We start from the raw sequence: 216,666 nt of genomic DNA, 5'->3' as shown, positions 1-216,666 counted from the left end.
CTCGAGATGAGATTTCCCACAGCATTAAGCTGGTAAGATCCCTTAGAGATGATGAGGTAGATAGGTTCGGGGTGGAAGCGTGGCAACACGTGGAGCTGACGAATACTAATCGATCGAGGGCTTAACCGATTATATTGGAAAACGTTGCGAGTGCTATCTAGTTTTCAAGGAATAATATTTTTCTTGAAAAACATGATGGAATATAGTATGATATATTTTGTCGCTGGCAAATCACGATAAAGTGAAATCCAGTCATTAGTCTGGTAATGATGGCGAAGAGGTCACACCCGTTCCCATGCCGAACACGGAAGTTAAGCTCTTCAGCGCCGATGGTAGTTGGGGGATCTCCCCCTGCAAGAGTAGGACGTTGCCAGGCTGATAATATTCCACAGTAGCTCAGTGGTAGAGCTATCGGCTGTTAACCGATCGGTCGTAGGTTCGAATCCTACCTGTGGAGCCATGGAGAGCTGTCCGAGTGGCCGAAGGAGCACGATTGGAAATCGTGTAGACGGTCAACGCCGTCTCGAGGGTTCGAATCCCTCGCTCTCCGCCACTAGCATACATAATAGCAGCAAGGGCCCGTTGGTCAAGCGGTTAAGACACCGCCCTTTCACGGCGGTAACACGGGTTCGAATCCCGTACGGGTCACCAATATAAATATCGTTTTTACTCTGTGGAGGATTAGCTCAGCTGGGAGAGCATCTGCCTTACAAGCAGAGGGTCGGCGGTTCGAGCCCGTCATCCTCCACCATTTTCTAAGGTCCCGTGGTGTAGCGGTTAACATGCCTGCCTGTCACGCAGGAGATCGCGGGTTCGATTCCCGTCGGGACCGCCATTTTAAACTTTCATATTATCGCGGGGTGGAGCAGTTCGGTAGCTCGTTGGGCTCATAACCCAAAGGTCGCAGGTTCAAATCCTGCCCCCGCAACCAATTAATTTTATCTGCGTTGAGTATTCATCGTTGTTAAAATTAGAATGTAGTCCTGTAAAGGGCAACCAATTATTTTTTAAAACATGGCTCTGTAGCTCAGTCGGTAGAGCAGTGGACTGAAAATCCACGTGTCGGCGGTTCGATTCCGTCCGGAGCCACCATGTTGCCGGTCTAGCTCAATTGGTAGAGCAACTGACTTGTAATCAGTAGGTTGGGGGTTCAAGTCCTCTGGCCGGCACCATTTTCTCGAAATGAGATCAATTTCCATTGCACTTTCATAAGATGTGTATTACAATGGTAATTGTCAATTTGGAGGGGTAGCGAAGTGGCTAAACGCGGCGGACTGTAAATCCGCTCCCTCAGGGTTCGGCGGTTCGAATCCGTCCCCCTCCACCATTTTGATAGGGGTATAGTTTAAAGGTAGAACAGAGGTCTCCAAAACCTCCGGTGTGGGTTCGAGTCCTACTACCCCTGCCAATTTCATTCTTTCTTGGCGGTTGTGGCGAAGTGGTTAACGCACCGGATTGTGATTCCGGCATTCGTGGGTTCAATTCCCATCAGCCGCCCCATTTTTGGGCTATAGCCAAGCGGTAAGGCAACGGATTTTGATTCCGTCATGCGCTGGTTCGAATCCAGCTAGCCCAGCCATTTTGTTGCGGAAGTAGTTCAGTGGTAGAACATCACCTTGCCAAGGTGGGGGTCGCGGGTTCGAATCCCGTCTTCCGCTCCATTTTACAAAGGCGGCATAGCCAAGTGGTAAGGCACGGGTCTGCAAAACCCTTACGCCCCGGTTCAAATCCGGGTGCCGCCTCCAATCTTAATATTTTTTCTTTAAAGTCCTGCCGGAGTGGCGGAATTGGCAGACGCACAGGACTTAAAATCCTGCGGAGGGTGTACCTCCGTGCCGGTTCGAGCCCGGCCTCCGGCACCACTTATTTTTTGCCTAAATTAATCATGGTACTTTGCCGGTGTGGCGGAATTGGCAGACGCGCACGACTCAAAATCGTGTTCCGAGAGGAGTGTCGGTTCGAACCCGACCACCGGTACCATTACATACGTAATTACAAGACTTCAACGTTCTCGTTGAGGTCTTTTTTGTATGTCTTACCATTCATAATCTTATGGTTATGGGAAACAAGTTTTAACTAACTAGAAAACAGCATAAGTGATGTACTCAACTGTGGCAAAGAGGCTCTCTATGGTGTTGATCTACTTTAGGATAGTGTTACGCAGGTCATCAATCGATTTCCCAAAAAAAGCTTGCCACAGTTTTCGTATGTTTGGAATTGACTCAATACTTATTCAACCTACTATAGGTGAAAACGTGTTTGCAACACTTTTAGTAGTAATCCAATTGTTAAGATGAAGTGGAATCAACTATTCATACCTGACTAGTACCATATTTTTTAATAGTCCTTAGAAAGATACATGTTGAGCAAATTCCTGCTCATTTGAAATGAGAGGTGATAAACTATAAGTACGAAATAATAATGATAATCTGAAAGAGTGATTTGATGCAAATTGAAGTATGGTCCGATTTTGTCTGTCCATTTTGTTATATAGGAAAAAGAAGACTTGAACATGCACTTAGTACTTTTCCACAGCGTGATCAAGTAGAAGTGGTTTTTAAAAGTTTTGAACTTGATCCAAACGCGAAAGAATCAAAGGGTGAAAGCATGGCTGAACTTCTGGCAGCAAAGTATCAAGTTAGTCTTGAACAGGCACAAGGAATGTGCGAGAACATGAGACAGCAGGCAGCTGGAGAAAATTTAACTTATGACTTCGATAAGATGGTTCCTACAAATTCATTTGATGCTCATCGACTTGTTCACTATGCAAAAGGGTATGGTAAGGGCAATGAAATGTCAGAACGCTTATTTTATGCATTCTTTACGGAATCGAAGAATATAGGGAATCACGAGACACTTGCTCTACTCGGTGAAGAACTAGGATTAACTGCTACTGATATTAGGCAAATGTTACGTACAGATGAATTTACCAGTCAAGTTCGCCAAGATGAGGCGATGGGAAGTCAACTGGGTATCCAGGGCGTGCCGTTCTTTGTGTTTGATGGTAAATATGCCGTCTCAGGTGCACAGCCTGTAGAAATGTTTGAGCAGGCGCTAACGAAGGCCTGGGGAGAAGGAAATAAGCTTGAGGTTATGAGTGGCGATGCAGAAGCATGCACGGCTGATGGTTGCGATATTCCAAAATCCTAAAGAAAAAGCTCTCTTAAATGAAAAGAGAGCTTTTTCTTATATTTTGGACTTTTCTTCTTTAACTGTTTTGTAAGCCCCATCTAAATTGCGAATACGACGAACGATTTCTGAGTTTTTGTTAAGGTTGTCATAGATCATGGATGAAACAACTGAACGATAATAGCTATTCATTGCCTCTAGTTTAGTGAATACATCACGGTTTTTATGTATGTATTGTCGAAAGTTTTCTTCAAAAAAAGGTGTCGAGAATGGTTCCATATTCGTTCTCCTTTCTACTTGTAGTTCCGATTATAGATGCATCGTCATTGATGCGTCAAACTCGATCAGACAAATCGCAAAAAATGAGCATTGTTAAGAAATTATGAAAAATGTGTTGTTTCTTACATACATTCTGTGGTATTCTAGCTACATCAGCGAGGATTGTAGAAATTCCTCGAATTTTTACCATTTACCCAACGCAGTGTTTCGTTAATATTAACGAAGCGTTGCGTTTTTTTATGCCTCTAACCCCCTTTAAATGGAAACTCCACTTTCGACATGGCCACCATGTATTTGATGGAACATATCAGCAGAAGCATCAACAAGCTTTTTACATTCCGATAGGGGGAGTGACGGTTGCAGATAAAAGAGTTGAATTGCGTTTGTCGTATTTTCAGTCACAGCCGTTCGTTTAGAATCTACAATCGGACTTCCGAATGCACCTTTTTGGTCGAACGAATGAATTTTGTTAGTAAAGGAGACCTCACGACCATTCAACCCTTCATATAAAGTGTGATGATCACCAATAGCGATTGTAATGTCTCCTTCGATTTGATCTAAATCATAGATTCCAAGGGGGATTTTGTATTGAAGCGATAATAAGTTGTTGATGTCGACTGCAGAATGGACAAGTGGGATCGTGCTTCCCTTTTTTAATCGACGTAATAGCGATTCTGAAGAAGGACGGTATCGAGCAGGATCCGTGCCGAATTTCTTGAAAATCGCACGCCATTCAGATACGGCAGGAAACGAATTGAGCTCTGTTTGCTCAAGATCCATCATCATTGTCTCTTGATAAAATTGAAAGCGACCTCGTACCATTTGCGGTGACTTTTCAACCACGATATTATGATAAATAGCGTAACCAATTTTAAATTCTGGATAGTGCTCTTTTATAGATGGAGCGAGAGTAATATTGGTCATAACTCTTTCCTCCTCGTTCGTATTTATCGTTTATTTTACCATATACCAGATTTTGAAGCTTAAAAGGAGGTTTGCCTCAAAGATGAAGGAACTAAGAAAGCAGTTAGAACGCATAGATGGAAAAGGGTATAAGGCATACAAGGATTTGAAAGGGCGTTATCACTTTAATGACTATGACCTTGCGATTGATTATGTTCAAGGAGATCCGTTTGCTAGCCCTTCCCGAATAAGAATGATCGTTCCTCGTACGAAAACAATTATTGAACGTGAATGGTTTGGATCATCTGTGAGAAGAGTCCGAACGGAAGATGAGATTGCTCGAGAAGTTGGAAGGGCCATTAGAAAGACGGAGAAGCATGCAAAAGGCACGGGAAAAAGTGGATTGATCTCTATCGATCAACCGGGTCAAAAGGTTATTGAGAGAGCTGCAGTGAACATCACAGAGGAGAATATTACAATTTGTTTATCCATAGGATTACCTGCTCAAGGCAGGAGGGTTCTTGGCAGACAGGCGATTGATTTGCTTCTGCATCGCATCCCAGATATGATGAATAAATCTATCTTTGCCCTAAATAAAGATCTCATGGTCAAAGCGCTTTTCTTAGCTGATCAACAGGAAGCAATTCGTGAGTATCTTACCGATAACGGATATGTAGCTTTTGTAGCAAATGGCGCTATTTTGCCACGCGAAAGTGGGATAAGTGATCGTCCTATGCAAAATAAGGCCGTACCATTCGAATCGCCTAAAACTATGGAAGTATCTCTTTCCATTCCACACCGCTCAGAACCATTAGTAGGAATGGCGATTAAGAAGGGGATTACGTTAATTGTTGGCGGTGGTTATCATGGGAAGAGTACACTGTTGCATGCCATGGAACACGGTGTGTATGATCATATTTCAGGAGATGGAAGAGAGTATGTACTGACAAATCACCATGCAATGAAAATTCGCTCTGAAGATGGTCGTCAGGTAACTGGAGTAGATATATCACCGTTTATCAACAATCTACCTTATGGCAAGGATACACGGTCATTCACATCCGAAAATGCCAGTGGAAGTACATCACAGGCTGCAAATATTATAGAAGCAATAGAGGCTGGCGCAGACACGCTTTTAATAGACGAAGACACGAGTGCGACTAATTTTATGATTCGAGATTACCGGATGCAGCAGCTAGTTGCGAAAGAAAAAGAACCAATCACTCCATTTATTGATCGGGTAAAGCAACTAAGTACAGAACGACACATCTCAACTGTGCTTGTTATGGGGGGATCTGGAGATTACTTTGAGGTAGCAGACCAGGTCATTTTAATGGAAAATTATCGTCCATATGATGTGACTGATAAAGCTAAGAAAATTGCACAAAAATCGGATCGCCAAAAAGAAGGTGGAGAAACGTTTGGTGATGCAAGAAAGAGAGTACCTGAGCGGAGTAGCTTGAATAGTCAAAAAGGAAAGAAATCCAAAGTTTCTGCTCGAGGACTACATCAAATTCAATATGGTCATACGGACGTTTCTCTTCTCCAAGTAGAGCAACTTGTTGATTCCAGCCAAACGAGATTTGCTGCTGATGTTCTTCATTTTCTAGAAAGAAATCATACGCTAGGAAATAAGTCGATTCCTGAGCTACTGGATTTCATTGAAGAAAAAATAAATAATGGTGGTCTGGAGGCCTTTTCCATATATAAAGATCAGCATCCAGGAGACATTGCTCGTATAAGAAGAACGGAAATGGCTGCCATATTAAATCGGATTCGAACATTAAAAATAAAATAAACTTACTTCAATAAAGAAAGGAGGGAATGAAATGACAAACGCACAATTAAAAGCCGATATAATAGCATACAGTAAAACAATTGGGATTGATAAAATAGGCTTTGCTGCAGCAGATCCTTTTAAAACTCTTAAACAACGACTGCAGCGCCAACAGGAGCTTGGGTATCAATCGGGATTTGAGGAATCCGATATTGAAAAGAGAACGGAGCCTGAGCTTTTGTTGAGTGGTGCGACGACAATTATTTCAATTGCCATTGCGTATCCTTCGCGAATGAAAGGTAGTCCAAGAAGTAAAAAAGCCGAGCGTAGAGGACTGTTTTGTCGCGCATCATGGGGTGTTGATTATCACCATGTGCTTAGAGAGAAACTCTCTCTTCTTGATGCATATATTAAATCAAAGGTTCCTGAAGCCCGATCAAGTTCGATGGTCGATACTGGTGAACTATCCGATCGTGCTGTAGCTGAAAGAGCTGGTATTGGCTTTAGCGGTAAAAACACAATGACCATTACAGAAGAATTTGGATCATGGGTGTATCTTGGTGAAATGATTACCGATCTAAATTTGGAGCCTGATGAGCCTGTCGAGGAGGGGTGTGGAGATTGCAATATTTGTGTAGAAGCCTGTCCGACAGGTGCTTTGATTGAAGGTGGCCAGCTTAACGCAAATAAATGCATTGCTTTTCTTACGCAAACGAAAGGCTTTTTACCAGACGAATACCGCACTAAATTAGGAAATCGATTATACGGGTGTGACACATGTCAGCTTGTTTGTCCTAAAAACAAAAGGAAAGATTTTCATCATCATCCTGAACTCGAACCAGATCCGGAGATGGTGAAACCAAAGCTTATTCCGCTTCTCACATTGACAAATCGTGAGTTCAAAGAACAATTTGGTAGAGCAGCTGGATCGTGGAGAGGAAAGAAACCAATTCAGCGAAATGCTATTCTTGCTCTTGCCCATTACAAAGACGAAACAGCGATTGATACGCTTGTAGAACTAATGGAGAAAGATCCTCGTCCGGTGATCCGAGGAACTTCAGCTTGGGCACTTGGTAAAATTGGTGGTGAAAAGGCTCTCCATGCCCTTATGAAGGAGCAAATGCGAGAAAATGACAATGATGTGGCAGATGAGATCGCTAAGGGCCTGTCAATGCTTGAAAATAAGACTTAATGCTGATGGTCAAACGATTAGATGCGTTGTAAGATAGTGAAAAATGGACAATAAAGAAGGGATAGAATGGAGAAACAAGTGATCTATTATGGGGAGTTTCAATCGCCGATTGGTCCATTAACGTTGTTTGCTAGTTCGAATGGGGTTAGTAGGCTCGATTTTGGTTGCCCGGAGGATGTGCTGCCTGCTGCTGAAACATGGTATAAGAAACATCATGTCAATGCGGACCTTGTTTTCAATTCTGATATGATTGAATCAGTTGTCCTGCAATTGGAAGAATATTTCAGTGGAAAAAGAAGGAGTTTTGATCTTCAGCTTGATCCAATTGGAACTATTTTTCAGCAGAAAGTATGGAAAAACCTCTCGGAAATTCCATATGGTGAAACTCGTTCTTACAGAGATGTTGCCGTCGGTATTTCTGCTCCAAAAGCTGTTCGAGCAATTGGCTCAGCTAATAATCGTAATCCGATTCCAATCATTGTACCGTGTCACAGAGTAATTGGAAGCAATGGTGCTTTAGTTGGTTACGCTGGTGGCGTCACGAAGAAAGAATATTTATTATCTCTTGAACAACAGCATGCGATGCATGCCATGTTGCCATAACAAGATTTTAAGCCTGTTTGCTACGTTTCATTTGTAGCAAACAGGCTTTTTTGAATTTTTCCTCTTAGGCATAATGCTACAAAAAGGGAAAGCTTTCTTGTAAAATAGCAAATGCGGTTAAATTTCAAAGAAAAATATAAATAAAAGTAATGAGTGCAATAAACAAATGAATTGTATTCAAAGCCTTCTAAAGAGGAGTGGAAATGATGAATAGCTTTTTGTCAAAAAGCCTAATTTATGTAGCGGGATTATTTACCCTTGCTTTTGGAGTAGTATTGTTAATCAATGCTGATGTTGGAATTGCTCCCTGGGATGCTTTATATGTCGCTCTGTCAGACCAAATTGGATTTACAGTAGGATCGTGGGTGTTTATAGTAGGCGGTATTTTAATTTTCATTAATAGTCTCATTATGATGAGGAAACCTAACCTTGCTGGTTTTATTCCAATCATTTTACTAGGACTGTTTGTAGATTTGCTGAATTTGAAAATATTAGCTTTTATAGATGTGAATGGAATCGTTCCCAGATGGATTTTATTTCTTGTAGGTTTGGTCATCATGGGACTTGGTATTGCGGTGTATTTATTTGCTTCATTAGCATCTATACCGAATGATGAATTAATGCTTGCTCTTACTGAACGAACAGGATGGAGTATTGGCGTAACCAAGACGATAACGGAAGCTCTTGCCTTTGTATTAGCTTTCCTTCTTGGAGGACCAATTGGTGCAGGTACGTTTGTGGAAGTCCTTTTACTTGGTTTCCTCGTTGGATGGTTTGATAAACTTCTTAAGAAAATAAATCATTCTTCAATTGAACCAGCGTATAACCATTCTTGATTCCGTGTCATGTGTTGGTTGCCCCTATCATAAATTGCGATGAGGGGGGACGCATATGGGGTGGGGAGTTCAATTGAAATCTTTTTGGGAAGATCAGGCAACTAGCTTAATAAATGGTACGGAGTTCGCTAGATTAGGAATACGTCCATCTTCAGAAGAAGAAGCAGTAGCCCGTTATTTACAACAGTGTCATGATAGAGGAGCTTCTGTTATTCGGATAAAAAATAAAGGAATTCTTCTGAGCAAAAAAGGATTTTCAACAAATCAAGTGTATGATTATCTTCTACACCAACAATTTTTGATAAAGCAAGGAAAGAAGCTATACCAAGAAGAACGAATTGAAAAGAGGTTCGCCAAAATAACGGAGGGGGATCTCATTCTGGACTGTTCGGTAGAGATAGAGGGAGATCAGCCTCAAGCAATAGAAAGCGAAGGGGACGATCGTATTCGAATGAAAGGTTCCTATTACGATCGATTATCTGCCCTTAAGTATGCAGAACGTTGGTGGGACGATTATAACCCCGCATTTCATTCATTTGATGTTGATTGTACGAACTATATTTCACAATGTCTTCATGCCGGAAAAGCCCCAATGCATGGCTATCCTGATCGATCAAAGGGATGGTGGATGAAGGGGAGTAGCTGGAGCTATTCGTGGACAGTGGCTCATGCGCTTCGATGGCATTTAAGTGGTTCGAAAACGGGTTTGCGCGCTCGTGAGGTAGCCACTCCTGATGAGTTGGTTCCCGGAGATATTATTTGCTATGATTTTGATGGAGATGGGCACTGGCAGCATACGACCTTTGTTGTTGATAATGATGAGAAGGGTTATCCTCTTGTAAATGCTCATACGACTAATAGCAGAATGCGTTATTGGGCTTATGAAGATTCTACCGCTTGGACACCTGATATTAAGTATAAGTTTTTTCATATTGAAGATTAGCGAATGTCCTCTCCACTTCAAAACATGCTATAATAGAAATGTTTTGAAGTGGAGGTGAATGAAGATGTCTTTAAATGTCGTCCTTTTTCAGCCTGAAATACCGGCGAATACAGGGAATATTGCACGTACATGTGCAGCAACAAATACAAGTTTGCATTTAATTCGTCCACTGGGATTTTCAACAGATGATAAAATGTTGAAGCGTGCCGGATTGGATTACTGGCAATATGCTGACGTTCATTATTATGATTCTCTTGATGAGTTTTTCGATAAAAATCAAGGTGGAGAGTATTACTATATTACGAAATATGGTACAAACACACATACTGATTTCGATTATTCTGATCAGGATAAGAATACGTATTTTGTTTTCGGCAGAGAAACGAATGGTTTGCCAGATGAATTAATTGAGAATAATAAAGAACGTTGTCTTCGTCTACCGATGACTGATCACGTTCGCGCTCTTAACCTTTCAAATACAGCTGCTATTATGGTTTATGAAGCGTTGAGACAGCAACATTACCCTGGGATGAAATAAAAAAGAACGACTGATAGCACTTTGCTATCAGTCGTTCTTTTTTGATACAAGCTTGAGCGTCATTAATGAAGTTTTAAAGTTCCAATATCTCCGTTTCTAAACGCTCGTCTCCGCTTTTCTTGTCCAGCTGCAGTGGGCAGACACTCGGTCACTTCACCTTTTCATCCGAACACAAAGAACGTGTTCAAATGAAAAGGCTCCAGTGCCTGCCGTGTCTAACCGCCCACTTCCGCTTTTCGTGAGATCTAGCTACGACTCGCAGAAACTGCGATATTTCACTCTTTCACCAGAACACAAAGGACGTGTTCTAGTTCAAGAGTTCCAATATCTCCGTTTCTAACCGCTCGTCTTCGCTTTTCGAGAGATCTAGCTGCAGTGGCCAGGTCCTCGATCGCTTCACCCTTCAATCCGAACACAAAGACCGTGTTCATATTGAAGGTCTCCAGCGCTTGTCGGACCTAACCGGCCACTTCCGCTTTTCTTGTTACCGACTACCTTTTTTGGTTTTGCTTGGTCGGTCGTTGTAGCCGGCGGTGAAGATTGCTGCTAGGAATGCCAGGATTACTACTAAAATACCCAGGAAACTCATGGTCTCATCCTCCTCAGGTAAAATTGTGTCCAAATCTATCTCTCATTATAAACCATGTGCGGTATGGTGTGAATGTTTTGGAGGGAATTCCTGGTGTGAGGGGTGGTTTGAATTGGAAAAAAATGCAGTTATTCGATAAGATAGAGCTAGAAAGATAAAGGAGGTATTCGATCATGTATGTAGTCATGAATGAATTAAAGGTACCAGATGAAGCGAAGGACATGATGAAACAACGTTTTGGGAAGAGTGCGGAAAGTATGAAAAATGTAGAAGGTTGCTTGGAGTTTATGTTCCTTGAACAATCAGCTGAGAATGGAAAGTTAATTGTGTTTACGAAGTGGGAAAATGAAGAGGCTTATCAGAACTGGGTGCATTCAGATTCCTTTAAGAATGCTCATAAAGAAAAACGGGAATCGAAAGAGAAATCACCCGCAACTGGTAATGAGCTTAGTGAGTTTACTGTTGTTTATCATACGTAAGAGTGAGAGCCGGCTTAGCCGGCTCTTTTTGTTTGTGTTATAACGTTTTTGTGATCTCTCTTTTACGCGAACACTTTTAGTCCTTACCCCTGTCTTTACGTTCGAAAAGAAAGCCGAATGTTATAGGACATCCCTGCATAACATGTATTAAATCCGATGAATCAAACTTGGAGGGGGCTCGTAATGGATATCTTACGTAAAATCCAGCAGCATCGAGAAGATGAAAGGCGGCTGAAGTGGGAAGGAACCTTCAGCGAGTATTTAGACATTATCCGGGAACGACCTGAAGTAGCGCAGTCAGCTCATTCACGTGTTTATAATATGATAAAAGATGCAGGGATCGAAGAAGTTGACGGGAAACGAAGTTATTCTTTTTTTAGTGAAGAACTGTATGGGCTTGAGGAAGCCATTGAACGTCTCGTCGAAGAATATTTTCATCCAGCTGCAAAACGATTAGATGTTCGGAAACGTATCCTCTTGTTAATGGGACCAGTTAGTGGTGGTAAATCAACGCTAGTTACTGTATTAAAAAGAGGTTTGGAAAAATATTCTCATGAAGATTCAGGCGCCGTATATGCGATTAAAGGGTGTCCGATGCATGAAGATCCACTTCATTTGATACCACATCATTTACGAGATGAGTTCCATGAGGAATATGGCATTCGAATTGAAGGAAGCCTCTCTCCGCTTAACGTTATGCGTCTTGAGCAGGAGTATGGCGGCAGAATTGAAGATGTCATGGTTGAACGCATTTTCTTTAACGAAGATAAGCGGACAGGTATTGGTACCTTTAGTCCTTCCGATCCTAAGTCTCAGGATATTGCAGATTTAACAGGTAGCATCGACTTTTCTACGATTGCTGAGTTTGGATCCGAGTCTGATCCAAGAGCTTATCGGTTTGATGGGGAGTTAAATAAAGCAAATCGCGGTATGATGGAGTTCCAGGAAATGTTAAAGTGTGATGAAAAGTTTCTATGGCATTTGCTGTCACTCACACAAGAAGGAAATTTTAAAGCTGGTCGCTTTGCTTTAATTTCAGCTGATGAACTCGTTGTAGCTCACACGAATGAAGCGGAGTACCGCTCGTTTATTTCAAACAAAAAGAATGAGGCACTCCACTCTCGTATTATTGTTATGCCGGTTCCATATAACTTGAAAGTGAGCCAGGAAGAACGTATTTACGAGAAAATGATTCGTGAAAGTGATGTGGCAGACGTTCATATTGCCCCTCACGCGCTAAGAGTAGCGGCGATCTTCTCGATCCTCACAAGATTAAAAGATACCAATCGCCAGGGCGTTGATCTTGTTAAGAAAATGCGTTTGTATGATGGAGAGATTGTAGAAGGATTCAATCAAGTCGATGTGGATGAGCTTCATAAAGAGCATTCGGACGAAGGAATGAGTGGGATTGATCCACGATATGTCATCAACCGTATTTCATCGACTATTATACGAAAAGAAGTACCGTCCATTAATGCTTTAGATGTCCTTCGTTCATTGAAGGATGGACTGGATCAACATGCCTCTATTTCGAAGGAAGACAAAGAGCGTTATATGAACTTCATCTCGATTGCACGGAAAGAATACGATGAAATTGCGAAGAAAGAAGTACAAAAAGCTTTTGTATACTCCTATGAAGAAAGTGCGAAGACGTTAATGGATAATTATCTTGATAACGTAGAAGCATACTGTAATAAAAATAAGTTGCGCGATCCATTGACTGGTGAAGAAATGAGTCCGGATGACAAACTCATGCGTTCAATTGAAGAGCAAATAGGCATTTCTGAAAATGCGAAAAAAGCCTTCCGTGAAGAAATCTTAATTCGAATCTCTGCTTATGCTAGGAAAGGTAAGAAATTTGATTACAATTCTCATGAGCGTTTAAGAGAAGCGATTCAGAAAAAATTGTTTGCAGATTTGAAAGATGTTGTGAAAATTACGACATCTTCAAAAACACCAAATGAGAACCAGCTTAAAAAGATCAATGAGGTTATTGCTCGTCTCATTGATGAACATGGGTATAATTCCATTTCAGCCAATGAACTCCTTCGTTATGTGGGAAGTCTCCTAAACAGATAACATTCAAAAAGCATACCTCTTTTGGGGGTATGCTTTTTGGAGTGTGTCAATGTGCAATTCACTTTATTTGTAATCGCTTACAATGGTAGGTGCGCTTGTGCGAGCTTATTAGGAGTGATAGATTAGACGTAAAGACGTATTGAAAAGAGGTTTGAGATGAAGAAGGAACGCAATCCGCTTTGGGAGTGGGTAAAGGCTTTTTCAATAGCTGTCGTCCTTGCGATTGTTATTCGTGAATTTCTCATAACGAATTATGTGGTACATGGTGAATCGATGATGCCAACGATTCAAGACGGGAATCGTTTAATCATTAATAAAATTGGTTATGAAGTATCTGAACCTGATCGGTTTGATCTTGTGGTATTTCATGCGAACGAACAAGAAGATTACATTAAGAGAGTCATTGGTCTTCCAGGGGATACGATTGAATACAAAAATGATGATCTCTATGTGAATGGTGAGAAGATGAGCGAACCTTATCTTGAACAATATAAAGAAGACATTTTTAACGGAAATTTAACGGAAAATTTTAATCTCGAAGATAAGACAGGTAAGATGAAAGTTCCGGAGGGCTTTTTATTTCTTATGGGCGATAATCGTAGACATAGTTATGATAGTCGCCATATTGGTTTTGTTCCCATGGAGCAAGTAGTCGGAGAAGTAAACCTTCGTTACTGGCCGCTTGAAAAATTCGACTTTACGTTTGAAAAATAATAAGAAAATAAGTTAATAATGGATGAGATCTGGGTACGTTGATTAATGAGGTGATGCATAATGGCAGACCGAAAAGATAAACCAGAAAATAGCTCTATGGCAATGGATGAACAGGAAATGCAGGAGCTTGGTAAAGAAATGGAAGAACTAGACACAAATGATGAACTAAAGAAAAAAGGTCGACTTCCAGATCCTGCACAGCACGAAAAGAAAAATAAGAAACAATAACTCCCAAATGGGGGTTATTTTTTTTGAAGAATAATCTTAGGATTAGTAAAAGGGGAAGAGGGTGAGCCTTTATTTTGTCCAATTCAACTGATAAGTTCGATAAAACGCCAATTTGTCAGAATTAATTGTCAATTATCGCTTGTATTTGCATAGGATAAAGTATACTATTCAACGCAGCTAGAGGATGTCCATAGTAGCATGCTGCTTTTGAACAAACATCATGAGCGATCATCGATCTTTGAATAAATTTCCGATAGAAATTTTATTTTTTTAAGGAGGGGAATAAGGCATGAAAGACAAAGATTCCAACAATTTCGTCGTCTCTCAGGAGAATTGGTCCCTCCACCGAAAAGGCTATCAGGATCAACAACGCCATGCCGAAAAAGTTCAGGATGCTATCCAAAACAATCTCCCGGATCTCATCAGTGAAGAGAACATTATTCTTTCCAACGGTCGAGATGTCATTAAAATACCAATACGATCACTTGATGAATATAAAATTCGTTATAACTATGATAAATCAAAACACGTTGGGCAGGGTGAAGGCGATAGCCAGGTGGGAGACGTAGTGGCACGCGATGGCTCTGGTGAAAAACAGCCCGGAGCAGGTAAGGGTGAAGGTGCCGGTGATCAACCGGGTGAAGATTATTACGAAGCAGAAGTATCTCTTGTAGAACTTCAGGATATTTTATTTAAAGAACTTGAATTGCCCAATTTACGCGAAAAAGAAACGGCAGATGTTGTGAAGAAGAAAGTGGAATTTAATGATATTCGAAAAACAGGTCTGATGGGTAACATTGATAAGAAACGTACGATTCTAACAGCATATAAGCGAAATGCCATTAGTGGAAAACCAGCCATTGCGCCAATTTATCAAGATGATCTTCGTTTTAAAACATGGAATGAAGAAATCAGGCGTGAATCCAAAGCAGTTGTTCTTGCCATGATGGATACGAGTGGCTCGATGGGAAAATGGGAAAAGTATATGGCACGAAGCTTTTTCTTCTGGATGTCCCGTTTTCTTAGATCTAAATATGAAACAGTGGAAATTGAGTTTATCGCTCATCATACTGAAGCCAAAGTCGTCACAGAAGACGATTTTTTTTCAAAAGGAGAAAGCGGGGGAACGATTTGTTCATCAGCCTATCGAAAAGCCCTTGAATTAATTGATGAAAAATATTCTCCATCTCGCTATAATATCTATCCTTTTCATTTCTCAGATGGTGATAATTTAACCTCTGACAATACAAGGTGTGTTAAGCTGGTTAACCAGATAATGAAGGTATCGAATATGTTTGGTTATGGAGAAGTAAATGCCTATAACCGCCATTCCACGTTAATGAGCGCATATAAAAATATTCACGATCCGAAATTTAGGCATTATATCTTAAAGGAGAAAAAAGACGTCTATCACGCCATGAAAAGTTTCTTTCGAAAAGAAGAAGAAGTACGTTCGTAAAGCTTCCCTGAATGGGAAGTTTTTTTCTATTGGTAGAACTTGTTACTGACTACCAACAACATTTCTAAACCAATGCTTTTAGTTATGAAGGGAAGGCGCATACTAACGTTAAGAAAAAACAGGAGGAATGATGATGAAGTTTTTATGCGCTCTTTTTTTCTCCCTCCTTATCGTATTACAAATGCCTTGTAAGGTAACGGCACAAACCAATTTGGTGGAGGTCCATTTCCTGGACGTTGGACAGGCTGATAGTATTTTAATTACATTTGGAGAAGAAACAATGTTAGTGGACGCTGGTGATAACGCGGATGGAAAAATGGTTAGTGAGTATTTAAAAAAACTTGGAATTACTCAGTTAGACTATATTGTAGCGACCCATCCCCATCATGATCATATTGGTGGGATGGATGATGTGATACAAAATTTTGAAGTAGATCGGGTTCTGATGCCTGACGTGTCATATCCTACAACTCACTATAAATCATTACTTAAGGAAATTAAGAAGAAAGAAATTCCTATTATGAATGCTCATAAAGGTGTGAAAATTAAACTTGGACGTCGTGTTAGTGTGCAGGTTATTTCTCCTTCTGAAAATGCGGAATATGAGGATTTTAACGATTATAGTGCTGTTTTAATGCTCAAGCATGAAGAGAATCGCTTTTTGTTAATGGGAGATGCTGGTGTAGAAGTAGAAAAGCAAATGCTGAATCGTTTAAAAAAGAAGCAGTTGCAAAATGATGTATTAAAAATTGGCCATCATGGAGCAATCTCTGCAACGACAGATGCATTTATAAAAGCCGTCAGTCCTGAAACGGCAGTTATTTCAGTTGGAAAGGATAATCGCTATCATTTTCCGGATCACGAAGTGCTTCAGAGGTTAAGTGGAAATGATATTTCTATTCTAAGAACAGATCAAATTGGAACAATTATTGCAACGAGTGATGGAAAGAATATCACCTTCCATACCGAAAATAATTTGATTTCACATAAAAAGGAAAAATAAAATGAATGGCTTGAGTTTAAACTATAACGGTGGAAAGCCGTGGCTTTCCTAGCTCAATAATCCTACAACCTGGGAGGAATGCTCGTGCAAAACAACCTGCAAAACCTCATGTCTAAGAACATTGTGTCAGTCACACCAGAGCAGTCCATTCAAGAAGCAGCTGCATTAATGAACCAATACAATATTGGCTCATTACCAGTTATGAAAAACGGTCAGCTTTGTGGGATGGTTACGGATCGGGATATCACGACTCGTGCTACTGCGACTGGAGGAAATGCCAATTGTCAGGTGAGTCAATGTATGTCTAATAACATTGTTTCAGCCACGTCAAACATGAGTGCAGACGAAGCGACAGCTTTAATGGCTCAACATCAAATTCGCCGCTTACCTGTCGTAGAAAACAATCAGGTTGTTGGTATGGTCTCACTTGGGGATTTTGCAACGAAAACCCCTGATCAACAAGAAGCAGGGCCAGCACTATCCAGCATTTCTCAAAATGGAGCTCCAAAGGCGTAAAGCCAGGGAGACTGACGTCGTCAGTCTCCTCTCTTTTTATATGATAAAATCAAGGTACAAACTGATGTAAATAGGGTATATAGTAAAATAGATCTAAAGTGGAGGGAAAACAGATGTCAGAATTAGACGTATCGAAATTCGAAAAAAAGATTGAGATTAGACAAATTCGTCACGAAGATATAGAAGAAATTCTAGCATTGCAAAAAAAGTGCTTCCCGGGAATGGATCCCTGGAAACGAGAACATCTTGAAAGTCACCTCGATATTTTTCCGGAAGGCCAGTTTTGCGTAGAGCTGGAGGGTGAGATAATTGGTTCATGTTCAAGTCTAATGGTTAACTTTGATGAATATGATGATCAGCACACATGGGACGATATTACGGATGAAGGGTACATAACAAATCATAATCCCGATGGATATAACCTCTATGGAATTGAAGTAATGGTTCACCCTGAATATCGAAGAATGAAGATCGGCAAGCGCTTATACGATGCACGTAAAGACCTTGCACGGGAATTAAACGTCAAGAGCATCATTATTGGTGGTCGAATTCCGAATTACCACAAACATGCAGATGAAATGAAGGCATCTGAATATGTTGAAGAAGTAAAATTCCAGAATATTTATGATCCCGTGTTAACGTTCCAGCTAATGAATGGTTTTAATGTGATGAGGATCAATCCGAATTACTTACCAGATGATAAAGCGTCTAAACAGTTTGCCACCTTAATGGAATGGAATAACGTTGAATATAAGGCAGTGACAAGAAGACACTTTAGGTCCTCTTTCCCTGTTCGGATCTGCGCCATTCAATATGCTATGAAGAAGATTTCTTCCTTTGAGGAGTTTGCAAACCAAGTTGAATATTATGTAGATGTGGCAGCTGACTTTGGTTCTGATTTCGCCGTTTTCCCTGAGATCTTTACAACGCAGCTCATGTCGTTTATGGATGAGAAAATTCCAAGTAAAGCCGTGCGTAAATTAACGGAGTATACAGAGCCTTATATTGAACTATTCACTGAACTAGCAGTTAAGTACAATGTCAACATTATTGGCGGTTCTCATTTTGTATTAGAGGATGAAAAAATCTACAATATTGCTTATTTATTTAGAAGAGATGGAACGATTGAAAAGCAGTATAAAATCCACGTTACCCCGAATGAGCGTCGCTGGTGGGGAATTCACGGTTCTGATGGCATCGAGGTTTTCGATACAGACTGTGGTAAAATCGCCATTCAAATATGTTATGATATCGAATTTCCAGAGCTCGGTCGCATTGCAACAGATAAAGGAGCAAATATTCTTTTTACACCTTTCTGTACAGATGACCGTCAAGGATATTTACGTGTTCGTTACTGCGCGCAGGCTAGAGCAGTTGAAAATCAAATTTATACGGTGATTGCTGGTACAATTGGCAACCTTTCTCAAGTAGAGAATATGGATGTCCAGTATGCCCAATCCGGCATTTTTACACCATCTGACTTTGCCTTTTCAAGAGACGGCATTGCTGGAGAATGTCACCCGAATATTGAGACCGTCGTAGTGGGTGATGTTGACCTTGAAATTCTAAGAAGACAGCGTCAGTCTGGAACGGTTCGTCAACTTCGAGATCGTCGAAAAGACTTATATGAAATTCACTACAAAAAGTAAGCCGCTAAGCGGTTTGCTTTTTTTGTCGTTTTTTAGGGAGTGGTGTTTTTTTCCTAAATAGCATTGGCTGAGAAGCCGATTCGTATTATGATTGGGTAAGGATAAAGAGAAAATCTGACCAAAAAGGCAGGACTTCAGTCGATTTTCTAGAAATGATTACAATCACAAGCTATACATAACGGGAGGCATACTATGGACTGGAAAAACGAATACAAAAGATGGACATCGGCTACTTCACTTGATGAGGAATTAAAAAAGGATCTGGAAGCTCTTAGTGGTAAGGATCAAGCACTTGAAGATGCTTTTTACAAAAATCTTGAATTTGGAACCGGAGGCATGCGTGGGGAAATCGGCCCAGGTACGAATCGGATGAATCTATATACGATTCGCAAAGCGTCTGAAGGCTTAGCGCAATACATAGTAGCAAATGGTGAAGAATATAAAAAGAAAGGGGTAGCGATTGCATACGATTCACGTCACAAGTCTCCTGAGTTTGCTATGGAAGCTGCTAAGACGCTCGCGACCCATGGCATTCAAACATATGTCTTTGATGAGCTACGCCCTACCCCTGAGCTTTCCTATGCGGTACGCACCTTAAACGCCTGTGCTGGAATCGTTATCACAGCCAGTCATAATCCACCAGAATATAATGGATACAAAGTATACGGTGAGGATGGTGGACAGCTTCCACCTAAAGCGGCAGCTGAAGTGATTTCCTACGTTGATGGCGTAGAAAATGAGTTAGATGTATCGGTCTCTTCTGAAAGTGAATTAAAGGGCAAAGGACTCATACAAATGATTGGCAAAGAGATTGACCAAAAGTATGTAGAACAACTAAAAACGCTACGCGTAAATCAGGCGCTACTATCTGAAATGGGCGAGCAGTTAAAGATCGTTTTTACGCCTTTACATGGAACAGGTAATATCCCTGTTAGAGAAGGGCTTAAGGCTTATGGATTTAAGAACGTTACTGTTGTAAAAGAACAAGAGAAGCCTGATCCCAATTTCTCTACAGTCTCTTCTCCAAACCCAGAAGAACATGCGGCATTTGAACTTGCTATTCAATATGGCGAACAGCAGGATGCAGACGTGCTCTTGGCGACTGACCCTGATGCTGACCGTGTGGGTGTAGCCGTCAAGAATAAAGAAGGAAAGTACGTTGTTCTTACTGGGAATCAAACAGGAGCTCTTCTGTTGAATTACATTATTACTCAGAAAAAAGAAAAAGGCGTACTTCCACAAAATGGCGCAGTCCTTAAAACAATTGTCACTTCTGAAATCGGTCGTAAGATTGCAGAAGACAATGGCCTGACTTCATATGATACGTTGACTGGATTTAAATTTATTGGTGAGAAAATTAAGGAATTTGAAACGACTGGAGAGCATACTTTCTTATTCGGATATGAAGAGAGCTACGGTTATCTTGTTGGAGACTTTGTTCGAGATAAAGATGCTGTTCAAGCATGTCTTGTTGCTGCAGAAGTTGCTGCATTTTATAAATCGAAAGGTATGACGCTTTATGAAGGACTTCTTGAAGTATTTGAGCAGTATGGCTATTATCAAGAAGGTCTTGAATCATTAACGTTGAAAGGGAAAGAAGGAGCGGAAAAAATCGTCTCCTTACTAGCGAAGTTCCGTGAAGAGCCACCTACTGAAGCAGCTGGGGTAGCCATCAAAAGTGTAGAGGATTATGAGATCAGTAAAAGAACGTATCTAAAAGAAGGGGCAAGTGAGCCAATTGATTTCCCTACTTCGAATGTACTAAAGTATAAACTTGAAGATGGCTCTTGGTTCTGCCTACGTCCTTCAGGTACAGAGCCAAAAGTGAAGTTTTATTTTGGAGTGAACGGAGACAATTTAGAAAACAGCCAAAGGAAACTAGCTGACCTTAGAAAATCAGTTATGAGTAAGGTACAAGACCGATTGGGATAATAGGATCATAACGGAAGAAAACCAGGACAAATGCTGTCCTGGTTTTCTTAATCATTGAGAAATGAAAAAAACCGGCTAATCAGCCGATTTTCTACTATTGGTGAAGTTGTTGTTTATTCAATTGATGTTCGTAATCAGCTTTGTTCATACGAATGAGATGAAATACTTTGTCTTTCGTTTCGCTATCTAGTTTTTCGAGAATCTTACCTGCTTTATATTCGTTTGAGGTAACAATCTTTCGATAAATTTTAGATAACCGTTTATCATCTTCGGATAAATCCAAAAGGCACTGCCTCCTTATAATGAACTAAACCTTTTTCCTATCCTTAAATTACGATTTATTTTACAATATATGAAGAGAAGTAGCAAGAAATTAATATTATTATGACAGAATATTCTTATAGATAGCAACATAAATGAACTTGAAAGGGAGTCATATCATGGAATATACAAATGAAATGAAAAATCGTTTAAAAAGAGTGGAAGGTCAAATTCGTGGCGTTCTCCGTATGATTGAAGAAGAAAAAGATTGTAAAGATGTTATTACACAGCTTTCAGCGAGTCGAACGGCAATTGATCGTACGATTGGATTAATTGTGGGATCGAACCTTGAAGAATGTATTCGAGAACAGCTTGATAAAGGTGAGTCGACTGAAGATGTTGTAAAAGAAGCCGTTCAATTGTTAGTAAAAAGCCGTTAGTTTTCTATTTCCATCTTTTTCAGAGTCGGAAATCATTTCCCAAAAGTGAATGTTACTAACTAACCAGAGAAATAATGAATAATAGATCTTTTCATTTCTGTTATTCGCTTCCGTTTATGCTCGCGATGAATAGATAGAGATCATTGCTTTTACGTTTATTTGAAGAAGGAGGAGCAAATGAAACGTCTTAGAATTGGAATTGGAACCGTAATTGTTCTTGGTTTTTTGGCGTATAGTCTCTATTCTACTCATCAAGAGAAAGAAGTGATTGATCCAGCTCAAAAGCAAGCTGCTGAAGTAATGTCCGATGCTAATGAAACAGGAATTCAAGAAGGAAATCTTGCCCCTGATTTTACATTATATTCGCTTGAGGGGAAAGAAGTGAGTCTCTCAGACTTTAAAGGGAAGGTCACCTTTATTAATTTTTGGGCTACCTGGTGTCCTCCTTGTAAAGAGGAAATACCTGATATGCAGGAGTTTTATGAGGAAGAGGCAGAGCGGTTAGATGCTGAGATTCTTGCTGTTAACCTTACAACGAATGAATCGTCCTCTCAGGTTGTAAAAGATTTTTCTGAAAAAAATCACCTCACTTTCCCAATTTTAATGGACACAGAGGGACAGCAAATGGAAACATTCGCGACCATTACAATTCCTACTACTTATATTATTGACAAAAATGGTATAATCATGAAGAAGGTAATTGGCCCTATGAGCAAAGAAATGATGATTGATTTAGCATCCTCTGCTCAATAACGTAATTACTAGGTTATCTATGTCTTATTGTTCGTTCCTTTGTTCTTTTTAAAAGACGATTTTTGGAAATGCTGAGGATAAACAGTTGACACATAAGGGGGAGTGAACTGTGACGAATTTAGGCTTTGGTGTAATGCTATTTGTTATCCTGGGCTATGTCCAATATAGTTGGATTTATGAACCGGTAGATGGAATTGGATATGAATTTAAATCAAAATGGTCTTACATATCGGTGTCAGTGTTTCTTGGTGTATTAGTCGGTTATTTCATTACAACTGGCCTTTATCAAGCTTACTAAAAAGCTAGTTTAGTCTGTAGAGTTGGTCCAAAAGAGTTTATATTGACGTTTGGTGTATTAGCACTTATGCTATACATTGGATACTAAAACCAGCCCAGGCTGGACGGCGATTTTTCTGAGAAACCTATTTCTCATTTTCATCGCCCTCTGTCGAACGAACCGACAGGGGGCGATTTTTTTGTTTTTTAATGAAACAAAAATTCAACGACTGGGGGATTCATGAATGTGGAAGTATGTATTGCTTGTGTTAGCTGCTGGTTGCAGTTTGGGATCGCTTTCTACAATTACAAAAATAGGAATAGCAAGAGGATTTTCTGTTGGGGAACTTTTAGCAGGACAGTTTATTATTGGGTGGTTGATTCTACTTATTCTACTTCTTCATTCTAAACAAAAGCCAAATTTTAAAGGAGCTAAATATTTATTAGTTGGCGGGACGATGTTTGGTTGTGTTTCCATATTCTATACCCTTGCTGTATCAAAACTTCCAGCTCAATTGCCGTACTGCTTTTGTTTCAGTTCACGTGGATTGGACTAGTTATTGATTCTTTGTATCACAAAAAATGGCCAGATTTAAAAACCTTACTTTCCGTTAGTGTTCTTCTTATCGGAACGATACTGGCAAGTGGTATTATTGGAAGTGAGAAGTTAGTGTATGATCCACTCGGAATTATGTTAGGGCTTATATCTGCCATTTGTTTTGCCATGTACATTTTTATTATGGGCAAAACGTCAGGGGAAGTGCCTGCAGTTCATAAAAGTTTTTATATGGTGACCATCGCTGGTGTGCTTGTTCTCATTACATTCTCTCCAGAATCTCTTCTACATGGAGGACTCTCGTTTGAATGGGCACTGTTTGGTTTCTTTCTAGCCATCCTGGGTAATATTTTTCCTGTTCTTTTTATGGCGATCGGCGTACCAAAAGTTGGAGCAAGTATGGGGACAATTCTTAGTTCTTCAGAGCTTCCAGCAGCAGTATTCCTATCAGCTATCGTTTTACATGAAGCAATCTACGTTGCTCAATGGGCCGGTGTTCTTCTCATTTTAGTAGGCATTATGATTTCTCAATGGGAGAGAGTAGGGAAAAATAAAATGAAGAAAAAAGCAGCATAATCATAGTGAACTGACAAATAGCTGACAATGGAAACGAATGTCTATCCTTATAACCTATTTTTGTAAAGGGGAAATTGCGTAATGGAATTGTTACGTACTTACATTGAAGATGACACATGGGTTCAGCTTGCAATTGCACTTGGAATATTCCTTCTCTTTTTGTTAATGAGGAAAATATTCGCTAAATATATATATAATCTGATTCTAAAACTGAGTAGAAAATCTTCTAACGAATTTTTTACACATCTTTTCTTGGCTTTTGAGAGACCTCTCAGAATGTTATTTGTGATTATCGGATTATATATTTCTGTTCGATATGTATCCTTTTTAGATCACCATAATGATCTTTTTAAGAACATGATGAGTTCTTCATTAATTTTCTTGGCAGCATGGGGCTTATATAATTTATCCTCGGCTTCTTCCTTGTTTTTTCAAACGATGAATAGCAAATATAATTTAAAGGTTGACCAGCTTCTTATTCCATTTCTATCAAAAACGCTTCGTCTCTTAATTGTTGCCATGACTTTCAGCGTCATTGCTGAAAAATTCGGGTATGATGTGAACGGTTTTATTACAGGACTGGGACTTGGTGGTTTAGCTTTTGCTCTTGCAGCAAAAGAAACGATAGAGAACTTCTTTGGTGGCATTGTCATTATTACGGAGAAGCCTTTCTCGATAGGGGAATGGATTAAAACCCCAAGTGTTGAAGGTGTAGTCGAGGATATTACATTTCGAAGTACAAAAATTCGTACGTTTGCACAGGCACTTGTTACCGTACCAAATGCCAGATTAGCTAATGAGAACATTACAAACTGGTCCAAAATGGGGAAACGTCAAATTACGTTCCATCTTGGCGTCACATACAATACACCTTCAGAAAGACTTGAAACATGTATCAATCGTATTGAGAAAATGCTTCGCGATCACGAAGAAATTCATCCTGAAACGATCTTTGTTTCTTTTGATGAATTTAATCATAGCAGCCTTGATATTTTTCTTTATTTCTTTACAAATACGACAACGTGGGGCGACTTTTTAAACGTCAAGCAAGATGTGAACTTTAAAATCATGAAAATCATGGAGGAAGAGCAAGTTTCATTTGCATTTCCTACGCAAACTCTCCATGTTGAAAATGCTTCTTCACATGAAGAAGAGAAAGTGTATAGCTAAAGAAGAAGGCAGGTCTCCGTTTAAGAGACCTGCCTTTATTCGTCTATGCGCTTCTCTTTGATAAAACGTTTTGTTCTTTGGTAGTCGGTTTCTTTTTGCTCCAAATGGTAGCAAGGATTGGACCAGAGATATTATGCCATACACTGAAGATCGCACTAGGTACTGCAGCGATCGGATTAAAATGTGCTGCTGCAAGTGCTGCCCCAAGACCTGAATTTTGCATGCCTACTTCAATGGAAATCGCACGTTGATCTGGTTCATTAAGACGAAGTAATTTTGCAAGATAATAGCCAATGATAAGGCCAAGTAAGTTATGAAGAATGACGATTGAAAAGATTAACAGCCCTGTCTCAGCAATACGTTCTTTGCTTGCACCAACGACTGCTGCTACAATAGCGACGATGGAGATGACAGAAACAAGAGGAAGGGCTTTGACACTTTCTGAAACTTTTTCTTTGAAAAGAAGCTTTACGATAAAGCCGAGTGTAATGGGAACGACGACCATCTGGAAAATTGATAAAAATAGATCACTAGCTGATACAGGTAGCCACTGACTTGCAAATAAAAGAACAAGTGCAGGGGTTAATAAGGGAGCGAGCACAGTTGATACGGCCGTGATGGCTACAGATAAAGCAGTATTCCCTTTAGAAAGATAAGTCATGACATTTGAAGCGGTCCCGCCTGGGCAACAGCCAACTAGAATGACACCTACAGCGACTTCAGCGGGGAGTTGAAAGATAACAGCAAGTGCGTAAGCGAGTAGTGGCATAATGATAAATTGTGCTGCTACCCCAATGGCAACGCTTTTTGGTTGCTTCACGACTTCCTTAAAATCTTTCGTAGAGAGGGTCATCCCCATGCCGAACATGATAATGCCTAGTAGAATCGTTATGTAAGAAGTGATCCACGTAAATCCTTCAGGGTAAATAAACCCTAACACCGCAAAAAGAAGTACCCATATGGCAAATGTATTTCCTGCGAATCGACTCGCATTTTCAAGAGCTTTCATTCCATCACATCCTTTGAAATTTTAATCTCGATTATACGCTTATATGAGCAATTTTCAATACTATCTGAAAATTAATTCAATTATTTTCTCAAGAACGATTTCCCTCCCTGAATCATGAAGCTACTTGTCCGGTCATACATATTAATAAGCAATTTATTAGGAGGGAATGACATGTCTACAGAGAAAGAAATCTTTTATGCTATTGAAGAGATTACGGAAATCGCAAAAGGGTTCGGACTCGATTATTACCCAATGCGTTATGAGATATGTCCCGCGGATATTATTTATACGTTTGGAGCATATGGAATGCCGACGCGCTTTTCCCACTGGAGTTTTGGAAAACAGTTTCATAAAATGAAGCTTCAATATGATCTAGGACTAAGTAAAATTTATGAGCTGGTTATAAATTCCGATCCTTGCTATGCCTTTTTGTTAGATACGAATAGCCTCATACAAAATAAACTCATTATTGCACATGTATTGGCGCACTGCGACTTTTTTAAAAACAACGTTCGATTCTCAAATACTCGAAGAGACATGGTTGAAAGCATGACGGCCACAGCTGAGCGTATTGCATATTATGAACATCACTACGGGAAAGATGAGGTAGAAACTTTTCTTGATGCTGTCCTATCCATACAGGAACACATTGATCCTTCTATCATGCGTCCTAGACTAACTTATCATTATCAAGACGATACACCGATTCCTGTGAGGAATGATTCACCTTACAATGATTTGTGGTCAATCGATAAGGATGATTCTGCGGACGAGCCAACTCCAAAGAAAAAGAAAAAATTCCCTCCTCAGCCAGAAAAAGATCTTCTTCTGTTTATTCAGGAATACAGTACTGAACTAGAGGATTGGCAACGGGATATTTTGACAATGATGAGAGAAGAAATGCTTTACTTCTGGCCACAGCTTGAAACAAAAATCATGAATGAGGGGTGGGCTAGCTACTGGCATCAACGAATTCTACGGGAAATGGATTTAACGACAGATGAAGCGATTGAATTCGCTTCTTTAAACGCAAATGTCGTTCAGCCTTCACGAACGCGTATCAATCCTTACTATCTTGGGCTAAAGATTTTCGAACATATTGAAGAAGTCTATGACAATCCAACAGAAGAAATGAAGCAGCGGGGGTACGAGCCAGGGAAAGGTCGAGAGAAAATGTTTGAGGTACGAGAAGTAGAAGCAGATATTTCATTTATAAGAAATTATTTAACGAAAGATCTTGTCCATAAGGAAGATTTGTATTTGTTCCAGAAAAAGGGTCGGGATTATAAAATCGTAGATAAAGAATGGGAGCATATTCGGGATCAACTTGTGACGATGAGGGTAAATGGCGGCTTTCCATATTTAACGGTAAATGACGGGAATTATATGAAAGCTGGTGAAATGTACCTTCACCATTCTTTTGAAGAGACAGAGCTCGATCTCCAATATTTAGAGCGTGTGCTTCCTTATATCTATCAGCTTTGGGGGCGTCCGGTTCACATGGAAACAAGAGTAGAGGATAAAGAAGTTTTGTTCTCTTATGACGGAAAGAAATTGCACCGAAGGTATTTGTAGACGTTGGACATCCTGAGTGATTTACACAACCATTTCTGGAGTTATCTCCTTTTTACTACACTAGCGGGTGCGTTAGGAGGAGTGGGGAATATTCTTATCTCAGGTGAATTTCAACGTTTTCGGAAAATCATGAACCATCAAAATCAGACGGTTTACTATAGCATCGGATCGATTAAGGAACCATTTGTAGGGGCCATTGGCGGCATCTTAACCACACTTTTGTTTATCGAAAATGCCTCTGGGCAATATTTGTTATACTTAGCACTTCTTACAGGTTTTGGAAGCAGTGCTTTTCTAAAGCGATACGTGGAGCAAAAAACAGACCAAATCATTAATCAGAATAACAGAGTACTACAAAATGAAAACATCCAAACGTACGCTGTAAAAAATGAAATGGAAGGATCAATGGTAAAAGGAATAATGAGTCCACCACCTGTTTACTTAACAGAAGCAGAAATGGAGCGTCTCATTAAGCTTCAAGCAAAAGTTGGTGAAGCGGTAGGACCAAAAGAAGCTAAAGTTTATCAATGTGAAATCAATTCACTTCTTAATCAAGGTAAGCAACGGTCATTCTAACTGCTTATGTCTTGTAGAAGCATGAGATCTATCGTATGATATATGTGATTATGCACATATAAAGGGGATCTCATATGAAAAAACGATTAAAACGAACCTTCCTCATTATTTTGTTGTTACTTGTCGTTGTGGCGATTGCTTTCTATTTCTGGGCAAAGTCAGCTTATGAACCAACAAAAGAAGCGCTAACTTATATAGAAGAGTCAAATGAAAAGGAATTAACGTTTGGATCACCTAAGGCAGAAAAAGGCATTATTTTTTATCAGGGCGGTAAAGTGGAAGAAGAAGCCTATGCTTATCTAGGGAATCAGCTCGCTAATGAAGGGTATTTTGTTGTGATCCCACGTCTAACGTTAAATCTTGCCATCCTAGATGGGGATAAAGCTGCGGATGTGATTGAGCGCTATGGTGAAGTGGATAATTGGTATATTGGTGGTCATTCATTAGGTGGCGCAGTAGCCTCCTCATTTGCTACTGAACACCCTGATGCCATACATGGCTTGTTTTTCCTTGCGGCCTATCCGATTGAAGACATGTCCAACTTAGCTATACCAACGCTAACAATCTACGGGGAAGATGATGGCGTAGCCGTTCTGTCTGATCAAAAAGAAAAGGAGAACTTGTTATCCACTCAATCAGATATCCATGTGATTAAAGGTGGAAACCATGCGAATTACGGTATGTATGGGGAGCAAAAAGGAGATAACCCAGCATCCATTACTTCAAAAGAACAAATCAATGAAACGGTTAAGATTGTAACGAAGTGGATCAAAGAAAATTGAGAAGTTGTCTAAGGGCAGCTTCTTATTTTTTTATTCTATTTTTGGAATTGGAAAGGTGGGATAAGTAAAAGATGGTAAGAAGATTCTCAATAATGGGGTATAGAGGAAAGAGATTGACAGAGAGCGTATATGGGTTAAGATAGGGAATGTAATTAGCTAACCCTTCATATGAGATAAACTCCTTGCAATCAAAGTCGTTCATTTTGAACTTATAGGAGCTTTCTCAAAGGTTTGGATTATATGAAAAGGCTGTGGATGTTTTGTTAAGATCTCGATTTCGACGAATCCGATTAACGTCTGTTCAGTTAATCGTTTTGTTTTATTTAATAGCGGTAACGGTTTCCACTTTTTTAATTGGCTTACCAATTGCCCATCAACCTGGGGTGCATCTTTCCTTTATTGATGCTTTATTTACAGCCGTTAGTGCGGTAAGCGTAACAGGACTCTCAGTTGTTTCCATTTCGGATACGTTTAGCGTTGCTGGAATTTTCATCCTTGCCGCTGTCCTCCAAATTGGAGGAATTGGCATTATGACTCTCGGTACATTTGTATGGCTAGTCATGGGTAAAAAGATTGGATTGAAAGAAAGACAGTTGATCATGACAGATCAAAATCAATCAACGCTTTCTGGATTAGTGCAATTAATGAAACAAATACTTGGCTTAATTTTTATTATTGAATTGATTGGAGCCCTTGTCCTGGGCACGTATTATCTTCGCTTTTTTGAAACATGGCAAGAAGCCTACTTACAGGGATTCTTTGCTTCGGTAAGTGCAACAACAAACGGTGGTTTTGATATAACGGGTAGTTCCCTGCAGCCGTTTGCTCATGACTATTTCGTGCAATTTATACACATCTTATTAATTGTAACTGGGGCAATTGGATTTCCAGTTCTCATTGAAGTGAAAAACTTTTTATTCGCTAGACAGAATAGTTACCGCTACAAATTTTCTTTGTTTACAAAATTAACTACCATGACGTTCTTTGTACTGGTAGTGTCGGGTGCTATTCTGATTTGGGCATTTGAAGCTACAGCCTTTTTTGCGGATAAGAACTGGCACGAATCATTCTTTTATGCGATGTTTCAATCAGTTACAACCCGAAGTGGGGGCCTTGCAACGATGGATGTTAACCAATTCCAAGAGCCTACACAGTTATTAATGTCTGCTTTAATGTTTATCGGGGCTTCCCCGAGCAGTGTCGGTGGTGGGGTTCGGACCACAACCTTTGCGATTGTCTTGCTCGCGATTTTCTTTTTCGCAAAGGGTGGGACATCGATAAAGATATTTGGACGAGAATTGCACCATGAGGATATTCATAAAGCCTTTGTCGTCTTTACTGTAGCCATTATCGTATGGAGTTGCGGCATTATTATGCTTTCGTTCTCAGAGCCGTTTCCGATTGTGGCCATTATTTTTGAGGTATCCTCAGCGTTTGGTACAACTGGATTATCAATGGGCGTCACTCCCGGACTGAGTCCTTTTGGGAAAATTGTAATCATGTGTTTGATGTTTATTGGTCGAATTGGTATTCTCTCGTTTCTTTTCCTTATTCGAGGAACGGTTCTTCGAGAAAGGTATCACTATCCAACAGAACGAGTTATTATTGGATAAGAGCAAGGGGCAAAGTGCCTCTTGCTTTTTTGCGTTGTTGTAGTGGTCTTTTTCGTTTCGCGGAAATAGTTGGATTTTCGCGAAAAAAATAAAAAAATCGCGGGATTTTCTCAGAATTCGCGGAATTATGGTTTTGCAGTGCTCCAGTGCCTGCCGTGTCACACCGCCCACTTCCGCTTTTCTTGATCTAGCTGCGACTCGCAGAAACTGCGATATTTCACTCTTTTACCAGAACACAAAAGACGTGTTCTAGTTCAAGAGTTCCAATATCTCCGTTTCTAAACGCTCGTCTCCGCTTTTCTTGTCTAGCTGCAGTGGGCAAGTCCTCGAGTCGCTTCAGTATTACCTCCGAACACAAAAAACGTGTTCAAATGTAATACTTCCAGCGCTTGTCGGACTTAACCGCCCACTTCCGCTTTTCTTGGTCTTATTTACCAAAAAAATATGGTATATAAAAACCGGGATTTCACAAACTAGTTGTACAAAGGAGGTGATTGACATGGCTCAACAACAAAACAGACAAGGAAGCTCTAACAACCTTGTAGTACCTGGTGTGGCTCAAGCTATCGACCAGATGAAGTATGAAATCGCTACTGAATTCGGAGTGCAACTTGGTCCGGACTCAACTTCTCGCGCTAACGGATCTGTTGGTGGAGAAATCACTAAGCGTTTGGTTCAAATGGCTGAACAACAGCTTGGCGGTTACCAAAAATAATTATATACCATGGCTGTAAGGGGTGGATACGTCCATCCCTTCTTAGGTGATTGATCTATAGAAGGAGGAGGATGTCATGTCTTTTGAATGTCCGCTCTGCAATAGCTTTGCAGCTATCGAACTTGTCTGTCAGGTGTGTGCAGATACTCTAACAGATAAGGGAAGAGAAGCGGAGTACTATGATGAATATAGTGCTTATGAACCCATTGAAGCAATGAAGAAAACGGATGGATATAAAAGTGAAACGCATGAATGTCCCCATCTTCTATCTTGCCCAACATGCGGATGGAATGACGTGTATTTAATTGAAGAATGGCTTACATAACAAAAGAGCTGCCCATTACGGCAGCTCTTTTACTATGAGGTTGGAATAGATAATCTTTTCTCAAGAAAGCTTTGAATCAGATTGAGGATCGTTGTGAAGAACCAGTAGATGAAGGCCGCTGTTAATAAAATTGGTAAGACTTTAAAGTTTGAAGCAGCGATCTGATCTGCATTATACGTTAGTTCTGAAATTGTTAGTACAGAAGCAAGAGAAGAGGCTTTTACGATATCTATTAAAGAATTCCATACTGGTGGGATGGCTCTTCTCCAGGCTTGAGGAAGAATGACCTCTTTGTAAATTAACGACTTCTTCATTCCAAGTGACATGGCCGCTTCCCATTGTCCTTTTGAGAGGGAGAGAATGGCTGCTCGGAATGATTCAGAGATATAGGCTCCAAAGTGTAAGATAAGGCCAGTGTATGCGGCTTGCCAGGCTGTTAATTGAATATCAATAGAGACAAGACCATAATACAAAATAAATAATTGGATTAGTAGTGGAGTGCCTCTGAAGAACGAGACATATAATTTTGCTAATCCAGTCGCTACTTTACTTTTTGAGAGGCGCAACAATGCAATGACTAATCCAACGAATAAAGCACCAAAGATGGAAAAGAAACTAAGAAGAAGTGTATTCTTTGCCCCTTCAAGTAGAAAAGGCAAAGAATTGATTAACACATCAGTTGTTTCACTCACTTACATTCTCTCCATCAAAATATTCTTTAGAAATGTCTGCAAGTGTTCCGTCTTCTTTCATTTCTTTCAATGCATCATTGATCTTTTTAATTAGATCATCATTTCCTTTTGGAAGAGCAAAAGCCATTTCCGTTTTATTAAACGTTTCCCCAACGCCTTTTACTTTGTAATCCTGCTCAGGCAATTCCGTTAAAATAAAGAGACGGTCATTCATTGCTGCATCAATGTTCCGTTCATTGCTAAGATCTGTCAGGACCTGGTTCGCGCCTTTGTAGATTTTGGTTTCAGCGCCTGCTTCTTCAGCAGCTTGCGCATAGTTACTTCCTTGTGTTGTTCCTACTGTTTTTCCTTCAAGATCCTCAATGCCCTTGATGTCTTCATTATTCTCGTTAACGATTACTTGGCCGCCAGAATAAGTATAAGGCTCTGTAAAGTCAAACTGTTCCTTACGATCGTCGGTAATGGTCACCTGATTCGCTACCATGTCGATACGTTCGGTTTCAAGAGAAGAGAGAAGCCCTTTCCATTCAATGGCTTTAAATTCTGCCTTCATTCCAATTCGATCGGCAACTTCGCGGGCAACTTCCACGTCATAGCCAGTAATTTCATTGTTATCATCTCGATAGCTGAATGGAGGATAAGTTGCTTCTGTTCCAATTAAAAGAGTTTCTTGTTCATCAGAACTTCCTTCTTCGCCATTTTCCGTATTTTCATTACTACCGCAGGCAGCAAGTACTGTAAGTGTTAATGCAAGTACTAATCCTACCATCCATTTTTTATTCAAGATAAAGTCCTCCTTTTAATTCCTACAAAATTGATGTGAATTCTGTATTTATTGTAGTTAGCATTTAACTTAAAGTCAATCAAGAAACATTATTGACGTTAATTTACTTGTTCATGCAAGACACAAATAAAAAAGCTTCCTCGTTTTAAGAGAAAGCTTTTTACTATTCAATGATTAACGAATGCGAAGTTCTGATTCTGTATCAAAGAAATGACACTTGTTCATATCAAACGCAAGGCTGATATTCTGACCGTTTTGAATATCAGTACGAGAGTCCACGCGTGCGACGAAGTCCTGATCCGCTACTTTTGAATAAAGGTATGTTTCAGCACCCATCAATTCAGCTACATCGATGACGGCATTTACTTTAGTATCTTGAGATGATTCGATAAATACTGGCTCATCATGAATGTCTTCAGGACGAATACCGAGCATGACTTCTTTATTCAAGTATCCTTGATCACGAAGGACTTTCATTTTTCCTTCTGGAACTTTCACTTGAACATCACCTAGTTTGAAGAAGCCATCTTGCAAAGTACCACGGAAGAAGTTCATGGCAGGAGATCCGATAAATCCACCTACAAAGACGTTGTCTGGTGCATCGTAAACTTCTTTTGGTGATCCAACTTGTTGGATAACGCCATCTTTCATAATAACGATACGTGTTGCCATTGTCATCGCTTCCGTTTGGTCATGCGTTACGTAAATAGTAGTCGTTTGTAGGCGCTGGTGTAGCTTGGAGATTTCAGCACGCATTTGAACACGAAGCTTAGCATCAAGGTTAGAAAGCGGCTCATCCATCAAGAATACTTGTGGATCACGTACAATGGCACGACCTAGTGCAACACGCTGACGTTGACCACCTGAGAGTGCTTTCGGTTTACGATCGAGCAAACTTTCAAGCCCTAGAATACGAGCAGCATCTGTTACACGACGCTCGATTTCTTTTTTATCGAACTTACGTAATTTTAATCCAAATGCCATGTTATCGTATACGTTCATATGTGGATAAAGGGCATAGTTTTGGAATACCATTGCGATATCACGATCTTTTGGTGCAACGTCATTTACGCGACGATCACCAATGACGAGGTCACCATCAGAGATATCTTCAAGGCCGGCAATCATTCGAAGCGTTGTTGATTTACCGCAACCAGAAGGACCTACAAATACGATGAACTCCTTATCTTTAATATCTAAATTAAAGTCTTTTACTGCTTCAAATTTGTTGTCATATCTTTTATAAATGTGATTGAGAGTAATCTCTGCCATGTTAATGCCTCCTATGAAATGAACTCCTTTTGCTAGTTCTAAGTCTACTCTATGAAAACGCTATCGTAAATTGGAAGCGTGCACAAAATTGTTCAGTGGTTTTGTGCATCTTGAACGAAAGAGGATCATTTTATGAAATGTTGGCAGAAAAAACTGCGTTTATTAACGCAGTTCCATCGCGAGGAGAGAAAGGTAAACCATGACAGCTCCTTGAAAGCTTTTAACATCAATGCCCGTTTTTTCAATAAACTTGTCGACTCGATATTGTAGACTGTTTCTATGTACGTAAAGCTGTTTAGCAGCAAGAGTAATATTTAAGTTTGATTCTAAATAAATGCGAATGCTTTTTAGCAGTTCTGCATCAAGTTGAACAGGTTCTATTAATTTCCCTAAATAATCAATCGTTTCTTCACTTGCTTCATGAAAGAGAACGGCTGGAACAATCTCCTGATGAGTGAAGACCATTTGAGAAGGCATCAGATCTCGTCCTGTTGAAAACCATTTTTTTTCAGCTTTGTACACACGTTTTAACTGATTGTTGTCAGAGTGACGAATGGTTTGACCAACAAATAAAGACATTCCTGTGAAAAAGTCAGCAGTTAGGGCTGCAGCTGTTTGTTCCAATTCCTGAACGATTTGTTCGTCAACTTCGTTCGTCTGCACAAGAACGCCCTTCCTGTCATTTTCGAATAACAGAACCGTTTCCTCAGAAAATAGTCCAGTCATAGCCTCAATGAAATCAGACAAATCGGTTGGTGCTTCTTTTAAATAAAAGTGGATATACCGGATAGGTGGCTTCAAATTCAGTTCAACGCTTAGATCATCTTCAAAGAGGAGAGATGCCCATTTCTTTTGAACCCCATTCATTTGATTATCGATGAGACGAAGGGAAGGGAAAATGGCATTGAGAAGATCTTTCTCACGTGCGGTCAGGCGGGTTTTGCGTATCCCAAATTCCTCTCCGTCAGTTGTGCGATACCAGTAGAAAAGATTCGGTTGTTCGGAGGTGAGGACATAATCATTTCCGTATAGTTCGGCAAGTTTTGCATTCATAAGTGGCCCTCCTAATGTGCAGTTATCCTCTAGTATAACGCAATCGTCTGTTTGAATTAATAGAAAAGCGCGTGAAAAGAACCTCTTTAAGAGCAAGAGGTTCTGTCACTACTGTTCGTTCTTATCTTTTTGATCTTTGCTTGAGTATGGAGGCTCTTGTTCCATAACGGGAATGGCTTCCTCAATTTGTGCCTGTCTGTAACTTTGATGAACGGCGCCGCCAGCCATTCCTTCATTAACCATACGATCAATATCCATGTCATACTTATCGCGGCCTTCATACATAGAGTCTTTTGTTCGTTTGTTTGGCAACCTTATTCATCTCCTTATTTCGTTGAATAAGGTTAGTATGTGTATCTGGGAGAAGGATTATGAGTCTTGTTCGTATACATGGAAAAGCATAAGCTCATGAATTTGGGACTGAAGTTTGTTTTGATCCGATTCAGATGGAGCGGGCTGGAACCATTCGAATTCTCCCGTATGGAGGTATAGTGTACGGTAATACGTTCCCTGATAGAAAAAAGATACTTCCCATTTAGGTTTCCTTACTTTGGATCCAATCGATTTATATTGAAAGTGTGAAATCATCGTATTCCCCCATATCACTTTTTAATCATCATAACATAGGAAGTTAATACGCTGAGTAAGTTCGAAAAGTTGTGATGAGTGAGCGGATAAATGCTTCATGGATATGCGGTTCATCAAATCGCATTGGTTTTGCATTTGCTTCAAAAAGCCAAAGCCTCCCATGGTGATCTTTGCCGATATCTAAAGAGCACTCAAGCATCTCCTCTTTTTCTTCGAGGGCTTCTGCTATACGAATCGCGAGCGCATGCAATCGTGCTTCATCTTCTTGAGTGGCTATCTTATGAAAGGGAAGGATTCGCCCCCCTTTTGGGACATGAGTCGTTAATCCATTAGATGGCGCTGCCCTTATGCCAATGCCAGTGACTTGCCAGCTTTTAAATGGTTTTTGTAAAAGAACTCGAAAGTCGAAATGATCTCCCTGGTGTGTAGTCAAGTTAATGTCACGTTGCATGATATAAGGTTCATCAATTTGAGTAATGAGGTGTTCTTGTAGGGAATGGAAGGTTGAAAATAATACATTCCTTTTATGATCGATATAGTGAAATCCTGAATCGACTCTATTTACTTTAAATATCCCTCGGCCCTTACTACCAGCAGTGGGTTTGAAAAAAACTGAGGGGTACGAATCGATAAAGTGTTTGAAGTTTACTTCCGTAGCAGGTGCTGTCTCTGGAATAAATGGCGATAGCGAATCCTTTGCTGCTAAATGAGAAAGGATGTGGTCTTTTTGAAAAAAGGACCGGTTAAAATAAGGGATTCCCTTCTTTTTTAATAAGCTAAAAAAAGCGGTCACTTTATTCGAACACTCTTCTTCGCGGTTGGGAATTCGATTGTAAACAATATTTGGATAAGGAAAACGAAAACCTGTCCATTTTTTTGAAATCGGATTGTATAGATAACCTCTTATAAATGACGGGAAAATATCCTCAGGAGTGAAGACATAAGATAGTCCGCCACATTCAGTCAGATTCTGTTGAATGGTTTTAAACAATGTCCCATTGCCACTGAAATGATGCTTTCGGTTGGAGCCAGCAAAAATGCCAACAAGGGGCCTGATCGCATCGAAAGACGATTGCAATTGAATAATAGAAGAAGAGGAAGAGGGAAAGGGAGAGAGCTTTGTTGGCTCTTTCCCCCAATAAATGGATTGATAGCTACTCTTTTGATACCAGCGCTTGTTTGCATGATGATAAAATAATTCGATCATACTCTCGAAACCACATGTTTTTCAATTGTAGATTGTGCCAAAAAGATAGCATATTCCATCGGTAACATTCTCGTTTTTGCTTCTTCAGATTTAAGTTTCGGGTGTGAAAAAATCCCTCTTCCGGGTTTAGAATTCGCTTCAAATAAATAAATTTTCCCCTCTTTCGTTATGCCAAGATCAAAACCAATTTCACCTATAAAGCCAGAAATTTTCTTGTCGATGGCTCGACTTAACTGGAGGGAGGCCTCCATTAAATCAGTCTCTACCTGTTTACTTAGCCCGTATTCCGAAATGAGTTCTCCAATTGTTTTAACCGTTCCATTTGATGCCATGTGAGTCGTTAAACTTCCAGCGCCGGCAATTTTCGCAGCAATGGCACTAACTTCCCAGTGCCCTTCTTTGTTTTTATTCGTATGAACGCGATAATCCATTGCTCGTTGATGAATGCGATGTAAATCAATTCCTTGTTGTGCAATGAGTCCTTCCAAACCATTTGGATATTGCGTTTTAATTAATCTTGCAAGAGATGTATATCGTCTAAGGCGGTTTTCTTTATCTGTTCTGAAACGGCAATAATAATATTTTTCATTTTCCGGTTTTAAAATCTGTTGAATTCCAAGACCGGAACTTCCATTAGCTGGTTTAATATATACTTGCTCATACTCTTTCAACATACGTGACAATAGTGTTGTTTTAGGACTTAAAACGGTTTCTGGTAAGTAGTTTTTTACGGTCTCATCCTCCCGTAATTTTTCGAACATCGTCCATTTATCAAAAAAGCCGGGGTTAAACCATGGCGTGAAGTATTGCGATTGAAGTTTCTGCATCGTTGTACTGACTTGTTCAATACTTGCCGAACTACGGTTCGGTAGGCGGTCGTAAACAACATCGGGGATCGGCACTGTGACTCTGTACCAGCCCTTTTGGTTATACATGACTCCTTTAATACTACCTGTTTTCCAATCAATATGATGGGCACCAAACGCAAAACCAATTGCGCCACACTTTAGAGTGGCTGACAATAATTTAGCGAAGTACATGCTTCGTTCACCAATTGGCCTCATGCTATCCTTTGTGAATCCAGCGGTGAAAATCCCAATTAATGGCCCTATGTGTAGTGAATCCCCTTTTTCAAACAAGTGAACCGATGTTTCTGCAGGAACACCTAATACCTTCCATAAATCTTCTGATAGAAGGTATTCTTCCTTGTTATCAGGATGAGGAGAGACCGTGCAGAAAGATCTTCTTGAGCCAAAACAAAGTTGATTCGGAAAAGAAACTTGATCGACCCAACGCTTAAACAGAGAGGGTGGGACATAGAAATTACCTTGAGAAGCACTATCCTTTTTTAATGGACGTATTGCGTTCATAGTGATTAACCCCTTTCTTCTCGCTAATGAGCGAATGGCAATAATGAAATGGAATTGTTTCGTAATCTCGGTGCGACTGAATGGCCTTATGTCCTGGTTTAGAATTTGCTTCAAGTAACCATACTTTCCCTGATTGATCAATCCCGAAATCTAAACCAAGTTCAAACAGTGGATGGAAATCTTTTTCTAGGAAAGAAGCAACACAATGAGATAGTCGACTAATTTTTTGTTCTGCTTGATGAAAGACATCTTTTGGCATGAGGAGCTGTTGATCAGTTTGGATAGAGCCTCCACTATGCAAGTTTGATACAAAAGATTTAGCGTTTCCTACACGAGTTGCCCGCCCAATTTCTTCCCACGTAGCGTGAGAGGTTTTCTTCATTACGACTCTACGATCAAAAGGTCGATTATTCTGATCAAGTAAGGAAAGGCATTGCTGAGCGATATAATCACGCTTTTTTAGAACGCTTTTAATCATTTTGAGTAAAGAACTAGTATGATCATAAGTATGATGAAGGATATGCCCATTATGATTGATTTGAACATCAATCTGGTGAGGGTTTTTAGTAATCATCATTAGGCCATTTCCTTGCGAGCCAATACTTGGTTTTAAAATAAGTTTGGCATGGTCAATCAACAAATCTGTTACGACTTTTGCGCATGTGTGATGCTGAAGTTTTGTTGATAGTGGGAGATGACGGTTTAGTAAGGCATTCCGCTTTAAATGTTTGTATACTTCCCATTTTCCAGGTAGCCCATGGCCAAGGAATGTCGTATCTGCTTCCGTTTTTAACCATTTAATAAAAGCAGTTTCTTTCGCAGTACAGTTACCGTTATGGAAGCACCGGTCATAAATAAAGTTGGGTACTGGAAAATCGATTTCCACCCAATTCTTTTGTAATTGATTGTATTTCAATCCTCGTAAGTGATGAGAAGAAAGCTGGGTAGGGACAAATCGATAGATTTCGAATCCTAGAGCGCCGCCAGCTTCACTTAATTTGGAGACATATTCTTTTTCGTGTTGAAGTGAATATTGTAAAATCCCAAATGATTTCATAATCTCCCCCTTCTATAAGGATGCATACCAGTGTACCAATCGGATGAGTGCTCTTACCGACGGCCGATAGGTAGCAGAAGGCGTTCCTTCTGAGGTTTTAGATGGTTTTGTGTTTACTTCAATAATCCAGGGGTGGCCGTTTTGATCAACTGACATGTCGATGCCAAGCTCCCCGAATAATCCCTCACTTTCACGATCAATGATTTGCGAAACTTCACGGGCAAGTTCGGGAAGGATACGTTTTAGCTGTCTTTTCATCGAATCTTCGAATGGCGTGAGACCTTCATCAAATTTTTTTAAGAGAGCCCCACGTGCAATGTTTGAGACGAATTGTTCATTTGTTCGAGAAACACGCGATACTGCTGAGACGACCGACCACTTATTGCCAGAGCCTTTTACGCAAAGAATGCGGAAATCGACGGGACAGCCATCTATATCTATGAGCGGTATACCCTGTTGGATTAAATAGGGAACATATTTAGAACGTAAGCGAATCGTTTTGAAAAGACTCGTTAAAGCAGATGATGACAAGGTCTGATTGCCATGAAAGCTAGAGTAATCAAGAAGAAAGAGGTTTTCCCTTTGGGTAATGCGAAAGATATGTTTGCCCTGACTTCCATTTAACGGTTTTAAGTAAAGGATCGGATGTTTCATTATCATAATCTCAACGGTTTCAAACCCTTCAAGGAGAACCGTCTCAGGAAGGTATGGTGTGATTTCCTCATAAGAAAGTAGTTTCTGATGAACGTCCCATTTATCTAAAAAGGATTCATTAAAATAAGGGATTTTTTGCTGCTGCCAATAGGTTTTTAATTGTTGGATAAAAGGAGAATTCTCAAGCTTCCTAGAGTGAATTCGATTATAAATCACAGAGGGGATCGGTAAGTCCATTTCCATCCATGTACGCTGAGTCCAAATAAATCCTGACACCCTGGTTTCATTCCAGGGCTGTAACGTATAGACGTAGAATAGAATATGATGCTCTTCGCAATACTCAGCTACTTCCCTACAAAAATCTGTATAAGACCCAAATGGAATTTCTGCTTTAGGAGAACAATTAAGGGCAAGGCAGAAGATTGGGCCGAACGAGAGGAACTTTTGTTGCTTACAGTAGCTTATCGTAATTGGAATGGTTTGAGTTGGGAGTGACAGGGAACGAAGTAGTTCAGGTGAACAATATACGGTATGACTTGATGATGTACGATAGACCTTTATTGTAACCGTTACTTCAAGCACCCCACATCGCAGTGGAAATTGTGAATCTGTCAGTTTCCATTTAGAAGCGATGTTTTCTGGAATGCTTAGCGTAAGTTTAGAATCATTCGAGGTGAGGTTTTCTGGTTGTAACATAATTTTTTCAACGTGTTTCATTCACGACCCTCGTTCAATGTTTTTTGATTTTTTACCTTCCTTTAACTGGATAGGCAATAGCGGATATCGTATACTATGAAGATGAAGTTTACTCTGTGAACGTGAGGAATAGAAAGGTTGAGGTACCATGTCGTCCATTATTATTACAATCCTCTTTATGATTGCTATAGGTGCTGCTATAGGTGGATTTACAAATTCATTAGCGATTAAGATGCTATTTAGACCATATGAAGCGCGTTATATTGGGAAATGGAAAGTGCCATTTACGCCTGGACTCATTCCGAAGCGAAGAGATGAATTAGCCGTTCAGCTTGGAAGAATGGTCGTGGAACACCTTCTAACTGCTGAAGGAATTCAGCAGAAAATGAATGATCCGGTTTTTAAGCGTACGATGATTGAGTATGCACAGAAAGAAGTGTTGAAATTACTCGAGACTGATGAAAAAATTGCGGATCTCTTAAAAAGAGGATTGCATCTTGAGGATCCGGAGCGGGAAGTACGCTCGAGAGCAAGTGCTTATCTTAACGAAAAGATTGAAAAGAAACTAGTGAGCGTGAAAAGCAAAGAACTCGCGGAGATTCTTCCTGTGACAACACAGACGAAAATTGATGAATCGATCGAACCTCTTGCGGATTTGATATTAACGAAAATTAGTGATTACATCGCTTCATCTGAAGGAAAGAACAAGCTATCTGTGATGATTGATCGCTATCTTGCTGACCGTGGGACGCTTGGAAGTATGATCAATATGTTTTTTACAAATACAAGACTAGTTGATAAGGTACAGCCTGAATTGCTCCGTCTTCTTAAACAAAAGGATATTCAAACTGTCATTACAACAATGCTTGAAAAAGAATGGCATGCCTTGAAAGAAACGAAATTAGAGACATTTGAAGACAAATTCAATTCAGAAGAGCTTGTGCATGGGATCACGAATATCATTGTGAATGAACTTCCGATTCACCATGTGATGAATTTAAGCTTATCAGAAGCAGTAGAGCCATATAAACAACGTATAATCGAAGACTTTGTGCCAAGAATAGTCGATGCTGCCGGACAATATCTAAGTCGAAATTTGCAGCCGCTTATGGAACAGCTGCACCTTGCCGATGTGGTGAAAAGTCAGGTCGAGACATTTTCAGTCGGTCGTCTTGAAGAGATGGTTCTGTCTATTTCTCGCCGCGAATTTAAAATGATTACGTACCTTGGAGCAGTGCTTGGAGGAATGATTGGACTCATTCAAGGCATCATCATTTCCCTTATGGGATGAATTTCGTTTCAGTCTTTGTTATAGTGGGGAAGTATAGGGTTATGAGAGCGAAATAATCCTCACTTACTAAGGAGGTATATACAATGGCAGAGAAAAATCTTTACGACGTAGCATACGAATTAGAAAGCGCAATGCGCGAACACGAGGACTACACAAAGCTGAAAGAATTATATGATCAAGTCAACCAGGATGAAGTATCAAAGAAACTTTTTGATAACTTCCGCAATATGCAAATGGAACTTCAACAGAAGCAAATGACTGGTCAACAAATTACTGAAGAAGAAGCACAAAAAGCTCAGCAGCAAGTTGAACTTGTTCAGCAGCATGAAGTGATTTCTCAGTTAATGCAACAAGAACAGCGCATGAGCCAGGTTATTCAGGACATCAACAAAATCGTAACGAAGCCTCTAGAGGATCTTTACGGTAGCCCTGAAGAAGACATTCAACAATAATAAAAAACCGTTCATCCTCGGATGAACGGTTTTTTATTTATGATTCGTTTCTAGTAGTTGATAAGGTTCCAGATTGATTTTGGGTTTATTCGAGTGAAACCTTCGCTTCAGTCGAATAAGCACAAAACAACTTCTTAATAAAAAAGAATAATGGCTTAGGAAGCGTTCTCAATAACGCCAATAACTTCAAACTGAGTTGGTTGTGTAATGATGGTTTCTTCTACAGAACAATGAGGACAGTTTAATTGGTGAACTCTTTCCTTCTCTCCAGCAATGATCCCTCTAAATTCATGGTCGCATTCAGAACATTTATAAATATGTGGCTCACTAAATGCTCCCGTACAATCGAACCTGATTCTTTCTTTCCCTTTTGTCATACGTATAAGACCCCTCTCCGTTTTTGTAATACATTTGTAATAATACTAGTTTCATATTAAAACTTCCCACGCTGTTCCATTTTTAAACGCCTAATTCCGAGAACACAGAATTTTAGGGAATTTCATGTGATAAGACAAGATTTACGAGTCATAGAGATAAGTGGGGAAGGGAGCACTTTCAAAATGGCTATGTTAGTTGGTGATTTCTCGATTTTGACTCATGCGAGTGAAACCTTTGTTTCACGCAAATGAATTTGCTCGAAGCGTTTGGGCATCGCAGGACGTAAATGAGCCGAAAATCAACACCATTCATTAACATTGCCTTCAAAATAAGGGGGGGATTCACATGGTTTATCAACTTCTTGCATTAGACATTGATGGGACGTTACTTAGATCCAACCATAAAATTGACAAGGAAACGAAGGATGCCATTCAATACGTGAAGGAGAAAGGCGTATACGTTACGCTTACAACGAGCCGCAACTTTGCATCTGCTAAGAAAATTGCAAGAGCAGTGAAATTAGATGATTGTATGCTCGTTACGCATAGTGGCGCCTTTATTGCAAAAGAGGTTGAAGAGCCAATTTACGAACAAAGAATTTCAAACGAAGATGTTAATCAGATTGTGAAAATTCTTGAACGGTTTGATTGCCACATCCGTATTATTCACGAACGACTTGCTGTTGGAAATCGCGTGAAGCATAATAACTACTTATCTGCCAAAATGACATTAGGAATCGGAGACCCATTATTCTACCCTGTCAATTTTGTTGAAACACTAAGTGATTACTTAGAAAAGAAAGAACTTTCTCCACCAAAAATCGATGCTCATTTCTTTAATGAAGAAGAGAGAGAGGAAGCTCGTCTTTTGTTAGAAGAGTGTCTACCAACGATATCAGTAGTTCGATCGACAAAATGTAATTTTGGAATTATCCCTAAAGGCGTTTCAAAAGCGAAAGGACTCCGAATTTTAGGAGAGAAATTAGGCATAGCTGTCGATGAAATGGTTGTGATTGGCGACTCAGATTGTGACGCAGATATGATCCGACAGGCTGGTCTTGGCGTAGCAATGGGGAACGCCTCCTATGAATTAAAGCGACTTGCTGATTGGGTAACACGTTCAAATGATCAACGAGGCGTTTCGTATATGGTAAAAGAAGTTTTTCGGAAACAAATGCGTGTTCAACTTAAAAAGTAGTTTGTTATGCCTTCATCGAACCCTGACGAAAGTTGGGGAATGAAGGCGTTTTTCATGAGCCTTTCGAATCATTTTCGGGAAATGAAAAGGCTTTCACGAAAAAACAGCTAATATGTATAATGTTTGATAATTTTGAATTCTGGAGGGATTGTATGCAAAAATTACTCGACTTGAATCCAAAGGTGACGGAATTTCTGAAAGGTACAAAAAAACTTTATATTAACGGTCAATGGAAGGATTCGTTATCAGGTAGAACTTTCGATACACTAAACCCCTCAACTGGTGAAGTACTAGCAACAGTTAGTGAAGCAATGAAAGATGATATTGATGAAGCAGTGATGGCGGCTCGTAAAGCATTTGACAGTGGACCTTGGTCTCGCATGTCTGCCTCTGCTAGAAGTCGTTTAATTTATAAGCTTGCTGATTTAATGGAAGAAAATAAAGAGGAACTGGCGATGATTGATACGCTTGATAATGGTAAGCCGATTCGTGAGACACAAAATGCGGATGTTCCACTCGCAATCGAGCATTTTCGATACTATGCTGGCTGGTCGACTAAAATTATGGGACAAACCATTCCAGTTAACGGCCCGTTCTTTAACTACACGCGTCACGAAGCATTAGGTGTTGTGGGACAAATCATTCCATGGAACTTCCCGCTACTTATGGCGGCTTGGAAGCTTGGCGCTGCCCTCGCAACTGGTTGTACGGTTGTACTTAAGCCTGCAGAACAAACGCCGCTATCGGCTCTCTATTTAGCACAGCTGATGGAAGAAGCTGGATTCCCTGAAGGTGTTGTGAACGTGGTACCAGGATACGGTGAAACGGCAGGGGATGCTCTTGTTAAGCATCCGAACGTGGATAAGATTGCCTTTACCGGATCGACTGAAGTTGGTAAATATATTATGAACCAGGCTTCAAATGATTTGAAGCGCGTTACGCTTGAGCTCGGAGGAAAGTCTCCAAATATTATCTTACCTGATGCCGATATGACAAAAGCCATACCGGGTGCACTAAGCGGTATTATGTTTAATCAGGGGCAGGTTTGCTGTGCGGGATCAAGACTTTTTGTCCAAAAGAAAGCTTATGACAATGTAATGGCTGACTTAGTGAGTCATAGTCAGAAAATTAAGCAGGGTGCTGGACTAGATCCAGATACTGAAATGGGACCACTCGTATCGGCTGAACAGCATGAGCGAGTAATGAAATATATTTCTAAAGGACAGGATGAAGGCGCAGAATTACTGACTGGTGGACAGGTCCCTTATGATAAAGGATATTATGTCCAGCCTACTATTTTCTCTGACGTTGATGATAAGATGACCATTGCAAAAGAGGAGATTTTTGGACCAGTCGTTGCTGCCATGCCGTTTGAAGATTTGGACGAAGTAATCGAACGTGCAAATGATTCGAACTATGGTCTTGCTGCTGGACTTTGGACTGAGAATTTGAAATCCGCTCATTATGTAGCAAACAAAATCAAAGCTGGAACAGTATGGGTAAACTGTTACAATGCGTTTGACGCCGCTTCTCCATTCGGTGGTTATAAGCAATCCGGCATTGGAAGAGAAATGGGTTCTTATGCTCTAAATAATTACACTGAAGTAAAGAGTGTATGGATTAACTTAAAATAATAAAACAGAACCGCCTGTCCTTTTATGGACGGGCGGTTCTTTCATGATAGCGCTATCTTTTTAAGACGATCAATTTTCCTGCAGATGAGACGACTCGGGCTGTGTGGTTTTCAAATCCTTTCTGCTTTAACAGTTCCTCGCCTACTTTTTTTGCTTCTTTGTCATCTTGTGCTTCGAAACTTTCATCAAGAACGGTAGCGCCGCTTTTTTCGAATGCTGTGATAATGTATTTTTCCATGTTATCCCCTCCTACTAATAGTTTACCGATTGAACAATTTGTTGTCACTTTTTTCTAAAAAAACGAATCTTTTAAGAAAATAAAACGTTATACTTATCATGGTGTTTAAAGGTAATGAATAGTTAAAAGGGGGAAGCTATGCTCGAATTTCAACATGTTTCGAAACAGTTTGGTGCCTTTACCGCAGTTGAGGAACTGAATCTTTCCATTCCTGAAAATGAGATCTTTGGTTTGCTAGGTGGGAATGGAGCTGGTAAAACGACGACATTTCGGATGCTATTGAGACTGATTGATCAAACGAAAGGAACAATTAGCTGGAAGGGTGAACGAATCTCCTACGATTCTAGTCATTTAATTGGTTACTTACCTGAAGAACGCGGCCTTTATCCAAAGATGAAAGTAAAAGAGCAATTAATTTACCTTGGGAAATTACGGGGGATGAAGAAATCTGAGGTCGAAAAAGAGATCACAAGCTGGCTGGATCGGTTTAAAGTACCAGAATACCTCGACAAGAAAGTAGAAGAACTATCGAAAGGAAATCAGCAAAAAATTCAATTCATTGCTAGCGTCATCCATAAACCAGAGTTGCTTATTCTAGATGAGCCATTTAGTGGACTAGATCCTGTAAATGTTGAAGTGCTAAAAGAGGCTGTACTTGATTTAAAAAAAGCTGGAACAACAATTTTATTCTCCAGTCATCGAATGGAACATGTGGAAGAACTTTGTGAGCATCTCTGTATTTTACATAAAGGAAAAGCAGTCGTTTCAGGAAATTTGAAAGAAATTAAGCGTTCATATGGGAAAAAAAACATTCGAATTGATGCAGATTTTGATCTCTCCTTTTTAAAAAATGTGGAGGGGGTTCTTCGTTTGAAACAAGGTATGAATCATAGTGTCGTTCAAATTGAGAATGAACAAGCTTCTCAGACAATTTTAGGAGAGTTAGCAAGTAAAGGGTTCGTGAGAAAGTTTGAATTAGAAGAGCCATCTTTAAATGATATTTTCATTGAGAAGGTGGGTGCAGCGTATGAATAAGTTTTTCATCGTTCTTTCTCAGACCTATTTAAATCGCTTAAAATCCAAAGCGTTTATTATTACAACGGTTATAACATTATTGATGATCTTCTTAATTACAAACATCTCAACCATTATCAATACCTTTGATTCAAGTGAGGCTGATCGAGTAGGAGTGATTGATACAGGATCGTATTATTCACCACTTGAGAAGCAGATCAACATGATGAACGCTGATATTGTTTTAGAGAAATTTGATGGAACGGAAGAAGAAGCGGAGAAAGCGATTGAAGAGGGAGAGTTCGACAGCTATTTGGTTCTTGAAGAAAATGAAGCGGAGGAACCTTCAGGGGTTTATAAAGCAGAGACGGTGGCAGAACAAGTAACCCCTCAAGTACTTGAAGCCGCACTTCAGCAAATGAAAAGTACCTTTGCTGCTGAAAAAGCTGGTGTGACACAAGAGCAGCTTAACCAAATCGATCAGCCTGTACAATTTGAGAAAGTGGCTTTAGAAAAAGGTGCAAAGACAGAGGACGAATTAAATCAAGCGCGCGTGTTTGTCTATGTTCTCTTATTCGTCATCTACTTTTCAGTCATTTTTTATGGAAATATGGTAGCAGTGGAAGTAGCGACAGAAAAATCATCACGAGTGATGGAAATATTAATTTCAAGCGTTTCTCCTGTTAAGCAAATGTTTGGTAAGATTCTTGGAATTGCTTTGCTTGGTTTAACCCAATACGCGATTATTATTGCGAGTGGTTATTTGTTTATGCAGATGCAGGAGGATAGCCTCACCGAAACAGGCTTTCTTTCATTTCTTGATTTTAGTAACATTTCAGCTTCGCTCATTGTTTATGCCATTGTTTTCTTTATGCTCGGGTATTTGCTGTATGCAACGATCCTTGCCATGGTTGGATCACTTGTAAGCAGGGCTGAAGAAGTGCAGCAGATGATTATGCCAGTGCAACTTCTAATCATTGTCGCCTTCTTTATCGCGATGTTTGGTCTAAGTACACCATCTGCTACATTCGTCACAATTTCATCTTATATTCCGTTTTTCTCACCGGTTGTGATGTTTTTACGCGTAGGTATGCTCTCGATTCCATTCTGGGAAGTAGCACTTAGCCTTGCGCTACTGGTGGGAGCAATTGTCTTATTTGGCATCATGGGTGCGAAAGTCTATCGAGGTGGTGTTCTCATGTATGGGAAATCATCTTCATTAAAGGATATTGGAAAAGCATTGAAATTGTCGAAACGTGAACAATAGTTAAAAAAAGAAAGATGCTAAACGACCTGGGGGGATGGTTCCCCCGGGTCGTTTTAGCATTCTTCCCTTTATTGAATTGACTCGGTTAGACCCATTGTTGATTGCAGTAGAAAATGTGTAAACGTACGAACGTGCGCTCGATTGAATATGGTAAAATGAATGATAGAGAGCATTCGAAAGGGAGATGAGTGATGAAAGAAGTAACCTTTCTGCACTGTGCCGATTTACACTTAGATCGACCATTCACAGGTGCTAATCAATTACCAACTTCCATTCTTGATTTTGTGCGAGAAAGCGCCTATCGCTCCTTACGTGCGATCGTTGATCTGGCTATTCAGAAACAAGTCGATTTTGTCCTATTCGCAGGAGATTTGTTTGATAGTAGCTATCGAAGCATAAAGACCCAAGTGGTTCTGTTACAAGAATTAAAGAGGTTAGATAAAGCAGGCATTCATAGCTATCTTTCCCATGGTAATCACGATGCACTAGACGGAGAGTGGGCTACTCTAACATGGCCGAAATCAAGCTATTTTTTTCAAGAAAAGGTCGAAGCCATTCCATACAAGCGAGAAGGTGAAGTATTAGCCTGGATTCATGGATTTAGTTATCCAACTCGTCATGTAAACGAAAAGAGGGTAAATGATTATCAGAGGGCAGATGAAAGAAGTTTTCAAATTGGAATGCTTCACGGAAATTTAGAAGGCCAGACAGATCATTCTGCTTATGCCCCGTTTACATTAAGTGAATTAATCGAGAAAAATTTTGATTATTGGGCCCTTGGGCATATCCATCAACGGGCAGAGTTACAAGATAACCCTCCCATTGTGTATCCTGGGAACATTCAGGGGGCTCATTCCAAAGAGCGGGGTGAAAAGGGATGTTACTTTGTTAAGTTAAGTGAAGCAGGTCCATTAATAGAATTTCATCAAACGTCTGATGTCACATGGCATAGACTAAGTGTCGATATTGGCCAATGTGAATCCATTCAGCATCTATTAAATGCTTGTGAAGACGTTTTGAATCAGGAAAGCTTTTCTTCTGGCGGCCATTTAATTAATATCGAATTTGTAGGAAGGAGTACAATACATACAGATTTGCTGTATGGAAATCAATTAGAAGATCTACTTCAGACGCTACAGCTACATCGAGATATGGAAGAAAACGGATTCGTATGGCCATACAAATTATCTTTGCATTCTTTGCCTTCATGGAACCGCGAAAGTTTAAAACAGCAAAGTGGTTTTTTACAAGATATTCTCTTGATTTCAGATGACTATAAACAAAACAATTTAAAAGAAGCTCTTGCTCCTCTTTATGAACACAGGCGAGCGAGAAAGGCGCTTCATCCAATTGAAGATGAAGGGCAGTTAATCAAAGAAGCAGAAGAGCTACTGCTCACCTACCTCATTGAATCAAAAGGGGGCGGAGGGTCATGAAACTGAATGGAGTCGAAATTTATGGGTTCGGCAAGTTTGAAAATGAGCAAATAGAAAATATCTCAGATGATTTGCACCTGGTTTTCGGTGAAAACGAAGCGGGAAAATCAACGCTAATTGCCTTTATTGAATATGTGTTATTTGGATTTAAAGCACGTCAAGATAACAACTATAATAGGAATTACCTTCCGCGTTTTGGGGGTGTACTTTCTGTTGAAGTTGATGAGGAGTCACTTCGAATTGAACGAACGAAAGATCTCACCTCTGAAAAGGTGGTGATCTACTATTCAAATGGCACATTAGGAGATCGTGACGACTTAAAGGATTTGCTGAAGGGAATGAATCGAACAAGCTTCAGACAAATCTTCTTTTGCGATTTAACGACGTTAAATGAATATCAAACGTACGATGAAGACAGCTGGAATCAAATATTATATGAAGCCGGTATGAGTGGCGGGGCTTCATTACTAGCAATTGAAAAGAATTTAGATAAATGGCAGGGGGAAATCTTTAAGCCTGGTGGGAGAAAGCCACCATTGAATGAAAAGCTAGAAATCTATGAGTCTTTAAAGAAAAGGACAAGCGATTGGGAAAAGAAAAACGAGGGCTACAACCAGCTGATTAAAAAGGTAGAAGAGTTAGACAGAGAAGGAGAAGAAAAGGCAGAGGAATTACAATCGCTTCAATCCGAGCAGCGCATGCTTGATTATGAGAAACAGATCTTCCCCCTCCTTAAAGAAAAACAACAGATCCATCAAGAGTTGCACAGATTGCCTGATTCTAGTCCTTTTCCGGAGGAAGGACTTGTAAGAATGGATAAATGGAAGGAGCAGGCTGTTCTTCTATCCGGAGAGTTAGAAAGTTTAAATAAAAGAATGCAGCTGTCAAAAGAAGGGCTGCATCCTGCTCATCTTCTGCCTAATTGGAGAGAATTCCTGCAAGAAGCTTCGTTTATAAACGAAGAAATGATTCTATACCGAGCAAGAACAGAAGAACAAAGGCAGCTAAAGCAAGAAATTTATTCCGTTGAAACCACCCTTGAAAGAGAATTGCAGGAATTGGGGCAAAATGAAGAAATGGTTGATAGGGTAAAGACGCCTTTTTCTGGACGTCAAAGTTTAAAACAACTTAAAGAAGCCTATCAGCAATCCGATCAGAAGTACCAATACGTAAATGAAGGATTTCTTACTGCTAAAGATGAGCTTGAGAAAGAGGAAAATGAGTATAAACGAATAAAAGATCGTATGGCTTCTGAAAAGGTTCGCGAAAAAGGAGAGAGAGAATTCTCTTCAACCCAAAAGCGACCATTTGGGATGGTGGCACTTGCAATCATTCTTCTGATTGTAATCGGTTTAGTTGAGAATTGGGTGCTGGGCTTTTTAGCGGCTGCTATTGTCATAGGCGGAGCGTTCCTGATGAACTATACAACGAAAGGTTCTAAGAACGGTTTACACGATGAGACACGACTTCGTGAGAGAGAGTTGGCTCGACAAGCTGAACAATTAAAAGATCAAGTAGATCGTTTGAATCGCACTTACTTGAAAGCTGCTGAAAAAATGGATCTTTGGGAAGCAGAAAGATACCAGCTTGATAAAGATCTTGCGGAATGGCGCACTCAACATCGGTTTCCGGACGATTTGCAACCTTCATCCTTACTAGAGGCATTTGATCGAGTGGTTTCAATTAAAAGATTGCAAACAGAACGAAATCAAAAGCAGAAGCAAGTAGAAGAGCTTGAAGCTAGATTAACAGTGGTCGAAGAACGAATAAAGCATCTGTGTGAAAAAGTGAATTTAGCCTATCAAACCCCTGATAAGGCGCTCCAACTTATACTACAAAAAGCAGAAGAGCAAAGAGAGAGTTTGAAAGAAGTGGAATTAGCGAAAAATAGACTGAAGTCTCTTGAAGAGCAGATTGGTGAGGTTAACGCAAAATTAAAGAGCTGTAAAGGGGAAATGAATGCGCTAATGCAGTTCGCAGATACAGCGAGTGAAGAGGCGTTTCGAATAAAAGGAAAAGCTAATCAAGAAGCGAAAGAGCTGAAACGACAACTAGCTACCATTTCTGCTCAACTTGGCGAAGATGCGTCTGTCAGGTTTGCATCAATTGAAGAAATCGACCATCAACGTCAACAAGTAGAACAAAAAGAAGCGTCGGTTAGGGAGAATCAACAGTCCCTTTATAAGCAGATAGCAAGTGAACAAGAAAAAATTCGTCTTTTAATCGAAGATGGCACGTATGATGAGCTTCTATTGCAACGTCAGCAAACTGAGGATGAATTGAATACCATTGCAAGAAGATGGTCTGTGATGAGAATTGCAGCTGACCTTCTAACAAAAGCGAAAGCAAGATATCAAGAAGAGCGGCTTCCAGCTGTTATGAAAAAAGCAGAAGCATACTTTAACACAATTACGGATGGACGTTACGTAGCCGTTTATCCCCCTTCAGAAGGTGAACCCTTCCGAGTCATTCATCATAGTGGAAGAGCATTTAAACCCTCAGAGTTAAGCAGGGGAACAACTGAACAGTTGTATTTATGTATTAGACTTGCGCTTGCTTCCATTTCAACAGTCGAATTGCCTATTTTTCTTGATGATATTTTTGTGAATTTTGATGAAAAACGGACGAATCTTGCGAAAACCTTTATTAAAAAGTTTTCTAAAGAACATCAAGTGATTTTATTAACATGCCACAGCGCTACCACGGTAGGATTAGATGAGAACCTTCATGTACTTGAACGTTCATCCGTTATACCAAATAAAAGAGACCATTTAATGAGGTGATCTTGTGGAAGAAATGTATAAAATACATTTAGTTGAAGATGAAGAGAATCTGGTGCAAATTTTAAAGACGTATATGGAAAAGGAAGGGTTTCAGGTTAAGACCTTTATGAGTGGGGAAGAAGCTCTTGATAGCATTCATGAAAGCTGCCACTTATGGATATTGGATATTATGCTGCCTGGAATTGACGGATATGAATTGTTAAAAAAGATTAAGGCAGAAGATGATGTGCCGGTTATTTTCATATCTGCTAGAGATGAAGATCTCGACCGCATTGTTGGACTCGAATTGGGAAGTGATGATTATATTGCGAAACCGTTCATGCCAAGGGAGCTCATCATTCGTGCGAAGAAATTATTACAGAGAGTGTATCAGCAATCATCCCAAAAACGATTTGAAATCGTCGATTATGAAATTGACCCTGTGTCGAGAAAAGTACTTGATCGAGGAGAACCGGTTGAATTGACGACGAAAGAAATGGATTTAATTCTTTACTTAGCGGATCATGTCAATCAGACTTTATCGAGAGAGCAAATTCTTGTTCATGTATGGGGTGATGATTACGTTGGTTCAGATCGGGCTGTTGATGATGTAATTAGACGCGTACGGAAGAAAATGCCTCGCATGAATCTTGAGACGTCATACGGACTTGGTTACCGGTTAATCACATGATCCGCCTGAATTTAACGAAGCGGATTTGGCTATCATTTATGATCCTTGTCTTGCTCGTAGGTGTCGTAATTGCAGTGATTTATCCTCTTTCTATAAAAGGCACATTAACAGAAGAAACGTATCAGATTATTGAAAGTGAACAGCAACGATACACGTTTCCGGATCAAGATGGACCGCTTCCGCCTCAAACGGATCAAGATTTTATCGAACGTAGGGACGCGGAACGATCTGTCGGACACACCTTGATTACAAGACTTTATAGTGGACCGTTACAAGGTGATCCGATTCCTGATGAAGTGATTATTGAAATGCGCAAGAATGCACTAGATCAAAAGAAAGATAAAGGACGTTATGAACTTACCTATAACAACCAGGCATCACTTTTTTATGTGATATCCAAAGTTGATGTGAATGGTCAAGAGGCGTATTTTATTTCTTATATGTGGGATACGTATCGCAATCAAATGATCGACCGTCTCTGGTGGAGACTCATCATCATCTTACTCTTTGCTTTGTTTCTTAGCCTCTTTCCGGCAGCATGGATTGCGCAATATTTGCGAAGACCGTTAACCGTTCTTGGAGAGCGGTTTGAGCAAATTGCTAATCGAAATTGGAAGGAACCGTTCAAGTGGGAAGGGGATGAGGAGTTTCAGAAGCTTTCTAATCAATTTGAGTCAATGAGACAAAACCTAATGAGATATGACAAGGCTCAAAAAACGTTTATTCAACATGCTTCACACGAGTTGAAAACACCGATTATGATCATTAAAAGTTATGCGCAATCCATTAAAGATGGTGTGATGCCTGATTCACTTGATAATACGATGACCATCATATTAAATGAATCTGACCGGATGGAACAGCGCGTAAAAGGAATGCTGACGTATATTAAGCTCGATTCAATCGACGAACCTGAAGGGAACTGGGAAACATTTCGCTTTGGGATTCTTGCAGAAGAGCTCCGTGAACGGTTCATGTACCAGAGAGAAGATGTTACTTTCTCTATTTCTGGTGAACAGATTGAACTCACTGCGATCCATGAACAAATGTTAACAGCGATGGACAACCTTGTTCAGAATGCATTACGGTATGCGAAAAGTGAAATCCACTTAAAAGCTCGTGAGACTGAAGAAGAGATAACGTTAGAAGTTTTTAATGATGGGGATCAAATATCGTTTGAGAAAGTAGAAAAGGAGCGATTGTTTGAACCTTTTCAAAAAGGGGATAAAGGCCAATTTGGCATAGGACTTGCGATTGTTAAAAAAATTGCAGAGCGTCATAAGGGGAGAGCAGAAGTAACGAACTTGGATGAAGGTGTTGTTTTTTCGATCACGATGCCTAAAAAATCGTAGTGAACGATCTCAATAAGACGCTATGCTATACTAGATAAATATATGTTGACCCGGAGGTGGAAAGATGAAGGAATTCAAGGGAATCGGACATTACCGAGTGGGTGATCAAGTTGATCACTATCTATTAATTAAATCATCAGTGAAAGGTGTGGCAAGTAACGGAAAGCCATTCCTTACACTGATCCTGCAGGATAAGTCAGGGGATATTGAAGCGAAGCTCTGGGATGCTTCTCCTGACGATGAAGAGAGTTTTGATGCTCAGCAAATTATTAAGGTGAAAGGTGATGTCACAAGCTATCGTGGACGTAATCAACTAAGAATTAAAGCCATTCGCCTTGCAACAGATATGGATCAGGTGAGAGTAAGTGATTTCGTGGAATCCGCGCCACTTGAAGTCAATGAAATTATGGAGAAAATCACGCAATATGTGTTTGAAATGCGCAATCCAAATATTCAACGTATTACCCGTCATCTTGTGAAAAAACATCAAAATGATTTTCTTATGTTCCCTGCTGCAACAAAAAACCATCATGAGTTTGTGTCAGGATTATCTTATCATGTTGTCTCTATGCTTGATATTGCCAAGTCACTAACTCAGTTGTACCCATCACTGGATACAGACCTGCTATATGGGGGGATCATCCTACATGACTTAGGAAAAGTCGTAGAGCTGTCTGGATCGATTGCAGCAAGCTATACGAATGAAGGAAAACTTCTTGGTCATATCTCAATCATGGTAAATGAAATCGGACAGGCAGCAAAAGAATTAGAGATTGAAGGAGAAGAAGTCATGCTTCTTCAACATCTTATTTTGAGTCACCACGGCAAAGCAGAATGGGGGAGTCCAAAGCCTCCTATGATTCGTGAAGCAGAGATTTTGCATATGATTGATAACATTGATGCGAAAATGAATATGCTTGATCGAGCACTAGATAAAGTAGAACCTGGTGAATTTACAGATCGCGTCTTTGCGCTCGATAATCGTTCCTTTTATAAACCTAAGATGACTCCTTTGAGCGAAAGCGCAAAAAAATAAAGCAAGATAATGGAAGGGGAATCGTTCATTGAGCGGTTTCTCTTTTTTTGGAGATGAAAGAAACGGCGGAGGATGGATATGAGAATAAGAGAGTGGGATCGAAATTTAAAAATTAGACTATTTGGGGAAGGTATGATGAACATTCTATTCTGGATGTTTTTCCCTTTCATGGCGATTTATTTTTCCGATTCTTTCGGAAAAGGAATGGCGGGCCTTTTACTAGTGTTATCTCAAGTTGTTGCAGTTATTGCTAATTTAGTTGGTGGATATTGTGCTGATCAATATGGAAGAAAACAAATGATGTTTCTTTCTGCTGTGGGGCAGGGGCTAACGTTTATTGTTTTCGCATTTGCAAATTCCCCCTGGTTCGATTCGCCGATGTTAACGTTTATCAGTTTTTCGATTCTTGGCATATTCGGCTCCTTGTATTGGCCGGCGAGCCATGCTATGGTCGCCGATGTTGTGGAAGAAAAGGATCGGAATACCGTATTTGCTGTTTTTTATACGGCGCTCAATATTTCAGTGGTTGTCGGACCCATTTTAGGTGGCCTATTCTTCTTTCAGCATCGATTTAGTTTACTATTAATTGCTGCTCTCGTCAGCTTTTCTCTGGCTGTGTTAATTGCCATTTTTATTCGTGAAACTGCTCCTGAGAAGAGAAACAAAAGTCTTGTTACTGATTCTTCTACTAAATGGACGAAGTTTATTTGGACCCAGCTTCAAGACTATCGTGTGATTGCAAAAGACAAAATATTTCTATTGTTTATTTTAGCTGGTGTTCTTGTTGCCCAAACATTTATGCAACTCGATTTATTAATTGCTGTTTATTTAAGTGAAAAAGTGCCAGAGCAAGCAGTTTTGAATTTTCTAGGCACTTCTGTCATAGCGGATGGAAATCGGATCTTCAGCTGGCTCATATCAGAGAATGGTCTACTGGTAGCGTTACTCACTGTTTATATGACGAGTAAGATGAATCAGTTTAGAGAACGAAATGTATTTATCATCTCTTGCCTGATTTATGCGGTAAGTATGATCTTATTCGGAAATGTTACTTCTGTCTGGCTTCTTGTCATCGCTATGTTTGTTTTTACGATGGGAGAGCTAATGGTCGTAGGGATTCAAGAAGGATTTGTATCACGTCTGGCACCTGAGCATATGCGTGGACAGTATTTTGCAGCGGCAAGTCTGCGCTTTACAATTGGTAGAACGCTTGCACCAGCTGCAATACCGCTTACAGCTATACTAGGGTTTCAGTGGACGTTTTATGTGATCAGTTTTCTAGCAGTGAGTGCCGGTTTCCTTTATTATGTGATGTTTAGTATGAGTGACAAATTGGCATTCAATCGTTCCTAACGGTTACTGGCATAATTCCTCTCCCATCCACATAAATTGTAGTAATTGAATGAGCTTGTACGAAAGAAAGGAAGTGCTTGGGATGAGGAAAGGTGTACTTATTCTTCTAGGTTTTCTATTCGTTCTTAGTTTATTTCAGCTGACAGAAATATCGGCCACGTTATCAGGCGTATTTTCTCAATTTCCCTGGTGGATCTACTTTGTACTAGCCGGTATTGTCTATAGTGGTTATAAGACAATGCAACTAACAGCTGAAGAGAGGAAGATTGATCAGGTTCATATTGAAGAAGAAGGCAAGGTATATGTGGAGAGAATGGAAGAAGAGCGTGAGCGAAGAAAACAAAGGTTACCGGAATAGAAATAATAAAAGGACGAGAGGGCTCAGCCCTCTCGTCCTTTAACTGTTATTCTTCTGATTTTGACTCATCAGATTTATCAGTTTCAGCGTTATCTTTTGACTCTTCTTTTTTGAAGAGATCTTTAAACTGATCGTCTTTTACTTTAATATCAGACTCTTTGATCAGCTCATCAATAACGGTAGGAACGTCTTTTGCGTTTTGAAGCATGTACTGTTCTTCTACTTGATCTTTTGCATCTTCGAATGACATAACCGTCTTTTTCTTAAGCTTAATAATGTGATAGCCAAATTGTGATTGAACGATATCACTTACTTCGCCTTCTTTCAAAGCAAAAGCAGCTTCTTCGAATTCCGCAACCATGTCCCCTTTTTTGAAGACACCTAGATCGCCACCATTTTCAGCTGATCCATCTTTTGAATACTCTTTTGCAAGTTTAGCAAAGTCTCCGCCGTCTTCCAATTTCTTTTGAACTTCTTTCGCTGTTTCTTCATCGTCAACTAGAATATGACTTGCTTCAAGTTCTGTGAAAAGATCCTTGTTATCTTCATAGAACTTCTTAAGTTTTTCATCAGTTACTTCTACACCATCTGTAGCTGCTTTTTGAGCAAGTAGCTGCTTTCTAACATCCACTTTAAATTGTTCAATGTCTTTGTATCCATTTGATTGAAGGGCTTGTTCAAGCTGCTCATCTGTTTCAAAATTTTCTTTGATTTTATCAAGTTCTTTCTCAACTTCTTTATCAGAAACATCATATTTATCTTCTAGAATTTTTGTTTGGACAAGATCGCTTAGTACAGATTCACCTGCTTGATCTTTTAGTGCTTGATAAAATTCTTCCTGTGTTACATTTCCAGCACTTGTTTCAACAACTGCTTCTGAATTATCTCCTGAATCGTTGCTACAAGCAGAGATCGCAAGTAAAGCGATTAAAGCAGAAAGCATAATGAACATTTTTTTCATCAAGTATACACTCCTAAAGGGTTAGTTAAATTTAACAATATTGTGATACAGTTAATACTATAGCATAGAAAGATATGTGAAGTTAAATTGAATTGGAAATATGAGAAAAATTACACAAAACAGGCAGGTTTTATGTGAAGTTGATATAATTCAATTAGGGTCATCTTTTCTTTTAGAATGGTAATTGTAAAGGCAATAAAAAAAGATGAGGCTGATTGCCTCATCTTTTTCGAGCATGAATGGGTGCTTATTGGGTCTACGTGAATAAAACTTCTACATAAGAAGAAATAAGCAGAATCGTGATCAGAACATTAATTGTTCTAAAAACGTTTGGCTGTTTTTCTTCAGGAATGTTTTTCTTCAAGCATAGAGCATTCGTCATAGAGTTAAATGTCACTAGAATAAATGTTGCAAATAAAATGAAGAATATTCCAATAATGGTCATGTAAGAACCTCCCAGAGTCCATTTCGTTAATTCGAAGAAATATATAACGATTTTCTTTAACTTATCTTTGAATCCGTAGTATCATGGAAAATATTCGTCCCATAAGGAGCTGTTACAATGTTTAAAAACCGATGGAAGGCAGCCTTTCTCATTCTCTTAGCTGCTGTCATCCTCATTTTTGCAGGAGTAGTAGGATTCTATCAATACTATTTTCCTGAAAGTGAGATTGCCAAACTCTCAAATGATAAAAATACAAAAGAACCTTTTGAAACGACATTTTCGATTCAGATGAAAAAAGATGAATTGAATGAGATCATTAATCAAGAACTTGAAAAGTATAGTGAGAAACAAAAGAACATCGGATATAGCGTTAATCTTGATGAGCTTGCAACTTTTCAAGGGTACGTGACGATTTTTGATCGGAAAGTTGACTTCTTTCTTAAATTCGAGCCTCAGGTACAGCCAAATGGTGATCTTTTATTAAAAGAAAAATCTTTTCAAATTGGTTTACTGGAACTCCCAAGTGATAAAGTTCTTTCCTTTATAAAAAAGCAGGCATCGTTGCCGCCTGAAATTACAATTGATTCAGATGAAGGGACAATCTATATGGCTGTAAGCGAATTAGAATTAAAAAATGATATGAAGCTTAAAGCGAAATCATTTGATCTTCCTAATGATGAAATTATCTTTGATGCCTACTATCCTATTAATTAGCACGTTGTCCTAACATTATTATGAAGGAAGTCTAATGAGAATTCAATACTGCTGACTGCCAGGCAAAAGTAAAAGAACAGAGCGCTGAGTTTTAGCGCTCTGTTCTTTTAGTATTTCTTCATAATTTTATTCGAAGTAGCTTAAGATGCTCGTTTAATTAGGATGTGAAAACCTTCGCTGCGATCTTCTACATAAGCATTCTTTGGTGCGCGAAGCACTTGAGAGGCGTAGAGAAAGTCGCTAAAGCTAAAACCGAGATTTATGGCAGCCAGAATAGAGAAAAATGAAACATAAGTTGGCATGTAAACTGATGCAATAATGGCAGCACTTGTAATCGTAATGGCTGGCGCAAGAGCTGCAATTAAAAATAGATTTCGCGAAATAGGACTGCACGTTTCACAGCGCATCATCGGTACTAGGACAAATCCTTTTTCTAATTTCATTGTCGCTTTTAATCCGGCTAATGTTAAAGGAAGCCAGTGAATGAGCTTATGAATCGGAAAAAGGACAGCCAGGGAACCGAGAAACGGTAGTATCGGTACAATCGCATGTTTTGTTGTCGGGTATAACATACTGAACACGAGATAAAATGCAATAAAATAGAGTAGTGTTAACAGCATCGAAAAGATCGTTAATCGATGTGTTCCGAATTCACGATTTAGGTAAATCGATTTCCAACAATTCATAAGAATCACCTGCTTCCGTAACTTTCATGTGGGTTCATGTTATAGTGAATACTCGTATACTGTACAGCGATTCTCGTAAGAAATCAACACGTTTTTTTGTAAAGAAATAAGTCGAAATCTTTTAGACAAAATCAGCGCTTTTTCGCGCTGGATTAGTCTGGAAAATACATTTCAATTTATATCCTGTTCCGGTAAACTATAAGTACAATTGATCGCAACGTAAGGAGTTAAGTTAACATGGAAGCTATCCACAAAAGATTAGATCGAATTGAGTTTCATATGCGCTTACTTGCTAAAATGGAGGAGGAAGGGGATTACCCATTTTATCGCCTTGTGATTGACAGAGGGTTAACCGAGGCTGAGGTGACAGAAGTGTTTCAATTATGTGTAGAAGTAAATCAAAAAATGCATGAACAAATCGAAGAAGGTCTCTTAAACCGTTCTACGTTGCTCACGCATTTCGTAGGAATGTTAACGATTAAATTAGATCCATTGACAACCATTAAAGCCCTGCTTGCTCAGGAGGAGACGTACAGAGAACTTATGGAGACGCTCCTAAAAGTTTCCCCTTACCGTTAATACGAGTTTAACTGTTCTTCATCATCCTGGTTTGTGAATTCTTTTGAGAATTCACTCTCAAGCTTGGTAAATGACTTTTGGAAGATTTCCATAAAATCTTCTCCATAAAGTCCTTTAATCACACACATCATTTCTGTGAATTCTGGGAATTTCCCATAAAGGTCTCGAATTGGCATGGAAGCTTTTAAGACACTATCACGATTTGGTGAATAATGTTTCCACGTTTCCTGCAACAACTTCTCACCTTTTTCAGTAAGCTGTACATATGTATTGCGTTTATCATTCTCTTTTTTTGAAAATGTAAGAAGTGCTCTAGATTCCAGTTTTTTAGAGAAATTAAAAGCGGTGGAAACGTGCATCACGCCAAATTTGGCAATATCAGAGATAGAAGACCCGTCAAGATGATAAGCAATGGAGAGGATATGATGTTCATTAATGTTGAGGTCAAAGGGCTTTAACCATTCTTGCCAGTCACGTTCAACGGATTTCCAGAGTGCTTTACTCAATTGGCCAATACGATGACTGAAAATCATCGCTTCTTGAATCGATATTTCCTGTTCTTCCTTCATAAAGGCCCTCCTTTTCATCTCACTTATTCAAGCTATATTAGAATATTGTTGATCGTCTGTAAAAAAACCGGCTATTTCGAAGCCGGACTGTTTACTTCATCTTTAACTGTTTCAATCGTTTTCTGCATTTCTTCTACATCTTCTTTCAATCTTGTTAAATTAGGTTGAATATCTTCTTGATAGGAAGTAATCGAACGCTTCAGATCTGCAGCTACTTCTTGAATCACTTCTTTGCCTTCAGAAGACAGCTGCTTCACTTGAGCAGTGAGTTCATTCAAATCGCTTTTAAGCTTTAAAAGTCCTTCCTTTATGTCATCGCGTTTAACCTTCGTTTCAGCGATTAGTTCTTTTCCTGATTTAGGCGTTGTTAATAAGACAGAAGCAGCGGAAACCACTCCTCCAAATATAAAGCCTGTTAGTAACGTTTTCGTTTTCCCCATGATGCTCATCCTTTCCGATCCTAATCCTTATATGGGCACTTAAACACATAAGTTCGCCGTCTCCAACAAAAATCCTGCTTCATTTGTTCATTATTCTATCAGGTTATGAAAACAGTTTTTTGTACATATATCTTAAACTATAAGCTAAGGTAATGGGAGGGGACGGGTATGGCTGGATTTATTTTTTTCCTTATAGCAGCTGGTAGTTTATTATTAACCGCTATGGTTAGTCGCTTATTACTTATTAGAAAATATTCTTTTCACAATGACCAAATGATTCGCAAACAAAAAAGTGCTTATTTGTTTGGAACTTGCGCCCTTGTTTTTCTAGTACTTGGCATTTCGATGGCGATGCTTGTTTTCTAGCGACGCTTTCATATTTTCCCCATGTGTTTCAAGTCGCAAACATAAAAAATTCACTTTCATGGTTAGAAACACGCTCATTTGAGGTATCTTATAGAGAGAAGGGTAACAAAGGAGCGTGACACTATGAATCGAATGGTAAAAAGTGTTTTTAAACGAATGACTAAGAAAGCTGTATCCGTGATGAAAGATAAAGACCAAATGCAGGAGATTTCAGTTGAATCGTTAAAAAAGGGAGCTCTTTATAAAGGTCGTAAAGGAATGGATGATATGTGGGTTGATGTAAAAACCTTTTCGCGGCTTGTTCAAGAAGTTCGAAAAGGTCGCTATCGCGATATCTCCAAAAAATCTGTCATCCTGATTGTAGGAGCCCTTCTTTATTTCGTGAGTCCGATTGATGCAGTGCCAGATTTATTAGCTGGTATCGGTTTACTAGACGATGTGGCTGTGATTGGGTTTGTAGCAGGGCAATTAAAGAATGAATTAGAAAAGTTTCGTGAGTGGGAAACGGGTGTAAAAATATAAAAAATCCGGCCAATTTGGCCGGATTTTTGTTGCATTTAAAAAGCAAAACTAGTGCGTTTAAGAATCGATTGAACGACTGGAAAGATTAGTACCATTGCAATGGTATTTACTGCAGCAGTTGGTAGAACGACAGTTAAAAATAATCCTGTAAATGCAGCGCCACCAGGCAGTCCTGTGAAAACAAGTGCAGCTCCAAGGAAAATAGCACCGCTAATCATTGTTCCAATCGCGGTTAGGATCCCAACAGTGATGAGTGACTGTCCAAAACGCTGTATTAGAAGATAAAGTCCGAAGAAGGCAAACGCTGTAACGGGCTTATCAATCATGTTTGCAAGCTGTCCACCAGGAAAGGTAGTAGTTGCAGCAGATATTACGCCAGTTGCAAGACCAAGTACTAGAACGCTTTTACGCTCGGGGAATAGTAAGATTCCTAGAAACATCATCGTTAGAAGCATATCGTTTTTCATTCCTGAAATTAAACCAGGAATAATCGCGTGCAGAATTGTTCCGATCCCAAGCAGTAAAGCCATTAGTACTAAATTTTTCGTTTTCATAAAAAATCTCTCCTCTTCTCATCTCATTCTCCATCTTTTGATGGTGCTCTCTCCAGCAGTGCGCTATGTGCCTGCTGCGAAAGAACTAATTTTGTATATCATAACAAACGAAGGTCCTATTGAAAAGTGTTAAATATTGTGTTTGTGATGAAACGTATGCATAAAATCACATAGAGCGCGTACAGAGTCCATCGGAACGGCGTTATAAATGGAAGCACGACATCCGCCCACAGAACGATGGCCCTTCAGGCCAACAAATCCTTCCTCTTCAGCTTCTTTAAGAAACAGCTCTTCAAGCTCTTTACTAGGTAGAGTAAAGGTTACATTCATAGAGGAACGACTTTCTGCCTCGGCTGTTCCGCTGTAGAATCCTTTGCTACCATCAATGGTGGTATAAAGTAATTTTGTTTTCTCTGCGTTCATTTTCTCTATTTCATCTAAACCACCTTTATCCTTCGTCCATTCTAAGACAAGAGAGAGCATATAGATCGCGAAAGATGGCGGGGTGTTATAAAGAGACTTTTTATCAACGTGAGTCCGATAGTCTAACATAGTAGGGAGATTATCAGGAATTTCACACAGTAAATCTTTTTTCAAAATGACAACTGTAACTCCAGCTGGTCCAAGGTTTTTCTGGGCACCAGCATAAATAAGTCCGAATTGATCAATCGGAAGAGATCGACTCAAGATATCACTCGACATATCCGCAATAAAAGTGGACGCTTTATGCTGAGGGAAGTTCTTCCACTGTGTACCGTGAATTGTATTATTTGATGTCAGGTGGACATAGGCATCTTTTTCACCATATTTTAGTGCGTTTAAATCAGGTATACGTTTGAAATCAGCCTCTTTACTACTGCCCCCAATGTACGTTTCTCCGATTTTTTGGGCTTCTGTTAAGGCCTTTTGAGACCAGCTCCCCGTGAGAAAGTAGTTCCCTTGGGACCCTTCGTGAAGAAAATTCATAGGAATCATGGAAAACTGTAGACTAGCGCCACCTTGTAGAAAAAGAACTTCATAATCGTCTGGAATTTGAAGCAGTTCTCTTAGAAGGTGATTGGCTCCATCATGAATCTTCTGATACTCTTTGCTTCGATGACTAAACTCCATAATCGACATGCCCTGCTGTTGAAAATTAAGAAGCTCAGTCTGGGCATGGCTAAGCACATCTTGCGGTAGGGCAGACGGACCAGCATTAAAATTATAACGACGCTCCACGAATCGACACTCCTTTAGCAATGTAATGCGATGCTTCAATTAAACTTGTACTCATCCTATCATTAAAGGATTCTAGGTTGCTATGTTTTTTTCTAATCTTTTCGAATATTTCGTTCGATCGAGCAGAAGCATTTGCTCTCTGTTCTCATTTTGCTATTCTATATAGAAGTGAATGTTAAGAAAGTGGTGTTATACAATGTATCGCGAAAATAAACCAACTCATATTGGACCATATGATCATCCAGATATTTATCCAGGACCACGACCAGCTTCCTCCTTTCTATACCATAATGGAAAGGCGCATCGCATTGATGAAAGAGAGCATGTACCGGTTGAGAAGCAAATTGTTCATTATGCAAGAGGGGAAGACGTTTCAGGATCTCTTGCGTTTTCGAGTTCAGAACAATTTACGGTAGAAGAATTACTATTATCCGAAGGCTTATCTCCAATCGAAGAGCGAATACCGCTCTTAGCATATGGTTCAAATGTTTGTCTTGCTCAACTTCGGTATAAATTTAGTCTGAATCCTGATTTAAGTGATTTTATTCTATATTATCGAGCAGAATTAAAAGATACTGACGTAGTAGCTGGCTCTTTTCTTGCCCCCTACGGAGCGCTTCCAGCCGTTATTGCACCTGTTCCTGGAGCCACTACTGAAGTATGGGTAACGTTTGTTGATCGTGAACAGCTTGAGCTTTTAAACCGGACAGAGGGCGGCTATGTGTTGCGAGAACATCTTCATGGAAAGTTGACGCTTAAAACAGGTGAACACTTTGAGCGCGTGTATGCCTACTATTACCCCCATGCTTTTTTGAGGGAAGGCTCTTACGTTCGATTTAAAGATATTCCCGGTGAATCTGAATTGCCTTCGATGTGGCAAGCTGATTTATTAAATGAATTGAAAGCAATGCTAGGTTACGGAGGACATCGTGAAGAGTTTATCCATGAAATAAGGTGGAACCCTGATTTGCGCACTAAATTATCTACAATGTTGAATGGAATGAATCATACCTTTGAACATCCTGATTGGGGTATACCAAATGGTTTTTATACATTGAATGAGATGACCCGTTCCCAACTAAAAAAGAGACCATAGAGGTCTCTTTTTAAAGTAGTGAGAAGAAGTTACTGAGATAGCTGTGAACGAATCCCTTCAGCTAGGCGCTGCAACTTTTCTGAATCGTACTCGTCTTCATGTGTTTTCCAAACGGCTCCAAACCCGTCTCCTTTTCCGTAGCGAGGAATCAAGTGGAGATGGTAATGGAAGACGGACTGTCCTGCGATCGCTTCATTGTTATTAAGAATATTCATGCCTTCAGGAGTAAAGTTCGCTTTTAGAGCATTAGCGATCTGAGGAACCGCTGCAAAAAGCTTGGACGCGGTTTCGGGTTCAAGTTCGTAAATATTTTGTTTGTGCTTTTTAGGGATAACGAGCGTATGTCCTTCCGTTACCTGAGTAAGGTCGAGAAAAGCTAGTACATCTTCATTTTCATAAACTTTGGCAGAAGGAATTTCTCCATTAATAATTTTGCAGAAGATACAATCAGGTGAATGGCTCATAAGTCTCATCCTTTCCATCTTTTTATCCATCGTACCATAATTTTCTTTTTTGAGTCGAAATAGAAAAAAGGCTCTGCCGGGGGTGCAGAGCCTTGAGTGTAACTTGATTAAGGGAAGACGCCACACTCTTTATAAGGATGCGCCTAAAGGAGAGGATCTATTCAATGCGTTTGAAGTTTGACTGTTCTAGCATCTGCACTACGAAAAAGGTAAGATGTGGATAGTGAATGAAAAGTCAGTTTAACTCAATCTTTCACTACCAAATGAAAAGTTTGTTAAAATAAAAGCAAATGATGAAATGAGAGGAACGCTATGAAGAATTCAATTTTAGAAGTTAGTCATCTTACTGGTGGGTATCAGGCAAATAAGCCTGTCCTTCATGATGTATCTCTACGAGTCAATTCAAATGAGATTGTTGGGTTAATTGGCCTTAATGGGGCTGGTAAAAGCACGACAATAAAACATATTCTGGGCTTGCTTGATCCAATGAATGGTGAAATTAAAGTGGGTGGGACGACTTTTGCTACCAACAAAGATGGGTATCGCAAACAGTTCTCTTACATACCTGAAACGCCTCTTTTATATGATGAGTTGACTCTGTGGGAACATTTGCAGTTGACGGCATTAGCGTATGAACTTGATGAGGCGTGGAAGGAGCGAGCGGAAGCGCTTCTGCAAGAGTTTCGAATGACGAATATGAAGAAGTGGTTCCCAGGGCATTTTTCGAAAGGCATGAGACAAAAGGTGATGATCATGTGCGCCTTTCTCGTAAGACCATCCCTCTATATTGTTGACGAGCCTTTTGTAGGACTGGATCCTATCGGTATCCAATCCTTCCTTGATATGATGCTTGACATGAAAGATAAAGGGGCAGGGGTGCTCATGTCGACACATATCCTTTCAACTGCTGAAAGATACTGCGATCGTTTTGTTATCTTGCATGATGGACACATTGTGATGGCTGGTACAATGACAGAATTACGAAATCAAATTGGGAATAATTCTGCCACGCTTGATGACATTTATATTGAAGCGACCAGGAGTGGGAAATGATGCAGCTACAAACGTTATGGAAAGAAAGGGCAGGGGCATTCTGGAACATTGCCATGCGCTATTTTAGGCTTATTGGTAATAGCAGCTTTTTATTCACCGTTGTTCTAGCTCTCATTTTTGGGGCGTATTATTACAGTGAAATTCTAAAGGTGCTACCTGAATCATTTCCCGGGGTGGCAGTGATGACGGCAATAGCCGCTATTGTGCTTGTTCGGACACCTCTTCGATTCTTTTTATCTGAAGCAGATCTTGTCTTTCTGTTGCCTGCCGAAAATCGATTGGAAGGTTATTTCCGTCAATCGCTCATGTATAGTTTTGCCCTTCAACTATTCACAACAGTCGTTGTCATGACGATTTTAGCTCCGCTTTATCAACACGAAATGGCTGCTGGTACGGGGTATTATGTGTTTGTAATAGGTGTGCTTATTGTATTAAAAGGTGCGAATGTCTTCATGAAATGGATGGAGTTGCATTTACCTGCACACCACTCCGTTTTTGTGTATATGCTGACAAGACTGGTGATCAACATTCTTGTTACTTACTTACTTCTAATACAGGCGCAATGGTTATTGGTCGCTTTAGCTGCTCTCCTTTTCGTTTCTATTTTCTTCTTAATGTTTCTGCCTCTTCAGCGAAAATATGCGATTAAGTGGGAGAAGTTGCTAGCCATGGATGAGCAGCAAAGTATGAAGTTTTATCGTACTGCTAACTTATTTACAGATGTACCTAAATTGAAGCAATCCGTTAAGCAGAGACGATTGTTAAGTACGCTTGCAGAGAAGTTATTACCGTCTCATTCTGTATATGCCACCCTTTATCAAAAAGCGTTTATACGCAGTAATGAGTATTTTGGAATTTATTTTAGATTGTGGCTGTTAGGTCTCGCTGTGATAGCATTCGTGCCTGGTTTACTCGGAAAAGTGATTGGTGCTGCTTTAATTATTTATTTGACAGCTACTCAGTTACGTACGCTTTATCCTCATTATCAAGCACATGTTATGGTAAAACTTTATCCTTTACCGGAACAAGAACAAGCGAAAGCTTTTCGTCTTTTGCTACTTCGCCTATTAGGAGTACAGGCAGCAACGTTCGCAGTGCTTTCTTTTCTTCTGTCTCTTAATATAATCGTATTTTTATCTGTGCTATTAGCAGGCATCGTAGCCGTTGTTTTGGCAACGTCTCGCTCTGTTGTAGTTAGACGATCAGCTTCTTAAACTTTAAAAGTACAATAGAGGCAAAGGGTGTATAAGGACATGAACTATCAACAAGAAGTAGAGGAAGAACTTGAGGCGTGGGAACGAACAATAAAAAGAAAGTCATCGATGGTTTCGCGATCAGCCAAAAGAATACAAAGTCGGATTAATGATCTTATTCCTGAACGGGTTCACTCGATTGTAACGACGAGTATCAAGACTATGGTACAAGGTGTACTCCTTGGAAATACGTATACGGTCCATCCGCCCAAAAGCCACCAATCACTTCGGGTGAGTGATCAACAAGCTAGAGAATTAATACGCAAATACAAACGAATTGCTGCGACAGAAGGTGCGGGTACAGGAGCGGGAGGGATCTTATTAGGGTTAGCTGATTTTCCTTTACTTTTGTCCATTAAAATGAAATTCCTTTTTGATTTAGCAAGCATTTATGGATTTGATGCCAAGAAATTGGATGAACGAATTTTTATCCTTACTGTTTTTCAACTTGCTTTTTCATCTGATCATATCAGAAAAGAAAGTTACGATAAGGTTATTAATTGGGAGGAAAGCCTAAAAGAAGCACCTAACATGCTAGAGACACATGATTGGAGATCTTTTCAGCTTGAATATCGAGATTATATTGATCTCCCTAAATTACTTCAAATGATACCTGGAGTAGGCGCGATTGTGGGGGCTTATGTGAATTATCATTTTCTTGATTGGCTCGGTCAAAATGCAATGAATGCTTATCGTATCCGGAGAATGAAAGAAGAAAATGAGCAAATATAGAGAAAAGGACCAGCTGAGATTATACCCGGCTGGTCCTTTTCTCTATATTTGCTTTTTGAAAGTCGGTAAGGGATGACGTTTATTCAAATCGTGCGTCGCTAAGAATGCGGTCCATTTCTTCCATATGATGTGTTTCATCTGCAATCATATCATCTAGCTTCACAACGAGTTCAGTAAAGCCAAGTTCTTCCGCTTGTTTTTTACGCTCTTCATAACGATCAATGGTATCCTTCTCAGCAGTGCGAGCTTCTAGGAGCATTTCTTTGACATCTGTTAGTTGCTTCACTTCTGCCGGTGCAGTAGTAGGGGTACCGCCTAATACTTTAATCTTTTCTGCAAGGTAAAGGGCATGGCCCTGTTCATCTGCAATTTCACTTTCAAAGAATGGTTTCAATGTTTGACGATATAAGCCGGATACAACTGCTGCGTTATAAGTGTACATAATACTTGCAGCGTATTCGTTAGCAAGGTCTACATTTAGTCCATCGATGAGTTCTTGTTTTTTGTCTGCCAATTTAAACATCCTTTCTAAAGCTTTGCTGTTTTGGTTCCATATTAATTTTACCCTTACATTGGCAAGATAAAACATAAATCAAAAGATATTTAGGGAGAATAGAATTGATGTTTGACAGACGTTAGGAGGGGTAATAGTCATTATATCAGTGACATGATTACATTTATCTAGGAGGGTTTATCTTGAGTAAGATTGCCGTATTAATGACAGATATGTTTGAGGATGTAGAATACACGAAGCCCGCAGAACAGTTTGGAAATGCTGGGCATTCCTTAACAGTAATAAGTTCAGAAGCAGGTAAAGAATTAACTGGAAAACAAGGCGAGGCTAAAGTTACATCTGATAAAGGAATTGACGATGTAAAACCTGAAGAGTATGATGTTCTGTTTATTCCTGGAGGTGTTTCTCCAGATGAGCTACGAGCAGATGACCGTTTTGTTGCATTCACGAAAAAAATGATGTTTATGAATAAAAAAACACTCGTTATTTGTCATGGACCACAGTTGCTCATTTCAGCAGAAGTATTAAATGGAAGAAATATTACTGGATTTAAATCCATTCAAACAGATTTAAAATATGCTGGAGCAAACGTATTTGATGAAGAGGTTGTTGTCTGTGGAGGCAATCTCGTGAGCAGTAGAAATCCAGATGATATTCCAGCGTTTATCGAAAAATCGTTATCCGTGATGGATAGCTGATTGAAGGATGGATAGCTGATTGAAGGAGTGGAATCAATGTCTGAAAAAAATCATTTAGTTAATAAAGATAGTGAACTTAACGTGAATAAAGTAGATAATACGTTAGATCGAATGAGTGAAGAACAGATGGATGATATTCTATCTAATTTCGAACAGTTTAAATCTTATCTAGCTACGAGAGTAGAGCTGGGAGAAAAACTAGGGCTAAGCGAAGAGAGATTGGCTCAAGGAGCAGAAAAGGTTGCTGGATACTTAGCTAAGAAAGAAGAGCCGAAAAATAGAGAAGAGAAACTTCTTCAAGAGCTTTGGCTCGTTGGTAATAAAGAACAAAGACATGAATTAGCTCATCTTCTCGTCCGTATGGTATTAAATAAAGAAAACTAAGGAAAAAGCCGCTGCTGGTTCAGCGGCTTTTTTTAAAAGTCTAAATAGACAGGTGTGAGAATATGAACAAAAATGAGTTTTTTAGCAAGCTTCCAGGGGCGCTAAAACAAAAAAAGGTTTGGTTACCTCTATTATTAAATGCTTTAGGTCTATTAGTTGCTATTTTAGCGATTATGTTATTTTCAGAGTTAGCGGAAGAAATACTTGAAAAAGAAACCCTTCAATTTGACCAATCGATTAGGTCAGCAATTGACCCGATTCGTTCGGATGGGTTGTTAAACGTAATCGAAGTCATTACAGAGTTAGGAGCAGTCTGGTGGATTACAGTCGTTTCAATCGCAACAGTAGCGATACTGTGGTTTAAGAAGCGCGATGGATGGAGTATTCTTTTTTTCATCATTGCCCAGGCTGCCGGAGGACTATTAACAAAAGTGTTAAAACACTTCTTTGCCAGGTCGCGTCCTACTGTGGATGCTGCTTATGATGCAGTCGGATATAGTTTTCCAAGTGGTCATGCAATGGGTTCATTTCTGCTCTATGGATTTATTGGATATCTGATCATAAGGAGCCAGAGGGGGAAGGCAACCAAATGGATAAGTGGGTTACTCGTACTTCTCTTTATTCTATTGATTGGATTTAGCCGAATCTATTTAGGCGTTCATTATCCAAGCGATGTACTAGCAGGCTATGCAGCTGGCACCCTCTGGCTATTTGTTTGTATTTTCTCATTAGAGTGGGTTCTCTGGATGAAACGTTCTTCTATTAGTTTTGGCTCAGTTCGGAAAGTTTTTTCCAGTAAGAACAGTTAAGTATTTTGGTAGAACTTCGAGTGTAGACGGGGTCGTGTAATAGCGTTCTCCGTCACAATCGATTGTTTGTTCTGGACTGGCAGTTATGCTTAGATTCTTAGTTTGGAAGTGAACAATATCTTCGTTAAACCGAGATTGTTTGAACACTTTTGATTGAAAAATTGACCAAAAAGTTGGAAGAGACGTTTCTTTAATGATTAAAACATCGAATTCTCCATCTTGCAGGTTGTTTTCAGGGAAGAAAGCTTGAATGCCCCCTGTAAAAGGACCGTTCCCCACAATCATCATGACGGCTTCCCCTTCAAAATTCGTTTCATCCGCCTCCACTTTTAGGTGAAAAGGTTCTGGATTACTAATGGTTTGGGCTGTGCTAATGTAATAGGAAAGCCTTCCGAAAACCTCTTTTGTGTCAGGATTGATATTCTCTGATGTTTGAGTAATTAATCCAATTCCCCAGAAGTTCAAGAAATATTCGTCATTAGATCGCCCGACATCGATAAGGGAACGGTTCTCTTCTAGAAGCTGTTCAACAGCTTGGATCGGGTTTTGATTAATTCCAATGGCTCGAGAGAAGTCATTACAAGTCCCTCCAGGAATCACACCAAAAATAGGACGTTTCTCCCTCTTACAAATCGCGTTTGCGATTTCGTAGATGGTACCATCCCCCCCGGCGCCGATAAGAATGTCGACATCATCCGCTAATTCTTCTACTAATTCAGCACCGTGCCCTTCATGTTCTGTCTTGTGTAAAGATACTTGTTCATATTTTTCTTGAAGGCGTTCTTGTATCAAGTCAATTTGATTAACCATTTTAACATTTCCAGCTTTTGGATTTAATATAATAGCTACTCGTGTCATTGCAGTTTCTCCTTTCACATAATCTCTCTTTCTTATTCCCTTCTGACTGGACACCTACACTTATATAGCGAGATTAAAATAGTAAATAGAACTAAAATAAGTTGTTGAATTGGACCAATAAACACAATTCGTGGGTATGTTGAGTGAATCGTGAGTCATTAGCGAGTGAATCAGGCTCATGACATTTTTTTTATGGGGAATTATACTATTATAGGTAGATACATACTTTTATTAAGTAGGAGCTTAAATATGAAGAACATCATAAGAATATTTTTGAAAGATTGGAGAAGTATCGGAACAAACTGGGTAGCAGCTATATTATTAGGAGGTCTCATTATACTTCCCTCTCTATACGCCTGGTTTAATATTGGTGCTTCATGGGACCCTTATAGCCAGACCGATCAGTTGCCGGTAGGGATTGTCAATGAAGATGAAGGAGCTACCATTCGAGATAAGGAAATTGATGCGGGGAAAGAGCTGACGAAAGAATTAAAAAACAATGAGCGTATGGAATGGCACTTTTCTAATCGAGATAATGCAATGGAAAAGCTTGAATATGGTGATTACTTTGCGGTGATCGTTATTCCAAAAGATTTTTCCACGAAACTTGGGACCGTTATTAATGACAAGCCAGAGAAAGCAGAAGTTGAGTATTATGTGAATGAAAAGGTAAATGCCATTGCTCCTAAAATCACAGAAAAAGGGGCAAGCGTCATTGTTGACCAAATTACTAGTAACTTTGTTTCCGTAGTGAATGGGACGATTTTTGATTTGTTTAATGAGTTAGGCGTAGAATTTGAAAAAGATCTTTCAGATATACAGAAGTTCGAGGAGTACGTATTCAAACTTGAGGAGAACCTTCCAGAAATAAACCGTTTAGTTTCAGACGCGATGTCTGATTCAAAAGATGCAGAGAAGGTCATTAATCAAGTTCAAGGACTTCTTCCTGAAGCGGAACAAATCACAAGTGAAGGCATTAACACGATTGATGATACCACTCAGTTTCTTAATGAAGCGGAAGGCAGATTGAATGAGCTTGCACCTCAGGTTAAAGAAGACCTAACGAAGGCACAACAAACAGCAGAAAACGTGAATCAGTTTTTAACAGATATAAAAACACCAGATATTGATCTTTCTTCAATTGAGAAGATCAGAGGACAAATGGACCAACAAGTTGATGACTCTATTCAACGAATTAATAATGTTCAAGGCGTTTTAGAACAGGTGACGAGCGGTAGTAATGCAAACACAGGAGAGGAGGGAAAAACAGAAGCAGATGAACTGAACCAGGGTGAACATGAAGCAATCAATCAAGCAATTACAGATCTTGATCAAATTAAAGCACAGCTAAACACGATTAAAGGCGACACTCAAAAGATCGACGCCGAATTAGCTGACAAACAAAAAGAAGTAGATAATCTATTATCATCACTTCAAGAAAAATCAGGTGATACGGCTAATAAAATCGACTCATTTCTAAAAGAGTACAACGAAAACATTGAACCTAAAGTACTTTCAGAAGTAGCGAGTGCAAAAAACACATTGTCAAATGCACGCTCCACGTTAAAAGAGGCACAAACAACAATTCCTGAAGTGGAACGAATTCTCTCAAGTACAGAAGAGAATATAGGAGAAGGTCAAGATATTTTAGCTTATATGCTCAATGAGTATCCATATGTGAACGATAAAGTAAACCAACTTGCCGATCGAATTCGAGAGATCCAGGGAGAAACCGATATCAATGACATTATTGAACTCTTGAAAAATGACCCTATGGCCGAACAAAGTTTCTTTGAAGAGCCTATTGTATTAAGTAAAAATTCTCTGTTTCCCATCCAAAATTACGGAACGGGTATGACGCCGTTCTACACAGTGCTTTCCTTATGGGTAGGGGCACTACTTTTAGTGTCACTATTAACAACAGAAGCATCTGGGCTTGAAGTTTCAAATCGCCAGGTGTATTTTGGAAAGTTACTTACTTTCATTAGCGTAGGTTTTCTTCAAACCCTCGTTGTCACATTAGGAGATCTTTTTATACTTCGAGTTGATATTGTGCATCCCGTCCTATTCGTGCTGTTCGGACTGGCCACTAGCTTTGTATTTATGTTAATGGTTTATACGCTCGTTTCTGTATTCGGTGATGTAGGAAAGGCAATGGCTATCGTTTTTCTCGTTCTCCAAATTGCAGGTTCTGGAGGAACTTATCCAGTCGCGTTATTACCAGAATTCTTTCAGAAGATTCATCCATTCTTGCCCTTTTCTTACGCGGTTGATTTGATGCGAGAAGCAGTTGGGGGAATTGTATGGGCGCGTGTAAAAGAAGACTTATTCTTTCTAGGAGTGTTTGCTATTGTGTTCCTTCTATTAGGTGCATTCCTTAAAGAGCTTCTAAGTAGAAAGACCAATCAACTCATGAAGAAATCTAGAAAATCCGGTTTGTTTCATTAAAGTTAGACTGAGAAAAGGCAGCGTGCTGACACGCTGCCTTTTCTTTATTCTGCTTCTTCTTTTGGTAAACGTTCTTCATTGATTTCTTCTTTAAAAGCATAGGTAAACGTTAGGGCTACGAGAACACCACCACCGATTAAGTTCCCGATACTTGCTGGGACAAGGTTAAAGAAAAGAAATTCAATCCATGAATATTCAGATCCGTGGATAAAGGATGTACTGAAATATCCCATATTCGCTACACTATGTTGAAAATTTCCAGCTACGAAAATAATGACGGGAAGCGTAGTTGCAAGTACTTTACCGGTTAAATCACGAGCTGCAGTAGCTAGAAAGGCAGCCATGCCAATTAACCAGTTTGCAATAATTCCGGAGAGCAAGATTTGAAACCACCCTACTGTACCATCAGATAGGAATTTCATTTTATGTTCCGTGTAAGTGGCTAATTCAGAATAGAATTCAGGCGTTAACGAACCCGATATTACGACAAGAGCACCAACTAGTAAAGCGCCGATTAAGTTACCGAAGTAGCAAACGACCCAGAATTTCAAAATGTTCTTTGGAATCCAAAACTTTCTTTGAAGGATATATGTGGGGAGTAATACATTTACTTCTGTAAAGAGGATAGCTCCTGAAATAAAGACGATGGCATATCCAGTTACAAAACCAATACCGGCTAGGAGGTTACTAACACCTTCCGTTTCCACTCCCATTGCAATGAGTACAGAAAAAATTGCGCCAAATGTTACGAAGGCTCCAGCTAGAATAGATAGTACAAACTGCCTGTTCAGTGGTCGGTCGCTGTGAGATTTTCCCTTTGCGATAAACGTTTCAACAATTTGTGCTGGAAAGTAAAACTGTCTTTCTGGATACTTAACTTCATCATGTTTCTTACTTGGATCTGCCACAAAAATGCTCCTATCTTTTTTCTTTTTTATTAAATACCCTTATTCGTAGGAAATATAAACCAACGGATGTGTGACGGAGAAGATAAACGTAAAAAAGTGGGTTGTGTGTCGTTTTTTTGCGAATTTCCTGGGAAATGTGATCAGATCATGTCTAAATAAGCGAGATGGCGTCCCACCTCGCTTTCTTTAAAATTTCCAGTATCCAGTTTTTCCGTAATGGGTATGGAGATCTTCTTCAAAGCGACGTGATATCGGTTCATTAATTCGATATTCAGGAGCTTGACGTATCTCTTCTTTGTTCACACTTACAATAACTGTTCGATCCTGCCAGTTAATTTCCTTAATCCATTTTGTAGAGAGAAGGACTTCTTTTCCTGAAAACCAGTTCTTTGTATCAACGATAAGATAGCGTAGCTGCCACGTCTCTTCATCAAAGATAAAATCTTTCACATGGCCAATCTCACCGTCAGTGGCCTGGATGTGATAACCTGCTATTTCTTTTGTGCTACGCAGGTGGTTTTCCTTTTCTTCAGTCGAGTTGTGTAGGGAAGAATCGGAATCTGGCCAATCATCAGCCATAAATGATTTAGGAGACATCCCGTTACCCCATGCCCCTGTTCCTACCCAATAATATGGCCAGCTAAAATGACGGTTAACGTCCATCTCATGTTTTCTGGAAATAGGTTGATCGGTATCAATGTCCGGGCTATCACTTACTTCATCAGATGTGAGCGATACGGAGATTAATTCATGCTCATGGTCTGTATGTTCAATAGAAATAGGTGAAATCAGTACTTTTCGACCGGGTAACCATTTATGAGTATCGACGACTAGATAGCGAACAGCCCAATGTTCATCATCGAAATAAAGTTCTTTTAGAATCCCTTTTTCTCCATCTTTCGTATCAATCGTATATTTATAGACTTCGTTCTCGCTTACTAGCATAAAACTCACTCCCCTATCAAATATTCATTTAATTAAAGCGGTACCCTGATCCATTTCGAATTAAACGGAGCTTGATTTTTCCACTTGGTAGGTTTTTAGATAAGGTTTTCCTGAGAAAATCGTTTTAGGAAGACCTTTACTTGTATGGCGGTTTTTATGTGCAGCATCATATGCCTCGGAAGTTTGCCAGTTCTTAAAGGACTTTTCGCTATCCCAGAATGTAGCAACAATATAAGGGTCATTCGAAACAGGACGTAAAATTCGAATGCCTTCGCACCCTGGTTCATTTTCCACCTTGCCAGCTCGATTTTTAAAACGTTCTTCGAATACAGCTCGTTCACTTTCTTCGACTGGTATGTGATTTAATACAACATAACCTGGATCAGAAAGGTCTCCTTTTTTGTCCATTACTTCATATTTTTTCGCATGCTTGAAAAAAGTGTTAGAATTTGTTTCGTGGTAAAGTGCGGCTCCATCAGAATTCGTAAATACCATAACGCCATCTTCATCGTGTTCTTCTTTTATTTTCGATAAATAATCATAAGTACCGTATGTAACGTAACAATTCATCATATCCATCCTTTCAATTAAGTGATCAAGAAGAATTGCCTGATACTTTACCCTTATTTGGCAAAAACTAAACAGAATCGTCATTGAATCAATACAAAAACTATAGGATTTCATGTAAGCTTAGCTGTAATGAAGTGAACAAAAGGAGTGCCTCATAGAATGAAAAAAATCGGCATAGGACTAATCGCAACGGTCGCCGTTTTTCTAATCGGATTATTAGGATACTTGGGGATATTACTAGCAGGAAACTATGTGATTGACGAAAAAAAACTTGTGATGAACTCTGCCACAGAACTCGTCGATGAAGATGGCGAAATTATTACAAAACTCTATTTTGAAAATCGTGAGCCTGTTTCGATAGATGAAATCCCTGATCATGTTCAAGAAGCATTTGTGGCAACAGAAGACAGTCGTTTCTATGATCACCATGGTCTTGATGTGAAAGCAATCGGGCGCGCGCTGTATCGTGATATTCTCGCCGGAAAGAAAGTAGAAGGAGGAAGTACGATCACCCAGCAACTTGCCAAAAATGTTTTTCTAACAAACGATAAATCGTGGCTAAGAAAAACAAAAGAGGCGGTTATTGCGATTAATCTTGAGCGGAATTATAGTAAAGAAAAAATATTAGAAATGTATTTAAATCAAATTTATTTCGGACATGGCGCTTATGGTATACAATCTGCTGCCACAATGTTTTTCAATAAACCAGTTTCAGAGTTAACCGTAGAGGAGGGGGCTATGCTTGCGGGGCTTCCAAAAGCACCGTCAAACTACTCGCCCATTAATCATCCAGACGAAAGTAAGGAACGGAGAGACCTTGTTTTATCTTTAATGGAAAAACATGATTATTTAACACCGAAAGAAGCGGTTCGACTTCAAGGAAAAACGCTTGCCCTTGATATAGCTGAAGTAACAAAAGAACCAGCTTTTCTTACGTATATTGACATGACCCTTCAAGAAGCGAAGACGCGCTTTAACCTTTCGAATGAGGAGGTACTCCGAGGCGGCTATAAAATTGTTGTGCCACTGAATCCTTCTCTCCAAAAAGCCGCATATGAACAGTTTCAAAATGAATCTCTCTTTCCTGGTAGCGATCCCAACATGCCACCGCAGGGAGGGTTTTCGATGATGGATGCGGCAAGCGGAGGCGTAGTGGCTGTTCAAGGAGGTCGTGATTATGTTCAGAAGGGACTAAATCACGTTACATCAAAAAGACAGCCTGGTTCAGCTTTCAAACCTTTAGCGGTTTATGGGCCTGCGCTCGAAAAAAAAGAGTATAGCCCTTACACGTTACTTAAAGATGAAAAGATTGATTACGATGGCTATTCACCGTCCAATTACAATAATCAATATGAAGGGCAGCTCTCTCTCTATGATGCGGTCAGAGTTTCGGCGAATGCTCCTGCCGTGTGGCTCCTAAATGAAATTGGCATTCCGTATTCTAAATCTTATTTAGAGAAAAGTGGTCTTGCGATAGAGGATCGTGATTTGAAAATTGCGCTTGGAGGAATTGATAAGGGCGTGTCACCTTTTGAAATGATGGAAGCCTATCGCCCTTTTATCGGTAACGGAAAGCATGTAGAACCTTATTTTATTAGTAAAATCTATAATAATGATGGCAAACTAGTGGGAGAAGCGAATCAGTCGGAAGAAAAGGTCTATTCCAAACAAACAGCCTGGTATATGACTAAAATTCTTGAAGGGGTTGTGAAAAACGGGACTGCGGCAAGTGGAGAAACAAATGTGGCCATTGCTGGCAAAACAGGTACTACATCTTATGAAGGGGTAGCAGGTGGCTCTCGGGATGCCTGGTTTGTTGGCTACACGCCTGAATTCGTTGGTGCCGTCTGGATGGGTTACGACCGAACGACAGAATCACAATATCTTACGGGGGGAAGCAAATACCCTGTTCAGCTTTTTAAAAAAGTTGTCAATGCCTCTTTGAATGAAAATAGTCTGAAGGAATTCAAGAAACCATCAGGCGTGAAAGATATGGAAAAACCAGTCTCTCTTCCTAAAATTAAAGATGTTAAAGCACAATTTGATTTTCTATATGGTCTTCCAGCTGTCAAACTAAAATGGACGGCTTCATCAGATAAGCGCGTGATCTATCATATTTATGAGATAAAAGATGGAGATCGCGAGCAAATTGCAGAAGTAGAAGGAAGCGGAGAGTATACAAGAAATTCAATTTCCTTCTTTGGCTCCGTTTCATATGAGGTGGTCCCATACAATCCACTAACAGAGCAAGAAGGTGAAGCATCAAATCAAGCTTCAGTTAGTTTGTTTGAGAGGTTTACAAAAGGTGAAGAGAAGAAAGAAGAGAAGAAGCCAAAAGAAAAAGAAAAACAGAAAACTGAGTGACGGATTTCACTTTATTGCAACAGGAATTGTGTTAAAGTATACGATGTAAACGGCTTCAAAGTAGGACGATTTTATGACTTTTTCCTTCAAAATCTGTACACTAAAGCTAACGATCGCTATAGTATGTAAGGATGTATAAATGAACGTTCTGTAATTTAGAAAGGTGGACAAGCATGAATAAAGCATCATTTAATGATCAGTTTCTTCGGGCGTGCCGAGGGGAAGAGACCGATCACACCCCTGTCTGGTACATGAGACAAGCCGGACGATATCAGGCTGAATATAGAAAAATTAGAGAGAAGTATTCATTTCATGAGATGAACTTAAATCCTGAAGTAGCTGCGGAAGTAACGAGATTTGCTGTTGAGCAACTTGGCGTTGATTCAGCAATTCTATTTGCTGATATCATGACGCCACTCCCATCTATTGGAATAGATGTTGAGATTAAATCAGGGATCGGTCCTGTCATTGATAACCCTATTAAAACGAGATCTGATATTGATCGACTTGGTGAACTTGATCCATTGAAGGATATTCCGTATGTGATGGAAACCATTAAAATGCTTCGGGAGCAGCTATCCGTGCCTTTAATAGGGTTTAGCGGTGCACCGTTTACTGTAGCGAGCTATATGATTGAAGGCGGCCCTTCTAAGAATTATTATAAGACCAAGGCTTTTATGTACTCTGACCCTGATGGATGGCATCGATTAATGAATAAGCTAGGGGATATGACAATCGCTTATCTCACTGCACAAGTACAAGCTGGTGCTCAGGCCGTTCAACTCTTTGATTCATGGGTGGGTGCACTTAATGAAGCGGATTATCGAACTTATATTGCGCCAGTGATGAACAGAATTTTCTCTCGTCTTAAAGAATTGAATGTGCCACTTTTGATGTTCGGAGTAGGCGCTAGTCATCTTATTCAGGAGTGGAACAAGCTCCCTGTTGATGTTATCGGAATTGATTGGAGAATTTCAATTAAGAAGGCGAGAGAAGTGGAAGGCATTACAAAGCCACTAATGGGAAATCTCGAGCCAGCGCTACTTCTTGCTCCGTGGGAAGTTATTGAGCAAAGAACAAAAGAAATTCTTGATCAGGGTATGGAAACACCTGGATTTATTTTCAATCTTGGACATGGTGTTTTTCCACAAGTTCAAGTGGAAACGTTGCAACATCTCACTCAATTTGTACACGAGTACACACGAAAGAAATAGTTAATAAGAATGGGGGAGGTATGGGATGAAGCGAACCATTGGCCTATTAGTTATGGCTTACGGGACACCGCGAAGTGAAGCAGAAATTGAACCATACTACACACATATTCGTCGGGGGAAACGACCTACAGAAGAAATGCTGCAGGATTTAATCGAACGCTATGAAGCCATAGGAGGTATCTCTCCCCTATCCGATATTACGAAAGAGCAGGCACAGAAATTAGAAGATCGAATGAATAAGCAGTTTGGCGATCAAGTAACCTTTAAAAGCTATTTAGGGTTAAAACATATTGAACCATTCGTAGAAGACGCTGTTCGCGATATGCAGAAGGATGGAATTGAGGAAGCCGTTAGCATCGTGCTAGCTCCACATTATTCAACCTTTAGTATCAAAACGTATAATGAACGAGCAAAAACAGAAGCAAACAAACTAGGCTATCCTGAAATTTACGCCATTGACCAGTGGTACAATGAATCGAAGTTCATTCAATATTGGGTAGATCAGCTTCAATCCTATTTAGGTCGAATAAGCGAGCAAGAGAAAAAGAAAACGATTGTTATTTTTTCTGCACATAGCTTACCCGAAAGAATTATAAAAGAAGGTGATCCTTACCCCGTTCAGCTTGAGGAAACAGCGCGACACATAGCGAAGAGAGCTGGCATTGAGCACTACGCAGTGGGATGGCAGAGCGAAGGTAATACGCCTGATCCATGGATTGGACCAGATATTCAAGATTTAACACGGGATCTATTTGAGCAGGAAGGGTATACCGGCTTTATTTATTGTCCTGTTGGCTTTGTCGCAGATCACCTTGAAGTGCTATATGATAACGACTATGAGTGTCGCCAAATGACGGATGAATTGGGCGCAGCTTACCATCGCCCCCAAATGCCGAATGCGACAGATGAGTTTATTGACATTTTAGCAACCGTTGTAACGAATGAATTAACTAAAAAGAAGATGATAAATCATGAATAATGAAACAAAAAGAATAGTCATAGTTGGAGGCGGAATTACTGGGTTAACAGCCGCCTATTACCTTCAAAAAGAGATGCGACATGCTCAATTACCCTATGAGATAACGATACTAGAAGGAACCGATCGTCTTGGTGGTAAGATTCAGACAGATACAACAAACGGCTTTGTTATTGAACGAGGTCCTGACTCTTTTCTTGCACGAAAAGAAAGTGCCGCACGTTTGGTGAAGGAAGTGGGGATGGAAGATCAGCTTGTTCCAAATTCCACTGGTCAAGCTTTTGTATTAAATAACGATCAGCTTTATCCAATACCGGGTGGAGCCGTGATGGGAATCCCAACTGAGCTATCGCCATTTATCTCAACTAAATTATTTAGTCTAAAAGGAAAATCGAGAGCAGCAGGAGATTTAATTCTTCCAAGAGCGGATAAGGGAGACTCAGATCAATCTCTAGGACTATTCTTTAGGAGACGACTTGGGAATGAAGTTGTAGAGAATTTGATTGAACCGCTATTGTCAGGTATCTATGCAGGTGATATCGATAAATTAAGCCTGATGTCAACCTTCCCGCAATTTTCAGAAGTAGAAAAGAAATACCGTAGCTTGATATTGGGTATGAAAAAGACTACGCCACCTTCTAGAAGAAGCACTGGTAAGAAAAAGCCGGCTTTTTTAACGGTTAAATCTGGATTGCAGTCTTTTGTAAGGAGCATCGAAGAACAGTTAACAGATGTTCATATTCGAAAAAGTGTTAAGGTGGATCAAATAAAGAGAAACCAGGACTCTTATACGCTTTTGACGACAAGCGGAGAAGAATTAATGGCTGATTCAGTTGTTATCACCACACCACATCAACAGGTTTTTCATATGTTGAGAGATCATGAAGAAGTAGCTCCACTCGAAAAAATGCCTTCTACAACTGTTGCCACAGTTGCCATGGCTTTTCCAGAGGAAGCGATTAAGAAGTCAATGGACGGTACAGGATTCGTTGTATCTCGAAATGCTGATTACACCATTACAGCCTGTACTTGGACTCATCGTAAATGGGAGCACGCCGCACCGAAAGGAAAAGTTCTTCTTCGTTGTTATGTGGGAAGGGCTGGAAAAGAAGAGATCGTGGACAAAAGTGATGAAGAAATTGTACAGACGGTGTTAAACGATCTGAATCAAATTATGGAAATTGAAGGTCATCCAGAATTTTATCGTATCACTAGGTGGAGACAGTCTATGCCTCAATATGAAGTTGGACACCGTGAGCGCATTAATCAGGTGATATCAGGTATTGAACAGAAAATGCCTGGTGTTTTTCTGGCAGGTGCATCTTATCAAGGAGTTGGACTTCCAGATTGCATCGATCAGGGCGAGGAAGCTGTGAAGTTAGTACGAAATTTTCTGAAATAAAGATGAAGGGCACGCCGGATAGGGGTGTCCTTTCGTATGTCATCTTTTAATGTGGAATTGTTTCCTTATTCATCTGGAATGATTATCTAATTTTGTTAGTGTAGATATGGGTCTAATGGTAGAATGTAAATGGCAACAATTAGTATCAAAGGAGAAATAATGATGTTAGAGATGGCAAGACCTTTACTTGTTAATATTGCAATGCTCTTCTCCGTATTATTTATCTGGAATATGGTCATGCCATTTACGAGAGCAAGCTCAATTGATTTAAAAGAAAAATTCATATACGGAGTGATCAGTTCGTTGATGGCTCTGCTTTGCATGCTTTTCCCTTTAGAGAAGTTTGGTGATACCGTTTTTGATTTAAGGGTTGTTCCGCTAATTTTAGTTACGCTTTATGGTGGTAAGTTACCTGGCTTTCTATGTACATTAACCATAACGACAGGTCGATTATGGATGGGGGGCGAAAATGCTTGGGTAGGCGTAGTGATTGCGATTGTAGGGTTTGTCATCGCAATTGGTTTTGGTCCCTATTTTCGTAAGTCTATTCGAAAATGGAAGGGCATCCTCTTTACGGGCGGGATTTTTGTCTTTTCCTATATCGCTATTATTGTCGTTTTTTTAGATCCGTTACAACCTTATTTCTACCCTATCTATTTTGCAGCGTTCATGATCGCCTACTTTATTATCTTTTACTTAACAGAGCGCTTAGTTATGATAAATATTCAACTTCAAGAAACGGTATATTTAGAAAAATTATCTGTAGCGGGGAAAATGGCGGCTGCCATTGCTCATGAGATTCGGAACCCTTTAACAACGGTCAAAGGTCTTCTTCAGTTTATTTCAAGTGAAACTGAAGATGTGAAAGTGAAAAATTATGCCCCCCTCATGCTAGAAGAAATTGAACGAACAAATAAAATCATTACGGATTACTTGATGCTCATTAAACCTACTAAAAATGATTATGACCAAGTCAATTTGAATAAGGTTGTGAAAGATACAACAGCTCTAACGGAAGTACTGGCCTCCTATTATGATGTGAAAATTCAATATGATGAAAAGGGTGAATTTCAGATATGGGGAAATTCACAACAACTAAAACAATCCTTTATCAATTTAATTAAAAATGCAATTGAATCCATTGAAGGAGAAGGTCTGATTCTAGTAACTTTGCAAAATGGAACGAAAAAAGGTACGGTAGATATCGTGATTCGTGACAATGGAGCAGGAATGAGTGAAGAGCAACTCGAAAAGATTGGTCTACCATTTTATACAACAAAGTCAAAAGGTACTGGCCTTGGTACAATGATTACGAATCGTTTAATTCAAAACGTGGGGGGACGCGTCCACTATACAAGTACTCAGGGGATTGGAACGACGGTTACCGTTACATTACCAATTACAAAAAAAGAGGGGGAGTAAGATGACTTTCGATCGTAGAAAAAGCATAATGGAAGCTGCCGAAAAGTCATTTTCTATGTTTGGTTACAAAGCGACCACGATGGATCAGGTGGCTAAAATTGCGAACGTAGGAAAGGGGACAATCTATAATTTTTTCAAAAATAAAGAAGAGCTTTTCAATGAAATTGTACGTGGGATGGTAATTGAGCTGAAAGAACTCGCTCAAGATTCCATTCATAGAGAGGATACGTTTTTTGAAAACCTACATCGTGCGCTTTACAGTGTATTAGAACACCGGAGGGAGCACCAGTTGGCTATTAAGCTTTCGCAAGAGGTTCGAGAGATCGGTACTCCAGCAGCAATGGATGCATTGAATCTTGTAGAAAAAGCGATTCTATCCTTTCTTGAGTACGAGATTGAAAGAGGTATTATTGACGGAGAAGTAAAAAAGTGTGATCCATCACTTGCAGCTTTTCTAATGTTTAAAATGTACATTGCTCTTATTTTTGATTGGGAAAAAACACAACCATCCTTTAGTAAAGAAGAAATTGCCAATCATCTTGAATTTTATATGATGAGTGGAATTAAGAAAAATTAGCAGTAGTGAAAATAAGTAAGCTGCTGCTATTGCCATTCTCAAAAAAGGATGATATATTACTTCTTGTAGCAAAAAATGACTATATTTAAAAACTGGTCATCACCGCATACTATCGAAAATATAAGAAGTTTCTTTTTTTTGGCACGAAATGACCAAATGAGAAAAATGGTCAATAAGACAGGAGGAAAAACATGAAAAAGTCATCAAAGCAATTTCGCTCCGAATGGGCGTCATTGCTTAAGAATAAAAAAATCTTAATCCCCGTGATTGCAGTGTTGTTTATACCAGTATTGTACAGTGGCATGTTTTTATGGGCATTTTGGGATCCTTATGAAAACTTGGATCAGATTCCAGTAGCCGTGGTTAATAGTGATAGTGGTGCGGATTTTGAAGGAGAGCATCTCGAAATTGGGAATGAGCTTGTCAAGAAGTTGAAGGATGAGCCTGAATTTAAATGGGATTTTGTCGATGAAAAAGAGGCCGATAAAGGTCTTGAAGATCAAACCTATTATATGAAGATTCAAATTCCAGAAGATTTTTCTGAGAAATCAACGACTGTTCTAGATGAACATCCTGATAAATTAAATTTAGAATATGTGCCGAATGAAAGCTTTAACTTTTTGGCCGGACAAATAGGTGGAACAGCTGTTAGTGAAATCAAATCACAAATTGCTGAGAACATCACTGAGAATTATAGTGAGCTTGTTTTTGATAAGTTTAGTGAAATAGCTGATGGCTTATCGGAAGCTTCAGATGGCGCTGGTGAATTGGCTGATGGATCATCTGAATTAAAAGATGGCACAAAGCAGTTGAAAGACAACTTAGCAAGCCTGAATGAAGGATCGATTGCGTTAACAAATGGCCTTAGTAGTGCAGAAAACGGATCCGTTGATCTGGCAAATGGCATTAGTGAGGCAAATCAGGGCACAACTGATTTGTTAAATGGTTTAAAAGAAAGACAACCTAAAGTTAGCGAGCTTGCTGATGGTGCTTCAAAAGTAAGCAATGGAATTGGCGAACTTAATGATAAAATGGGTGAATTCAAAGTCGGACAAGAAAAACTGCTTACAGGTGTTGAAGATAGTCGCACTGGAGCAAAGCAGTTAATGAATGGATTAAATCAATCTGTTTCAGAATTAGAAAATAGTTCATTACCTGAGGTTGATACAGAAGGGTTAAAACAGTCACTGACGAGTGGAGTAACGAATGCATCAGCTGTTCCGAAAGAGTTGCAAGGTGTAATCGAATCAATTCAAGCAAGTGATCAATATACGGATGAGCAAAAGCAGACGTTAATTGGTCAACTTCAACCGATTGCTGAAAAATCTGGTACAGCTGCGAAGTCAGTTGGCGAAGTTGCAACGACATTTGCTAACGTTTCAGATAAACTTTCAGGCGCTTCTTCTAAAATGAATGCATTACTAGAAGGACAACGACAGCTTGCTCAAGGTGCGAGTGCTCTTTATGAGGCTCAAGGAAAACTTGAAACTGGACTCGGAGGTCTTGGAGAAGGGATAAATCAAGCAGAGGCAGGAATTGCTCAGCTTCATGACGGAGCAGAACGGGTTGCGGATGGTAACAATACTGTAGCTTCTGGTTGGAATTCCTTGATTGACAATGTTGGCACACTTAACTCTGGCATGAATGAATTATCTAGTGGTTCACAAGAGCTTGCGAGTGGGCTATCAGAATTAGAAGGTGGTTCGTCTGATTTATCATCCGGTGCAGGGAAGTTAGCTGATGGCTCTAAAGATCTTGACAGCGGGGCTCAAAAATTAACAGATGGCACATCGGAGCTTCATGATAAACTTGGCGAAGCGGCGGAGGAAACGTCCAATACGAATGCTGATGATGAAACATATAATATGTTTGCTGATCCAGTTAATGTCGATACAGAGGCTGTATCAGGCGTACCAAACTACGGAACCGGATTTGCACCTTACTTCCTTTCACTTGGTTTGTTTGTAGGAGCACTTCTCATGTCTATTGTATTCCCACTTCGTGATCCAGCCGGAACGCCACGAACGGCTATCGGTTGGTTTATGAGTAAATACGGTGTTTTATTAGTAGTTGGTGTGATTCAAGCACTTGTCTCTGATGCTGTTCTTTTATATGCCTTGCAGATTGAAGTACAGAGTGTACCGTTATTCTTACTCTTCTCTGTCGTATCAAGTCTTGCTTATATGACCTTGATCCAATTCTTTGTTACGACATTAGGAGATCCAGGACGATTTGTAGCGATCATTATCTTGATCCTACAATTAACAACAAGTGCCGGTACATTCCCACTTGAGTTAATTCCTGAAGGGTTACAAGTGTTTAATACTTGGTTGCCAATGACATACACTGTTTCAGGGTTGAAAGCTGTTATTTCCAGCGGCGATTTTGCTTTCATGTGGCAGAATGTCTACGTATTATTAGGATTTATTGCAATCTTTGCCATTGGAACAATCACATTCTTCTTTGTAGAATTGAAGAAACGTAAGAAGCATGGGTTGGAACCAGCGATGAACGAATAAGGAATCTATGAGGCCAGCTTAATCAATTGATTAAGCTGGCCTCTTTTCTTTTGATAATTAGTTGGAAAAACGATACAGTATTAGTAAGAAAGTTGTGTTATTGTGCGATAAATAGTTTACGTCTAGGAAAGGAACGGGTAAATACAATAAAGTTATGGATTTATAGGGAGGCAGGAGAAGCGATAGAATGATTACTTTCGAGCATGTTAGCAAAAAGTTTGCTGATGGTACTGAGGCGTTGAAAGATATTAATTTACATATTGAACAAGGCGAATTGTTAACGTTAATTGGCCCGAGTGGATGTGGTAAAACGACCACGATGAAAATGATAAACCGATTAATCGAACCGAGCGGAGGTCAGATTTCCATTGATGGAAAACCAATCTCTGACCAAGATCCTGTTGAATTAAGAAGAAGTATCGGATATGTCATACAGCAAATTGGTCTCTTGCCACATATGACAATTGCAGAAAATATTGCACTCATTCCTAAATTAAAAAAATGGGATAAAAGCAAAATAGATAAACGAGTTGATGAAATGCTGAACCTTGTTGGACTTGAGCCGTCAGTCTTTCGGTCTCGCTATCCACTTGAGTTAAGTGGAGGCCAGCAGCAGAGAGTCGGCGTCATACGTGCTCTAGCTGCAGAACCCCCCATCATTTTAATGGATGAGCCTTTTAGTGCGCTCGATCCAATTAGTCGTGAACAGCTTCAAGATGAGCTTGTAAAATTACAAAAAGAAATCCAAAAAACGATTGTGTTTGTCACTCATGACATGGATGAAGCGATGAAGATTGCCGATCGGATTGCGATCATGAAAGACGGTGAAATTCTTCAACTCGATACACCTGATCGTTTGTTACGTCATCCAAAGAATGAGTTTGTTCGCAATTTTATAGGGGATGAACGGATGGCAAAGGGACAAGCTCCTACTGCAGTTGATTTAATGATTCAACAAGTAGCAACTGTAAAAGAGAGCAGAGGTCTAGCTGAAGCTTTTCGGCTAATGAAATCAGAACGGGTGGACAGTCTTGTCGTCACTGGACCTGAGCAGCAATATAAAGGTGTCGTGACTCTTGATCAAGTTCAAAAGCATTATGAAAGTGATACAAAAAGAATTGCTGATGTCATTGAAATGATTGAGCCCATTCAGAGAAACACGCTTTATCCTGAAATCGCAAAACGATTTGCTGAAATGCAGCCTATTAGTATTCCGGTAGTAGAAGGGGATAAGCTGACAGGGTTAGTGACGAGAAGTAGTATGATGCGCGGCTTAGCTGGTCTTGAGCAACTCGGTTATAAGGAGGAGGAACCTCTGAATGAATGATGAAAACTTTTTTACTTTATTTATAGAAACGATGCAAAATCGTTGGGATGATATTTTTGTAGCGCTTCAGGAACACCTTTTCCTCTCTTTCATCTCGATTGTAATCGCCATCTTAATTTCTGTTCCACTTGGAATTTTTATTTCCAGACACAAGAAATTGGCTGAGCCGTTTATTGCCGTGGCTGCTATTTTTCAAACGGTTCCGAGTCTTGCATTGTTTGGTTTTCTTATTCCGTTTCTTGGCATCGGAAATGTCACAGCCATCATCGCATTAACGGTGTATGCCCTTCTTCCAATTTTAAGGAATACATACACGGGCATCACATCCGTGGACCAATCTTCCATTGAAGCTGGGAGAGGGATGGGGATGACAAGTATGCAGATTTTAATGAAGATTGAAGTACCTCTTTCTCTTCCTGTCATTATGGCGGGCGTTCGTACGGCTACTGTATTGACGATCGGAGTAGCAACTCTAGCGACGTTTGTTGGTGCAGGAGGATTAGGTGATATCATTTATCGAGGACTAACGTCGAATAAAGATGAGCTTGTGCTAGCTGGTGCACTACCGGCAACTATTCTTGCTCTTGGATTCGATTTAATTCTGAAGTTATTAGAAAATGCAGCAACTCCTAAAGGAGTTAAAGCAAAAAAATAAAGGGAGAGATTTGATTGAAAAGATTGACCGTACTATTGCTAGGCATTGTGATGGTTCTTGCTGCATGTGGTGGAGATAGCGGAAGTGAAGAAAGTGATCCAATCGTTATTTCTGGTAAGCCGTGGACAGAGCAGTACATTTTACCGCATCTTCTTGCAGAGTACATAAAGGCGAATAGTGACTATGAAGTAGAAGTTGATGCAGGAGTTGGGGAAGTCAATATTCTTCAGCAGGCGCTAGTTGATGGTGACATTGATATGTATGTTGAATATACGGGTACTGGTCTTGAAGCGGTATTAAAAGAAAGTGCTGAATCGGATGAATCAGCTGACGAAATTTTTGAACGAGTGAAAAAAGGCTATAAAGACGAATATAACCTTGTTTGGCTTGAGCCACTTGGTTTTGAAAATGGTTATACTCTTGCGATGACCCAAGAAACAAATAAAGAGGTTAATGCAGAAACATTTTCAGACCTTATCCCAGCTTCAGATAAGATGGTGTTTGGTGGACCGCATACTTTCTACGAAAGAGAAGATGGTTACGATGCTTTAGTAGAAGCTTACGGCTTTAATTTTAAAGATGAAGTAAGTCTTGATCCGAACATTATGTACGACGCTCTTAATGAAGGTGAAGTCGATGTGATTCCTGCCTTTACAACGGATGGACGAATTGCTAGGTTTGATCTTGCGACAACGAAAGATGATAAGCAGTTTTTCCCGCCGTATTACGCTGCACCAATTGTGAGACAGGAAGTTCTTGATTCACACCCTGACCTTGAGAAGGTTGTAAATGAATTTGCTGGAAACATTACAGAAGAAGAAATGTCTGAGATGAATGCGAAAGTGGATATGGATGGAGAAGAACCTGAAGATGTAGCTGTTGAATTTCTAAAAGAAAAAGGATTAATCGATTAACATGAAAAGGCCGAGCTGACTTTGTTGTCAGCTCGGCCTTTTAACATTTATTCAGCAGGTTTTAAATCTTCAATAGAATCAGCTTCAACATAAGATGGAACAACAAGACCAGTTTTCGCACCTTTAAGGTTTGGTCCAAGACGGTCCATGTTGTCACCATATTCATCTAGTAAATCAGCATGAGTGATTGGTAACCATCCAGCAACCATAGCATCTGCATCGCCTTCAGATACGGCGATAAACATTGAAGCAGCATCAAGCTGAGTTAACTCTACTTTATAACCCATACTTTCTAGCACTTTTGCAACGACGTTTGTACTTGCGATTTCAGAATCCCATGCAACATAAGCAAGTGAGATTTCTTCGCCGTCTACTTCATCAGCGCCGTTTGTCCATTCTTCAACCATATCTGTATGTTCGTTTACCCAGTTTTGTGCGGCTTCTTCAGGCTTAGCACCTTCTTGAATTTCAACCATTACAGAACTCATATCTTCTGGAGTCCAGTTGAACTGGTCAAGAATTGTATGTGCAGAAGGTTGGTCTTCTTTTAATCCTTTACGTGCAAATGTTTCGATGTTTTCTTCTTCACCATAAAGTCCTTTTGGATCTTCAAGGTATTTAAGATCATATTTCGCGAACATCCAGTGTGGCGTCCAACCAGTTACGATAATTGGCTCTTCGTCTTCAATGGCTTTCCCAAGTTCTGCGGCCATCGCTGCAGAAGAAGACTCGATTAATTCCCAACCTTTCAAGCTATCGTACTCTTCAAGTGCAGAAGTAGTAGCTTTCATAATTCCAGCACCAGGCTCAATTCCGACAATTTCATAGTCTACTTCTTCGCCAACGTTAGCTCCACCTTCGCTAGAGCCTTCACTGCTATCTCCGCCATTGTTTCCGCCGCAAGCAGCAAGAATCAATGTAAGTGACAAAAATAATGCTAATCCTGTTAAACCTTTTTTAAAGTTAAACATGTAATTCCCCCTTAGTTTTTTGTTTTACCTATATTTTGAGAAATCCGGTCGAGCATAATCGCTAGAATAACGATTGCGAGACCAGCTTCAAAACCAATACCAACTTTAATTTGTGTTACAGCGCGATAAACATCTGCCCCAAGACCAGGTGCACCTACTAGAGATGCAATAACAACCATTGAAAGGGAAAGCATAATGCTCTGGTTAATTCCCGCCATAATCGTAGGTGTTGCAAGCGGTAGCTGTACTTTAATTAATTTCTGTTTCGTAGTAGAACCAAATGCATTTGACGCTTCAATTAAGTCTTCAGGTACTTGACGAATCCCAAGGTTTGTTAAGCGAATCGTCGGTGGCATCGCAAATATGACAGATGCGATGATACCTGGTACCATCCCAATTCCAAAGAACAAAATCGCTGGAATGAGATAAACGAAAGCAGGCATTGTCTGCATAAAATCAAGAACAGGTGTAATAATGCCTCTTACACGGTCACTTTGTGATGCCCATATTCCAAGTGGCACCCCAAGAATAATCGATATAATGACCGAAGTTAAAACGAGCGCAAGCGTCTCAATTGTTGGATCCCAGTAACCTAAATTATCGATTAACAATAGTCCAAGTAACGTGAAGATGGCAACAGGCCAGCGACTCGACCACCAGGCTAGAATCGTAAAGATGGCGATTAGCACAAGAGCTGGAGGGAAGGCTAAAATCGAAACAATCCCCTCAACAAACCAATCAATTCCTGATGTAATCCCATCAAAAACGGGTTCAAGATTATCTGTAAGCATATCAACAAAGCTGTCTACCCAATCAGCTAATGGGATTTTAGGGAATAGCTGCATTTTAGCTCACCTCTCCTTTCGCTGATTCTGTTTCATTGCCGGCAAGGGCTCCAATAACCGCACCACGTACAATAATGCCTTTAAACTTATCGTTTTCATCAATGACGGGTAGTGGAAGAGAAGAGCTTGCCATTTTCACGAACATATCTGTTAATAACGTGTCGGGCGTGACAGTTGGCAGATCCGTTATGAGAATATCTGTAATTTCTTTTTTTTCTTCGATCGCTTTTGCGGCATCATCTGCTGTAATTACACCAATTAATTTTTGTTTTTTATCTACGATATATAAGCTAGAAAGCTTTTGTTCTCGCATAAGTTGAAGTGCTACACGTGGGCCTCGATCAGCTCTTAGTGTTTCAGCTCGCTTCATAACGTGAGAAGCTGTCAATACCTTGGAAAGGTCAACGTCTTCCACAAAGCGTTCAACGTAGTCATTGGCTGGATTCGTCATAATTTCTTCTGGTGTTCCAATTTGAACAATAGAACCGTCCTTCATTAATGCGATCCGGTCACCGATACGAAGTGCTTCATCAAGGTCATGGGTAATAAAAACAATTGTTTTCTCCATAGACTCTTGAAGTTCAAGAAGCTCATCTTGCATATCTTTACGAATGAGTGGATCAAGCGCACTAAAAGCTTCATCCATTAAAAGAACATCTGGATCATTTGCAAGAGCACGAGCAAGACCGACACGCTGCTGCATGCCACCACTTAGTTCTGATGGATAGCTTTTTTCATACCCTTTTAGTCCGACAAGTTCGAGCGATTCCTGTGCTTTTCCAGAACGTTTCTCTTTACTAATGTTTTGCACTTCAAGCCCGTACTCTGTATTTTCGAGTACTGTCTTATGAGGAAATAGCGCGAACCGCTGGAATACCATACTAAGCTTCTTACGTCTAACGTCTCGAAGCTGTTCAGGTTTCATCCTGACGATATCTTCATCATCAATGAGAACCTGACCTGAAGTAGGTTCAATTAATCGATTGAGAAGCCGAACAAGTGTAGATTTACCACTACCTGATAGCCCCATGATGACAAAGATTTCACCGGGATATACGTCGAAACTTGCGCGGTTAACCCCCACCGTATTTCCGGTTTCTTTTAAAATTTCACTTTTTGATTTGCCCTGATCTAATAGCTTTGTAGCATGTTTGGGCGATTTGCCAAATATTTTGGTTACATCTTTTACTGTAATTTTGGCTTTCTCCATAGTTTCACCTCTGTCTTTATTTCAAATAGTAAGCGGATAAAATTACAAAAATAACTGAAATATGTCGAAATTTACGATAATCAGTCATTTACTAGTCTTTTTTTACCGGCCTATTAAGTATAGGGCTTAGGTACTTCATACTACAAATGGCGTGAGAGCTCAAAATCAGGTAATTCAGTACATACAGAAAAAACTGTACAAACTAAACGGGCAAATCCTTAAGTATCGTCTAAGATGCTAGTATATGCTACAAGGTTCACTAGTAAACTTTACAATTCATGGGGTTAACACTAAACTATGAAATGACAAACGATTGGAAAAGTAGGTGCATAGTTTGCAAGATAAACGAGTAGAGAATGCAAGAGAACGAGTGATTGAATCAATCTCGAAAAATATGGATATTTATAGCGTAACCCCTTCTGTGGGGCGTTTGTATGGCGCCATGTTTTTCGAAAAAGATCCGATGACACTAGATGAAATGAAGGACAAGCTTCAAATGAGTAAGACGAGTATGTCGACCGGAGTAAGGACGTTAATCGACTTAAATATGGTGGATAAAGTGTGGAGAAAAGGGGAGCGTAAAGATCTTTACGAAGTAAAGTCAGATTGGTATCAAACCTTTACAGATTTCTTTTGCATTCATTGGCGAAAAGGAATTGAAATGAATCGGGATGCCTGCAAGGAATCGATTGCCGAGCTAATGAAAGTGATGGATGAGGATCTTTCAAAAGAAGAAAAAATGATGGCGGAAGCCGATTTAGATAAAATGTCTTATGCTCTTGGATATTATGAATGGTTGAATAAGGTAGTAGACTTATTTGAGTCGCGGCGAATATTTGACGTAATTGATAAGGAAGATGAGCTGAAATGAATGTAAGCGCAGTCTTTAGTAACCACATGTGAAAGTTAGATGGGGAAGATGTTTCCATTCTTTTCGCACAAACAAAAACGTGCAGGAAGTTCCTGCACGTTTTTGTTATAGGATTTTACTTAAGAAAGCCTGAGTTCGCTCATTTTGAGGATTAGAGAACAATTCATTAGGCACGTTTTCTTCTACGATATAGCCCCCATCCATAAAAATGACGCGGTCGCCTACTTCACGGGCAAAACCCATTTCATGAGTGACAACGACCATTGTCATTCCTTCTTTTGCAAGGTCTTTCATGACTTCTAACACTTCGCCGATCATTTCAGGATCAAGTGCGGAAGTTGGTTCATCAAAGAGCATGACGCTAGGTTCCATGGCAAGAGCTCTAGCAATCGCGACACGCTGCTTTTGTCCACCGGAAAGTTCACCCGGATAATTATTTGCTTTATCTTCAAGTCCTACCTTAGCAAGAAGTTCTTTTGCTTTCTTTGTTGAGTTTTGTTTGTTTTCCCCTTTTACTTTAATTGGGGCAAGGGTAACATTCTCAAGAACTGTTTTATGAGGGAAGAGGTTGAAATGTTGAAAAACCATTCCGACGTCTTGACGCACCTTATTGATATTCGTTTTAGGATCAGCAATGTTATGCCCATTTACAATGACGCTGCCACCCGTAATTTCTTCTAATTTATTTAAACAGCGAAGAAAAGTACTTTTCCCTGAACCAGAAGGACCAACTACGCATACAACTTCTTTTTCTTTCACATCGGTATTAATGCTTTTCAATACTTCTAAATCTCCGAATGATTTCTTAAGATCTTTCACCTGGATGATGCTCATTGTTGTCATTATCTCCTCTCATTCTGCTTTAATAAGACCCATTATATCAATCCTTTGCTCAATTAGAAAAGAACTCACCTTCATATAAAGAGAAAGCGTTTCGTTTCTAACAGTTGTACTCGTCCTGACATTCTTTTATAATAATATTTAGTGAAAACGTTTGCGCAAAGAGTTTAAAGGTATGTAGGAGGAGACGATATGGCTCAACAGTGGTGGAAAGAAAGCGTTGTTTATCAAATTTATCCTAGAAGCTTTAATGACAGCAATGGGGATGGAATTGGTGATATTAAAGGGATTACTGAAAAACTTGATTATTTGAACGAATTAGGCATAGATGTGGTGTGGTTATCACCGGTTTACAAGTCACCGAATGATGACAATGGCTATGATATTAGTGACTATCGAAATATTATGGATGAGTTCGGAACGATGGAAGATTGGGAAGAAATGTTGAAAGGGATGCATCAGCGAGGAATTCGTCTTGTGATGGACCTAGTCGTAAACCATTCTTCTGATGAACATGCGTGGTTTACCGAAGCGAGAAAATCAAAAGACAATCCGTATCGCGATTACTATATTTGGCGAGATGGGAAAGAGGGTCTGCCTCCAAATAATTGGGGATCCTTTTTTGGTGGTTCCGCATGGGAGTATGATGAAGAGAGTGAAGAATATTTTCTCCATTTATTTTCTAAAAAGCAACCTGATCTCAATTGGGAAAATGAAAAGCTAAGAGAAGAAGTGTATGATCTGATGAAATTCTGGCTCGATAAGGGGGCCGATGGATTCAGGATGGATGTGATTAATCTAATTTCCAAAACGCCTGGTTTACCAGATGCCGAAGTAACGTCAGATTCTGCTTTTCAGTGGGGTGGAGACTATTTCGTAAATGGGCCTAAGTTCATGGACTATATGATCGAAATGAATGAAGAAGTATTATCAAAATACGATGCAATGACGGTTGGCGAGATGCCGATGGCTACGCCTGAAGATGGGAAGCGGTATACGAATGAAGAAAGTGGCATAGTGAATATGTTATTTCAGTTTGAACATATGGATGTAACGAGCGGGCCTGGAGGGAAGTGGGATCAACAGCCATGGAAGTTAACAGATTTGAAAAAGATTATTTCAAAATGGCAAAACGAACTTCACGGAACAGGCTGGAATAGTTTGTATATGGAAAACCATGATCAGCCTCGTTCTGTTTCTGTGTTTGGCGATGATCAACAATATCGTGTAGAGTCAGCTAAAATGCTTGCAGCATGGCTTCATTTCCTGCAGGGAACACCATATATTTATCAAGGACAAGAATTAGGAATGACAAATGTGTACTTTGATTCGATTGAAGACTATGAAGATATCGAGACGCTTAATATGTATCAGGAAGAGGTTATGGAAAAAGGGACAAAGACAGAAGATGTACTTAAAGCGATTCACAAAAAAGGCCGAGACAATGCGCGAACGCCTATGCAGTGGAACGATCAAGAGCATGCTGGATTTACAACGGGTACCCCATGGTTAAAAGTAAATGAAAATTATCCAGAGGTTAATGCGCAAAAAGCATTAAGTGATGAAAATTCGATTTTCTACTTTTATAAGAACTTAATTCGTCTACGTAAAGAGCTTCCAGTGATGATTCATGGAGACTATCAACTCCTTTTAGAAGAAAATGAGAACTTATATGTTTATACTCGAAGTTATGATGGCACAACATTACTTGTTGCTGCTAATTTCTCAAAGGAAACGTGCGAGTTAAAGCTTCCAGAGATCTTAAACGGCGGGAAGCTACTCGTTCATAATTATTCCGGTGTCGCGAACCAGTTGCACAATGAGTCAAACATGCGCCCCTACGAAGTGAAAGTGTATTTGTTATAAGCTAAAGCGCGGGCACAGCCTGCGTTTTCTTTTATTTAATTTTTGTTTTATCTTTTTTAAAAGGATTGAATTCTTTCTTTCGAGGGAAGATAATTTCGAGAGAAAGAAATTACTTGAAAAGTGGTCGGTTTCCTTTTTCTTTTCGTTTCACTCATGTATAATAGCAGATGTACATTTGTTCAAGAGTGATTTTACTAAATTTCAATATAAAAAAGGAGTGTATACATATGACAACGACTCAAATGGATTCACTTGCTGTAAATACGATTCGTACACTAGCAATCGATGCAGTTGAAAAAGCAAACTCAGGTCACCCAGGCATGCCGATGGGAGCTGCACCTATGGCTTACACGCTATGGAGTCAGTTCATGAATCACAACCCATCTAACCCAGAATGGTTTAACCGCGACCGTTTTGTGTTATCAGCAGGTCATGGTTCAGCTCTACTTTATAGCATGCTTCACTTGTTTGGATATGACGTAACAATGGAAGATTTAAAATCATTCCGCCAGTGGGGAAGCAATACTCCAGGACACCCAGAATTCGGTGAGACACCAGGAGTAGACGCAACAACTGGACCACTTGGTCAGGGACTTGCGATGGCAACTGGTATGGCAATGGCTGAACGTCATCTAGCAGCAACGTATAACCGAGATAACTTTAACGTCATTGATCACTATACGTACAGCATTTGTGGTGATGGTGACTTAATGGAAGGTGTTTCTTCAGAGTCAGCTTCTCTAGCTGCCCACTTGAAGCTTGGTCGCCTTATTGTGATGTATGATTCAAACGACATCTCTCTTGACGGTGATCTTGATCAATCCTTCTCAGAAAACGTTCAACAGCGTTATGAAGCATATGGCTGGCAAGTGATCCGTGTTGAAGATGGCAATGATATGAATGCTATTGCAGATGCTCTTAAACAAGCGAAAAGCAACACTGATCAGCCAACACTAATTGAAGTGAAAACAACAATTGGCTATGGTTCACCAAACAAAGGTGGCAAAAACACTTCTCATGGTGCTCCACTTGGTAAAGATGAGATTCAGCTAGTGAAAGAAAACTATCAGTGGACTTTCGAAGAAGATTTCTACATTCCTGAAGAAGTGAAAGGCCAATTTGCAGATGTTAAAGAAGCTGGAAGCAAAAAAGAGCAGGAATGGAATGAACTTTTCAAAAAGTATGAAGCAGAATATCCTGAGCTTGCGAAACAACTAACGGCAGCTCTAAATAACGAACTTCCTGAAGGATGGGATAGCGAAGTTCCTACTTATGAAAGAGGAACAAGCACAGCTTCTCGTGCTGCATCTGGAGAAGTTCTTAATGCTCTTGCTAAAAACAACCCGCAAATCTTTGGTGGATCAGCTGACCTTGCATCTTCTAACAAAACAATGTTAAAAGACGAGCAGGACTTCTCGCCAGCAGATTATAGCGGACGTAACATCTGGTTCGGCGTACGTGAATTCGGAATGGCAGCAGCGATGAACGGAATTGCCCTTCACAAAGGTCTTCGTATCTTTGGTGCAACCTTCTTCGTATTCTCTGACTACCTTCGTCCAGCTCTTCGCCTATCAGCATTAATGGGAGTACCTGTAACTTACGTATTTACTCACGATAGCGTAGCTGTAGGAGAAGATGGTCCAACTCACGAACCTGTTGAGCAGCTAGCTTCACTACGTGCGATGCCAGGTCTTTCTGTCATTCGTCCAGCAGATGGTAATGAAACTGCAGCAGCGTGGAAATTATCTGTTGAAGCAACTGACCACCCAACTGCTCTTGTGCTTTCTCGTCAAAACCTTCCTGTTGTGACAGATTCTCAAGAACAAGCATACGAAGGCGTTAAACGTGGTGCTTATGTTGTAGCTGGTAGCGACGATGCTGAAGCGATTCTTCTGGCATCTGGATCTGAAGTTGGTTTAGCTGTAGAAGCGCAAGAACTTCTTTCTAAAGAAGGTATTTCAGCTTCCGTTGTCAGCATGCCTAGCTGGGATCGTTTCGAGAAACAATCAGCAGATTATAAGCAAAGCGTTCTTCCGGAAAATGTAACGGCTCGTCTTGGTATTGAAATGGGCGTTTCATTCGGCTGGGATAAGTACGTTGGTCAAAAAGGTGATATCCTTGCAATTGACCGCTTTGGAGCATCTGCCCCTGGCGACACGGTTATTAAGGAATTTGGCTTTACTGCAGAAAATGTAGTCAATAAAGTTAAAGCAATGCTCTCAAAATAAGAAGAGCGGAAGGCTTTCAGAAGGCGAAAATAGTCTTTCTGGAAGCCTTTTTCTTAACCGATGACCATTAAATATTTGAATAAACAGGTGTTGCTATGGATAAAGAGAAATTGACAAAGGTAGTCGAAGCTGCTCGCTTGTACTATCAATTAGACTATAGTCAACAGGAAATTGCGAGGGAACTAGCTGTTTCTAGACCGACTGTTTCACGTTTATTAAAGCAGGCAAAAGCAGAAGGTATTGTTGAAATTAAAATACACGATCCCTCACAGGACGTACACTTGCTTGCTGAAGAGCTTGCAGATGCATTTTCATTGGTAGAAGCGAGAGTGGCGATCGTTCCCCAATTTGAAGATGACCTTGTTAAAAAACATATTGGTAAAGTCGCAGCGGATTATTTAAATTCAGCTATGCAAGACAATGATTTAATTGGTGTTTCATGGGGGACTACTCTAAATGAAATCGGTAAGAATTTGCGTCACAAGTTATTGAAAAACGTGTCAGTCGTTCAATTAAATGGAGGAATCAGTTATTCAGAAACAAATACCTATGCTTATGAAGTGATTCAAATGCTTGGTCGAGCCTTTCATGCTACGAGTCACTTCTTACCTGTTCCTGCGATTGTAGATCATCTTCTTGTAAAGCAAACGATGGAAGAAGATAGGCACATTCGTCGCGTTCTTGATATGGGACGAAATGCAAATATTGCACTATTTAGCGTTGGTATTCCTACGAATGATTCGGTTATTGTCCAGGCTGATTATGTCTCAAGAGAAGAACTTGAAATGATTCATACCAAGTCTGTTGGAGAAATTTGTTCAAGGTTTTTTGATGAAAAAGGCAACCTCATTCATAAGGAATTAAATGAGCGCACAATTGGAATTGATTTAGAGGAGCTTTCAGCAAAAGAAAAGTCAATATTGGCGGCTGGTGGTCCTAAGAAAATAGAGGCGATATATGGCGCATTAGAAGGTGGCTACGCCAATGTGCTGATAACAGATCAATTTACGGCTCGCGCTTTATTAGAGAAGAAAAAACAGGGGAGGGAACAACGATGAAAATGACCGTTTTAGGTCCATGGGGTGGTTATCCTAAAGCTGGAGAAGCGAGTGCAGGGTATCTCTTTCAAAGAGAAGGCTACAATTTATTAATTGATTGTGGAAGTGGTGTATTGGCGCAACTGCAATATTACCTTTCTGTAGAAGAACTTGATAGTGTCATCATTAGTCACTATCATCCAGATCATATTGCGGATGTAGGGGTTCTTTATCACGGTCGCTTAATCCAGTCAAAAACAAAAGCTGAACTCCCTACTCTCCCAATTTATGGGCATAGATTCGATGAAGCAGGTTTTGCAAGTCTGGACCACAAGCCTTATACCGAAGCAAGAGCCTATGAAGAACAAGATCGTTTAGAACTTGGTCCTTTTTCTGTTACTTTTCAAAAGACAAAGCATCCCGTTCCTTGCTATGCGGTGAGAATTACTGATGGGAAGCACACCGCGGTATTTACAGCAGATTCCAGCTATCTCAAAGAGTTTGAAACCTTTTCTGAAGGGGCTGATCTACTCATTTCAGAATGCAATCTTTATGCAGATATGGATGGTTCAAAAATGGGGCATATGAATAGTACGGATGCAGCAAGAATTGCAAGCGCAGCAAATGTTTCCACTCTTATGCTGACGCATCTTCCGCATTTTGGAGAGTTATCGGATCTTGAAAAAGATGCAAAACAGCATTTTGATGGGAACGTTGTTCTTGCTTCGACAGGGCTCGTTTGGGATTCAGAAGAATAAGGAAAGTGAAAGCCAGAAGAAGAGTGCCTTCTTCTGGCTTTTTGAGTGGTGGGTATTTCGCTCTTTCACCAGAACACAAAGGACGTGTTCTAGTTCAAGAGCTCCAATATCTCCGTTTCTAAACGCTCGTCTTCGCTTTTCTAGATCCAGCTGCAGCCTCCAGACCCTCTGTCACTTCACCCTCCAACTCGAACACAAAGACCGTGTTCAATTTGGAGGGCTCCAGTGCCTGCCGGGTTTAAACGGAGGCTTCCGCTTTTCATGTCTAGCTGCAGTGGGCAGGTCCTCGAGCGCTTCAGACGTAAATCCGAACACAAAGACCGTGTTCAAATGTACGTCTTCCATCGCTTGTCGGACCTAATCGCCCACTTCCGCTTTTAATAGATCTAGCTGCAGCGCCCAGCCTCTCGATCGCTTCACCTCATAAAATGAACACAAAGACCGTGTTCTTTTTATGAGGCTCCAGCGCTTGTCGAGGCTAAACGGGCACTTCCGCTTTTCATGTCTAGCTGCGACTCGCAGAAACTGCGATATTTCGCTCTTTCACCAGAACACAAAGGACGTGTTCTAGTTCAAGAGCTCCAATATCTCCGTTTCTAAACGCTCGTCTTCGCTTTTCGTTATTCCCCCAACGTTGCGTCTAGTTTTCCGTTCATGTCCATTAGGAATCCGATTTCTCGGCCGAGTAGGCGGGCTAGTTCTTTGGATTTTTTTTCACCTTCGGATTTGATTTGTTCGATGGTTAGGCTTGAGTTTAGGTTTGATGCCCCTACGATGACGGGGATTTCACCTTTTTCGTAATAGACGATTTTCATATTGCTCCTCCTCAAAATGCGTTTGCTTACAATATTCGTACGGAGAAGGCTAGGAAAGGGTAGGGGGGATTGCTTTTTCATACTTTGGCAGGGGGACATAAGTATCAGGTTTTTGCTTCCTTTCCGACAATTTATTAGAATAGAGAGAGAACAAACAGGAGGTACAGGAATGCTTTATATAGATAATGAAAACATCATGGATGCTGGGATTAATCTTGCAATTGAGGAATATATTTTGAAGGAGCTTGATCCTGAGGAGACGTATTTGTTATTTTACTCGATGAATCCGACGGTAATTGTGGGGAAAAACCAAAATACGATTGAGCAAATTGATACGAGCTATATCCGTGAGAATAATGTAGATGTGATTCGACGGCTTTCAGGTGGTGGAGCGGTTTATAATGATCCTGGTAATTTAAGCTTTAGTATTATTACGAAGGATGACGGAAACAGTTTTCATAACTATAAGAAATTTACTGATCCCGTGGTAAAGGCTCTTAGTAAGCTTGGTGTCAATGCAGAACTCAGCGGGCGAAACGACTTGTTAGTAAATGGAAAGAAAATATCTGGTAATGCACAGTTTTCAACAAAAGGAAGAATGTACAGCCATGGCACGCTAATGTTTAATGTAAACTTAGAAAATGTCGTAAAAGCTTTAAAAGTCAATAAAGAGAAGATTGAATCGAAAGGGATTAAATCGATTCGCAGTCGGGTTACGAATATTAGTGAACATATGGATCAAGAGATGACGCGAGAGCAGTTTAAACAAACATTGCTTCAATATATTTTTGAAGGAGAAGAGCACATTCCTTCTTATGATTTAACGCAAAAAGATTGGAAGGCCATTCAGCAAATTGCGGAAGAACGATATAAGAACTGGGATTGGAATTATGGCCGCTCCCCGAAATTTAATGTGCAGCACTCAAAACGTTTTCCAATTGGATCAATTGATGTTCGTCTAGAAGTAAAAAAGGGATACATTGAACAGGCGACCATTTTTGGAGATTTCTTTGGAGTTGGAGATGTAAAAGAGCTTGAAAACAAACTTACTGGTGTTCGCTATGAACCTGGCTCACTTGAAGAAACACTTCAGCACGTGGATGTATCTCATTATTTCGGTAAAATAACAAAAAAAGAATTTATTGATCTTCTCTATTAAAAGGAAGGAGCTGGATATCCAGCTCCTTCTTCTATTAAAGTCACTCTACCTCGAGCTCAGCTAATGAATCCCGGGTGAATGATTGACGGTAATCAATGTCATCTATTGAGAATTAAATTATGAACTTTCTTCTGTTCCCCTTGCTAGTAAAATTTTCTTCCAATATAATATATTTAGAAAATTAAAAATGAATGACTACTCATTCATATAGGAGGAGAGCGAATGAATCTATCTCAGCAATTAACAGAGACAGCGGCGACTTATCCTGAGAAACAGGCATATATTTATCAGGATGAAGCTGTCTTGTACAAAGAACTTGATCAGAAGGTGTCTGCATTTGCCGCAAATTTAGTGGCAGAGGGAATTAAAAAGAATGATCATGTGGCTCTAATACTAGGAAACTCACCTGAGTTTTTAATTGCTTACTACGGTGTATTACGAGCTGGCGCAGTCGTAATTCCAATTAATCCAATTTATACGCCAGATGAAATTGGTTATCTTCTTCATAATGGTGATGTCAAAACGATCGTTACGTTGGAACAAGGGCTACCTTTAGTCGAAAAAATGGCTGATCAGCTACAAAACATCGTTTTAGTAGTATATACAGGAAAGAGTGAAAAAGAGAAGGTAATTTCAAACATAAAAATGAAACCGTTTTCAAACATGGTTGAAAATCAGAGTGAGCTCTTACAAGAGGTTAACATAAACGATGATGACCTGGCTGTGATTCTTTATACTTCTGGAACTACAGGAAAACCAAAAGGTGCGATGCTCACACATAAGAACTTATTTAGTAATGCTTCAGATACAGGCTCTTACCTCCAAATCTCTTCCGGTGACGTTGTCATCACTGCACTCCCTATGTTCCATGTGTTTTGCATGACTGTTTCCATGAATGCCCCACTTACATCAGGAGGAACGCTTTTAATTCTTCCGAAGTTCAGTCCTCAAGAAGTTTTCCGTGTCGCTGAGAAATACAAAGCTACTATTTTTGCAGGAGTACCAACAATGTACAATTTTCTCTATCAATACCCTGAAGGACGGGCTGAATATTTTCGGCATATGCGCCTTTGTATTTCAGGAGGTTCTTCTTTACCTGTGGCGCTTCTTCATCGTTTTGAAGAGAAATTTCAGGTTCGTATATCAGAAGGGTATGGATTATCAGAGGCTTCTCCTGTTACGTGCTTCAATCCCCTAGATCGTCCACGAAAAGCAGGTTCGATTGGCATGAACATCACGAATGTTGAGAATAAAGTCGTTGATGAACTGGGCCAGGAAGTGCCAGTAGGAGAGGTTGGAGAGCTTGCGGTAAAAGGACCGAATGTGATGAAAGGGTATTATAAAATGCCTGAAGATACCGCAGTAACCTTGAAAGAAGGCTGGCTATTTACTGGTGATTTAGCAAGAATGGATGAAGAAGGCTACTTCTATATTGTCGATCGTAAAAAAGACATGGTTATTGTTGGAGGTTATAATGTCTACCCAAGAGAAGTCGAAGAAGTTCTTTATCAACATCCCGATATCGTTGAAGCTGCAGTTGTAGGGGTGCCTGATCCAAATTTTGGAGAAGCGGTCCAAGCATTTATTGTCACAACACAGGAAATGACGGAAGAAGATGTGATGAACTATTGTAAAGAACATCTGGCAAAATACAAATGCCCGACGATTGTGGAGTTCATTAATGAGTTGCCAAAGAACACAACTGGAAAAATATTAAGAAAAGCGCTTCGGAAACAAGTGAACGCTTAATATAAAAGCCAAAAGCCGATCCAAATTGGATCGGCTTTTGTTATGAATAATCAGAAAACAATTGAAATTTATATGACAATAAAATATAATGACGTTAAATAAACGTTATATAGGAGGTGCGAACAGTGGAGGTTTCTGTAAATGAAAGAATGGATCATTTTATGAGTCGAATCAATCAAGGTGAAAAAATCGAAGCGGATGATTGGATGCCGGATGACTATCGAGAAGCGTTGATTCGCTTAATTTCCATGCATGGAATTAGTGAAATAATGGGCGCTTTACCTGAAAAAGAGTGGGTTCCAAAGGCCCCAACTGTTTACCGTAAGCTTGCGATCATGGCAAAAGTTCAGGATGAAATGGGTCATGGACAATTGTTACTTCGGGTAGCGGAAGATTTAATGGAACCCCTAGGGAAAAATCGTGATGATATTATGAAGGATCTGTTTTCAGGGAAACTTAAATTTCATAATGTCTTTCATATGAAAGCACCAACGTGGGGGGATGCTGGGGTCATTGCATGGTTAGTAGACGGTGCGGCCATTATTTCTCAAACTATGATGCTTGGTACTTCTTATGGGCCATATGGCCGCGCTTTAAAACGGATTTGTGCAGAAGAGGTATTTCATGCTCAACACGGAGAAAGTATTATTATGAGTTTGGCTGAAGGAACGAACGAGCAACGAGCGCTGTTACAAGACTCTATTAACAGATGGTGGTCCTCGTTATTAATGTTCTTTGGCCCAAGAACAAATGCGGAAACTGGCCATAGCAACCAAGATAAAAATATGCGCTACAAGCTTCGGACAAAAACGAATGAACAGCTCAGGCAGGAATTTCTAACTAAGTATGTGCCTCGCATCTGGGCACTTGGTCTAACGATCCCTGATCCTACACTGCGATTTGATGCAGAAACGTCTGAATGGCAGTATCAACAACCGGATTGGGAAGAATTCAAGAAAATTGTAACCGGTCATGGACCGAAATCGAAGGAGCGATTAGCACTTCGGGTGCAATCCTATGAAATGAACAGTTGGGTAAGAGAGGCGCTTGGATCAAGTGGAGTATCAAAAGTTGCGAGGTGAGATATGGTGAGTGAAGAGGGTAGTCTTTTTTATGAGGTTTATGAGGTATTTAGTAAGAAAACAGACACATCTGCGCTTCAACATCAATTTAGTCTGCTTGCACCAAACGAGGAACTCGCATTCATTATGGCGAAAGAGAATTTCTTTCGAAGGGAGCAAGTGGCTGATATTTGGGTTGTGAAGCGGGGGCACATAAAGAGGATGAGTCAGGAAGAAAAAGAATCGATGAACCATTTAGAAAAAAGTTATCGTGAAACAAAGGGTTATGGATATTTAAAGAAAAAGTGGCGTCAGTATGAGCAGGAGCAACTTACTGAAAAAGACATTATGGGAGGAGGAGAAGGCTAATGGAGTCAACGGAATACAGAGAGTGCTTAATTGAACTGATCTATCAATTAGCTGATGATGATTTTCTACTCGCCTACCGTGGATCAGAATGGCTCGGTCTTGCTCCTCATATCGAAGAGGATGTGGCGTTTGCTTCCATCAGTCAGGATTTGATGGGGCATGCGGCGCTTTATTATGGACTGCTCGAAGATCTTGGGGAAGGGCAAGTGGATGCCCTAACCCATGATCGCTCTCCTCGGCAATTTCGAAATGCCATACTTGTGGAGTTGCCGAATGGAACTGGAACTTATTTAGAAGACCCATCATATGATTGGGCATTTACCGTCGTTCGCAATTATTTCTACACGCTGGCCAAGAAGATACGATTAGAATCCATTAAGAAAGCATCTTATGAGCCTCTTCAGCAAATTGCTCAAAAAATCTCTATTGAGATGAGCTACCATATGATGCATTGGGAGGTTTGGTATAAGCAACTGATCAATAGTACTCCTGAGGCAAGAAGGAGAATGGAAGAATCCGTAAAAACGGTACTGGAAGAGTTAGATGGTGTTTTTTCATATGGGCGATTTGGTGATCGAATGGTTAGGCTTTCCCTTATTGAAAGGGAAGAGGTTCTCAAACAACGGTGGATGACTTACTTAAAGAAAGAAGATACAAAGTCTCCAATGAAAATGAAACAGGGGGAAGGGCGAAACGGGGTACATACACCCCATTTAGCAAAAGCTCTCGAAACATTGTCAGAAGTTTATCAATCTATCCCTACGGCAGAATGGTGAGGAGGGGAGAAATGATCCTTAAAGAAAAAATAATGGAGGTGCTTGATTCAGTAAAAGATCCTGAGATTCCAGTTGTCAGTGTGGTCGATCTTGGAATGATTCATAAAGTTCATTTTCAGGGAGATCAAGCTACTATTGAAGTGATGCCAACATTCTCAGGGTGTCCTGCATTAGAAATCATTAAAAGGAATATCGAACAGGCTGTAGAAAGTATTCCTGAAGTGAAATCTTTAGCTGTTACATTTATTCGGCATCCCATTTGGACAACCGACCTTATTTCAGAGAATGCGAAACAAGAATTGAAAAAGTTTGGTATTGCTCCACCTGAAGATCAAGTTAACGGGGAATGGCATGTACCTTGTCCATATTGTGGATCTGTTTACACGACTATGGATAACATCTTTGGACCTGCAGCATGTCGAAGCATTCTGTATTGTAAAACTTGTAAAAATCCATTTGAAGCGATGAAGCCAGTCTCCATTTAATTCTAAAAAAGGAAAGGTTGATGAAAGATGGTTAAAGTAATCGCATTGTATAAGCATCCGGAGAATACCCAAAAATTTGATGAGCATTATTTTAATACACACGCTCCAATTACAGCTAAAATCCCTGGACTAAAGAAAATGGACGTGACAAAGATTGTCGGCTCACCTATGGGGAAAAGTGATTATTATTTAATGTGTGAAATGTACTATGAGGATCATGAATCTATGAAAGCTGGGATGAAGTCTCAGGAAGGAAAAGCTTCGGGTAAAGATTTAATGGGCTTTGCGGGGGATCTCGTAACTCTCATGATTGGGGAAGAAGTTGAAGAAACAGCTGACGCAAAGTAAAGTGAGGTGGAAGGAATGTTTGAAACAATTGAATATGAAGTAAAGGATCGCATCAGCTGGATCCGCTTGAATCGACCGAATAAATTGAATGCGTTTACATTTGTGATGAATAAGGAAATAACGGAAGCGATTCAGCTTGCGAATAACGATAACGAGAGTCGCTGTGTCGTCATGACAGGGAATGGCAGAGCTTTTTGCTCAGGTCAAGATTTAGATGGAGTTGAAACAGGAGTCGATCATGGAGAAATGCTTCGGTCTACTTATAATCCGATGGTAAAGGAAATTACTTCATCTACAAAACCAGTTATCGCTGCAGTTAACGGAGTAGCCGCTGGTGCAGGCATGAGTCTCGCTCTTGCGTGCGACTTTCGATTAGCTCATGAGAATGCAAGCTTTATTGAAGCATTTGTTCATGTAGGTCTTGTACCAGACTCTGGAAGCACCTACTTTCTTCCGCGTCTCATTGGTCACGCGAAAGCGTTAGAACTAGCGATACTTGGTGACAAGGTAAGTGCTTCTGATGCAGAGCGACTTGGACTTGTTACTCAAATCTATTCCAATGAGCAGTGGGAAATGGGTGTGAGTCAATTTGCGAATCGTCTTGCTAGTCTTCCACCAAAAGCGGTAAGTCTTATTAAGCAGAGTCTCCTTCGTAGTTGGGATGGTACACTTGATGAGGTGCTTGAAATGGAGGCTGTTGCGCAAGCAGAAGTTGGCCAAACAAAAGATCATCTAGAAGGACTACGAGCATTTACTGAGAAACGTAAACCAGTGTTTCAAGGAAAATGACGAGATAAAAAGCAGGAAACCGGGGGTAAATCTTGAATAGATGAGATAGAGCGAAAGTAGCCGAGGTGGTTGTCGATCAACTGCCCGGCTCTTTCCTATGTTTACCATCATAGAGGAGGTCTTTAAATGTCAGTTGTTACATATGAAGTGAAAAACCATGTTGGATACGTAACGTTAAATCGCCCGGATGTTTTAAACTGTTTTAATTATGAAACCCTTTCAGTTCTACAGGGAATTGTTGACGATATTTATTCCGATCGAAATGTTCGCGCCGTGATTTTTTTAGGGGCAGGTGAAAGGGCTTTCAGTGCGGGTGCTGATTTGAAAGAGAGAAGGACGCTCTCTGAAAGTGAAGTTCGGCGCAATGTCAAAAAAATCCGTGAGGTGTTTACCTCAGTAGAGTCCCTTCCTCAGCCTACGATCGCCGCATTGAATGGATTTGCTTTTGGAGGAGGGTTTGAGCTTGCCCTAGCATGCGATTTTCGCTATGCCGTCAAAGAGACAAAAATGGGCTTAACCGAAACAAGTCTTGGTATTATACCTGGAGCGGGTGGCACTCAACGACTACCTCGATTAATAGGAACAGCGAAAGCAATGGAACTAGTGTTAACTGCACGCAAATTGACGTCAGAGGAAGCTTACGAATATGGCATTTTAAATGGAGTAGTGGCGCGTGAAGACTTACTGAGTAATTGTGAAAAATTAGCACAAGAGATCTGTCAAAATGCTCCCATTGCGGTGCAACAAGCAAAATTCGCAGTGAGAGAAGGGATGAATGTGGACCGTCATACGGGGATGGCGATCGAATCGAAAGCTTATGAAGTAACGATCCCCACGAATGACCGTCTAGAGGCACTAGATGCCTTTGCAGAGAAAAGAAAGCCACTCTTCAAAGGTGAGTAAATGTTGCGCTTGTGAATAGGCTCTGGTAGTATAACATCATATTTGAACCGCGTAAAAATAACGGAATGCTTTTAAGGCAAGCGGAGGTATGATGATGAGCGAGAGTTTGAATACTAGATCAATGATCTTTACATTGTATGGTGAATATATTAGACACTATGGAAATGAAATTTGGATTGGTAGTTTAATTCGACTCTTAAAGGAGTTCGGACATAATGATCAATCAGTACGTGCGGCTATATCAAGAATGAGTAAGCAGGGCTGGGTGGAATCAAGAAAAGAAGGGAATAAAAGCTTCTACTATTTAACAGAGCGTGGAAGTAGGCGAATGGATGAGGCAGCACAAAGGATCTTCAAGCTTCGGCCAACTGAATGGGATGGAAAATGGCGAATGTTTCTTTATACCATTCCTGAAGAAAAACGCCATATTCGAGATGAGCTTCGAAAAGAGCTTGTTTGGAGTGGTTTTGGAAGTTCATCCGCTAGCTTGTGGCTTTCTCCTAATCATCTAGAAGAACAGGTGAAATGGTTAATCGATAAGTATGAAATCAATGAATATGTTCATTTTTTCATAGCTGATTATAAAGGACCCCATGAAAACCATGCACTCGTAAACGAATGCTGGGATTTGACTGAAATAAGCGCTCGATATCGTGAATTTATTAAAAAGTATAGTGAACGTTATATCATTGATCGTAGTAAAATCGAAAATGGAAAAATGAGTGATGGGGAGTGTTTTGTCGAACGTGCTAAGCTCGTTCATGAATTTCGAAAGTTTCTTTTTATCGATCCAGGACTTCCATCCAAACTATTACCTGATGAGTGGCCAGGAGATCACGCAGCCATGTTATTTAGCGATTACTATAAAACACTTGCTCAACCAGCTTCTCGTTTCTTTGAAGAAGTGTTTCGGGAAGGAAATGAACTCACAAATAAGGATCGCGGCTATGATGCGTTAAATCATCCTTTGCTATCTGAAAGACAATCGAATTAGAAAGAAGGAACGGGCACCCGTTCCTTCTTTTTCTTTATCATCGAATTTCAATAGACTGTTCTTTAAATTCTTTTCCTTTTGTTTTGTACGTTTCGATTGTTAAGGTGATCAGTTCTTTATCTTTCTGAGTTAGTTCCCTCACCACCTTACCGGGTGACCCCATTACCATAGAGTTAGGAGGGATTTTTTTACCTGAAGGGATAAGCGTATTTGCTCCTATAAGTGAGCCCTCGCCTATTTCTGCACCGTCAAGCACGATCGCTCCCATACCAATTAATGCTCCTTTACGGATTGTACAACCGTGAAGAATAGCGTTATGCCCCACTGATACTTCATCTTCTAACACAAGGGGAAATCCTTCAAATAAATGGCATGTGCAATTATCCTGGATATTGCATCCTTTTCCGATCGAAATAGGCGCTTCATCCCCTCTTAGAACGGCATTAAACCAAACGGTTGATTCTTCTCCAATCGTCACGTCCCCAATAATTTTGGCGCCTGAAGCTACGTACACATTCTGCGCAAGGTTAGGTGTGAAACCATTATACGAAAATAGCATGTACATACAGTCTCCTTTCTGAGATAACAGGATAGTTACGGACAAGGAACAAATCGTCTTTCATAAGAAGCAGGAATTTCTCATTTTACTTTGAATGTTATGTATAAGTATAACACTTATTGTTTAAAGCGTATGAATTTCGTCACAAATAATGAAGGGAGATAGATTATGAATCGTCTTTGTGAGTTGTTATCCATTCAATACCCATTTATACAAGGAGGGATGGGAAATATCTCTAGTCCGATTCTTGCATCGGCTGTATCTGAAGCAGGCGGACTTGGAACAATTGGAACGGGTACTCTTAGCGTAGATGAAGTTGAGTTATTGCTACTTGAAATGAAAAAGCGAACGAAGAAGTCTTTTGCACTAAATATACCGATTTCGGTGACACCTCACTTAAAAGGGTTGTGTGAACTAGCTGTGAAACACTCCGTTCCTGTTGTCTCTCTTTCAGCCGGAAATCCATCGCCCTATATCCCGTATTTTAAAGAACATCACATTAAGGTAATTTGTGTCACTGCTAGCGTGAAGCATGCGAGAAAAGCAGAAATAGCCGGTGCAGATCTTATCGTAGGTGAGGGATTTGAAGCGGCTGGGATAAATTCGCCATTGGAACTGACAACGATGACGCTCATTCCTCAGCTTGTTGCTAATGTGGAAATTCCAGTCGTTGCTGCGGGAGGGGTAGGTGATTCAAAAGGGTTTGCCGCAGCTTTAGCTCTAGGAGCGGAAGGCGTACAGATGGGAACGCGATTAATTGCAACGAAAGAATCCCCTTATCATGAGCGTTATGTTAAAAAACTATTAGAAGCAACTGATACAGAAACGGTTATCGTTGGTCGCAGTGTAGGAAAGGTGCGGAGGGTTCTAAAAACCGCATATGCAGATCAATTAATTGACGCGGAAGGAGCGGGTATTCATCCAGATGATTTTGAAGCGATGACGGATGAGGAAAAGCATCGAATTGGTGCAGTAGAAGGAAGATTAGAAGAGGGATTTATTAATGGCGGGCAAATAAGCGGGCTAGTCACGTCAATTCCAACCGTTCAGGAGCTATTTACCGAAATGATTGAGGGGGCTGAACGAGTTTATGAGCATCAGATGAAGGTGATTCGTGACTTCTATTTAAAACAGTAGTGTGCTAGAAAGTTATTATTTTAGAAAATATAAAATAGTTAAAATTGTTTGAATACTCGTTGACAAGACTAGTTTTGCCAGTGTACCATAACGATACAATATGCCGGACAGGCGATAGGGTTAAAATATGACGAGAATAAGTTGGAAGAACTTATTATGGGGAGGACAGGCATTTGAAATCCTGGAAAAAATGGATTGGAATTTCAGTTGTAAGCGTGATGGCACTTACAGGGTGTGGATCGAATAATTCCTCATCAAACGTAGAGGATGAAGGGGATGCAAGTAAAGATACCTATACGATTGGCGTAACGCAAATTGTGGAGCACCCTTCACTCGATGCTGCTTATGAAGGATTTAAAATGGCACTCGAAGAGAACGGATTTAAAGAAGGAGATAACATTACTTACGATGTGCAAAATGCTCAAAATGATATGAACAATAGTAATACGATTGCACAAAATTTAGTGGGTGATGAAGTCGATTTGATTTTTGCCAATTCAACTCCAAGTGCACAATCTGCTTTAAATGCTACTTCCGATATTCCGATTGTTTTCACTTCTGTGACGGATCCAGTAGGAGCCAAGCTTGTTGAGGATTTCGATAAGCCAGGGGAGAATATAACAGGTACAACAGATACACACCCTGAAGCGATTCCGAAGACAATCGAATTTATCGCCAATGAATTTGATGCTAAAAATGTTGGGCTAATCTACAATGCAGGGGAACAAAATTCTGTAGCCCAGGTCGATATCGTGAAGAAAGCAATGGAAGGTACGAATATGAAAGCTGTTGAAAAAAGTGTCTCTACTTCAGCTGAAGTAAAACAAGCCGCTGAAGCGCTAGTTGGTAAAGTAGATGTGATCTACATTGTGACAGACAACACGGTCGTATCAGCGCTCGAATCGGTTATTAGTGTAGCTAATGATAAGGACATCCCGATGTTTGCTGGGGAGTTTGACTCTGTTAATCGAGGTGCCTTTGCGGCTTATGGTTTTGATTATCAAGATATTGGTTATGAAGCAGGACAAATGGCAGCGAAAATTCTAAAGGGTGAAGCAACGACGTCAGATCTTCCGGTTCAGTATCCTCAGAACTTAAAACTTAAAATGAATCAAAAAGCAGCGGAAGAAATGGGCATCGATGTTAAGTCAGAATGGGAAGAGATGGGGGAATATACAGAGTAAAAGAATGGGTTCGAAAAAGACGGGGGTTTCTTTTTCGAACCTTTTTTTCCGAATGATGTTGAACGAATGGAACGAATACATGATGAAATAGAAAAGAATTGGAGGGGCTTAGTATGGGTTCAGCAATGTTTGGAGCAGTAGAATCAGGGATTATTTATGCCATCATGGCACTCGGCGTGTATTTATCGTTTCGTATTCTGGATTTTCCTGATTTAACGGTTGATGGGAGCTTTGTCACGGGTGCAGCGATTGCTGCCATTTTAATTGTAAATGGAACAAATCCTTTTTTTGCGACACTTTTAGCAATTGGAGCAGGTTTCTTGGCTGGTTGTGTGACCGGATTATTACATACAAAAGGGAAAATCAACCCACTTCTTGCGGGGATTCTAATGATGATCGCACTTTATTCTATTAATCTAAGAATAATGGGAAGATCCAATGTCCCACTGTTAAATGAAGAATCTATTTTTACGAAGTTAGAAACGCTATTTGAGGCAACAGGAATTGATGCTTTTTTCAACAATGTTGCCTCATCTATTGGTCTCAGCAACCTCACCTCAACATGGTCTATTTTAATTAGCATGTTGCTTGTTACGGCACTTATAAAAATCCTAACGGACCTCTTTTTACGAACTCAAATTGGACTGGCGCTTCGTGCGACAGGTGATAACAAACGAATGATCCGTAGTTTTTCTGCAAACACCGATCAATTTACCATACTTGGACTTGGGCTTTCGAATGCCCTCGTAGCATTAGCGGGTGCTTTAATTGCGCAGTATAGTTCTTTTGCAGACGTTGGTATGGGAATTGGAATGATTATTATTGGGCTTGCCTCCGTCATTATTGGAGAAGCCATTTTTGGAACGAGAACGATAGCAGTGACCACGTTCGCTGTCGTAGGAGGGGCCATCGTCTATCGAATCGTTGTTAGTTTAGCGCTTCGAGTAGATTTCTTGGAGACGGGGGACATGAAATTGATTACCGCGGTCATTGTCATTGCTGCCCTCGTTCTTCCTCAATTAATAGATGGTCAGAAAGAACGAAATCGAAAGAAGCGAAAACGTCTTCAGCAAGAGTTGAAGTTAAGAGAAATGAAGGATGGAGGCGAAGAGTATGCTTCGACTAAATCAAATTCACAAAGTATTTAACGAAGGAACACTTGATGAGAAAGTGGCGCTAGAAGACATTAATTTAACGCTTGACCCTGGTGACTTTGTAACCGTTATTGGTAGCAACGGCGCAGGAAAATCTACTTTAATGAATATGATCTCTGGGGTGTTAACACCTGATGTTGGCGATGTATTTATCGATGAAAAACAAATTACAAGCTTACCAGAATACAAAAGGTCTAAGCTAATCGGTCGCGTTTTTCAGGATCCTATGGCAGGCACGGCTCCTTCAATGACCATACAGGAAAACCTGGCGCTTGCTTACAATCGAAATCGAAGAAGAACGTTAATGAAAGGCGTAACGAAAAAGCTAAAATCAACTTTTCAGGAAGCACTCGAAACACTTCATTTGGGTCTTGAGGATCGCCTTTCTGCGAAGGTTGGGATGCTATCAGGAGGAGAGAGGCAAGCACTGTCTCTGTTAATGGCCACTTTCACAGAGCCGAAAATGCTGTTATTAGATGAACATACTGCAGCTCTCGATCCTGCTAGAGCTGCTTTAATTACAAGATTAACAGGCGAGATTGTAGACCGAACTCACTTAACAACGCTAATGGTTACCCATAATATGCAACAGGCGCTTGATCTTGGCAATCGACTAATCATGATGGATAGCGGTAAAATTATATTAGAAGTTGAAGGAGAAGATAAACAGAATTTAACCATTGAGGCATTGCTACATGAATTCCAACGTATCAAAGGTGCGAAAATGAATAATGATCGAGCTTTATTAGGGTAGTAAATGAAACCAATCGGTCTTCCGATTGGTTTTTCTTAAAGAAAAATGGTAGAGTGTAACGTTATGTGGCCGAGTTTGTTCCTAATTTTTTGACAATTTATTGACGGGTATTATACGCAATGTTATTATATCGTTAAATAAACGTCATATAGTATGGTGTGAGGTGTGGATGGTGAAACAGGGAATCTCGATTGGGCAGAATACCGTTATTCATGTAGAGGTCACGCCAGATATGTATGCTCAGTTTAATGGCGAAATTATTCATCAGGCATATTCGACCGTATCAATGGTTTATCATATGGAGTGGGCTGCAAGACAGTTAATCATCCCTTATCTTGAAGACGATGAAGAAGGAATTGGCGGGGGTGTTGAAGTGAAGCATATGGGACCAGCTTGTAATGGTCAGTCTATTGAAATACAGGCCGTTATTATTTCGCTTACGCATAAATCAGTGATTAGCAGAGTTGATGTTAAAAGGGGAAAAGAGCTTATTGGGACAGGAAAAGTTATTCAGTTTATTCTTCCTAAAAACGTGATCGCAATGAAATTAGAAAACGCTGAATTGTAAGCGATTTCATAAAGGGGTGAAAATCGTGTTTGATCGGATAGAAGAGCATGAACAGGTACTGTTTTGTAATGATGTGGATACAGGTCTTAAAGCCATTATCGCCATACATAACACAACGCTTGGACCTGCACTTGGTGGTTGTAGAATGCGACCTTATGAAACGGTAGATGAAGCCATTGAAGATGTCTTAAGACTCTCGAAAGGCATGACATATAAGTGTGCCGCGGCAGATGTTGATTTTGGTGGAGGTAAGGCCGTGATTATCGGAGATCCTTTGAAAGATCGAACTCCTGAGCTTTTTCGTGCCTTTGGTCAATTTGTAGAGTCCTTGAATGGGCGATTTTATACAGGAACCGACATGGGAACGACTCCTGATAATTTTGTTCATTCATTAAGAGAAAGTAGCTGTATTGTAGGTGTACCGGAAGAATACGGAGGTAGTGGAGACTCGTCCATCCCAACAGCAAACGGTGTTCTTTACGGGATACAGGCTACGAATAAAACGGTTTTCGGTTCAGAAGAGCTAGGCGGCAGAACATATGCCATTCAAGGTCTTGGGAAAGTTGGTTATAAAGTAGCAGAGATGCTACTTGAGAAAGGAGCAGATTTAATTGTTTCTGATATTAATCAATCTGCTATTGATCGCTTAATTCAACGAGCAATTGAGTTGAAGCAAGGGGTAAAGGTTGTTTCTGGTGATGCTATTTATGATGCGGAGGCGAATGTTTTTGTCCCATGTGCACTTGGAGGGATAATTAATGATCAGACCATCGATAAGCTTAGAGTACAAGCGGTTGTCGGTTCTGCGAACAACCAGCTCCTAACGAATGAGCACGGCGATTTGCTTAATCAAAGGGGGATCCTCTATGCGCCAGATTATATTGTGAATAGTGGTGGGTTAATTCAGGTCTCAGATGAATTGTATTCGCCTAATCCTAAGCGAGTGTTACAAAAAACGAAGGCGATTTACGATACGTTATTGTCAATATTTGAACAGGCTGAAGCCCATTCATTTTCAACGATCAAAGCGGCAAACTTGTTTTGTGAACAACGTATTGAAAGTCGAAAGCGTCGTAATAGCTTCTTCGCTCATAAAAAGCCTGGTAAATGGTCTGTTCGTTCTTAATTATTATGAAAGGAGGAGTTCAATGGACTTAACTGAACAATTCCCACTTATACAACTAGTTAATGGAGAAGGTAAGCAGCTGGAAGAAAACCCATTTATTACGATAGCGAATGCAAAGCGGTTTTATGAACAAATGCTGTTTTCCCGTATGTTTGATCGCAAAGCGGTCAATCTGCAGCGTCAGGGTCGGATTGGTACGTATGCTCCTTTTGAAGGTCAAGAAGGCGCGCAAATCGGAAGTGCTCTAGCGTTAGAAGATGGGGACTGGATGTTTCCTACTTATCGTGATCATGCTGCAACGGCAGCTTTTGGACATTCCCTCGTCAATATTTTTCTTTATTGGAAAGGATGTATTGAAGGGTGTGTTCCTCCAGAAGGAAAACACATTTTTCCTCCTTCCGTTCCAATTGCTTCTCAAATTCTTCATGCGACTGGGACAGCATGGGCTGAGAAGAAAAAAGGGAGTGACAGAGTATCACTTGTCTATTTTGGAGATGGCGCAACATCTGAAGGGGATTTTCACGAGGGTTTAAATTTTGCGAGTGTGTTTCAAATTCCAGTCGTTTTCTTTAATCAAAATAATGGCTACGCGATAAGTGTTCCGATTGAACGACAGATGCATTCAAAAACCATTGCTCAAAAATCCCTTGCTTATGATATGCCTGGCGTAAGAGTCGATGGGAATGATGTTTTTGCTGTATATAGTGAAACGCTCAAAGCGGTGCAACGTGCGAGGAAAGGCGAAGGTCCAACGTTAATTGAGGCTGTTACATGGCGCTATGGGGCTCACACGACGACAGATGAGCCATCAAAATACCGAGATCAAAAGGAAAGTGAACAGAGAAGGCAGAGTGAGGATCCGATTAATCGAGTGGAAAAATATCTAAGAGCTGAAAATAGCTGGGATGACCATTGGGAAGAAGAGCTTAAGAAAAAGGCAGAAGATCGCTTGCAAAAGGCTGTCACTGAGATGGAAAAAACAAAGAAGTCTGATGAAGAGCTTATGTTTGACCACGTGTTTGGCACTGACGTTTGGCCGGTTCAAGAACAAAAGAAGCGCTTTTTTCATAAGGAGAGTGAAAGATGAGCATAGCGGTCAATATGAAAAAGCTAACGATGGTGCAGGCAATTACTGAAGCACTCAAGGTAGTTCTTGAAGAAGATGAGTCTGTCCTTGTTCTTGGAGAAGATGTAGGGAGAAACGGTGGTGTTTTTAGAGCAACTGATGGCTTGTTTGAAGCGTTCGGTGATCAACGAGTAATTGATACACCTCTTGCCGAATCTGGCTTAATTGGTACATCGATTGGCCTAGCGATGAACGGGTTTAAACCCATTGTAGAGATTCAGTTTCTTGGCTTTATTTATCCAGGTTTTAATCAAATAGTTACTCATGCGACACGAATTCGAACGCGAACGCAAAGTCGCTATAGCGTACCGATGACCATCCGAGTTCCATATGGAGCTGGTGTAAGAGCACCTGAAATTCATAGTGATAGCACAGAAGCCCTATTTGCTCATATACCCGGTTTGAAAGTTGTTGTTCCATCAACGCCGCATGATGCAAAAGGGTTATTAATTAGTAGTATAAGAGATCCAGACCCAGTGCTGTTTCTTGAACCAATGAAGATGTATCGTACTGGTAAAGGTGACGTTCCTAATGGTAACTATACGATCCCATTGGGGAAAGGGTACAGGCGACGTAGTGGTGATGACATCTCCCTTTTTGCATGGGGAGCAATGGTGAAGGTTGCAGAAGAAGCAGCCGAGAAAGCTGCTGCTAAGGGGATGGAGTGTGATGTGATTGATCTACGTTCTCTTTATCCTCTAGATAAAGAATTGATCGCTGAATCTGTTCAAAAAACAGGACGTGCGGTTATTATTCATGAGGCTCCTTCATCAGGTGGAGTCGGTAGTGAATTGATTTCCATCATAAATGCCACTTCTTTTCTTTATATGAAATCACCAATCAAGAAAGTAACGGGGTATGATGCACCGGTACCGTTATTTACGTTAGAAGATGATTATTTGCCGGACGCCAACAAAGTTTTGCGAGCAATTGAAGAAGCGGTTCGCTTCTGAAGGAGGGATAAAAGTTGGATGTGAAATTGCATGACATTGGAGAAGGGATGTCAGAAGGAGAAATCGTACAGCTTTTTGTTAAACCTGGTGATCACGTACAGGTTGATCAGCCCTTAGTGGAAGTACAGACCGATAAAGTGACGGCAGAGCTTCCATCTCCTTTCGCAGGAACAGTAGAAACCATTCATGTTAAAGCAGGTGAAGTCATTGAAGTAGGAGGGACCCTTTTAACGATTTCACCAACGCGACAGCAAGCTGACCAAACGTTGCTTCCAAATAAAAAGAAAAGGATCTTAGCAGCCCCGTTTACGAGAAAAGTCGCCCGGGAGAATAATGTTGATATTGAGAAAGTAACAGGGACAGGACCGGCGGGGCGAATTACCGATGAAGATATTTTTAGGCATCTTACAACGCAAAATCCGGAAAAGAAAGAAACGGAGATAGCGAAACAAACATCCACCATCCCATTTTCCACAAGGCGGAAACAAATTTCAGCAAAAATGAAAAAATCCACTTTAACGATTCCTCATGTGACTCATTTTGATGAAGTTGATGTAACGAACATATTAGAGATGAAAAAAACGATAAAGGAAAAACGTGATCAGTCTATTTCCGTTGCTGCTTTCTATATTAAAGCTGTATGCATTGCTTTAAAGGAGTTTCCTATTTTAAATTCGGAATTAAGAGAAGAAGAAGGGCAGATTTACTTAAAGCCTGATCTTCATATTGGTTTAGCGACCGATACGGATGAAGGACTTATTGTTCCGGTTATCCATCATTGTGATAAACGATCTATTCATGATATCCATAAAGAAATGAAAAGACTTCATCAAGCAGCGATGAACAATGAGCTTACAAGTAGAGACCTTACATCTGGTACATTTACCATAAGTAATGCAGGACCACTTGGTAGCACAGGGGCAACGCCAATTATCAATTACCCAGAAGCCGCATTGCTTGCTTTCCATAAAACGAAAAAAATGCCAATCGTCAATGAGAATGATGAAATTGTGATCCGATCCATTATGTCAATTTCAATGACGTTTGATCACCGTATTGCAGATGGTGGGACATCTATGCGTTTTACGAATCGCTTGATTGAATTGATTGAACAGCCTTCATTCCTTTTAATGGAGCTCGTCTAATGGTTGTGGGTGAAATACTACATGAAAAAGACGTTGTCGTAATTGGAGCTGGTCCAGCGGGATATGAAGCAGCTTTTCGTGCAGCAAAGAATGGGAGAGACGTTACGCTAGTTGATCGGTTTCGTTCGGGTGGAGAGTGTCTTCATAGCGGGTGTATTCCTTCGAAACTCCTTGCAACTGCTGCAAGGAAATTGGGGGAAAAGGCGCCGGGAGTGAGAACAAACCCCACATTTTGCATGACAAAGTGGCAGGAAGAAAAACGTACGTTAATTGGTAAGATGGAAAAAGGGCTTCACCATCGTTTTAAGTTAAGTAACATTGAATGTGTGCAGGGAGAAGCATCTTTTCGATCACATGAGAGAATTGGTGTTGAACAAGGCGAGAAATTTGAAGTGTGGTCCTTTAATCATGTCATCCTTGCGACTGGTAGCAGACCTCTCTCTCCAGATTTTCTAGCGTTCGCTCACCCGAACATTTTCCCCTTAGAACAGCTCTATACGTTATCTTCTCTTCCGCATCATCTTCTTCTTTTTGGAGGCGATTATCTGACGATAGAAGCGGCGAGTACGTTTCGTGCATTGGGAGTGAAGGTAACCATTGTGACAGATCAGCAAAACATCCTTACTGACTGGGATGAGAGCATTCAGCGAGAATTAAAAAGACAACTTAAAAAACAAAAAGTAACGCTTTACACAGGCGTATCAGATTGTCAGGTAAAGGATCAGGGGCTATTCTTAGAATTCTGTAATGATAAAGGAGAAACGGTAGAAGTCGAAACAGAGATGATTGCCTATTCGATTGGACGAGTTGGGAATGGGGATGCCTTAGCGTTGGATCAAGCGGGCATTGATGTGCAGGATAATGGGATCATTTCGATTTCTGAGGAATGTCAAACAACACGGCCGAACATCTATGCTTGTGGAGACGTAACAGGAGACCCAATGCTAGCCGTGAAAGGAATCAAGCAGGGAAAGACTGCTGCAGATCATTGCTGTGGTAGAAATACCGTTTACTCACTGGAGTGCCTTCCGAAGGTGATTCAAACCCAAACTCCGATGTCTTCGGTAGGGTTAACAGAAAAAGAAGCGAAAGAAGCTGGATATGAAGTGATGACTGCAACCTCTTCTATGCGTGCGAACGGATATGCGATGGTAAATGGGGATACGGAAGGGTTGATTGTCGTTCATCGAGACCGTAAGAGTCATGTGCTTCTAGGATTCCATGCTATAGGAACAGGTGCAGGTGAGCTCATTGAAAAAGCAACGCTTGCGCTTGAGATGGGTGCAAGAGATGAGGATTTTATTTACCCATATACGCCACACCCGGGTTACGGAGAAGCATGGACAGATGCAGTAGAAATGACGACAGAAGAAAGTATAGTGAAAACAAAAGTAAGACAGTAGGTCAAACGCTCCAATCGGAGCGTTTTTTGATTTGCTTAAACGACTGATTAACGTAAAGAAGAGGGATAATGAATGATCATCATGGCTTTACAGAGTTGAGTGGATGTATTTTGATAATGATGGGGGTAATTTGCAGTGAATTTTAAACTTTCTCCATAAGAAAGCGTAAATGTTTGAGTATCCACTTCAATCCTCATACTTCCTTCTTCGATAAACAAATACTCTTCTACTCCTTCAGGGTGGGCAAGCGAATGATAATGACATCCTGGTTCAAGTTCAATATAAAATGTTTCAAATGACTTTCCGGGTTCCATAGGAAAGAGTGGGACTACTTTCATTTTTCCGCTTTCTTCTACGAGAGGCTGGATTTCAAATCTGTTCACTCTTTTCATTACTGGCTGTTCTTCATCGATGAAGGCAGTGAAAGATACGCCAAGTCCGTTAGCAATTTTCCATAGCGTGTTGACAGTTGGGTTTGAAGCGCCACGCTCAATTTGTGCAAGCATTGGTTTGCTTACAGAACATCGCATAGATAATTGATCCAGACTTAACTTATTTTCATGACGAAGTTTCTTCAACTTCTGCCCAATTTGTTGCGTTAAAGAATGATTTTCCATGACGTACTCCTTTTTTAGCTGTTTCAATTACTGATTGAAAATTCGTATAATATAACATACAATAAGTTTAATATATTTAACATGTAAGAGCAATAGGAGGGATATCGTGGAGGCAAGCGTAACAACAAACAGCTATTCTGGTTTTGTAGATGGCTTAAAGGCAGGAATTAGCATTGCTGTCGGGTATATGCCAGTTGCCCTAACCTTTGGCTTACTTGCAAGAACAACAGGGCTAACACTTTATGAAGCTGTTCTAATGAGTGTCCTCGTCTTTGCAGGGGCAGCTCAGTACATAACGTTAAGCCTGATTGCTATTGGTACAGGGGCTTTTGAAATCATTTTTACAATCTTTATCGTTAATATTCGCCATCTCTTGATGAGTGCCTCCATTAATGAAAAAGTGGAAGAAGATACCCCATGGAAAAAAGCAGTCTATGCTTTTGGGATTACAGATGAAACGTTTACGGTTTCAGCAACGAAAGCGGGTAAACTTACGACTGGTTATATGTTTGGCTTATGCCTGATCTCCTATTCTAGCTGGGTGCTTTTTACAGCGGGAGGTTACATTGCTGGGGCTACGCTACCTGGAGTGGTTCAGCAGGGAATGAGCGTCGCGCTTTATGCAATGTTTATAGGTTTGCTTATTCCTTCTGCTAAGAAAAGTCGTAAGGTTCTTTTTTTAGCAGGGTTAGCCGCTTTGTTTAACAGTCTTCTTACGTTCGCTCAGCTTTCAACTGGTTGGGCGATCGTACTGGCTACATTGTTGTCTTCCATACTTGTTGAGTGGATGGGAGGTAGGGCGAGAAATGAGTAATACGATGATCTGGCTCATTATAGGTCTTGCGGTTGTAACGTATATACCAAGAATGGTTCCGCTCGTCTTTTTTAATTCTGAAAAAATACCATCCGTTATTCAAAATGTATTAAAAAACGTTCCATTCGCTATTCTGGGAGCACTCATTTTTCCAGGGATCCTTACAATCCATGATGATCTCCTGTTTGGTGTAATTGGTGCAGTTGCTGCAATCCTAGCTGCCTATTTAGGAGCAAACTTAATTGTTGTTGTTATGTTTGCGGTAGCTGTTTTAAGTGCTTATGCCTATTTTATTTAACAAAATTGAAAATTAAATGATTTATATTTTCTGAGTTTTGTGATATAAACTAAGTAAAACTAAATATTGTGTTCTGAAGAGGAGGAATGAAACATGCATTTGTTTCGTATTTTGATGGTTGGTTTTTTTTCAATGACCGCCGTGTCTCTCGTTTGGTTCCAATCTGTCGAACTAATCTCCTCATTCATTGATTTTTTCATTCACAATAAAAGATAACGGATTGAAAAGAGCTTTTCAAAAAGCTCTTTTTTCTTTGTTTTTTTATCTCCATTAAAATTTTGCTATACTAAACCTTGCTACAATGACTGGATTAAACAGAAAAGGATGTTGCCCTTATGAGATGTATTTCAATCGATATGGATGGGACGCTTTTAACAAACGAACAAACCGTTAGTTTTGAGAATGTAAATGCTATTCGAGAGGCCCAGAGTCAAGGAATAACGGTAGTACTTAACACTGGAAGAGCTTATGATGGAGCCATGAAGCCACTCGAAGGTACTGGATTAGAACTCCCAATTATTTGTTATAATGGTGCAGAGATTCGTTCAATTGATGGAGATATCTTACACGCCATTTACCTTGATGATTCGCAAGTTCAATCGATAAAAGAAATTCTTGATAGTGAAAGTATTTATTATCAGCTATTTACAAATAAAGGTGTATTTACTCACGATTACGACGGGACGATTGACTTAATTATCGATATGATGAAAAGTTCAAATCCTAATTTAACAGATGAAGAATTACATATTGGTGCCAAGCGTCAGTTTGAGAGTTTGTCACTTAAGGCTGTTGATGATTTTGAAGAATTATTAGCCGATAAAACCCTCCGTGTCTATAAATTCCTTAGTTTCTCTTTTGATGAAGAACGATTGGAACGAGCGGGTGTTTTAGCGAGTAAGATTCAGAAGACGGTTGTTACCTCATCGGGTAAAGAGAATTTAGAAATTAATCATGAAGAAGCTCAGAAAGGACTTGCACTTGAAACGTTCGTGACACAAAAAGGTCTTGATATGAAACAAACTGCTGCAATTGGAGATAACTATAATGATCTATCCATGTTAAGTAAAGTGTCTTATCCCATTGCGATGGGAAATGCAGATGAGGAAATTAAACGGCAAGTTTCATTTGTAACGAAGAGTAATGAAGAAGACGGCGTTGCTCATGCCATTTATAAATTAATGGATGAAGATTTGCTTTCTCATTAAGATCACCTTCATAAGAAGTTTAAGTTTTTTTACAACGGGAACCTTTTCTATAGGAAGGGATTCCCAGATTTAATGGAGGTTTTCCGGACCCTTGTTCGCGCAGTCTTTGAAATACTCTGCTAAAGGAGCTGGAAAAGACAATGATAAAACCAACAGAAATTGAAGAAAAAGCAACGTGCCGGATGTGTGAGACAGAATATACGTGGTATATTCCCATTGCGAAAGAAAATGTTCATGCCAATGATCGGGTTGAAGCAACGGGGATCACGACGAAAAGCAGTCAGGCGCCAATTGTTGAACTTCATGTGCTTGCTGAATGCCCTGTATGTGGTATTCTGAATCGCTTTGATCACAGCTATGACCGTACAAATGTCTATGAAGAAAGTTTATAAATGTGAGATTGAGCCGGCAGAGGATCTGCTGGCTTTTTTTTATGAAATGAAATAGAATACTTTAATTTTAGCATCCTTTGAAAGAGTTGCAGCTCTTTTGTAGAACCTATAAATGAGAACGTGACCGGCCAGGTTCTAAAAAAATGATTTGCTCGTACTATTGATAAAGAGGTCATATTGGAAGGAGAATGAACATGAAGAAACGCATAACCTGGATCGTTCTAGGGTTCTCCATCTACGCCCTAATCCTCGGGCTCTATTTGTTTAAATGGGCGGACTTCGGAGTTCCTGAAGCATACAGGGGAACTGCAGCAGATCCAGCCACCTTTATGACAGGCAGGCAGTTGGAACTATCAGAAGAGTACTCGCGCTACAAAAGTTTTTTATCCTTTATTGCCATTCCCTATGAATGGATGATTTATTTAGGGGTTCTTGGCTTTGGTTTATCAAAACTGTTTAAGCAATTTAGTGAAGGGCTTTCAAGGAGAAGTGTCGTTATTGTTCCGGTATACTTGCTTCTATTAACGGCGTTTACATGGTTGCTCACATTTCCTCTCCATTATTGGGCGAGATCACTTTCAGTTAAATACGGCATCAATACGCAATCATTCTCTGGATGGATGAAAGATGAAATGATCTCATTTTGGGTTGATATTCTACTAACATCCCTTGTGATCGGTGTCCTCTATGCGTTAATGAAGCGTTATAAGAAAAAGTGGTGGCTGATAGCGTGGGGATTGATGATCCCATACCTTGCTTTTATGATGTACATTCAGCCTGTGGTGATTGATCCACTATATAATGATTTTACATCTCTAACAGATAAAGCGTTAGAAGAAGATATACTTACCATGGCTGATCGTGCTGATATTCCAGCGAGTCGAGTCTTTGAAGTCAATATGTCAGAAAAAACAAATGCAATGAATGCTTACGTATCAGGAATAGGTTCAAATTTAAGAATTGTGCTATGGGATACGACTTTAAGTAAATTAGATGATGATGAAGTGTTATTTATCATGGCGCATGAAATGGGTCACTATGTGATGAACCATTTATATGGGAATTTAGTTGGTGCGCTTGTAACGAGCTTTATTGGTTTGTATCTTGCTTACAGACTTCTCGGAGCGATGATCCGAAAGTGGGGCAATTCATGGGGGGTTACCTCTGAATCAGATCTTGCCTCATTACCAGCCCTATTTCTGCTTTTCTCTGTTATGTCTTTCATCGCCAGTCCTGTTGAACTTGCGGTATCTCGTCATGCTGAAATGAATGCAGATGCGTACGCCATTGAAATGACTCATGATGTTGATGCAGCGATTGGCTCTTTTCAAACGTTAACAGTAAATAGTTTGAATGAAGTGAATCCCCCTTTTATTGTGAAATATTTTAAATACGGCCATCCTACTATGATGGAACGTTTAATTATGTTAAATGAATATGAAAAAGACGATCTCAGTAAGTAAGAGATCGTCTTTTTATGAATAGAGAATGACTTGTAGGGTATCCTGTTTTGAGATACTTTAACTCGTTCGTAACAGAACCTTCACTTTATGAACAAAGAAAGATAGTATAGGATGAAGAGAGAGCAAGAAAGAAGAGTTTGTAGTTGGAATCATTTTAGTGAGGTTTCCTATTGATTAATGATCATGATGAGGTGACAAACGTGAACGAAGAGATTAAAAAAGTACTTGATGCTGGGATCTATGGTGCACCTGAATTAAAGCCAGCCGAGAAAGCTTTGTTCTTATCAACATTTAGAGAGCGAGTCTACATTGCTTTGACAAAGAGACAGGTCGCTCAAAATAATGTGTACCAAGAAGTAAAAGATGAAATGAGACAAATCCGAAATGGTATTCTCTATTTAAATGGAGATTTATCCTACTCGATTCTTTCCAAATATATTAAAGAAGCGAGCAAGCATTCTCTTTCATTTACGATTGTGAATGACAAAGAAACGGATACCCCCCTTGGGCTCGTTTTGGCTTCAAAACAGAATGCGGTCGAGCGAGAAGAAGTCTTTGTTCGTGATGATCGCTTTTCATTGGAGTAGTATATGAAGAAAAAAGATCGGATGAAAATGATTAAGAAGTTTGTCTTGATCGTTCTTGCCGTTGCCCTTGGGTGGGGGATCTATAATACGGTCATTGCTGACCGAAGTGTTGGGACGGAAGTCGGGGATAAGGCAGCTGGTTTCTCGCTTGAAACCATGGATGGCAAAGAAGTCAGTCTCTCAGATTATGAAGGGAAGCCCGTTTTTTTAAACTTCTGGGCCACGTGGTGTCCGCCGTGTGAAGAAGAAATGCCCGATATCCAAAAATTTTCAGATGTGCACGGAGAGGAAGTAACCGTTCTTTCCGTGAATTTTACAAAGTTTGAGCCAAATAAAGATAAGATCCCTGAATTTGTTGAGTCGCATAAGCTGACGTTTCCCATTCTGATGGATCGAGAAGGCAAAGTTGGGGAGAATCTTTACCAAGTTATTTCGATGCCAACGTCCTATATGATTGATGGCGAAGGGGTTATTCGTGAGAAACGAGTTGGGCCCCTAACGTTAAAAGATATGGAAGGTTGGCTTGATAAGGTAAAATGAAAAAATGACGGTCTCGTAATGTAGACCGTCATTTTTTGTTGGGGAAAAGGAACGTTATTGAAGGGAGATAGGCTGATAAGCGTCTTGAAATCCTGTTGCCTTAGCTAGTCTTTCAAGCTTTTCGTTAATATAACGGTGATCAAATTTATCGAGAACGTTAGGATCGAACCCTCTAATAACAAATTGCCCAAACTCCCATATGGTTTCATGAGTATCGTGTTTATTTCCATCAGCAGCTAATACTAACGAATGAAGGATTGATCCTAGAACGGATACGTCTTCTTTAGCATAGTGTCTGATTTGGTAGAAGCTTTTATAAAGATAGGTGTCGTATGTAATCGGATTTGTGATTACCCGTAAGTTTTTTTGAGCGTCATGGTAGAGGGGATGTGGAATGTGTTTCTGACCAAGACGTGACAAGACTCTCCCCAAACGATTAATGCAGTTAATCGCTGTGTTAGGGTCATTGATTCCTGGTGAAATAGCTCTCAATGCTATTTCTACAAGCTTCTGGATGCCGTATTCAATATCTTGGTCCGTTGTTCGTTCAGTTCCAAGAGAGAGCGTATTAAGAAGATTTTGTTCATTTGGAGCTTGATCGGCTGAAGACCAATAGGAAAAAATGACGGTTCCTTCGTCCACATATTCACCAATGTCACGTTCAAGGCGAATAATGAAATCCTGTCTTGTTGCGGTTGAGATTAAATCAGGCAAATCGATATTTTGTAAATACCCTGATTTTGTGGAGCGGATTGATATCGGATTTTTCATTTTGATCTCATCTAGTTCCCACGAGTCCCAGGAAGCAATGTTGCCTTGATTCGCTTCTTCAAAATCTAGAAAAGTTCGATCGATGGTGGTTAGTGTGTTAGTGGTAATGTGTTGAATTAAATTTCCGACAAGAATCCAATTTGAAACGTGATGGATGAAAAAGACAAAATAAGCAACACAAACAATGGCATAAATGACCGCAAAAACAGGTGAAAGATAAACAACATCGTCCTGGCTGCTTTGTTCAATTAAGAGAAGAAGAATAATGAAATAGATAATGCCCCCAACGAAAATCCCAAGTACTCTTTTAGTAATACGGTCTGTTATAAAATTCTGCAAGGTCCTTGGTGAGAAGTTAGATAAGTAAGTGGTAAGAACAACCATGATGGTTGAGAACGTAATGGTCGTCATCGTTAACATAGAGGAGACGAGGGTGCTTAGAATGGTTACGCTTGTATCGTATGTGGCAAAGAAAAAATAAGGAAGAACAACGGCCTTTCCTTGAATAACCGTGCGATCGATGATGAGTGTTAGGATGGCAGCGAGAAATGCCCCAACCCCATAGAATGTTGGGATAAACCAGAAGCTTGCTTGTATTCGCTTAAACTTATTATGCTCCATATCCCCTTTGCCTCCAAATAGAATGATTAAGAGTAGTATGTGAAGATAGGATTGTTTTTCATACATGATATTGTCTAGAAATAGAGTGGAAAAAGGAATGAAGTAGGCTGGATGGAGGGTATAGAGAAAATATAGTAAACCAAAGGAGGATCAACAGATGAAGATCGAGCGCACCGGCATCATTGAAAATTTCTCCGAAAAAAGATATGAATATTGGGTCGTCGAGAATGAATATGTGAAAATCATGGTCTCATGGATTAGTTGGGATGTGCCACAAGAGCGAATTAATCATTGGCTGGAAGAGATGGAGATGTCAGGCTCCTCTTCTAAAATCTCTTCTGAATAGAAGAGATTTTAGAGTGGAATGGCAGGAAGTCGGACCTAATCAATATGGCGAAGTTACGGATCAGGTGGAGAATCATTTCTTCGTGATCTATTTTCTTTTTCCATTTTCCTCTTCACAATCTCTTTTGGTTCCCAACAGTTAAACTGGTAGGTAGGCTTCGTTTCAAATCCCAATCTCACACAGCGATAAGTCGTTCTAGCATTTTTTACAACTTCAAAATGAATACAAGTAGCACAACAGTGAAAGCGGGAATAGCGGCCATTCATGTTAAAGGATCCTTTTTTAATGCCACTTTTTCAATGGATTGGATCTCATCCCTTTGAAAAGTAAGGCAGTAAATTTCAGGGTTTCTAAGAGCTTTCCAAGTATTAAAGTCAAAAGTAGAATCGAAATGTTGCAGAATTAAGGTTAATAAATTTCCGTGAGTCATTAAAAGACCATGTTCTTTTGTATCGCGAATTGCATCGCTTATCGACGCAATTCCTCGACAAGTAGCTTCCTGGCTCGATTCGCCACCTGGAATAGTGTAGGAATGATCGTTGAACGTTTTCTCTAATTCTTCTAGCCAGTTTTCGATTTGTTTACCAGACAATCTCCTTTCTTCTAATCGCTCATCAAGTGTGATTGATTCGTCTAATTGAAGTGCAAGCGGCTCAACGGATTGGACAGCCCGTCTATAAGGAGAACTATACAACCGATCAAATGGGATCGATTCAAGGGTTTGGGCTAGCTGTATAGATTGATTACGACCTTCCCTTGTTAATGAAGCCGTAGGTTCCTGTCCAGTTGCCTGGCAATGTCTAACGAGATATATTTTTTTCTTCATGGTCGCCACTCCCCTTCATGGTATTTAATACTATGATAAATTTTAACATTCAAACGAATGTGTTGGAAATCATATGTAGAATATTGAAACTTTTTTGTTGGGTTAATCGTTATAAGAGAGACCCCTTTTTTAAAAGATGTTTTACCCCCTGTTTGCTTAAAGAATGCTAGTCATTCTTTAAGCATTTTTTTAATGAATATGTGAACTTCCTAAAGAATGCAAAATTGGAGTGAGTGGAATGGAAAAATTTCCAGAACTAGTAACAAAGCGATTGAGACTAAGAGAATTAAAAGAAGCAGATGCACCAATTCTCCTGGCCATTTTTTCGAATCCCCATACAATGAAATACTATGGCAGTGAAAGAATGACAGGAATGGAAGAAGTCGAAGGAATGTTGATGAGTTTTCAGAAAGGTTTTGAACAAAAGCAGGTTTATAGGTTTGGAATCGAATTGAAGGATAGTGGGGAACTAATTGGGACGTGTGGTTTTCATAACTGGGCAAAGCGCGTGAATCGCATTGAGATGGGATATGAACTTGAACAACAAAAAGAAGGCAATGGCTACATGTCTGAAGCTCTATCAGCCATTATTCCCTTCGCCTTTCGTGAATTGGATGTTCATCGCATTGGAGCATTAATTCACCCGAATAATGCTTCTTCTAGAAAACTAGTGAAAAAGCTAGGATTCCGTGAAGAGGGGCTCCTGCGGGACTATGTGTTTGCTGGAGGAGAGTATATGGACTTAATCATGCACTCTTTGCTTAAAAATGAATGGTAACGTCGTAACCATTTTTTGACCTAATGACTGAAGGATGAGAAAAAGTTTTCTCATCCTTGGATTCAACTTACAATACTGGTGAGAACAGTCGTGCGAAAGATTCTTTGGTGCGATGTTTGAGTCCGCGTTTCTGATAGGAATCTTTTGTTACGCTGACTGAATCATTGAGATCATTTTGGTAGGCTTCGATCAGGTCATGAACGGTACTTGATTGAAATAAAAACATATTGACTTCAAAGTTTAAATTTAGTGAGCGCATATCCATATTCGCTGTTCCGATTGTTGCCAGATCATCATCAACAATCATTATTTTTTGATGCAAGAATCCTTTTCGATACATATAAATTTCTACCCCGTAATCAAGAAGCTCTGAAAAGTAAGATCTTGTTCCATATTGCGTAAGAAACCCGTCACTTATCTCAGGAACGATGAGCCTTACTTCAATTCCTCTCATAGAAGCCATTGCTAATGCGGTACGAATAGCTTTATTAGGAACAAAGTACGGGGTGGCAATCCAGACCCGTTTGGTTGCTGAAGTAATTAAGCTGAAATACAAATCCGACATAGCTCCACGTTTCGTATCGGGACCACTTGCAACGAGCTGTGCACCTCCATCACCCTCCACATCATAAGTTTCAAGATATTTGCCTGAAAGCAAATCCTCTCCACACATATAAGACCAATCCATTAGGAATACGCCATGAAGAGCTGAAAGAACCTCTCCTTCAACGAGAAGGTGCGTATCGCGCCAGAAGCGCATCGCGTTCATATCTCCTGCATATTCGTCACCGATGTTTAGTCCGCCTACAAACCCTACTTTTCCATCAATTACAATAATTTTACGATGGTTTCTGAAGTTAATGGTTTGATTTACGAAACCATATTTAATTGGTAGAAATTGCTGAACACGTGCACCGGCTTCTCTTAATGCAGTCTTAGAAGCTCGCGAAAGGTTGTGACTTCCAATCGAATCATAAAGGACACGCACTTCAACACCTTGTTTTGCTTTTTTGACTAGTAGGTCAATAATGGAAAGGCCAAGTTCATCGGATCGGAATGTGTAGTATTCCATGTGTATATACGTTTCGGCCTTTTCAATTTCGTCTTTAATAGCCGTAAACGTTTCTTTACCATTTAGTAAAAGCTTCGTTGTCGATCGTAGACTAATTGGACTTGCAACCATCGTAGCAATTAAGTTTGAAAAGTTTTGATTCCGTTCACTTAACTCGTGCCATTTTTCAGAAGCTGGGAAGTTCACGTATTTCTGAAAAAACTCAAGTCCATTGGTCCTCTTCTCTTTAAACAAATGCCCTTTAACTTCTAATTGACCAGAGAATAAAAAGAACACATAACCGATGATAGGAAAGAAAATTAAAACATAAATCCATAATAGCGATTTGTAGGGAGACCTTCCTTCAAGGAGGAGGACGAATAGAATAGAAAGTAAAATAGCGATATAAACAATTCCTGCCCCCCATTTCCATATAGGAGATAAGGAAGTAAACAGGATAATGGAGAGAGATGCTGTCATTAGAAGAAAGAAAATAATTTGTCTTGCTTGTTTCATAGTGTAGCCCACCTCATTTGAATTTGGCCAAAAAAAGTAAGGGCATCGCCCTTACTCCGCATGTTTCGATTTACGCTTTACGCGGTAGCGTCCCCATAAATCAATAAGTTGATCTCCGATTTCAACGAGTTGGGAATCTCTCGTTTCACGCTGTGGATTAGGGGTGTTTTTAATGGAAGACACCAGCCTTTTTAAAGGCTCTGGTGAGGATTTTGCCGTTTGAATAACACTTTGTACCGTTTCTTTCTTCGTTTGAATACTTTCAGAAATGGCTGCAGTCGTTGCTGTAAGTTTGTTTGTTTCGTCATTAATTTGATCAACTTTTTCTTGAAACCTAGCAGCGGTTTCTGATAAATCCGTTAATGATTTTTTTGTTTCTTTCATATTTTTTACTGCTATGTATCCCAAATAAATAATGGAAAGAACAACAATTGCAATACTAATGTAGACGATCACCATATGATCAACCCTCCTATTTACGACTATAAGTTAATATTCTCTTACCCTTTACACGGTATACGCAAACAAATTGTTGCGAAATTCATTTGCAGAAAAATTGAAACGTTTGTAACGTGTGAAACGTATTCCATAATTGGAAGGAGAGATGAAAAATGAATCGTTATTCGATTGAAGAATTTGTAAAGTCAACGGAACAGAAGGATAAGGGAGAAGGGTTTTTTGAACTAGAAACACCAAGAATGTTAGAAGTGAATTTGTCTGGAAGAGTGTGGGCAAAGGCAGGGGCAATGATCACTTATAATGGACAAATCAAATTCGAAAGAGAAGGGATTCTTGAACATGGACTTGGGAAAATGTTCAAAAAAGCTCTCACTGGTGAAGGGGCCTCTTTAATGAAAGCTGAAGGAAACGGTAAGCTTTATCTTGCAGATGCTGGAAAGAAAATTTCAATTCTTCACTTGCAGAGCGGTGAATCCATTAGCGTCAATGGGAATGATCTTCTGGCATTTGAAGATGGGATCAATTGGGATATTAAAATGATGAAGCGTATTACCGGAATGATGGCAGGTGGATTATTTAATGTAAGCTGTCAGGGGCCTGGAATGGTCGCAATCACAAGTCACTATGAACCTCTGACAATTAGAGTTTCACCGGGTAAGCCGGTAATAACCGATCCCAATGCAACTGTAGCTTGGTCAGGTCAACTGCAGCCAAATTTTCAAACGGATGTTTCGTTAAAGTCGTTCTTTGGAAGAGGGAGCGGGGAATCTGTTCAAATGAGATTTGAAGGAGAAGGGTTTGTCGTCGTACAGCCGTTTGAAGAAGTGTACATGCAAAACAGTCAGGGATAATCATGTCATTTTCATTAAAGGATCGTGAACTTAAAGCAGGTGTGAAGTTACTTGATGGACGTCCATTTTATCTCTCACTAGAGGGAATTGATAAATTGGAAGAGATTGCTATGGTTGATTCGTTGTTGGATCGATTAGATCAAGCTCTACAGTCGCATGAAGTGAATCACGTTTCCATTACTTTGAATCGTTTTCATACATCAGGAATTCAAAGGTTAAAAAATAATTTTTATTTTTTACAATCTACAACTTTGGAATACTATAAGAAATTTCAATTGGAAAAAGTCTGTGCTAATCATAATAGTAGTATCACTTATGAACAAATGGAAGAAGCGAAAATCCATTCATTTCTTTCAATGTGGGAGCTATGTTCGAAGGGGTCGCTCAATTCTCCTTCTAAGCATACGGTTGAGGTACAGTATAATGCGATGAAGCAGGAGATTGGGGAACAATATCAGACTAGTTGCTATCTCGTCTATTGGGAAGGAAGGGAGTTAGGGATTGTCATTCCTATCATTGAACCCGGGACAAAGGAAGAAGGACGGCTGTTTTATATGGGGGTTTTACCAGAACACAGAGGGAAAGGATATGGAACGTCGTTACATCAGCTAGGTTTAGCCCTATTACAAGAGAAAGGGGCTACCTATTATATCGGCAGTACTGGAATCGAGAATAAACCGATGCAGCAAATATTTCGCAATAATAATTGTAAACCAAATTTCCAGGCAGTCACCTATATGAAAGAGAAGTGAAATCGCGAAACTTATCATAATATGCTGAAGGAAGTAAAATATTCCTATTGAAATTAATAGAATTTTCATTATAATCATACAAAAGGGTTCTCAACAAAGGAGAGTGCATGTATGATTCGTTTAGAAAAAGGCAACCTTCTTAAAAGTGACTGTACTGTTATTGCGCATCAATGCGACTGTTTTAATGCGTTAGATGTTGGGATCGCAAAATCAGTGAAAGAGACTTATCCAGAAGCTGCAAAAGCAGATGAAGATTTTCCATTTTCACCAAAAAAGAAGTTAGGGAAATGTTCCTTTGCTTTAAGTCGAGATAATAAACGTATTATTGCCAATCTCTATGGTCAATACAAGCCTGCTGGCCTTCAAACAAATTACCCTGCCTGGTTAAAATCATTTGAACACATGATCAAAGAATTGAAACCATTTGAAGAAAAGGGTTTTAAAATTAAAATCGGTTGTGGAATCGATAAAGATGATTTAATTAATGTGAAGAAATCTCTTGAGAAGCTTTCCAAGAAATATGAAAAACCAATACATGTTTACTACTCTTAACCAAAACGTCCCCGAAATGGGGGCGTTTTTTAAATGAAGAGAACGATTCCTATTTTTAGTAAGATGGAATCAAAAATGTAAAAAGAACCCATTTTGTCGTTTATCAAATAGATAGCGTGGAATACAACAAGTGTAGCGCAAAGCAAAATAAAATTACTTGAGGAGGTTTCAAAAATGGCTAACAATAGTAATAACAACAATGACAAAATGAGTAGGGAAGAAGCAGGTCGCAAAGGTGGTAACAAAACAGCAAGAGAGCATAACAAAGATTTTTATCAAGACATCGGACAAAAAGGTGGAGAAAAGACAGCTCAGGAACATGATCAGGAATTCTATCAAGAAATAGGCGAAAAAGGCGGCAATAAAACGGCTCGCGAACATAACAAAGAGTTCTTTGAAGACATAGGTGAAAAAGGCGGAAAGAAAACAGCACGTGAACATGATAAAGAGTTTTATCAGGAAATAGGGGAAAAAGGCGGAGAACAAACTTCGAAAAATCAAGATAAGGAATTTTATAAGGAAATTGGGAAAAAAGGCGGTAAGAACAGTAATAACAACAATTAGTAATAATAAGAAGAACGAAGGGGAGTCCTTCGTTCTTTTTATTTGCGTTTTAGTAAACTACTTTACATACATAAAACATCCCTTCACCTAGGTGAAGGGATGTTTTATGTATTAAAATGTGCGTTCTTCTTCCACTTCATGCTGGTCATTAAGAATTAATAGGCGACTTGGCGAATCACCTTTTGCAAGTTCTTCTGCTTTCTCAATGGCAGTTGAACGCATATCGTAAAGATCCGTTGGCGCAACATCCTCAATTTTAACGTACCAACCTGTAACATCTTTATTTGGTGCTACTGTATATTCCTTCATGATTATATCCTCCTTTAAGCTGTGTATAACTAACTCTTCCCACGATAAAGGTAGATAAAACCTGCTTTCGGTAAGTATTAAAAAAATCAGCGCATTTACGCTGATTTTCTTGTTGGAGGAAAGCAATCGAAGTCAGATGTCTAAAGGGGTTAGCTTTCCGTAAAGATTCAATTTGTTGCCCTTTGTGTAGAAGGGACACTTTATTGTGGTTGTGAAATTATGTAGAAACCGATTACGAATGCAATAGGCACGATCCAAACCATAAAGGCTAGCGCCCACACAGTAAAACGGTTCCATTCTTTTTCTTTAGTAGCCAAGAGCAGACCCTCCACATCATAAGTTTAGTTTCATTATAACATGGAGATAGCTAAATTATGTGTGAACGATTAAAATTGTTGGAAATTCAAGATATGAATCGAATCGTTATAGGATAGCGATAATCTTCTCCTTGATTGGCCTTCACAGAAGCCATCACGATAAAGGTAAGATGAAGGATAAAGAGTAATGGAAGCAGGATTAATCCGATGATCACTATGCTGAAAATAGCCAGGATAACCGCATACAACGTTATGGTTATTTGGAAATTTAGAGACTCTTTCCCCTGTCTATCTATATACGGATTGTCTTCCTTTTTTATAGACCAGATGATGATGGGAGCGATGATGTGTCCAAAAGGGACTAAGTAGCCTGACAATGCAGAGAGATGAAGATACATAGCCCACTGACGTGTAACTAGATCAGGGGCAACTTCTTTTTCTTCCATCACAATCCCCTCCTATAGCCTCTATTTATTTCAGCATATTAGTTCATTGTTTGGGATATACCTGTGAGTATTTTCCCAACAAAAAAAGGAACCAGTCTTGGCTCCTTAATTGGCGTTATAGCTTATGTGATAGGAAGCTCGCTCTGTTTGAATAACTAATTCGGCCGACTGCTTTTTCACATCGTTTAATTCTTCAAGTGGAATTTCGAAAGTTGAGTGGGGTAACGGTACAGCAGATTCTTCCGAAATCACCTTTCCTTCTCCCTTAAGCTGAAGGAGCGTTGATGCAGTGTAGTCGTCAACGGTTTCACCGCGGTGTTGAAAAGAAAAGTCTTCAAGCTTCAGAATTGTTTTATCAAGATCATCTTGTTCTCTTTTCTCAATGATAAGATGACCGCCAACCCAATCACCTAGCGTACTTCGAACTTCTGATAACATTGTTGTTGTATCCATTTCATTCACCTCGATACTAATTTTCCCCAACTAACTAAATCGTAAACCGCATAACTGAATGTGAGCGAGTGAGAATGATATAATTGGATTATGAAATGAGACAAAGGATGAATAGCATGAAAACAATAGATATTGATGAAGTACTTCATAAAGAAATGCTCTTACTTGATGTAAGAACCCCTGCTGAATTTGAAAAGTTTCATATTCCTGGAGCAATTAACTTGCCAATTTTCACAAATAAGGAACGAGAAGTAGTGGGGACTACTTATAAGCAGAAAGGGACAGAAGCAGCGAAAGAATTGGGGATTTCAATTGTTTCTCCAAAGCTACCGGAGTTTTATAAACGCGCCAAAGAGATAGCAAGTCATCGGGAATTTGCGGTTTACTGTTGGAGAGGCGGTATGCGAAGTAAAAGCTTGGTAACAATTTTTGAGATGATGGGTTTATCCTGTTATCAAGTTGAAGGAGGTATTCGAGCCTATCGCCAAAAAGTAACGGCTGGACTTGAAGATTTTGCGTTGCAAACCACACCTTATCTTGTTCTAGAAGGATTAACAGGAACTTCAAAAACCGAAATTCTAATGGCTTTAGAAAAAAAGGGATATCCGATTATCGATCTCGAAGGTCTTGCTGCTCACAGGGGGTCCGTATTTGGAAGAGTGGATTTACCCGAACGAAGTCAAAAGGAATTTGAAGCGAAACTTTACCATCAAATGATCGCGATAGGAGAGACACCTTATTACATCATTGAATCCGAAAGTAAGCGTCTTGGAAATATTATTATTCCTGATTTTATTCTAGAGGGCAAACAAAAAGGGACGCGTATACATGTCCACGCCCCGCTTTCTTATCGAATCCATACGATCTTAAACACCTATCATCCTGAACAACATCATGAAGAAATCACCGATGCCATCTCAAAAATAGAAAAACGATTCTCTAGTGAAGATAAAGAAGTAATCAATCAGGCCCTTGAAACCCAAGACTATGCATGCATTATTGAACGACTGCTACTTTATTATTATGATCCTCGATACGAACATAAAGCTCATGAAAATGAAGGGAATATCATTCATTTGAGCTACGGATCGCTTGAAGAAGGCATTCAGCTTGTCCAGAATGAAATTGATCGTTTCGAAATTAAGCTTCGATTAGAAGGCGAGAAAGTTTCGCTTTAATGGATTTTCTTTCTTCCGGAAGCTGTTCCTTGTTATATCGTTCAATTAGGTCGTCAATACGTTTAAAATATAAATGACTTACCCACGCGACGTAACTTCGGTAAACTGGCGATTTAAGAAAACGTAGTAGCATATTATCATCAGGGCCGAAGTAGTATGTCTTATCGTCAAAAAAAGTAGAAAATCGCCTGAAGGATAATTTAGTAAATGAGTTGTCCAATTCAAAGCGAAATTTATTAAGGGCATCTGGAATTAAACGGATTGTAAAAACATCATCATTATCGAACATTTCTTTCGGCGTGGGTAAGATTAAGTAAGGATATTCCTGATCATCAAGGGCAATAAAGAAATCTTCAGGAGACTCATGGCAACTAGGCACTCGTTTGACGGTGGTTTCAACAATCAACTGATAGACTGAATCATTCATTTCGTATCCTCCCTTTGTAATCTATCATCATTGTTACCGTACTAGTAAACTTGTATACCCTTTTGTCGAAAAGTAGTTATTACAATCTATTATCCAACCCTCAAAAAAATTCCTCTATTTCAAATATTACAAATAATTTCTTCCATTGTAGATTCAAGTGAAGACAAATTCATTATGATTTCTTTTTTTTTTTCATTCGGAGTTTTACCTTCCAACAATCTTAAAATGTTTGAGCAAAAGACTTGAAAGTCAGAGATAGTCAAATTATAATATGGTTATAAGGTCAAAGATAGTCAAAGTCAAATTGAGCATCTTTCACCTTCCAACTATTTTTAATAAATGAACGATTATAAATAATAAGGAGGCCATCATATGCTTTGTGATCATTGTCAACAAAACCAGGCTTCGATTCAATTGAATGTTCAAGTGAATCAAAATAAGAAAAGAGTTAATCTTTGTAGCACGTGTTACGCAAAAGTGATGAATGGTCAAACAGCTTCATCACCAAAAGGTCAAATGGATGATTTCTTTCAATCCTTTATGGCATCTGGGCAAAATGATTTTACTTCTCAAGAAGAAGGACCACAAACTGAATCAGGGAATGGAAAAGGCGGCTTACTTGATAATCTCGGAAGAAATTTATCCGACGCAGCAAAAGCTGGTTTAATTGACCCGGTAATCGGAAGAGAGAACGAAGTAGCCAGAGTCATTGAAACATTAAACCGTCGAAATAAAAATAATCCCGTTTTAATTGGGGAAGCAGGGGTCGGAAAAACAGCCATTGCTGAAGGCCTTGCACTAAGAATTTCAGAAGGGCAAGTTCCTTCTAAATTAAAAAATAAAGAAATCTATCTATTAGATGTCGCTTCTCTTGTGTCGAATACCGGTATTCGTGGCCAGTTTGAAGAACGAATGAAGCAATTAATTACAGAACTACAAAGTCGAAAAAATGTGATTTTATTTGTAGATGAGCTCCATCAAATTGTAGGAGCAGGTTCTGCCGAAGGATCAATGGATGCGGGGAACATTTTAAAGCCAGCCCTTGCTCGAGGAGAGCTTCAATTAATCGGTGCTACGACGCTTAAAGAGTATCGTCAAATTGAAAAAGATGCCGCATTAGAACGTCGCTTCCAACCTGTAATGGTAAATGAGCCGACAGTAGAAGAGGCGATTGAGATTTTAAAAGGTCTGCAGCCAAAATATGAAGAATATCATGAAGTGAAATATACAGATGAAGCCATTCGAGCTTGTGTATCATTATCGAACCGATTCATCCAAGATCGTTTTCTTCCAGATAAAGCGATTGATTTGATGGATGAAGCAGGTGCGAAAATGAACTTAACATTTGCTGTATCGAACCACGATGAAATTCAAGAGCGACTTCAACAAATTGCTACTGAAAAAAACAAGGCAGCGGAGGCGGAAGATTATGAGCTTGCTGCAAAATTAAGAACAGAAGAATTACAGCTTGAGAAACAGCTTGAGGAAACATTGAAAAGTAACTCGAATATAAACCATTCAGTCGATCTTGAAGAAATTCAGCAGATCGTTGAGGGTAAAACAGGTATTCCTGTTCGAAAACTTCGAGAAGATGAGCAAACGAAAATGAAAAATCTTGCCGAACGACTTAATGACAAAGTTATTGGGCAGGAAGATGCTGTGAACAAAGTAGCGAAAGCTATTCGCAGAAGTCGTGCAGGGTTAAAACGTCAAAATCGACCAATTGGTTCTTTCCTATTTGTAGGACCTACTGGTGTAGGGAAAACCGAGCTATCACGCTCCCTTGCAGAAGAAATGTTTGGGGACCGAGAAGCCATGATTCGACTCGATATGAGTGAATATATGGAGAAACACTCTGTCTCAAAATTGATTGGTTCCCCTCCAGGGTACGTGGGTCATGAGGAAGCAGGACAATTAACAGAAAGAGTACGTCGTAAACCATATAGCATCATTTTAATTGATGAAGTGGAAAAAGCTCATCCAGATGTGCAAAATATGTTCCTTCAAATCCTTGATGATGGTCGTCTCACAGATAGCCAGGGTAGAACGGTTAGCTTTAAAGATACGGTTATTATTATGACCAGTAATGCTGGAACATCTGAACGTAGAATTACAGTTGGTTTTGAGTCCGCAGAAAGCTATACAGGAGTTATGGAAAGCTTAGGTGGTTACTTCAGACCTGAATTCCTAAACCGTTTTGATGGAATTATTCCGTTTAGATCGCTTGAACAGTCTAGTCTTGTTACGATCGTAGACTTAATGATTAATGATTTAGATGAAAGTCTTGAAGAGCAGAACATTTCTCTAACGATTAGTGAAGCAGCGAAAGAGAAGTTGGCGGAATTAGGTTATAATCCACAGTTTGGTGCTCGACCTCTTCGTAGAGTCATTGAAGAACATGTTGAAGATGGTATTGCAGATTTGCTTGTTGATGAAGGCAGCATTCAAGAGGTAACGGTTGAAATTGTAGAAAATGAAATTGTTGTCTCACGAAAAAAATAAATGGTTAAGACAAGAAAGTCGCTCTGAAAAAAGGAGCGGCTTTTTTCGTTAGTTTTTACAAAAATAGGGAAGGTATTAATAAGAATCCTGATTCCTTTCTTTCTAGTAACATTGTCGAATTTTAAATGATTCTGACTTCTTTTGCGGTTACGAGTCGAAAAGTCAGAATATTAGTTAAAATAAGTTATGAAATCTGCTACGTTAGATAAGGAAGGTCAGGAACGACTTCTCTACTATTTTATAAAGGAGCGAGAACAAAATGGAACTGGATCAGTTAGAGTTGAACCAGACGTTACAAGAAAGTCAGCCAGAAGGTAAGACAATTCCATATTTAACAGCACTAATTGGATGGAGTCTTCCCGCAATTGAGGCCTGTGACAAGTTGAATCGGCCTTTCGTAGTGGTGGGTCCTCCTGATTTTAAGGATTATGCCGAAAAGCATGACATCACCTTTGTAGGGTGGGAGTTTGACAGATTGAATGAAGGTTCAGACAAACTTTACAAACAACTCAAAGCACTTGGAGCTGAAGTAGCAGTTCCTCTTTATGAAGAATGTGTGGAATGGGCTGGAGCACTAAATTCACGCTTTAGAGAAGAACCAAGGCTTTTTAACCGTTCTCTGTTACTAAGAGATAAAGGAATGATGAAAAGAAAAGCACAGATGGCCGGAATTAAAGTAGGCGTCTTTGAAGAAGCAAGGGATAAAGAAGATGTAAAACGCTTCCTAAAAAGAGTGAATGATGCTCTTTTGAAAGTGGATGGAGATAAAAATGAGCCGATCCACTGCAAGCCATTAGATAAAGCTGGTTCCGTAGGACACCGAGCTATTGATGATCCTTCAGATATTGATGCACTAACCGATAGCGATTTTCCACTCCTTATGGAAAGTCATCTTGATGGACAAGAATTTTCATGTGAAGTTTTTGTTCATGGTGGAAAAATTCAATTTCTTAATATTACGGAGTATGTGAAGCTTGGTTATTCAAATTTCGTTCCGCCTTCTCCATCACTTGAAGAGAAGCGCCCGATTATTCGAAAAGCGATTGAACAATTAATTGAAGCTTTTGAGATTGAAAATGGCGTTATCCATCCTGAATACTTTATTATGCCTGATGGTACGCTACATTTTGGAGAAGTAGCAGCGCGTGTTCCGGGTGGACATATTTTTGACCTCATTGAAAGGGCTTATGGATTTAGCGCCTATGAAGCACAAATTCTTTGTAGTGATCCAAATACAACGGAAGAAGAGTTAAGAAAGTTCTTCCCAGCTGAAGACGATGCATTAGGATATGCAGGGTGCTTGATGGTTCATCCTCATGTAAATTACATTGAGAAGTTAACCATTCCTGAAGAACTTGAAGAACATTCCTTCTTTGAGAAACATGATATGTTTACGCCTCCACAAGGAAAAGTGGCAGAACGCGTTGGGTTTGGAAATCACTATGGAACCATTTTCTTTTTTGGAGATGATAGTGCAGAGATGACTCGTTTACTTGTAGACTATGAAAAGTATGATTTCTATTTGTAGGATAATATTTTTACAATAAAGGAGAATTTGGCATGCCATCTGAAGTAACAGAAGGAAAGATTGCAAGGTTTTCCAGATCACTGTCGCGTTTAGAGGAAGCGCCTTCTTATGCGAAATCGCGCTATCAGACAGATGTATTTCAAGAGGCAAATCGCCTTTTGGAAACGGAAGAAGGTCTTGAATTTCTTTATCAGTATGCTCATCGATTTGATGCAGCTGGTGTTTTTCAAGATGGCCCTTGGGAAGATCCATCGAAGCTCCAGCCACCGCTTGTGGCTGGATCTCTCCAGGCGAAAGGGCTTCCTTATGTAATCGAGATGCTGAGTGATCTCCGCATGCTTGCTATAGCAGAAGGAAAAGGAGAACATCCAAAAGTTTCTCAAGAGATGGCCATGGATTTCTTAAACGAAGTGATGGCACTTAATCTTGATTTGCTTTTCCCAAATGCATCAGAGGCTTCTCGAATTGAGGAAAAAGAAAACACGGTAGAAACTCAGCGACTCTTTCAATTTATCTCACAATATCTTTCTTCTAGTGCTTTATCAGAGACGCTTATATATGAAATTGAGCGCTTAACAGCACAGCGACCAATCACAGTAAAAAGAACCGTTTCGATGATTAAAATGGCGAAAGAAATGCTTCGGTCTGAAACAAGTGACGATCAGCGTGCGATGCTAGAATCATACGTTTCTTCTATTGAAGGACCATCCCAGTTAAGTCGTTCCTATCAGCAGGCGAATGAGTACCGCAAACAACTGATGTCGCTATCGACAGAAGAGCTCAGAAAAGAGAGTGAGCAGCTTGGTCTCTCCATGCGAAAAACGGGCCTTTGTTCACCGCATCACAGTGTACTTGCGCGTTTCCTAAGCAGAAAATCGCCTCATCTACTTCCTGTATTGCTGCAATTAACTGGGAAGGGGAAAGCGAATCTCGAAGAGCACGCGGAGCTCGTTCACCAGCTTATTAAAGTTTCGCTCTTTCCATCGACTTGTCAATCGGTTTATGGACTAGCCTTATTGTTAGAAAGAGGCGTCCTTTCTGCGTCACCGGTAATTCCTGGGTTGAGGCGAATGATTGAGCTTGATATTCGTCCAGAAGTGCGAAGTGCGTTATTTAATACGGTGAGTGAAGGCGAAGGTTTAACGGCAAACAGCATCTTGTTATCAGGGGTGATTAGCGTTCTCGGGCAACCGCTTGGTGTTGGACAAGGTCTAAACCCAACTTGTCAGGCCGCAAGAGGAATTAGTCTCTGGGCTCAACATGCGCCAGGATACTTGCTAGAGATCATTCCAAGAGCTGCAAGAGATGGGGATATCGATATGGTCTTTGAAGGGGTTCAAATTCATTCGAAAGACCTTCAAGGTGGACTCGCGCCCGATCTCCATCCGGAACTTGATCCTGTATCGCTTGTCCTCGTTCCTCATCTTGATCGCATTTATAGTGAGATGATGAGTAGAGTCGCACTTAGAGGAGAAGATGGCCATCGCTGGGTTAACCCTGCATTTTATGGGAATTGGGTGCAAAAAGGGTTTAGCACGGTCATTGAACCGATTACAGGTAGCGTGACGGATTATCCAGGTTTCGTTAGGTTATTTTATGCAACCCATCATCCCGAATACAATGATGATTATGAATTAATCTATCCAAATCCAGTGGGGATTTTCATTACAAATGTCCATGGGAAAATGCTAGGTTTTCATGCTGTTTCCATTCAAAGAATTGCTAAAAGTCCAGATGGAGAATATCGCGTCTACTTTTATAACCCGAATAACGATGGTTCTCAAAATTGGGGGCAAGGAATTGAATGTACGGTTATGGGAAAAGGAGAACTTTCAGGTGAAAGCTCGCTACCTTTTGAAGAGTTTACTTCACGTTTATATGCTTTTCACTATAACCCGTATGAACAGGGAGATGCTTATGCCGTTGAAGCAGAAAACATCTCGATGGTGAAGTCTCTTGCTAAAGAAAGCTGGGGTCATGAATACACCTGGATCAGTAAGTAAATGGTAAGATGCATAGTCATCTAAATAGTAAAGCGTCAGGTAAATGATTTGTTTCCTGACGCTTTTTTTGATTTACTTAATTTATATTAAAAGGAGGCGTTCTCATGATCGAGCATGTTGTGTTATTTAAGTTTAGTGATGAAACCACGGTAGAGCAGAAAGAAGAAGGTATGAGAAGATTACTTAAAGTAAAAGACAAAATTCCAGGGATTGTTGATATTCAATCGGGAAATAACTTTTCTGATCGAAGTCAGGGGTTTGAAAGTGGACTAACGGTCCGCTTTGAATCCAAAGAAGCACTAGAGGCATATGGCCCTCATCCAGCTCATCAAGAAGTAGTAGCTTATCTTAAAGAAGTAGGAATGACTGATGTGCTAGCACTTGATTTTGAATGTTTGTAACAAGACAAAGGAGGATTTACATATGAAGGGATTTATTCACGGTGGGCGCGCAGGTAAATTAGGATTAGCACTGAAAAAGCACCTTACTGAACAAGAGCCTCAACGTGGTGAAGTGAAAATTAAACTTAAGGCTGCTGGCTTGAATCATCGCGATTTATTTATCCCTGACCGGCATGATCCGGAGGAGGCAGATGTTGTCCTTGGATCAGATGGAGCTGGAGTCGTCATCGCAGTTGGCGAAGGGGTGAATGAGATTCAGGAAGGCGAGGAGGTCATCATCAATCCCGGTCTTGGGTGGGAAAAAAACGCCAGTACTCCTCCAGAAGGTTTTCAAATTGTTGGCTTTCCTGGACACGGTACTTTTGCAGAAACAATCGTTGTTCCGGCTTCAAATGCCGTGAAAAAGCCTGAAAGCCTTACTTTTGAAGAAGCAGCTGTCATAGGCTTAGCGGGATTAACAGCCTACCGTTCTTTGTTTACGAGAGGACAACTGCAAAGTGGACAAACCGTCTTTATTCCTGGAGTTGGAGGAGGCGTTGCGACATTTTTGCTGAAATTTGCCAAGGCAGCAGGAGCAAGGGTGATTGTAAGTTCAAGAAGTGAGGAGAAACGTCAATTAGCCCTAACGCTTGGTGCAGATCTTGCACTTGCTGATGATGCAGATTGGGTAGAAGAAACCACTAATGAGAAAGTGGACTTAGTAATTGAAAGTGTTGGAGCAGCAACCTTTAATCGCTCTCTTGAAGTGTTAGAAAAAGGTGGGACGCTTGTCATTTTTGGTTCTTCAACAGGAGATAAAATTGAATTTGATTTGCGTACATTCTTTTATGGGCAATATAACTTGCTTGGCTCGACGATGGGAAGCGCTGAAGAATTTAATGAAATGGTTGCCTTTATACAGGAGAATTCTATAAAACCAGTTATGGATAGGGTATACAACTTACAAGACATTCAAGAAGCATTTGAACATTTGAACGAGAGTCATCAATTTGGAAAAATAGCAGTAAAGATTTCTAGCATATAGAAAAGGAAGCCGACCGGCTTCCTTTTCTATATTAATAGTAATACGGAGGGTAACCATAACCATAGTACGGATATGGTCGATAAAAAGGGATTAGACTAAGTGCGGCGAGGCCAGCTAATGGGAAGAAAAAACTCCCGAATCTACGATAGGGGCCGAATTGTCTTTGCATTTCCTGTTCATCACTTACTTCAACTTCCTGGGGAATCATTAAGCACATATGCTCATCATCTGAACCCATAATAATCCCTTCATATTCTACGCCATCTTGCATTCTTACTTTAGCATGGTAGCTATGATAACGTTGACATAGTTGTTTCATATCTCCATGAAGCTGTTTTTCTTCACCAAACATCATTGCGCCTTGAACAGCCTGGTTAGGCATGTTCCCCTGCATTGCGCCTTGAACGGCATGATTAGGCATGTTTCCTTGCATTGCGCCTTGAACGGCATGATTAGGCATGTTTCCTTGCATTGCGCCTTGAACGGCATGATTAGGCATGTTTCCTTGCATTGCGCCTTGAACGGCATGATTAGACATGTTCCCCTGCATTGCACCCTGAACGCCATCATTCATTTGATTACCGTACATGTTCATAAGCAGTTCCTCCTTTACACAACACAGGATATTCACCCATACATGAAACAGTTACTAACCATATTCATTTTTTGGGCGAAACGTTGAGAAAGATATGTTCTTTCTTGAAATTTCCATAGAGAAACTATACGATAAGTTCAAATGACCTTACATATAGAGGTGAAAGATGAAAGGCTTTTATTTAACTCGAACAGAAATGGGAACTATTTTACAAACCATTCGAAAGCAAGAAATGCCGGACAGGATCTTAATGAAGGCAATCAAACGGTCTGGATGTAAAAAAGAACAATTACCAACGATTTTTAGTAAATTATCAAAAGCTAGTGAAGGGAATTTTGGGTTATCAATAAATGAAATTGTGACACTTGGCAATCAGCTTGAGTACGCAAGTTTTCGTTCGACGGCTGTTCAAAATTGGGTGAAAAGAGACATCAAAGATTGGATTGGCGCACCTCAGCTAGGAAAAAAATACGCCATTGAACAAGCGGCAATTTTATTTATTGTAGAAGATCTGAAGAATACACATGATTTTGAAAGTATTCGTCTACTTCTAAAGTTTGCCTTTAACAATCCGGCTGATCGAAATGATGACTTAATTGATCCCCTCGCTTTTTACACGGCTTATTCGCAATTATTTGAAGCGATCCATAAGAAAGTAAAACCTTCGAAGGAAGATCTTAGAAAGCAGGCTATGGAGTTATCCTCCATTTTTACAGACCTAACTGAAAAGCAAAAAAAAGATATTGAAAAATTGCTTATCTCTGCCGCACTTTCCGTTCAAGCTTCTTATTATCAATCATTATCGAAACAATATCTTGAAGAGGTCTGGAAGTGAGAAGTGATTTTGAGAATGGGGCAACAAAATCGAGCTGCTTCCTCCAATTAGGCCGCAGCTCGTTTCATTTATTCAACTGAAAAATTGATGGATTGTTTGTATTGCTCATCTGTAGCGAGCCACATTTCTAATGTATAGTCTCCTGGTGAGAGGTCTTCAATCATAATCGTATATTCGAGTACTTCGGCTTGTTTTAGTTCTACATTCTCTTTTTCTTTTGCAAAGCTCTTATTAGCTGAATAGGATTTCAGGGTCTCTCCTTTATCATTAGAGAGGACATAGTCATACTTTTGACTACTTGGAAAGTGAATCGTTTGAACTTGCTCGGTTTGATTTTGAAGACGGTATAAGACGGTGGCAGTATTATTTTTTATTGCTTTTAGCGTAAGCGTTGGTTCTAGCGAGCCGGCGACAATACCAGAAGAACCTGACACCTCTTCACTACTTTTGTTATTTGTGTTCATGAATGAATCCTCCTCTCCACATCCAGCTAAAGTAAGGAGGAGCATTGTTCCAATCATCGCGTATTTTAACATCCCATCACTCCTTTCTTGATTAGACGAGATGGAGGTTTCGAAAGTTACAATTCTTTTGAACAAGCAGCAAAAAACAGGATATACAGTTGGATAACCCATATAATAGAGGGACAGGTTTAGTGAAAGGAGATCGATAGAATGAGGCCGTCATTGGTAGATATACATGCCAAGATAAATGATAGAAGTGCAGGTGTTCTTGGAAATGAACGGTTCTATAAATTTGCTGTTTTCCTGCCTTTAATTGAACGTCAGGGAGAACTGCATGTTTTATTTGAAGTAAGAGCTCACACGCTTAGAAGGCAGCCTGGAGAAGTTTGCTTCCCAGGAGGAAAAGTAGACCGCCATGATCAAAGCCCTAAAAAAGCAGCGATTAGAGAAACGTGCGAGGAGCTAGGGATTCTTGAAAGGGAAGTATCTGTTATTGGAGAATTAGATTTCCTTGTGACCTCTTTTCAATCCATTGTTTATCCTTTTGCAGGGGTGATTAACGTAGCTTCTGAATTATCTCCTAATCCAGATGAGGTTGAGGAGGTTTTCACAGTACCTCTTTCCCATTTTATTAACCATCCACCAGAGCGTCACGATATTCGTGTTCATGTTCAGCCTGATGACAGCTTTCCCTTTCACCTTATTCCAAATGGTGAAGATTACAACTGGTCTTCCTCAAGTATGCCTGAGTTTTTTTATTACTATCGTGATTATGTGATTTGGGGAATGACAGCAAGGATTTTGTATCATTTCATTCAATTATTGGATGTGGAATAAGCTATTGAGCTCATTTTTGAACGAGAGGTATTGTGAATTAATTGAAATATAGGTAAACTAGAAAAGGTCGATTTATGTCGGTTTTTTCTAGTTTTTTATTTGGGACAAAAAAGTACTGGCTGGAATTTTGCTTTAAAAAATGAACTAAACGACAAAAATCAACAATTAGGTACGAAAAATTAAATGGATAAAAGCGCATATATAGAGAGAATGCCAAACATTTCATAGGGGGAAAACAATGTTAACGATTATTTTTGTTTTACTTGCCGCGTCACTTGGTTTCTTTATTTACTCATATTTCGTAAAGGATTATGCGAAAGAAGTGAAAGGACAAGTTGATGATGTTTATATTAACTTAATGAAAGAACTTAAGACAGTGAAAAAAAGAACTGAAATGTTAGAAAGCAAAACAAAGTCAGTAAGTGGTGGTCCAAATGAGTAAGCAAGAAGCAAAAGGAATTGCAGCCGGTCTTCTGTTTGCAGCGGTTCTTTTAACTGCTTACTATTTTATGTTTTCACAAGCTAAAGCAGAAGAAAATGAAGTGACAGATGCAATGGTTAAACAGCATTTAGAGGAAAAAGGCATGGTTATGGTTGCGAAGGAAGAATATGAATCTCTTAAAGAAGCAGAAAAGCCTGTCGTTGAACAAGAGAGGGAAACACAGGATGTTAAGAAAGAGGATAAGCCTGAAGAGATTAACTTCACCATTAAAGAAGGCATGACGAGTCAGGAAGTGGCGCAAAGTCTTCAGGATCAGAAATTAGTCAAGAAATCGAATGACTTTATTAAAACACTCCGAGACATGGATAAAGAAATGGCAGTACAACCAGGCGATTACACCTTAAACACAGACATGTCTTCTGCTGATATAGTGGAAGAAATTACGAGATAGAGGAAAACACCCGGCAAACCTGTGCCGGGTGTTTTTCCTATTGTAATCAATTCTATTAGGTTATCTGGCGTAAGAGTTAATTTAGCGGGATACTGTTAGGGGAAGATGGAATCGTTAGAGGTTTGTCTAATGAATAGCTTCCAATTTTGTCAAAACCCGTATTTTCAAAACGAATGGTTGCATAATCGTATTGGGATGCAACAAGCATTATTGCTTCAATTGTTTGCATGGCTTCTTCTTCCGATGCAAAAGTGCTTTCTTCTGTAAAAGCAATGGTTGCTTCTGATCCGTTTCCATCGAAAGAGTAGATGGAAACGGATGCTGGAATGGATGGGATGAGCGAAGGAGTGTTTGGATCACCATTTTTCATAAGAGAGAGAGCTACATCCATCTCAGCTCCTTCTTTACCTTGAAGGGCCGGTCCGTTTACGAGATAATGCCTACCAGTACTAGACTCATAAAGATAAAAAGGGGTCGGTTCCTTGTTCACTACAGGATCAGCTTCACCAAAATTCCCCAATGTGTATCCTTCTTCTCCATTCGTTTGCCAGTTAATTTGGGCCGCTCCAAGGCTTTTTGCCAATTGCTGAACGCTATCGTTTAGCATGATCGATTCAATAGATGAAAGTCCATCACCAGGTTCAGGAAAGCTGACAACAAGCGTTGGATTTTCACTTGTAGTAATAAACTCAAACGTCGCTTTGCTTAGCGGTGTGCGTTCAAATTCATAATCGGAAGCAGGAAAGTTCGTTAATATAAAATCGATATTTTCCTGTATACTCTTGCTCTCATCTAATGAAAAGGAAAGCGGTACGAGTAGCGTGCTTACTGGGTCAGGGTACGAAATGACGACACTTTTCCCATCAGATTGCTGAAATGCTGGGATGTAGTTATTAAACGTTGTCGGCTCTTCAGCAGGTGCTAAAGTGGCTTGTTCTGCTTTTGAATCAATTCCATTAATCGAAGGAGTAGAACTTGTTTCGTTTGAATCAGATTGGGTGATCGCTATATTTGAAGCATCGTTATTTTGGGTGAAAAGACCAGGCGTAATGAGAACAGCAAGTAATAACACCATAACAGCAGCAATTCCTGGGATGATCCAGGGTGTTTTCTTTTTCGTTGATTTCAACATCTGTTCATTCCTTTTTTTCTCGATATTTTCATAAATCGTTTGTTTGCTTCTTTCATCTTTTACAACGGGTAGCTGTGAAAGAAGGGATTTTGTACGATCGTTCATCATAAGACCCCCTTTAGTTGATGATTAGATGGATCATCGACAAGTTCTCTTAAGGCTTTAATCGCCCTGTGCTGAGTTGTTTTCACTTTACTAACACTCCAATTTAGAATTTCGGCGGTTTCGTTTATGGAGAGTTCTTGAATATAGCGAAGAATAAGAACCTGCTGCTGATCAAGTGTGCATTCTCTTAAACACTTATAAATGGTCTGCACTTCTTCCTTTTGAAGCAGAATTTCTTCTGGAAGAGGGGCATCGTCTTTTGGCTGCTGTTTGTTAAAATCAAACTTACTAAGCCATCTCGATGTTCTTCGGTTGTGCGTTCGTAAATAATCGATTGCGATATTTCTAGCAATGGCAAAGAGCCACGTCTTTTCATTGCTTCGTTCCTCGTAATTGTGGTAAGAACGAAGCACATTAATATAGACTTCTTGAACGAGTTCTTCTGCAATGGCCCTATTCTTTACCATATAAAATAAAAATTGAAATAAGTTCGTATGATAGTGGTCGTACAAACGCTCAAATGTCTTATCCATTCTCAGCCCTCCTTCTTCTATAAAACAAAACGAGTTATCGATGGAAAAGGTTACAGAAAGATTACAAAAAGAGGGGCATTTGTTCACAAATGATAGAAAAGTGGGATTCCTTTTGAATTTTCCTATTTTTCGATAAAATGGGATTCAGCTACCATTTCGGAAAGGAGAATGAGATGCAGTCATCCATAAAGTCACAGAATTCGTCCATTTTCTATGGCTGGTATATTGTCATAGTAGCTGCTATCGCCGTCTTTTTTTCAGGACCGGGACAAACTTATGGCGTTTCTGTTTTCATAGACTATTATATTCAAGAATTTGGGTGGAGTCGATCGCTTGTTTCCGGGATTTATTCAACTGCGACATTAGCAGCAGGGCTTTTATTATTCCTCGTTGGAAGATTGATAGATAAGCTCGGTCAGCGCTAAATGTTGCTAACGGTAGGAGCGTTTCTTGCAGTTGCTTGCTTTTGGAACAGCCTAGTTCATGGGCCTGTCATGCTATTTATAGGCTTTTTTATGCTCAGACTATTTGGTCAAGGATCGATGACGCTCATACCAAATACGCTAGTTCCTCAATGGTTTGTATTAAAGCGTGGCAGAGCATTAAGTTTTATGGCGATTGGCGGATTCCTCAGTTCAGCTTCTTTCCCACCGCTGAACACATGGTTAATTTCCTCTTTCGGCTGGGAAAATGCGTGGAGAATTCTAGGTATGGCTCTTATTATCGTTTTTTTACCTGTTGTTTATTTTGTTGTGAAGAATAAGCCTGAAGATATCGGCCTTCTTCCTGATAATGCCGTTTCGAAAAAAAGGCTAGAACGCCGAGAAGAGAAATTAGAAGAAGAAGAGGATAAGAGCTTTGAAGTAAATTGGACGGTTAAAGAAGCTATGAAAACAAGAGCATTTTGGCTAATTCTCTTTTGTGTTAGTATCCCAGCCCTAGTAAATACCGGCTTAACTTTTCATTTGTTCTCAATACTAGGAGAGCAGGGGGTGCCAGGTAGTACAGCTGCCATTATCTTGAGTATTATGGCAATTGTCGGTTTTCCCGTAACAATGGTATCTGGATTTCTTCTTGAGCGGGTTCATGTACATATTGTGCTTGGACTATCTTTTATCGGCCAAATCATATTTATTGTTTTGCTAACTCAAGTTCAATGCTATTCACTTGCCATTGTATTTGCTGTTATTTGGGGAGTTATTGGGGGATTTGAACGAATCACATTAAATATTATATGGCCAAACTATTTTGGAAGAGAACATCTCGGAAGTATTAAAGGAATTGCAACCACAACAATGGTTATTGGTTCAGCTTTTGGACCACTTCCATTCGGAATCGCATTTGATTTTTTTGGTGGTTATACAGAAATTTTATTAATGATCCTCATCTTTCCAATTCTGGGTTCCATTGCTGCATTTCTGTCACCACCACCACAAAAACAAACCTAACTAAGCGCTTCTTCTGTCAATCGGAAGGAGCGCTTACTTGTGTATAAGTGAATAAACAACTACATCATAGTACCGCTGATGCATATAGATGTGATCAAGAAAATGACCCTCTTTATGAAAACTTAATTGTTCAAGGCGTTTCACAGCGGAACGGTTATCTTCAATCGTTTGAGCATAAATTTTATGAAGCTTCATTTGTTGAAAACCATAATCAATAATAGCTTTGGCAGCCTCTAGTCCATAACCACCGCTCCAAAACTTTCTTGATAGGATAGCCCCAATCTCTGCTTTAGCTGATGTACGATCCCAGTTTTGAAATCCAGCTGTACCGATTAATTCTCCTGAATTCTTTAAGCGAACGCCAAATCGAATCGTATGTGTCAATAAAATGGAAGCAGGGTCTTTAAATGCTTGAATATAGTGAAGCGCCTGAGTTTTTGTTTTCATCACTTTTCCACCGTCAAAATACGTAACATGTGGATCTGAAAAAATCGAATAAAGAGGTGTTTGATCTTCTTCTTTCAGAGCAGTAAGGATAAGCCGTTTCGTCTCAATGTGAGGGAAATCATTCATGCATTTCACCGTCCTTTACCCTTAACATATGTTCTAAATTTAAAGGGTAGAGGGCGAATGTCACTTCGGATCGCCCGGATTAAATCGAGTCTCCGATACGAACTGTAATAAAATTTTTAAGTAGCGCTGAACGGTCCTTTTCATATTCTTCAAGAGTGAGCGTAGAGACTAGCTCATTGTCAAAGAGTAAAATGGAATGGTCTGAAACGTCACGATTGAACGAATATTGATACAAATATGAAAAACCAGGTCTTGTGGCAGGAAGCATGAGGTACGGCATCCGTGTTGCCCCTGGTCTTCTTCGCATGGCAAGTGCCTCGATCATCCCTCCAATGGTTCGAAAGCCTAGTCCATGACCAAAAAAAGTACCATCTCCCAAATCGACGACATTTTCACCCTGCCATTCGGGAGTAAGAGGATTTACGTCTGGATTCTTCACGTAGCGAATATCTCCTGGAAGATAATCGGGTGGAATGTTGTGTACAATTTGTAAGTCCTGATCGAATTTCCATCCCCATAAACGCATGTTGGCAAATAACGTATTAAATTTTTGAGGTGGTAACATTTTTACAGCAGCATGATAGAGAATGATAATCATGGCTGTCGCACATTCAAATGCATACATTGGTCCGTTTCGATAAATATCTAAAATTGCTTCAGAAGCTGGGACACCTGCTTTCAGCTGAAAGGCCCCATCGGGAAGCAGGTGCCAAAACATTGGATTACACCTCGATCGGTAGAAGTCAGCAAATTGAACGCCGCTATAATAAAGGTCTCGTGAACTATTTGTAATCGAAACGCGAAATCGAATTTCAAATAGTAGTGCATCAATGGATCTATAAGCGTACGTATAAGAACTCATTAGCATAATATCAAGAATCGTTTGTTCAAGAGGGCTTTGTATTCCAGCATTTACAATAGCTTCTTTACTTGGAATGCTACCTGCTATCGTAATCATGTTGAACCTCCTCCATGAACGTCAGCTGGGCACTCAAGGGGCGATTCATCCATTCCTTCCATTCTCTGCGTGACCTCATTCTTATTTTGTATGAAAGATTTGCTAACTGCTCTTTTTCTTGTTCAGAGAGGGTGTGAAATTCATTTTGTCTCAGGTTGGTAGTATGCAGGGGAAAGAAGGATTCACGATATTTTGTCTCATGATCGACAATATATGGTGCGAGCTCAGCGGTTAACTCATAACTGTTTTCATTATGAAGTAGGTAGGGAAGGTTCTCCTCATACCAGCCTCTAAAATAGGCATATGGTTCCTCATTTTGATCTAAACCAGGTATAAAGTGTAGTAGCTCTCTTGCAAAATTAACTTCTTCTTCGTTAGATGATAATAATTTTTCGCCGATTGGAAGAAGACTTCCAATATGATGAGAGGAAAAATAGGCCCAGGTAATATAGTGTGTTGAATGACCTGCGCGTTTCCGCTCGAAAAGTAATTTAGAAACAACTGAAAGATCATCTGGGTGCTGATAGATTGTTGTTAATAATCCAGCAGCTCGATCAACGACAAGTCGATATCGAGTGTTTAATTTCTCCTCACAGCCTGTTTCAACCATCCATCTTAAAACAGAATGAATATATTGTGGGAGATCACAAATGGAGTAGGGAAATGGCGCTGCTGGTGCACGCTCTTTTGCTAGAATATCTTTCTGAATGGATAAAGCAATTTTGTTACGATCTGATAAGTATTTGACTAACTGTTTCTCTTTAATATAAGAGGATAGAACATAAAGGGTTGGATACGTAAGGTCTTCTTCGTTTAATAGAGAAACGGCTCTTTTTTTATCGTATTCTATAAGGTTGTTCATATATTGCTGCAAAGGTTTTATTCCTTCTTTTTTTCTGAGCATTTCAAGTGAGACAGAGTGTTTCAATGTGTTGCCTCCTTTCGAAAGTACATTGTTATAAGCTTATTCGAAAGAAAAGCATTTCATCACTTCAAATATTGTTTCTGTCTTATGAAACCTTCACCAGTTGGTAACGTCTTAAAAGTATATCGTAATGAAAGGAGTAGACACATGAGAAGAAAAGCGACACGCATTGCGCTTCAATTTATCACGGCTTTTGTTGGTGTGCTTTTGCTAGGTGCTCTACCAGGACTATTCACTGGAATGAAGTTAGACCCTGAAGGATACATAAAAAGACTTCAAAATACAATTGAAGACATCATCCATTTTCAACAACTAACATTCCGTTCAGGCAATGAAAGTTATCAACTCTTTCCTGTGGTGTTTGAATATCTTACTTATTCAATCGTCATCTTATTTAGTGCTTTAATTCTTGCTTTTTTTGTCGCATGCATATTCACTTATTTTACTTATGTTGCACCTCCAATCATTCGAAGAGGGCTTAGAAGGTTAGCCTTTTTGACAGAGTCATTTCCCGACGTCTTTGTACTGGCATTGGTGCAAATTGGGGTTATTTGGATATACAAGCAGACGGATATCCTATTAATGGACGTTGCAGCTTACGAACGGATCTATACGATGCCAATCCTAATTCTTTCTATTTTACCGACATTATTATTGTATCGAATCATGATCCATGTTCTTGAGGAGGAAGTGGAGAAACCTTATGTTGAACTCGCAAGAACGAAAGGGATTGAGCCTACAAAAATATTTTTTGTTCATGTATTTCGAAATACGATTCTAGCGATCTATTTCCATTCAAGATCCATTGTGTGGTTTGCATTATCTAATCTCTTCATCATGGAGTATGTTTTTAACCTTAATGGATTAATTCGCTTTATGTATGAGCACCCTACACCTGAGATTTTTACAGTAAGTGCACTTTTGCTCTTTGTTCCAATATTTCTATTTTTAACGATTTATCAGCTTGTGGCGGAGCGAGCTGCTAAGGAAGAAGCGTTACTCTAGCAGAAAGGGAGGGAATACCAGTGAAAAAAGCTTTAAAAAACCCGATGCTCATCATTGGAACAATGATTATCGTAATCCTCATCGGGAGCAGTGTATATTATTCTCTTGTTTATAAGGATGTAGTGCCACAAACGTCTATGCTCTATGATGATAATGGAAATTTGATCGATCGTTCTCCATTTACGCCGTTGCAGGTACCGCCATTCGGCACAGATAAGTATGGTTATCATCTCTTTGAACAGATTATCATTGGGGCAAAGTACACGATTGGCATTGCTTTTCTAGTCGCATCAATGAGAATGGCCCTCTCTTTTGTTGCAGGCGTCATCGGAGGTACTTATTTTCGGCAAACGTTACGAAGCACATCTGGATTTGTAGATGCGATGCAATACATACCGATCTCATTGCTTTGTTATTTTATTCTTAGTGGGGTTTTAATGGAGAATGGCATGGAGGGGACATTTCAATTCTCCTACCTAGAGCGAATTGTCTTTGAAATGGTTATTTTAACAGCCGTTGCGATTCCAACCACAACAACATTAATATCGAATGAAACGAATGCGATTTGGGGAAAAGGATTTATTGAGGGAGCCAAAACGTTAGGCGGATCTAAAGTCCATATTTTAACCAAACATATTTTGCCTCATCTTGGACCGCGGATGGTCATCATTTTCCTGCAACAAATGATTAATGTGCTCATTCTCTTACTGCATCTAGGCTTGTTGAAATTGTTTTTCGGGGGAACTTTTTTTAATCCTGATCCAATATTAGGCGACGAATACCGGTCTGTGTCTTCAGAGTGGTCAGGCTTAATCGGGTCTACCTATCAATTTCTTCCTTACAATTCGTGGATTCCTCTCGTTCCTATATTGTTTTTTGTTCTTGTTATTTTTAGTGTAAATTTAATCCTTGAAGGATTTAAGCAATTAGCCGAAAAGCAAACCATGAGGCGTTCCAGAGTAATAAAACGAACTGAAAAGCCTAAGGGAGAAGTCAATTCGAGCGCGTTTTATTTCTTGGAGAGATCTAAACAGGTAGAAGAACGGAAAACAGCCAGCAGGTAGTAGAGCGACCTTTTTCAATAACGAGGCAAACATTCAGTAACGAAAAAAGGAAAAGCTCACTACCTATGGCTTTTCCTTTTTTGCTTATTTATTTTCTTAGGAGGATGAGTACCATTGAATGTCTTTGTCTTTTTTTCTTTTTGTGCCCTTTAAATAAAAAGATTCGTCTACATCGTCAAAATAGGACATCGTAGGATAATCGCTGTCTCCTTTTAAGGTGAGTTCTACATGATAGTAGTTCCAAAGGTCATTCGTATAGTTGTTATCCGTTTGATAGAGATGAGAGAGTACAGCTAAATATTCTGAGGCAACCTCTTTCATCTTCTGTTCGGAGAGTGTCTCAGAAACGATAAGATCGAGATATACAGTGGAATCTTTTGAGAAATAGGTGACGTCAATAATTTCCAAATCCCGATGCGCAATTTCCGAAGCACGCTTCATATACGCGGCACTAACATAGGGAGCATTTTTTTCAAGGTGTGAAGCTTCTTGGATTTTTGGCGCGTCCAGGGAAACACCTGTCACCGATAAGGTAGTTATGATAAATAAAGCAATACAGGTTACAATACCGATCCATTCTAACGTCACATTTCGCTTTTTCTTATTTTTACCGTAATGGGCAAGCAGGATATTTTCTAGCATCCGTTCTTTTTTTCGATTCGTAAAGTGTTGTTTTTGAAATAAAGCTTCTTTTACTTTTACTTTTAAATGATTTTCCTCCATCTTTTTATTCACTCCCTTTCTTTGTTGAGACTTAATTCAAGATGACGACGTGCACGGTGCAGTCTCGATTTGATCGTTGCCTCTTTTGTATCAAGGAGTGAACCAATCTCTCTAATCGATAAATCTTCATGATAGTACAAAATAAAGGTTTCTCGATATTTTAAAGGAAGTTGGAATATGGCTGTTCGGAGCTGAATGGATTCTTCATTTTTTACAACTGCAAGTTCAGGAGAGGCGGTGTGATGCTTGATGAATTGCATCATCCGATTTGTCAGGATGATATTACGAAAAGACCAGCTTCGAACATGATCATGACATCGATTAATGGCGATGCGATAGAGCCAATTTTTTAACGATGCTTCTCCTCTAAAAGTATGAAGCTTTAAAAAGCAAGCAAGAAAAACTTCCTGTACAATGTCCTCCGCTTTTCCCCAATCTTTCGCATATGTATAAGCTAATCTGACTAATGCTTCACCATACGTTTCCATTAATTCCTCAATTACTTCCGTTTTTTGAACAGTGGTATAGTTGCTAAAATCCAACCTATGAGCATCCTGGGAATTTTCGTTCATACAATCATCCTTTGAGAAGCGTTTACTATAGAGACGAACCTGAAGAGGAAAGGTTGCAATTAAATAATTTGATTGCGATGCCCCTTTTTCCTCTTTTTAAACGATATATGAGGTGAGAACGTTAATTCTAGGACAAGGAGGAAGTAGAAAATGATACTAATCGATGCAGGACACGGTGGAAAAGACCCGGGAGCCGTGGCTAATGGATTAAAAGAAAAAGATTGGAATTTAGAGGTATCGCTACATCAATATGAATTTCTGAAAAAACTTAGTATTCCTTGTAAGATTACTCGAAAGACGGATGTGGAGTTGCCACCCGAAAAGCGCTCTGAGCTTGTCAAATCCTCTGGTGCACTCGTTTGTTTAAGCAATCATTTTAATGCAGGCGGAGGAAGTGGAGCAGAAGTGATTCATTCGAAATATACCACTTCAAGCTTTGCTCAAAGTGTTGCTAACGGTTTGAAGAAAGCAGGTATGCCGATACGTCAGATTTTTTCAAAGGAGGGAGAGAATGGGAACGATTATTATTATATGCACCGATTAACTGGCAGTGTTGAAACCCTGATTATTGAATATGGTTTTCTAGACTCTGCTACAGATCGAAAGAAATTAAATGTACGCTCCTTTCGTTTTCAACTAGCAGAAGAAGCTGCACTTGCAGCTGTTCGACATATAAAAGGGGACCTTAAGAGACCGGTTTATTTGGTCCAAGCAGGGGCTTATAAAGAGAAGACAAAAGCTGAGCAATTATGTAAAGAATTGAAGGGAAAGGGTTACGATGCCTTTGTGAAACAAGAAGGTCAGGGTGTGTAAAATGATGAACAAAGGGAGGATGGCCTTTGGCCATCCTCCCTTTGTTTATCATGATTTTTACCTATTTAAAAAAAGTTTTTAATCCGCTATGTTACGACGTGATGTTAATAAGTGAGTTGTTACTTAAGCAAGTCAGGATTTTCGTTCTTAGCTCGCTTCACTTTAGGCTTGCGAATGCCACCTGCGATATCGGCTTTCTTGAAGTCTTTCGCGTATTTTACCTCTTGAGCGTCACTTAGAGAAAAACCACTTTCATGTATCGGTTGATATTGAGAATTCTTAGCCATTTGTAATTCCTCCTTGTAATGTCTCTTATTTTGGGGTTACCCTTGTGGAATTTCCATTAAACATTCATAGCTAACTTTGTTAAATAAATCATGTTTGTGGTACTTTATTAATAAACCATTACTTGTTGGAGGCATTATGAGCAGAAAGAGAATTTTAAATCTATCGATTGCTAGTATCGTGGTACTTGTTAGTATTTTTGTGATAGGAAGATACACATACGTTCATGAAGAACACCTTGAAAGAGGGGAAGTCATTAAGAAAGAAAGCACAGACCATCATTTTTATGTATTTGTTCAACCCGAAGGAGAAGGCGAGGCTATTGAACTGTTGATGGAAGAGGAAATGGCCTGGAACCTCGTGCAGGAAGGCGACGTCTATGAAGTCGCGTATTCCTGGTATGGCTCAAAAGAACCGACAATTGAAGAGATGAAGCAAATAGAAAGAGAATGAGTGATCTCACTCATTCTCTTTCTATTTAATGATCCCTGTTTCTGAGATTTCCACCTTAACATTAGCTTCTAAAGTTAAACCTGAGAACTCCTTGTCCCACTCTTTTGGATGCCATGCTTCATGATGATAAGCGTTTAAATCACGTCCAATTCCAAGATAATCACAGTTTGCTTCCTGAAGCTTTGCGAGTACCGCGTTTCCTCTTTTGGTTAACTTTTCCGATAATTCATCTGCAATCCCTTTAACTTGACTTTCTTTGAAGAGATGATTTTGTGGATATTCTTCTATATTTCCTTTAATATCAAGGTTGATCACGGCTTTGGTTAGCTTGTTATTATGAAATGAATAAGCAATATCTGACTTAGCATTCCGCACATTTATTGTTACACTTCCCGTGAGATATCCTTTATTGGAATTTTCACCAAGATCCTCCACGATATTTGCTTTTTTACTTTTCTGGTTGCTCATAAGCATTAGCAACGTACCATCCATTGGAGGCAGGTTGATTCCTGTATACTTCAAATGATGAAACAGCGCAAGTCCATCTATTTTAGGCGATCCCTGTTCTTCACTGTAACGGAGGTATGGAAGAGCATAATCTTGGCCCACGTCATGAGAGTACCGAAACGTTTTTTCGACAGTCATTCGAGGAGCTTCTGTTTTATTCTCTGCCCCCTTGATTAAATTTGCCATAAATTCAGTTACTAACGTATCTTCTATTTGGTCGATCTTAAACATATCTTCCGCGCGACCATCCACTACGGCTACTCGCGCGTCTAAGGGACTTTTCGGATCACGATACATAATATCAAAGATGTGCTCAATATTTTGCTGTGCCACTTCATTCCCTAAAAGTAGAAGTTGCAATTTAGATGATGTCACCTGTTTAGAAATGATGCGATCCATATTTAAACGGGTATCTCTGGGAGAGGAGCCGACTGTTGATATAATTCGGTTTGAATAGCTGCCTCCCTGGCTTACGGGAATCCCCAGGTTACGAACTGTAAACGTTGTGCGAATTTCATTATTGTTTTCATAATCATAGCCTATTCCAAAAATAAGTTTGGACTCCTTTAATAGCTCTTGATCCCAGCAGCCTGTCATCAATAACACACTCATTGAATAGATTATGAGTTGGTTAAGTATCTTTTTCATCATAACTCCTCTTTCTTCTTAAATATAAGGCTAAAACACAAGAGAATTAGAGGAAAACCAAGTGCGAAAAAATAGCTTGCCTTCGCATGATAACCTGAGATCATTTCAACCGTATAGCGATCATGAGAAAACATAGAGAAGGTCAGCGCGATAATAGCAGCGATCAAAATTGGCCATGTGGCTTTTTTTCTTTTGGTGATGTGCTGTATTCCTCTACCTGCGATATACAAATAGGAGACATAGGAAGTCATAACCGACACGATCCAGATTGAGAGAAAAAGCAAGTCTACTCTGTCAACGATTACGAAAGAAACACCTTTTAACATATAAACAATCGGTTCGGGGATCATTTGAAGCTGAACTGGGCTGAAAAACACATACGTTGCAAAGGTTAAAAAGGTATATAAACTTGTAACAGCAATGTTTGCGAGAGTTAAACTTTTGAGAGCAGATTTTCCTTTGTTTTGAACATACGGATAGACAAATAATACAATTTCAAAGCCAAGCATGGAGACGATTCCCTGCTGAGTCGCTTTTAAGATCGTTCCTACACCACTTTGCCCAATTGGTAAAATGTATCGGATGTCAGCATCTTTTAATGTATATGCGGCCATAATGACTAGCGGAAGGATGAGAATGGAAACGAATTGATAAAACCTTCCCATTACTTTGATTTTACCTAGTGCGAGATAACACCCACTGACTGTTAGCAATAATAAAATAGCTAACATCGGAGTGCGAAACAAGATCCAAGTTTTAATCGTTGTTTCAAAAAGTTCTAATACAATAACAGCTGTTGCTATGGCGAATGCTATATAAAGGATTGAAATAACAAACGCCACATATTTACCAACAATTTTAGGTGCGTATTCGTAAAGGGTTAAAGTTGGAAATCGTTGGCTTAAAAAGTAAAGCATAAAGATAATAAGTTGAATAGCTACTCCTGTGATAAGAAGTGTTATCCATCCATCTGCTCCTGCTTTAGCATAAAGAGAATAAGGTAAAGAAAGCACTCCCACCCCAACTTGTGTTTGAAAAATAATAAAAAACAGTTGAGAACCATTAATTTCATTAGTCGTCTTCATTTTTTTTCCATCCTCTTGAAAACCATTCCTGCCTCTCGTATTGTGGGCGTACATCAGACGGTCGCTTCCCAAGCAGCCATCTTGGTAGCCGAACAATCGAATCTTTTAGCTCGTTTAAGCGAAATGGTGCAAGAGGTGAAAAGTAAGGAGTTCCAAATGTTTCTAATCCACATAAATGAATAAGAACAATGGACAAACCAAACACAAGGCCAATGAATCCGAAAGTTGCTGAGAGGAGCATAAGCGGAAAACCAAGTAGCCGAATCGACATACTCATTTCATAAGATGGTACAGCAAAAGAGGAAATAGCAGTCAAAGCCACTACAATGATCATCATATTAGATACAAGGTTTGCTTCAACAATAGCTGTACCAATTACTAAACCTCCGACAATACCGATGGTTTGAGCAATTGGGCCAGGAAGACGGATCGCTGCTTCTCTTAACAATTCAAGAATGATTTGCATGATGAAGGCTTCCAGTAACGGTGGAAATGGTACATTTTCAAGCGAGCTTTTAATGTTTAAAATTAATTCTGCAGGCAGAACCTCCGGGTGGAAAGAAACAGTTGCAATATAAAGAGAAGGCAGACCCAAAGCAAAAATAAAACTAGCTACTCTAATAAGTCTTAAGATAGATCCAATGTACCAACGGCTATTGTAATCTTCTGGAGATTGGTAGAAGGCAAAAAACGTTACTGGCATAATTAATGTTGATGGACTCCCTTCCATTAGGAGACCGATTCTCCCTTCAATGAGATGGGCAGTTAATCGGTCTGGTCGTTCAGTACTTAGCATTTGTGGGAAGGGAGAAAATGGTGCATCCTCGATGAACTCTTCCACATACCCTGGCGTTTGAATGGAGTCTGCTTTTATGGACTTAATTCTTTTTTCTACTTCATCGATCAGATCTGGGTTAACTAAATGTTGAAGATAAACGATGGCTAATTTGGTATCTGTCGTTTTACCAACTTTAAAAAATCGGACTACAAGGTTAGGATTCTCAATTCTCCTTCGAAGCATTTGCAGGTTTTGTATAATGTTTTCGACAAATCCTTCATGGGAGCCGCGAACGACTTGCTCATTCACGGGTTCTGAGACTGCCCGAGACCTTGCTGAAAATGCTTCAAATAAGTAAAAATATTGCTGTCCCTCGATTAACAGCATGACAAATCCTTTCGTTAAACCACTAACTGCATCATATAAGTTCATCGACCTTTGAAACTCTTTTGCAGTTACGGTATCTTCTATCTTTAATTCATCCTTAGTTAACAAGGGTTTAATAATTGTTTGTTGAAGTTTATCTTCATCAACTAATGGATCTAGATAGACGAGTAAGCATCCTATATCTTGTATCGAAATTGGTCTATATTTAAGGTCCTCTGAATGATGAAATTGCGCTTTTAGATAATCTTTGTTTTCTTCAATAGTGAAGAATGCATCATGCGATTCGGTAGTAGTAGGAATTTGATATGGTTTATTTCGTTTGGCTTTTCGATTACTACGTCTCATTCTGCATCCTCCTTTGGAATAATGGTTAATTATAGCTTGCTATAAAAATAAGAAGTTATGTATATGAATTGGCTGAATGTTATTTAAGTCATCAATGTGCCTCTAACGTAGTGCGCATTTCCATGATGAGATGAAATGGATATTCAAGATAATGAGTTGTAATTATAGTAAAATGAGCTATAATATAACTAATATTTAATCGTCAAAGCGAAAGAGAGTAGTGCTTGTTAACGAATAAAGCGATTCGGGGATGGTGAGAGCCCGGAGTCTAAGCAGGCATGAACCGGACTTTCAAGACACTGTTTTGAACGTTAGTAGAAACAGTCGGGCTCGCCGTTATCCGAGTTAAGTTGGCTCAAGCATTTTTGTTGAGCAATCAGAGTGGTACCGCGGAAAAACTCCGTCTCTATTATAGAGACGGAGTTTTTTTCGTTGATCTTATACGAGAAAAGGATGAAGAAGATGTTCTATAAAGAGATTTTTGCTAAGGAAATTGTACAATTATATGATGGAAAACTTGATTATGATGATGTGATTCAACGAATTGAAATTCCAAAACATGAGTCTTTTGGTGACTATGCCTTCCCATGCTTCCAACTTGCGAAATTCGAAAAAAAGTCACCTCTTCATATTGCAACTGATCTTGCAGCTAACTTAAATGATTCGATATTTGAAAAAGTTGAAGCAGTTGGCCCTTACGTTAATGTGTTTCTTAATAAAAAGATTGTTGGGAATGAAGTGATTCAACTAGTCCTAACTCAGAAAAGTTCGTATGGGAGGTCGGAGATAGGAAAAAGTGGCGCTATCCCGATCGATTTATCATCACCCAATATTGCAAAGCCTTTTTCGATGGGACATTTGCGCTCCACAGTTATTGGAAATTCCGTGGCACTACTATTAGAAAAAGTAGGATATAATCCAATTCGTATTAATCACCTTGGAGATTGGGGCACGCAATTTGGTAAATTAATTACCGCCTATCGTAAATGGGGCAACGAGAAAAAAGTGCGTGATAATACAATTAAAGAACTGCTTAAGCTTTATGTTCTTTTTCATGAAAAAGCAGCCCTTGATCCTAAACTTGAGGATGAGGGAAGAAAAGCATTTAAGGAGTTGGAAGAAGGAGGGCCAAAAGCAGTTGAACTATGGAAATGGTTTCGAGAAGAATCTCTTAACGAATTCAATCGCATCTATGAGCTAATGGGAATCACGTTTGATTCCACCCATGGAGAAGCTTTTTACAACGATAAAATGCAGCGAGTTGTTGACATGTTAGAAGCCAAAAAACTCTTAGTGGAATCTGAGGGGGCGATGGTTGTCGAGCTAGGAGAACACCATCCTCCTTGTTTAATTAAAAAGAAGGATGGTGCATCACTTTATGCCACTCGAGATTTAGCGGCAGCAATCTATCGTTATGAAACATATGGTTTCACTCAGTCGCTTTATGTAGTAGGGAATGAACAGAGCCTGCATTTTACACAATTAATTCAAGTGTTGAAAAAGTTAGGTTTCGATTGGGCCAACCATATGCGACATATCAATTTTGGTATGATGTTAAAAGATGGAAATAAAATGTCGACAAGAAAAGGAAAAGTGGTTTTACTAGAAGAAGTCTTAAATGAAGCCATTGAAATCGCTAAAGCTAACATTCTTGCTAAAAACCCTGACTTGGACAATCAGAGGGAGGTTGCCAAACAAATTGGTGTTGGCGCTGTACTGTTTCATGACTTGAAAAATGATCGTCGAAATGATATCGAATTTTCTCTTGAAGATATGCTTCGAGTTGAGGGAGAAACAGGGCCATATGTACAGTATACACATGCGCGTGCCTGCTCGATCCTGCGTAAAGGGAAAAATCAAGCTGAAGAAAAAGCAGTCACGCTAGATGACGAAGAGGCGTGGCCGATTATTACAAAACTGCGCCAATTCCCGGAAGTCATTGAACGAGCGGCATCTGAATATGATCCATCACAAATGGCGAAATTTGTTTTAGAACTCTCGCGTGCTTTTAATAAATATTATGGACAAATTCGTATTCTAGAAGAAAATACATCTAAGCAAGCAAGGCTACAACTTGTTCTGACAGTATCCATTGTTTTAAAAGAAGGCTTACGTTTGCTTGGACTTCAGGCCCCAGAAGAGATGTAGAAAGCAGCCCTAAAGTGGGCTGCTTTTTCATTTATTTAAATCGGTGTCTTCAATTGATCCTTGCATTGCCTGACTTTCATAGTCATCTAATTGATCCTCATAATGTTCATGTCGTTCATTTGGAATAACTCCGGTAGGTTTGCCAGCGATATCAGCGGATAAAAATGTTTCAATTTCTTCCACATAGCCATGCAATTCATCTGAATCGATATACATTCGATCATAATCCATTTGTTGTTCATTAAAATCAGAAGGCGTTTCTGAAGTGCCATAAAGAGCTGCACGTTGCCAGGAATCTTCCGCATCAAAAAAATTTGCTTGTTCGTGATCATTCACATACTCCCCGAATGAGTTACCTAGCACGTCTTCTTCAGCTGGACGATCATTTGATGTATGTTGTGAGGGACTATGCTCTACACAAGTTGTTGCTGTTGGAAGAGTTTTAAGCCTTTCGGCCGAAATGTCTTTTCCACATACAGTACACATTCCATATTTGCCTTTTCCAATTCGTTCTAATGCTAGCTGAAGTTCAGCTAGTTCCTGCTTGGCGTGTTCATCTAGTGATAAATCCTTTTCCCGCTCATATAGGTCGGTTGCGGTATCGCCGGGATGATTATCATAATTGGAAAGTTCACCTGTTGCCTGCTGTGTAAATGATTGTGAAAGACCAAATTCATCATTTCCCCCTAGCTCCTCTCGAAGCTCTTTTATACGTCTTTGAATGATTTGTTTGAACGTGCGGAGTTGCTCTGTCGTTAGCATGATTAAATCTCCTTTCCAATACTGATATCCGTAGTATTGGCAAAAACGGAAAGCGTTACTTCTGAAAATAATTCCATGCCGGGTGGATGAAATACCAGTAATTTGGAAAAAGTAACGAAGTAGTTGAAGAGAAGCTGGTGATAAGATGAAGAGAAACGTGTATCCACTTGAGGTTTTGCTTTGGAGTATTGCTTTTCCGGGGTTTGGACAAATCATTAATAAAATGTACATAAGAGGCGCTTTTTTTATTGTGTTAGAATTTGTTATTAATGTAAATGCAAATTTAAACATGAATATTCTTTATAGCTTTCAATGGAAATCAGCTCAAGCAATTGAAGCGACCAATTATGAATGGGCTATGTTTTATCCGTGCGTGTATTTATTTGCTATTTATGAAAGTTATTTTAGTGCTTTAGAGAAGTCTGGTCAGGAAATCAAAAAATTTCTGGCACTGCCTTTTGTAGGAGGCGCTTATTTTTCTACAGTAGGTGTTATATTTTCAAATGTTAGTAATATGGTTTTGCCCCCAACATTTGTAGGCATTCTTGGGATTGTTTTCGGTGTAGGTATTGGTGGATTACTGCGCGTTTGGTTCATTCAGAGAATAAAGGTATAAAGAAAAAGCCATGAAGATTCATGGCTTTATTTATGTGTGGGTGGATACGGAAGATCATGCTCTAGTTCAAGAGTTCCAATATCTTCGTTTCTAAACGCTCGTCTCCGCTTTTCTTAAGATCTAGCTGCAGCGCCCAGCCTCTCGATCGCTTCACCCCATAAAATGAACACAAAGACCGTGTTCTTTTTATGGGGTGAAGCGCTTGTCGAGGCTAAACGGGCGCTTCCGCTTTTCGTGTTAAACCTCACTCATTCTGAATTCGGCTGATTGTAGTTCTTCGGCGTCTTTTTCGCGTTCTTTTTTAGCCCACTGGAAGAAGATGTAGCCGAGGGCGGTGCCGTATGATAGTTCCTGAATGATTTTCATGATGATGCCGCCTAGCTGTTGGTCTTCCATAATGCCTAGCGGTTTGAACTGGTCAAATAGTTCAGGTGAAACGGTAGTGCCAGTTGGTACGCAGTATCCCATAGCATTGGCCCATACGGTTGGATCGGTATAGGTTGCATAAAGAGGGGATGATGCGAAAATGATTAGGGCACATGCAGGTGTCAGTAGGACGCCATCTGCGAAAATATAACCCAGCTTTTTTACCCCTGATAACGTATCATATTCTGGAACTGGACAAACGAGTGGCCACCACATTGCGAAAGCTGTAAGGATAAGCGCTGCTTTATAGAAGTTCTGAGCAGTATAGTGAACCATTAAGTAGTCGAATATTTCAGGAATATGATAAAAAGAAAACAGTCCATTAAACAAAAGAAGTGAAATAATTGGGAATGTCAAAAACTTAACGATTTTGTGGATAACTTTGATATTTAATAATGGACGAAGTAGCCACGCTGGTGTTCCTACAAGAATGAGTGGCGGTGCAACTAAATAAACAAGAGCCATCTCTGTCATGTGAATGCTAAGTAATAAATGTCCCATAAGTGATAATGGACCACCGAGACCGATATAAAATAACACGACCCCAATTAAGAAGAAGATCTTTTTATAAAGAGGGACGGGTGTTGCATCCTTGAAGCTATCTTTCCAAGGCCCTGTCAAAAGTAAGTAGAAGCCAGCAATAACGATTGCGGCTACGAGAATTCCAGGGCTCCACAGAGCACTAAACGAAAACGTGCTCGATATTTGTTCCCACATTAGGAACACCTCCAACTATGATCATAATGCTGTTCAGTAATGTTGACCGTTTTCATCATACCACATCATGTACAAGCATCCTATCTTCTGACAGGAAAGCCTTTTCTTTTTCTTCTTCCTCCATTGTAGAAAGGATTGGCTTGGAACTCAAGGGAGGTTCCTGAGTTTCTGTGAAGGAATCGTGACAAGCGTTGACAATGGGCTTAAGACTTTCATACAATGACAACAGAGTAATATATGAATATTTGTTCATATAATGATCGGAGGAGAATGGTTTGGACAATCAAGATGTTCCCAATGAAAAAATGGATTTAGATGAAGAGACGCTTTTTATCGTTTCCCAGACGTTTAAAGCTCTTGGCGACCCTACAAGAATTCGAATCTTGAACTTACTTGCTGATCGGGAGTGTTCTGTAAGTGAAATAGCAGATGCCCTCCACCTTTCACAGTCAACGGTGTCTCATCAGCTCCGTTTTCTAAAAAATCTCCGTTTGGTAAAATTCAGAAGAGCGGGAACGAGTATTTTTTATTCTCCTGATGACCAACACGTTATGGCACTGCTTCGACAAGCCATACATCATGCTTGTCACGATTAAATTTATGTTAGAATAGTACGGAAACGTTCACGAAACTATCGTAACATGACGTGAATTTACGTTATGCTTAGAGTGATAAAGTGAAAGGAGAATGACTTCGTGTTATCTAAAATCAAGCAGCACAAAACCGAATCAGCTGTTATTTTCCTGGCTTTTGTTCTGCCATTTGTTACGATGATCGTGATCGGGATATTGTCTATTTATTTATCTTATAGCGGATAATGCCTGTAAGAAAGGTGGAGCAATCTTGGATATAGGGTCAATACTAGTTTATATGTCAACAGGACTTTTCTTTGTTGTCTTTGGTTTATTCGGCTTCTTTTTATACATGTTAAAGCGCAAAGAAAAAACAGTTCGGCAGGGAGATCGAGAAGAATGAGAACTAAAAATATTCGACTCCTCATAATTTTATTAGCGTTAAGTGCAGTCTGGGGAGTCATATACTGGATATGGGCATTTAGTAATGGTTAAAAAGCCTGTTCGATTGATTCGAAGAGGCTTTTTTGTATGCTACGACACTTATTTAAGGAGGGAGCTATGGACTACATCCAGGAAATGAGAGCATTGGTGGGGAGCAGACCACTTATTTTGCCAGGAGTGGCAGTGCTTCTGTTTAATAAAACTAAAACAAACCTTCTTATGCAAAAAAGAGCAGACAACAAATTATGGGGATTGACTGGTGGATTTATGGAGCCAGGAGAAAACTTTGAAGAAACTGCAGGGCGAGAAACATTTGAAGAATTAGGGATTAACATTCATCAGCTAACGTTCGAATCCATTTTTTCTGGAGCAGAGCTTTATTATAAGTATCCGAATGGAGATGAGGTATTTAGCGTCATCGCCGTATATTCTGGGATTTGTGAAAGTGATGAATTTAAGTTGGACGAAAAAGAAGTAGTGGAAGTAAAGTACTTTCCCGTTAATGAATTACCAAAACATATTAATCCTAATCATCAAACTGTGTTAAAACGCCTTGGTTACAAATGATTTTATTTGTTGACATCGATGAAATAATTTAATAATATAAATACAGGTTAAATGTTTAAACTTTTAAACAGATGGGAGCTTTCTGCGATGAATGGTGAAAATGATCATCATGAAGCTCGTCAACTTTTTCGCAAAAGTACACCGATTTTTCAGGCACTAGGCGATCCTTACCGGCAGGATATTATTTTGCTTTTGAGTGAGCACGACTGTTTAAGTGTGAATGAGATTACGAAGCAATCAAGCTTGTCACGTCCAGCGATCTCACATCACCTGAAAATATTGCGTGAAGTTGGACTTGTTTCTGTTGAACAGAAGGGGACGACACGGTTCTATTCTCTTCAATTGGAAGATGGGGTTACGATTTTGAAGAACCTATTAGATAAAGTAGAAGAGACTTGTTTTTAAGTCGTCTACTTTTTTTACTCCCCTTTATGTTTATATGTTTAAACTTTAAGAAATAAAGAAGGGATGGATATTTTTATGAAAGAAATAGCTTTAATTACAGGAGCATCTGGTGGACTTGGGGCAGATATAGCGACCTTATTCGCGAAAGATGGAATAGATTTAATTTTAGTCGCTCGAAGCAAGGAGAAATTAGAACAACGCTCCCAGGAGTTATCAAAATATGGGGTTCAAGTGGATATCCTCGTAAGCGATCTAGCGAAGCCAGGTGCTGCTGAAGAGTTATTTAATCAAGTGAAAGGAAGACAACTTGATTATTTAGTTAATAACGCAGGTGTAGGTTTATATGGCAAATTTACGGAAACGGATTTACAAACCGAAATGGACATGCTTTATTTAAATATTAATTCACTTACTCATTTAACAAAGCTAGTCGTGAAAGAAATGACGGCACGGGGGAAAGGAAGAATCTTAAATGTAGCTTCTACAGCTGCTTTTCAACCCGGCCCTTTGATGGCTGTTTATTATGCGTCGAAAGCATATGTTCTTTCTTTTTCAGAAGCCATTGAAAATGAACTAAATGGAACAGGAGTAACGGTATCAACTTTGTGTCCAGGGCCAACAAGAACTGAATTTAGTAATCGAGCTAATCTTGAAAAGTCAAAACTTTTTGATGGAGGGACAATGGCTTCTATAGATGTCGCCAAAGCTGGCTATGTAGGATTCCGAAATGGGAAAAGCATTATTATTCCAGGAACTCAAAACAAAGTCCTAGCGACATCCATACGCTTTATGCCAAGAAAGATCGTTACTTCAGTTGTGAGACGCATGCAAAAAGAAAAATAAGAAGCTTGAGTCCTTCGACTCAAGTTTTTGTTCATGAAATCCTCGAATCCCATATTTTCAACTTATGGAAACTTACCTGGATTTAAGATATGGTAAGAAGGAACATTATTCTATTTCTTGGGGGTAATCTTATGAAGAAACGCTTCTTATTGGTTACAGGATTATTGGCAGTGCTCGTTATTCTTGGTGCTTGTGGGAAGGACGTTCCAGATGAACTTGATTGGGAAGTACAGGATTTTACATATACAGATCACACAAATAGTGAGTATGGATTAAGTGATTTGGAAGGAAAAGTGTGGCTTGCTGATTTAATTTTTACGAATTGCGAAACGGTGTGTCCACCAATGACCGCTAATATGTCGCAGCTCCAGAATAAGCTAGCTGCAGCAGATGTGGATGTAGAGCTCGTATCCTTCTCGGTTGATCCTGAACGAGATACCCCTGAAAAATTAGTGGAATTTTCGGAGAAATTTGATGCTGATTTATCGAACTGGCACTTCTTAACTGGTTATGATAACGCAGAGATTCAAAGCTTTGCGGAAAGTAGTTTCAAAACTGCCGTAGATGCGGATCCAAGTTCAGATCAGTTCATTCATGGTACGGCTTTTTATCTAGTTAATAAAGATGGCGTTGTCGTGAAAAAGTATTCTGGTGTTTCGAACGTACCTTATGAAGAAATTGTGGATGATGTTAAAGCGCTACAATAACAAGAAGCCAGTTCCTAAAAGGGACTGGTTTTTTCCTTAACAACTACTGTCAGAAACGACGTAAAATTGACAAAAAAGAACATGATTTCTATAATAACCTTGGAAAGCGATAACAAATTGATGGTTACTTCCATTACTCAAACTAGGGTTTAGAGAAGTTTGGAGGATGGAAAATTCACGATATCAGGAAGATTCGGTATTGTCTCTTAGAGCTTGCCGGCTTTTTCAGTGTGTGATGAAAGACCAGAGAAGGAGAGAAGATCATGGCAGAAAAGCGTCCAATTACCGTGGCAACTGGAGACGGAATCGGTCCAGAAATCATGGAAGCAACACTTAATATCCTAGAACAAGCTGGGGCTGAAATTGAGCCTGAATTTATTGATGTTGGCGAAAAAGTTTACCTTACCGGTAATTCAACAGGTATCCCACAAGAAGCATGGGATTCTCTACGTCGAACAAAAGTCCTTTTAAAGGCACCGATTACAACACCACAGGGCGGAGGTTATAAGAGTCTTAACGTGACGATTCGAACAGCTATGGGATTATATGCAAACGTTCGCCCTTGCGTATCTTACCATCCTGTCGTTGAAAACAAGCACCCAGATATGGACCTTGTCATTGTTCGTGAAAATGAAGAGGATCTCTATTCAGGTATCGAGCATCAGCAAACGCCTGATGTGGTGCAAAGCCTCAAACTTATTTCACGTCCGGGATCTGAGCGCATTATTCGTCATGCGTTTGAATATGCGCGTAAGAATAATCGTAAGAAAGTCACCTGCCTGGTGAAAGATAATATCATGAAATTAAGTGATGGCCTTTTCCATCAGGTATTTAAAGAAATTTCAGCTGAATATCCTGATATTGAAGCGAACAGCTACATTGTTGATATTGGTATGGCCCGTCTAGCTGACTCTCCAGAAGAATTTGATGTCATCGTAACGTTGAATTTATATGGAGATATTGCTTCGGATATCGCAGCTCAAATCGCAGGAAGCGTTGGTTTGGCAGGTTCAGCCAATATCGGAGATCAAATCGCCATGTTTGAAGCAATCCATGGTAGTGCTCCTGATATTGCAGGTAAAGGGATTGCTAATCCGTCTGGTCTTCTTCACGGAGCAATTATGATGCTTGTCCATATCGGACAGCCTGAAGCAGCTGAAAAGATTCATAATGCATGGTTGAAAACGATTGAAGATGGCGTTTTGACTGGTGATATTGCCAAAGGAAAAGACGCTGTTGGAACGAAAGAGTTCGCAAATGCTGTGGTTGATCGTCTTGGTCAATCTCCTTCTGTTCTCGCTCCTGTTGTTTATAGTAAGGAAGTGGAAGAGAAGCAAGAAGAAACGATCCGTCCGAACTACGTTCCTGAGCGTGAACTTGACGGAACAGACGTATTTTTATTTAACAATACGCTTACGATTGATGAAATTGCTGATAAACTCACTCGTGCAGCAGAAGCAAGCAATCATGAATTCGTTATGATGACAAATCGTGGTGTGAAAGTATATCCAAACGGGTTCTCCGAAACGTTTTTATCCGATCACTGGCGCTGCAGATTCCAGCCGGTTGAAGGAAAAAAAGAAACACAAGGAATGATTCGTGAGCTTCTATCTCAAATCGAGTCTGAAGAATTAGACTGGATTAAGATAGAGAACTTATATCGATTTGATGGGAAAATTGCCTATTCATTAGCTCAAGGACAATAAATAGTGGAAGCGTGCCAAAATGGCACGCTTTTTTTTGTGCTTTTTGGAGTTGGATAAATTAAACTGAATTGCAAAAACTACTAGAAGAACTGGTGAATGCGTGGTGAAAAAAATGTTTCGATGGTTGAAAAAAAATCACTCTCCCGATAAGTTAAAAAACCTTCCTGAACTTATACGAAACTTACAAGATTCAGGAGATTTTCTCCATCATGAAAGCAAGCAACAGGATAGTTCGTTTTTTATTTATTATTTTAAAACGCTCGTTCACGAAACGGAGCTCAATGATCATATCCTTCCTTACCTTGTCGAAAAACCAATAAAGACGCTGGAGGAAATACCAGAAAGGGTTCCAATTCCAGGTGTGATCATTTCAAATGATTTGAAAGAGATCTGTGAAAAAGTGATGAGAGGTTTTGTCATCATTCGTTTAAATGCAAATGCAAAAGAATGTGCGCTTATTCCATCACAAGTGAAGAAGGCAAGAGCCGTTACCCAGCCAGAAGTAGAATTCACAGTCGTTGGATCGAAAGAAGCGTTTGTTGAATCGCTTGATACGAATATACACTTAGTTAGGAAACGGCTGCCTGTGCATGAATTAAAAGCCTACGAGTTAACAATTGGGAAGTTGACTAATACGAAAGTAGTCGTTCTCTACCTTGATGGCATTGCAAACGAAGAGAACGTTAACACGGTAAAACAGCGACTTGAAGATATTAAAGTGGATCAAATTGTGGATAGCTCTGTGTTAATGCAGTTAATTACAGATGATCGTAACTCTCCTTTTCCACAATTGATTGATACAGAAAGACCTGACCGGGTTACATCCGTTTTATGTGAAGGAAAGGTAGTTGTCCTATCGGATGGTTCACCACAGGCATTAATAGGACCCACCACGTTGGTCGAATTTTTCTCAGCATTCGAAGATTATTTTGTTAACTGGATTGTTGCATCAAGCGCCCGATTGATTCGAATATTTGCTATTTTGTTTTCCATTCTTGTTACGCCTGTTTACGTCGCTACGTTGACATATCACTACGAATTAATTCCAAAGGATCTACTCGGTACTCTGGTTAGTTCAAGGCAGCGTATTCCGCTGCCGCCAATACTAGAAGCCATCTTTTTAGAATTATCGATTGAGTTACTAAGAGAAGCAGGCGCAAGACTTCCAACAAAAGTTGGTCAAACAATTGGTATTGTTGGGGGTATCGTCATCGGAACAGCATCAGTTGAAGCTGGATTAACGAGTAACGTACTGTTAATCATTGTCGCACTATCGGCGCTCGCGTCTTTCACCACTCCAGTTTATCGCATGAGCAATACGATTCGATTAACACGTTTTCCATTTCTTTTATTTGCTCATCTTTGGGGACTTCTTGGAGTTACCGTTTGCTTTAGTTTCTTAATTGCTCATCTACTTAAGCTTAAATCACTAGGAAGACCTTTTCTTGAGCCTCTTTATCCATTACGTGTACAGGATTTAAAAGATGCCATTATCAGGTTTCCATTAAAGTTTCAAAATAAACGACCCATTCATTTGCAGTCTGAGGATACGGTACGATTCACTCCTGTAACGAAGAAAGAGAAAAACGATTTTCATGAATAAGGACAGAAAGGAGATGCTTTTCATATGGCTGGACCCGAGGTGAAAGATCAATATAAAGTATCTCCATTTCTTGTTTTCTATCTTGTTCATTCTGTTCAAGTAGGCGTTGGTGTTATGGGGTTTCAGCGAATCAGCGCAAAGGCCGCTGGTAATGACGCTTGGATTTCTGTATTAGCAGCGGGTTTAAGTTTGAACGTTATTATTTTCTTAATATATAAAATTATGATGAAGGAAAAAGGGGATCTTATTTCTTTACACCAAAATCTTTTTGGAAAATGGCTAGGGGGATGTCTTAGCTTAATCGCCATTGGTTATTTTATTGCAATGGCCATTACAGTACTCAGAACCTATATCGAAGTGGTTCAAGTATGGATGTTTCCAGATTTAAATAAGTGGATATTTGGAACCGTGCTTTTATTCCTTGTTTACTATTGTTTATCTGGCGGATTTCGTGTAGTAGCGGGTATCGCCTTTTTTGGAGTGGTTCTTCCCTTTTATCTTGTTCTTACAATGGTCTTTCCTTTGTTCTATGGTCAATTTCGAGATTTACTTCCCTTCTTTAATCACTCATTTATGGAAATGTATGAGGGAGCTAAAGGTGCCTCTCTATCTTATTTAGGTTTTACAACATTGTTCATGTATTTACCATTTATTAAAGACGCAGAAAAGTCACATCGGTGGGCTCAAGGTGGTCATCTCCTAACGGTTCTCATTTATACGCTTGTCATGATTACAACGATTGCTTTTTTTAGTACAGAACAATTAGATAAAACGATTTGGGCTACGTTAACAACCTGGAAAATTGCAGAAATGCCATTTGTACAGAGATTTGAATACATTGGAATTGCATCTTGGGCGCTTGTCATTCTTCCCAATATTTGCATAACAGTTTGGGCAGCTGGGAGAGGAATTAGAAGATTGTCACGGATCAGTCAGCAAAATGCGACTATTCCTATTCTTATTGTTGTGCTAATTAGTAGTGGTGTGTTTGCAAGACGTGAAAGTATTGATTTGTTAAATCAATATACAAGTAAATTAGGGTTCTATTTTGTTTATGTGTATGTGCCATTTTTGTTTGTTGTACAGTACATAAAGAGTAAGGTGGGGAGATCAGGATGAAGCGACGGGTGTGTATGATTGTTTGTATGTTCTTCTTAACAAGTTGTGTACAAAAAAGTATTCTTGATGACATTCAAATGGTAACCATTATTGGATATGATCTTCCGGAATCAGATGAGGAAGAAGGTCAAACGAAGGGCGTTGCCGTCGCCCCTCAGTATGAAGCTGATGGAAGAATTGAGAATAATGTTTTTGTTCAAACAGCAGAGCTTAGTAAAGAAATACGAAGTCAATACAATTCAGAGTCGCCGAAACCCTTTGTAAGTGGAAAGCTACAGGTTGCCCTTTTTAGTCAAGATATAGCTGAGACTGAAGGGATTATGAAGTTGGTAGATACGCTTCAAAGGGATCCTTCGATTGGATCTAGAGTATTTTTGGGAATATCAGGGACTGATGTGGAAACATTGCTAACCACGAATTATGGTAATGTGGACACGGGAACCTATATTCATGACACATTAAGTCACAATAGTCGGCATGGTATGCTTCCTGAAACAAATCTTCATGATTTTTTATATAATTATTACTCTGTAGGTGATGATCCTTTTCTCCCTTTAGTTGTGCTTGATGAAGATAAGGTGAAAATCACGGGGATTGCCTTGTTTAAAGGTGATAAAATGGTAGATTCCATTAATGCTAAAAACCTTTTTACATTTAAAGTTCTTCATCAGAAATTTTCTAGCAATGATTCGTTTACTGTGAAATTGGATGAAGAGGAACATGCTGCGATATACAATATTGCTTCAAAGCGGAATATTAACTTAAAGATGGTTAACCGTAATAAAATTGTCCTGCATGGTAAAGTTCTTGGAGTGATAAAAGAATATTCAGGCGAGAAGCTTACACCTGCTAAGCTTAAGAATATTGAAACCAAGATGGAAAAGGATATTGAAAAAACCGGGATGGACATGATAAACAAATTTCAGGATCTTAACATCGATCCACTTGGAATCGGAAGTGCTGTTCGGAGCGTTACCAGAGGAGATTTTCATGAAGAAGATTGGGAAAAACGTTATCCGGACATGGATATAACCTTTCAAATGGACGTAACAATTACCGAATCAGGGGTTATTGAATAAAAACAAGCGTACTTTGCTTCAAGTACGCTTGTTCTTGTTTATTGGACTTCGATCTTCCTCTCCATTGTTGATGTAAGAGAGGTTAGCTCATTTACGACAATTGTTAGTCGTTCTTTTGCTTTTGTCTCGATCATATAACCCTTTTCATCAAAGCAAGTCGGATCCGCACAGAACTGATCAGGTATTACTAGAGCATAAAGGCCTCTCATCACTGTTCGCATATTATTGAGAGCATTGATGCCGCCCTTTCCTCCACCACCTACAGACGCAAGAGCTGTAGGTTTATTTTTGAAGTGTGATCCTCCTAAGAAATCAAGCGCGTTTTTTAATGCGCCACTCATCCCGTTGTGATACTCAGGCGAGCAAATGATGAACGCATCTGCCTGCGTAGCATGAGCGATTAGTCGCTTTACTTCTGGATGATCAAGGTCTTCTTTTCTACCTTTGAACAATGGCAGGTCATGAAACCCTGCATCAAATGTAAGAACTTCAATTCCTTTTTCATCAAGCTGATCCGTCACCGTATTTGTCAAATTCCTTGTCATAGACTTGTCTCTAGGACTTCCGTTCATTACCATTACTTTCATTTAAATGCTCCTTTCTACTACCTCTATATTCTTTCCATACCTCATTTGTGAGCAAATGAATCTCTTATTAGCGTATAAAACATCTAAGCAACTTGCATCGCAAATAAGGAGGGGTCACGACTCATACTTTAGTCTTAGGATTGATCTTCGAACCAGTTCTGTTTTGTAGCATAGAGAGCAGCTTGAGTGCGATCGTGGAAATTCAGTTTTGAAAGAACACTACTTACGTGCGTTTTAACGGTTTTTTCTGTGATATAGAGAGCAGCTGCTATTTCTTTGTTGCTTTTCCCTAACGTGATTTCTCCTAATACATCTCTCTCCCTAGGGGTTAGCAAGGAAAGTTTTCGCTCTTCTTCTTCGCTTTTTTCTGTCATATGAGACATAAGCTGATTGGTAGCTAGAGGATGGAGGTGCCGATTTCCACGATTCGCTTCTCGAATGGTGTAAATTAACTCATCAGGATCAATATCTTTTAATTGATACCCCTCAGCGCCAGCTCTAATAGCTGGAAGAACATGATCTTGATCTGAAAAGCTTGTTAAGATAATAATTTTGATATGTGGTAGACTTTTTTTCAATTCTTTTGTTGCTTCAATGCCATCCATTTCTGGCATAATTAAATCCATTAAAATGATGTCTGGAGTTAATTCTTTTGCTAGTCTGACGGCTTCTATGCCGTTTGCTGCTTCACCGATAATCTCAATATCCTGCTGAGTTTCAAGAAAAAAGCGTAGTCCTTTTCTTACCATAAGATGATCATCAGCTAAAAGTAGTTTTATTTTTCTTTCCATGTAAATCCCTCTTTCATAGTGGCAGTCGAACTTGAATTTTTGTTCCGGTTTTGGGTTTGCTAAAAATCGAAAAGGTGCCTCCTAGTAATGCTGCTCGCTCTTTCATTCCTCTAAGCCCTAGTGTGCAATCCCCGATGGTTTCTGGATTAAATCCATTTCCACAATCGACAATCGTAAGGGTGGCTTCTTGTTCATTTATGAGAAGGTGAAGAGTGACGTCTGCTACACCGGCATGCTTTTGGATGTTATTTAATGACTCCTGTCCGATTCGAAAAAGCGCTTCTTCAATTGGCCGGGGAAGATGTTTAAAGCCAGACACGTCACAATTTGGATTCAGGCCTAATCCGACAGCGTAAGATTTAAGGGAAGTCATAAGTCCAGCCTCGATCCCTACAGGCCGAAGCTGCCAAATTAACGTTCTCATTTCTTGCATTGCTTCTTGAGAAAGCTGTTGTATGTCTTGTAAAGCATCACTGAGTATATTTGGAGCATGAGGGATATTTTGTGCTCCGCGTGCTGTCATGGATAGGGAAAAAAGCTTTTGACTGACCGAATCATGCAAGTCTCTCGCAAGTCTATTTCGTTCTTCCGATAGAATAAGTTCCTGTCTTTTATCATTCACACGAGATTGTTCAATGGCGAGTGCCATATGATCAGCAACTGCGTGCAAGATTTCTCCATCACTTTTAGAAAAGGATGGAAGCAGCGTGAATAAGATACCAATTGACTCCTTACGAATCATCACATGTTTTGCCTGAATGACAAGAGATGGTAAATGAATGGGAAATACATTTTTTTGGAGCGTCACAGGTTGATGGCTTTGAGCGGCTTCTTGTATTTCATGAATCGTTTCCTTAGAATATGTTTTAGTCCTTATGCTGCTTTCTCCATTTTTGTAAGTTGAATGGAGGATAGCGTGAGGGTGACTTTTTGATGAAAAACCGACGAATGGCCAGTTGAATGACTGACCTGCATGATGCACAATTGCACGAATGATCTCATCATCACTTTCATGTTGCCACAATTCTCTCGTTAAGGTTTCTAATTTTAAGTAATTCTCAGCTCGCTTTTGTTCATCTTGATAGAGGCGTGTTCGTTTAATGGCAGTACCAATCTGAAAGGCAACAGACTCTAAAAGCGTTAACTCTTCGTCTGAAAAGGTTTCTTTACCTGGCGAACCAACGTTTAATACCCCAAAAGATTCACCTGCGGCGGTTAATGGAACGGTCGCATGATGCGTCAGTCCTTCTGTATCACCCGTCTGGTGGTAAAGGGCGTCTTCTAGACGCTTGCATTCAATTATATTTACGGCCTGATTTAATCGTCCACCCCAAAATTTATTTAAGCACCAGCACGTTCCTTTGCACATTGGTTCTTTCTGATTTTGAGTGAGAGCAGCGGGAAGTTTTACATCAGCTTCACATGTATAGTGACTTTTATGATTGGATAGGAAAATCCATCCCGTTTTTAAACCAGTGACACTTAACAAATCTTCAAGTACCGCTTGAAGCATTGGTTTCAGATCTGTAGAGCGATTTAATGTCTCAGCGATTGTTTTGAGAGTGAGCAGTTCTCTTTCATGACGTTGATCGTTCATCGATATTCCCCCAATTTTCAAACAATTGACAACGTTTATTATACTATAGACGAGGTTATTCTCTAAAGAGTGGTATTTACAAAAGAGCGGGTTAACGTCATGATCATGCTATAGGATCAGGGAGGAAAGCATATGAGAATTAAAGAAAAAGCGACAGAACTTTCGTCAGTTCAACTCATTGTACTTTTTTATGTCACTGCGGTTGTGCTGTCGACCATTTTATTAAGTCTCCCAATTGCCCATCAGGAAGGTGTTCATTGGAGCTTTATCGATGCATTGTTTACAGCGGTAAGTGCGATTAGTGTAACAGGCCTTACAGTTGTATCTACTGCTGATACCTTCAGTACAGTAGGGACATACATACTAGCATTTGTTCTACAATTTGGTGGGATTGGCATCATGACACTTGGTACGTTTGTTTGGCTGTTAATGGGAAAGAAAATAGGAATGAAAGAGCGTCAGCTGATTAGTACAGATCAGAATCGAGGTACATTAGCAGGATTAGTAAAATTAATGAGACAAATTCTTGGACTTATTCTTCTATTTGAAGCAATTGGCACCGTTATTCTCGGAATTTATTTATTAAAATATTATGATACGTGGCAAGAATCATTTCTTCAGGGTTTTTTTGCTGCAGTCAGTGCGACCACAAATGCAGGATTTGATATTACAGGAAATTCACTTGTCCCTTATGCCAATGATTATTTTGTACAAACCATTAATATGATGCTGCTAATTTTAGGTGCAATCGGATTCCCTGTCCTAATTGAATTGAAAGATTATTTGTTTCAAAAAAAGGAAGCTGTTGCTTATCGATTTACTTTATTTACGAAGGTTACAAGCACGACGTTTTTTGGACTCATTATCATCGGAACTATCCTTATATGGGTTTTAGAAGCTGGGCATTTCTTAGCTGATAAATCCTGGGATCAAGCCCTGTTTTATTCCCTCTTTCAATCGGTGACAACGAGAAACGGCGGCCTCGCAACGATGGACGTAAGTGAATTCGCTTTACCCACACAGATGGTTTTAAGTTTACTTATGTTTATTGGAGCCTCTCCAAGCAGTGTAGGAGGGGGCATACGAACAACAACGTTTGCTGTTGCAGTCTTAACAGTGATTCATTTTGCTAGGGGGCGGAAGAGCGTGAAAGTTTTTGGAAGAGAGCTCCTTCACGATGATATTATTAAATCGTTTATCGTTATCTTTACCGCAACTGGACTGTGTGGTCTTGCAGTAGTGATTCTTTCAGCAACCGAATCATTCTCGCTAGCGGCAATTATCTTTGAGGTAACTTCAGCTTTTGGAACAACCGGTTTATCTCTCGGAATTACCTCAGAACTAAGCACCGCTGGAAAATGTGTGATTATCTTCCTCATGTTTGTTGGAAGAATCGGGATTATTTCCTTCTTACTTATGATGCGTGGGAAAGCTTCAGTTGAACATTATCATTATCCAAAGGAGCCAATTATTACTGGTTAATGAGACTTCCGTAACAAATGTATCAATAAGAATACGTTTTCATTCGTGCTAATATTTTCTTCCTAACAGGGGTATAGGTATACTACTTCTCATTCTTAAGGAGGAAAGGATCATGTATTCAAAAATAGTAGTGGCTTATGATCGTTCTGAAGATAGTGAAAAAGCTTTACATCAAGCGGTTAAATTAGCAGACTTAAGCAAAGCTTCTATTTATTTAGTGCATGTTGCAAAAGAATCTAATAAACTTTCAAGCCAACCCGCGACAAGAATTCCCTATGGTACAGGAAGTATTGGAAATGAAGGGCACGCAGGTGTCCCGGCGCCGGTTCCTGAACAACAAAATGGAGTCATGATTGAAAGAAGCGAGGGAGAGGCTATCCTACGTGAAGTAAAGGAAACATTACAACATATGGGTGTTAATGTTCATTCCGAAGTAAGAAGTGGTGATCCCGCGAAAGAAATTGTAGATCTAGCTGTAATGACAGAAGCTGATTTAATCATTATTGGAAGCAGAGGATTAAGTGGTATTAAAAAATGGGTACTTGGAAGCGTTAGTGAGAAAGTGGCGCAACAGTCTCCTTGTCCTGTCTTAATTGTAAAATAAAAGCCTGGCTACCAGGCTTTTTTTATTTGGTATAATGTTAAATAAAAATAACTTAAAGTAAGGTTTACTTAACATTTTGTTTGGTGTAGAATACTATTATAAGAGATGAGCGAGGAGTTAAGGGGATGCTGAAGAATCGAATTAGAGAGCTAAGAGCACGATTCCAATTAACACAGCAGCAGCTAGCTTCCAAAGTGGATGTAACAAGGCAAACGATTGCCGCTGTTGAAAAGGGAGAGTATGTCCCATCTTTATTGCTTGCAATGAAGATCTGTCGTGAATTTGACATGGCAATGGAAGAAGTATTTCAATTACAGGAGGAATCGGAATGAAGTTATCTGTGATTTACATGTTGAATGTCATTGTTCTTGGTCTTTTTGGATGGGCAATGGTAACCTATTACGATGCCGCATCCCAATTTCAAAATTTCATGAGCGGTAATGGGGATGAAGTAATGATTAACATGACACCTATCCTGATTACTCTTCTCGTTGCTAGTATTATTGGATTTGTGATTACTCGCAATAAGAGAAGAAATAACAAAGGGTGGAAAGAAGCTCTTCTGCTTCCTTCCGAACTATGTGAAGACGATGAACGAGAAAAAAACTTGACGGCCCATGCTTGTCGAAATGCTTACATTGCAATGATGTTTGCTTCGCCACTTTTAATTGCAGCTATGACTTTGCAGCCTGTCATTTCGAAAGATTTCTCAGGCTATCCCATTTTGGTTTTGCTGCTGCTACCATTTGTTCAAATGAGTGTCTTTTATTTATCTCTCCGTAGAAAGTTAAAATAAGTTTTACCAGCAAAGTTTCACAGTGAACTCGCTACAACGATCATCGTTTCCTGCATTAAAATCGATACGTATGGCATCTGGGGTATAGGAAAGATGGAAGGGAGAAGTGACACCAGCCGCTTGAATTAAAGAGTGAACATGAGATTGATCATTTTTTTGTGCTGCATCTTTTAATTCATGAGCAAACTGGGCATCCTTGTTCACTTTATCTAGGAGTTTTTTCCCTTGCTCCATGAGATTTGTACATGTTGCAGCTGAACGCTGGAAGCGGGTCACTTCAATAGGCGGGTAAGGACGATAATAAGAGTGGAAAAAGGGAGAATAAGGCCATTCGCTAGATTGATTGTGATTAAATGACATCATTGTCCTCCTGTAGACGTGTTACTCTTACCTTATGGCACTAATTCTAAAGGTGTGCGTCTCCTATGGATTTGTGAAATCTGTTTCGAACAGGTTACAATAACGCAGAAGACGTTTGGAGAAGGAGCATGATGTTTTGAAGAAATATGTTATATTTACAATCAGTCTGGTTTGCCTTTATTTTATTTTAAACTTAATAATTGGTTCGGTTGTGAATGCAGTGTTCCAACCAGAGTGGTTAACGGTTTGGGGTAAGGCGCAGCAATTAACGAGAACAGTGACATTCGGCCTTTTATATAACCCCATCGATCTGATAAGTTTGGTTTTATCATTGGTAATCAGTTTGGGCATTACTTCTAAAATAAAATCATCTTAAATCGTGCTGAGGCACGATTTTTTTGTTTTTAAAGATAGGAGGCATTGGTTATGACGTTAATGCAAAATGTGAGAATAAAGTGGGTAAAGGAGTGGTTGGAGTGAAAATCAAACAGATTAAACAGAACTTTCCTTATCATCTTCTACTTGAAGCTGATCCATCTTCCGCTCATATTGACCGTTATATAAGAGAGGGATATTGTTACGTAGCGGTGGAGAAGGAAGAAATCATTGGGGTCTATGTCCTAGTGAAAAAAGAAGAGTACACATCTGAGATTATTAATATTGCTGTAAGAGAGGATAGAAGAGGGCAGGGGATAGGGAAGCTGCTTATTCATGACGCCATCCAAAAATCTGCAACTCATGGCGCAAAGAAGGTTGTCATCGGGACTGGTAATTCGAGTCTCGATCAATTAGCGCTCTATCAGAAATGCCACTTTCGAATCACAGAAATTATTGAAGGTTTTTTTGATAGTTATCCGGAACCGATTATTGAAAACGGAATTGCTTGTCGGGATATGATTCGACTAAGCTATGTAATAGAGTAAGGATGTTCAAATGAATACGCCTATCAAAGTGGTGCTCTCTGAACTCGAACACTTTACCGAAGTGGTGCTTCAAAGGAGAGGGATGCTAGTTATTCCTTGAATGATCTTATGGAATCGGAATCCTTAGAAAAAAAGTTGTAAACGCTTTCCTTTTATTTGTAAAATAGAGGTGAATGGAGGGGAAAAGATGAAAGACGTTTTTATTTTGGAAGGTGCAAGAACGCCATTTGGATCATTTGGAGGTTCACTTAAGGATATTAGTCCAACTGAGTTAGGAATCACAGCAAGTAAGGAAGCGCTCAAAAAAAGTGGGATAGAGGCTAGCGAAATTGCTCTTTCTGTGATTGGAAATGTCATTCATTCCACATCAAATGCCTCTTATCTTGCACGTCATATTGCCCTTGGGACAGGAATCCCAATTGAAAGTCCTGCGCTAACAGTAAATCGTCTGTGTGGGTCTGGCATGCAAGCCGTCATTTCAGCCGCTCAATCCATCATGATGGGAGATGGCCAAACTGCTCTCGCCGGAGGAGCTGAGAATATGAGCTTATCTCCATATACTTTAAGAGGAAGTCGTTTTGGAGCTAAAATGGGCGCTCCAAAAATGGATGATATGCTGTTGGCGACGTTAACGGATGAGTATACCGGAACTGGAATGGGGATAACGGGGGAGAACCTTGCAAAAAAATATGGGATTTCTAGAGAAGATCAGGATGAGTTCGCTACTCAAAGTCAGCAAAAAGCAGCGGATGCAAGAGAAAAAGGCTTATTTGCGGACGAAATTGCACCGGTTGAGATAAAAGGAAAGAAAGGAATTGAAACCTTTTCCATTGATGAGCATATTCGCGAAGGAACGACTGCCGATAAGCTAGCCAATTTAAAGCCTGCATTTAAAAAAGATGGAACGGTCACTGGTGGAAATGCAAGTGGAATTAACGATGGAGCAGCATCGGTTGTATTAGCAGAAGAAGAGTACGTTACGTCAAAGAATCTCAAGCCGCTTGCTCGCATTGTCTCCTGGGGAATAGCAGGAGTAGATCCTTCAATCATGGGAATCGGTCCGGTTCCTGCTATACGCCAAGCATTGAAGAAAGCAGGACTGACGTTGCAAGAAATGGACTTGATTGAAGTGAACGAAGCATTTGCAGCTCAGTATTTAGCGGTTGAAAAAGAACTTGAGCTTGATCGCTCACGTGTGAATGTGAACGGAGGGGCAATCGCTTTAGGACATCCGGTTGGTGCTAGTGGGACGCGAGTACTTTATACATTGATAAAAGAATTGAGACGTAGAAATGGAAAATATGGTGTTGCTTCCCTATGTATTGGTGGGGGACAAGGAATAGCTATAATCGTTGAGGTAAACTAATTTGTCAGAAAACATTGCCAATTGTGGTCAAGTTGCGTATACTAAAACTACTAACTAACGGAAAGGGGTTGTGCATGATGGTAAATAACAAAAAGAATGCGCTGTTAATTTCATATCGTGCACAGTCCGAGTGGTGAGAAGTATTTTTACTTCTGTTTAATAAGATTAAAACCATGGACTGTGCACCCCACATGTCCATGTTTTTTTTTCGTTATCAGTCAAAGTGGCTGATTGTATGAGAGGAGCCGGCATTTGTGTACGGCTCTTTGTTATACGCACACTTATTAATCAGGAGGCTTTCAATTGAATCGAATCGCATTAGGATGGAACTCATTTTTTGAAGATACGTATCAGACGGTAAATAAAAAAGAATTACTCCCAGCTCGAGTGAGAATGGAGCATCGAGGAAGTTATGTGCTTTCAACAGGAGAAGAAACTTACACAGCAGAGCTTTCAGGTAAGTTCAGGTTTGAAGCCGAACATCGTGATTCTCTGCCAGCGGTTGGTGATTGGGTATTGATAAGTCCTGGAACGGATCAAAAAGCAATGATCCACTATCTTTTTCCTAGGAAAAGTAAATTTTCAAGAAAAATAGCCGGTACCACTACAGAGGAACAAATTATTGTAGCCAATGTTGACACAGTCTTTCTTGTTAATGCTCTCAACCAAGACTTTAGTCCAAGTCGGATTGAACGATACCTTCTCATGGCATGGGAAAGTGGCGCCAACCCCGTAATTGTCCTCAGTAAAGCAGATCTTTGTGAGGATATTGAAGAAAAAGTAGGTGCACTATCTAGCATGGCTGTAGGGGTGCCAATTCATGTCGTGAGTTCAGCGACTGAAGCAGGACTAGAGAGCTTATTCCCTTATTTAACGGAGGGCACGACTACTGCTCTCCTCGGCTCTTCAGGTGCTGGAAAATCTACTCTTATTAATAAGCTATATGGCCAAGATATACAGGTTGTACAAGATATCCGCGAGGGTGATGGTAAAGGAAAGCATACGACAACCAGTCGTGAGCTAATTATGCTTCCATCAGGTGGCGTCCTAATTGATACGCCTGGTATGAGAGAGCTTCAGCTCTGGGAAACAGATTATCTTTCTCAAGGCTTCCCTGATATTGAGGCATTTGCACAACAATGTCGCTTTAGAGATTGCAGGCATGATGGTGAACCAAGGTGTGCCGTAAGAAATGCCATAGACGAAGGGGTATTAGAAGAAAGAAGGTTTGAGAATTATAAAAAATTTCATCGTGAGCTTGCATTTCTCGAACGACAAACGAATAAAAAAGCTCAGCTTGATGAAAAGAAAAAATGGAAAAAGATAGCCGGAGATCGTACGAGAAAACATCGCTAGCTGGGGAAGGAGACGGATTAGATGACGGATAAACGCTCTGTTTTAAACGAATATGCTTCGCTAATTACTTGGTTAGAATCGACTGCACTAAAGATGAGTAAGGATGTTTTTTTTCAGCCTATTAAACAAGGGAAATGGTCTCCAGCTGAAATTCTGTCTCATATCATGAAATGGGATCATTATCTTCTTAAAGAAAGAATTCCTTTTCTTCATAGTGAAGCCAATCTACCTAGACTGGATCATGTAGAAGAAGTCAATCAGCGTGCAGCAGAGTATGCGAGATCTGGCTTATCAAAAGAAAAATTAATTGCTGAAACCATAGAAGCGAGAAGGCAAGTGGTGGAACGTCTTCAGCGAATTAATCCAATCGAGTGGAAGAGTACATTTTACATCGATAAGTATCCAAATTGCCTTACAAGCTACATTAAAGGCCTTATTGAGCACGATGATCACCATAAACTTCAAATAGAAGTCTTTATGAATAAGCATGGAAGTTCTTTGACACACTTTTCTTCTTAGCCAATCTCATTCGCTCTCCTCCTTCTAAATGGTCGGATAAGAAAGACAGTCCATGGTAACGCTAAAAAAGGGGAGGTGAGAAGAATGGCAAAACATAAAGCTAACCCTACAACCAATGGCCTGGCTTCATCCCAACCTGAAGGACAGGGTACGGGTGTAGAAGTAGGAATAACGTACGACTCTAAACGAAAAAAGAAAAAGAAATAACAACGAAGCGCTGCTATGAGCAGCGCTTTTTAGATTGTATATCGAGTTTTCCTTCCTTAGTAAATTTCTGCAAACTGTCTGATGTGTAAAGTGTTTAGTACGCTAATGAGGCGACTTGTTGCTTCAAGTAGGTTTTCTTTCGATAAGGTAGCAAGAGGTATTTTGATCCTGACAGCTTCTTCATGAAGTGAAGGTGAAAGCAATACATGTGCTTCAAAAAGCGCATCCATCAATTCCTCAAGATGTAAGGCGGGTTTAAAATCAAACCAGATTGCCGTAGTGTCTTCTACCTTTAAAAAGGTTATTTGGTCTTTTAAAGTATTTAGTTTGTTGTGAACTTGTTGTTTTCTTTCAAGTAATTCTTCTTTTACCTCTTCAATGTGTTTATGGATTTCTTTTGAATGAATAATGTTATAAATAATTTCAAGAAAAACGGGTGAAGGGATCATGCTAAGTTGAACTTGAACTTCCGATACTCGCTTTAAGACATGTTCAGGGCCTAAAATCCATCCTAAACTTAAACCAGGGGCGATACCTGTAATGTGTCCGATTTGCAAGACGAGTTTTCGCTCCATGCCAAGTTCGTAAAATGAATGGGGATTGTTATCGTGAAATCCTTTGAGCAAAGAGAATTCAACTAACTCTATAATAGGAATTCCTATTTTTTCACATAAGGTTATTATTTTTTTTCTTTGTTGGGTTAGAGCGGCTTGCGTTAAAGAGCAGTCATGGGCTGTTAGTGAACTAGAAATAATTAGTTTAATTCCATCTTTTAGGAATTGTAGGTTGCTTAAAGGTTGCTCATTAGAGTAACGAATAACCTGGATGCCAGAAGCTAAAAAAAGATTCAGTAGTGAATCGTTTATCGGCTCCTCAACCGCAATCACATCTCCGGGGTTTAGAAAACATTTCATAGCTAACAGCACAGCTTGTTCAAGACTGGATGACAATACCATGCTTTCAGTCGAAGGAGAGTATTGAATAAACTGAGTAATTGCGTGATTCAATTGAATGGTCGTTGGAGAAGTTTGTTCGCTATTCGTTGTATAGGTGGCTAAATCATAGGCATTTCGAGCAAGGCACAACTCAGGCGCCGGAATACTTGAGTTTAAGTTAATGAACGAGGAATCATTCATCTTGGAATAAGATTTTTCTGCTAACGGTGTGTCTTCAGATAAATGCTGATTTCGAAGCTTATTCCAGGTAGTAGAATGACTAGGGATTAAGTCGGCCGCATCTAAACTGACTCGCGTCCCACTTCCTTGTCTAGATGTAATAAGCCCATTTGCTCGTAATTCAGCATAAGCAGTCGTAACAGTGCTCCGATTCACTCCAAGTTGAACTGCTAGATCGCGTTCAGCTGGTAGGGTATTACCCGCTTGGAGAGAGCCATTTATAATTGAATTTTCATAGTAATCAACGATTTGTTTGTACAACGGTTTGCTGCTCTCTGTATGGAGTACAAATCTCGCCATTGCCCATCACCTCACCCCTATTATAGAGAATTTTAGAGATAATTGTATAAAATTTTCAAAAAAATATAGCGAAAGCATTTCACTAAAAATACAGGTTTTAAGCCATTAGACGGATATTTTTGTAGAAAAAAACAAAATGGCTGGTATACTTTTGGCTAAATTGGATGGTTACAGAAAGTTTTTTGAAATTTAAAATAAGTTTAATCATTCAGTTAATTAAGAATATTCAAACCTCTAATCGGTATTGGTTACATATGTTGAGTGATATGACCTCCCTGTTATAGATCTCACGACGTTTTCCCATCGATTAGTTTTGTTTGAATGGCTACATAAGGTCTACTTAAAATAGACCTTAACTGAATGGTACAAACAAATAGGGGGTAACACAATGAAGAAAAAGTTTTCGCTTCTGCTTTCGGTCATCTTATTGTTAAGCCTTTTCCTTGCAGCGTGTTCTGGTAATTCGAACACATCAAGCAACACGAACAGTGAAGGAGAAGCGACTAGCGGAGATAGCGATAGCTCGGAAGGATCAGCTGAACAGGTTCTAAATTTAACAGATACACAGGATATTCCGACTATGGACTCAACACAAGCAACGGATACTGTTGCATTTAACGCGATGAACCAGGTATTCGAGGGTCTTTATCGTCTTGATAAAGATAATAAGCCTGTTCTAGGTATGGCGGCAGAAGAGCCGGAAGTTGAAGAAAAAGACGGAGAAACTGTTTATACATTTAAAATTCGTGAAGATGCGAATTGGTCTGACGGCACGCCAGTGAAAGCAGACGATTTCGTATATGCATGGCACAAAATTATTCACCCAGATACAATGGGCGGATATGCATCTATGATGGGTGCGGCAGGTATTAAGAATGGTAATGAAATCATCACTGAAGGCGATCCTTTATACGGTAAAGTAGAAGAACTTGGTGTGAAAGCAGTAGATGAAAAGACACTGGAAGTTGTTGTAACACAAGAAGTTCCGTATTTCTTTGACCTTCTCACATTTGCATCTTTCTACCCACAACCTTCAGAATTTGCTGAGGAGCAAGGGGATAATTATTCACTTGAAGCTGATACAATGCTTTACAACGGTCCATTTACGCTAGCTGAATGGAATCACGGGGAAGGCTGGAAGCTTGCGAAGAACGATGGGTACTGGGATGCTGACACAGTACAGTTGAAAGAAGCGAATTACAAAATCGTAAAAGACGAAGCAACGCGTGTGAACCTTTATGAGACTGGAAGCATCGATCGTGCTGCTCTAAGTGCAGACTTCGTTGATCAATTTAAAGATCGTGAAGATTTTACGACCATCCTTGATACAACGATTTATTTCCTACGCATGAACCAGAAGAATGAAGCACTTGCGAACAATGATATTCGTAAAGCCCTATTCTTGTCCTATGACCGTGATGGTCTTGTAAATGTATTGCTTAACAATGGTTCAGTAGCAGCTCGCTATCTTGTACCAAAAGAATTCCTATACTTTAACGATGAAGATTTCCGTGCACCAGCTCCAGACGGCTATCTTGCCGATCAAACTGCAGACGATGCTGCTGAGTACTGGAAAAAGGGTCTAGAAGCTCTTGGTACAGATAAAGTTGAGCTTGAATTCCTTACAACGGATAGTGACCTTGCTTCTAAAATCGCAGAATATGCGAAAGATCAGTTTGAATCTAAGCTAGACGGACTTACGATTACAATCAATAAGCAACCTTGGAAGCAGTTCCTTGATCTTGAGGACGCTGGAGACTTTGATATCTCAACTGGTGGTTGGGGACCAGACTATCCAGATCCAATGACTTATGTATACATGTTTGAAACAGATGGCGCATACAACCGTATGGACTACTCTAACGAAGAGTATGACAAGCTGGTTTCTGATGCTAAGACTGAATCTGACGAACAGAAGCGTTGGGAAATGATGCAAGAAGCAGAGCGTATTCTAATTGAAGAAGATACGGCGATTCTACCAACTTATCAAGGTGGTTCTGCTATAATCATGAAAGACTATGTGAAAAACTATCACATTCACAAGTTTGGTGCAGATTCTTCTCTTAAATGGGTAACAATCGAAAAGTAAAAGTTTCATTAGATAAGCGCGAGCCATTAGGCTCGCGCTTTTTTTAAGGTTGAGATTGTTGTGTCGTCTGGTGGTTGTCTAACCATTCTGGAAGTATTCGCTGACGTGTATGCTGTTCAAAAGCATAAGCAAGCTTAATTAATTGGGGTTCGCTAAACGCTTTTCCTGTAAAGGTAAGGCCAAGTGGTTTTTTATTAGATGTGAAACCTCCAGGAACGGTTATAGAAGGATAGCCTGCTTTTGCAGGGAGTGTTGAGCCATATGACCCTACAAAAAGCAATGCGTCTAGTTTTTCAGTTTCCATAAGGAGGTCTAAGCCTTTTTCTTTTGCTTGAGAGATATCTCGGACGCGACTGTGCAAATACTGTGCTTCTGTTAAAGATCCGCTCGTTTCATTTGCTTCGAGTAAAACGGATTGACCGTAAGGAAGAGTTAACGGGTTTTGTTGATAGTAATTAATAATCGATTGAAGGTCACGGAAAGAAGCGCTTGTTTCTTTAGCTAGGTATCGGTTAATACCAGACTTAAACTCATAACGTAAAACCTGATAATCTTCTTCAAGCTGTTCTTGATCTGAGCAAATTTGGTCAATATTTATCATCGTGCAACCCATTTCTTTAAGGTCTTCGCTTGCTTTATCTAATTTCTCTTGTTCTTCCATATGCATCGTATCGTAATAGCCTTTCTGAACAATTCCAATTCGTAATGGTTCATATAACATAGGGAGTAGATAAGGCGTGTAATCTTTTTGGAGAGGGGTAGAATGTGTGGCAGGATCCATAGGATCTTCTCCTGTCAAATGACTAAGAAGAATAGCTGCATCTGTTACATTTCGGGTCATTGGGCCGGCCGTATCTTGTGAAAAAGAGATTGGAATAATACCTGAACGACTAATTGTTCCAACAGTAGGCTTAAGACCAACGCCTCCATTCGAACTTGAGGGGCTCAGAATGGATCCGTTCGTTTCTGTTCCAATCGCAGCGGTAGCAAAGTGACAAGCAATGGCAACGGCTGATCCAGAACTGGATCCTCCTACGTCAAGAGTACGAGGGCCATATGGATTCAGTACCTGTCCGCCTCTTGAACTATACCCATTTGGCATTTTATCGCTCATGAAATTGGCCCATTCGGTCATATTGGTTTTTCCTAAAATAACAGCACCCGCGTGACGCAGTTTCTTCACTAAAAAGGCGTCATCTTTGCCATAGGAAGTAGCTAGAGCTTGAGAGCCAGCACTTGTATGCATGTGATCGCCTGTATTGATATTATCTTTTAATAAAATTGGAATGCCGTGTAGAGAACTTCTTATCCCTTTTATTTGGCGCTCACGATCAAGAGATTCTGCAATCATGACTGCTTCAGGATTGATTTCTAGAATGGCGTTCACTTTGTGATTATGGTCGGCGATTTGATTGAGATAAAATTGAACGAGCTGCTTTGAAGTGAATTTTTGAGCAAGCATCGCCTGTTGAAGATCGAGAATCGTGGACCTCTCTAACCAATCGATAGATAGCATTTCTTGTACCTCCCAACACTTTTTATACCTATTTCGATAATAAATGGAAAATCCCTTTTACATCCATTTGTTCTTTATTCGGATAAATAGGACAACAAAAAACCGAACCTTGTCTTAAGGTTCGGTTTTAATTCGTTATGCCACTCTCGTTTGGCGAGCAAACCAGGGTTTTAATTTTATAAAGAAGGCAACAAATATACTTGCTACAATCGCGCCTTTTATGAGATTAAATGGTGTAATACCGGTTAATACAAGTGCTTGACGGGCAGAAGCTGACATTTCTTCAAAGCCCATGAACCAGGTGTATGCTGGAAGAATAATTAAATAGTTCAACAATCCCATCATTGCTGACATTAAAATTGTTCCAAGCGTCAAACCAAGGGCTAATCCCTTTTGCGTTTGATTAAACTTACGGAATAGAAGTGCTGTTGGTACAACAAAGAATATTCCCGCAATAAAGTTAGCCATTTGACCAATTGGGACACCTGTAAAGCTACCTTGTATCCCAAAGTGAATAAAGTTTTTAATCGCTTCTACAAGGATTCCTGCAACTGGACCATATAGAATGGCAACAAATAGCGCTGGAATATCACTGAAATCGATTTGAAGGAAAACAGGAAATCCAGGTAGCGGAAAATCTAAAAGCATTAACAAGTACGAAATACTGCTGAACATGGCAACTACAATCATGCGCTGCGTTTTTGAAACACTTTTCATTTTGACATTGCTCCCTTTTTTTCGAACCACCGAAAAAGGAGATGTGGTCCCAATGCACACAAAAAACCATGAGTATGGGGCTCATGGTTACGGCATGGGGAAATAAGCAAGCTTCTATAAAAATTCAAGAAAGCTTACTACTCCACCATCTTCTCCCATCCAGACTATACTGTCGGCTCTGGAATCACACCAGATCCTGCCCAAAACACAGGCTCGCGGGCTTGAGGAATTGCTTATCCTTCACCGCCGGTCGGGAATTACACCCTGCCCCGAAGATAGTTCGTTATAATGTTTACAAGTACATTATACAGGGAGAGAGAACATTTCTCAATAAAAACCTCTTGAAACTAAGGTATATTATGATAACGCTTTCAAAAATAATATTAAAAACTCCCTATCCATTAGGACAGAGAGCTTGAAGTAAGCGTTATTATTTTTTCTCAGAAAGCCATGTCGCGACCATTTCAGCTTCTTCCCCTTGAATAACGCCAGCGGGCATGCCGCCACTTTTCCCATTTTTGATAATCTCGAGAATTTCATCTTTCGAATACTTACCACCAACGGCTTCAAGTGCTGGACCAGCACCACCACCAAGGTTTTCACCGTGACAAGATGCACAGTTTTGTGCAAAAACTTTTTCAGCTTCTCCACCAGCGGAATCGCCGCCTTTTTCACCGCCACCTTCTTCAGCTTGCTCACCATGACTGGCTTCATTTCCACCAGCGTGTTCTTCGGTTGTGGAAAGCCAGTATGTAAAGCCTACAACCATAACTAGGAACAAAATTATTGCAGTAATATAAGCGGATGATTTACCCATTCTGTTCACCTCCTGTATCCTCACCTTTATCATACTTTTCTAACATTCAATTATCAAATATATTTTGCTTAATTCTTCCTGAATTATGTATCTATGAGAACTAGTAAATAAATCTTCTAATTTAACCTGGCAATTCATAGACATAGAGTGTGAAGTGAATGAGAAGGAGGGAAGAGAAATGAAAAACAGCTCTCCAAGGCTGTTTGGTGATACAAGCAGTAGAGAAATTCGATTCATCTCTTTTTTTACAGTTGCAGGACTCATTTTTTTATTTGTAGTAGCAGGTGTCATTTCCTCTTCGGAAACGAAATACCAGCTTTCCTCTTCTATGTTACATGATTGGATCACGAGCTTTTCAACAGAAGCGATGGTATATGGAATGGGGACTGAGAATCACTATTTAACGCAAGTATTGCCCGAAGAAAGTGAACCGCCAGCGCTGTCACTTGTCACATTTCAATTTATTACGAGTGTGAAACCTGGCGATATAAGGAGTCTTCTAGGAGGGGAACTCCCAGGTTTTGCATTATATGATGCTAAAATTCACGTTGCTGGAGAAGGGACAAACTTTACGAATCTTCCTGTAGAATCCGCCCCGCCTTTGAATGATTTGCTTAAAGAAAGAGAAGTCCCTACAGAGAAATTAGAAATTAAGGATACTAAGGATAAGGTCACACCACCACTTCAAACAACAAATGGAAAGAAAGTCGCCTTTATTTATCATTCGCATAGCTATGAATCTTATCTCCCTCTATTAGGTCTTGAAGGAGAAAAAAATGCTGATCTAGCGATAGATGGAAAAACAAATATTACGTTAGTAGGGAAATTGTTGGGAGAAGAACTTGAGGACAGAGGAATTGGCGCTCAAGTAGATGATTCCAATATAGGAGCTTTATTAAAAGAAAAGGGATGGACCAATGGAAAAGCCTATGATGTTTCTAGATCAATCGTTCAGTCCGCTGCTGCTGGGAATGAGGATCTTAACTTGTTTATCGATATCCACCGTGATTCATTAAGAGAAAAAGATACTACAGTTACGATAAATAATGAAGAATATGCTCGTACTGTATTTGTGGTGGGGGAAGAAAATCCAAATTACGAAAAAAACCTAGCGCTTGCAAAGGAACTTCATGAAGCTCTAAAAGCCAAGTATCCTGGATTAAGTCGAGGAGTTATCGGTAAAAAAGGGCAGGGAGTGGATGGTATATATAATCAAGATTTATCACAAAATGCCATGCTAATTGAAATGGGTGGAGTGGACAATAACCTTGAACAACTCAGCCGTACTGTAAAGGCCATTGCAGATGTCATAAGCGATTATTACTGGGGAACGCAGAAAGTAAATAAATAAAAGAAGGAAGCGCTGTGAAACAACACAGCGCTTCTATAATGCTTCCTTCTTTAATGTTAATACGCTGGTGGCAAGACCAACTGCGAAAATTGTGATCGCTGAGTACAGCGTAGCGTTTAACCCAATTGTTTTAGAGCCTATAAGTATAACAAGGCCATCTATTAAAAAGATGATTACCCCAACATTCAAAGAAACCATGCGAGCGATGAATTGAGCGAGCAAATCTGTTCCACCTGTACTTGTTTCATATTTCAACATAATTCCAATGCCTGTACCTACAAAAAAGCCACCTAGTAATGCACTGATAAGTATAGGAAAAGCAAAAGCGTAGCGAAGGGGGGATAGGAGATCGATGAAAAAGGAAGAAAGTAATAAACCGTGAAGGCTATTGTAAAAGTAAGGACGAAAATAAAGGAAAGCAATAATATAGAGAGGGATACTTAAACAAATGATGGTAAGCCCAGTTTGATAACCCCAAATGTATTTTATAATTAAGCCAATGCCGATCATTCCACCATCAATGAGATGATTTGGCACAAGAAAGGTGTTGATCCCAATGCCAACTAAAAGACTTCCTATTACAACAGCAGCTATTTTTTTATACATCAGATGCTCACCTGCTTGTTCATGGTTGTATCAAGTTTATGTAGGAAGTTTTGTTTTCATTACGATCAGATAAAAGGATAATTGATTACGTTGATTGACATTGAAAAAATATGAGGATTTGAAAATATTACAAGTAAGCATTGAAACCTTGCCTCAGATGGGCAGTTCATGTGCTCATGTAAAGAAAAAACAAAGTGAGAAAAACTCACAAGTGGAAAAATGGAGCGAACTAAATATAGTACATAGGTACGATAGGGTAAAATTTTCATTATAAAAGACAGGCAATTAGCCTGTCTTATTTTCATTTCATCACCCATAAAAGTTATATTTTTACAATTTATTTTTTGTGCAAAAAGATTATATCATGTAATTTTCTAAGTTGTTATTGGGAAATTACATCTCAAAAAACCGCCAATAAACTCATGTTTTCTTCTATATTTCCCAATACAAATGAGCGAAATTCTGTGATAATCTACAAATGTACCAAAAATTCAAATTATTCCGAAATGGAGGAAATGAAATGAAAAAAGGAATTGCCGTTGTACTTGCCACAGGTTTAGCATTTGGGGGCGCCCTTCCTTCTGCTTCAGCTGCCTCTACTAAAGATTTAAATGCGGAGCAGAAGCAAGCGCTAGAAAAAATGGAGATAGTGAAACAAGATTGGGAAAAAGAACGGAAGGTGCCGTCATTCTTATCTGGTAAACTATCAGAGAATCAAGTGAAAACAGAAAAAGCAGTAAAATCATATCTTAAGTCAAATGAATCTCTTTTTAAAGTGAAAACACAAGATTTAAAGCTAGTGAACGAAACAACCGATGAATTAGGCATGACACACTACGAATATGTTCAAACAGTGAAGGGTGTTGAAATCGACGGCGCAAAATTCATCGTACATACGGATGAAAAAGGCGAAGTAACAGCGGTCAACGGAGATATTCATCCAGAAGCAGCGAAGAATTATAAAGGGAGTTCTAAAGTAAAACTTTCTGAGAAAGATGCAGTTAAAAAAGCATGGAATCATATTAATGTAAAGCCAAAGAATGTCGTAAAGGACGAGCCAAGCTTTGTACGCAAGTCTGATGTTTCTGATATGGTAGAAAAAAGTGAGAAGGTCGTTTATGAGAAGGATAATCAGTACTACCTAACTTATAAAGTACAGCTTCAGTTCATCGATCCTTATCCAGCAAACTGGCAAGTTTATGTAGATGCTCGTGATGGATCAGTCGTAGATGCCTATAATGCCGTTGCTGATGGTGCTGAAACTGGGTATGGATATGGGGTTCTAGGTAACTATAAATCTCTTAATACGTATTACTCAAATGGAACGTATTATCTCTATGACACAACGAAGCCAATGAGCGGGGTCATTGAAACGAGAACAGCGAATAATAGAACGTCTCTTCCAGGAAGCTATGCAGTAGATAGTAACAATGCGTTTACTTCTAGCTCTCAAGGCGCTGAAGTTGACGCTCATTATAATGCTGGGGTCGTATATGACTATTATAAGAACACACATAATCGCAATAGTTTTAATAATAATGGCGCAACCATCCGTTCAACTGTTCATTATGGCTCGAATTATAATAACGCCTTTTGGAATGGCTCACAAATGGTCTATGGTGATGGGGATGGCTCTGTTTTTGCACCCCTTTCAGGAGCACTTGATGTTGTCGCACACGAAATTACACATGCGGTGACGGAGAGAACAGCAGGCCTGCAATACCAAAACCAATCGGGTGCCCTTAATGAATCAATGTCTGATGTATTTGGTTACTTCGTTGAACCTGGAGATTTCCTAATGGGTGAAGATGTCTATACACCTAACAAGCCAGGGGATGCGCTCAGAAGTTTATCAAATCCTGAAGCATACGGTCAACCGTCCCATATGGATGACTACTACTATACTTCATCAGATAATGGCGGAGTTCATACAAACAGTGGAATTCCTAACAAAGCCGCTTACTTAACGATTCAAAGTATTGGGAAAGCAAAAGCTGAAAAAATTTACTACCGTGCTCTCAGCCTTTATATGACACCTACAAGTAATTTTAGCTCTGCTCGTTCGGCGCTCCTTCAGGCCACTTCTGATCTTTATGGTACAGGGTCTACTACTTATAACTCAGTAGCAAATGCATGGAATCAAGTTGGCGTAAATTAAGCAAAAAGAAAGAAGAGTTCAAGCTGAACTCTTCTTTCTTTTTGCTTTTTATTTCAAATAAGAAAAAGAGCAGCATGAACGATGGGAGGATGGAAATAGTATGAAAGAATAAGAAGGTCCGATTAAAAAGAGGAACAACGATTAAGAACGGAAGCTTCCTTTTCCATTTTTGTTGGATAATGGGTATAATGAATAGAGATTACAGATCGGAGGCGCATAATGGAACACTTAGATATGCATCATATATTTGAACTTGGACTTATTCTAACGATGATTGCTGCGGGTATTACCGCAATCGCAAAAAAACTGAAGCAGCCCTATCCGATCGCTTTAGTTATTATTGGAACGTTAATCGGGTTATTTAATATTCCGGTACTCGAACCCCTTAAAATGTTTATTACCGAAGGAGACGTCTTTAATTTTGTTATTTTAACGATTTTCCTTCCAGCTCTTCTTGGGGAAGCCGCTTTGAAGCTTCCTTTTGAACATTTAAATCAAAATAAAAAGCCAATTCTTGCCCTGGCGTTTGGGGGAACCTTTCTTTCTTTTTTAGTGATTGGGTTTTCTACTCATTTTCTTTTAGGATTATCCATTCCTGTCTCATTCGTATTTGCAGCATTAATGAGTGCGACTGACCCTGTTAGTGTATTATCGATTTTTAAAAGCATGGGGGTCAATCAAAAACTCTCAACTGTGATAGAAGGAGAAAGTTTGTTTAATGACGGTCTTGCCGTTGTCCTATTTAAAATATCAGCTTTTTCTCTTCTCGCCTATCTCGACATGGGCTGGGGAGGATTAACAAGTGGTGTTTTTGAGTTCGTTAAGGTTGTGGCAGGCGGATTACTAGTTGGTGGTGGATTAGGATATGCGATCTCCATCCTTACAAAGTATTTTGACGACTATCCACTTGAGATTATTTTTAGCATTCTTCTTTTCTACGGTTCTTATTTAACAGCAGAGAGCATTCATGTTTCAGGCGTCATTGCCGTCGTAGTAGCTGCTTTAACGTTTGGTAATTTCGGATCAAGAGTCGGAATGAGCCCAACGACGCGCTTAAACATTAATAACTTTTGGGATGTAGCGGCTTTGTTAGCCAATTCAATTGTCTTTTTGATGGTTGGTCTTGAAATTACGCGTATTAATTTTTCTGATCAATGGGGAACGATTGGCCTTGCACTCTTAATTGTGCTCATTGGAAGAAGTATTGCTGTTTATGGTAGTACGTTATTCGTTAAGGGGCTGCCCTGGTCATGGAGGCATGTTCTAAACTGGGGTGGCTTAAAAGGATCTTTATCTATTGCACTTGTACTAAGCTTACCTAGTGAATTTGCTGGAAGAGATACCGTGTTAATTCTTACGTTCAGTATTGTACTTTTCTCCTTAGTGGTACAAGGGTTAACGATTAAGCCACTAATTAGTTATTTTGGTCTAAGAGCAAAACACAGTGGGTCTAAGGAATACGAGGATATTGTTGCTAACTTACATCGTCATGAGGCTGGGATAGCAGAGATTAAGAAGCTTAAGACACAACTCTTTGTTCCTGAACCTGTTTATTCAGAATTACTGACTAGTTACCAGAACGAAATAGATAAAAGCCATCGTGAGCTTGACGCGCTATTAAATAAATACCCAGAGCTAAAGCAAAGTCAGTTGATTACGCTAAGGAAACATTCACTCTATGCCCAATATGATAAAATTAACGAGCTCGAACAAGAAGAAATTATTTCAGGAGAGATAGCTGGCAAGTATAAAGAGCTATTAAATAATGGACTGGCCGACTTTGAAGAGGAAGAAGTGGTGAAAGATTCTAAAAGGGCACATTAAGCTGTTACATTTGTAGCAGCTTTTTATTATGAGATGCATATCCTATTAGTAAGCTGGACAAAGCAAGGGTAATAATAAGAAAATTTCGTTTATTGTTAATTGTAAGGGGTATGGTTTACAGTAAGTTAAGCAATAAGGTATAGTGTAAAAAGTCATTTTCAACCACATGAAATAAACTCACAAGGAGGACTTTTGAGAGAAAATGCCTTATCTTCAGACCGATCGTCTGACCATCATTCCTTTCTCTTTTGATTTGATCAAAGCAATGACAAATAAGAAGGAACTAGAAAAACTTTTACATGTCGAAGTACCGGAAGAATTTAATAACGTTCAGTTTGAACAGTTTTTACCCTTTCACCTAACGGATGATGCTATTTCAAGTCACAGGTGGGAAGGAATTCTCATTCATACTTCTGATGGAAAAGTTATTGGTACGATGGGATATAACAATATAGAAGCATCAAGCAACCTTGAGGTAGGCTATCATTTAATCCCGGCTTATCGAAATAAAGGTTATGCCATTGAAATGGCTAGTGCCCTCGTTAACTGGGCTTTTCCAGAGAAGGAAAGTCAAGAGGATAAAGAAGAAATGAATAACGTGATGAAACGGATTGGTTTATCAAAACTAACAGTTGAACCACACATTCTCAAGCACAAAATAGATGAAGAAAAGTTTATGAAAGAAAACGAGTATATGTAAAAACCCTCCAATTTGGAGGTTTTTTTTGTGGGGAATCATCTTACTAATAACGGCAATTTAAAATGAAAAATCTGAAAAAATGAATAAAAAAGAAGGGAGTTTTTGTCGAAATAGTTATGGTATAATCATCATTGTTTTCTAAAAAATGTAACTGCATAAGCGGAGTAAAGGAGCATTTATGCGCCCGACAATACGTAATGAAATTAGAATGGAGGAAGAAAAACGAGCCAATACGTTATTTATTTCTCTCTTCTTTATTACTGTCATCTTATATGATGTGTATCGATTTATCCTCAGTCCCTTAATTGATCCTCACACCGACATGATTTTACTAAATGACACAAGCTCCATGGTTCACTTAATTCTAATCTATCTTCTTGAAATTTCGTTGATTCCAATTTCGAGGTGGTATTCTAACAAACAATTACCCTATGTGACAAAATATCTTTTTTTTATTGTCTTTATGGTGAGTTCTCTAATGACAGAAATTTTCCGTTATGTAGGGACGAGTGATGTCTATGCAAGCGGAAGCCCTGTCGAACTCTTTTTTATTTTGTTTTCACCTCTGTTCGTTAACAAAAAATTCTATTTGATTGTTGTTGGAGGGCTATTAAGCAAATACGCCATTATGGGTGCTTTAACGATGTCTCCTATAGTTGTGCTACCGATTTTATTGCTGCTTTTATTTTCTGTCATTACGTTTATTATTTTAAATCGGTTTCAGTCTTATCTTGATACCATTGTAGAATCGTATGAACGTGCAGGTCATAATGAAAAGTTAGCAGTGATTGGCAGAATTGCAACAGGCATTACTCATGAAATTAAGAACCCCCTGACCTCTTTGAAAGGCTTTGTTCAGCTTCAGGATTTAGAGAAAACGTATAATCCTAAGTATTCGAGAATTATGCTTCAGGAATTAGAAAGGTTAACCATCATCGTCAATGATTTAATCGTGATTGGAAAACCGCAGTCCATTCAATTGAAGCCAGTGGTACTAAAAGATTGCCTTGAGTATGTAGTGAATTTATTGGAGCAAGAAGCTGAGAGGAAGCAAGTTACGATCTATACGAGTTACCCTGATGAACGATTGAAGATAATGGGGGAAGATGTGAGGTTAAAACAGGTCTTTCTCAATATAGTAAAAAATGCGATTGAAGCGATGCCTCATGGAGGAGAAATTCGTGTGAGGCTCGTAAAAGAAAAAGAGTGGACAATCATCCAAATTATGGATAGGGGAGTAGGCATTCCGAAAGAAGCAATCCCTCAATTAAATCAGGCATTTTATTCAACGAAAGAAAATGGGACTGGCCTGGGTTTAATGGTGAGCTATAAAATCGTAGAAGATTATGATGGGAAAATAGATGTTCAAAGTGAAGTGAATCAAGGTACCACCTTTTCTATCAGTTTTCCAACCATCATGCACTCTTCAGCAGACACAACTGTTACATTATCGTCTAATCAGGGTAAGTACTTTATGAAATGACGTGAAATATCAAACAATATCAAAACTCTCACATATTTAAGTAATCACCGTCATCTCTCGTTAAAATAGGAGTATAAACAAATCAAAGGGGAGAAAGGGTGACCGATTGATGGGTTACTATGACAATAATGAAACAAGAGTGAAACAATCGAAAAGTGGAAGGAATTGGTTTTTTCCGAGCGCGTTTGGAGCTATTGTAGGAGCATCGATCATGCTTGTTGCATCGCCTTACGTCTCTAACATAGAGCAACCTTCAACGAATCAGGCTGCAGTCACGACAGCTAGCGGTGATGTGGATACAACGAATGTAGCTTATAATGTATCATCTGATATTACATCAGCTGTACAAAAAGCGCAGGATGCCGTCGTGAGTATAACAAGCTACCAAAATCAGAGCGGAGGTTTCTCTTTAGAAGATCCTTCTGGTCAGTCAGGACAAGCCGCATCGTCAGGTTCTGGTGTTATTTATAAAAAAGAAGGTGGCAAAGCCTATGTGGTGACAAATAACCACGTTGTGGAAGGAGCCTCCTCAGTTGAGATTACGTTAAGCAATGAAAAAAAAGCTGAAGCGAAAGTCCTTGGAACCGATGCTTTAATGGATCTAGCCGTTTTAGAAATTGATGCGAAAGACGTAGAGGCAGTTGCCGAACTTGGTTCTTCATCCAACTTACAAACAGGAGAACCTGCCATTGCAGTTGGCAATCCACTCGGTTTCCTTCAGGGATCGGTTACACAAGGAATAATCAGTAACCCGAGCCGGACAATACCGGTCGATCTTGATCAGAACGGTCAACCTGATTACGAGGCAGATGTGATTCAAACCGATGCATCAATTAATCCAGGGAACAGTGGTGGGGCATTAATCAATATCAAAGGCCAACTAATCGGTATTAATTCGTCAAAAATTGCAGAGGAAACTGTCGAAGGAATAGGTTTTGCGATACCCATTGACGATGCACAGCCAATCATTGAACAGCTTGAAATGACTGGTGAAGTGAAACGACCTGTTATGGGGGTAACTCCTGCTTCATTAGCGGAAGTACCAACACAATACTGGACTGGAACTCTCAATCTACCTAAGGATGTGGATAGTGGAGTTGTGTTAATGGGAATTGCTCCAAATTCACCTGCTTCAGATGCTGGATTAAAAGAGAGAGACGTTGTCGTTAAGCTAGACGATACTGAAGTGAAAGATTCCGCAGCGCTTCGAAAGTACTTATATTCAAATAAAAAAGTCGGTGATAAAATGGATGTCACCTTCTACCGAGACGGCAAGAAACAAACTGTTACGATGACTTTAGCAAATCAGAATGGATTGTAAGAAAAAAACCTCTGGATTACGCATCCAGAGGTTTTTGATGGTTGACTTTCGATTCATTCATTCTTGTAAGAAAATAGAATACAGGTGTATCTAAAAGGGCAAGGGCCATTTTAATAACAAACTGAGAAAGAATCATAACCCAAAGGTTTGGAACTGTTCCAGCAAAGGCTATGGTTATAAAAATGGACGTATCTAAAAGTTGAGAAGTAAACGTACTAACGTTATTTCGTAGCCATTTATGTCGATTGGAAGTTCGCTTCTTTAATGCAGAAAAAATATAAACATCCACATGCTGTGAAACAAGATATGCAGCAAGACTCGCCAGTACAAACCGGTAATTTTGCCCGAGCAGAATTTCATATGCAGCCTGTGTATCCGCTGCAAATGGGGCTACCGGGAGAAGCATACCAAGATAAATCATAATGCTAGCGAAAATTTGTGCGATAAAGCCATATTGAACGGTTCGCTTTGCTTCCGCTTTTCCGTACTTTTCATGAATGATATCTGTGAAAAGAAACGAAAAAGCGTACATGACAACGGCCGCTGGAATGACGAAGCTTCCGATCATCACTACTTTTCCTGCCAGTACGTTTGCGATCACAATCGAGGTAGCAAACAGGACATTAAACAGGACAAGGTTTCGATCGATAAATTGATCAGCCATTTAATTAAGCTGTTTTCTCACGAATCGCTGTAGTTTTCAGTTCGATACCACCACGTGCTGATTGATAAACAGTGATGGTCACTTTCAAAGGATCAATGGCGTAGACAACGTCATCTGCAATGCGAGCAGCTAGTGTCTCGCAGAAGCTTCCTTCATCACGATAGGACCACAGGTAAAATTTTAACGATTTGGATTCGATACATTTCTCATCTGGTACGTAAGAAATCTCCACTCGACCAAAGTCAGGTTGTCCTGTTTTAGGGCAAACCGCTGTAAATTCAAGTGCATTAAACGTGATTTCCTGAACGTTCGGTGCATCAAATGCTTCGTTTTTTATTACTTCTCTAGCTTGTTCTACACTTTCTGGGCGAGGCATCGGACCAGAAGAGGGTAGCCATGCTTTATCCATGCTATTCATTATTATTCCTCCTTTAGTTTTGATGAAGCAGGAAGGTTACGAACTGCTGTCATACAACGTTGTCTATTATAACAGAGGAACTTTCCAATGCGAAGTTGGAAGTTCGGGCCAAATTAGCTAGTTTAGCTTTTAACATAAAGGGAAATAAAAAACTAGCTAAGTAAACTCAGAAAGACAATAGGAGGAATTATCATGCAAACAACGACTACGGCAGTAAACAATGAGAAGAATGGTAAGCTTGTAAAAGGGATTTTAGTAGGAGCTATTGTAGGTGGAGCGGTAGCGATGCTTGACTCAACAACGAGAAATAAAGTGAGATCAACCGCTGGTACGTTCAAAGACTCTTCGAAAGGGTTTTATACTCGTGTGAAAGAAAACCCGAGCGAAGTGAAAGACGACTGGATGGATCGCATTCAATCAGCTTCTTCTGTTTTAAAAGAAGCGATGAACGATGCTCAAGCCCTCTATGAAAAAGTTAATGATGATGTGGTAGATCAGGTGAATCAAGTGAAAGAAGATTCAACTGAAGTTCTTTCTTCGGCAAGAGAAGCGAGTGAAGAGTTAAAGGACATTGGCAGTAAAGTAAAAGATGCCGGGCAGGAAGTAACAGAATCAAGTGAAAATGAGTATGAGCCAACTAACATTCCTGGTAGTGAAACACGAACTCCTGGTAGCACGTCAGTGAATCCGAAGACTTCTCCAAATACAACGCTATAATTCGTTCAATAAAAAAGGACTTCCGCATCGTGTGGAAGTCCTTTTTCTTTTAATAAATGTAAGATGCACCAATGATAATTAGAAGAATAAACAAAACTACGACTAACGCGAAACCTTGACCGTATCCATATCCACTCATCGCTGTTCCTCCCGTCAATATGTGTCGCTTCCTTACTAACGTATGTGGAAGGAGGAGAATGGGGACATAGGCGAATGCCCTTTTTAGGAAGAGGAGCGTTACTTCGATCGGATGGCAACGGATGGGAAATCAGTGAATATCGCCGAACAGCCAGCTGTTTTGAGCGCATGAATGTGATGAGGTTCATTTACTGTGAAAGCACGAACGGGAATACCGCGTTTTTGTGTATTCGTCATAAGATGATCATCAATCACTTCCCTCTCTATATGAATACTGCTCGCACCAACGTGACGGAGGTAGTCCCATGGTTCAACTAACTTTTCCATTAGAAGAATAGCTGTCTCCACTTTGCTACTTCTTTGAGCGAGCCGCTGAATACTATAGTGATTAAAGGAGGAAATGATTGTTCGATCACAAAGCTGATAATGAGTAAGCAGGTCAAGTACACGACTTTCTAAATGTTCATATGGAAAGATAGCATTTTTCAGTTCAATATTTAAAACGAGAGAAGTGGAGGCAAGCCATTCTAAAACACTCTTTAAAGAAGGAATGGACGTCCCTTGAAAGCGACTAGAGAAAGTTTGTCCTGCATCTAGTCGAACCAAATCTTTGTATAGGAAGTCTTTCACCAAACCAACGCCGTTTGTCGTTCGATCAACTCGTTCGTCATGGATGACGACAGGGATTAGGTCTTTCGTTAATTGGACATCAAGTTCGATTCCGTGAGCGCCAGCTTTGTGAGCCGCCTGGAATGAAAGAAGGGTATTTTCTGGATGTGTCCCAGAAGAACCGCGATGCCCATAAATATGAAAAGAAGAAGCCATATGTCACCTCACTCTCGTTTTGTTAGAACGATCTCTCTAATGGTATTCGCGCAGGAGAGGAGGTTTTCCTTTGTCTTTGGTCGCCTCCTTTCCTACTGAAATCATTAGGTTCTGTATAGTGGAAGGCTGCATAGATGTTAAATGAGCAGAAAGGGGCGGGACTTTGGATAAAGGATTTGAATTACCAGAAGCGCATTCTCATTACTTTAAGGGTGACGTGGAAGAGCGGCTGAATCATCGCCACTTGCAGATTATAGGATTCAGCTTTCCGGTAAATGGAACCTCTTATGATCAACATGTTCATCGAATTGAAGGGATAACGGTTATTGATAAAGGACACCAACACCGTTATAGCGTTGAATCTGGACCCCCAATTGCTTTACCAATGGGTGGTCATTATCATACGTTTAGTGGAGAAACGAGGTCAAAAGAAAGCCATAAACATTATTTTTCAGGCAAAACGAGTCTTCCTATAGGCAATTATCCTTTAAATTGGTGAGAAGGCGATGCGGTGCTTCCGTTACATTTTTATTTAGGACTTATTTTATTAATAGAAAGTATCCTAAAATTAGCGGGAAACAGTACACCTGCAATTTCTATTTCCCCTTTCGCAATTTTACTGGATGATGTATAGAACGCTTCATTTAAAAAGGCTATGAATGTTAGTGATTTTGGCTCATTCGAGTGAGCCAAAATCTAGAAATCAAATAAAGCGTCATAAGGCCAAATCCCTCAGCCGCTAAAAATATTTTGAATTTTAGTTATAAATATCAGGGCGTCGATCTTCAAAGATGGGGATGCGACTCCGAATAGATGGTATTTCTTCTTCATCAATCAAGCCTGTTACGATTGTTTCCTCTTCCCCTGCCTCTGCGATAATCGTTCCCCACGGATCTATGATTAAAGAATGTCCACCAAATGCATTATCTGGATCTGTGCCGACGCGGTTACAAGCAATCACATAACATTGGTTTTCAATAGCTCGGCTAATAAGTAATGCTCGCCAATGATCTGTACGCTGTTTCGGCCATTCGGCAGGAACGAATAAAACTTGTGCGCCTTCAATGGCATGAAGACGAAGCCACTCTGGGAAGCGAATATCATAACAAATGAATCCCGCACTAGGGAGGTCTTCAAGTGTGAAGTGGCTTTTCTCATTCCCTGACACAAGGTATTTCTCTTCCTTCATCAACCGAAATAGATGAGCTTTGCTATACTCATGGATAAGCTCTCCATCTCGATTGAAAACGAGCATCGTATTCGTGACATGATCAATGTGTTGCTTTGCAATTGAGCCACCTACGATACTTACATGATTCTTTTTGGCTAGGTCTGAAAGAAAGGCAATTGACTTTTCTGCATTCGTATCGCCAATTTCGTCAAGTCGCGATAAATCATAACCCGTCGACCACAATTCCGGTAAAACAATAATATCTGGTTTCTCATGAACAGCCTTAGAAACAAGCTCTTTCACTTTGGAGAAATTTTCTTCTGGGTTTCCAAACGCAATATCAAACTGTAACAGAGCGATTTTTTTCATTGTTTTTCCTCCTTGTTTACAAAATAAGCTTTACATGATTGTGTATCCAAGATAACATAATTTACTAGAATTTCACGAAAATTTTAACAGGATGTGATTCTTTGAGACAATTTCAAACTTCAGATGCGCTTAAACGACTACCGGAGCAATTTTTTGCGAAGCTTGCTGGAAAAGTAAACCGCTATGTAGAGGCGGGCTATGACATTATTAATCTTGGACAGGGAAATCCTGATCAGCCAACACCTGATCATATTATCAAATCCTTGCAGCACGCAGCTGAAAATCCTACCTATCACAAATATCCGCCTTTTCGGGGCCAGCCCTTTTTAAAACAAGCGGCGGCAGATTTCTATCAGCGAGAATTTGGAGTGCATCTAGATCCAGAGAAAGAAGTTGCTGTGCTTTTCGGGGGGAAAGCAGGACTTGTTGAAGTCAGTCAGTGTTTATTAAATAAAGGTGATGTGGCACTCGTTCCAGACCCAGGTTATCCTGATTATTGGTCAGGAGTCGCGATGGCTGAAGCGGATATGCATATGATGCCGTTGCTTGAGAAAAATCATTTCTTACCAGACTATGAAGCGATTCCAGAGGATTCATTAAGTAAAGCGAAAATGATGTTTTTAAATTATCCAAACAACCCAACTGCAGCTGTTGCAACGAATCACTTCTTTGAGCAAACTGTCAGTTTTGCAGAGAAGAATGACATTTGCGTTGTGCATGATTTCGCTTATGGTGCGATCGGGTTTGATGGCGAGCGACCGATTAGCTTTTTGGAGACAGAGGGTGCTAAGGATAATGGAATTGAAATCTATACCCTCTCAAAAACGTATAATATGGCAGGATGGCGCGTTGGCTTTGCAGTCGGAAATCAATCAGTTGTTGAAAGCATCAATCTCCTCCAGGATCATTTCTACGTTAGTCTATTTAGTGCGGTGCAAGAAGCCGCTGCTGAAGCTTTGCTTGGATCACAGCAGTGTGTAGAAGACCTTCGCGAAACGTATGAGTCGAGACGAAATGTTCTCATTCAAGGACTTCGCGACATCGGCTGGGATGTCACTTTTCCAGCAGGTTCATTTTTCGCCTGGTTGAAAGTCCCGGCATCCTTTACTTCAGAAAGCTTTGCAGATTACTTACTTGAAAACGTCCAAATTGTTGTCGCACCTGGCAACGGGTTTGGTGAATATGGTGAGGGCTATGTACGAGTGGGGCTATTAACGTCTGAAGATAAACTAAGAGAAGCGGTGGAACGAATGAAGTCTCTTAATCTCTTTTGATTTAGAAAAATCAAAAAAAGTTTAACGGAAATTCCTGCGTCTGGTAGAATTCAAATCAATTACTAATAAAAATAATGACAGACATGAAGTGTCAACGAACAGTAGAGGCCGCGAGTGTTCACGGCCTCTTTCCTTTTCTAATTAGCTACAGGCGGCAATCAGATCATCTAAATTTGACCAACCAAAAGCCGTTTCGTAAAGTTTTTTTCCTGCAATTTCAATTTCTTCTTGAGCAATTTCGATTGGTTGAAAGCTTTGGTAGAACTGTGAAGCTGGGTTTCCGTTTAATACCCAAACAAGCATTGAGTGACAAGATTCTTTTTTTAGTTCTTTGGCAACAGAACATAACAGCTTTTTACCGGCACCCTTTCTCTGTGCTTCCTTAAGAAGATAAATCGCATATAGCTCTCCATCATACTGGTAAGTTTCAGATCTGTTTTGACCACCGGTTGCGAACCCCATGATTTCTCCTTGATCGACTGCTACAAAAATAGTACTTCCCGCTTCAATCATCTTTTGCCAGCGTGCTTCCCTAATTTGAATATCAAGTGAATTTAGATAATCTTCTGGAATGAGTACCTGATAGGTCGTTCTCCAGCTATTTACATGAACAGTCGCGATTGCTAGCGCGTCATCTTTTGTTGCTTTTCTAATTTTCATGGAAGCTCTCCTTCTCACCAATGTCTTCTTCCTTCACTTCTTTCTAGAAAAAGGGAATGAATCCTCCTAGTCGAAGTTATGAAGTAAGTTCAACTAAGGGAAGGGATGAGGGGTTTGAAAAAAATGAAAATGGAAATAGAAGGGCTAAACGTTTGTGGGTTTGAATGGGGAAATAAGCATAACCCAACCATTATTCTTCTACATGGATTGACGAACAATGCTCTGGGATTTAATGAATTGGCTGAAGAGCTTCAAGATCATTTTCACCTTTATTCGATTGATTTACCTGGTCACGGTGAGACATCGTCTTTTAACGAAGAAAAAAGGTATTCTTTTCAACTTCTAACGAAATGGCTTGAAAAGGTATGCCTTACTTTAAGTGATCAACCTGTGTTTTTAATTGGTCATTCTTGGGGAGCGGCCCTGGCACTCCATTTTAGTAGTCAGTTTTCTGAAAGAGTACAAGGGGTGGTAATGATTGATGGAGGTTATCTTCACTTTGATGAAGATCCTTCAGAAACGTTAGAAGAACTCCTTGAACATATGTCTCAGTGGGTAACGGAGAGTTATTTTCCAAGCATAGACGACTATGAAGAAAAGAAAAAAGAGGAGATTGGTAGGTGGAGTCAGGAGTTAAAGCAGATGGTACATAGAGATATGAAGAAAGTGAAGGGCGGCGTAGCCATGAGGGCAAGTGAAAATACAGTGAGAGCTATCGTAAAGTCACTCTACTATGAGCCGTGCCGCGATATATTTTCCCAGATCAACGTTCCGACTTTTTTATTAAGAGCAACGCTTCCTGAAGAAGGTGAAGAGATAAGAAAAGAGGAAGCCCTCAGGATGCAAAGGGAATTAGGAGAAGCGTGTAAGATAAGTGCGATTCCGAAAACGGGTCATGTCCTCCATTGGCAAAAACCTGAAGAAACTTTCAAAATGATTGAACATTGGTTACACGAAAAAATAGCAGTGCAGTACGAACAATAACCCTCTAATTAAAGTGGGTTATTAGACGCTTTTGGGAAAGTTTAATGTAATCGTTGTTCCTTTGCCCTCGTTACTTTCAACGGTAAAAGTACCTTTATGCTTTTTAACAATTCGCTTGCAAATCGTAAGTCCGAGTCCTGTTCCATTCTTTTTGGTAGTAAAAAAAGGAGAGCCTAGCTTTTCCAGTTCTTCATCTGTTATGCCGCCTCCGTTATCAATCACTTGAATCTGTAAGTGTTGCGTTAGTTCCTTGGCTTTAATGGTGATTTCCCCTTCTTCTCCAATCGCATCCATCGCATTTTTAATGAGGTTAATGAAAACCTGTTTAAGTTGGTTACATTCACTATAAATGGGGGGGAGAAAAGAAGGGTATTCTTTTTTTAAAATAATGCTTTTCATGTTAGCTTGACCGCTTAGTAACTCAATCACTTCATCTAATATATGGTGGATGTGATTATTTTGAAAATGAGATTTCGTTGGTTTGGCGAGAATCAGAAATTCATCAATGATTTGCTCAATTCGATGAAACTCTGAATCCATTACTTGAACATAGCGATCTATGTCTTGATCCGTGTTTCTAAACTGAATTAATTTCAAAAAACCCTTTAAAGAAGTAAGGGGGTTTCGAAGCTCGTGTGCAATTCCTGCTGCAAGTTGCCCAACAATGGATAGTTTTTCTGATTGTGCAAGGTGCTCTTCATTCAAGCGTTTTTCTGTTATATCTTTTGCTACTCCAACTAACCTTTCGACCGTCCCTTTTTCGATGAGGGGGACAAGGGTGATATCGAATATTTTGTACCCCTGTTTGGGGAAAGAGTACCCTTCTTCAAATTGAATGGTCTTTTTACGAATAATCGCTTCTTGAAATCTTCTAATGGCTTGTATTCCCTGGTCAACACCGAGAAAATCTTCTATTCTTCTGCCTGAAATGGCTTCTTTGGAAGTTTCATAACTGGAGAGATAAGCTTCATTTACTGCTTCGATTTCATAATGATGCACATCAATGACCTTAATTTGGAAGATAAGGTCTGAAATATGATGAAAAATGATATCTAAACTGGCCTCTTTTAGCTCGCTTCCCTTTTCCATAGAAATCCCCCATAATCAACTTTTTGACATCTCACTAATTGGATATTTCTACAAGATATGCATATTCCCTTCTAATTATGATCGATATTCGTAAATCGTTGACGTTTTGTAGCGATAGAACAGAGAAAGAGTAAGCGCGTTTTCTGCTGGAAGAAGATTGCAATTCGATTTATCATGCTATAGAGTTAAAAGGAATATTTTGAGCACAGTCATTCATCTGGCGGAAGGAAGGGTTTTTAATACATGCCTAAAAGGGATACAGTCTTTTTCCTAAGTTTATTTCTATTCTTTTTTCATGGGGCAAATACCATTATTATTAGCTTTATGCCAGTTTATTTTCAACATAGTGGTATGTCTGAAAGTAAAATAGGATCGATTCTTGCGATTGGGCCACTAGCAGCCATACTAGCTCAACCGTTTTGGGGTTTTATCAGTGACAAATTTGGAACGATAAAAAAGGTTCTCCTTGTCACCCTAATTGGAGTAGCGATCGTTAGTGTTTTTCTTTTAACGAATAATCACTATACGTTTATCTTAATCTCGGCAGCCATTTTCTATGTGTTTATGTCACCCACCGGTGCGCTGGGGGATAGTCTTGCTGTAAAAACAGCTGCAAGCGTGAATAAAAATTTTGGAAGTATAAGAACATGGGGATCGATAGGTTTTGCCGTGTCCACCCTACTTGTTGGGCAGTTTTTCGCTTTCTTTGGTATTAGCGTCATCTTAATCCCATTTATGTTTATGATTCTGATTGCTTTCCTTACTGCCTTGAGAGTATCAGATGTTAAAACACATCATAATCCTGTTACTGTTTTTGATGCATTAAAGATTGGTAAGAATGGTCGCTTTCTTCTTTTTTTAGGGACAATCCTATTTTTAACGATTCCACATCGGGCCAATGATAGTTTCATAGGACTTTATGTGACGGAACTTGGTGGAGATGAGTCTCATATTGGACTTGCATGGTTTGTTGCTGTAGCAAGTGAAGCGGTTATATTCGCTACAAGCCATTACTGGTTCAAGCGTTTTAATGAAATTATCTTTATTATAATTGCTGGGTTGATTTATGCAGTAAGATGGTTTGGCTTAGCGTATATGGGGGGACCGGTTGCCGTCATTCTTCTTCAAATTTTTCATGGTGTAACATTTGGTGTTTTTTACGTTGCGGCATTTCAATATGTGACAAAGTTAGTGCCCGATGACTTGCAAGCTACTGGACATCTTTTATTTATTTCTGTTTTCTTTGGTCTATCAGGGATACTTGGCTCATTGTTTGGAGGGTTGATCTTTGAAAGATCTTCTGGGGCAACTTTGTATACAATGATGGGATGCTTCACCCTCGTTGGGTGTTTAGCGTTAATTCTCTATCGCATCGTTGATAAAAGAAAAATGAAAACAGATGAAAGTTACGCTTAGGACAGATCAGTTTCTGTCCTTTTTATTATCCAGTTATTTCATACCCGAATTATGCTTAAATAAACCAGATATCTATAATGGTGATGATTGTCACAGATCGATAGTTAAAACAGAGCTAAAATGAAGGTGTGATAAGAATAACGGTATGGGAGCGTGAAGAGTATGTTTGTTCATTTCTTAAGAGAGAACAAGGGAGCTGCTGGCATTCTATTTCTTATTCGATTGTATTTAGGCTATGAATGGCTCACAGCTGGTTTGTCTAAAATAACAAATGGCTTTGATGCAAATGGTTTCTTGCAGGGAGCGGTTGCAAGCGCTAGTGGAGAACATCCAGCTGTTCAAGGGTGGTGGGCAAGCTTTTTAGAAAGTTTCGCCATTCCTAATGTCGACTTTTTTAATGTCTTAATACCATGGGGAGAGTTTTTAGTTGGACTTGGTTTAATGCTTGGTACTTTCACAACTCTTGCAGCTTTCATGGGAATTGTGATGAACTTTGCTTTCTTGTTTAGTGGCACAACTAGCACAAATCCCGTGATGGTTATTCTGGGAATGCTTTTATTAATTGCCGGGTACAATGCCACTAAGGTAGGTCTTGATCGTTGGGTGATACCATTTATTAAGAAAAGCTTTCATATGCGACAGGTTAAGCAAGTTTTGCATCATTAATGAACGAGGTTCCGTGTGAAGCGGAGCCTCGTTTATTTTGATGAAAAACAGATTAATGTAATCGGAACATTACAGTTACTTTAAAAAAATGAGGAACTGTAATAAAAAGTAAAGAGGCAGATAGCCAAAAACGGCGAAAATGGTTTAGTGATTATTAATTTGGGAGGCTAGACCATGATTGGGATATTTAAGAGAAATGAAGACCGTTACTTGAGTTGGCACTATGCGAATCCAAACGGGTATGTTTTTAATCATTTCAAAGGACAAGATGCCGCTTATAATAAAATTCACGTCGCCACATGTCGGACGCTTTGGAGAGACAAAGATGAGGGTGCTAGAACTAGAGTTGAAAAAATATGTTCTGATAATCTGCAAGAGCTTCTTAAGATAACAGAAGAAATGAGACAAACAAAAGGTTATACTTTCTGTAAAATATGTATGTCTGGATACATAGTAAAGGATGAAAGATCCCATAAATATTCATGGCGTTAAAATAATACGTAATCGAATAAGTTCATAACCTGTTTTAGGAGGAGAGAGATGGATCAAGATCATATTTTAGTCAAAGGAAAAACCGTCGATAATGAAACGCGATGCGAACATTATCAAGGCCAACGAGATATTATTGCAATAAAATTCTATTGTTGTAACACCTACTACCCATGCTTTCTGTGTCATGAAGAAACAGCTGATCACCCCGTTCGAGTATGGCCGAAGAAGAATTTTAATCAAAGAGCTATTTTATGTGGAAAATGCAACACTGAATTAACGATTAAGGAATATTTAAGCTCCCAATTTATTTGTCCCTGCTGCAAGGCTTCTTATAATGAGGGATGCAAACGACATTATCATCTTTATTTTGATGAAATTGAAACGGAAAAATAATCGCTTTACTTTGGAAAGATGGAGGTATGATTATTCCAATCTTAAAGTGAAGTCCTATATGCAAGAACAACTTTTACTATTTAAATACAGGAACTCTCTGTTTTTTCTTTTGTGATCATATCTCCAGATGCGATTGGTGAATTCATAGCATTAGCAGCAGAAGAACGTATTTACACCTTGTTAACTTAATAGGTGATCTCAACCGGAGTGGTCCAAGTGGGCGTGTTTATTTTAGAACTTGCCCAGAGTTCTCATTTTCTAGCAAATCTGTGGTAGGTAAGTAGGGATCTCTCACGCTAGCTTTTATTTTCACTTCTAAAAAAAACCGGAAATTAGATATCCAGAAGAAAAAGTACTTGCAGGCTAAGTTTCCCAATTTACAAAACCGTAGGAGGACATCGAATAGCGAAATGGCCGGTTTACGTAGATACGTAAACCGGCCATTTCAAGTTCAGAAAAATAACAACTAAAAACTATTGACGATATTTTATAGACATGGTAAGATGTTTCTTGTCACTTCGAAACACACGCAACAACTTACATACGAAAATGCTTTTTAAAAAAAGGCATTGACTTACAGAGAAGTTGCTGATAAGATAGAAGTTGTCACTCGGGAGAAATAAACTGAGTTTAATAGAAATGAATCGATCTTTGAAAACTGAACGAAACGCCATGTAAGTAGTTGTTTCTACGGAAACAAAATGTTTTAAAAGCTAGATTAAGCTTTCTATCGGAGAGTTTGATCCTGGCTCAGGACGAACGCTGGCGGCGTGCCTAATACATGCAAGTCGAGCGAAGAGATGGGAGCTTGCTCCCTGATCTTAGCGG

Annotated in this window: 230 protein-coding genes, 16 tRNA genes, 3 rRNA genes, 1 riboswitch and 1 other annotated feature; of the genes, 173 read left to right on the top strand and 76 right to left on the bottom strand. The window is 39.7% G+C overall.

Translation table 11 applies throughout. From position 1 onward, the window contains the following. The 19 genes from PQ511_RS14330 to PQ511_RS14240 form a co-directional block, all read left to right on the top strand. Window positions 1–129 (top strand): 23S ribosomal RNA (locus PQ511_RS14330); the annotation flags it as partial. 130 nt (window positions 130–259) lie between these two features. Continuing rightward, window positions 260–376: ribosomal RNA gene (gene rrf / locus PQ511_RS14325) — 5S ribosomal RNA — on the top strand. A gap of 9 nt (window positions 377–385) precedes the next feature. Beyond that, window positions 386–460: transfer RNA gene (locus PQ511_RS14320), tRNA-Asn, on the top strand. A gap of 1 nt (window position 461) precedes the next feature. Then, window positions 462–553: transfer RNA gene (locus PQ511_RS14315), tRNA-Ser, on the top strand. A 23-nt stretch (window positions 554–576) separates the two neighbouring features. After that, window positions 577–651, top strand: a tRNA-Glu gene (locus tag PQ511_RS14310). Window positions 652–675: 24 nt separating this feature from the next. After that, window positions 676–751: transfer RNA gene (locus PQ511_RS14305), tRNA-Val, on the top strand. A gap of 8 nt (window positions 752–759) precedes the next feature. Then, window positions 760–835, top strand: a tRNA-Asp gene (locus PQ511_RS14300). A 19-nt stretch (window positions 836–854) separates the two neighbouring features. After that, window positions 855–931, top strand: a tRNA-Met gene (locus PQ511_RS14295). 85 nt (window positions 932–1,016) lie between these two features. Next, a tRNA-Phe gene (locus PQ511_RS14290) sits at window positions 1,017–1,092 on the top strand. A 4-nt stretch (window positions 1,093–1,096) separates the two neighbouring features. Beyond that, window positions 1,097–1,172, top strand: a tRNA-Thr gene (locus tag PQ511_RS14285). 70 nt (window positions 1,173–1,242) lie between these two features. After that, window positions 1,243–1,327 (top strand) — tRNA-Tyr (locus PQ511_RS14280). Between the two features lie 7 nt (window positions 1,328–1,334). Then, window positions 1,335–1,408: transfer RNA gene (locus PQ511_RS14275), tRNA-Trp, on the top strand. Window positions 1,409–1,424: 16 nt separating this feature from the next. Continuing rightward, window positions 1,425–1,500: transfer RNA gene (locus PQ511_RS14270), tRNA-His, on the top strand. A 4-nt stretch (window positions 1,501–1,504) separates the two neighbouring features. Continuing rightward, window positions 1,505–1,579: transfer RNA gene (locus PQ511_RS14265), tRNA-Gln, on the top strand. Between the two features lie 7 nt (window positions 1,580–1,586). Next, window positions 1,587–1,661 (top strand) — tRNA-Gly (locus PQ511_RS14260). Window positions 1,662–1,670: 9 nt separating this feature from the next. After that, window positions 1,671–1,745: transfer RNA gene (locus tag PQ511_RS14255), tRNA-Cys, on the top strand. A gap of 27 nt (window positions 1,746–1,772) precedes the next feature. Further along, a tRNA-Leu gene (locus PQ511_RS14250) sits at window positions 1,773–1,862 on the top strand. 33 nt (window positions 1,863–1,895) lie between these two features. Continuing rightward, window positions 1,896–1,980: transfer RNA gene (locus tag PQ511_RS14245), tRNA-Leu, on the top strand. A 465-nt stretch (window positions 1,981–2,445) separates the two neighbouring features. Continuing rightward, window positions 2,446–3,150 carry a DsbA family oxidoreductase gene (locus tag PQ511_RS14240; RefSeq protein WP_273852570.1) on the top strand — a complete coding sequence of 235 codons (705 nt, stop codon included), beginning with the start codon at window positions 2,446–2,448 and terminating at the stop codon, window positions 3,148–3,150. Between the two features lie 36 nt (window positions 3,151–3,186). Here PQ511_RS14240 and yvfG read toward each other — a convergent pair whose 3' ends face one another. Both yvfG and PQ511_RS14230 read right to left on the bottom strand, forming a co-directional pair. Further along, window positions 3,187–3,408: a protein YvfG gene (gene yvfG, locus PQ511_RS14235; RefSeq protein WP_273852569.1), complete on the bottom strand. Its 222-nt coding sequence runs from the start codon at window positions 3,406–3,408 to the stop codon at window positions 3,187–3,189. A 255-nt stretch (window positions 3,409–3,663) separates the two neighbouring features. Next, entirely contained in the window at window positions 3,664–4,332 is a 669-nt protein-coding gene (locus PQ511_RS14230; RefSeq protein WP_273852568.1) for a B3/B4 domain-containing protein, read from the bottom strand. 82 nt (window positions 4,333–4,414) lie between these two features. On the opposite strand from PQ511_RS14230, the gene PQ511_RS14225 reads away from it, so the two are divergent. The 6 genes from PQ511_RS14225 (at window position 4,415) to trmL (ending at window position 10,200) form a co-directional block, all read left to right on the top strand. Further along, window positions 4,415–6,109, top strand: coding sequence for an ABC-ATPase domain-containing protein (locus PQ511_RS14225; protein WP_273852567.1), 1,695 nt, complete (start codon window positions 4,415–4,417; stop codon window positions 6,107–6,109). 31 nt (window positions 6,110–6,140) lie between these two features. Next, entirely contained in the window at window positions 6,141–7,280 is a 1,140-nt protein-coding gene (queG, locus tag PQ511_RS14220; protein ID WP_273852566.1) for a tRNA epoxyqueuosine(34) reductase QueG, read from the top strand. A gap of 66 nt (window positions 7,281–7,346) precedes the next feature. Continuing rightward, complete coding sequence (locus tag PQ511_RS14215; RefSeq protein WP_273852565.1) at window positions 7,347–7,883, top strand: methylated-DNA--[protein]-cysteine S-methyltransferase; 537 nt, start codon at window positions 7,347–7,349, stop codon at window positions 7,881–7,883. Between the two features lie 206 nt (window positions 7,884–8,089). Next, a complete protein-coding gene (locus PQ511_RS14210) occupies window positions 8,090–8,719 on the top strand; it encodes a YczE/YyaS/YitT family protein (RefSeq protein ID WP_273852564.1) in 630 nt (209 codons plus the stop codon). A gap of 55 nt (window positions 8,720–8,774) precedes the next feature. Then, window positions 8,775–9,662, top strand: a complete 888-nt coding sequence (locus tag PQ511_RS14205; RefSeq protein ID WP_273852563.1) for an amidase domain-containing protein — start codon at window positions 8,775–8,777, stop codon at window positions 9,660–9,662. Window positions 9,663–9,726: 64 nt separating this feature from the next. After that, a complete protein-coding gene (gene trmL / locus PQ511_RS14200; protein WP_273852562.1) occupies window positions 9,727–10,200 on the top strand; it encodes a tRNA (uridine(34)/cytosine(34)/5-carboxymethylaminomethyluridine(34)-2'-O)-methyltransferase TrmL in 474 nt (157 codons plus the stop codon). 275 nt (window positions 10,201–10,475) lie between these two features. Here the strand turns inward: trmL and PQ511_RS14195 are convergent, their stop codons facing one another. After that, window positions 10,476–10,631 carry a hypothetical protein gene (locus PQ511_RS14195; protein WP_273852561.1) on the bottom strand — a complete coding sequence of 52 codons (156 nt, stop codon included), beginning with the start codon at window positions 10,629–10,631 and terminating at the stop codon, window positions 10,476–10,478. Between the two features lie 331 nt (window positions 10,632–10,962). On the opposite strand from PQ511_RS14195, the gene PQ511_RS14190 reads away from it, so the two are divergent. From PQ511_RS14190 to PQ511_RS14150, 9 genes are all read left to right on the top strand, one after another. Then, window positions 10,963–11,268, top strand: a complete 306-nt coding sequence (locus tag PQ511_RS14190; RefSeq protein WP_098446377.1) for an antibiotic biosynthesis monooxygenase family protein — start codon at window positions 10,963–10,965, stop codon at window positions 11,266–11,268. Window positions 11,269–11,451: 183 nt separating this feature from the next. Next, window positions 11,452–13,347, top strand: a complete 1,896-nt coding sequence (locus PQ511_RS14185; protein WP_273852560.1) for a PrkA family serine protein kinase — start codon at window positions 11,452–11,454, stop codon at window positions 13,345–13,347. A gap of 156 nt (window positions 13,348–13,503) precedes the next feature. Then, a complete protein-coding gene (gene lepB, locus PQ511_RS14180) occupies window positions 13,504–14,061 on the top strand; it encodes a signal peptidase I (RefSeq protein WP_273852559.1) in 558 nt (185 codons plus the stop codon). Window positions 14,062–14,121: 60 nt separating this feature from the next. Then, window positions 14,122–14,289, top strand: a complete 168-nt coding sequence (locus PQ511_RS14175; protein WP_273852558.1) for a hypothetical protein — start codon at window positions 14,122–14,124, stop codon at window positions 14,287–14,289. Window positions 14,290–14,578: 289 nt separating this feature from the next. Next, window positions 14,579–15,748 carry a sporulation protein YhbH gene (gene yhbH, locus PQ511_RS14170; RefSeq protein ID WP_273852557.1) on the top strand — a complete coding sequence of 390 codons (1,170 nt, stop codon included), beginning with the start codon at window positions 14,579–14,581 and terminating at the stop codon, window positions 15,746–15,748. A gap of 133 nt (window positions 15,749–15,881) precedes the next feature. Continuing rightward, window positions 15,882–16,751 (top strand): ComEC/Rec2 family competence protein, encoded by an 870-nt coding sequence (locus PQ511_RS14165; RefSeq protein WP_273852556.1) that lies wholly within the window; start codon window positions 15,882–15,884, stop codon window positions 16,749–16,751. A gap of 84 nt (window positions 16,752–16,835) precedes the next feature. Further along, entirely contained in the window at window positions 16,836–17,267 is a 432-nt protein-coding gene (locus PQ511_RS14160; protein WP_420541710.1) for a CBS domain-containing protein, read from the top strand. A gap of 113 nt (window positions 17,268–17,380) precedes the next feature. Beyond that, a complete protein-coding gene (locus tag PQ511_RS14155; protein ID WP_224884079.1) occupies window positions 17,381–18,916 on the top strand; it encodes a bifunctional GNAT family N-acetyltransferase/carbon-nitrogen hydrolase family protein in 1,536 nt (511 codons plus the stop codon). A gap of 192 nt (window positions 18,917–19,108) precedes the next feature. After that, window positions 19,109–20,848 carry a phospho-sugar mutase gene (locus PQ511_RS14150; RefSeq protein WP_273852554.1) on the top strand — a complete coding sequence of 580 codons (1,740 nt, stop codon included), beginning with the start codon at window positions 19,109–19,111 and terminating at the stop codon, window positions 20,846–20,848. Window positions 20,849–20,942: 94 nt separating this feature from the next. On the opposite strand, the gene PQ511_RS14145 is transcribed toward PQ511_RS14150, so the two are convergent. Continuing rightward, entirely contained in the window at window positions 20,943–21,131 is a 189-nt protein-coding gene (locus PQ511_RS14145; protein ID WP_224598744.1) for a hypothetical protein, read from the bottom strand. Between the two features lie 157 nt (window positions 21,132–21,288). On the opposite strand from PQ511_RS14145, the gene PQ511_RS14140 reads away from it, so the two are divergent. The 6 genes from PQ511_RS14140 (at window position 21,289) to PQ511_RS14115 (ending at window position 24,880) form a co-directional block, all read left to right on the top strand. Continuing rightward, window positions 21,289–21,549, top strand: coding sequence for a metal-sensitive transcriptional regulator (locus tag PQ511_RS14140; protein WP_098446390.1), 261 nt, complete (start codon window positions 21,289–21,291; stop codon window positions 21,547–21,549). A 177-nt stretch (window positions 21,550–21,726) separates the two neighbouring features. Next, window positions 21,727–22,302, top strand: a complete 576-nt coding sequence (locus tag PQ511_RS14135; protein ID WP_273852553.1) for a redoxin domain-containing protein — start codon at window positions 21,727–21,729, stop codon at window positions 22,300–22,302. Window positions 22,303–22,411: 109 nt separating this feature from the next. After that, window positions 22,412–22,600, top strand: a complete 189-nt coding sequence (locus PQ511_RS14130; RefSeq protein WP_273852552.1) for a hypothetical protein — start codon at window positions 22,412–22,414, stop codon at window positions 22,598–22,600. A 223-nt stretch (window positions 22,601–22,823) separates the two neighbouring features. After that, entirely contained in the window at window positions 22,824–23,135 is a 312-nt protein-coding gene (locus PQ511_RS14125) for an EamA family transporter (RefSeq protein WP_273852551.1), read from the top strand. Next, window positions 23,108–23,710 carry an EamA family transporter gene (locus tag PQ511_RS14120; RefSeq protein ID WP_273852550.1) on the top strand — a complete coding sequence of 201 codons (603 nt, stop codon included), beginning with the start codon at window positions 23,108–23,110 and terminating at the stop codon, window positions 23,708–23,710. Before PQ511_RS14125 ends, PQ511_RS14120 begins: the two co-directional genes overlap by 28 nt. 81 nt (window positions 23,711–23,791) lie before the next feature. Continuing rightward, window positions 23,792–24,880, top strand: a complete 1,089-nt coding sequence (locus tag PQ511_RS14115; RefSeq protein ID WP_273852549.1) for a mechanosensitive ion channel family protein — start codon at window positions 23,792–23,794, stop codon at window positions 24,878–24,880. Window positions 24,881–24,923: 43 nt separating this feature from the next. On the opposite strand, the gene PQ511_RS14110 is transcribed toward PQ511_RS14115, so the two are convergent. After that, window positions 24,924–25,889 (bottom strand): bile acid:sodium symporter family protein, encoded by a 966-nt coding sequence (locus PQ511_RS14110; RefSeq protein WP_273852548.1) that lies wholly within the window; start codon window positions 25,887–25,889, stop codon window positions 24,924–24,926. A gap of 171 nt (window positions 25,890–26,060) precedes the next feature. On the opposite strand from PQ511_RS14110, the gene PQ511_RS14105 reads away from it, so the two are divergent. The 6 genes from PQ511_RS14105 to PQ511_RS14080 all read left to right on the top strand — a co-directional run bounded on the left by PQ511_RS14105 (window position 26,061) and on the right by PQ511_RS14080 (window position 31,475). Beyond that, window positions 26,061–27,464: a SpoVR family protein gene (locus PQ511_RS14105; protein ID WP_273852547.1), complete on the top strand. Its 1,404-nt coding sequence runs from the start codon at window positions 26,061–26,063 to the stop codon at window positions 27,462–27,464. A 3-nt stretch (window positions 27,465–27,467) separates the two neighbouring features. Then, entirely contained in the window at window positions 27,468–28,040 is a 573-nt protein-coding gene (locus PQ511_RS14100) for a DUF4257 domain-containing protein (protein WP_489753151.1), read from the top strand. A gap of 74 nt (window positions 28,041–28,114) precedes the next feature. Next, a complete protein-coding gene (locus PQ511_RS14095; RefSeq protein WP_273852545.1) occupies window positions 28,115–28,822 on the top strand; it encodes an alpha/beta family hydrolase in 708 nt (235 codons plus the stop codon). Window positions 28,823–29,073: 251 nt separating this feature from the next. Further along, a complete protein-coding gene (locus PQ511_RS14090) occupies window positions 29,074–30,435 on the top strand; it encodes a TrkH family potassium uptake protein (protein WP_273852544.1) in 1,362 nt (453 codons plus the stop codon). Window positions 30,436–30,934: 499 nt separating this feature from the next. Next, a complete protein-coding gene (locus tag PQ511_RS14085; RefSeq protein ID WP_194220033.1) occupies window positions 30,935–31,150 on the top strand; it encodes an alpha/beta-type small acid-soluble spore protein in 216 nt (71 codons plus the stop codon). A gap of 76 nt (window positions 31,151–31,226) precedes the next feature. After that, complete coding sequence (locus PQ511_RS14080; protein ID WP_273852543.1) at window positions 31,227–31,475, top strand: hypothetical protein; 249 nt, start codon at window positions 31,227–31,229, stop codon at window positions 31,473–31,475. 32 nt (window positions 31,476–31,507) lie between these two features. Here the strand turns inward: PQ511_RS14080 and PQ511_RS14075 are convergent, their stop codons facing one another. The 10 genes from PQ511_RS14075 to PQ511_RS14030 form a co-directional block, all read right to left on the bottom strand. Beyond that, on the bottom strand, window positions 31,508–32,167 hold the full coding sequence (locus tag PQ511_RS14075) for an amino acid ABC transporter permease (RefSeq protein WP_273852542.1): 660 nt from the start codon (window positions 32,165–32,167) through the stop codon (window positions 31,508–31,510). Further along, window positions 32,160–32,951, bottom strand: a complete 792-nt coding sequence (locus PQ511_RS14070; protein WP_273852541.1) for a transporter substrate-binding domain-containing protein — start codon at window positions 32,949–32,951, stop codon at window positions 32,160–32,162. Before PQ511_RS14070 ends, PQ511_RS14075 begins: the two co-directional genes overlap by 8 nt. A gap of 174 nt (window positions 32,952–33,125) precedes the next feature. Beyond that, window positions 33,126–34,223, bottom strand: a complete 1,098-nt coding sequence (locus PQ511_RS14065) for an ABC transporter ATP-binding protein (RefSeq protein WP_224598707.1) — start codon at window positions 34,221–34,223, stop codon at window positions 33,126–33,128. A 162-nt stretch (window positions 34,224–34,385) separates the two neighbouring features. Then, window positions 34,386–35,276: a PucR family transcriptional regulator gene (locus tag PQ511_RS14060; RefSeq protein ID WP_273852540.1), complete on the bottom strand. Its 891-nt coding sequence runs from the start codon at window positions 35,274–35,276 to the stop codon at window positions 34,386–34,388. 108 nt (window positions 35,277–35,384) lie between these two features. Then, window positions 35,385–35,588: a hypothetical protein gene (locus PQ511_RS14055; RefSeq protein ID WP_273852579.1), complete on the bottom strand. Its 204-nt coding sequence runs from the start codon at window positions 35,586–35,588 to the stop codon at window positions 35,385–35,387. A 57-nt stretch (window positions 35,589–35,645) separates the two neighbouring features. Further along, window positions 35,646–35,864: a DUF5342 family protein gene (locus PQ511_RS14050; protein WP_273852539.1), complete on the bottom strand. Its 219-nt coding sequence runs from the start codon at window positions 35,862–35,864 to the stop codon at window positions 35,646–35,648. A gap of 43 nt (window positions 35,865–35,907) precedes the next feature. After that, a complete protein-coding gene (locus PQ511_RS14045; RefSeq protein ID WP_273852538.1) occupies window positions 35,908–37,071 on the bottom strand; it encodes a YheC/YheD family endospore coat-associated protein in 1,164 nt (387 codons plus the stop codon). After that, entirely contained in the window at window positions 37,068–38,441 is a 1,374-nt protein-coding gene (locus tag PQ511_RS14040) for a YheC/YheD family endospore coat-associated protein (protein ID WP_273852537.1), read from the bottom strand. The genes PQ511_RS14045 and PQ511_RS14040 overlap by 4 nt, the downstream gene beginning before the upstream one ends. Continuing rightward, window positions 38,410–39,498 carry a YheC/YheD family endospore coat-associated protein gene (locus PQ511_RS14035; protein ID WP_273852536.1) on the bottom strand — a complete coding sequence of 363 codons (1,089 nt, stop codon included), beginning with the start codon at window positions 39,496–39,498 and terminating at the stop codon, window positions 38,410–38,412. The genes PQ511_RS14040 and PQ511_RS14035 overlap by 32 nt, the downstream gene beginning before the upstream one ends. A 12-nt stretch (window positions 39,499–39,510) precedes the next feature. Next, entirely contained in the window at window positions 39,511–40,869 is a 1,359-nt protein-coding gene (locus PQ511_RS14030; protein ID WP_273852535.1) for a YheC/YheD family endospore coat-associated protein, read from the bottom strand. 127 nt (window positions 40,870–40,996) lie between these two features. On the opposite strand from PQ511_RS14030, the gene PQ511_RS14025 reads away from it, so the two are divergent. Both PQ511_RS14025 and PQ511_RS14020 read left to right on the top strand, forming a co-directional pair. Next, entirely contained in the window at window positions 40,997–42,139 is a 1,143-nt protein-coding gene (locus tag PQ511_RS14025; RefSeq protein WP_273852534.1) for a DUF445 domain-containing protein, read from the top strand. 83 nt (window positions 42,140–42,222) lie between these two features. Then, window positions 42,223–42,591 (top strand): YlbF/YmcA family competence regulator, encoded by a 369-nt coding sequence (locus tag PQ511_RS14020; RefSeq protein WP_224598674.1) that lies wholly within the window; start codon window positions 42,223–42,225, stop codon window positions 42,589–42,591. A 155-nt stretch (window positions 42,592–42,746) separates the two neighbouring features. On the opposite strand, the gene PQ511_RS14015 is transcribed toward PQ511_RS14020, so the two are convergent. Next, a complete protein-coding gene (locus tag PQ511_RS14015) occupies window positions 42,747–42,968 on the bottom strand; it encodes a hypothetical protein (RefSeq protein ID WP_273852533.1) in 222 nt (73 codons plus the stop codon). 346 nt (window positions 42,969–43,314) lie between these two features. On the opposite strand from PQ511_RS14015, the gene PQ511_RS14010 reads away from it, so the two are divergent. Both PQ511_RS14010 and PQ511_RS14005 read left to right on the top strand, forming a co-directional pair. Next, complete coding sequence (locus PQ511_RS14010; RefSeq protein ID WP_273852532.1) at window positions 43,315–44,166, top strand: Cof-type HAD-IIB family hydrolase; 852 nt, start codon at window positions 43,315–43,317, stop codon at window positions 44,164–44,166. 152 nt (window positions 44,167–44,318) lie between these two features. Beyond that, window positions 44,319–45,800 carry an aldehyde dehydrogenase family protein gene (locus PQ511_RS14005; protein WP_273852531.1) on the top strand — a complete coding sequence of 494 codons (1,482 nt, stop codon included), beginning with the start codon at window positions 44,319–44,321 and terminating at the stop codon, window positions 45,798–45,800. 52 nt (window positions 45,801–45,852) lie between these two features. On the opposite strand, the gene PQ511_RS14000 is transcribed toward PQ511_RS14005, so the two are convergent. Beyond that, window positions 45,853–46,038: a YhzD family protein gene (locus PQ511_RS14000; protein ID WP_098446420.1), complete on the bottom strand. Its 186-nt coding sequence runs from the start codon at window positions 46,036–46,038 to the stop codon at window positions 45,853–45,855. A 138-nt stretch (window positions 46,039–46,176) separates the two neighbouring features. Here PQ511_RS14000 and PQ511_RS13995 point away from each other — a divergent pair, with 138 nt between their 5' ends. The 9 genes from PQ511_RS13995 to PQ511_RS13955 all read left to right on the top strand — a co-directional run bounded on the left by PQ511_RS13995 (window position 46,177) and on the right by PQ511_RS13955 (window position 57,307). Then, window positions 46,177–47,073 (top strand): ABC transporter ATP-binding protein, encoded by an 897-nt coding sequence (locus PQ511_RS13995; protein ID WP_273852530.1) that lies wholly within the window; start codon window positions 46,177–46,179, stop codon window positions 47,071–47,073. Next, the gene (locus PQ511_RS13990) at window positions 47,066–48,319 is read left to right on the top strand and encodes an ABC transporter permease (RefSeq protein ID WP_273852529.1); all 1,254 of its coding nucleotides are present in this window, start codon (window positions 47,066–47,068) and stop codon (window positions 48,317–48,319) included. Before PQ511_RS13995 ends, PQ511_RS13990 begins: the two co-directional genes overlap by 8 nt. A 191-nt stretch (window positions 48,320–48,510) precedes the next feature. After that, window positions 48,511–49,755, top strand: a complete 1,245-nt coding sequence (locus tag PQ511_RS13985) for a metallophosphoesterase family protein (protein WP_273852528.1) — start codon at window positions 48,511–48,513, stop codon at window positions 49,753–49,755. Beyond that, window positions 49,752–52,538 carry an AAA family ATPase gene (locus PQ511_RS13980; RefSeq protein WP_273852527.1) on the top strand — a complete coding sequence of 929 codons (2,787 nt, stop codon included), beginning with the start codon at window positions 49,752–49,754 and terminating at the stop codon, window positions 52,536–52,538. The genes PQ511_RS13985 and PQ511_RS13980 overlap by 4 nt, the downstream gene beginning before the upstream one ends. 13 nt (window positions 52,539–52,551) lie before the next feature. Next, a complete protein-coding gene (locus tag PQ511_RS13975) occupies window positions 52,552–53,208 on the top strand; it encodes a response regulator transcription factor (RefSeq protein ID WP_273852578.1) in 657 nt (218 codons plus the stop codon). Next, the gene (locus tag PQ511_RS13970) at window positions 53,205–54,560 is read left to right on the top strand and encodes a sensor histidine kinase (protein WP_273852526.1); all 1,356 of its coding nucleotides are present in this window, start codon (window positions 53,205–53,207) and stop codon (window positions 54,558–54,560) included. Before PQ511_RS13975 ends, PQ511_RS13970 begins: the two co-directional genes overlap by 4 nt. Window positions 54,561–54,624: 64 nt before the next feature. Continuing rightward, window positions 54,625–55,596, top strand: a complete 972-nt coding sequence (gene yhaM, locus PQ511_RS13965; protein WP_273852525.1) for a 3'-5' exoribonuclease YhaM — start codon at window positions 54,625–54,627, stop codon at window positions 55,594–55,596. Between the two features lie 78 nt (window positions 55,597–55,674). Further along, a complete protein-coding gene (locus PQ511_RS13960; RefSeq protein WP_273852524.1) occupies window positions 55,675–56,949 on the top strand; it encodes an MDR family MFS transporter in 1,275 nt (424 codons plus the stop codon). Between the two features lie 82 nt (window positions 56,950–57,031). Beyond that, entirely contained in the window at window positions 57,032–57,307 is a 276-nt protein-coding gene (locus tag PQ511_RS13955; protein WP_337957772.1) for a sporulation YhaL family protein, read from the top strand. A gap of 46 nt (window positions 57,308–57,353) precedes the next feature. On the opposite strand, the gene PQ511_RS13950 is transcribed toward PQ511_RS13955, so the two are convergent. Then, entirely contained in the window at window positions 57,354–58,268 is a 915-nt protein-coding gene (locus tag PQ511_RS13950; protein ID WP_273852523.1) for a peptidylprolyl isomerase, read from the bottom strand. A gap of 256 nt (window positions 58,269–58,524) precedes the next feature. Next, window positions 58,525–58,713, bottom strand: coding sequence for a hypothetical protein (locus tag PQ511_RS13945; protein ID WP_211201486.1), 189 nt, complete (start codon window positions 58,711–58,713; stop codon window positions 58,525–58,527). 117 nt (window positions 58,714–58,830) lie between these two features. Here PQ511_RS13945 and PQ511_RS13940 point away from each other — a divergent pair, with 117 nt between their 5' ends. Next, window positions 58,831–59,427 (top strand): YpmS family protein, encoded by a 597-nt coding sequence (locus tag PQ511_RS13940; protein WP_273852522.1) that lies wholly within the window; start codon window positions 58,831–58,833, stop codon window positions 59,425–59,427. 140 nt (window positions 59,428–59,567) lie between these two features. Here PQ511_RS13940 and PQ511_RS13935 read toward each other — a convergent pair whose 3' ends face one another. After that, window positions 59,568–60,113: a DUF3267 domain-containing protein gene (locus PQ511_RS13935; protein WP_273852520.1), complete on the bottom strand. Its 546-nt coding sequence runs from the start codon at window positions 60,111–60,113 to the stop codon at window positions 59,568–59,570. Between the two features lie 237 nt (window positions 60,114–60,350). Here PQ511_RS13935 and PQ511_RS13930 point away from each other — a divergent pair, with 237 nt between their 5' ends. Beyond that, window positions 60,351–60,692 carry a DUF1878 family protein gene (locus PQ511_RS13930; RefSeq protein ID WP_273852519.1) on the top strand — a complete coding sequence of 114 codons (342 nt, stop codon included), beginning with the start codon at window positions 60,351–60,353 and terminating at the stop codon, window positions 60,690–60,692. Here PQ511_RS13930 and PQ511_RS13925 read toward each other — a convergent pair. Together PQ511_RS13925 and PQ511_RS13920 are read right to left on the bottom strand one after the other, a co-directional pair. Continuing rightward, window positions 60,689–61,261, bottom strand: coding sequence for an HTH-type transcriptional regulator Hpr (locus PQ511_RS13925; RefSeq protein ID WP_273852517.1), 573 nt, complete (start codon window positions 61,259–61,261; stop codon window positions 60,689–60,691). The genes PQ511_RS13930 and PQ511_RS13925 overlap by 4 nt on opposite strands. A 71-nt stretch (window positions 61,262–61,332) precedes the next feature. Continuing rightward, window positions 61,333–61,701, bottom strand: a complete 369-nt coding sequence (locus PQ511_RS13920; protein WP_273852516.1) for a YtxH domain-containing protein — start codon at window positions 61,699–61,701, stop codon at window positions 61,333–61,335. A gap of 168 nt (window positions 61,702–61,869) precedes the next feature. Between PQ511_RS13920 and PQ511_RS13915 the strand changes: the two genes are divergently transcribed. Together PQ511_RS13915 and PQ511_RS13910 are read left to right on the top strand one after the other, a co-directional pair. Then, window positions 61,870–62,067: a hypothetical protein gene (locus PQ511_RS13915; protein WP_273852515.1), complete on the top strand. Its 198-nt coding sequence runs from the start codon at window positions 61,870–61,872 to the stop codon at window positions 62,065–62,067. Window positions 62,068–62,190: 123 nt separating this feature from the next. Further along, a complete protein-coding gene (locus PQ511_RS13910; RefSeq protein WP_273852514.1) occupies window positions 62,191–62,589 on the top strand; it encodes a YkvA family protein in 399 nt (132 codons plus the stop codon). A 35-nt stretch (window positions 62,590–62,624) separates the two neighbouring features. On the opposite strand, the gene PQ511_RS13905 is transcribed toward PQ511_RS13910, so the two are convergent. Continuing rightward, the gene (locus PQ511_RS13905; RefSeq protein WP_273852513.1) at window positions 62,625–63,143 is read right to left on the bottom strand and encodes a tryptophan transporter; all 519 of its coding nucleotides are present in this window, start codon (window positions 63,141–63,143) and stop codon (window positions 62,625–62,627) included. Window positions 63,144–63,272: 129 nt separating this feature from the next. Next, entirely contained in the window at window positions 63,273–64,361 is a 1,089-nt protein-coding gene (gene serC / locus PQ511_RS13900; protein ID WP_273852512.1) for a 3-phosphoserine/phosphohydroxythreonine transaminase, read from the bottom strand. A 196-nt stretch (window positions 64,362–64,557) separates the two neighbouring features. On the opposite strand from serC, the gene PQ511_RS13895 reads away from it, so the two are divergent. Next, window positions 64,558–65,457, top strand: coding sequence for a hypothetical protein (locus PQ511_RS13895; protein ID WP_273852511.1), 900 nt, complete (start codon window positions 64,558–64,560; stop codon window positions 65,455–65,457). A gap of 29 nt (window positions 65,458–65,486) precedes the next feature. Here PQ511_RS13895 and PQ511_RS13890 read toward each other — a convergent pair whose 3' ends face one another. Next, the gene (locus tag PQ511_RS13890) at window positions 65,487–65,921 is read right to left on the bottom strand and encodes an HIT family protein (RefSeq protein WP_420541709.1); all 435 of its coding nucleotides are present in this window, start codon (window positions 65,919–65,921) and stop codon (window positions 65,487–65,489) included. A gap of 312 nt (window positions 65,922–66,233) precedes the next feature. On the opposite strand from PQ511_RS13890, the gene PQ511_RS13885 reads away from it, so the two are divergent. The 3 genes from PQ511_RS13885 to PQ511_RS13875 are packed head-to-tail and all read left to right on the top strand — an operon-like array spanning window position 66,234 to window position 68,959. Next, window positions 66,234–66,974 (top strand): ABC transporter ATP-binding protein, encoded by a 741-nt coding sequence (locus PQ511_RS13885; protein WP_273852509.1) that lies wholly within the window; start codon window positions 66,234–66,236, stop codon window positions 66,972–66,974. Continuing rightward, entirely contained in the window at window positions 66,971–68,188 is a 1,218-nt protein-coding gene (locus PQ511_RS13880; RefSeq protein ID WP_273852507.1) for an ABC transporter permease, read from the top strand. The genes PQ511_RS13885 and PQ511_RS13880 overlap by 4 nt, the downstream gene beginning before the upstream one ends. A gap of 39 nt (window positions 68,189–68,227) precedes the next feature. Beyond that, the gene (locus PQ511_RS13875) at window positions 68,228–68,959 is read left to right on the top strand and encodes an EcsC family protein (protein ID WP_273852506.1); all 732 of its coding nucleotides are present in this window, start codon (window positions 68,228–68,230) and stop codon (window positions 68,957–68,959) included. Window positions 68,960–69,038: 79 nt separating this feature from the next. Here the strand turns inward: PQ511_RS13875 and PQ511_RS13870 are convergent, their stop codons facing one another. Further along, complete coding sequence (locus tag PQ511_RS13870) at window positions 69,039–69,473, bottom strand: ferritin-like domain-containing protein (RefSeq protein ID WP_226659470.1); 435 nt, start codon at window positions 69,471–69,473, stop codon at window positions 69,039–69,041. Window positions 69,474–69,655: 182 nt separating this feature from the next. On the opposite strand from PQ511_RS13870, the gene PQ511_RS13865 reads away from it, so the two are divergent. The 3 genes from PQ511_RS13865 (at window position 69,656) to PQ511_RS13855 (ending at window position 71,364) form a co-directional block, all read left to right on the top strand. Beyond that, complete coding sequence (locus tag PQ511_RS13865) at window positions 69,656–70,171, top strand: type 1 glutamine amidotransferase domain-containing protein (RefSeq protein WP_420541708.1); 516 nt, start codon at window positions 69,656–69,658, stop codon at window positions 70,169–70,171. Between the two features lie 36 nt (window positions 70,172–70,207). Then, the gene (locus PQ511_RS13860) at window positions 70,208–70,555 is read left to right on the top strand and encodes a DUF3243 domain-containing protein (protein WP_273852505.1); all 348 of its coding nucleotides are present in this window, start codon (window positions 70,208–70,210) and stop codon (window positions 70,553–70,555) included. Between the two features lie 62 nt (window positions 70,556–70,617). After that, window positions 70,618–71,364, top strand: coding sequence for a phosphatase PAP2 family protein (locus PQ511_RS13855; RefSeq protein WP_273852504.1), 747 nt, complete (start codon window positions 70,618–70,620; stop codon window positions 71,362–71,364). Here the strand turns inward: PQ511_RS13855 and PQ511_RS13850 are convergent. Next, complete coding sequence (locus PQ511_RS13850) at window positions 71,329–72,222, bottom strand: diacylglycerol/lipid kinase family protein (protein WP_273852503.1); 894 nt, start codon at window positions 72,220–72,222, stop codon at window positions 71,329–71,331. The genes PQ511_RS13855 and PQ511_RS13850 overlap by 36 nt on opposite strands. A 249-nt stretch (window positions 72,223–72,471) precedes the next feature. Between PQ511_RS13850 and PQ511_RS13845 the strand changes: the two genes are divergently transcribed. Next, window positions 72,472–74,670: a YhgE/Pip domain-containing protein gene (locus PQ511_RS13845; protein ID WP_273852502.1), complete on the top strand. Its 2,199-nt coding sequence runs from the start codon at window positions 72,472–72,474 to the stop codon at window positions 74,668–74,670. A gap of 44 nt (window positions 74,671–74,714) precedes the next feature. On the opposite strand, the gene PQ511_RS13840 is transcribed toward PQ511_RS13845, so the two are convergent. From PQ511_RS13840 to PQ511_RS13830, 3 genes are all read right to left on the bottom strand, one after another. After that, window positions 74,715–75,578, bottom strand: a complete 864-nt coding sequence (locus PQ511_RS13840) for a formate/nitrite transporter family protein (protein WP_273852501.1) — start codon at window positions 75,576–75,578, stop codon at window positions 74,715–74,717. Window positions 75,579–75,764: 186 nt separating this feature from the next. Next, complete coding sequence (locus PQ511_RS13835) at window positions 75,765–76,523, bottom strand: PRC-barrel domain-containing protein (protein ID WP_273852500.1); 759 nt, start codon at window positions 76,521–76,523, stop codon at window positions 75,765–75,767. Window positions 76,524–76,583: 60 nt separating this feature from the next. Then, window positions 76,584–77,093, bottom strand: a complete 510-nt coding sequence (locus tag PQ511_RS13830) for an antibiotic biosynthesis monooxygenase family protein (RefSeq protein WP_273852499.1) — start codon at window positions 77,091–77,093, stop codon at window positions 76,584–76,586. 159 nt (window positions 77,094–77,252) lie between these two features. Here PQ511_RS13830 and PQ511_RS13825 point away from each other — a divergent pair, with 159 nt between their 5' ends. From PQ511_RS13825 to PQ511_RS13780, 10 genes are all read left to right on the top strand, one after another. Beyond that, window positions 77,253–79,457, top strand: coding sequence for a transglycosylase domain-containing protein (locus PQ511_RS13825; RefSeq protein ID WP_273852498.1), 2,205 nt, complete (start codon window positions 77,253–77,255; stop codon window positions 79,455–79,457). 173 nt (window positions 79,458–79,630) lie between these two features. Further along, the gene (gene hemE / locus PQ511_RS13820; protein ID WP_273852497.1) at window positions 79,631–80,671 is read left to right on the top strand and encodes a uroporphyrinogen decarboxylase; all 1,041 of its coding nucleotides are present in this window, start codon (window positions 79,631–79,633) and stop codon (window positions 80,669–80,671) included. A gap of 25 nt (window positions 80,672–80,696) precedes the next feature. Next, window positions 80,697–81,650 (top strand): ferrochelatase, encoded by a 954-nt coding sequence (gene hemH / locus PQ511_RS13815; RefSeq protein WP_273852496.1) that lies wholly within the window; start codon window positions 80,697–80,699, stop codon window positions 81,648–81,650. After that, window positions 81,643–83,049, top strand: coding sequence for a protoporphyrinogen oxidase (hemY, locus tag PQ511_RS13810; protein WP_273852495.1), 1,407 nt, complete (start codon window positions 81,643–81,645; stop codon window positions 83,047–83,049). Before hemH ends, hemY begins: the two co-directional genes overlap by 8 nt. Before the next feature lie 162 nt (window positions 83,050–83,211). Continuing rightward, window positions 83,212–84,471 carry an ATP-binding protein gene (locus tag PQ511_RS13805; protein WP_273852494.1) on the top strand — a complete coding sequence of 420 codons (1,260 nt, stop codon included), beginning with the start codon at window positions 83,212–83,214 and terminating at the stop codon, window positions 84,469–84,471. A gap of 1 nt (window position 84,472) precedes the next feature. Continuing rightward, window positions 84,473–85,048 carry a TetR/AcrR family transcriptional regulator gene (locus PQ511_RS13800; protein ID WP_273852493.1) on the top strand — a complete coding sequence of 192 codons (576 nt, stop codon included), beginning with the start codon at window positions 84,473–84,475 and terminating at the stop codon, window positions 85,046–85,048. 191 nt (window positions 85,049–85,239) lie between these two features. Continuing rightward, window positions 85,240–87,567, top strand: a complete 2,328-nt coding sequence (locus PQ511_RS13795) for a YhgE/Pip domain-containing protein (RefSeq protein ID WP_273852492.1) — start codon at window positions 85,240–85,242, stop codon at window positions 87,565–87,567. A gap of 187 nt (window positions 87,568–87,754) precedes the next feature. Further along, a complete protein-coding gene (locus PQ511_RS13790) occupies window positions 87,755–88,894 on the top strand; it encodes an ABC transporter ATP-binding protein (RefSeq protein ID WP_273852491.1) in 1,140 nt (379 codons plus the stop codon). Beyond that, the gene (locus PQ511_RS13785) at window positions 88,887–89,549 is read left to right on the top strand and encodes an ABC transporter permease (RefSeq protein ID WP_273852490.1); all 663 of its coding nucleotides are present in this window, start codon (window positions 88,887–88,889) and stop codon (window positions 89,547–89,549) included. The genes PQ511_RS13790 and PQ511_RS13785 overlap by 8 nt, the downstream gene beginning before the upstream one ends. A gap of 50 nt (window positions 89,550–89,599) precedes the next feature. Further along, the gene (locus tag PQ511_RS13780; RefSeq protein ID WP_489753152.1) at window positions 89,600–90,463 is read left to right on the top strand and encodes a glycine betaine ABC transporter substrate-binding protein; all 864 of its coding nucleotides are present in this window, start codon (window positions 89,600–89,602) and stop codon (window positions 90,461–90,463) included. Between the two features lie 47 nt (window positions 90,464–90,510). Here the strand turns inward: PQ511_RS13780 and PQ511_RS13775 are convergent, their stop codons facing one another. Genes PQ511_RS13775 through proV form a run of 3 tightly spaced genes read right to left on the bottom strand, consistent with a single transcriptional unit; the run spans window position 90,511 to window position 93,489 of the window. Next, complete coding sequence (locus PQ511_RS13775) at window positions 90,511–91,434, bottom strand: glycine betaine ABC transporter substrate-binding protein (protein ID WP_273852487.1); 924 nt, start codon at window positions 91,432–91,434, stop codon at window positions 90,511–90,513. Between the two features lie 11 nt (window positions 91,435–91,445). Beyond that, entirely contained in the window at window positions 91,446–92,279 is an 834-nt protein-coding gene (gene choW / locus PQ511_RS13770; RefSeq protein WP_224598571.1) for a choline ABC transporter permease subunit, read from the bottom strand. Between the two features lies 1 nt (window position 92,280). Next, window positions 92,281–93,489: a glycine betaine/L-proline ABC transporter ATP-binding protein ProV gene (gene proV, locus PQ511_RS13765; protein ID WP_273852486.1), complete on the bottom strand. Its 1,209-nt coding sequence runs from the start codon at window positions 93,487–93,489 to the stop codon at window positions 92,281–92,283. Window positions 93,490–93,883: 394 nt separating this feature from the next. On the opposite strand from proV, the gene PQ511_RS13760 reads away from it, so the two are divergent. Continuing rightward, window positions 93,884–94,360, top strand: coding sequence for a GbsR/MarR family transcriptional regulator (locus PQ511_RS13760; protein WP_420541712.1), 477 nt, complete (start codon window positions 93,884–93,886; stop codon window positions 94,358–94,360). Between the two features lie 105 nt (window positions 94,361–94,465). On the opposite strand, the gene PQ511_RS13755 is transcribed toward PQ511_RS13760, so the two are convergent. Then, a complete protein-coding gene (locus PQ511_RS13755) occupies window positions 94,466–95,194 on the bottom strand; it encodes an amino acid ABC transporter ATP-binding protein (protein ID WP_273852484.1) in 729 nt (242 codons plus the stop codon). A 198-nt stretch (window positions 95,195–95,392) separates the two neighbouring features. On the opposite strand from PQ511_RS13755, the gene PQ511_RS13750 reads away from it, so the two are divergent. From PQ511_RS13750 to PQ511_RS13735, 4 genes are all read left to right on the top strand, one after another. Beyond that, window positions 95,393–97,066 carry a glycoside hydrolase family 13 protein gene (locus tag PQ511_RS13750; RefSeq protein WP_273852483.1) on the top strand — a complete coding sequence of 558 codons (1,674 nt, stop codon included), beginning with the start codon at window positions 95,393–95,395 and terminating at the stop codon, window positions 97,064–97,066. Window positions 97,067–97,293: 227 nt separating this feature from the next. Continuing rightward, the gene (tkt, locus tag PQ511_RS13745) at window positions 97,294–99,294 is read left to right on the top strand and encodes a transketolase (RefSeq protein ID WP_273852482.1); all 2,001 of its coding nucleotides are present in this window, start codon (window positions 97,294–97,296) and stop codon (window positions 99,292–99,294) included. A 95-nt stretch (window positions 99,295–99,389) separates the two neighbouring features. After that, window positions 99,390–100,352 carry a DNA-binding transcriptional repressor DeoR gene (deoR, locus tag PQ511_RS13740; RefSeq protein ID WP_273852481.1) on the top strand — a complete coding sequence of 321 codons (963 nt, stop codon included), beginning with the start codon at window positions 99,390–99,392 and terminating at the stop codon, window positions 100,350–100,352. Further along, window positions 100,349–101,089 (top strand): MBL fold metallo-hydrolase, encoded by a 741-nt coding sequence (locus tag PQ511_RS13735; RefSeq protein ID WP_273852480.1) that lies wholly within the window; start codon window positions 100,349–100,351, stop codon window positions 101,087–101,089. Before deoR ends, PQ511_RS13735 begins: the two co-directional genes overlap by 4 nt. Before the next feature lie 620 nt (window positions 101,090–101,709). Here PQ511_RS13735 and PQ511_RS13730 read toward each other — a convergent pair. Further along, window positions 101,710–101,904, bottom strand: a complete 195-nt coding sequence (locus PQ511_RS13730; RefSeq protein WP_224598544.1) for a hypothetical protein — start codon at window positions 101,902–101,904, stop codon at window positions 101,710–101,712. Between the two features lie 169 nt (window positions 101,905–102,073). Here PQ511_RS13730 and lplA point away from each other — a divergent pair, with 169 nt between their 5' ends. From lplA to paaX, 10 genes are all read left to right on the top strand, one after another. Next, complete coding sequence (gene lplA / locus PQ511_RS13725; protein ID WP_273852479.1) at window positions 102,074–103,063, top strand: lipoate--protein ligase; 990 nt, start codon at window positions 102,074–102,076, stop codon at window positions 103,061–103,063. Between the two features lie 222 nt (window positions 103,064–103,285). Then, window positions 103,286–104,812, top strand: coding sequence for a fatty acid--CoA ligase family protein (locus tag PQ511_RS13720; protein WP_273852478.1), 1,527 nt, complete (start codon window positions 103,286–103,288; stop codon window positions 104,810–104,812). Window positions 104,813–104,961: 149 nt separating this feature from the next. Further along, a complete protein-coding gene (paaA, locus tag PQ511_RS13715; protein ID WP_337957773.1) occupies window positions 104,962–105,894 on the top strand; it encodes a 1,2-phenylacetyl-CoA epoxidase subunit PaaA in 933 nt (310 codons plus the stop codon). Between the two features lie 3 nt (window positions 105,895–105,897). Then, window positions 105,898–106,242 carry a 1,2-phenylacetyl-CoA epoxidase subunit PaaB gene (paaB, locus tag PQ511_RS13710; RefSeq protein WP_420541707.1) on the top strand — a complete coding sequence of 115 codons (345 nt, stop codon included), beginning with the start codon at window positions 105,898–105,900 and terminating at the stop codon, window positions 106,240–106,242. Continuing rightward, on the top strand, window positions 106,242–107,018 hold the full coding sequence (paaC, locus tag PQ511_RS13705; protein WP_273852475.1) for a 1,2-phenylacetyl-CoA epoxidase subunit PaaC: 777 nt from the start codon (window positions 106,242–106,244) through the stop codon (window positions 107,016–107,018). Before paaB ends, paaC begins: the two co-directional genes overlap by 1 nt. 11 nt (window positions 107,019–107,029) lie before the next feature. Continuing rightward, the gene (gene paaD, locus PQ511_RS13700) at window positions 107,030–107,503 is read left to right on the top strand and encodes a 1,2-phenylacetyl-CoA epoxidase subunit PaaD (protein WP_273852474.1); all 474 of its coding nucleotides are present in this window, start codon (window positions 107,030–107,032) and stop codon (window positions 107,501–107,503) included. A gap of 27 nt (window positions 107,504–107,530) precedes the next feature. Continuing rightward, window positions 107,531–107,851 (top strand): EthD family reductase, encoded by a 321-nt coding sequence (locus PQ511_RS13695; RefSeq protein WP_273852473.1) that lies wholly within the window; start codon window positions 107,531–107,533, stop codon window positions 107,849–107,851. Window positions 107,852–107,866: 15 nt separating this feature from the next. After that, complete coding sequence (locus PQ511_RS13690) at window positions 107,867–108,640, top strand: enoyl-CoA hydratase-related protein (protein WP_273852472.1); 774 nt, start codon at window positions 107,867–107,869, stop codon at window positions 108,638–108,640. A gap of 126 nt (window positions 108,641–108,766) precedes the next feature. Further along, window positions 108,767–109,543 (top strand): enoyl-CoA hydratase-related protein, encoded by a 777-nt coding sequence (locus PQ511_RS13685; RefSeq protein ID WP_273852471.1) that lies wholly within the window; start codon window positions 108,767–108,769, stop codon window positions 109,541–109,543. A 94-nt stretch (window positions 109,544–109,637) separates the two neighbouring features. Further along, window positions 109,638–110,537, top strand: a complete 900-nt coding sequence (paaX, locus tag PQ511_RS13680) for a phenylacetic acid degradation operon negative regulatory protein PaaX (RefSeq protein ID WP_273852470.1) — start codon at window positions 109,638–109,640, stop codon at window positions 110,535–110,537. A 37-nt stretch (window positions 110,538–110,574) separates the two neighbouring features. Here the strand turns inward: paaX and PQ511_RS13675 are convergent, their stop codons facing one another. Continuing rightward, on the bottom strand, window positions 110,575–111,096 hold the full coding sequence (locus tag PQ511_RS13675; protein ID WP_273852469.1) for a gamma carbonic anhydrase family protein: 522 nt from the start codon (window positions 111,094–111,096) through the stop codon (window positions 110,575–110,577). Window positions 111,097–111,264: 168 nt separating this feature from the next. Between PQ511_RS13675 and PQ511_RS13670 the strand changes: the two genes are divergently transcribed. The 10 genes from PQ511_RS13670 to PQ511_RS13625 all read left to right on the top strand — a co-directional run bounded on the left by PQ511_RS13670 (window position 111,265) and on the right by PQ511_RS13625 (window position 121,646). Next, the gene (locus PQ511_RS13670) at window positions 111,265–112,233 is read left to right on the top strand and encodes an NAD(P)H-dependent flavin oxidoreductase (RefSeq protein WP_273852468.1); all 969 of its coding nucleotides are present in this window, start codon (window positions 111,265–111,267) and stop codon (window positions 112,231–112,233) included. 173 nt (window positions 112,234–112,406) lie between these two features. Next, window positions 112,407–113,417 (top strand): ABC transporter substrate-binding protein, encoded by a 1,011-nt coding sequence (locus tag PQ511_RS13665; protein ID WP_420541706.1) that lies wholly within the window; start codon window positions 112,407–112,409, stop codon window positions 113,415–113,417. 113 nt (window positions 113,418–113,530) lie between these two features. After that, on the top strand, window positions 113,531–114,565 hold the full coding sequence (locus tag PQ511_RS13660; RefSeq protein WP_273852467.1) for an ABC transporter permease: 1,035 nt from the start codon (window positions 113,531–113,533) through the stop codon (window positions 114,563–114,565). Next, complete coding sequence (locus PQ511_RS13655) at window positions 114,531–115,325, top strand: ABC transporter ATP-binding protein (protein WP_273852466.1); 795 nt, start codon at window positions 114,531–114,533, stop codon at window positions 115,323–115,325. Before PQ511_RS13660 ends, PQ511_RS13655 begins: the two co-directional genes overlap by 35 nt. A 169-nt stretch (window positions 115,326–115,494) precedes the next feature. Continuing rightward, on the top strand, window positions 115,495–115,893 hold the full coding sequence (locus PQ511_RS13650) for a thioesterase family protein (protein ID WP_420541705.1): 399 nt from the start codon (window positions 115,495–115,497) through the stop codon (window positions 115,891–115,893). A gap of 25 nt (window positions 115,894–115,918) precedes the next feature. Beyond that, complete coding sequence (locus tag PQ511_RS13645; RefSeq protein WP_420541704.1) at window positions 115,919–117,019, top strand: Glu/Leu/Phe/Val dehydrogenase dimerization domain-containing protein; 1,101 nt, start codon at window positions 115,919–115,921, stop codon at window positions 117,017–117,019. Window positions 117,020–117,041: 22 nt separating this feature from the next. Further along, window positions 117,042–118,106: a pyruvate dehydrogenase (acetyl-transferring) E1 component subunit alpha gene (pdhA, locus tag PQ511_RS13640; RefSeq protein WP_273852463.1), complete on the top strand. Its 1,065-nt coding sequence runs from the start codon at window positions 117,042–117,044 to the stop codon at window positions 118,104–118,106. After that, window positions 118,103–119,098 (top strand): alpha-ketoacid dehydrogenase subunit beta, encoded by a 996-nt coding sequence (locus PQ511_RS13635; protein ID WP_273852462.1) that lies wholly within the window; start codon window positions 118,103–118,105, stop codon window positions 119,096–119,098. The genes pdhA and PQ511_RS13635 overlap by 4 nt, the downstream gene beginning before the upstream one ends. Before the next feature lie 14 nt (window positions 119,099–119,112). After that, window positions 119,113–120,243, top strand: a complete 1,131-nt coding sequence (locus PQ511_RS13630) for a dihydrolipoamide acetyltransferase family protein (protein WP_273852461.1) — start codon at window positions 119,113–119,115, stop codon at window positions 120,241–120,243. After that, window positions 120,243–121,646: a dihydrolipoyl dehydrogenase family protein gene (locus PQ511_RS13625; protein ID WP_273852460.1), complete on the top strand. Its 1,404-nt coding sequence runs from the start codon at window positions 120,243–120,245 to the stop codon at window positions 121,644–121,646. The genes PQ511_RS13630 and PQ511_RS13625 overlap by 1 nt, the downstream gene beginning before the upstream one ends. Before the next feature lie 47 nt (window positions 121,647–121,693). Here the strand turns inward: PQ511_RS13625 and PQ511_RS13620 are convergent, their stop codons facing one another. After that, window positions 121,694–122,263 (bottom strand): helix-turn-helix domain-containing protein, encoded by a 570-nt coding sequence (locus tag PQ511_RS13620; protein WP_273852459.1) that lies wholly within the window; start codon window positions 122,261–122,263, stop codon window positions 121,694–121,696. 106 nt (window positions 122,264–122,369) lie between these two features. Between PQ511_RS13620 and PQ511_RS13615 the strand changes: the two genes are divergently transcribed. The 7 genes from PQ511_RS13615 to PQ511_RS13585 all read left to right on the top strand — a co-directional run bounded on the left by PQ511_RS13615 (window position 122,370) and on the right by PQ511_RS13585 (window position 127,565). Beyond that, window positions 122,370–123,077 (top strand): AzlC family ABC transporter permease, encoded by a 708-nt coding sequence (locus tag PQ511_RS13615; RefSeq protein WP_273852458.1) that lies wholly within the window; start codon window positions 122,370–122,372, stop codon window positions 123,075–123,077. Continuing rightward, the gene (locus PQ511_RS13610) at window positions 123,070–123,375 is read left to right on the top strand and encodes an AzlD domain-containing protein (RefSeq protein WP_273852457.1); all 306 of its coding nucleotides are present in this window, start codon (window positions 123,070–123,072) and stop codon (window positions 123,373–123,375) included. The genes PQ511_RS13615 and PQ511_RS13610 overlap by 8 nt, the downstream gene beginning before the upstream one ends. A gap of 335 nt (window positions 123,376–123,710) precedes the next feature. Next, on the top strand, window positions 123,711–124,583 hold the full coding sequence (locus tag PQ511_RS13605) for a Cof-type HAD-IIB family hydrolase (RefSeq protein WP_273852456.1): 873 nt from the start codon (window positions 123,711–123,713) through the stop codon (window positions 124,581–124,583). A 140-nt stretch (window positions 124,584–124,723) separates the two neighbouring features. Continuing rightward, window positions 124,724–124,975, top strand: a complete 252-nt coding sequence (locus PQ511_RS13600; RefSeq protein ID WP_273852455.1) for a hypothetical protein — start codon at window positions 124,724–124,726, stop codon at window positions 124,973–124,975. 194 nt (window positions 124,976–125,169) lie between these two features. Continuing rightward, window positions 125,170–126,438 (top strand): M48 family metallopeptidase, encoded by a 1,269-nt coding sequence (locus PQ511_RS13595; protein WP_273852454.1) that lies wholly within the window; start codon window positions 125,170–125,172, stop codon window positions 126,436–126,438. A 170-nt stretch (window positions 126,439–126,608) separates the two neighbouring features. Further along, the gene (locus PQ511_RS13590) at window positions 126,609–127,025 is read left to right on the top strand and encodes a YueI family protein (protein WP_273852453.1); all 417 of its coding nucleotides are present in this window, start codon (window positions 126,609–126,611) and stop codon (window positions 127,023–127,025) included. Between the two features lie 3 nt (window positions 127,026–127,028). Then, window positions 127,029–127,565, top strand: a complete 537-nt coding sequence (locus PQ511_RS13585) for a redoxin domain-containing protein (RefSeq protein WP_273852452.1) — start codon at window positions 127,029–127,031, stop codon at window positions 127,563–127,565. Window positions 127,566–127,619: 54 nt separating this feature from the next. Here PQ511_RS13585 and PQ511_RS13580 read toward each other — a convergent pair whose 3' ends face one another. Beyond that, window positions 127,620–128,957, bottom strand: coding sequence for a DUF2254 domain-containing protein (locus PQ511_RS13580; RefSeq protein WP_273852451.1), 1,338 nt, complete (start codon window positions 128,955–128,957; stop codon window positions 127,620–127,622). Between the two features lie 157 nt (window positions 128,958–129,114). Here PQ511_RS13580 and PQ511_RS13575 point away from each other — a divergent pair, with 157 nt between their 5' ends. Then, a complete protein-coding gene (locus tag PQ511_RS13575; RefSeq protein WP_273852450.1) occupies window positions 129,115–129,303 on the top strand; it encodes a hypothetical protein in 189 nt (62 codons plus the stop codon). Window positions 129,304–129,565: 262 nt separating this feature from the next. Here the strand turns inward: PQ511_RS13575 and PQ511_RS13565 are convergent, their stop codons facing one another. Further along, a complete protein-coding gene (locus tag PQ511_RS13565) occupies window positions 129,566–130,129 on the bottom strand; it encodes a histidine phosphatase family protein (protein WP_273852448.1) in 564 nt (187 codons plus the stop codon). 238 nt (window positions 130,130–130,367) lie between these two features. Between PQ511_RS13565 and PQ511_RS13560 the strand changes: the two genes are divergently transcribed. Then, window positions 130,368–130,907, top strand: coding sequence for a GNAT family N-acetyltransferase (locus PQ511_RS13560; protein WP_273852446.1), 540 nt, complete (start codon window positions 130,368–130,370; stop codon window positions 130,905–130,907). Between the two features lie 67 nt (window positions 130,908–130,974). Here PQ511_RS13560 and cls read toward each other — a convergent pair whose 3' ends face one another. Both cls and PQ511_RS13550 read right to left on the bottom strand, forming a co-directional pair. After that, entirely contained in the window at window positions 130,975–132,474 is a 1,500-nt protein-coding gene (gene cls, locus PQ511_RS13555; RefSeq protein ID WP_273852445.1) for a cardiolipin synthase, read from the bottom strand. Between the two features lie 51 nt (window positions 132,475–132,525). Next, window positions 132,526–132,933, bottom strand: coding sequence for a DUF948 domain-containing protein (locus tag PQ511_RS13550; RefSeq protein ID WP_273852444.1), 408 nt, complete (start codon window positions 132,931–132,933; stop codon window positions 132,526–132,528). Between the two features lie 152 nt (window positions 132,934–133,085). On the opposite strand from PQ511_RS13550, the gene PQ511_RS13545 reads away from it, so the two are divergent. The 4 genes from PQ511_RS13545 (at window position 133,086) to PQ511_RS13530 (ending at window position 135,652) form a co-directional block, all read left to right on the top strand. Next, window positions 133,086–133,784 carry an AIM24 family protein gene (locus PQ511_RS13545; protein WP_273852442.1) on the top strand — a complete coding sequence of 233 codons (699 nt, stop codon included), beginning with the start codon at window positions 133,086–133,088 and terminating at the stop codon, window positions 133,782–133,784. Between the two features lie 2 nt (window positions 133,785–133,786). Then, entirely contained in the window at window positions 133,787–134,536 is a 750-nt protein-coding gene (locus PQ511_RS13540; protein ID WP_273852441.1) for a GNAT family N-acetyltransferase, read from the top strand. A gap of 111 nt (window positions 134,537–134,647) precedes the next feature. Then, on the top strand, window positions 134,648–135,088 hold the full coding sequence (locus PQ511_RS13535; protein WP_273852440.1) for a macro domain-containing protein: 441 nt from the start codon (window positions 134,648–134,650) through the stop codon (window positions 135,086–135,088). Window positions 135,089–135,262: 174 nt separating this feature from the next. Continuing rightward, entirely contained in the window at window positions 135,263–135,652 is a 390-nt protein-coding gene (locus tag PQ511_RS13530; protein ID WP_273852438.1) for a KGG domain-containing protein, read from the top strand. Window positions 135,653–135,763: 111 nt separating this feature from the next. Here PQ511_RS13530 and PQ511_RS13525 read toward each other — a convergent pair whose 3' ends face one another. The 3 genes from PQ511_RS13525 to ymzB form a co-directional block, all read right to left on the bottom strand. Further along, a complete protein-coding gene (locus tag PQ511_RS13525) occupies window positions 135,764–135,961 on the bottom strand; it encodes a DUF2188 domain-containing protein (protein WP_098446507.1) in 198 nt (65 codons plus the stop codon). 403 nt (window positions 135,962–136,364) lie between these two features. Beyond that, window positions 136,365–136,724, bottom strand: coding sequence for a DUF4870 domain-containing protein (locus PQ511_RS13520; RefSeq protein ID WP_273852574.1), 360 nt, complete (start codon window positions 136,722–136,724; stop codon window positions 136,365–136,367). A gap of 105 nt (window positions 136,725–136,829) precedes the next feature. After that, a complete protein-coding gene (ymzB, locus tag PQ511_RS13515; RefSeq protein WP_273852437.1) occupies window positions 136,830–137,177 on the bottom strand; it encodes a protein YmzB in 348 nt (115 codons plus the stop codon). A gap of 116 nt (window positions 137,178–137,293) precedes the next feature. Between ymzB and mnmH the strand changes: the two genes are divergently transcribed. Beyond that, window positions 137,294–138,355: a tRNA 2-selenouridine(34) synthase MnmH gene (gene mnmH, locus PQ511_RS13510; RefSeq protein ID WP_273852436.1), complete on the top strand. Its 1,062-nt coding sequence runs from the start codon at window positions 137,294–137,296 to the stop codon at window positions 138,353–138,355. Here mnmH and PQ511_RS13505 read toward each other — a convergent pair. Continuing rightward, window positions 138,318–138,782: a hypothetical protein gene (locus PQ511_RS13505; RefSeq protein WP_226659536.1), complete on the bottom strand. Its 465-nt coding sequence runs from the start codon at window positions 138,780–138,782 to the stop codon at window positions 138,318–138,320. The genes mnmH and PQ511_RS13505 overlap by 38 nt on opposite strands. Before the next feature lie 372 nt (window positions 138,783–139,154). Between PQ511_RS13505 and PQ511_RS13500 the strand changes: the two genes are divergently transcribed. The 5 genes from PQ511_RS13500 to PQ511_RS13480 all read left to right on the top strand — a co-directional run bounded on the left by PQ511_RS13500 (window position 139,155) and on the right by PQ511_RS13480 (window position 146,240). Further along, the gene (locus PQ511_RS13500; protein ID WP_273852435.1) at window positions 139,155–141,284 is read left to right on the top strand and encodes an ATP-dependent Clp protease ATP-binding subunit; all 2,130 of its coding nucleotides are present in this window, start codon (window positions 139,155–139,157) and stop codon (window positions 141,282–141,284) included. Window positions 141,285–141,543: 259 nt separating this feature from the next. After that, complete coding sequence (locus tag PQ511_RS13495) at window positions 141,544–142,812, top strand: ATP-grasp domain-containing protein (RefSeq protein WP_273852433.1); 1,269 nt, start codon at window positions 141,544–141,546, stop codon at window positions 142,810–142,812. A gap of 32 nt (window positions 142,813–142,844) precedes the next feature. Continuing rightward, complete coding sequence (locus PQ511_RS13490; RefSeq protein ID WP_273852430.1) at window positions 142,845–144,815, top strand: hypothetical protein; 1,971 nt, start codon at window positions 142,845–142,847, stop codon at window positions 144,813–144,815. A 104-nt stretch (window positions 144,816–144,919) separates the two neighbouring features. Beyond that, window positions 144,920–145,216, top strand: a complete 297-nt coding sequence (locus PQ511_RS13485) for a Dabb family protein (protein ID WP_273852429.1) — start codon at window positions 144,920–144,922, stop codon at window positions 145,214–145,216. A gap of 22 nt (window positions 145,217–145,238) precedes the next feature. Beyond that, window positions 145,239–146,240, top strand: coding sequence for a zinc-binding dehydrogenase (locus PQ511_RS13480; RefSeq protein ID WP_273852427.1), 1,002 nt, complete (start codon window positions 145,239–145,241; stop codon window positions 146,238–146,240). A 31-nt stretch (window positions 146,241–146,271) separates the two neighbouring features. Here PQ511_RS13480 and PQ511_RS13475 read toward each other — a convergent pair whose 3' ends face one another. Beyond that, window positions 146,272–146,835 carry a hypothetical protein gene (locus tag PQ511_RS13475; protein ID WP_273852425.1) on the bottom strand — a complete coding sequence of 188 codons (564 nt, stop codon included), beginning with the start codon at window positions 146,833–146,835 and terminating at the stop codon, window positions 146,272–146,274. 166 nt (window positions 146,836–147,001) lie between these two features. Here PQ511_RS13475 and PQ511_RS13470 point away from each other — a divergent pair, with 166 nt between their 5' ends. Then, complete coding sequence (locus tag PQ511_RS13470; RefSeq protein ID WP_273852423.1) at window positions 147,002–147,670, top strand: DUF1836 domain-containing protein; 669 nt, start codon at window positions 147,002–147,004, stop codon at window positions 147,668–147,670. Between the two features lie 68 nt (window positions 147,671–147,738). Here the strand turns inward: PQ511_RS13470 and PQ511_RS13465 are convergent, their stop codons facing one another. Next, a complete protein-coding gene (locus PQ511_RS13465; RefSeq protein ID WP_273852421.1) occupies window positions 147,739–148,134 on the bottom strand; it encodes a BsuPI-related putative proteinase inhibitor in 396 nt (131 codons plus the stop codon). A gap of 210 nt (window positions 148,135–148,344) precedes the next feature. Here PQ511_RS13465 and PQ511_RS13460 point away from each other — a divergent pair, with 210 nt between their 5' ends. The 3 genes from PQ511_RS13460 to PQ511_RS13450 all read left to right on the top strand — a co-directional run bounded on the left by PQ511_RS13460 (window position 148,345) and on the right by PQ511_RS13450 (window position 149,864). After that, entirely contained in the window at window positions 148,345–148,971 is a 627-nt protein-coding gene (locus PQ511_RS13460; RefSeq protein WP_273852419.1) for an NUDIX hydrolase, read from the top strand. A gap of 238 nt (window positions 148,972–149,209) precedes the next feature. Continuing rightward, window positions 149,210–149,413 carry a hypothetical protein gene (locus PQ511_RS13455; protein ID WP_194220200.1) on the top strand — a complete coding sequence of 68 codons (204 nt, stop codon included), beginning with the start codon at window positions 149,210–149,212 and terminating at the stop codon, window positions 149,411–149,413. Next, on the top strand, window positions 149,406–149,864 hold the full coding sequence (locus PQ511_RS13450; protein WP_273852416.1) for an endolytic transglycosylase MltG: 459 nt from the start codon (window positions 149,406–149,408) through the stop codon (window positions 149,862–149,864). The genes PQ511_RS13455 and PQ511_RS13450 overlap by 8 nt, the downstream gene beginning before the upstream one ends. A 76-nt stretch (window positions 149,865–149,940) precedes the next feature. Here the strand turns inward: PQ511_RS13450 and PQ511_RS13445 are convergent, their stop codons facing one another. Together PQ511_RS13445 and PQ511_RS13440 are read right to left on the bottom strand one after the other, a co-directional pair. Continuing rightward, on the bottom strand, window positions 149,941–151,101 hold the full coding sequence (locus PQ511_RS13445) for a hypothetical protein (protein WP_273852414.1): 1,161 nt from the start codon (window positions 151,099–151,101) through the stop codon (window positions 149,941–149,943). Beyond that, window positions 151,101–151,634 (bottom strand): RNA polymerase sigma factor SigX, encoded by a 534-nt coding sequence (locus PQ511_RS13440; RefSeq protein ID WP_273852412.1) that lies wholly within the window; start codon window positions 151,632–151,634, stop codon window positions 151,101–151,103. The genes PQ511_RS13445 and PQ511_RS13440 overlap by 1 nt, the downstream gene beginning before the upstream one ends. 173 nt (window positions 151,635–151,807) lie before the next feature. Between PQ511_RS13440 and PQ511_RS23675 the strand changes: the two genes are divergently transcribed. Both PQ511_RS23675 and PQ511_RS13435 read left to right on the top strand, forming a co-directional pair. Next, a complete protein-coding gene (locus PQ511_RS23675) occupies window positions 151,808–152,059 on the top strand; it encodes a hypothetical protein (RefSeq protein WP_337957771.1) in 252 nt (83 codons plus the stop codon). After that, complete coding sequence (locus PQ511_RS13435; protein ID WP_337957770.1) at window positions 152,060–153,082, top strand: MFS transporter; 1,023 nt, start codon at window positions 152,060–152,062, stop codon at window positions 153,080–153,082. A 33-nt stretch (window positions 153,083–153,115) separates the two neighbouring features. Here the strand turns inward: PQ511_RS13435 and PQ511_RS13430 are convergent, their stop codons facing one another. The 3 genes from PQ511_RS13430 to PQ511_RS13420 form a co-directional block, all read right to left on the bottom strand. Next, entirely contained in the window at window positions 153,116–153,655 is a 540-nt protein-coding gene (locus tag PQ511_RS13430; RefSeq protein WP_273852410.1) for a GNAT family N-acetyltransferase, read from the bottom strand. A gap of 79 nt (window positions 153,656–153,734) precedes the next feature. Further along, on the bottom strand, window positions 153,735–154,613 hold the full coding sequence (locus PQ511_RS13425; RefSeq protein ID WP_273852408.1) for a protein-glutamine gamma-glutamyltransferase: 879 nt from the start codon (window positions 154,611–154,613) through the stop codon (window positions 153,735–153,737). Continuing rightward, a complete protein-coding gene (locus PQ511_RS13420) occupies window positions 154,594–155,541 on the bottom strand; it encodes a hypothetical protein (RefSeq protein ID WP_273852406.1) in 948 nt (315 codons plus the stop codon). Before PQ511_RS13420 ends, PQ511_RS13425 begins: the two co-directional genes overlap by 20 nt. Window positions 155,542–155,685: 144 nt before the next feature. Between PQ511_RS13420 and PQ511_RS13415 the strand changes: the two genes are divergently transcribed. Together PQ511_RS13415 and PQ511_RS13410 are read left to right on the top strand one after the other, a co-directional pair. Beyond that, a complete protein-coding gene (locus PQ511_RS13415) occupies window positions 155,686–156,543 on the top strand; it encodes an ABC transporter permease subunit (protein ID WP_273852404.1) in 858 nt (285 codons plus the stop codon). Window positions 156,544–156,563: 20 nt separating this feature from the next. Further along, the gene (locus PQ511_RS13410) at window positions 156,564–157,607 is read left to right on the top strand and encodes an ABC transporter permease subunit (RefSeq protein ID WP_273852402.1); all 1,044 of its coding nucleotides are present in this window, start codon (window positions 156,564–156,566) and stop codon (window positions 157,605–157,607) included. 96 nt (window positions 157,608–157,703) lie between these two features. Here PQ511_RS13410 and PQ511_RS13405 read toward each other — a convergent pair whose 3' ends face one another. Further along, entirely contained in the window at window positions 157,704–158,330 is a 627-nt protein-coding gene (locus PQ511_RS13405) for a hypothetical protein (RefSeq protein ID WP_273852401.1), read from the bottom strand. A gap of 8 nt (window positions 158,331–158,338) precedes the next feature. After that, window positions 158,339–158,902 (bottom strand): sigma-70 family RNA polymerase sigma factor, encoded by a 564-nt coding sequence (locus PQ511_RS13400; RefSeq protein ID WP_273852400.1) that lies wholly within the window; start codon window positions 158,900–158,902, stop codon window positions 158,339–158,341. Between the two features lie 150 nt (window positions 158,903–159,052). On the opposite strand from PQ511_RS13400, the gene PQ511_RS13395 reads away from it, so the two are divergent. Then, window positions 159,053–159,715 carry an N-acetylmuramoyl-L-alanine amidase gene (locus PQ511_RS13395; RefSeq protein WP_273852399.1) on the top strand — a complete coding sequence of 221 codons (663 nt, stop codon included), beginning with the start codon at window positions 159,053–159,055 and terminating at the stop codon, window positions 159,713–159,715. A gap of 119 nt (window positions 159,716–159,834) precedes the next feature. Here the strand turns inward: PQ511_RS13395 and PQ511_RS13390 are convergent, their stop codons facing one another. Next, the gene (locus PQ511_RS13390) at window positions 159,835–160,002 is read right to left on the bottom strand and encodes a YfhE family protein (RefSeq protein WP_098446533.1); all 168 of its coding nucleotides are present in this window, start codon (window positions 160,000–160,002) and stop codon (window positions 159,835–159,837) included. Window positions 160,003–160,138: 136 nt separating this feature from the next. Between PQ511_RS13390 and PQ511_RS13385 the strand changes: the two genes are divergently transcribed. Beyond that, window positions 160,139–160,453 carry a hypothetical protein gene (locus PQ511_RS13385; protein ID WP_273852398.1) on the top strand — a complete coding sequence of 105 codons (315 nt, stop codon included), beginning with the start codon at window positions 160,139–160,141 and terminating at the stop codon, window positions 160,451–160,453. A gap of 21 nt (window positions 160,454–160,474) precedes the next feature. Here PQ511_RS13385 and PQ511_RS13380 read toward each other — a convergent pair whose 3' ends face one another. From PQ511_RS13380 to PQ511_RS13370, 3 genes are read right to left on the bottom strand one after another with little or no spacing between them, the layout of a single operon-like run. Next, window positions 160,475–161,608 (bottom strand): Ger(x)C family spore germination protein, encoded by a 1,134-nt coding sequence (locus PQ511_RS13380; RefSeq protein WP_273852397.1) that lies wholly within the window; start codon window positions 161,606–161,608, stop codon window positions 160,475–160,477. After that, complete coding sequence (locus PQ511_RS13375; protein WP_273852396.1) at window positions 161,608–162,693, bottom strand: GerAB/ArcD/ProY family transporter; 1,086 nt, start codon at window positions 162,691–162,693, stop codon at window positions 161,608–161,610. The genes PQ511_RS13380 and PQ511_RS13375 overlap by 1 nt, the downstream gene beginning before the upstream one ends. Beyond that, a complete protein-coding gene (locus PQ511_RS13370) occupies window positions 162,680–164,203 on the bottom strand; it encodes a spore germination protein (RefSeq protein WP_273852395.1) in 1,524 nt (507 codons plus the stop codon). The genes PQ511_RS13375 and PQ511_RS13370 overlap by 14 nt, the downstream gene beginning before the upstream one ends. A 196-nt stretch (window positions 164,204–164,399) precedes the next feature. Continuing rightward, window positions 164,400–164,614, top strand: a binding site (T-box leader). Window positions 164,615–164,665: 51 nt separating this feature from the next. Here PQ511_RS13370 and argS point away from each other — a divergent pair. Continuing rightward, window positions 164,666–166,351, top strand: a complete 1,686-nt coding sequence (argS, locus tag PQ511_RS13365; RefSeq protein WP_273852394.1) for an arginine--tRNA ligase — start codon at window positions 164,666–164,668, stop codon at window positions 166,349–166,351. 27 nt (window positions 166,352–166,378) lie between these two features. Here argS and PQ511_RS13360 read toward each other — a convergent pair whose 3' ends face one another. After that, window positions 166,379–167,113: a TraR/DksA C4-type zinc finger protein gene (locus PQ511_RS13360; RefSeq protein ID WP_273852393.1), complete on the bottom strand. Its 735-nt coding sequence runs from the start codon at window positions 167,111–167,113 to the stop codon at window positions 166,379–166,381. Between the two features lie 145 nt (window positions 167,114–167,258). Between PQ511_RS13360 and PQ511_RS13355 the strand changes: the two genes are divergently transcribed. Next, window positions 167,259–167,729 (top strand): hypothetical protein, encoded by a 471-nt coding sequence (locus PQ511_RS13355; RefSeq protein ID WP_273852392.1) that lies wholly within the window; start codon window positions 167,259–167,261, stop codon window positions 167,727–167,729. A 237-nt stretch (window positions 167,730–167,966) separates the two neighbouring features. On the opposite strand, the gene ctaG is transcribed toward PQ511_RS13355, so the two are convergent. Continuing rightward, the gene (ctaG, locus tag PQ511_RS13350; RefSeq protein ID WP_273852391.1) at window positions 167,967–168,872 is read right to left on the bottom strand and encodes a cytochrome c oxidase assembly factor CtaG; all 906 of its coding nucleotides are present in this window, start codon (window positions 168,870–168,872) and stop codon (window positions 167,967–167,969) included. 305 nt (window positions 168,873–169,177) lie between these two features. Here ctaG and PQ511_RS13345 point away from each other — a divergent pair, with 305 nt between their 5' ends. The 11 genes from PQ511_RS13345 (at window position 169,178) to PQ511_RS13295 (ending at window position 177,917) form a co-directional block, all read left to right on the top strand. Next, on the top strand, window positions 169,178–169,468 hold the full coding sequence (locus tag PQ511_RS13345; RefSeq protein ID WP_273852573.1) for an ArsR/SmtB family transcription factor: 291 nt from the start codon (window positions 169,178–169,180) through the stop codon (window positions 169,466–169,468). 99 nt (window positions 169,469–169,567) lie between these two features. Beyond that, on the top strand, window positions 169,568–169,690 hold the full coding sequence (locus PQ511_RS13340; protein WP_263492077.1) for a hypothetical protein: 123 nt from the start codon (window positions 169,568–169,570) through the stop codon (window positions 169,688–169,690). A gap of 25 nt (window positions 169,691–169,715) precedes the next feature. Beyond that, a complete protein-coding gene (locus PQ511_RS13335; RefSeq protein WP_273852390.1) occupies window positions 169,716–169,847 on the top strand; it encodes a hypothetical protein in 132 nt (43 codons plus the stop codon). Window positions 169,848–170,005: 158 nt separating this feature from the next. Then, window positions 170,006–170,455, top strand: a complete 450-nt coding sequence (locus PQ511_RS13330) for an NUDIX hydrolase (RefSeq protein WP_273852389.1) — start codon at window positions 170,006–170,008, stop codon at window positions 170,453–170,455. A gap of 87 nt (window positions 170,456–170,542) precedes the next feature. Continuing rightward, window positions 170,543–170,860, top strand: coding sequence for an ArsR/SmtB family transcription factor (locus PQ511_RS13325; RefSeq protein ID WP_273852388.1), 318 nt, complete (start codon window positions 170,543–170,545; stop codon window positions 170,858–170,860). Between the two features lie 75 nt (window positions 170,861–170,935). After that, window positions 170,936–171,703, top strand: a complete 768-nt coding sequence (locus PQ511_RS13320) for an SDR family NAD(P)-dependent oxidoreductase (RefSeq protein ID WP_273852387.1) — start codon at window positions 170,936–170,938, stop codon at window positions 171,701–171,703. Window positions 171,704–171,834: 131 nt separating this feature from the next. Continuing rightward, the gene (locus PQ511_RS13315) at window positions 171,835–172,410 is read left to right on the top strand and encodes an SCO family protein (RefSeq protein ID WP_273852386.1); all 576 of its coding nucleotides are present in this window, start codon (window positions 171,835–171,837) and stop codon (window positions 172,408–172,410) included. Between the two features lie 263 nt (window positions 172,411–172,673). Further along, complete coding sequence (locus tag PQ511_RS13310) at window positions 172,674–174,116, top strand: NADP-dependent isocitrate dehydrogenase (RefSeq protein WP_273852385.1); 1,443 nt, start codon at window positions 172,674–172,676, stop codon at window positions 174,114–174,116. Window positions 174,117–174,228: 112 nt separating this feature from the next. Continuing rightward, complete coding sequence (locus PQ511_RS13305; RefSeq protein WP_273852571.1) at window positions 174,229–175,719, top strand: spore germination protein; 1,491 nt, start codon at window positions 174,229–174,231, stop codon at window positions 175,717–175,719. 24 nt (window positions 175,720–175,743) lie between these two features. Next, on the top strand, window positions 175,744–176,838 hold the full coding sequence (locus tag PQ511_RS13300) for a GerAB/ArcD/ProY family transporter (RefSeq protein ID WP_273852384.1): 1,095 nt from the start codon (window positions 175,744–175,746) through the stop codon (window positions 176,836–176,838). Then, on the top strand, window positions 176,835–177,917 hold the full coding sequence (locus tag PQ511_RS13295; RefSeq protein ID WP_273852383.1) for a Ger(x)C family spore germination protein: 1,083 nt from the start codon (window positions 176,835–176,837) through the stop codon (window positions 177,915–177,917). The genes PQ511_RS13300 and PQ511_RS13295 overlap by 4 nt, the downstream gene beginning before the upstream one ends. Window positions 177,918–177,955: 38 nt before the next feature. Here PQ511_RS13295 and PQ511_RS13290 read toward each other — a convergent pair whose 3' ends face one another. From PQ511_RS13290 to PQ511_RS13280, 3 genes are all read right to left on the bottom strand, one after another. After that, window positions 177,956–178,504 carry an NADPH-dependent FMN reductase gene (locus tag PQ511_RS13290; RefSeq protein WP_273852382.1) on the bottom strand — a complete coding sequence of 183 codons (549 nt, stop codon included), beginning with the start codon at window positions 178,502–178,504 and terminating at the stop codon, window positions 177,956–177,958. 134 nt (window positions 178,505–178,638) lie between these two features. Then, complete coding sequence (locus PQ511_RS13285; RefSeq protein ID WP_273852381.1) at window positions 178,639–179,295, bottom strand: response regulator; 657 nt, start codon at window positions 179,293–179,295, stop codon at window positions 178,639–178,641. A gap of 13 nt (window positions 179,296–179,308) precedes the next feature. Next, window positions 179,309–180,892: a GAF domain-containing sensor histidine kinase gene (locus PQ511_RS13280; RefSeq protein ID WP_273852380.1), complete on the bottom strand. Its 1,584-nt coding sequence runs from the start codon at window positions 180,890–180,892 to the stop codon at window positions 179,309–179,311. Window positions 180,893–181,024: 132 nt separating this feature from the next. On the opposite strand from PQ511_RS13280, the gene PQ511_RS13275 reads away from it, so the two are divergent. From PQ511_RS13275 to PQ511_RS13260, 4 genes are all read left to right on the top strand, one after another. Next, window positions 181,025–182,374 carry a TrkH family potassium uptake protein gene (locus PQ511_RS13275; RefSeq protein ID WP_273852379.1) on the top strand — a complete coding sequence of 450 codons (1,350 nt, stop codon included), beginning with the start codon at window positions 181,025–181,027 and terminating at the stop codon, window positions 182,372–182,374. Window positions 182,375–182,486: 112 nt separating this feature from the next. Then, the gene (locus tag PQ511_RS13270; protein WP_273852378.1) at window positions 182,487–182,978 is read left to right on the top strand and encodes a universal stress protein; all 492 of its coding nucleotides are present in this window, start codon (window positions 182,487–182,489) and stop codon (window positions 182,976–182,978) included. Window positions 182,979–183,103: 125 nt separating this feature from the next. Beyond that, window positions 183,104–183,310: a helix-turn-helix transcriptional regulator gene (locus tag PQ511_RS13265; protein WP_224598273.1), complete on the top strand. Its 207-nt coding sequence runs from the start codon at window positions 183,104–183,106 to the stop codon at window positions 183,308–183,310. Continuing rightward, the gene (locus tag PQ511_RS13260) at window positions 183,307–183,774 is read left to right on the top strand and encodes a hypothetical protein (RefSeq protein WP_273852377.1); all 468 of its coding nucleotides are present in this window, start codon (window positions 183,307–183,309) and stop codon (window positions 183,772–183,774) included. Before PQ511_RS13265 ends, PQ511_RS13260 begins: the two co-directional genes overlap by 4 nt. 3 nt (window positions 183,775–183,777) lie before the next feature. On the opposite strand, the gene PQ511_RS13255 is transcribed toward PQ511_RS13260, so the two are convergent. After that, window positions 183,778–184,134 carry a YuzC family spore coat inner layer protein gene (locus tag PQ511_RS13255; RefSeq protein ID WP_273852376.1) on the bottom strand — a complete coding sequence of 119 codons (357 nt, stop codon included), beginning with the start codon at window positions 184,132–184,134 and terminating at the stop codon, window positions 183,778–183,780. A 476-nt stretch (window positions 184,135–184,610) separates the two neighbouring features. Here PQ511_RS13255 and PQ511_RS13250 point away from each other — a divergent pair, with 476 nt between their 5' ends. The 5 genes from PQ511_RS13250 (at window position 184,611) to PQ511_RS13230 (ending at window position 188,505) form a co-directional block, all read left to right on the top strand. Further along, window positions 184,611–185,057, top strand: coding sequence for a GNAT family N-acetyltransferase (locus PQ511_RS13250; RefSeq protein ID WP_273852375.1), 447 nt, complete (start codon window positions 184,611–184,613; stop codon window positions 185,055–185,057). Between the two features lie 187 nt (window positions 185,058–185,244). Beyond that, entirely contained in the window at window positions 185,245–186,423 is a 1,179-nt protein-coding gene (locus tag PQ511_RS13245) for an acetyl-CoA C-acetyltransferase (RefSeq protein ID WP_273852374.1), read from the top strand. A 303-nt stretch (window positions 186,424–186,726) separates the two neighbouring features. Continuing rightward, window positions 186,727–187,779, top strand: coding sequence for a ribosome small subunit-dependent GTPase A (rsgA, locus tag PQ511_RS13240; protein ID WP_273852373.1), 1,053 nt, complete (start codon window positions 186,727–186,729; stop codon window positions 187,777–187,779). Between the two features lie 21 nt (window positions 187,780–187,800). Further along, window positions 187,801–188,298 (top strand): DinB family protein, encoded by a 498-nt coding sequence (locus PQ511_RS13235; protein WP_273852372.1) that lies wholly within the window; start codon window positions 187,801–187,803, stop codon window positions 188,296–188,298. Window positions 188,299–188,382: 84 nt separating this feature from the next. Continuing rightward, window positions 188,383–188,505, top strand: coding sequence for a YuzL family protein (locus tag PQ511_RS13230; protein WP_098446566.1), 123 nt, complete (start codon window positions 188,383–188,385; stop codon window positions 188,503–188,505). A 56-nt stretch (window positions 188,506–188,561) separates the two neighbouring features. On the opposite strand, the gene PQ511_RS13225 is transcribed toward PQ511_RS13230, so the two are convergent. Next, the gene (locus PQ511_RS13225; protein WP_273852371.1) at window positions 188,562–189,980 is read right to left on the bottom strand and encodes an aminotransferase class I/II-fold pyridoxal phosphate-dependent enzyme; all 1,419 of its coding nucleotides are present in this window, start codon (window positions 189,978–189,980) and stop codon (window positions 188,562–188,564) included. A gap of 388 nt (window positions 189,981–190,368) precedes the next feature. On the opposite strand from PQ511_RS13225, the gene PQ511_RS13220 reads away from it, so the two are divergent. Next, a complete protein-coding gene (locus PQ511_RS13220; protein WP_273852370.1) occupies window positions 190,369–192,069 on the top strand; it encodes a peptide ABC transporter substrate-binding protein in 1,701 nt (566 codons plus the stop codon). A gap of 43 nt (window positions 192,070–192,112) precedes the next feature. Here PQ511_RS13220 and PQ511_RS13215 read toward each other — a convergent pair whose 3' ends face one another. The 3 genes from PQ511_RS13215 to PQ511_RS13205 all read right to left on the bottom strand — a co-directional run bounded on the left by PQ511_RS13215 (window position 192,113) and on the right by PQ511_RS13205 (window position 195,071). Further along, the gene (locus tag PQ511_RS13215; RefSeq protein WP_273852369.1) at window positions 192,113–193,585 is read right to left on the bottom strand and encodes an amidase family protein; all 1,473 of its coding nucleotides are present in this window, start codon (window positions 193,583–193,585) and stop codon (window positions 192,113–192,115) included. Between the two features lie 135 nt (window positions 193,586–193,720). Then, window positions 193,721–194,302, bottom strand: coding sequence for an ECF transporter S component (locus PQ511_RS13210; protein WP_273852368.1), 582 nt, complete (start codon window positions 194,300–194,302; stop codon window positions 193,721–193,723). A gap of 143 nt (window positions 194,303–194,445) precedes the next feature. Continuing rightward, window positions 194,446–194,583: riboswitch (FMN riboswitch) on the bottom strand. A gap of 149 nt (window positions 194,584–194,732) precedes the next feature. Further along, window positions 194,733–195,071, bottom strand: a complete 339-nt coding sequence (locus PQ511_RS13205; protein WP_420541711.1) for a c-type cytochrome — start codon at window positions 195,069–195,071, stop codon at window positions 194,733–194,735. 226 nt (window positions 195,072–195,297) lie between these two features. On the opposite strand from PQ511_RS13205, the gene spoIIP reads away from it, so the two are divergent. After that, window positions 195,298–196,470 carry a stage II sporulation protein P gene (spoIIP, locus tag PQ511_RS13200; protein ID WP_273852367.1) on the top strand — a complete coding sequence of 391 codons (1,173 nt, stop codon included), beginning with the start codon at window positions 195,298–195,300 and terminating at the stop codon, window positions 196,468–196,470. A gap of 33 nt (window positions 196,471–196,503) precedes the next feature. Here spoIIP and PQ511_RS13195 read toward each other — a convergent pair whose 3' ends face one another. Further along, the gene (locus PQ511_RS13195; protein ID WP_273852366.1) at window positions 196,504–197,076 is read right to left on the bottom strand and encodes a YitT family protein; all 573 of its coding nucleotides are present in this window, start codon (window positions 197,074–197,076) and stop codon (window positions 196,504–196,506) included. Between the two features lie 520 nt (window positions 197,077–197,596). Between PQ511_RS13195 and PQ511_RS13190 the strand changes: the two genes are divergently transcribed. The 5 genes from PQ511_RS13190 to PQ511_RS13170 all read left to right on the top strand — a co-directional run bounded on the left by PQ511_RS13190 (window position 197,597) and on the right by PQ511_RS13170 (window position 204,562). Continuing rightward, window positions 197,597–199,234 (top strand): M4 family metallopeptidase, encoded by a 1,638-nt coding sequence (locus PQ511_RS13190; protein ID WP_273852365.1) that lies wholly within the window; start codon window positions 197,597–197,599, stop codon window positions 199,232–199,234. A gap of 219 nt (window positions 199,235–199,453) precedes the next feature. After that, window positions 199,454–201,058: a cation:proton antiporter gene (locus PQ511_RS13185; RefSeq protein WP_273852364.1), complete on the top strand. Its 1,605-nt coding sequence runs from the start codon at window positions 199,454–199,456 to the stop codon at window positions 201,056–201,058. Between the two features lie 202 nt (window positions 201,059–201,260). Then, a complete protein-coding gene (locus PQ511_RS13180) occupies window positions 201,261–201,758 on the top strand; it encodes a GNAT family N-acetyltransferase (protein WP_273852363.1) in 498 nt (165 codons plus the stop codon). A gap of 178 nt (window positions 201,759–201,936) precedes the next feature. Next, entirely contained in the window at window positions 201,937–203,241 is a 1,305-nt protein-coding gene (locus PQ511_RS13175; protein ID WP_273852362.1) for an ATP-binding protein, read from the top strand. A gap of 109 nt (window positions 203,242–203,350) precedes the next feature. Next, the gene (locus PQ511_RS13170; protein ID WP_273852361.1) at window positions 203,351–204,562 is read left to right on the top strand and encodes a S1C family serine protease; all 1,212 of its coding nucleotides are present in this window, start codon (window positions 203,351–203,353) and stop codon (window positions 204,560–204,562) included. A 16-nt stretch (window positions 204,563–204,578) separates the two neighbouring features. On the opposite strand, the gene PQ511_RS13165 is transcribed toward PQ511_RS13170, so the two are convergent. Both PQ511_RS13165 and queF read right to left on the bottom strand, forming a co-directional pair. Beyond that, the gene (locus tag PQ511_RS13165; protein WP_273852360.1) at window positions 204,579–205,226 is read right to left on the bottom strand and encodes a queuosine precursor transporter; all 648 of its coding nucleotides are present in this window, start codon (window positions 205,224–205,226) and stop codon (window positions 204,579–204,581) included. A gap of 4 nt (window positions 205,227–205,230) precedes the next feature. Beyond that, window positions 205,231–205,644, bottom strand: a complete 414-nt coding sequence (queF, locus tag PQ511_RS13160; RefSeq protein WP_273852359.1) for a preQ(1) synthase — start codon at window positions 205,642–205,644, stop codon at window positions 205,231–205,233. A gap of 192 nt (window positions 205,645–205,836) precedes the next feature. Between queF and PQ511_RS13155 the strand changes: the two genes are divergently transcribed. Next, the gene (locus PQ511_RS13155) at window positions 205,837–206,361 is read left to right on the top strand and encodes a YtxH domain-containing protein (RefSeq protein WP_273852358.1); all 525 of its coding nucleotides are present in this window, start codon (window positions 205,837–205,839) and stop codon (window positions 206,359–206,361) included. A 49-nt stretch (window positions 206,362–206,410) separates the two neighbouring features. On the opposite strand, the gene PQ511_RS13150 is transcribed toward PQ511_RS13155, so the two are convergent. Further along, window positions 206,411–206,500, bottom strand: coding sequence for a YjcZ family sporulation protein (locus PQ511_RS13150; protein WP_273852357.1), 90 nt, complete (start codon window positions 206,498–206,500; stop codon window positions 206,411–206,413). A gap of 98 nt (window positions 206,501–206,598) precedes the next feature. Continuing rightward, on the bottom strand, window positions 206,599–207,324 hold the full coding sequence (locus PQ511_RS13145) for a glycerophosphodiester phosphodiesterase (RefSeq protein ID WP_273852356.1): 726 nt from the start codon (window positions 207,322–207,324) through the stop codon (window positions 206,599–206,601). Between the two features lie 163 nt (window positions 207,325–207,487). Between PQ511_RS13145 and PQ511_RS13140 the strand changes: the two genes are divergently transcribed. Further along, window positions 207,488–207,823, top strand: a complete 336-nt coding sequence (locus PQ511_RS13140; RefSeq protein WP_273852355.1) for a YmaF family protein — start codon at window positions 207,488–207,490, stop codon at window positions 207,821–207,823. 258 nt (window positions 207,824–208,081) lie between these two features. On the opposite strand, the gene PQ511_RS13135 is transcribed toward PQ511_RS13140, so the two are convergent. Then, window positions 208,082–208,864: a carbon-nitrogen family hydrolase gene (locus PQ511_RS13135; protein WP_273852354.1), complete on the bottom strand. Its 783-nt coding sequence runs from the start codon at window positions 208,862–208,864 to the stop codon at window positions 208,082–208,084. Window positions 208,865–208,965: 101 nt separating this feature from the next. Between PQ511_RS13135 and PQ511_RS13130 the strand changes: the two genes are divergently transcribed. After that, window positions 208,966–210,138 (top strand): pyridoxal phosphate-dependent aminotransferase, encoded by a 1,173-nt coding sequence (locus PQ511_RS13130; RefSeq protein ID WP_273852353.1) that lies wholly within the window; start codon window positions 208,966–208,968, stop codon window positions 210,136–210,138. 141 nt (window positions 210,139–210,279) lie between these two features. Here PQ511_RS13130 and PQ511_RS13125 read toward each other — a convergent pair whose 3' ends face one another. Beyond that, the gene (locus PQ511_RS13125; RefSeq protein ID WP_273852352.1) at window positions 210,280–210,798 is read right to left on the bottom strand and encodes a GNAT family N-acetyltransferase; all 519 of its coding nucleotides are present in this window, start codon (window positions 210,796–210,798) and stop codon (window positions 210,280–210,282) included. Window positions 210,799–210,921: 123 nt separating this feature from the next. On the opposite strand from PQ511_RS13125, the gene PQ511_RS13120 reads away from it, so the two are divergent. After that, complete coding sequence (locus PQ511_RS13120) at window positions 210,922–211,782, top strand: alpha/beta fold hydrolase (protein ID WP_273852351.1); 861 nt, start codon at window positions 210,922–210,924, stop codon at window positions 211,780–211,782. A gap of 21 nt (window positions 211,783–211,803) precedes the next feature. Here the strand turns inward: PQ511_RS13120 and PQ511_RS13115 are convergent, their stop codons facing one another. Further along, window positions 211,804–212,871 carry an ATP-binding protein gene (locus tag PQ511_RS13115; RefSeq protein WP_273852350.1) on the bottom strand — a complete coding sequence of 356 codons (1,068 nt, stop codon included), beginning with the start codon at window positions 212,869–212,871 and terminating at the stop codon, window positions 211,804–211,806. Between the two features lie 243 nt (window positions 212,872–213,114). Between PQ511_RS13115 and PQ511_RS13110 the strand changes: the two genes are divergently transcribed. The 5 genes from PQ511_RS13110 to PQ511_RS13090 form a co-directional block, all read left to right on the top strand. Beyond that, window positions 213,115–214,287 (top strand): MFS transporter, encoded by a 1,173-nt coding sequence (locus tag PQ511_RS13110; RefSeq protein ID WP_273852349.1) that lies wholly within the window; start codon window positions 213,115–213,117, stop codon window positions 214,285–214,287. A 162-nt stretch (window positions 214,288–214,449) separates the two neighbouring features. Then, window positions 214,450–214,953 (top strand): DoxX family protein, encoded by a 504-nt coding sequence (locus tag PQ511_RS13105; protein ID WP_273852348.1) that lies wholly within the window; start codon window positions 214,450–214,452, stop codon window positions 214,951–214,953. 174 nt (window positions 214,954–215,127) lie between these two features. Further along, on the top strand, window positions 215,128–215,445 hold the full coding sequence (locus tag PQ511_RS13100; protein ID WP_273852347.1) for a hypothetical protein: 318 nt from the start codon (window positions 215,128–215,130) through the stop codon (window positions 215,443–215,445). Between the two features lie 48 nt (window positions 215,446–215,493). After that, complete coding sequence (locus PQ511_RS13095; RefSeq protein ID WP_273852346.1) at window positions 215,494–215,838, top strand: CHY zinc finger protein; 345 nt, start codon at window positions 215,494–215,496, stop codon at window positions 215,836–215,838. Between the two features lie 727 nt (window positions 215,839–216,565). After that, window positions 216,566–216,666, top strand: a 16S ribosomal RNA gene (locus tag PQ511_RS13090); the annotation flags it as partial.

Source organism: Guptibacillus spartinae (assembly GCF_028610625.1).
In the GTDB taxonomy this organism is placed as follows: Bacteria; Bacillota; Bacilli; order Bacillales; family Guptibacillaceae; genus Guptibacillus; species Guptibacillus spartinae.
This window is presented reverse-complemented; position numbering and strand designations above follow the sequence as displayed.

Coding starts and splice junctions, on each gene's coding strand:
- PQ511_RS13605 (WP_273852456.1), top strand. CDS start 123,711: ATGAGATGTATTTCAATCGATATGGATGGGACGCTTTTAACAAACGAA.
- PQ511_RS13530 (WP_273852438.1), top strand. CDS start 135,263: ATGGCTAACAATAGTAATAACAACAATGACAAAATGAGTAGGGAAGAA.
- PQ511_RS13560 (WP_273852446.1), top strand. CDS start 130,368: ATGGAAAAATTTCCAGAACTAGTAACAAAGCGATTGAGACTAAGAGAA.
- PQ511_RS13115 (WP_273852350.1), bottom strand. CDS start 212,871: ATGGAAAAGGGAAGCGAGCTAAAAGAGGCCAGTTTAGATATCATTTTT.
- PQ511_RS13300 (WP_273852384.1), top strand. CDS start 175,744: ATGGCTGGACCCGAGGTGAAAGATCAATATAAAGTATCTCCATTTCTT.
- PQ511_RS14150 (WP_273852554.1), top strand. CDS start 19,109: ATGGACTGGAAAAACGAATACAAAAGATGGACATCGGCTACTTCACTT.
- PQ511_RS13775 (WP_273852487.1), bottom strand. CDS start 91,434: ATGTTTAACTTTAAAAAAGGTTTAACAGGATTAGCATTATTTTTGTCA.
- paaC (WP_273852475.1), top strand. CDS start 106,242: ATGGAGTCAACGGAATACAGAGAGTGCTTAATTGAACTGATCTATCAA.
- PQ511_RS13855 (WP_273852504.1), top strand. CDS start 70,618: ATGAACAAAAATGAGTTTTTTAGCAAGCTTCCAGGGGCGCTAAAACAA.
- PQ511_RS13370 (WP_273852395.1), bottom strand. CDS start 164,203: ATGAGACGTAGTAATCGAAAAGCCAAACGAAATAAACCATATCAAATT.
- PQ511_RS13660 (WP_273852467.1), top strand. CDS start 113,531: ATGGGTTCAGCAATGTTTGGAGCAGTAGAATCAGGGATTATTTATGCC.
- PQ511_RS13190 (WP_273852365.1), top strand. CDS start 197,597: ATGAAAAAAGGAATTGCCGTTGTACTTGCCACAGGTTTAGCATTTGGG.
- PQ511_RS14020 (WP_224598674.1), top strand. CDS start 42,223: ATGGCAGAGAAAAATCTTTACGACGTAGCATACGAATTAGAAAGCGCA.
- PQ511_RS14195 (WP_273852561.1), bottom strand. CDS start 10,631: ATGAACACGGTCTTTGTGTTCGGATTGAAGGGTGAAGCGATCGAGGAC.
- PQ511_RS14140 (WP_098446390.1), top strand. CDS start 21,289: ATGGAATATACAAATGAAATGAAAAATCGTTTAAAAAGAGTGGAAGGT.
- PQ511_RS13805 (WP_273852494.1), top strand. CDS start 83,212: ATGTTAGAGATGGCAAGACCTTTACTTGTTAATATTGCAATGCTCTTC.
- PQ511_RS13655 (WP_273852466.1), top strand. CDS start 114,531: ATGCTTCGACTAAATCAAATTCACAAAGTATTTAACGAAGGAACACTT.
- PQ511_RS13585 (WP_273852452.1), top strand. CDS start 127,029: ATGAAGAAAAAAGATCGGATGAAAATGATTAAGAAGTTTGTCTTGATC.
- PQ511_RS13980 (WP_273852527.1), top strand. CDS start 49,752: ATGAAACTGAATGGAGTCGAAATTTATGGGTTCGGCAAGTTTGAAAAT.
- PQ511_RS14190 (WP_098446377.1), top strand. CDS start 10,963: ATGTATGTAGTCATGAATGAATTAAAGGTACCAGATGAAGCGAAGGAC.
- PQ511_RS14065 (WP_224598707.1), bottom strand. CDS start 34,223: ATGGCAGAGATTACTCTCAATCACATTTATAAAAGATATGACAACAAA.
- PQ511_RS14165 (WP_273852556.1), top strand. CDS start 15,882: ATGAAGTTTTTATGCGCTCTTTTTTTCTCCCTCCTTATCGTATTACAA.
- PQ511_RS13835 (WP_273852500.1), bottom strand. CDS start 76,523: ATGCTAGTAAGCGAGAACGAAGTCTATAAATATACGATTGATACGAAA.
- PQ511_RS14110 (WP_273852548.1), bottom strand. CDS start 25,889: ATGAAAGCTCTTGAAAATGCGAGTCGATTCGCAGGAAATACATTTGCC.
- PQ511_RS14155 (WP_224884079.1), top strand. CDS start 17,381: ATGTCAGAATTAGACGTATCGAAATTCGAAAAAAAGATTGAGATTAGA.
- PQ511_RS13685 (WP_273852471.1), top strand. CDS start 108,767: ATGTCAGTTGTTACATATGAAGTGAAAAACCATGTTGGATACGTAACG.
- PQ511_RS13755 (WP_273852484.1), bottom strand. CDS start 95,194: ATGAGCATCATCCAGGTGAAAGATCTTAAGAAATCATTCGGAGATTTA.
- PQ511_RS13355 (WP_273852392.1), top strand. CDS start 167,259: ATGAAGAGAAACGTGTATCCACTTGAGGTTTTGCTTTGGAGTATTGCT.
- PQ511_RS13495 (WP_273852433.1), top strand. CDS start 141,544: ATGGAACTGGATCAGTTAGAGTTGAACCAGACGTTACAAGAAAGTCAG.
- pdhA (WP_273852463.1), top strand. CDS start 117,042: ATGGACTTAACTGAACAATTCCCACTTATACAACTAGTTAATGGAGAA.
- PQ511_RS13620 (WP_273852459.1), bottom strand. CDS start 122,263: ATGGAAAATCATTCTTTAACGCAACAAATTGGGCAGAAGTTGAAGAAA.
- PQ511_RS14240 (WP_273852570.1), top strand. CDS start 2,446: ATGCAAATTGAAGTATGGTCCGATTTTGTCTGTCCATTTTGTTATATA.
- paaD (WP_273852474.1), top strand. CDS start 107,030: ATGATCCTTAAAGAAAAAATAATGGAGGTGCTTGATTCAGTAAAAGAT.
- queF (WP_273852359.1), bottom strand. CDS start 205,644: ATGAATAGCATGGATAAAGCATGGCTACCCTCTTCTGGTCCGATGCCT.
- ymzB (WP_273852437.1), bottom strand. CDS start 137,177: ATGGATACAACAACAATGTTATCAGAAGTTCGAAGTACGCTAGGTGAT.
- deoR (WP_273852481.1), top strand. CDS start 99,390: ATGGATAAAGAGAAATTGACAAAGGTAGTCGAAGCTGCTCGCTTGTAC.
- PQ511_RS14000 (WP_098446420.1), bottom strand. CDS start 46,038: ATGGAAAAATACATTATCACAGCATTCGAAAAAAGCGGCGCTACCGTT.
- PQ511_RS13520 (WP_273852574.1), bottom strand. CDS start 136,724: ATGGAAGAAAAAGAAGTTGCCCCTGATCTAGTTACACGTCAGTGGGCT.
- PQ511_RS13565 (WP_273852448.1), bottom strand. CDS start 130,129: ATGAAGAAAAAAATATATCTCGTTAGACATTGCCAGGCAACTGGACAG.
- PQ511_RS13480 (WP_273852427.1), top strand. CDS start 145,239: ATGAAGGGATTTATTCACGGTGGGCGCGCAGGTAAATTAGGATTAGCA.
- PQ511_RS13295 (WP_273852383.1), top strand. CDS start 176,835: ATGAAGCGACGGGTGTGTATGATTGTTTGTATGTTCTTCTTAACAAGT.
- PQ511_RS13120 (WP_273852351.1), top strand. CDS start 210,922: ATGAAAATGGAAATAGAAGGGCTAAACGTTTGTGGGTTTGAATGGGGA.
- PQ511_RS14025 (WP_273852534.1), top strand. CDS start 40,997: ATGTCGTCCATTATTATTACAATCCTCTTTATGATTGCTATAGGTGCT.
- PQ511_RS13305 (WP_273852571.1), top strand. CDS start 174,229: ATGTTTCGATGGTTGAAAAAAAATCACTCTCCCGATAAGTTAAAAAAC.
- PQ511_RS13425 (WP_273852408.1), bottom strand. CDS start 154,613: ATGATTACGATAGCAGGTAGCATTCCAAGTAAAGAAGCTATTGTAAAT.
- PQ511_RS14105 (WP_273852547.1), top strand. CDS start 26,061: ATGTCTACAGAGAAAGAAATCTTTTATGCTATTGAAGAGATTACGGAA.
- trmL (WP_273852562.1), top strand. CDS start 9,727: ATGTCTTTAAATGTCGTCCTTTTTCAGCCTGAAATACCGGCGAATACA.
- PQ511_RS13635 (WP_273852462.1), top strand. CDS start 118,103: ATGAGCATAGCGGTCAATATGAAAAAGCTAACGATGGTGCAGGCAATT.
- PQ511_RS13875 (WP_273852506.1), top strand. CDS start 68,228: ATGAACTATCAACAAGAAGTAGAGGAAGAACTTGAGGCGTGGGAACGA.
- PQ511_RS13500 (WP_273852435.1), top strand. CDS start 139,155: ATGCTTTGTGATCATTGTCAACAAAACCAGGCTTCGATTCAATTGAAT.
- hemH (WP_273852496.1), top strand. CDS start 80,697: ATGAAGCGAACCATTGGCCTATTAGTTATGGCTTACGGGACACCGCGA.
- PQ511_RS13575 (WP_273852450.1), top strand. CDS start 129,115: ATGAAGATCGAGCGCACCGGCATCATTGAAAATTTCTCCGAAAAAAGA.
- PQ511_RS14210 (WP_273852564.1), top strand. CDS start 8,090: ATGAATAGCTTTTTGTCAAAAAGCCTAATTTATGTAGCGGGATTATTT.
- PQ511_RS13145 (WP_273852356.1), bottom strand. CDS start 207,324: ATGGCTTCTTCTTTTCATATTTATGGGCATCGCGGTTCTTCTGGGACA.
- PQ511_RS13125 (WP_273852352.1), bottom strand. CDS start 210,798: ATGAAAATTAGAAAAGCAACAAAAGATGACGCGCTAGCAATCGCGACT.
- PQ511_RS14050 (WP_273852539.1), bottom strand. CDS start 35,864: ATGATTTCACACTTTCAATATAAATCGATTGGATCCAAAGTAAGGAAA.
- PQ511_RS13990 (WP_273852529.1), top strand. CDS start 47,066: ATGAATAAGTTTTTCATCGTTCTTTCTCAGACCTATTTAAATCGCTTA.
- mnmH (WP_273852436.1), top strand. CDS start 137,294: ATGAAAACAATAGATATTGATGAAGTACTTCATAAAGAAATGCTCTTA.
- PQ511_RS13105 (WP_273852348.1), top strand. CDS start 214,450: ATGTTTGTTCATTTCTTAAGAGAGAACAAGGGAGCTGCTGGCATTCTA.
- PQ511_RS14185 (WP_273852560.1), top strand. CDS start 11,452: ATGGATATCTTACGTAAAATCCAGCAGCATCGAGAAGATGAAAGGCGG.
- yhbH (WP_273852557.1), top strand. CDS start 14,579: ATGAAAGACAAAGATTCCAACAATTTCGTCGTCTCTCAGGAGAATTGG.
- PQ511_RS13285 (WP_273852381.1), bottom strand. CDS start 179,295: ATGGAAAGAAAAATAAAACTACTTTTAGCTGATGATCATCTTATGGTA.
- PQ511_RS13930 (WP_273852519.1), top strand. CDS start 60,351: ATGGAAGCTATCCACAAAAGATTAGATCGAATTGAGTTTCATATGCGC.
- PQ511_RS13545 (WP_273852442.1), top strand. CDS start 133,086: ATGAATCGTTATTCGATTGAAGAATTTGTAAAGTCAACGGAACAGAAG.
- PQ511_RS13785 (WP_273852490.1), top strand. CDS start 88,887: ATGAATGATGAAAACTTTTTTACTTTATTTATAGAAACGATGCAAAAT.
- PQ511_RS13165 (WP_273852360.1), bottom strand. CDS start 205,226: ATGGCTGATCAATTTATCGATCGAAACCTTGTCCTGTTTAATGTCCTG.
- PQ511_RS14085 (WP_194220033.1), top strand. CDS start 30,935: ATGGCTCAACAACAAAACAGACAAGGAAGCTCTAACAACCTTGTAGTA.
- PQ511_RS13885 (WP_273852509.1), top strand. CDS start 66,234: ATGAAGAATTCAATTTTAGAAGTTAGTCATCTTACTGGTGGGTATCAG.
- PQ511_RS13320 (WP_273852387.1), top strand. CDS start 170,936: ATGAAAGAAATAGCTTTAATTACAGGAGCATCTGGTGGACTTGGGGCA.
- PQ511_RS13550 (WP_273852444.1), bottom strand. CDS start 132,933: ATGGTGATCGTCTACATTAGTATTGCAATTGTTGTTCTTTCCATTATT.
- PQ511_RS14005 (WP_273852531.1), top strand. CDS start 44,319: ATGCAAAAATTACTCGACTTGAATCCAAAGGTGACGGAATTTCTGAAA.
- PQ511_RS14010 (WP_273852532.1), top strand. CDS start 43,315: ATGGTTTATCAACTTCTTGCATTAGACATTGATGGGACGTTACTTAGA.
- argS (WP_273852394.1), top strand. CDS start 164,666: ATGTTCTATAAAGAGATTTTTGCTAAGGAAATTGTACAATTATATGAT.
- PQ511_RS13490 (WP_273852430.1), top strand. CDS start 142,845: ATGCCATCTGAAGTAACAGAAGGAAAGATTGCAAGGTTTTCCAGATCA.
- PQ511_RS13230 (WP_098446566.1), top strand. CDS start 188,383: ATGGCAAAACATAAAGCTAACCCTACAACCAATGGCCTGGCTTCATCC.
- PQ511_RS13315 (WP_273852386.1), top strand. CDS start 171,835: ATGAAGAAACGCTTCTTATTGGTTACAGGATTATTGGCAGTGCTCGTT.
- PQ511_RS13385 (WP_273852398.1), top strand. CDS start 160,139: ATGAGCAGAAAGAGAATTTTAAATCTATCGATTGCTAGTATCGTGGTA.
- PQ511_RS13690 (WP_273852472.1), top strand. CDS start 107,867: ATGTTTGAAACAATTGAATATGAAGTAAAGGATCGCATCAGCTGGATC.
- cls (WP_273852445.1), bottom strand. CDS start 132,474: ATGAAACAAGCAAGACAAATTATTTTCTTTCTTCTAATGACAGCATCT.
- PQ511_RS13470 (WP_273852423.1), top strand. CDS start 147,002: ATGAAAGGCTTTTATTTAACTCGAACAGAAATGGGAACTATTTTACAA.
- hemY (WP_273852495.1), top strand. CDS start 81,643: ATGAATAATGAAACAAAAAGAATAGTCATAGTTGGAGGCGGAATTACT.
- PQ511_RS13845 (WP_273852502.1), top strand. CDS start 72,472: ATGAAGAACATCATAAGAATATTTTTGAAAGATTGGAGAAGTATCGGA.
- PQ511_RS14135 (WP_273852553.1), top strand. CDS start 21,727: ATGAAACGTCTTAGAATTGGAATTGGAACCGTAATTGTTCTTGGTTTT.
- PQ511_RS13735 (WP_273852480.1), top strand. CDS start 100,349: ATGAAAATGACCGTTTTAGGTCCATGGGGTGGTTATCCTAAAGCTGGA.
- PQ511_RS13455 (WP_194220200.1), top strand. CDS start 149,210: ATGTTAACGATTATTTTTGTTTTACTTGCCGCGTCACTTGGTTTCTTT.
- PQ511_RS13245 (WP_273852374.1), top strand. CDS start 185,245: ATGAAAGACGTTTTTATTTTGGAAGGTGCAAGAACGCCATTTGGATCA.
- PQ511_RS13155 (WP_273852358.1), top strand. CDS start 205,837: ATGCAAACAACGACTACGGCAGTAAACAATGAGAAGAATGGTAAGCTT.
- PQ511_RS13940 (WP_273852522.1), top strand. CDS start 58,831: ATGTTTAAAAACCGATGGAAGGCAGCCTTTCTCATTCTCTTAGCTGCT.
- PQ511_RS14115 (WP_273852549.1), top strand. CDS start 23,792: ATGGAATTGTTACGTACTTACATTGAAGATGACACATGGGTTCAGCTT.
- spoIIP (WP_273852367.1), top strand. CDS start 195,298: ATGAAAAACAGCTCTCCAAGGCTGTTTGGTGATACAAGCAGTAGAGAA.
- PQ511_RS13150 (WP_273852357.1), bottom strand. CDS start 206,500: ATGAGTGGATATGGATACGGTCAAGGTTTCGCGTTAGTCGTAGTTTTG.
- PQ511_RS13325 (WP_273852388.1), top strand. CDS start 170,543: ATGAATGGTGAAAATGATCATCATGAAGCTCGTCAACTTTTTCGCAAA.
- paaB (WP_420541707.1), top strand. CDS start 105,898: ATGGTGAGTGAAGAGGGTAGTCTTTTTTATGAGGTTTATGAGGTATTT.
- PQ511_RS13275 (WP_273852379.1), top strand. CDS start 181,025: ATGAGAATTAAAGAAAAAGCGACAGAACTTTCGTCAGTTCAACTCATT.
- PQ511_RS14030 (WP_273852535.1), bottom strand. CDS start 40,869: ATGAAACACGTTGAAAAAATTATGTTACAACCAGAAAACCTCACCTCG.
- PQ511_RS13895 (WP_273852511.1), top strand. CDS start 64,558: ATGTATCGCGAAAATAAACCAACTCATATTGGACCATATGATCATCCA.
- ctaG (WP_273852391.1), bottom strand. CDS start 168,872: ATGTGGGAACAAATATCGAGCACGTTTTCGTTTAGTGCTCTGTGGAGC.
- hemE (WP_273852497.1), top strand. CDS start 79,631: ATGAATAAAGCATCATTTAATGATCAGTTTCTTCGGGCGTGCCGAGGG.
- PQ511_RS14035 (WP_273852536.1), bottom strand. CDS start 39,498: ATGAAATCATTTGGGATTTTACAATATTCACTTCAACACGAAAAAGAA.
- PQ511_RS13135 (WP_273852354.1), bottom strand. CDS start 208,864: ATGAAAAAAATCGCTCTGTTACAGTTTGATATTGCGTTTGGAAACCCA.
- PQ511_RS14215 (WP_273852565.1), top strand. CDS start 7,347: ATGGAGAAACAAGTGATCTATTATGGGGAGTTTCAATCGCCGATTGGT.
- PQ511_RS13905 (WP_273852513.1), bottom strand. CDS start 63,143: ATGAAAACGAAAAATTTAGTACTAATGGCTTTACTGCTTGGGATCGGA.
- PQ511_RS13110 (WP_273852349.1), top strand. CDS start 213,115: ATGCCTAAAAGGGATACAGTCTTTTTCCTAAGTTTATTTCTATTCTTT.
- PQ511_RS13330 (WP_273852389.1), top strand. CDS start 170,006: ATGGACTACATCCAGGAAATGAGAGCATTGGTGGGGAGCAGACCACTT.
- PQ511_RS13180 (WP_273852363.1), top strand. CDS start 201,261: ATGCCTTATCTTCAGACCGATCGTCTGACCATCATTCCTTTCTCTTTT.
- PQ511_RS13185 (WP_273852364.1), top strand. CDS start 199,454: ATGGAACACTTAGATATGCATCATATATTTGAACTTGGACTTATTCTA.
- PQ511_RS13695 (WP_273852473.1), top strand. CDS start 107,531: ATGGTTAAAGTAATCGCATTGTATAAGCATCCGGAGAATACCCAAAAA.
- PQ511_RS14015 (WP_273852533.1), bottom strand. CDS start 42,968: ATGACAAAAGGGAAAGAAAGAATCAGGTTCGATTGTACGGGAGCATTT.
- tkt (WP_273852482.1), top strand. CDS start 97,294: ATGACAACGACTCAAATGGATTCACTTGCTGTAAATACGATTCGTACA.
- PQ511_RS13255 (WP_273852376.1), bottom strand. CDS start 184,134: ATGTCATTTAATCACAATCAATCTAGCGAATGGCCTTATTCTCCCTTT.
- PQ511_RS13830 (WP_273852499.1), bottom strand. CDS start 77,093: ATGAATTGTTACGTTACATACGGTACTTATGATTATTTATCGAAAATA.
- PQ511_RS13345 (WP_273852573.1), top strand. CDS start 169,178: ATGGATTTAGATGAAGAGACGCTTTTTATCGTTTCCCAGACGTTTAAA.
- PQ511_RS13415 (WP_273852404.1), top strand. CDS start 155,686: ATGAGAAGAAAAGCGACACGCATTGCGCTTCAATTTATCACGGCTTTT.
- PQ511_RS13440 (WP_273852412.1), bottom strand. CDS start 151,634: ATGGATAAGACATTTGAGCGTTTGTACGACCACTATCATACGAACTTA.
- PQ511_RS13950 (WP_273852523.1), bottom strand. CDS start 58,268: ATGAAAAAAATGTTCATTATGCTTTCTGCTTTAATCGCTTTACTTGCG.
- PQ511_RS13730 (WP_224598544.1), bottom strand. CDS start 101,904: ATGAAAATCGTCTATTACGAAAAAGGTGAAATCCCCGTCATCGTAGGG.
- PQ511_RS14095 (WP_273852545.1), top strand. CDS start 28,115: ATGAAAAAACGATTAAAACGAACCTTCCTCATTATTTTGTTGTTACTT.
- PQ511_RS13310 (WP_273852385.1), top strand. CDS start 172,674: ATGGCAGAAAAGCGTCCAATTACCGTGGCAACTGGAGACGGAATCGGT.
- PQ511_RS13235 (WP_273852372.1), top strand. CDS start 187,801: ATGACGGATAAACGCTCTGTTTTAAACGAATATGCTTCGCTAATTACT.
- PQ511_RS13915 (WP_273852515.1), top strand. CDS start 61,870: ATGGCTGGATTTATTTTTTTCCTTATAGCAGCTGGTAGTTTATTATTA.
- PQ511_RS13170 (WP_273852361.1), top strand. CDS start 203,351: ATGGGTTACTATGACAATAATGAAACAAGAGTGAAACAATCGAAAAGT.
- yvfG (WP_273852569.1), bottom strand. CDS start 3,408: ATGGAACCATTCTCGACACCTTTTTTTGAAGAAAACTTTCGACAATAC.
- PQ511_RS13265 (WP_224598273.1), top strand. CDS start 183,104: ATGCTGAAGAATCGAATTAGAGAGCTAAGAGCACGATTCCAATTAACA.
- PQ511_RS14045 (WP_273852538.1), bottom strand. CDS start 37,071: ATGATCGAATTATTTTATCATCATGCAAACAAGCGCTGGTATCAAAAG.
- PQ511_RS13945 (WP_211201486.1), bottom strand. CDS start 58,713: ATGACCATTATTGGAATATTCTTCATTTTATTTGCAACATTTATTCTA.
- PQ511_RS13860 (WP_273852505.1), top strand. CDS start 70,208: ATGTCTGAAAAAAATCATTTAGTTAATAAAGATAGTGAACTTAACGTG.
- PQ511_RS13175 (WP_273852362.1), top strand. CDS start 201,937: ATGCGCCCGACAATACGTAATGAAATTAGAATGGAGGAAGAAAAACGA.
- PQ511_RS13375 (WP_273852396.1), bottom strand. CDS start 162,693: ATGAAGACGACTAATGAAATTAATGGTTCTCAACTGTTTTTTATTATT.
- PQ511_RS13095 (WP_273852346.1), top strand. CDS start 215,494: ATGGATCAAGATCATATTTTAGTCAAAGGAAAAACCGTCGATAATGAA.
- PQ511_RS14230 (WP_273852568.1), bottom strand. CDS start 4,332: ATGACCAATATTACTCTCGCTCCATCTATAAAAGAGCACTATCCAGAA.
- PQ511_RS13205 (WP_420541711.1), bottom strand. CDS start 195,071: ATGGTTGTAGGCTTTACATACTGGCTTTCCACAACCGAAGAACACGCT.
- PQ511_RS13475 (WP_273852425.1), bottom strand. CDS start 146,835: ATGAACATGTACGGTAATCAAATGAATGATGGCGTTCAGGGTGCAATG.
- PQ511_RS13540 (WP_273852441.1), top strand. CDS start 133,787: ATGTCATTTTCATTAAAGGATCGTGAACTTAAAGCAGGTGTGAAGTTA.
- PQ511_RS13750 (WP_273852483.1), top strand. CDS start 95,393: ATGGCTCAACAGTGGTGGAAAGAAAGCGTTGTTTATCAAATTTATCCT.
- PQ511_RS13225 (WP_273852371.1), bottom strand. CDS start 189,980: ATGGCGAGATTTGTACTCCATACAGAGAGCAGCAAACCGTTGTACAAA.
- PQ511_RS13675 (WP_273852469.1), bottom strand. CDS start 111,096: ATGCTATTTTCGTATAATGGTTTCACACCTAACCTTGCGCAGAATGTG.
- PQ511_RS13400 (WP_273852400.1), bottom strand. CDS start 158,902: ATGAACGAAAATTCCCAGGATGCTCATAGGTTGGATTTTAGCAACTAT.
- PQ511_RS13195 (WP_273852366.1), bottom strand. CDS start 197,076: ATGTATAAAAAAATAGCTGCTGTTGTAATAGGAAGTCTTTTAGTTGGC.
- PQ511_RS14080 (WP_273852543.1), top strand. CDS start 31,227: ATGTCTTTTGAATGTCCGCTCTGCAATAGCTTTGCAGCTATCGAACTT.
- PQ511_RS14060 (WP_273852540.1), bottom strand. CDS start 35,276: ATGAATGCAAAACTTGCCGAACTATACGGAAATGATTATGTCCTCACC.
- paaA (WP_337957773.1), top strand. CDS start 104,962: ATGGATCATTTTATGAGTCGAATCAATCAAGGTGAAAAAATCGAAGCG.
- PQ511_RS13910 (WP_273852514.1), top strand. CDS start 62,191: ATGAATCGAATGGTAAAAAGTGTTTTTAAACGAATGACTAAGAAAGCT.
- PQ511_RS13595 (WP_273852454.1), top strand. CDS start 125,170: ATGAAGAAACGCATAACCTGGATCGTTCTAGGGTTCTCCATCTACGCC.
- PQ511_RS13985 (WP_273852528.1), top strand. CDS start 48,511: ATGAAAGAAGTAACCTTTCTGCACTGTGCCGATTTACACTTAGATCGA.
- PQ511_RS13610 (WP_273852457.1), top strand. CDS start 123,070: ATGAGTAATACGATGATCTGGCTCATTATAGGTCTTGCGGTTGTAACG.
- PQ511_RS13780 (WP_489753152.1), top strand. CDS start 89,600: ATGGTTCTTGCTGCATGTGGTGGAGATAGCGGAAGTGAAGAAAGTGAT.
- PQ511_RS13360 (WP_273852393.1), bottom strand. CDS start 167,113: ATGCTAACGACAGAGCAACTCCGCACGTTCAAACAAATCATTCAAAGA.
- paaX (WP_273852470.1), top strand. CDS start 109,638: ATGAGCGAGAGTTTGAATACTAGATCAATGATCTTTACATTGTATGGT.
- PQ511_RS13535 (WP_273852440.1), top strand. CDS start 134,648: ATGATTCGTTTAGAAAAAGGCAACCTTCTTAAAAGTGACTGTACTGTT.
- PQ511_RS13465 (WP_273852421.1), bottom strand. CDS start 148,134: ATGAACACAAATAACAAAAGTAGTGAAGAGGTGTCAGGTTCTTCTGGT.
- PQ511_RS13670 (WP_273852468.1), top strand. CDS start 111,265: ATGAATCGTCTTTGTGAGTTGTTATCCATTCAATACCCATTTATACAA.
- PQ511_RS13790 (WP_273852491.1), top strand. CDS start 87,755: ATGATTACTTTCGAGCATGTTAGCAAAAAGTTTGCTGATGGTACTGAG.
- PQ511_RS13395 (WP_273852399.1), top strand. CDS start 159,053: ATGATACTAATCGATGCAGGACACGGTGGAAAAGACCCGGGAGCCGTG.
- PQ511_RS13505 (WP_226659536.1), bottom strand. CDS start 138,782: ATGAATGATTCAGTCTATCAGTTGATTGTTGAAACCACCGTCAAACGA.
- PQ511_RS13260 (WP_273852377.1), top strand. CDS start 183,307: ATGAAGTTATCTGTGATTTACATGTTGAATGTCATTGTTCTTGGTCTT.
- PQ511_RS13600 (WP_273852455.1), top strand. CDS start 124,724: ATGATAAAACCAACAGAAATTGAAGAAAAAGCAACGTGCCGGATGTGT.
- yhaM (WP_273852525.1), top strand. CDS start 54,625: ATGAAGGAATTCAAGGGAATCGGACATTACCGAGTGGGTGATCAAGTT.
- PQ511_RS13975 (WP_273852578.1), top strand. CDS start 52,552: ATGTATAAAATACATTTAGTTGAAGATGAAGAGAATCTGGTGCAAATT.
- queG (WP_273852566.1), top strand. CDS start 6,141: ATGACAAACGCACAATTAAAAGCCGATATAATAGCATACAGTAAAACA.
- PQ511_RS13825 (WP_273852498.1), top strand. CDS start 77,253: ATGAAAAAAATCGGCATAGGACTAATCGCAACGGTCGCCGTTTTTCTA.
- PQ511_RS13760 (WP_420541712.1), top strand. CDS start 93,884: ATGGATATTTATAGCGTAACCCCTTCTGTGGGGCGTTTGTATGGCGCC.
- PQ511_RS13935 (WP_273852520.1), bottom strand. CDS start 60,113: ATGAATTGTTGGAAATCGATTTACCTAAATCGTGAATTCGGAACACAT.
- PQ511_RS13460 (WP_273852419.1), top strand. CDS start 148,345: ATGAGGCCGTCATTGGTAGATATACATGCCAAGATAAATGATAGAAGT.
- lepB (WP_273852559.1), top strand. CDS start 13,504: ATGAAGAAGGAACGCAATCCGCTTTGGGAGTGGGTAAAGGCTTTTTCA.
- PQ511_RS13995 (WP_273852530.1), top strand. CDS start 46,177: ATGCTCGAATTTCAACATGTTTCGAAACAGTTTGGTGCCTTTACCGCA.
- PQ511_RS13210 (WP_273852368.1), bottom strand. CDS start 194,302: ATGAAAAGTGTTTCAAAAACGCAGCGCATGATTGTAGTTGCCATGTTC.
- PQ511_RS14225 (WP_273852567.1), top strand. CDS start 4,415: ATGAAGGAACTAAGAAAGCAGTTAGAACGCATAGATGGAAAAGGGTAT.
- PQ511_RS13380 (WP_273852397.1), bottom strand. CDS start 161,608: ATGAAAAAGATACTTAACCAACTCATAATCTATTCAATGAGTGTGTTA.
- proV (WP_273852486.1), bottom strand. CDS start 93,489: ATGGAGAAAGCCAAAATTACAGTAAAAGATGTAACCAAAATATTTGGC.
- PQ511_RS13450 (WP_273852416.1), top strand. CDS start 149,406: ATGAGTAAGCAAGAAGCAAAAGGAATTGCAGCCGGTCTTCTGTTTGCA.
- PQ511_RS13880 (WP_273852507.1), top strand. CDS start 66,971: ATGATGCAGCTACAAACGTTATGGAAAGAAAGGGCAGGGGCATTCTGG.
- PQ511_RS13525 (WP_098446507.1), bottom strand. CDS start 135,961: ATGAAGGAATATACAGTAGCACCAAATAAAGATGTTACAGGTTGGTAC.
- PQ511_RS13720 (WP_273852478.1), top strand. CDS start 103,286: ATGAATCTATCTCAGCAATTAACAGAGACAGCGGCGACTTATCCTGAG.
- choW (WP_224598571.1), bottom strand. CDS start 92,279: ATGCAGCTATTCCCTAAAATCCCATTAGCTGATTGGGTAGACAGCTTT.
- PQ511_RS13100 (WP_273852347.1), top strand. CDS start 215,128: ATGATTGGGATATTTAAGAGAAATGAAGACCGTTACTTGAGTTGGCAC.
- PQ511_RS13850 (WP_273852503.1), bottom strand. CDS start 72,222: ATGACACGAGTAGCTATTATATTAAATCCAAAAGCTGGAAATGTTAAA.
- PQ511_RS13270 (WP_273852378.1), top strand. CDS start 182,487: ATGTATTCAAAAATAGTAGTGGCTTATGATCGTTCTGAAGATAGTGAA.
- PQ511_RS13955 (WP_337957772.1), top strand. CDS start 57,032: ATGAGGAAAGGTGTACTTATTCTTCTAGGTTTTCTATTCGTTCTTAGT.
- PQ511_RS13290 (WP_273852382.1), bottom strand. CDS start 178,504: ATGAAAGTAATGGTAATGAACGGAAGTCCTAGAGACAAGTCTATGACA.
- PQ511_RS13890 (WP_420541709.1), bottom strand. CDS start 65,921: ATGAGCCATTCACCTGATTGTATCTTCTGCAAAATTATTAATGGAGAA.
- PQ511_RS13625 (WP_273852460.1), top strand. CDS start 120,243: ATGGTTGTGGGTGAAATACTACATGAAAAAGACGTTGTCGTAATTGGA.
- PQ511_RS13390 (WP_098446533.1), bottom strand. CDS start 160,002: ATGGCTAAGAATTCTCAATATCAACCGATACATGAAAGTGGTTTTTCT.
- PQ511_RS14205 (WP_273852563.1), top strand. CDS start 8,775: ATGGGGTGGGGAGTTCAATTGAAATCTTTTTGGGAAGATCAGGCAACT.
- PQ511_RS14175 (WP_273852558.1), top strand. CDS start 14,122: ATGGCAGACCGAAAAGATAAACCAGAAAATAGCTCTATGGCAATGGAT.
- PQ511_RS13445 (WP_273852414.1), bottom strand. CDS start 151,101: ATGAACGATCGTACAAAATCCCTTCTTTCACAGCTACCCGTTGTAAAA.
- PQ511_RS13430 (WP_273852410.1), bottom strand. CDS start 153,655: ATGAATGATTTCCCTCACATTGAGACGAAACGGCTTATCCTTACTGCT.
- PQ511_RS13485 (WP_273852429.1), top strand. CDS start 144,920: ATGATCGAGCATGTTGTGTTATTTAAGTTTAGTGATGAAACCACGGTA.
- PQ511_RS13280 (WP_273852380.1), bottom strand. CDS start 180,892: ATGAACGATCAACGTCATGAAAGAGAACTGCTCACTCTCAAAACAATC.
- PQ511_RS13650 (WP_420541705.1), top strand. CDS start 115,495: ATGGTGAAACAGGGAATCTCGATTGGGCAGAATACCGTTATTCATGTA.
- PQ511_RS13795 (WP_273852492.1), top strand. CDS start 85,240: ATGAAAAAGTCATCAAAGCAATTTCGCTCCGAATGGGCGTCATTGCTT.
- PQ511_RS14125 (WP_273852551.1), top strand. CDS start 22,824: ATGTGGAAGTATGTATTGCTTGTGTTAGCTGCTGGTTGCAGTTTGGGA.
- PQ511_RS14040 (WP_273852537.1), bottom strand. CDS start 38,441: ATGAACGCAATACGTCCATTAAAAAAGGATAGTGCTTCTCAAGGTAAT.
- PQ511_RS13970 (WP_273852526.1), top strand. CDS start 53,205: ATGATCCGCCTGAATTTAACGAAGCGGATTTGGCTATCATTTATGATC.
- PQ511_RS13925 (WP_273852517.1), bottom strand. CDS start 61,261: ATGAAGGAAGAACAGGAAATATCGATTCAAGAAGCGATGATTTTCAGT.
- PQ511_RS13435 (WP_337957770.1), top strand. CDS start 152,060: ATGTTGCTAACGGTAGGAGCGTTTCTTGCAGTTGCTTGCTTTTGGAAC.
- PQ511_RS23675 (WP_337957771.1), top strand. CDS start 151,808: ATGCAGTCATCCATAAAGTCACAGAATTCGTCCATTTTCTATGGCTGG.
- PQ511_RS13800 (WP_273852493.1), top strand. CDS start 84,473: ATGACTTTCGATCGTAGAAAAAGCATAATGGAAGCTGCCGAAAAGTCA.
- PQ511_RS13405 (WP_273852401.1), bottom strand. CDS start 158,330: ATGGAGGAAAATCATTTAAAAGTAAAAGTAAAAGAAGCTTTATTTCAA.
- PQ511_RS13220 (WP_273852370.1), top strand. CDS start 190,369: ATGAAGAAAAAGTTTTCGCTTCTGCTTTCGGTCATCTTATTGTTAAGC.
- PQ511_RS13920 (WP_273852516.1), bottom strand. CDS start 61,701: ATGGGGAAAACGAAAACGTTACTAACAGGCTTTATATTTGGAGGAGTG.
- lplA (WP_273852479.1), top strand. CDS start 102,074: ATGCTTTATATAGATAATGAAAACATCATGGATGCTGGGATTAATCTT.
- PQ511_RS13960 (WP_273852524.1), top strand. CDS start 55,675: ATGAGAATAAGAGAGTGGGATCGAAATTTAAAAATTAGACTATTTGGG.
- PQ511_RS13580 (WP_273852451.1), bottom strand. CDS start 128,957: ATGGAGCATAATAAGTTTAAGCGAATACAAGCAAGCTTCTGGTTTATC.
- PQ511_RS13215 (WP_273852369.1), bottom strand. CDS start 193,585: ATGCTATCTATCGATTGGTTAGAGAGGTCCACGATTCTCGATCTTCAA.